This window comes from Candidatus Pantoea floridensis (assembly GCF_900215435.1).
In the GTDB taxonomy this organism is placed as follows: domain Bacteria; phylum Pseudomonadota; class Gammaproteobacteria; order Enterobacterales; family Enterobacteriaceae; genus Pantoea; species Pantoea floridensis.
The window spans coordinates 1726325-1957010 of the sequence record NZ_OCMY01000001.1 but is presented as its reverse complement, the minus strand read 5'-3'; the positions used below and the strand labels follow the sequence as shown (position 1 = coordinate 1957010).

At 53.4% G+C, this 230686-nt stretch carries 202 protein-coding genes, 3 tRNA genes, 3 rRNA genes and 6 pseudogenes (2 of these 214 cut by a window edge); 128 read left to right on the top strand and 86 right to left on the bottom strand.

What is annotated here, in order from left to right; genetic code table 11:
- Positions 1 to 231, bottom strand: the 5' portion of a protein-coding gene (gene typA / locus CRO19_RS09105) for a ribosome-dependent GTPase TypA (RefSeq protein ID WP_097095544.1). 1590 nt of this gene lie to the left of the window's left edge; the window shows 231 of its 1821 coding nt (coding positions 1-231); it begins with the start codon at positions 229 to 231; the stop codon falls past the left edge of the window.
- A 439-nt stretch (positions 232 to 670) separates the two neighbouring features.
- On the opposite strand from typA, the gene glnA reads away from it, so the two are divergent.
- From glnA to glnG, 3 genes are all read left to right on the top strand, one after another.
- Positions 671 to 2080 carry a glutamate--ammonia ligase gene (gene glnA / locus CRO19_RS09095; RefSeq protein ID WP_097095542.1) on the top strand — a complete coding sequence of 470 codons (1410 nt, stop codon included), beginning with the start codon at positions 671 to 673 and terminating at the stop codon, positions 2078 to 2080.
- A 260-nt stretch (positions 2081 to 2340) separates the two neighbouring features.
- The gene (glnL, locus tag CRO19_RS09090; RefSeq protein ID WP_097095541.1) at positions 2341 to 3390 is read left to right on the top strand and encodes a nitrogen regulation protein NR(II); all 1050 of its coding nucleotides are present in this window, start codon (positions 2341 to 2343) and stop codon (positions 3388 to 3390) included.
- A gap of 7 nt (positions 3391 to 3397) precedes the next feature.
- On the top strand, positions 3398 to 4807 hold the full coding sequence (glnG, locus tag CRO19_RS09085) for a nitrogen regulation protein NR(I) (RefSeq protein ID WP_008109800.1): 1410 nt from the start codon (positions 3398 to 3400) through the stop codon (positions 4805 to 4807).
- A gap of 48 nt (positions 4808 to 4855) precedes the next feature.
- On the opposite strand, the gene hemN is transcribed toward glnG, so the two are convergent.
- From hemN to CRO19_RS25840, 3 genes are all read right to left on the bottom strand, one after another.
- Complete coding sequence (gene hemN, locus CRO19_RS09080; protein ID WP_097095540.1) at positions 4856 to 6229, bottom strand: oxygen-independent coproporphyrinogen III oxidase; 1374 nt, start codon at positions 6227 to 6229, stop codon at positions 4856 to 4858.
- 236 nt (positions 6230 to 6465) lie between these two features.
- Positions 6466 to 6987, bottom strand: a complete 522-nt coding sequence (gene yihI, locus CRO19_RS09075) for a Der GTPase-activating protein YihI (protein ID WP_097095539.1) — start codon at positions 6985 to 6987, stop codon at positions 6466 to 6468.
- A 350-nt stretch (positions 6988 to 7337) separates the two neighbouring features.
- The gene (locus tag CRO19_RS25840) at positions 7338 to 7541 is read right to left on the bottom strand and encodes a hypothetical protein (RefSeq protein WP_141400230.1); all 204 of its coding nucleotides are present in this window, start codon (positions 7539 to 7541) and stop codon (positions 7338 to 7340) included.
- Between the two features lies 1 nt (position 7542).
- Here CRO19_RS25840 and yihA point away from each other — a divergent pair, with 1 nt between their 5' ends.
- The gene (gene yihA, locus CRO19_RS09070; RefSeq protein ID WP_097095538.1) at positions 7543 to 8184 is read left to right on the top strand and encodes a ribosome biogenesis GTP-binding protein YihA/YsxC; all 642 of its coding nucleotides are present in this window, start codon (positions 7543 to 7545) and stop codon (positions 8182 to 8184) included.
- A gap of 72 nt (positions 8185 to 8256) precedes the next feature.
- Here the strand turns inward: yihA and spfP are convergent, their stop codons facing one another.
- The 5 genes from spfP to CRO19_RS09050 all read right to left on the bottom strand — a co-directional run bounded on the left by spfP (position 8257) and on the right by CRO19_RS09050 (position 13704).
- Positions 8257 to 8304: a small protein SpfP gene (gene spfP, locus CRO19_RS26540; protein ID WP_071892919.1), complete on the bottom strand. Its 48-nt coding sequence runs from the start codon at positions 8302 to 8304 to the stop codon at positions 8257 to 8259.
- 274 nt (positions 8305 to 8578) lie between these two features.
- Positions 8579 to 11368: a DNA polymerase I gene (polA, locus tag CRO19_RS09065; RefSeq protein ID WP_097095537.1), complete on the bottom strand. Its 2790-nt coding sequence runs from the start codon at positions 11366 to 11368 to the stop codon at positions 8579 to 8581.
- Between the two features lie 371 nt (positions 11369 to 11739).
- Positions 11740 to 12369, bottom strand: coding sequence for a thiol:disulfide interchange protein DsbA (gene dsbA, locus CRO19_RS09060; RefSeq protein WP_097095536.1), 630 nt, complete (start codon positions 12367 to 12369; stop codon positions 11740 to 11742).
- Between the two features lie 26 nt (positions 12370 to 12395).
- On the bottom strand, positions 12396 to 13382 hold the full coding sequence (locus CRO19_RS09055) for a serine/threonine protein kinase (protein ID WP_097095535.1): 987 nt from the start codon (positions 13380 to 13382) through the stop codon (positions 12396 to 12398).
- Positions 13383 to 13428: 46 nt separating this feature from the next.
- Entirely contained in the window at positions 13429 to 13704 is a 276-nt protein-coding gene (locus CRO19_RS09050; protein ID WP_097095534.1) for a YihD family protein, read from the bottom strand.
- A 72-nt stretch (positions 13705 to 13776) separates the two neighbouring features.
- Between CRO19_RS09050 and mobA the strand changes: the two genes are divergently transcribed.
- Both mobA and mobB read left to right on the top strand, forming a co-directional pair.
- Positions 13777 to 14352 carry a molybdenum cofactor guanylyltransferase MobA gene (mobA, locus tag CRO19_RS09045; protein ID WP_097095533.1) on the top strand — a complete coding sequence of 192 codons (576 nt, stop codon included), beginning with the start codon at positions 13777 to 13779 and terminating at the stop codon, positions 14350 to 14352.
- Entirely contained in the window at positions 14349 to 14846 is a 498-nt protein-coding gene (gene mobB, locus CRO19_RS09040; RefSeq protein WP_097095532.1) for a molybdopterin-guanine dinucleotide biosynthesis protein MobB, read from the top strand. Before mobA ends, mobB begins: the two co-directional genes overlap by 4 nt.
- Before the next feature lie 92 nt (positions 14847 to 14938).
- Here mobB and rrf read toward each other — a convergent pair.
- The 4 genes from rrf to CRO19_RS09020 all read right to left on the bottom strand — a co-directional run bounded on the left by rrf (position 14939) and on the right by CRO19_RS09020 (position 19982).
- A 5S ribosomal RNA gene (gene rrf / locus CRO19_RS09035) occupies positions 14939 to 15054 on the bottom strand.
- 102 nt (positions 15055 to 15156) lie between these two features.
- A 23S ribosomal RNA gene (locus CRO19_RS09030) occupies positions 15157 to 18063 on the bottom strand.
- A 214-nt stretch (positions 18064 to 18277) separates the two neighbouring features.
- Positions 18278 to 18352: transfer RNA gene (locus CRO19_RS09025), tRNA-Glu, on the bottom strand.
- Between the two features lie 89 nt (positions 18353 to 18441).
- Positions 18442 to 19982: ribosomal RNA gene (locus tag CRO19_RS09020) — 16S ribosomal RNA — on the bottom strand.
- Together the 16S, 23S and 5S rRNA genes with 1 tRNA gene alongside form the textbook arrangement of a ribosomal RNA operon.
- A 555-nt stretch (positions 19983 to 20537) precedes the next feature.
- Between CRO19_RS09020 and mdtD the strand changes: the two genes are divergently transcribed.
- Positions 20538 to 21941: a multidrug transporter subunit MdtD gene (gene mdtD, locus CRO19_RS09015; protein WP_097095531.1), complete on the top strand. Its 1404-nt coding sequence runs from the start codon at positions 20538 to 20540 to the stop codon at positions 21939 to 21941.
- Here mdtD and rbsR read toward each other — a convergent pair.
- The 7 genes from rbsR to CRO19_RS08980 form a co-directional block, all read right to left on the bottom strand.
- Positions 21938 to 22930, bottom strand: a complete 993-nt coding sequence (gene rbsR, locus CRO19_RS09010; RefSeq protein ID WP_370659788.1) for a ribose operon transcriptional repressor RbsR — start codon at positions 22928 to 22930, stop codon at positions 21938 to 21940. The two genes, mdtD and rbsR, sit on opposite strands and share 4 nt — an antisense overlap.
- Positions 22931 to 22934: 4 nt before the next feature.
- A complete protein-coding gene (gene rbsK / locus CRO19_RS09005) occupies positions 22935 to 23864 on the bottom strand; it encodes a ribokinase (protein WP_097095529.1) in 930 nt (309 codons plus the stop codon).
- 64 nt (positions 23865 to 23928) lie between these two features.
- Positions 23929 to 24804, bottom strand: a complete 876-nt coding sequence (gene rbsB, locus CRO19_RS09000) for a ribose ABC transporter substrate-binding protein RbsB (protein ID WP_097095528.1) — start codon at positions 24802 to 24804, stop codon at positions 23929 to 23931.
- A 26-nt stretch (positions 24805 to 24830) separates the two neighbouring features.
- Positions 24831 to 25802: a ribose ABC transporter permease gene (gene rbsC, locus CRO19_RS08995; protein ID WP_097095527.1), complete on the bottom strand. Its 972-nt coding sequence runs from the start codon at positions 25800 to 25802 to the stop codon at positions 24831 to 24833.
- On the bottom strand, positions 25799 to 27307 hold the full coding sequence (gene rbsA, locus CRO19_RS08990; protein WP_097095526.1) for a ribose ABC transporter ATP-binding protein RbsA: 1509 nt from the start codon (positions 27305 to 27307) through the stop codon (positions 25799 to 25801). Before rbsA ends, rbsC begins: the two co-directional genes overlap by 4 nt.
- Before the next feature lie 7 nt (positions 27308 to 27314).
- Entirely contained in the window at positions 27315 to 27734 is a 420-nt protein-coding gene (rbsD, locus tag CRO19_RS08985; protein WP_097095525.1) for a D-ribose pyranase, read from the bottom strand.
- Between the two features lie 172 nt (positions 27735 to 27906).
- Positions 27907 to 28302, bottom strand: coding sequence for a YgiW/YdeI family stress tolerance OB fold protein (locus CRO19_RS08980; RefSeq protein ID WP_097095524.1), 396 nt, complete (start codon positions 28300 to 28302; stop codon positions 27907 to 27909).
- A gap of 180 nt (positions 28303 to 28482) precedes the next feature.
- Between CRO19_RS08980 and qseB the strand changes: the two genes are divergently transcribed.
- Entirely contained in the window at positions 28483 to 29145 is a 663-nt protein-coding gene (gene qseB / locus CRO19_RS08975) for a quorum sensing response regulator transcription factor QseB (RefSeq protein WP_097095523.1), read from the top strand.
- On the top strand, positions 29142 to 30473 hold the full coding sequence (gene qseC / locus CRO19_RS08970) for a quorum sensing histidine kinase QseC (protein WP_097095522.1): 1332 nt from the start codon (positions 29142 to 29144) through the stop codon (positions 30471 to 30473). The genes qseB and qseC overlap by 4 nt, the downstream gene beginning before the upstream one ends.
- A gap of 11 nt (positions 30474 to 30484) precedes the next feature.
- On the opposite strand, the gene kup is transcribed toward qseC, so the two are convergent.
- Positions 30485 to 32353 carry a low affinity potassium transporter Kup gene (gene kup, locus CRO19_RS08965; protein WP_097095521.1) on the bottom strand — a complete coding sequence of 623 codons (1869 nt, stop codon included), beginning with the start codon at positions 32351 to 32353 and terminating at the stop codon, positions 30485 to 30487.
- A gap of 297 nt (positions 32354 to 32650) precedes the next feature.
- On the opposite strand from kup, the gene ravA reads away from it, so the two are divergent.
- The 24 genes from ravA (at position 32651) to CRO19_RS08840 (ending at position 59244) form a co-directional block, all read left to right on the top strand.
- On the top strand, positions 32651 to 34147 hold the full coding sequence (gene ravA, locus CRO19_RS08960; protein WP_097097620.1) for an ATPase RavA: 1497 nt from the start codon (positions 32651 to 32653) through the stop codon (positions 34145 to 34147).
- The gene (gene viaA / locus CRO19_RS08955) at positions 34144 to 35604 is read left to right on the top strand and encodes an ATPase RavA stimulator ViaA (RefSeq protein WP_097095520.1); all 1461 of its coding nucleotides are present in this window, start codon (positions 34144 to 34146) and stop codon (positions 35602 to 35604) included. The genes ravA and viaA overlap by 4 nt, the downstream gene beginning before the upstream one ends.
- Before the next feature lie 66 nt (positions 35605 to 35670).
- On the top strand, positions 35671 to 37797 hold the full coding sequence (gene ovoA, locus CRO19_RS08950) for a 5-histidylcysteine sulfoxide synthase (protein ID WP_097095519.1): 2127 nt from the start codon (positions 35671 to 35673) through the stop codon (positions 37795 to 37797).
- Between the two features lie 107 nt (positions 37798 to 37904).
- Positions 37905 to 38366, top strand: coding sequence for a transcriptional regulator AsnC (gene asnC, locus CRO19_RS08945; RefSeq protein ID WP_097095518.1), 462 nt, complete (start codon positions 37905 to 37907; stop codon positions 38364 to 38366).
- A gap of 154 nt (positions 38367 to 38520) precedes the next feature.
- Positions 38521 to 38961, top strand: coding sequence for an FMN-binding protein MioC (mioC, locus tag CRO19_RS08940; RefSeq protein ID WP_097095517.1), 441 nt, complete (start codon positions 38521 to 38523; stop codon positions 38959 to 38961).
- Positions 38962 to 39401: 440 nt separating this feature from the next.
- Positions 39402 to 41291 (top strand): tRNA uridine-5-carboxymethylaminomethyl(34) synthesis enzyme MnmG, encoded by a 1890-nt coding sequence (gene mnmG / locus CRO19_RS08930; protein WP_097095516.1) that lies wholly within the window; start codon positions 39402 to 39404, stop codon positions 41289 to 41291.
- Between the two features lie 47 nt (positions 41292 to 41338).
- Complete coding sequence (gene rsmG, locus CRO19_RS08925; RefSeq protein ID WP_097095515.1) at positions 41339 to 41956, top strand: 16S rRNA (guanine(527)-N(7))-methyltransferase RsmG; 618 nt, start codon at positions 41339 to 41341, stop codon at positions 41954 to 41956.
- Positions 41957 to 42669: 713 nt separating this feature from the next.
- A complete protein-coding gene (atpI, locus tag CRO19_RS08920) occupies positions 42670 to 43050 on the top strand; it encodes a F0F1 ATP synthase subunit I (RefSeq protein WP_097095514.1) in 381 nt (126 codons plus the stop codon).
- An 8-nt stretch (positions 43051 to 43058) separates the two neighbouring features.
- On the top strand, positions 43059 to 43877 hold the full coding sequence (atpB, locus tag CRO19_RS08915; RefSeq protein WP_097095513.1) for a F0F1 ATP synthase subunit A: 819 nt from the start codon (positions 43059 to 43061) through the stop codon (positions 43875 to 43877).
- A 49-nt stretch (positions 43878 to 43926) separates the two neighbouring features.
- The gene (gene atpE / locus CRO19_RS08910) at positions 43927 to 44166 is read left to right on the top strand and encodes a F0F1 ATP synthase subunit C (RefSeq protein ID WP_003849523.1); all 240 of its coding nucleotides are present in this window, start codon (positions 43927 to 43929) and stop codon (positions 44164 to 44166) included.
- Positions 44167 to 44273: 107 nt separating this feature from the next.
- Positions 44274 to 44744 carry a F0F1 ATP synthase subunit B gene (gene atpF, locus CRO19_RS08905; RefSeq protein ID WP_097095512.1) on the top strand — a complete coding sequence of 157 codons (471 nt, stop codon included), beginning with the start codon at positions 44274 to 44276 and terminating at the stop codon, positions 44742 to 44744.
- A 14-nt stretch (positions 44745 to 44758) separates the two neighbouring features.
- A complete protein-coding gene (gene atpH, locus CRO19_RS08900) occupies positions 44759 to 45292 on the top strand; it encodes a F0F1 ATP synthase subunit delta (RefSeq protein WP_097095511.1) in 534 nt (177 codons plus the stop codon).
- Positions 45293 to 45306: 14 nt separating this feature from the next.
- A complete protein-coding gene (gene atpA, locus CRO19_RS08895; RefSeq protein ID WP_097095510.1) occupies positions 45307 to 46848 on the top strand; it encodes a F0F1 ATP synthase subunit alpha in 1542 nt (513 codons plus the stop codon).
- 52 nt (positions 46849 to 46900) lie between these two features.
- Positions 46901 to 47767, top strand: a complete 867-nt coding sequence (atpG, locus tag CRO19_RS08890) for a F0F1 ATP synthase subunit gamma (protein ID WP_097095509.1) — start codon at positions 46901 to 46903, stop codon at positions 47765 to 47767.
- 63 nt (positions 47768 to 47830) lie between these two features.
- Positions 47831 to 49228 (top strand): F0F1 ATP synthase subunit beta, encoded by a 1398-nt coding sequence (atpD, locus tag CRO19_RS08885; RefSeq protein ID WP_007893594.1) that lies wholly within the window; start codon positions 47831 to 47833, stop codon positions 49226 to 49228.
- A gap of 24 nt (positions 49229 to 49252) precedes the next feature.
- Positions 49253 to 49672 (top strand): F0F1 ATP synthase subunit epsilon, encoded by a 420-nt coding sequence (locus CRO19_RS08880; RefSeq protein WP_097095508.1) that lies wholly within the window; start codon positions 49253 to 49255, stop codon positions 49670 to 49672.
- A gap of 163 nt (positions 49673 to 49835) precedes the next feature.
- Positions 49836 to 51206, top strand: coding sequence for a bifunctional UDP-N-acetylglucosamine diphosphorylase/glucosamine-1-phosphate N-acetyltransferase GlmU (gene glmU / locus CRO19_RS08875; protein WP_097095507.1), 1371 nt, complete (start codon positions 49836 to 49838; stop codon positions 51204 to 51206).
- A 127-nt stretch (positions 51207 to 51333) separates the two neighbouring features.
- Positions 51334 to 53163: a glutamine--fructose-6-phosphate transaminase (isomerizing) gene (gene glmS, locus CRO19_RS08870; protein ID WP_097095506.1), complete on the top strand. Its 1830-nt coding sequence runs from the start codon at positions 51334 to 51336 to the stop codon at positions 53161 to 53163.
- A 176-nt stretch (positions 53164 to 53339) separates the two neighbouring features.
- Entirely contained in the window at positions 53340 to 54383 is a 1044-nt protein-coding gene (pstS, locus tag CRO19_RS08865; protein ID WP_097095505.1) for a phosphate ABC transporter substrate-binding protein PstS, read from the top strand.
- Between the two features lie 89 nt (positions 54384 to 54472).
- The gene (pstC, locus tag CRO19_RS08860; protein ID WP_097095504.1) at positions 54473 to 55435 is read left to right on the top strand and encodes a phosphate ABC transporter permease PstC; all 963 of its coding nucleotides are present in this window, start codon (positions 54473 to 54475) and stop codon (positions 55433 to 55435) included.
- On the top strand, positions 55432 to 56319 hold the full coding sequence (gene pstA, locus CRO19_RS08855) for a phosphate ABC transporter permease PstA (protein WP_097095503.1): 888 nt from the start codon (positions 55432 to 55434) through the stop codon (positions 56317 to 56319). The genes pstC and pstA overlap by 4 nt, the downstream gene beginning before the upstream one ends.
- Positions 56320 to 56362: 43 nt before the next feature.
- The gene (gene pstB / locus CRO19_RS08850; RefSeq protein ID WP_007893584.1) at positions 56363 to 57136 is read left to right on the top strand and encodes a phosphate ABC transporter ATP-binding protein PstB; all 774 of its coding nucleotides are present in this window, start codon (positions 56363 to 56365) and stop codon (positions 57134 to 57136) included.
- Positions 57137 to 57150: 14 nt separating this feature from the next.
- Positions 57151 to 57885: a phosphate signaling complex protein PhoU gene (phoU, locus tag CRO19_RS08845; RefSeq protein ID WP_097095502.1), complete on the top strand. Its 735-nt coding sequence runs from the start codon at positions 57151 to 57153 to the stop codon at positions 57883 to 57885.
- A gap of 120 nt (positions 57886 to 58005) precedes the next feature.
- The gene (locus CRO19_RS08840; RefSeq protein ID WP_097095501.1) at positions 58006 to 59244 is read left to right on the top strand and encodes an MFS transporter; all 1239 of its coding nucleotides are present in this window, start codon (positions 58006 to 58008) and stop codon (positions 59242 to 59244) included.
- 90 nt (positions 59245 to 59334) lie between these two features.
- Here CRO19_RS08840 and yieH read toward each other — a convergent pair whose 3' ends face one another.
- Positions 59335 to 59997 carry a 6-phosphogluconate phosphatase gene (yieH, locus tag CRO19_RS08835; protein WP_097095500.1) on the bottom strand — a complete coding sequence of 221 codons (663 nt, stop codon included), beginning with the start codon at positions 59995 to 59997 and terminating at the stop codon, positions 59335 to 59337.
- A 151-nt stretch (positions 59998 to 60148) separates the two neighbouring features.
- Between yieH and CRO19_RS08830 the strand changes: the two genes are divergently transcribed.
- Positions 60149 to 61462, top strand: coding sequence for an NCS2 family permease (locus CRO19_RS08830; RefSeq protein ID WP_097095499.1), 1314 nt, complete (start codon positions 60149 to 60151; stop codon positions 61460 to 61462).
- A 31-nt stretch (positions 61463 to 61493) separates the two neighbouring features.
- Here the strand turns inward: CRO19_RS08830 and CRO19_RS08825 are convergent, their stop codons facing one another.
- On the bottom strand, positions 61494 to 62240 hold the full coding sequence (locus CRO19_RS08825) for a 4'-phosphopantetheinyl transferase family protein (RefSeq protein WP_097095498.1): 747 nt from the start codon (positions 62238 to 62240) through the stop codon (positions 61494 to 61496).
- A 294-nt stretch (positions 62241 to 62534) separates the two neighbouring features.
- Here CRO19_RS08825 and CRO19_RS08820 point away from each other — a divergent pair, with 294 nt between their 5' ends.
- Positions 62535 to 63047 carry a flavin reductase family protein gene (locus tag CRO19_RS08820; RefSeq protein WP_097095497.1) on the top strand — a complete coding sequence of 171 codons (513 nt, stop codon included), beginning with the start codon at positions 62535 to 62537 and terminating at the stop codon, positions 63045 to 63047.
- 45 nt (positions 63048 to 63092) lie between these two features.
- Here CRO19_RS08820 and CRO19_RS08815 read toward each other — a convergent pair whose 3' ends face one another.
- The 7 genes from CRO19_RS08815 to CRO19_RS26535 all read right to left on the bottom strand — a co-directional run bounded on the left by CRO19_RS08815 (position 63093) and on the right by CRO19_RS26535 (position 68092).
- On the bottom strand, positions 63093 to 63683 hold the full coding sequence (locus CRO19_RS08815; protein ID WP_097095496.1) for a malonic semialdehyde reductase: 591 nt from the start codon (positions 63681 to 63683) through the stop codon (positions 63093 to 63095).
- A gap of 229 nt (positions 63684 to 63912) precedes the next feature.
- Entirely contained in the window at positions 63913 to 65277 is a 1365-nt protein-coding gene (mnmE, locus tag CRO19_RS08810) for a tRNA uridine-5-carboxymethylaminomethyl(34) synthesis GTPase MnmE (RefSeq protein WP_097095495.1), read from the bottom strand.
- Positions 65278 to 65373: 96 nt separating this feature from the next.
- Positions 65374 to 67020: a membrane protein insertase YidC gene (gene yidC / locus CRO19_RS08805; protein WP_097095494.1), complete on the bottom strand. Its 1647-nt coding sequence runs from the start codon at positions 67018 to 67020 to the stop codon at positions 65374 to 65376.
- 2 nt (positions 67021 to 67022) lie between these two features.
- Complete coding sequence (yidD, locus tag CRO19_RS08800) at positions 67023 to 67280, bottom strand: membrane protein insertion efficiency factor YidD (RefSeq protein WP_007893564.1); 258 nt, start codon at positions 67278 to 67280, stop codon at positions 67023 to 67025.
- Positions 67244 to 67603 carry a ribonuclease P protein component gene (gene rnpA, locus CRO19_RS08795; RefSeq protein ID WP_034830013.1) on the bottom strand — a complete coding sequence of 120 codons (360 nt, stop codon included), beginning with the start codon at positions 67601 to 67603 and terminating at the stop codon, positions 67244 to 67246. The genes yidD and rnpA overlap by 37 nt, the downstream gene beginning before the upstream one ends.
- A gap of 14 nt (positions 67604 to 67617) precedes the next feature.
- A complete protein-coding gene (gene rpmH, locus CRO19_RS08790; protein ID WP_003849659.1) occupies positions 67618 to 67758 on the bottom strand; it encodes a 50S ribosomal protein L34 in 141 nt (46 codons plus the stop codon).
- A 217-nt stretch (positions 67759 to 67975) separates the two neighbouring features.
- Positions 67976 to 68092: a hypothetical protein gene (locus CRO19_RS26535; protein ID WP_444505489.1), complete on the bottom strand. Its 117-nt coding sequence runs from the start codon at positions 68090 to 68092 to the stop codon at positions 67976 to 67978.
- A gap of 269 nt (positions 68093 to 68361) precedes the next feature.
- Between CRO19_RS26535 and dnaA the strand changes: the two genes are divergently transcribed.
- The 4 genes from dnaA to gyrB all read left to right on the top strand — a co-directional run bounded on the left by dnaA (position 68362) and on the right by gyrB (position 74479).
- Positions 68362 to 69762, top strand: a complete 1401-nt coding sequence (dnaA, locus tag CRO19_RS08785; protein WP_097095493.1) for a chromosomal replication initiator protein DnaA — start codon at positions 68362 to 68364, stop codon at positions 69760 to 69762.
- Positions 69763 to 69767: 5 nt separating this feature from the next.
- Positions 69768 to 70868 (top strand): DNA polymerase III subunit beta, encoded by a 1101-nt coding sequence (gene dnaN / locus CRO19_RS08780; RefSeq protein WP_097095492.1) that lies wholly within the window; start codon positions 69768 to 69770, stop codon positions 70866 to 70868.
- 99 nt (positions 70869 to 70967) lie between these two features.
- Positions 70968 to 72053, top strand: a complete 1086-nt coding sequence (recF, locus tag CRO19_RS08775; RefSeq protein ID WP_097095491.1) for a DNA replication/repair protein RecF — start codon at positions 70968 to 70970, stop codon at positions 72051 to 72053.
- Positions 72054 to 72070: 17 nt separating this feature from the next.
- Entirely contained in the window at positions 72071 to 74479 is a 2409-nt protein-coding gene (gyrB, locus tag CRO19_RS08770; RefSeq protein ID WP_097095490.1) for a DNA topoisomerase (ATP-hydrolyzing) subunit B, read from the top strand.
- Positions 74480 to 74530: 51 nt separating this feature from the next.
- Here gyrB and CRO19_RS08765 read toward each other — a convergent pair whose 3' ends face one another.
- Together CRO19_RS08765 and CRO19_RS08760 are read right to left on the bottom strand one after the other, a co-directional pair.
- Positions 74531 to 76003 carry a sensor histidine kinase gene (locus CRO19_RS08765; protein WP_097095489.1) on the bottom strand — a complete coding sequence of 491 codons (1473 nt, stop codon included), beginning with the start codon at positions 76001 to 76003 and terminating at the stop codon, positions 74531 to 74533.
- A 9-nt stretch (positions 76004 to 76012) separates the two neighbouring features.
- A complete protein-coding gene (locus CRO19_RS08760; protein ID WP_097095488.1) occupies positions 76013 to 76723 on the bottom strand; it encodes a response regulator transcription factor in 711 nt (236 codons plus the stop codon).
- Between the two features lie 264 nt (positions 76724 to 76987).
- Between CRO19_RS08760 and CRO19_RS08755 the strand changes: the two genes are divergently transcribed.
- From CRO19_RS08755 to CRO19_RS08710, 10 genes are all read left to right on the top strand, one after another.
- Positions 76988 to 77605 carry a cytochrome b/b6 domain-containing protein gene (locus tag CRO19_RS08755; RefSeq protein WP_097095487.1) on the top strand — a complete coding sequence of 206 codons (618 nt, stop codon included), beginning with the start codon at positions 76988 to 76990 and terminating at the stop codon, positions 77603 to 77605.
- 10 nt (positions 77606 to 77615) lie between these two features.
- On the top strand, positions 77616 to 78404 hold the full coding sequence (locus CRO19_RS08750; RefSeq protein ID WP_097095486.1) for a molybdopterin-dependent oxidoreductase: 789 nt from the start codon (positions 77616 to 77618) through the stop codon (positions 78402 to 78404).
- A 68-nt stretch (positions 78405 to 78472) separates the two neighbouring features.
- Entirely contained in the window at positions 78473 to 78748 is a 276-nt protein-coding gene (locus CRO19_RS08745; protein ID WP_097095485.1) for a hypothetical protein, read from the top strand.
- 152 nt (positions 78749 to 78900) lie between these two features.
- Positions 78901 to 79710, top strand: a complete 810-nt coding sequence (gene yidA, locus CRO19_RS08740; protein ID WP_097095484.1) for a sugar-phosphatase — start codon at positions 78901 to 78903, stop codon at positions 79708 to 79710.
- Between the two features lie 391 nt (positions 79711 to 80101).
- Positions 80102 to 80800, top strand: a complete 699-nt coding sequence (locus CRO19_RS08735) for a FadR/GntR family transcriptional regulator (protein WP_097095483.1) — start codon at positions 80102 to 80104, stop codon at positions 80798 to 80800.
- Positions 80797 to 81675: a 2-dehydro-3-deoxygalactonokinase gene (locus tag CRO19_RS08730; protein ID WP_097095482.1), complete on the top strand. Its 879-nt coding sequence runs from the start codon at positions 80797 to 80799 to the stop codon at positions 81673 to 81675. Before CRO19_RS08735 ends, CRO19_RS08730 begins: the two co-directional genes overlap by 4 nt.
- Positions 81659 to 82276 carry a 2-dehydro-3-deoxy-6-phosphogalactonate aldolase gene (locus tag CRO19_RS08725; RefSeq protein ID WP_097095481.1) on the top strand — a complete coding sequence of 206 codons (618 nt, stop codon included), beginning with the start codon at positions 81659 to 81661 and terminating at the stop codon, positions 82274 to 82276. The genes CRO19_RS08730 and CRO19_RS08725 overlap by 17 nt, the downstream gene beginning before the upstream one ends.
- On the top strand, positions 82273 to 83421 hold the full coding sequence (gene dgoD / locus CRO19_RS08720) for a galactonate dehydratase (RefSeq protein WP_097095480.1): 1149 nt from the start codon (positions 82273 to 82275) through the stop codon (positions 83419 to 83421). The genes CRO19_RS08725 and dgoD overlap by 4 nt, the downstream gene beginning before the upstream one ends.
- Positions 83422 to 83666: 245 nt before the next feature.
- Entirely contained in the window at positions 83667 to 84959 is a 1293-nt protein-coding gene (locus tag CRO19_RS08715; protein WP_097095479.1) for an MFS transporter, read from the top strand.
- 163 nt (positions 84960 to 85122) lie between these two features.
- A complete protein-coding gene (locus CRO19_RS08710; RefSeq protein ID WP_097095478.1) occupies positions 85123 to 86385 on the top strand; it encodes a YidR family protein in 1263 nt (420 codons plus the stop codon).
- On the opposite strand, the gene CRO19_RS08705 is transcribed toward CRO19_RS08710, so the two are convergent.
- Complete coding sequence (locus tag CRO19_RS08705) at positions 86363 to 86722, bottom strand: YceK/YidQ family lipoprotein (RefSeq protein WP_320204469.1); 360 nt, start codon at positions 86720 to 86722, stop codon at positions 86363 to 86365. The genes CRO19_RS08710 and CRO19_RS08705 overlap by 23 nt on opposite strands.
- Before the next feature lie 285 nt (positions 86723 to 87007).
- Here CRO19_RS08705 and ibpA point away from each other — a divergent pair, with 285 nt between their 5' ends.
- Positions 87008 to 87421: a small heat shock chaperone IbpA gene (ibpA, locus tag CRO19_RS08700; protein ID WP_097095476.1), complete on the top strand. Its 414-nt coding sequence runs from the start codon at positions 87008 to 87010 to the stop codon at positions 87419 to 87421.
- Positions 87422 to 87470: 49 nt separating this feature from the next.
- On the opposite strand, the gene CRO19_RS08695 is transcribed toward ibpA, so the two are convergent.
- Genes CRO19_RS08695 through CRO19_RS08670 form a run of 6 tightly spaced genes read right to left on the bottom strand, consistent with a single transcriptional unit; the run spans position 87471 to position 93188 of the window.
- On the bottom strand, positions 87471 to 88376 hold the full coding sequence (locus CRO19_RS08695; protein WP_097095475.1) for an EamA family transporter: 906 nt from the start codon (positions 88374 to 88376) through the stop codon (positions 87471 to 87473).
- A gap of 21 nt (positions 88377 to 88397) precedes the next feature.
- Positions 88398 to 88898 (bottom strand): YbaK/EbsC family protein, encoded by a 501-nt coding sequence (locus CRO19_RS08690; RefSeq protein ID WP_097095474.1) that lies wholly within the window; start codon positions 88896 to 88898, stop codon positions 88398 to 88400.
- Positions 88899 to 88925: 27 nt separating this feature from the next.
- Complete coding sequence (locus CRO19_RS08685; protein ID WP_097097619.1) at positions 88926 to 89726, bottom strand: 2OG-Fe(II)-dependent halogenase WelO5 family protein; 801 nt, start codon at positions 89724 to 89726, stop codon at positions 88926 to 88928.
- Between the two features lie 5 nt (positions 89727 to 89731).
- A complete protein-coding gene (locus CRO19_RS08680; protein WP_097095473.1) occupies positions 89732 to 90439 on the bottom strand; it encodes a class II glutamine amidotransferase in 708 nt (235 codons plus the stop codon).
- Complete coding sequence (locus tag CRO19_RS08675) at positions 90427 to 91704, bottom strand: ATP-grasp domain-containing protein (protein ID WP_097095472.1); 1278 nt, start codon at positions 91702 to 91704, stop codon at positions 90427 to 90429. Before CRO19_RS08675 ends, CRO19_RS08680 begins: the two co-directional genes overlap by 13 nt.
- A gap of 17 nt (positions 91705 to 91721) precedes the next feature.
- Positions 91722 to 93188, bottom strand: a complete 1467-nt coding sequence (locus tag CRO19_RS08670; RefSeq protein ID WP_097095471.1) for a hypothetical protein — start codon at positions 93186 to 93188, stop codon at positions 91722 to 91724.
- 190 nt (positions 93189 to 93378) lie between these two features.
- Between CRO19_RS08670 and CRO19_RS08665 the strand changes: the two genes are divergently transcribed.
- From CRO19_RS08665 to CRO19_RS08640, 5 genes are all read left to right on the top strand, one after another.
- Complete coding sequence (locus CRO19_RS08665) at positions 93379 to 94815, top strand: aminotransferase-like domain-containing protein (protein WP_097095470.1); 1437 nt, start codon at positions 93379 to 93381, stop codon at positions 94813 to 94815.
- Between the two features lie 378 nt (positions 94816 to 95193).
- Positions 95194 to 95532, top strand: a complete 339-nt coding sequence (locus CRO19_RS08660) for a hypothetical protein (protein WP_097095469.1) — start codon at positions 95194 to 95196, stop codon at positions 95530 to 95532.
- Between the two features lie 292 nt (positions 95533 to 95824).
- Positions 95825 to 96475, top strand: a complete 651-nt coding sequence (locus tag CRO19_RS08650) for a CPBP family intramembrane glutamic endopeptidase (RefSeq protein WP_097095467.1) — start codon at positions 95825 to 95827, stop codon at positions 96473 to 96475.
- Positions 96476 to 96496: 21 nt separating this feature from the next.
- Positions 96497 to 97771, top strand: a complete 1275-nt coding sequence (locus tag CRO19_RS08645; RefSeq protein ID WP_097095466.1) for an HlyD family secretion protein — start codon at positions 96497 to 96499, stop codon at positions 97769 to 97771.
- The gene (locus tag CRO19_RS08640) at positions 97764 to 99872 is read left to right on the top strand and encodes a peptidase domain-containing ABC transporter (protein WP_097095465.1); all 2109 of its coding nucleotides are present in this window, start codon (positions 97764 to 97766) and stop codon (positions 99870 to 99872) included. Before CRO19_RS08645 ends, CRO19_RS08640 begins: the two co-directional genes overlap by 8 nt.
- 64 nt (positions 99873 to 99936) lie before the next feature.
- On the opposite strand, the gene CRO19_RS08635 is transcribed toward CRO19_RS08640, so the two are convergent.
- From CRO19_RS08635 to CRO19_RS08595, 9 genes are all read right to left on the bottom strand, one after another.
- The gene (locus CRO19_RS08635; RefSeq protein ID WP_097095464.1) at positions 99937 to 101187 is read right to left on the bottom strand and encodes a valine--pyruvate transaminase; all 1251 of its coding nucleotides are present in this window, start codon (positions 101185 to 101187) and stop codon (positions 99937 to 99939) included.
- A gap of 82 nt (positions 101188 to 101269) precedes the next feature.
- Positions 101270 to 102244 (bottom strand): glyoxylate/hydroxypyruvate reductase GhrB, encoded by a 975-nt coding sequence (ghrB, locus tag CRO19_RS08630; protein WP_097095463.1) that lies wholly within the window; start codon positions 102242 to 102244, stop codon positions 101270 to 101272.
- 50 nt (positions 102245 to 102294) lie between these two features.
- Positions 102295 to 103578, bottom strand: a complete 1284-nt coding sequence (locus CRO19_RS08625) for an MFS transporter (protein ID WP_097095462.1) — start codon at positions 103576 to 103578, stop codon at positions 102295 to 102297.
- Between the two features lie 183 nt (positions 103579 to 103761).
- A complete protein-coding gene (locus tag CRO19_RS08620; protein WP_097095461.1) occupies positions 103762 to 104706 on the bottom strand; it encodes a sugar kinase in 945 nt (314 codons plus the stop codon).
- Positions 104707 to 104716: 10 nt separating this feature from the next.
- A complete protein-coding gene (locus CRO19_RS08615) occupies positions 104717 to 105463 on the bottom strand; it encodes a sugar phosphate isomerase/epimerase family protein (RefSeq protein ID WP_097095460.1) in 747 nt (248 codons plus the stop codon).
- 124 nt (positions 105464 to 105587) lie between these two features.
- Positions 105588 to 106613 carry a LacI family DNA-binding transcriptional regulator gene (locus tag CRO19_RS08610; RefSeq protein WP_097095459.1) on the bottom strand — a complete coding sequence of 342 codons (1026 nt, stop codon included), beginning with the start codon at positions 106611 to 106613 and terminating at the stop codon, positions 105588 to 105590.
- A gap of 58 nt (positions 106614 to 106671) precedes the next feature.
- A complete protein-coding gene (locus tag CRO19_RS08605) occupies positions 106672 to 107676 on the bottom strand; it encodes a LacI family DNA-binding transcriptional regulator (RefSeq protein ID WP_097095458.1) in 1005 nt (334 codons plus the stop codon).
- A 156-nt stretch (positions 107677 to 107832) separates the two neighbouring features.
- A complete protein-coding gene (locus tag CRO19_RS08600) occupies positions 107833 to 108495 on the bottom strand; it encodes an OmpA family lipoprotein (RefSeq protein WP_097095457.1) in 663 nt (220 codons plus the stop codon).
- Positions 108496 to 108604: 109 nt separating this feature from the next.
- On the bottom strand, positions 108605 to 109165 hold the full coding sequence (locus CRO19_RS08595) for a DNA-3-methyladenine glycosylase I (protein ID WP_097095456.1): 561 nt from the start codon (positions 109163 to 109165) through the stop codon (positions 108605 to 108607).
- 143 nt (positions 109166 to 109308) lie between these two features.
- On the opposite strand from CRO19_RS08595, the gene CRO19_RS08590 reads away from it, so the two are divergent.
- From CRO19_RS08590 to CRO19_RS08570, 5 genes are all read left to right on the top strand, one after another.
- Positions 109309 to 110004 carry an autotransporter gene (locus CRO19_RS08590; RefSeq protein WP_097095455.1) on the top strand — a complete coding sequence of 232 codons (696 nt, stop codon included), beginning with the start codon at positions 109309 to 109311 and terminating at the stop codon, positions 110002 to 110004.
- Positions 110005 to 110077: 73 nt separating this feature from the next.
- Entirely contained in the window at positions 110078 to 110755 is a 678-nt protein-coding gene (locus CRO19_RS08585) for a hypothetical protein (protein WP_097095454.1), read from the top strand.
- A gap of 111 nt (positions 110756 to 110866) precedes the next feature.
- Complete coding sequence (dnaT, locus tag CRO19_RS08580) at positions 110867 to 111403, top strand: primosomal protein DnaT (RefSeq protein WP_097095453.1); 537 nt, start codon at positions 110867 to 110869, stop codon at positions 111401 to 111403.
- On the top strand, positions 111403 to 112143 hold the full coding sequence (dnaC, locus tag CRO19_RS08575; protein ID WP_097095452.1) for a replicative helicase loader DnaC: 741 nt from the start codon (positions 111403 to 111405) through the stop codon (positions 112141 to 112143). Before dnaT ends, dnaC begins: the two co-directional genes overlap by 1 nt.
- Before the next feature lie 8 nt (positions 112144 to 112151).
- Positions 112152 to 113285: an ROK family protein gene (locus tag CRO19_RS08570; protein WP_097095451.1), complete on the top strand. Its 1134-nt coding sequence runs from the start codon at positions 112152 to 112154 to the stop codon at positions 113283 to 113285.
- 62 nt (positions 113286 to 113347) lie between these two features.
- On the opposite strand, the gene CRO19_RS08565 is transcribed toward CRO19_RS08570, so the two are convergent.
- On the bottom strand, positions 113348 to 114811 hold the full coding sequence (locus tag CRO19_RS08565; RefSeq protein ID WP_097095450.1) for a sugar porter family MFS transporter: 1464 nt from the start codon (positions 114809 to 114811) through the stop codon (positions 113348 to 113350).
- 401 nt (positions 114812 to 115212) lie between these two features.
- Between CRO19_RS08565 and CRO19_RS08560 the strand changes: the two genes are divergently transcribed.
- Positions 115213 to 116205: a LacI family DNA-binding transcriptional regulator gene (locus tag CRO19_RS08560; RefSeq protein WP_097095449.1), complete on the top strand. Its 993-nt coding sequence runs from the start codon at positions 115213 to 115215 to the stop codon at positions 116203 to 116205.
- A 57-nt stretch (positions 116206 to 116262) separates the two neighbouring features.
- Here CRO19_RS08560 and CRO19_RS08555 read toward each other — a convergent pair whose 3' ends face one another.
- Together CRO19_RS08555 and CRO19_RS08550 are read right to left on the bottom strand one after the other, a co-directional pair.
- Complete coding sequence (locus CRO19_RS08555; protein ID WP_097095448.1) at positions 116263 to 117300, bottom strand: acyltransferase family protein; 1038 nt, start codon at positions 117298 to 117300, stop codon at positions 116263 to 116265.
- 235 nt (positions 117301 to 117535) lie between these two features.
- Positions 117536 to 118669, bottom strand: a complete 1134-nt coding sequence (locus tag CRO19_RS08550) for an EpsG family protein (protein WP_097095447.1) — start codon at positions 118667 to 118669, stop codon at positions 117536 to 117538.
- A 260-nt stretch (positions 118670 to 118929) separates the two neighbouring features.
- On the opposite strand from CRO19_RS08550, the gene CRO19_RS08545 reads away from it, so the two are divergent.
- Together CRO19_RS08545 and CRO19_RS08540 are read left to right on the top strand one after the other, a co-directional pair.
- On the top strand, positions 118930 to 119847 hold the full coding sequence (locus CRO19_RS08545; RefSeq protein ID WP_097095446.1) for an alpha/beta hydrolase: 918 nt from the start codon (positions 118930 to 118932) through the stop codon (positions 119845 to 119847).
- Between the two features lie 159 nt (positions 119848 to 120006).
- Entirely contained in the window at positions 120007 to 120471 is a 465-nt protein-coding gene (locus tag CRO19_RS08540) for an Rrf2 family transcriptional regulator (protein ID WP_097095445.1), read from the top strand.
- Between the two features lie 30 nt (positions 120472 to 120501).
- Here the strand turns inward: CRO19_RS08540 and CRO19_RS08535 are convergent, their stop codons facing one another.
- On the bottom strand, positions 120502 to 120879 hold the full coding sequence (locus CRO19_RS08535) for a DUF1360 domain-containing protein (RefSeq protein WP_176519140.1): 378 nt from the start codon (positions 120877 to 120879) through the stop codon (positions 120502 to 120504).
- A gap of 238 nt (positions 120880 to 121117) precedes the next feature.
- On the opposite strand from CRO19_RS08535, the gene CRO19_RS08530 reads away from it, so the two are divergent.
- The gene (locus CRO19_RS08530) at positions 121118 to 121516 is read left to right on the top strand and encodes a helix-turn-helix domain-containing protein (protein WP_097095444.1); all 399 of its coding nucleotides are present in this window, start codon (positions 121118 to 121120) and stop codon (positions 121514 to 121516) included.
- Here CRO19_RS08530 and CRO19_RS08525 read toward each other — a convergent pair.
- From CRO19_RS08525 to torC, 4 genes are all read right to left on the bottom strand, one after another.
- A complete protein-coding gene (locus tag CRO19_RS08525) occupies positions 121473 to 122321 on the bottom strand; it encodes an AraC family transcriptional regulator (RefSeq protein ID WP_097095443.1) in 849 nt (282 codons plus the stop codon). The two genes, CRO19_RS08530 and CRO19_RS08525, sit on opposite strands and share 44 nt — an antisense overlap.
- 102 nt (positions 122322 to 122423) lie before the next feature.
- Positions 122424 to 123059, bottom strand: coding sequence for a molecular chaperone TorD (torD, locus tag CRO19_RS08520; RefSeq protein ID WP_097095442.1), 636 nt, complete (start codon positions 123057 to 123059; stop codon positions 122424 to 122426).
- A 2-nt stretch (positions 123060 to 123061) separates the two neighbouring features.
- Positions 123062 to 125593 carry a trimethylamine-N-oxide reductase TorA gene (gene torA, locus CRO19_RS08515; protein ID WP_097095441.1) on the bottom strand — a complete coding sequence of 844 codons (2532 nt, stop codon included), beginning with the start codon at positions 125591 to 125593 and terminating at the stop codon, positions 123062 to 123064.
- A 10-nt stretch (positions 125594 to 125603) separates the two neighbouring features.
- Positions 125604 to 126767: a pentaheme c-type cytochrome TorC gene (gene torC, locus CRO19_RS08510; RefSeq protein WP_097095440.1), complete on the bottom strand. Its 1164-nt coding sequence runs from the start codon at positions 126765 to 126767 to the stop codon at positions 125604 to 125606.
- Between the two features lie 131 nt (positions 126768 to 126898).
- Between torC and torR the strand changes: the two genes are divergently transcribed.
- Positions 126899 to 127591, top strand: a complete 693-nt coding sequence (torR, locus tag CRO19_RS08505) for a two-component system response regulator TorR (protein ID WP_097095439.1) — start codon at positions 126899 to 126901, stop codon at positions 127589 to 127591.
- Here torR and torT read toward each other — a convergent pair.
- Positions 127564 to 128592 carry a TMAO reductase system periplasmic protein TorT gene (gene torT, locus CRO19_RS08500; RefSeq protein ID WP_097095438.1) on the bottom strand — a complete coding sequence of 343 codons (1029 nt, stop codon included), beginning with the start codon at positions 128590 to 128592 and terminating at the stop codon, positions 127564 to 127566. The two genes, torR and torT, sit on opposite strands and share 28 nt — an antisense overlap.
- 77 nt (positions 128593 to 128669) lie before the next feature.
- On the opposite strand from torT, the gene torS reads away from it, so the two are divergent.
- The 31 genes and pseudogenes from torS to CRO19_RS26460 all read left to right on the top strand — a co-directional run bounded on the left by torS (position 128670) and on the right by CRO19_RS26460 (position 157635).
- Positions 128670 to 131441 carry a TMAO reductase system sensor histidine kinase/response regulator TorS gene (gene torS, locus CRO19_RS08495; protein ID WP_097095437.1) on the top strand — a complete coding sequence of 924 codons (2772 nt, stop codon included), beginning with the start codon at positions 128670 to 128672 and terminating at the stop codon, positions 131439 to 131441.
- Between the two features lie 1121 nt (positions 131442 to 132562).
- Positions 132563 to 133105 (top strand): type VI secretion system contractile sheath small subunit, encoded by a 543-nt coding sequence (tssB, locus tag CRO19_RS08490; protein ID WP_097095436.1) that lies wholly within the window; start codon positions 132563 to 132565, stop codon positions 133103 to 133105.
- 175 nt (positions 133106 to 133280) lie between these two features.
- The gene (locus CRO19_RS08485; RefSeq protein ID WP_097095435.1) at positions 133281 to 133550 is read left to right on the top strand and encodes a hypothetical protein; all 270 of its coding nucleotides are present in this window, start codon (positions 133281 to 133283) and stop codon (positions 133548 to 133550) included.
- Complete coding sequence (locus tag CRO19_RS08480; RefSeq protein WP_097095434.1) at positions 133547 to 136246, top strand: type VI secretion system Vgr family protein; 2700 nt, start codon at positions 133547 to 133549, stop codon at positions 136244 to 136246. The genes CRO19_RS08485 and CRO19_RS08480 overlap by 4 nt, the downstream gene beginning before the upstream one ends.
- 2 nt (positions 136247 to 136248) lie before the next feature.
- The gene (locus CRO19_RS08475) at positions 136249 to 136665 is read left to right on the top strand and encodes a DUF4431 domain-containing protein (protein ID WP_097095433.1); all 417 of its coding nucleotides are present in this window, start codon (positions 136249 to 136251) and stop codon (positions 136663 to 136665) included.
- A 13-nt stretch (positions 136666 to 136678) separates the two neighbouring features.
- Positions 136679 to 138529 carry a TIGR02594 family protein gene (locus tag CRO19_RS08470; RefSeq protein WP_097095432.1) on the top strand — a complete coding sequence of 617 codons (1851 nt, stop codon included), beginning with the start codon at positions 136679 to 136681 and terminating at the stop codon, positions 138527 to 138529.
- Between the two features lie 53 nt (positions 138530 to 138582).
- Positions 138583 to 139080, top strand: a complete 498-nt coding sequence (locus tag CRO19_RS08465; RefSeq protein ID WP_320204468.1) for a sugar ABC transporter permease — start codon at positions 138583 to 138585, stop codon at positions 139078 to 139080.
- Between the two features lie 38 nt (positions 139081 to 139118).
- Positions 139119 to 139427, top strand: coding sequence for a hypothetical protein (locus CRO19_RS25835; protein WP_141400229.1), 309 nt, complete (start codon positions 139119 to 139121; stop codon positions 139425 to 139427).
- 378 nt (positions 139428 to 139805) lie between these two features.
- Positions 139806 to 139997, top strand: coding sequence for a hypothetical protein (locus tag CRO19_RS26230; RefSeq protein WP_320204467.1), 192 nt, complete (start codon positions 139806 to 139808; stop codon positions 139995 to 139997).
- A 49-nt stretch (positions 139998 to 140046) separates the two neighbouring features.
- Positions 140047 to 140604 (top strand): M949_RS01915 family surface polysaccharide biosynthesis protein, encoded by a 558-nt coding sequence (locus tag CRO19_RS08455; RefSeq protein ID WP_097095431.1) that lies wholly within the window; start codon positions 140047 to 140049, stop codon positions 140602 to 140604.
- A gap of 87 nt (positions 140605 to 140691) precedes the next feature.
- Positions 140692 to 141900: a KPHS_23130 family T6SS system protein gene (locus CRO19_RS08450; RefSeq protein ID WP_097095430.1), complete on the top strand. Its 1209-nt coding sequence runs from the start codon at positions 140692 to 140694 to the stop codon at positions 141898 to 141900.
- On the top strand, positions 141897 to 145361 hold the full coding sequence (locus tag CRO19_RS08445; RefSeq protein WP_097095429.1) for an ImcF-related family protein: 3465 nt from the start codon (positions 141897 to 141899) through the stop codon (positions 145359 to 145361). The genes CRO19_RS08450 and CRO19_RS08445 overlap by 4 nt, the downstream gene beginning before the upstream one ends.
- 4 nt (positions 145362 to 145365) lie before the next feature.
- Positions 145366 to 145728 (top strand): hypothetical protein, encoded by a 363-nt coding sequence (locus tag CRO19_RS26530; RefSeq protein WP_444505490.1) that lies wholly within the window; start codon positions 145366 to 145368, stop codon positions 145726 to 145728.
- Positions 145616 to 146041 (top strand): annotated as a pseudogene (locus CRO19_RS26525) (type VI secretion system domain-containing protein); the annotation flags it as partial. The gene CRO19_RS26530 and the pseudogene CRO19_RS26525, both read left to right, overlap by 113 nt.
- A gap of 34 nt (positions 146042 to 146075) precedes the next feature.
- The gene (locus tag CRO19_RS08435) at positions 146076 to 146507 is read left to right on the top strand and encodes a DUF1240 domain-containing protein (RefSeq protein WP_097095428.1); all 432 of its coding nucleotides are present in this window, start codon (positions 146076 to 146078) and stop codon (positions 146505 to 146507) included.
- 104 nt (positions 146508 to 146611) lie between these two features.
- Entirely contained in the window at positions 146612 to 147037 is a 426-nt protein-coding gene (locus CRO19_RS25830) for a DUF1240 domain-containing protein (RefSeq protein WP_141400228.1), read from the top strand.
- Between the two features lie 87 nt (positions 147038 to 147124).
- Positions 147125 to 147306, top strand: a pseudogene (locus CRO19_RS26085) (type VI secretion system baseplate subunit TssF); the annotation flags it as partial.
- Positions 147307 to 147535: 229 nt separating this feature from the next.
- Positions 147536 to 148606, top strand: coding sequence for a polymorphic toxin type 44 domain-containing protein (locus CRO19_RS08425; protein ID WP_097095427.1), 1071 nt, complete (start codon positions 147536 to 147538; stop codon positions 148604 to 148606).
- A 2-nt stretch (positions 148607 to 148608) separates the two neighbouring features.
- On the top strand, positions 148609 to 149079 hold the full coding sequence (gene tsiR / locus CRO19_RS08420; RefSeq protein WP_176519139.1) for an immunity protein TsiR: 471 nt from the start codon (positions 148609 to 148611) through the stop codon (positions 149077 to 149079).
- 83 nt (positions 149080 to 149162) lie between these two features.
- Positions 149163 to 149318 (top strand): annotated as a pseudogene (locus CRO19_RS08415) (type VI secretion system baseplate subunit TssF); the annotation flags it as partial.
- Positions 149311 to 149556, top strand: a pseudogene (locus tag CRO19_RS08410) (type VI secretion system domain-containing protein); the annotation flags it as partial. The pseudogenes CRO19_RS08415 and CRO19_RS08410, both read left to right, overlap by 8 nt.
- Positions 149557 to 149587: 31 nt before the next feature.
- On the top strand, positions 149588 to 150853 hold the full coding sequence (locus CRO19_RS08405) for a PAAR domain-containing protein (RefSeq protein ID WP_097095425.1): 1266 nt from the start codon (positions 149588 to 149590) through the stop codon (positions 150851 to 150853).
- Between the two features lie 3 nt (positions 150854 to 150856).
- A complete protein-coding gene (locus CRO19_RS08400; RefSeq protein WP_097095424.1) occupies positions 150857 to 151294 on the top strand; it encodes a DUF1240 domain-containing protein in 438 nt (145 codons plus the stop codon).
- The gene (locus tag CRO19_RS25825; protein WP_141400227.1) at positions 151284 to 151703 is read left to right on the top strand and encodes a DUF1240 domain-containing protein; all 420 of its coding nucleotides are present in this window, start codon (positions 151284 to 151286) and stop codon (positions 151701 to 151703) included. The genes CRO19_RS08400 and CRO19_RS25825 overlap by 11 nt, the downstream gene beginning before the upstream one ends.
- A 91-nt stretch (positions 151704 to 151794) precedes the next feature.
- Positions 151795 to 153019: pseudogene (gene tssF, locus CRO19_RS08390) on the top strand (type VI secretion system baseplate subunit TssF); the annotation flags it as partial.
- Positions 153020 to 153030: 11 nt separating this feature from the next.
- On the top strand, positions 153031 to 153342 hold the full coding sequence (locus CRO19_RS08385; RefSeq protein ID WP_320204466.1) for a hypothetical protein: 312 nt from the start codon (positions 153031 to 153033) through the stop codon (positions 153340 to 153342).
- Between the two features lie 122 nt (positions 153343 to 153464).
- A complete protein-coding gene (locus CRO19_RS26465; protein ID WP_097097615.1) occupies positions 153465 to 153863 on the top strand; it encodes a YdcA family protein in 399 nt (132 codons plus the stop codon).
- A gap of 78 nt (positions 153864 to 153941) precedes the next feature.
- Positions 153942 to 155186, top strand: a complete 1245-nt coding sequence (locus tag CRO19_RS08375) for a GIY-YIG nuclease family protein (RefSeq protein WP_097095422.1) — start codon at positions 153942 to 153944, stop codon at positions 155184 to 155186.
- A gap of 77 nt (positions 155187 to 155263) precedes the next feature.
- Positions 155264 to 157090, top strand: coding sequence for a 3'-5' exonuclease (locus tag CRO19_RS08370; protein ID WP_370659786.1), 1827 nt, complete (start codon positions 155264 to 155266; stop codon positions 157088 to 157090).
- Positions 157077 to 157375: pseudogene (locus CRO19_RS08365) on the top strand (type VI secretion system ImpA family N-terminal domain-containing protein); the annotation flags it as partial. The gene CRO19_RS08370 and the pseudogene CRO19_RS08365, both read left to right, overlap by 14 nt.
- On the top strand, positions 157306 to 157635 hold the full coding sequence (locus CRO19_RS26460; protein WP_141400226.1) for a VasL domain-containing protein: 330 nt from the start codon (positions 157306 to 157308) through the stop codon (positions 157633 to 157635). The pseudogene CRO19_RS08365 and the gene CRO19_RS26460, both read left to right, overlap by 70 nt.
- A 100-nt stretch (positions 157636 to 157735) precedes the next feature.
- On the opposite strand, the gene CRO19_RS08355 is transcribed toward CRO19_RS26460, so the two are convergent.
- The 5 genes from CRO19_RS08355 to xylF all read right to left on the bottom strand — a co-directional run bounded on the left by CRO19_RS08355 (position 157736) and on the right by xylF (position 162878).
- A tRNA-Sec gene (locus tag CRO19_RS08355) sits at positions 157736 to 157830 on the bottom strand.
- A gap of 61 nt (positions 157831 to 157891) precedes the next feature.
- Positions 157892 to 159070 carry a D-xylose utilization transcriptional activator XylR gene (xylR, locus tag CRO19_RS08350; protein WP_097095421.1) on the bottom strand — a complete coding sequence of 393 codons (1179 nt, stop codon included), beginning with the start codon at positions 159068 to 159070 and terminating at the stop codon, positions 157892 to 157894.
- A 92-nt stretch (positions 159071 to 159162) separates the two neighbouring features.
- The gene (gene xylH, locus CRO19_RS08345; RefSeq protein ID WP_097095420.1) at positions 159163 to 160344 is read right to left on the bottom strand and encodes a xylose ABC transporter permease XylH; all 1182 of its coding nucleotides are present in this window, start codon (positions 160342 to 160344) and stop codon (positions 159163 to 159165) included.
- On the bottom strand, positions 160337 to 161863 hold the full coding sequence (locus CRO19_RS08340; protein ID WP_097095419.1) for a xylose ABC transporter ATP-binding protein: 1527 nt from the start codon (positions 161861 to 161863) through the stop codon (positions 160337 to 160339). Before CRO19_RS08340 ends, xylH begins: the two co-directional genes overlap by 8 nt.
- Positions 161864 to 161885: 22 nt before the next feature.
- Positions 161886 to 162878, bottom strand: coding sequence for a D-xylose ABC transporter substrate-binding protein (xylF, locus tag CRO19_RS08335; RefSeq protein WP_097095418.1), 993 nt, complete (start codon positions 162876 to 162878; stop codon positions 161886 to 161888).
- 354 nt (positions 162879 to 163232) lie between these two features.
- Between xylF and xylA the strand changes: the two genes are divergently transcribed.
- From xylA to CRO19_RS08320, 3 genes are all read left to right on the top strand, one after another.
- A complete protein-coding gene (gene xylA / locus CRO19_RS08330) occupies positions 163233 to 164555 on the top strand; it encodes a xylose isomerase (protein ID WP_097095417.1) in 1323 nt (440 codons plus the stop codon).
- Positions 164556 to 164572: 17 nt separating this feature from the next.
- Positions 164573 to 166015, top strand: coding sequence for a xylulokinase (xylB, locus tag CRO19_RS08325; protein ID WP_097095416.1), 1443 nt, complete (start codon positions 164573 to 164575; stop codon positions 166013 to 166015).
- 204 nt (positions 166016 to 166219) lie between these two features.
- The gene (locus CRO19_RS08320) at positions 166220 to 167152 is read left to right on the top strand and encodes a GlxA family transcriptional regulator (RefSeq protein ID WP_097095415.1); all 933 of its coding nucleotides are present in this window, start codon (positions 166220 to 166222) and stop codon (positions 167150 to 167152) included.
- Here CRO19_RS08320 and CRO19_RS08315 read toward each other — a convergent pair.
- A complete protein-coding gene (locus CRO19_RS08315; RefSeq protein WP_097095414.1) occupies positions 167137 to 168132 on the bottom strand; it encodes an acyltransferase in 996 nt (331 codons plus the stop codon). The genes CRO19_RS08320 and CRO19_RS08315 overlap by 16 nt on opposite strands.
- A gap of 208 nt (positions 168133 to 168340) precedes the next feature.
- On the opposite strand from CRO19_RS08315, the gene glyQ reads away from it, so the two are divergent.
- Both glyQ and glyS read left to right on the top strand, forming a co-directional pair.
- Positions 168341 to 169252, top strand: coding sequence for a glycine--tRNA ligase subunit alpha (gene glyQ, locus CRO19_RS08310; RefSeq protein WP_008105242.1), 912 nt, complete (start codon positions 168341 to 168343; stop codon positions 169250 to 169252).
- Between the two features lie 9 nt (positions 169253 to 169261).
- Positions 169262 to 171331, top strand: coding sequence for a glycine--tRNA ligase subunit beta (glyS, locus tag CRO19_RS08305; RefSeq protein WP_097095413.1), 2070 nt, complete (start codon positions 169262 to 169264; stop codon positions 171329 to 171331).
- Positions 171332 to 171413: 82 nt separating this feature from the next.
- On the opposite strand, the gene CRO19_RS08300 is transcribed toward glyS, so the two are convergent.
- The 9 genes from CRO19_RS08300 to fdnG form a co-directional block, all read right to left on the bottom strand.
- Positions 171414 to 171704 (bottom strand): type II toxin-antitoxin system RelE/ParE family toxin, encoded by a 291-nt coding sequence (locus CRO19_RS08300; RefSeq protein ID WP_097095412.1) that lies wholly within the window; start codon positions 171702 to 171704, stop codon positions 171414 to 171416.
- Positions 171670 to 171954, bottom strand: coding sequence for a type II toxin-antitoxin system ParD family antitoxin (locus CRO19_RS08295; RefSeq protein WP_061719305.1), 285 nt, complete (start codon positions 171952 to 171954; stop codon positions 171670 to 171672). Before CRO19_RS08295 ends, CRO19_RS08300 begins: the two co-directional genes overlap by 35 nt.
- Before the next feature lie 111 nt (positions 171955 to 172065).
- Positions 172066 to 173919, bottom strand: coding sequence for a selenocysteine-specific translation elongation factor (gene selB / locus CRO19_RS08290; RefSeq protein ID WP_097095411.1), 1854 nt, complete (start codon positions 173917 to 173919; stop codon positions 172066 to 172068).
- Positions 173916 to 175295, bottom strand: coding sequence for an L-seryl-tRNA(Sec) selenium transferase (gene selA / locus CRO19_RS08285; protein WP_097095410.1), 1380 nt, complete (start codon positions 175293 to 175295; stop codon positions 173916 to 173918). Before selA ends, selB begins: the two co-directional genes overlap by 4 nt.
- Before the next feature lie 8 nt (positions 175296 to 175303).
- The gene (locus CRO19_RS08280; RefSeq protein WP_097095409.1) at positions 175304 to 175915 is read right to left on the bottom strand and encodes a glutathione S-transferase; all 612 of its coding nucleotides are present in this window, start codon (positions 175913 to 175915) and stop codon (positions 175304 to 175306) included.
- A gap of 69 nt (positions 175916 to 175984) precedes the next feature.
- The gene (fdhE, locus tag CRO19_RS08275) at positions 175985 to 176911 is read right to left on the bottom strand and encodes a formate dehydrogenase accessory protein FdhE (protein ID WP_097095408.1); all 927 of its coding nucleotides are present in this window, start codon (positions 176909 to 176911) and stop codon (positions 175985 to 175987) included.
- On the bottom strand, positions 176911 to 177552 hold the full coding sequence (gene fdoI, locus CRO19_RS08270) for a formate dehydrogenase cytochrome b556 subunit (protein WP_097095407.1): 642 nt from the start codon (positions 177550 to 177552) through the stop codon (positions 176911 to 176913). The genes fdhE and fdoI overlap by 1 nt, the downstream gene beginning before the upstream one ends.
- Positions 177552 to 178451 carry a formate dehydrogenase subunit beta gene (gene fdxH, locus CRO19_RS08265; protein WP_097095406.1) on the bottom strand — a complete coding sequence of 300 codons (900 nt, stop codon included), beginning with the start codon at positions 178449 to 178451 and terminating at the stop codon, positions 177552 to 177554. The genes fdoI and fdxH overlap by 1 nt, the downstream gene beginning before the upstream one ends.
- A gap of 11 nt (positions 178452 to 178462) precedes the next feature.
- Positions 178463 to 181510, bottom strand: a complete 3048-nt coding sequence (gene fdnG, locus CRO19_RS08260) for a formate dehydrogenase-N subunit alpha (protein WP_141400225.1) — start codon at positions 181508 to 181510, stop codon at positions 178463 to 178465.
- A gap of 93 nt (positions 181511 to 181603) precedes the next feature.
- Here fdnG and fdhD point away from each other — a divergent pair, with 93 nt between their 5' ends.
- A complete protein-coding gene (gene fdhD, locus CRO19_RS08250) occupies positions 181604 to 182455 on the top strand; it encodes a formate dehydrogenase accessory sulfurtransferase FdhD (protein ID WP_141400224.1) in 852 nt (283 codons plus the stop codon).
- Here the strand turns inward: fdhD and CRO19_RS08245 are convergent.
- Positions 182452 to 183228 carry a DeoR/GlpR family DNA-binding transcription regulator gene (locus tag CRO19_RS08245; RefSeq protein ID WP_097095403.1) on the bottom strand — a complete coding sequence of 259 codons (777 nt, stop codon included), beginning with the start codon at positions 183226 to 183228 and terminating at the stop codon, positions 182452 to 182454. The two genes, fdhD and CRO19_RS08245, sit on opposite strands and share 4 nt — an antisense overlap.
- 174 nt (positions 183229 to 183402) lie before the next feature.
- On the opposite strand from CRO19_RS08245, the gene CRO19_RS08240 reads away from it, so the two are divergent.
- On the top strand, positions 183403 to 184743 hold the full coding sequence (locus tag CRO19_RS08240) for an aspartate aminotransferase family protein (protein WP_097095402.1): 1341 nt from the start codon (positions 183403 to 183405) through the stop codon (positions 184741 to 184743).
- Positions 184744 to 184839: 96 nt separating this feature from the next.
- Here the strand turns inward: CRO19_RS08240 and alsE are convergent, their stop codons facing one another.
- Genes alsE through CRO19_RS08220 form a run of 4 tightly spaced genes read right to left on the bottom strand, consistent with a single transcriptional unit; the run spans position 184840 to position 187597 of the window.
- Entirely contained in the window at positions 184840 to 185520 is a 681-nt protein-coding gene (gene alsE, locus CRO19_RS08235) for a D-allulose 6-phosphate 3-epimerase (RefSeq protein ID WP_097095401.1), read from the bottom strand.
- Between the two features lie 49 nt (positions 185521 to 185569).
- The gene (gene ulaA, locus CRO19_RS08230) at positions 185570 to 186829 is read right to left on the bottom strand and encodes a PTS ascorbate transporter subunit IIC (RefSeq protein ID WP_097095400.1); all 1260 of its coding nucleotides are present in this window, start codon (positions 186827 to 186829) and stop codon (positions 185570 to 185572) included.
- A 42-nt stretch (positions 186830 to 186871) separates the two neighbouring features.
- Complete coding sequence (locus CRO19_RS08225) at positions 186872 to 187138, bottom strand: PTS sugar transporter subunit IIB (protein ID WP_097095399.1); 267 nt, start codon at positions 187136 to 187138, stop codon at positions 186872 to 186874.
- Between the two features lie 18 nt (positions 187139 to 187156).
- Positions 187157 to 187597 carry a PTS sugar transporter subunit IIA gene (locus CRO19_RS08220; RefSeq protein WP_097095398.1) on the bottom strand — a complete coding sequence of 147 codons (441 nt, stop codon included), beginning with the start codon at positions 187595 to 187597 and terminating at the stop codon, positions 187157 to 187159.
- Positions 187598 to 187889: 292 nt separating this feature from the next.
- On the opposite strand from CRO19_RS08220, the gene CRO19_RS08215 reads away from it, so the two are divergent.
- The 3 genes from CRO19_RS08215 to CRO19_RS08205 all read left to right on the top strand — a co-directional run bounded on the left by CRO19_RS08215 (position 187890) and on the right by CRO19_RS08205 (position 190846).
- On the top strand, positions 187890 to 188915 hold the full coding sequence (locus CRO19_RS08215) for a LacI family DNA-binding transcriptional regulator (protein ID WP_097095397.1): 1026 nt from the start codon (positions 187890 to 187892) through the stop codon (positions 188913 to 188915).
- Between the two features lie 159 nt (positions 188916 to 189074).
- Positions 189075 to 189692 (top strand): superoxide dismutase [Mn], encoded by a 618-nt coding sequence (sodA, locus tag CRO19_RS08210; protein WP_007893384.1) that lies wholly within the window; start codon positions 189075 to 189077, stop codon positions 189690 to 189692.
- 191 nt (positions 189693 to 189883) lie between these two features.
- Positions 189884 to 190846: a VirK/YbjX family protein gene (locus CRO19_RS08205; protein ID WP_097095396.1), complete on the top strand. Its 963-nt coding sequence runs from the start codon at positions 189884 to 189886 to the stop codon at positions 190844 to 190846.
- Between the two features lie 7 nt (positions 190847 to 190853).
- Here CRO19_RS08205 and CRO19_RS08200 read toward each other — a convergent pair whose 3' ends face one another.
- From CRO19_RS08200 to CRO19_RS08175, 6 genes are all read right to left on the bottom strand, one after another.
- The gene (locus CRO19_RS08200) at positions 190854 to 191216 is read right to left on the bottom strand and encodes a YibL family ribosome-associated protein (protein ID WP_097095395.1); all 363 of its coding nucleotides are present in this window, start codon (positions 191214 to 191216) and stop codon (positions 190854 to 190856) included.
- Between the two features lie 318 nt (positions 191217 to 191534).
- Positions 191535 to 192080 carry a mannitol operon repressor MtlR gene (gene mtlR, locus CRO19_RS08195; RefSeq protein ID WP_176519138.1) on the bottom strand — a complete coding sequence of 182 codons (546 nt, stop codon included), beginning with the start codon at positions 192078 to 192080 and terminating at the stop codon, positions 191535 to 191537.
- 60 nt (positions 192081 to 192140) lie between these two features.
- On the bottom strand, positions 192141 to 193289 hold the full coding sequence (mtlD, locus tag CRO19_RS08190; RefSeq protein ID WP_097095393.1) for a mannitol-1-phosphate 5-dehydrogenase: 1149 nt from the start codon (positions 193287 to 193289) through the stop codon (positions 192141 to 192143).
- 94 nt (positions 193290 to 193383) lie between these two features.
- A complete protein-coding gene (locus CRO19_RS08185) occupies positions 193384 to 195318 on the bottom strand; it encodes a PTS mannitol transporter subunit IICBA (RefSeq protein ID WP_007893370.1) in 1935 nt (644 codons plus the stop codon).
- Between the two features lie 629 nt (positions 195319 to 195947).
- Positions 195948 to 196661: a DUF3053 domain-containing protein gene (locus tag CRO19_RS08180; protein WP_097095392.1), complete on the bottom strand. Its 714-nt coding sequence runs from the start codon at positions 196659 to 196661 to the stop codon at positions 195948 to 195950.
- A 139-nt stretch (positions 196662 to 196800) separates the two neighbouring features.
- Positions 196801 to 198399, bottom strand: coding sequence for a gamma-glutamyltransferase family protein (locus CRO19_RS08175; protein ID WP_097095391.1), 1599 nt, complete (start codon positions 198397 to 198399; stop codon positions 196801 to 196803).
- A gap of 480 nt (positions 198400 to 198879) precedes the next feature.
- On the opposite strand from CRO19_RS08175, the gene CRO19_RS08170 reads away from it, so the two are divergent.
- Positions 198880 to 199176, top strand: coding sequence for an HTH-type transcriptional regulator (locus CRO19_RS08170; RefSeq protein WP_097095390.1), 297 nt, complete (start codon positions 198880 to 198882; stop codon positions 199174 to 199176).
- A gap of 46 nt (positions 199177 to 199222) precedes the next feature.
- Here the strand turns inward: CRO19_RS08170 and CRO19_RS08165 are convergent, their stop codons facing one another.
- A complete protein-coding gene (locus tag CRO19_RS08165; protein WP_097095389.1) occupies positions 199223 to 199816 on the bottom strand; it encodes an HD domain-containing protein in 594 nt (197 codons plus the stop codon).
- 62 nt (positions 199817 to 199878) lie between these two features.
- Here CRO19_RS08165 and CRO19_RS08160 point away from each other — a divergent pair, with 62 nt between their 5' ends.
- The 19 genes from CRO19_RS08160 (at position 199879) to CRO19_RS08065 (ending at position 226825) form a co-directional block, all read left to right on the top strand.
- A complete protein-coding gene (locus tag CRO19_RS08160) occupies positions 199879 to 200343 on the top strand; it encodes a MarR family winged helix-turn-helix transcriptional regulator (RefSeq protein WP_097095388.1) in 465 nt (154 codons plus the stop codon).
- Positions 200344 to 200438: 95 nt separating this feature from the next.
- The gene (locus tag CRO19_RS08155) at positions 200439 to 200867 is read left to right on the top strand and encodes an organic hydroperoxide resistance protein (protein WP_097095387.1); all 429 of its coding nucleotides are present in this window, start codon (positions 200439 to 200441) and stop codon (positions 200865 to 200867) included.
- A gap of 267 nt (positions 200868 to 201134) precedes the next feature.
- Positions 201135 to 202826: a kdo(2)-lipid A phosphoethanolamine 7''-transferase gene (eptB, locus tag CRO19_RS08150; protein ID WP_097095386.1), complete on the top strand. Its 1692-nt coding sequence runs from the start codon at positions 201135 to 201137 to the stop codon at positions 202824 to 202826.
- 125 nt (positions 202827 to 202951) lie between these two features.
- Positions 202952 to 203028, top strand: a tRNA-Pro gene (locus tag CRO19_RS08145).
- 699 nt (positions 203029 to 203727) lie between these two features.
- Positions 203728 to 205338, top strand: a complete 1611-nt coding sequence (gene dppA / locus CRO19_RS08140; protein ID WP_097095385.1) for a dipeptide ABC transporter periplasmic-binding protein DppA — start codon at positions 203728 to 203730, stop codon at positions 205336 to 205338.
- 198 nt (positions 205339 to 205536) lie between these two features.
- On the top strand, positions 205537 to 206556 hold the full coding sequence (gene dppB / locus CRO19_RS08135) for a dipeptide ABC transporter permease DppB (protein ID WP_097095384.1): 1020 nt from the start codon (positions 205537 to 205539) through the stop codon (positions 206554 to 206556).
- A gap of 9 nt (positions 206557 to 206565) precedes the next feature.
- The gene (gene dppC / locus CRO19_RS08130; protein ID WP_061719333.1) at positions 206566 to 207468 is read left to right on the top strand and encodes a dipeptide ABC transporter permease DppC; all 903 of its coding nucleotides are present in this window, start codon (positions 206566 to 206568) and stop codon (positions 207466 to 207468) included.
- A 12-nt stretch (positions 207469 to 207480) separates the two neighbouring features.
- Positions 207481 to 208467: a dipeptide ABC transporter ATP-binding protein gene (dppD, locus tag CRO19_RS08125; protein WP_097095383.1), complete on the top strand. Its 987-nt coding sequence runs from the start codon at positions 207481 to 207483 to the stop codon at positions 208465 to 208467.
- Positions 208457 to 209467, top strand: coding sequence for a dipeptide ABC transporter ATP-binding subunit DppF (gene dppF, locus CRO19_RS08120; RefSeq protein WP_097095382.1), 1011 nt, complete (start codon positions 208457 to 208459; stop codon positions 209465 to 209467). The genes dppD and dppF overlap by 11 nt, the downstream gene beginning before the upstream one ends.
- A gap of 474 nt (positions 209468 to 209941) precedes the next feature.
- Complete coding sequence (gene bcsO, locus CRO19_RS08115; RefSeq protein WP_097095381.1) at positions 209942 to 210592, top strand: cellulose biosynthesis protein BcsO; 651 nt, start codon at positions 209942 to 209944, stop codon at positions 210590 to 210592.
- Positions 210583 to 211383: a cellulose biosynthesis protein BcsQ gene (gene bcsQ, locus CRO19_RS08110; RefSeq protein ID WP_097095380.1), complete on the top strand. Its 801-nt coding sequence runs from the start codon at positions 210583 to 210585 to the stop codon at positions 211381 to 211383. The genes bcsO and bcsQ overlap by 10 nt, the downstream gene beginning before the upstream one ends.
- Before the next feature lie 54 nt (positions 211384 to 211437).
- Positions 211438 to 213543 carry a UDP-forming cellulose synthase catalytic subunit gene (gene bcsA, locus CRO19_RS08105; RefSeq protein ID WP_097095379.1) on the top strand — a complete coding sequence of 702 codons (2106 nt, stop codon included), beginning with the start codon at positions 211438 to 211440 and terminating at the stop codon, positions 213541 to 213543.
- Positions 213540 to 216005, top strand: coding sequence for a cellulose biosynthesis cyclic di-GMP-binding regulatory protein BcsB (bcsB, locus tag CRO19_RS08100; RefSeq protein ID WP_097095378.1), 2466 nt, complete (start codon positions 213540 to 213542; stop codon positions 216003 to 216005). The genes bcsA and bcsB overlap by 4 nt, the downstream gene beginning before the upstream one ends.
- 11 nt (positions 216006 to 216016) lie before the next feature.
- Positions 216017 to 219820, top strand: a complete 3804-nt coding sequence (locus CRO19_RS08095; RefSeq protein WP_097095377.1) for a cellulose biosynthesis protein BcsC — start codon at positions 216017 to 216019, stop codon at positions 219818 to 219820.
- On the top strand, positions 219820 to 220266 hold the full coding sequence (bcsD, locus tag CRO19_RS08090; RefSeq protein WP_097095376.1) for a cellulose biosynthesis protein BcsD: 447 nt from the start codon (positions 219820 to 219822) through the stop codon (positions 220264 to 220266). The genes CRO19_RS08095 and bcsD overlap by 1 nt, the downstream gene beginning before the upstream one ends.
- A 9-nt stretch (positions 220267 to 220275) precedes the next feature.
- A complete protein-coding gene (locus tag CRO19_RS08085) occupies positions 220276 to 221280 on the top strand; it encodes a family 8 glycosyl hydrolase (RefSeq protein ID WP_097095375.1) in 1005 nt (334 codons plus the stop codon).
- A gap of 268 nt (positions 221281 to 221548) precedes the next feature.
- Entirely contained in the window at positions 221549 to 223561 is a 2013-nt protein-coding gene (hmsP, locus tag CRO19_RS08080; protein ID WP_320204465.1) for a biofilm formation regulator HmsP, read from the top strand.
- Between the two features lie 229 nt (positions 223562 to 223790).
- The gene (locus tag CRO19_RS08075) at positions 223791 to 225071 is read left to right on the top strand and encodes a dicarboxylate/amino acid:cation symporter (protein ID WP_008105722.1); all 1281 of its coding nucleotides are present in this window, start codon (positions 223791 to 223793) and stop codon (positions 225069 to 225071) included.
- 245 nt (positions 225072 to 225316) lie between these two features.
- Entirely contained in the window at positions 225317 to 226825 is a 1509-nt protein-coding gene (locus tag CRO19_RS08065) for a M16 family metallopeptidase (RefSeq protein WP_097095373.1), read from the top strand.
- Between the two features lie 3 nt (positions 226826 to 226828).
- Here the strand turns inward: CRO19_RS08065 and CRO19_RS08060 are convergent, their stop codons facing one another.
- Positions 226829 to 227701, bottom strand: coding sequence for an alpha/beta hydrolase (locus CRO19_RS08060; RefSeq protein WP_097095372.1), 873 nt, complete (start codon positions 227699 to 227701; stop codon positions 226829 to 226831).
- A 387-nt stretch (positions 227702 to 228088) separates the two neighbouring features.
- The gene (kdgK, locus tag CRO19_RS08055; RefSeq protein ID WP_097095371.1) at positions 228089 to 229021 is read right to left on the bottom strand and encodes a 2-dehydro-3-deoxygluconokinase; all 933 of its coding nucleotides are present in this window, start codon (positions 229019 to 229021) and stop codon (positions 228089 to 228091) included.
- Between the two features lie 282 nt (positions 229022 to 229303).
- Here kdgK and pdeH point away from each other — a divergent pair, with 282 nt between their 5' ends.
- Positions 229304 to 230077, top strand: coding sequence for a cyclic-guanylate-specific phosphodiesterase (gene pdeH, locus CRO19_RS08050; RefSeq protein WP_097095370.1), 774 nt, complete (start codon positions 229304 to 229306; stop codon positions 230075 to 230077).
- A gap of 61 nt (positions 230078 to 230138) precedes the next feature.
- Positions 230139 to 230686 carry the 5' end (the start) of an AsmA family protein gene (locus CRO19_RS08045; RefSeq protein ID WP_097095369.1) on the top strand. It continues 1513 nt past the right edge of the window, so the window shows 548 of its 2061 coding nt (coding positions 1-548); it begins with the start codon at positions 230139 to 230141; the stop codon falls past the right edge of the window.

The following is a 230686-nucleotide window of genomic DNA, read 5'->3' as shown; positions in this document are numbered from 1 at the left end:
TCCTGGGGTATCAACGATGTTGATACGGTAATCATTCCATTTGATGGCGGTGTTTTTTGCGAGGATGGTAATCCCACGCTCTTTCTCCAAATCGTTGGAGTCCATTACGCGCTCAGTCGCTTCGGTACGAGCATCAAAAGTACCGGACTGTTGTAGCAGCTTGTCAACCAGGGTGGTCTTACCATGGTCAACGTGCGCGATGATGGCGATGTTACGCAAATTTTCGATCACAGCTTTGCCTCAGGCATTATAGAAATAACGCGGTATTGTACACGGATTAAGCGGAAGACTGAACATGATCACAGATTTCGCCGAAAGTTTCTCGTAGCGCTGGTTTTTAGCACCATTTACGGTGCATTAATCTGCACTGCGGTGGCGTTTTGCACCAATTTGGTGCTTATCTTCATCCGTGTTGCACCACAACAATGCAGGAAATCCATCCTGGTGCAGCCTTCGACTCACGAAAGCGCGCATTGTAGCGCCATTTTCGCCATTGTCATAAAGTTGGCACAGAATTCGCTTTATCTATTTCAAGCGATAACGACAGTTATAAAACGGTTGAAAGAGCTTGCCGAGATCTTTGGTTAGGAGTGGTCAGCAGTTGTGGCGCATTCCCGGCAACGAAGTTCTCTCACCATGACGATAATGACCATTTCCAGGAGAGTTGAGTATGTCCGCTGAACACGTTCTCTCGATGATGAACGAGCATGAAGTTAAGTTTGTTGACCTGCGTTTTACCGATACCAAAGGTAAAGAACAGCACGTTACTATCCCTGCTCACCAGGTTAACGCTGACTTCTTCGAAGAAGGCAAAATGTTCGATGGCTCCTCCATCGGTGGCTGGAAAGGCATTAACGAATCAGACATGGTGCTGATGCCGGATGCAACCACTGCAGTGATGGATCCGTTCTTCGAAGACTCGACCCTGATCATCCGTTGCGACATCCTTGAGCCAGGCACACTGCAGGGCTACGATCGTGACCCGCGCTCCATTGCTAAGCGTGCAGAAGAGTTCCTGCGTTCTTCCGGCATCGCGGATACCGTGCTGTTTGGACCAGAGCCAGAGTTCTTCCTGTTCGATGATATCCGTTTCGGTTCTTCTACTTCAGGTTCACACGTTGCTATCGATGATATCGAAGCCGCATGGAACACCGGTAAAGAGTACGAAGGCGGTAACAAAGGTCACCGTCCAGGTCTGAAAGGCGGTTACTTCCCAGTGCCACCGGTTGACTCCGCGCAGGACATCCGTTCTGCCATGTGTCTGACCATGGAGCAAATGGGCCTGGTGGTTGAAGCACATCACCACGAAGTCGCCACTGCTGGTCAGAACGAAGTGGCAACCCGCTTCAACACCATGACCAAAAAAGCGGACGAAATTCAGATCTACAAATATGTGGTTCACAACGTTGCTCACGCGTACGGCAAAACGGCAACCTTCATGCCTAAGCCAATGTTCGGCGATAACGGTTCTGGTATGCACTGCCACATGTCCCTGTCAAAAGGCGGCGTGAACCTGTTCTCTGGCGACAAGTACGGCGGCCTGTCTGAAACCGCTCTGTTCTATATCGGCGGTATCATCAAGCACGCTAAAGCGATCAACGCCCTGGCAAACCCAACCACCAACTCATACAAGCGTCTGGTCCCAGGCTACGAAGCACCGGTTATGCTGGCTTACTCTGCCCGTAACCGTTCTGCTTCTATCCGAATCCCAGTGGTTGCTAGCCCGAAAGCACGTCGTATCGAAGCACGCTTCCCGGATCCAGCGGCTAACCCATACCTGGCCTTCACCGCGCTGCTGATGGCGGGTCTTGATGGTGTTATCAACAAGATCCACCCTGGCGATGCGATGGACAAAAACCTGTATGACCTGCCACCGGAAGAAGAAGCTGAGATTCCAAAAGTTGCAGGTTCTCTGGAAGAAGCACTGAACGCACTGAACGAAGACCGCGAGTTCCTGACCCGTGGCGGCGTGTTCACTGATGACGCCATTGATGCTTACATCGAACTGCGTAAAGCCGATAATGACCGCGTGCGTATGACTCCGCACCCCGTTGAGTTCGAGCTGTACTACAGCGTTTAATCAGCATTAAAGATTCGCGGACTTTGCATCGCCGCAAGGCGGCAATCGAGAGAATCCCGGGGAGCTGAGATAACTCAGTGACTCGGGTTAACGAGTGCAGCCAACGCAGCGGGGTGTAAAAGACGCCGAAGATTTTATATTGCCGTGGAAACTTTAGCCCATCTCCGGATGGGCTTTTTTCTCCGCGTATTCATGGTTCGAAGCACAGATTTCCGTCCTGTAAGGCTATAATGCACTAAATTAGTGCAGAGGAACGCTGTATGGCAACTGGCACGCTGCCCGACGCGGGGCAGATTCTCAACTCCCTAATCAACAGTATTTTGCTGGTCGATAACGATTTAGTTATCCATTACGCCAATCCGGCGGCTCAGCAATTACTGGCGCAAAGCTCACGTAAATTGTTCGGCACGCCATTACCGGAATTAACCGGCTATTTTTCGCTGAATATTGAGGTGATGAGCGAGAGTCTCGGGGCTGGCCAGGGCTTTACCGATAGCGAAGTCACCTTAGTGGTGGATGGCCGCGCGCACATTATGTCGCTGACGGCACAGCGTTTACCGGATGGCTTTATTCTGCTGGAAATGGCGCCGATGGATAATCAACGTCGTCTTAGCCAGGAACAAATTCAACATGCTCAGCAGGTTGCTGCCCGCGACTTAGTCCGCGGTCTGGCGCATGAAATAAAAAACCCGCTGGGGGGATTACGTGGTGCCGCGCAACTGCTTACCCGCGCATTGCCCGATCCTTCGCTGCATGAGTACACGCGCATCATCATTGAGCAAGCCGACCGACTGCGTAATCTGGTCGATCGCCTGTTAGGCCCGCAACAGCCAGGTCTGCACGTGACGCAAAGTATTCATCAGGTGGCGGAGCGCGTGGTGAGTCTGGTGTCGATGGAGCTGCCGGATAATGTTTCGCTGGTACGTGATTACGACCCAAGCCTGCCGGAACTGCCGCACGATCCTGACCAGATTGAACAGGTGCTGTTAAACGTGGTGCGCAATGCGCTGCAAGCCTTAGGTGATGAAGGTGGCACCATCGTGATTCGCACGCGTACCGCCTTCCAGCTCACGCTGCACGGCACGCGTTATCGTCTGGTCGCACGCATTGATATTGAAGATGATGGCCCGGGCATTCCGGCCCAGCTACAAGATACGCTGTTCTATCCGATGGTGAGCGGACGCGAAGGTGGCACCGGCTTAGGTCTCTCCATCGCCCGTAGCCTGATCGATCAGCATTCAGGAAAAATAGAATTTAACAGTTGGCCAGGTCACACCGAATTCTCGGTTTACCTGCCTATTCGCCAGTGAGGTTTGTATGCAACGAGGGATAGTCTGGATCGTCGATGACGATAGCTCCATCCGCTGGGTGCTTGAACGAGCGCTCACTGGAGCCGGTTTGAGCTGTGCAACCTTTGACAGCGCTAACGAGGTATTGGACGCGCTCGCAAGCAAAACCCCAGACGTATTATTGTCAGATATTCGTATGCCTGGCATGGATGGTCTTGCGCTGCTGAAACAGATTAAACAGCGCCATCCGATGCTGCCGGTCATCATTATGACCGCGCACTCCGATCTGGACGCGGCGGTTAGCGCTTATCAGCAAGGGGCGTTTGATTACCTGCCAAAGCCGTTTGATATCGATGAAGCGGTGGCGTTGGTTGAACGCGCGATTAGCCATTATCAGGAACAGCAGCAGCCACGTAATCAACCCGTTAGCGGCCCAACCACCGATATCATCGGCGAAGCGCCGGCAATGCAGGATGTGTTCCGCATCATTGGTCGCCTTTCGCGCTCTTCCATTAGCGTGCTGATCAACGGGGAATCCGGTACCGGTAAAGAGTTGGTCGCGCATGCGCTGCATCGTCATAGTCCACGCGCGAAGTCTCCTTTTATCGCGCTGAACATGGCGGCGATTCCTAAGGATTTGATCGAATCTGAGCTGTTTGGTCACGAGAAAGGCGCATTTACCGGCGCGAACCAGATTCGTCAGGGACGTTTTGAGCAGGCCGATGGCGGTACGCTGTTCCTCGACGAAATTGGTGATATGCCGCTCGACGTGCAAACCCGCTTATTGCGCGTCTTGGCCGATGGCCAGTTTTATCGTGTGGGCGGCTATGCGCCGGTGAAAGTGGACGTGCGCATCATCGCGGCAACCCACCAGAACCTTGAATTGCGCGTGCAGGAAGGCAAATTCCGTGAAGACTTGTTCCATCGTCTTAACGTGATTCGCGTTCATCTGCCACCGTTGCGTGAACGTCGTGAAGATATTCCGCGCCTGGCGCGCTACTTCCTGCAGGTTGCTGCACGTGAGTTGGGCGTGGAAGCAAAGATTCTGCATCCGGAAACCGAAACCGCGCTGACGCGTCTGCATTGGTCCGGTAACGTGCGCCAGTTAGAAAACACCTGTCGCTGGTTAACCGTGATGGCGGCGGGCCAGGAAGTGTTGATTCAGGATCTGCCGCCTGAACTGTTTGAATCCAGTACGCCGGACAATCCAGTGCAGTCGCTGCCGGATAGCTGGGCCACGCTGCTGGCGCAGTGGGCCGATCGCGCCTTGCGTTCCGGTCATCAAAACCTGTTGTCCGAAGCGCAGCCGGAGATGGAGCGAACGCTGCTCACAACCGCGCTGCGTCACACGCAGGGGCACAAACAGGAAGCTGCGCGTCTGCTCGGCTGGGGACGTAATACCCTGACGCGCAAGTTGAAAGAGCTGGGAATGGAATAACGCAGAAGTTTGCGTTTTGAAGCAGGGGAGCACATTGCTCCCCTGTTTTTATATCACTCGCGAAAACTGCTGCATGCGCGCCTTTTGCCGCATATATACATCGAAGCACATACAGATGTTACGAATCAGCAATCGACCAACGCCAGTAACGTGCAGGCTGCGACCGCGCTGCTCCAGTAAACCATCGGCCACCAGCGGCGCTAACAGCGCCAAATCCTCGGCAAAATACGCTTCAAATGCCACCGGGTATTGCGCCTCTATCGCCGCAAAATCCAGTGCGAAGTTGCAGATTAATGACTTAATCACATCCCGGCGCAGACAGTCATCATCGCTGAGCGTCAGTCCGCGCCACAGCGCATCACCGCGCTGCTCGACGTCCGCGTAATACGCCTTCAGCTCTTTATGATTTTGCGCATAGCCGTCGCCCAGCATGCTGATTGCTGACACGCCCAATCCCAGCAGATCGGTTTCGCCCTGCGTCGTGTAGCCCTGAAAGTTACGATGCAACTCGCCGGCGCGTTGTGCGACCGCCAGCTCATCATCCGGACGCGCGAAGTGATCCATGCCGATAAACTGATAACCTTCGCCGGTTAAGGTGGCGATGGTTTCCTGCAGGATTTGCAGTTTCTCCGCCGCGCCCGGCAGCTCATCATCTTTAATTTTGCGCTGTGCAGCGAACAAGGTTGGCATGTGCGCATAGTTGAAAACGCTGAGGCGATCGGGATTGAGTGCAATCACGCGCTGTAAGGTAAACGCGAAGCTTTCCGGCGTTTGCAGCGGCAGACCATAAATCAGATCAAGGCTAACCGAACGAAAACCCTGTTCACGCGCCCGCTGCACCAGCGCGAAGATGGTCTCTTCATCCTGAACGCGATTGACGCGCTCCTGCACCGCTTTATTGAAGTCCTGCACGCCCATGCTGAGGCGATTGAAACCTTCTGCCCGCAGATGATCGATCATCTCCAGCTCAATTTCGCGCGGATCAACCTCGATCGACATTTCGATATCATCGGCCAGCGTAAAATGATCGCGTAGCAGCGCCACCAGCCGGCTCACCTGCTGCGTGTTAAGGAATGTTGGTGTGCCACCGCCCCAGTGCAATTGGGTGACCAGCCGCCCAGCAAACAGCGGTGCGCGCTGGCGGATTTCCTGCTCCAGCACGTCCAGATAGCGATCGGCTTTATGCAGCTGACGCGTCACAATTTTATTGCAGCCACAGAAGTAGCAAAGACGATGGCAAAACGGGATATGCACATACAGCGATAATGGACGATCGGGATAGCGCTCAACCGCCTGCTGGAAATCTTCCTCACTAAAGTTCTCACTGAACTCCAGCGCAGTGGGATAAGAGGTATAACGCGGGCCCGCGTAATTATATTTTTCGATGAGGCTCTGGTCCCAATCAATCTGCGGCGATGACATGCTCACTCCTTACGGTGACGTCGTCTGAGAGAGGGTCGCGTAGCAGAAGAGTGGACGAAGCGATGGGCTGAACGCCGACGTAAACGCGACTTCAGACGCGACAGGCGGCGTAGTTTAAACAATAACCAGATCAGATAACATGTCAGCAGCAGCGCGAAAATTGATCCAGGCCAAAGCATAGGTGAATACCTGTTTAGCGCGGCATGCCTTTATACGCATGCCGATCAAAATTGGCCTTAATTACCTTTTAGCAGGCGCATCATATCTTCTTCGGCCTGCTCATCTTCGACTTCATCATCAAGTGCGATGCCCAGCGCTTCCATCAGTTCATCGATGCGATCTAAGGTTTGATCCAGCCAGGCCTGATCTTCGCCGCTGAGGGTTTCACCGTTTTCCAGGCGATCCAATAAGGTATCCAGACGTTCATCATTTTCCAGCTTCGCCAGCTCTTCTTGTGGCGTCAGACGAACTTTCTCCGCTTTTGGCTTCGGTTTGGCAGCGGGCTTCTTCGCCGGCTGGGTTTTACCATCAGCAACGAGTGCAATAGGGGTTTTGCTGCCCAGGCGCGGATCCTGAACCTTTTTACCCTGGCCTTTGCCAGCAGTTTGCGTTTCTGGATTAGCACGGCTGCCAGATTTGTGGCCGCTGTGCTTTTTGTCGCGTTTGCGATCGCGCGCTTCCTGATTGAGGTCTTCACGCGATTTGCGTTTGGCTTTCGCAGCAGGTTTGCCACGCGGGGCTGATGCAGGTTGCTTCATGGTGTCCGGTCTCGGCGATGCTTTGTGAGTTCAGTATAGAATTGCGGCGAAATCTAGCAGAAAGTAAGCAAAGAAAAAAGGCGATAGCCTGTGCTATCGCCTTATTTCGCACCTTCATCCGAAGGAAACACGTGATAAATCCTTTACGGCTCACAACGTCCCGGTTGCTCCCTCGCCACATCGCTCCTGCGATTATTCCCTTTCCCTGTCCGATTCCTACCTGAATCGCTTCCTGCCATGCTCTTGGTCATCCCCGACGCTCCTGAGCTCATCATCCTGATGGGTGCTGCCGTGCACTGACAACAAATGTAGACTAATGGGTAAAATGAACAAGTGAGACTTGTCTCTAATTAAGAGCGGCATTTCCCATAAACAAACCAAGCTATTGAAATATAACCTTTAAAATAAAGATTAACTTTCAATGAAACGGTAATAACTGGCAGTAAAAATCCTAGATCTCTTACAAAATGGCGTGTTAAGACGCTATCGGGCACTTTTGCGCCATTACAGGTATAATCAGCCCCATTGCCCGATTCATTTTGCTGGAGTTTCACTTTGTCTGCTTTGAACTATCACATGACCCATTTCATGCTCAGCGCCCCCGATATTCGCCACCTACCGGCGGATGTGGGTATTGAAGTTGCTTTTGCCGGGCGCTCGAATGCAGGCAAATCCAGCGCGCTGAACACCATTACCAATCAAAAAAGTCTGGCTCGTACCAGTAAAACGCCAGGTCGAACTCAGCTAATTAACCTGTTTGAAGTGGTTGAAGGTAAATGTCTGGTCGATTTGCCCGGTTACGGCTATGCCCAGGTGCCGGAGGAAATGAAACGTAAATGGCAGCGCTCGCTGGCAGAATATCTGCAAAAACGTCAGGCGCTGAAAGGGCTGGTGGTATTGATGGATATTCGCCACCCGCTGAAAGACCTCGATCAGAACATGATTGAATGGGCAGTTCAGAGCCAAATTCCAGTGCTGGTGCTGCTTACCAAAGCCGACAAGCTGGCATCTGGCGCACGTAAAGCGCAACTCACCATGGTGCGTGAGGCCTCGCTGGCGTTCAATGGCGATGTCCAGGTGGAAATGTTCTCTTCACTGAAGAAGATGGGCGTTGATATTGTGCGCAAGAAACTGGATAGCTGGTTTAACGAACTGGAGCCAGCACAGGAAGGCGACGGCGAAGAGAGCGAAGAGTAATTTCGCAGCGGCTTTTGAGAGAAAGCCCAATAAAAAACGCCCCAGTCATAAATGACTGGGGCGGCTAAATATTCAGCCAAATCCGATTACGTGAAGTAAAAGGTCTGAAAGATAGAACATCTTACCTCTGTACCCTACGCGATAAACTCTACCTGATTTTCTGCGCCCTACAAAGGGTTTTTTGTTGCTAACTTTCAGAGTTTGGCATCTTTTTTACTAAGCTCATCACACTTTCACGCGTGCGATGTAGTTTAATTACTAAAAAAATGCTTAGCCGTTAGGCAGTTACAAAACGCGTATCCTGAAGGCCGCTTTGCGACGTGGCTGAACCGATTAAGTAAACTTTTTTCTTATGATGGTGTCAGCGGCTGACATTTGCCGCTGACTGGCAGCATCAGTGTGCCTCATCCCAGTTATCACCGGTTCCAACTTCAACCTGCAACGGCACATCCAGCTTCATGCTGTTTTCCATCAGTGCACGGATGGTCTTTATGGCGCCGTCCACCGCATCGCTGCGGATCTCAAACACCAGTTCATCGTGGACCTGCATAATCATCCGTACAGCATCGTCCTTTTGCTCTAACAGCCAACCATCTACCGCAATCATGGCACGCTTGATGATATCTGCAGCCGTGCCTTGCATTGGGGCGTTGATTGCAGCGCGTTCGGCAGCTTTACGACGGATCGCATTGCTGGAGGTGATATCCGGCAACCATAGACGACGACCATCGAGCGTTTCGACATAGCCTTTTTCGGCTGCTTTTGAACGCGTCTCTTCCATATAGCGCAGCACGCCCGGATAACGTTCAAAGTAGAGGTCCATGTATTTCTTCGCCTCGCCCGCGCCAATATTCAACTGACGTGAAAGGCCAAAAGCGCTCATCCCGTAGATCAGCCCAAAGTTGATGGCTTTAGCACTGCGACGCTGCTCGCCAGAAACCTTACTGAGCGTGACGCCAAACACTTCTGCCGCAGTCGCACGGTGGATGTCTTCCCCTTGTGCAAAGGCCTCCAGCAAGCCTTTATCTTGCGACAGATGCGCCATAATACGCAGCTCAATCTGTGAATAGTCCGCAGCAACAATAATATTGCCCGGCCCAGCAATAAACGCCTGGCGAATACGGCGGCCTTCTTCGTTGCGCACAGGGATATTTTGCAAGTTAGGATCGGTGGAAGAGAGTCGCCCCGTCGCCGTTACCGCCTGATGATAGGACGTATGCACGCGACCCGTTACCGGATTGATCATCTGCGGCAGCTTGTCGGTATAGGTCGATTTTAGCTTGGAGAGACCGCGATGCTCGAGGATGACCTTCGGCAACGGATAATCCAGCGCCAGTTCGGCCAACACTTCTTCACTGGTGGAAGGGGCGCCGCCGGGGGTTTTTTTCGTCGGCTTAATACCCTGCTTTTCAAACAGAATGGTTTGCAGCTGCTTAGGTGATGAGAGATTAAATGGCTCGCCCGCCAGCTCATGAGCCTTTAGCTCCAGTTCCGCCACGCGGGTGGTAAGTTCCTGAGAGTGTTTTGCCAGAATGTTTTGATCAATCAGCACGCCATTGCGTTCAATGCGCGAGATGACCTTTAACAAAGGCATTTCAATCTCTTCAAATACCTTCTTCGGCCCGGCTTCAGGCTCCAGCTTCGCCCACATTTTCAAATGCAGTTGCAGGGTGACATCCGCGTCTTCAGCAGCATAGTGCCCTGCTTGCTCAATGGCGATCTGGTTGAAGGTGAGCTGGTTTTTCCCTTTTCCTGCGATCTCTTCAAAGGTCACCGTTTTATGGTTCAGCCAGCGTGCGGCCAGGCTATCCATATCATGTTTACCTCCCACGCTGTTGAGGCAATAGGACTCCAGCATGGTGTCGAACTTGATGCCGTTCAGCTCAATATCGTAATTCTTCAACACGCCGCGATCATATTTAAGGTTCTGCCCAACCTTTGCCGCTTTGCCATCTTCCAGCAAGGGTTTCAGCTGTTTCATTACGTCGCTACGGTCAAGCTGGTCTGGTGCATCAAGATAATCATGGCCAACCGGTAGATATGCCGCTTCTCCCGGTGCAACGGCAAAAGCAATACCAACAATGTTGGCACTGAGCGTATCCAGTGAATCGGTTTCCAGATCGAAAGCGAACAGCTCGGCGCTTTTCAGCTTCTGCAACCACTCAGCAAATGTCGCCTCATCGAGAATGGTAACGTAGCCATCCGCGGAGAGTACGCTGGTGGTTTCCACTGCAGGTGTGGCAGGCTCATTAAGCTGGGTTTTCTGGGCCTGAATATTGCTCTTTTTACCCTGTAGCCAGGATCCATCCTGCAAATCAGCGATCCAGCGTTTGAATTCAAACCGGCTGAATAACGTTTGCAGTGCGACCACGTCCGGTTCATTGACCGTAAGTTGATCGCAGGTTAGGTCAAGTTCAACGTCAGTTTTGATCGTTGCCAGCTGATAAGAAAGGAAGGCCACTTCACGATTCTGTTCCAGTTTCGCCGCCATGGTTTTCGCACCGCGGAAGGAGAGCTCGGCCACTTTGTCGAGATTATCGTAAATTGATTGCATCCCGCCTAACCCCTGCAGCAAGGCTTGGGCAGTCTTCTCACCCACGCCCGGCACGCCAGGGATGTTATCTGAACTGTCACCCATCATGGCGAGAAAATCGATAATCAATTCCGGTGGCACGCCATATTTTTGCTCAACCTCTTCCGGACCTAGCACGGTATTCGTCATGGTGTTAATCAGCGTAATCGCCGGCGTCACCAGCTGCGCCATGTCTTTATCACCGGTGCTAATCAGTACCGGACGACCCAGTTTTTCCGCCTGCTGTGCCAGCGTACCGATGACGTCATCTGCCTCAACGCCAGATACCGCTAACAGCGGCAGGCCCATCGCTTTCACCATTTCATGCAGAGGCTCAATCTGCGCACGCAGATCATCCGGCATAGGTGGACGATGCGATTTGTAGTGCTCAAATAACTCATCGCGGAAGGTTTTCCCTTTGGCATCGAAGACCACAGCCACATGGCTGGGTTGATACTGCATCAGCAAGCTTTTGAGCATGTTGAGCACACCGTACATGGCGCCAGTTGGCTCGCCCGCACTGTTCGTTAGCGGCGGAAAGGCATGATATGCACGGTATAGATAAGATGAGCCGTCGACCAGAATCAGGGGGTTTTCTGCAATTTGCGCCATAGGTTCGTATTTTCTTCGTTGCGATGATTGAGGGCTATAAGGATGCCACAACCGGAGGAGAATGTTGAATGCGCTCAGAGATGTCAGGATCTTTTTCATCGTTACGCGGGGCCGATCGCAAGGATCGGGTTGTGGATAAGTTTGTGCGTAAAAATCATAACGTATTGTTATTTCCGTTAATTGTAATTATATTTATTTCACAACCTGATTAAAATCAAATGGTTATTTAGTTTTTGCGACTTAACGCACCAAAATGAAAAGACGATCGTCCATGTGGATATTTAGTGAAGGGGAATAATCGAGACGAGAGAATAACAAGGCGATATATAAAATAAAAATGCCGACAATGTCGGCATTTTTATTAGGCTAAATTACTTCTTTTCAACCAGGAACTTCACTACGTTGGCGTAATCGGCAACGAAATTGTCCATTGAGCTGGTGTCTAACCCACCGTTGTTAACCATGTATTTGCCGTTAACAAAGATCGCTGGCACACCTTGAAGATTGACATCCGCAGCGGCTTTCTGTTGCTGAGCAACCAGCGCTTTTACTGCGAAGCTATTCCACGCAGCATCGTAATCTTCAGAAGAAATACCGGCTGCTTTAATAAAGGTCTCTTTCAGGCTCGCTGCATCGGTCACGGTTTGGGTCTTCTGAATACCGTCGAATATCGGTGCAGTTACTTTGCTTTCTACGCCCAGCGCCATTGCAACAGCCCATGCCTGAGTAACGATTGGACCGAATTGGCCACCAAGGAAATCAACGTGGTATTTCGTCACTTTAGTGTCAGCCGGCAGGTTCTTTTTCACTGCATCGCTCACGTGATAAACGCGTTCGAACTGGTAGCAATGCGGGCAGAAGAAGGAGAAGAACTCCAGAACCTGCGGCTCACCTGCCACTGGTTTTGGCAGAGTATTAAACTGCTTACCATCAGTGAACTGTGCCGCTGAGGCGCCAAATGCCAGCATTAGACCTACCAGCGCAAACATGATCTTTTTCATCGTGAAACTATCTCCTGAGTACTTCATTAATATTGCGGGCTAAGCTGCAACGGCGGTTCGTGTAACAGCCTTTCCTGCTCGATAAATAATCCAATCTGCCGGCGCCAAAAATCCTCATCTGTCATCCAGGGAAAGGCGCGCGGAAATGCGGGGTCCTGCCAGCGGCGTACCACCCAGGCCAAATAATAAACCATGCGCATAGCGCGTAAAGGCTCAATCAGTGACAATTCATGTAAATCGAAATCGCCGAATTCATTGTAAGCTTCCAGCAAAATATCCCATTGAATCAACTGTTCCTGACGATCGCCATTGATCAGCATCCATAAATCCTGCACTGCCGGTCCGCTGCGCGCATCATCAAGATCGACAAACATTGGGCCTTCACGCCACAAAATATTGCCTGGATGACAGTCGCCGTGCAACCTGAGCGGCTGCCATTCGGTGTGCCAACGCTGCTGCAGTGTCGCGGCTAGCTTATCAACGGCGGCAAGCAGTGAATCTTTGAGAGAAGTCGGTACTAATGCGCTTTGCTCCAGCTCACAACGCGGGTGAAGTACATACTCTTCCAGTCCAAATGTTGGGCGCTGTTGAAACGGACTTTGTCTGCCAGTTTGATGAATTCGCCCAAGAAAGCGGCCAACCCATTCCATCTGTTCCTCATTGTCAGTTTCATACTGCCGCCCACCCAAGCTGGGGAAGACCGCGTACATAAATCCGGCATGATGATTAAGCGTGCTCCCCTTGAGGCTCAGCGGTGCGGCTACCGGCACTTCATCGGCCAACAGATCATGAGTGAATTGATGTTCTTCAAGGATTTGTTGTTCACTCCAGCGCTGCGGACGATAAAATTTCGCCACGTAGCGTCGCTTCTCATCATCGCTAAATTGATAGACGCGGTTTTCGTAGCTGTTGAGGGCTGTTAAGCCTGATTCGACACGCAGACCCGCGTCCCAAAGAGCATCTAGAATGACATCGGGATTCAGCGTCTGGAAATTAAAGGCGGCTTCGCTCATCATTTTGCCTGTGTGTTACCTTTGCTATTAATGCGCAAGGATAACACTACTCATCATCCTTAATCACACCGCGTGCTCGTAATAGCGCGGTTTTGAAGTCCACTTCATAATCCTTTTTTAGTCCGGGGATCTCTGCATCACTACCTGCTTCTCGCATTTTGAGATGGTAAATCAATACATCATCCGTTAATTCACTTAATGGGCCACTGAAACCAGATTCTTGCGCCAGTTTTTGTAAAAATGCCAACAAGTTGAGATCGGAATCCTTTTGCCATGCAGGCTGCAGGAGTTCAAGCAGTTCATTTAGACGGTGGTATTTCATCATGGATTCCTTTATGCAAGTGGTACGCTGCCGCTATGTAAGTATCGTCCAGAATGAAGCAAGGAGACGAAGATGACAGCATTTACCGGCGTGATCCTCGCAGGTGGGCAAGGCAACCGTATGGGTGGACAGGATAAAGGGTTGCTGGTGCTACAGGGACAACCGCTTTATCAGCACGTTTTGCGGAAATTGCGACCGCAGGTCAATATTGTGTTGATAAGTGCCAACCGTAACATTGATCGCTATCAGGCAAGTGGTTGTCAGGTTGTTACAGATTCAATGCCGGATTATCCCGGACCGCTGGCCGGCATGCTCAGCGGACTGCGCCACAGTAAAACTGAATGGGTGGCTTTCTCTGCTTGTGATACCCCGTGGCTTCCACACGATTTTGTTGATCGTTTATGGCAGCAACGAGGGACAGCACCTGCGGTGTGGGTGAAATCTTCACAGCGCGACCACCCCGCTTTGGCACTGGTCAATTGCTCGCTAGCGGATGAGCTTGAGGCCTGGCTGCTGCGCGGTGAGCGACGTCTCATGCAGTTTTTACGTGAGCATGGTGGACATCCAGTTGAATTTTTAGACCCAGAATCATCCTTCCGTAATATTAATACGCCGGACGATTTAGCAAATGAGGAAACTTTGCCATGAACGTGCCCTTGCTGGCATTTACTGCCTGGAGCGGAACCGGGAAAACCACACTCCTTGAAAAAGTCATTCCGCTGCTAAAGGCGCAAGGGATACGATCGGGATTGATTAAGCATACGCATCATCAAATGGATATTGATACGCCGGGAAAAGACAGCTATTTGCTGCGCAAGGCTGGAGCGGATCAGGTTATTGTCGCCAGTAATCAGCGATGGGCTTTGATGTCTGAAACGCCTAATCAGCCACTTAATCTCGTGGCATTAGCATCCAGAATGGAGCTTTCAACGCTGGATTTGGTACTGGTCGAAGGTTTCAAAGATGAGCCGGTACCTAAAATTGCGCTTTGGCGGCGTGGTGTTAAGGGAGAGATTGAAGATTTACTCGATAGTCATGTGATCGCAATCGCCACTGACGAAGATTTAGAGATCAAATTGCCTCTTTTAGATATTAACCAGCCGCAAAGGGTTGCTGATTTTATTGTTGAATGGCTGAAATAATATGGAGGTAGATGTTGTTTTAGCTGGTTTTGCTATTCACTGGACGTAAAAAAGCCCCGAACTTTCGTTCGGGGCTTCTTCACCTAATTGATGCCTGGCAGTTCCCTACTCTCGCATGGGGAGGCCCCACACTACCATCGGCGCTACGGCGTTTCACTTCTGAGTTCGGCATGGGGTCAGGTGGGACCACCGCGCTAAAGCCGCCAGGCAAATTCTGTTTCGTTCACGAAGCCCTGTCAGGCACCGCAAACCAATCCATAAACAAGCTGAAAATCTCTGGTCTCTCTCACCAAAACGCCTCTGGCGTTGTAAGGTTAAGCCTCACGGGTCATTAGTACCGGTTAGCTCAACGCATCGCTGCGCTTACACACCCGGCCTATCAACGTCGTAGTCTTCAACGTCCCTTCAGGACTCTCAAGGAGTCAGGGAGAACTCATCTCGGGGCAAGTTTCGTGCTTAGATGCTTTCAGCACTTATCTTTTCCGCACTTAGCTACCGGGCAGTGCCATTGGCATGACAACCCGAACACCAGTGGTGCGTTCACTCCGGTCCTCTCGTACTAGGAGCAACCCCCCTCAATTCTCCAGCGCCCACGGCAGATAGGGACCGAACTGTCTCACGACGTTCTAAACCCAGCTCGCGTACCACTTTAAACGGCGAACAGCCGTACCCTTGGGACCTACTTCAGCCCCAGGATGTGATGAGCCGACATCGAGGTGCCAAACACCGCCGTCGATATGAACTCTTGGGCGGTATCAGCCTGTTATCCCCGGAGTACCTTTTATCCGTTGAGCGATGGCCCTTCCATTCAGAACCACCGGATCACTATGACCTGCTTTCGCACCTGCTCGAGCCGTCACTCTCGCAGTCAAGCTGGCTTATGCCATTGCACTAACCTCCTGATGTCCGACCAGGATTAGCCAACCTTCGTGCTCCTCCGTTACTCTTTGGGAGGAGACCGCCCCAGTCAAACTACCCACCAGACACTGTCCGCAGCCCGGATTACGGGCCTACGTTAGAACATCAAACATTAAAGGGTGGTATTTCAAGGTTGGCTCCACGCAGACTGGCGTCCACGCTTCAAAGCCTCCCACCTATCCTACACATCAAGGCTCAATGTTCAGTGTCAAGCTATAGTAAAGGTTCACGGGGTCTTTCCGTCTTGCCGCGGGTACACTGCATCTTCACAGCGATTTCAATTTCACTGAGTCTCGGGTGGAGACAGCCTGGCCATCATTACGCCATTCGTGCAGGTCGGAACTTACCCGACAAGGAATTTCGCTACCTTAGGACCGTTATAGTTACGGCCGCCGTTTACCGGGGCTTCGATCAAGAGCTTCTCCTTACGGATAACCCCATCAATTAACCTTCCGGCACCGGGCAGGCGTCACACCGTATACGTCCACTTTCGTGTTTGCACAGTGCTGTGTTTTTAATAAACAGTTGCAGCCAGCTGGTATCTTCGACTGGCTTCAGCTCCGGGAGCAAGTCCCTTCACCTACGCGCCAGCGTGCCTTCTCCCGAAGTTACGGCACCATTTTGCCTAGTTCCTTCACCCGAGTTCTCTCAAGCGCCTTGGTATTCTCTACCTGACCACCTGTGTCGGTTTGGGGTACGATTTCGTGTTACCTGGAGCTTAGAGGCTTTTCCTGGAAGCAGGGCATCAGTTACTTCACCACCGTGGTGGCTCGTCGTCACGCCTCAGCCTTAAGACACCCCGGATTTACCAAAGGTGTCAGCCTACACGCTTAAACCGGGACAACCGTCGCCCGGATAACCTAGCCTTCTCCGTCCCCCCTTCGCAGTAACACCAAGTGCAGGAATATTAACCTGCTTCCCATCGACTACGCTTTTCAGCCTCGCCTTAGGGGTCGACTCACCCTGCTCCGATTAACGTTGAACAGGAACCCTTGGTCTTCCGGCGAGCGGGCTTTTCACCCGCTTTATCGTTACTTATGTCAGCATTCGCACTTCTGATACCTCCAGCAACCCTCACAGGCCACCTTCAACGGCTTACAGAACGCTCCCCTACCCAACAACGTATACGCGTCGCTGCCGCAGCTTCGGTGCATGGTTTAGCCCCGTTACATCTTCCGCGCAGGCCGACTCGACCAGTGAGCTATTACGCTTTCTTTAAATGATGGCTGCTTCTAAGCCAACATCCTGGCTGTCTGTGCCTTCCCACATCGTTTCCCACTTAACCATGACTTTGGGACCTTAGCTGGCGGTCTGGGTTGTTTCCCTCTTCACGACGGACGTTAGCACCCGCCGTGTGTCTCCCGTGATAACATTCTCCGGTATTCGCAGTTTGCATCGGGTTGGTAAGCCGGGATGGCCCCCTAGCCGAAACAGTGCTCTACCCCCGGAGATGAGTTCACGAGGCGCTACCTAAATAGCTTTCGGGGAGAACCAGCTATCTCCCGGTTTGATTGGCCTTTCACCCCCAGCCACAAGTCATCCGCTAATTTTTCAACATTAGTCGGTTCGGTCCTCCAGTTAGTGTTACCCAACCTTCAACCTGCCCATGGCTAGATCACCGGGTTTCGGGTCTATACCCTGCAACTTAACGCCCAGTTAAGACTCGGTTTCCCTGCGGCTCCCCTATACGGTTAACCTTGCTACAGAATATAAGTCGCTGACCCATTATACAAAAGGTACGCAGTCACCCCATAAATGAGGCTCCCACTGCTTGTACGTACACGGTTTCAGGTTCTGTTTCACTCCCCTCGCCGGGGTTCTTTTCGCCTTTCCCTCACGGTACTGGTTCACTATCGGTCAGTCAGGAGTATTTAGCCTTGGAGGATGGTCCCCCCATATTCAGACAGGATACCACGTGTCCCGCCCTACTCTTCGAACTCACAGAATGTGCACTTTCGTGTACGGGACTATCACCCGGTGTCGTGCGACTTTCCAGACGCTTCCACTAATACACAAACTGATTCAGGTTCTGGGCTGCTCCCCGTTCGCTCGCCGCTACTGGGGGAATCTCGGTTGATTTCTTTTCCTCCGGGTACTTAGATGTTTCAGTTCCCCGGGTTCGCCTCGCAACACTATGTATTCATGTTGCGATGATGCACTGAGTGCACCGGGTTTCCCCATTCGGACATCGTCGGCTGTAGCGGTTCATATCACCTTACCGACGCTTTACGCAGATTAGCACGTCCTTCATCGCCTCTGACTGCCAGGGCATCCACCGTGTACGCTTAGTCGCTTAACCTCACAACCCACAGGCGTTTTGCAACGCTGCAGACTGCAAGCATTTGAGAGACTCGAACATGTTGTTATTCATTTCTTATTACGGAGAAATGAACCAACACGTCGTTTCAATTTTCAGCTTGTTCCGGATTGTTAAAGAGCAGTATCTCAAACATGACGGTTACGTCAGTTTTGAGATACGTCGTGGAGACACCTTTCACCTGTCACCAAGCAAGTGGCGTCCCCTAGGGGATTCGAACCCCTGTTGCCGCCGTGAAAGGGCGGAGTCCTAACCGCTAGACGAAGGGGACACGGTAGTGTCACGACTTCGCAGCCGTCTTGCTCATTACTTTTCTATCAGACAATCTGTGTGAGCACTGCGCGGGAAGGTATCTTCAGGTAAGGAGGTGATCCAACCGCAGGTTCCCCTACGGTTACCTTGTTACGACTTCACCCCAGTCATGAATCACAAAGTGGTAAGCGCCCTCCCGAAGGTTAAGCTACCTACTTCTTTTGCAACCCACTCCCATGGTGTGACGGGCGGTGTGTACAAGGCCCGGGAACGTATTCACCGTAGCATTCTGATCTACGATTACTAGCGATTCCGACTTCACGGAGTCGAGTTGCAGACTCCGATCCGGACTACGACGCACTTTATGAGGTCCGCTTGCTCTCGCGAGGTCGCTTCTCTTTGTATGCGCCATTGTAGCACGTGTGTAGCCCTACTCGTAAGGGCCATGATGACTTGACGTCATCCCCACCTTCCTCCAGTTTATCACTGGCAGTCTCCTTTGAGTTCCCGGCATTACCCGCTGGCAACAAAGGATAAGGGTTGCGCTCGTTGCGGGACTTAACCCAACATTTCACAACACGAGCTGACGACAGCCATGCAGCACCTGTCTCAGCGTTCCCGAAGGCACCAAAGCATCTCTGCTAAGTTCGCTGGATGTCAAGAGTAGGTAAGGTTCTTCGCGTTGCATCGAATTAAACCACATGCTCCACCGCTTGTGCGGGCCCCCGTCAATTCATTTGAGTTTTAACCTTGCGGCCGTACTCCCCAGGCGGTCGACTTAACGCGTTAGCTCCGGAAGCCACTCCTCAAGGGAACAACCTCCAAGTCGACATCGTTTACGGCGTGGACTACCAGGGTATCTAATCCTGTTTGCTCCCCACGCTTTCGCACCTGAGCGTCAGTCTTTGTCCAGGGGGCCGCCTTCGCCACCGGTATTCCTCCAGATCTCTACGCATTTCACCGCTACACCTGGAATTCTACCCCCCTCTACAAGACTCTAGCCTGCCAGTTTCGAATGCAGTTCCCAGGTTAAGCCCGGGGATTTCACATCCGACTTGACAGACCGCCTGCGTGCGCTTTACGCCCAGTAATTCCGATTAACGCTTGCACCCTCCGTATTACCGCGGCTGCTGGCACGGAGTTAGCCGGTGCTTCTTCTGCGGGTAACGTCAATCGGTGAGGTTATTAACCTCACCGCCTTCCTCCCCGCTGAAAGTACTTTACAACCCGAAGGCCTTCTTCATACACGCGGCATGGCTGCATCAGGCTTGCGCCCATTGTGCAATATTCCCCACTGCTGCCTCCCGTAGGAGTCTGGACCGTGTCTCAGTTCCAGTGTGGCTGGTCATCCTCTCAGACCAGCTAGGGATCGTCGCCTAGGTGAGCCATTACCCCACCTACTAGCTAATCCCATCTGGGCACATCCGATGGTGTGAGGCCCGAAGGTCCCCCACTTTGGTCTTGCGACGTTATGCGGTATTAGCTACCGTTTCCAGTAGTTATCCCCCTCCATCGGGCAGTTTCCCAGACATTACTCACCCGTCCGCCACTCGTCACCCGAGAGCAAGCTCTCTGTGCTACCGTCCGACTTGCATGTGTTAGGCCTGCCGCCAGCGTTCAATCTGAGCCATGATCAAACTCTTCAATTTAAGTTTGATTTGCTGCAACACGTGCAGCGATGCTCATCTGTAAAACGTCATAATGAATTTCATTATGTGTTCACTCGTGAGGCTTTGATATTTTGTTGCGTCCAAAGACGCTGATATCAATCCTGCGAGTGCCCACACAGATTGTCTGATAAATTGTTAAAGAGCGTTGCGAGCAGCGGGTTAACCGCCTGTCGCGAGGTGGCGTATATTACGCTTTCCCTCTTCAGAGTCAAACACTTTTTTCAGCGCTTTCATCCGGCGGGATGAATTTCTTCACTCCCTGCTGAGCCGCCTGCGTTGCCGCTTTGCCGTCTCAGTGGTGGCGCATTATAGGGAGTTATTCGGAGCTGACAAGCATTTCCTGTAAAAAAATAACTGAGCGCCTCTTTTTTAAACGAACGCGTTAAAAACAGACATTTCTCGCTGAAGAATCAGTCAAAATCGCCAATGCAGTGACATAAATCAGCGCCACCACCATAAACTCCAATGCTATTCTGTTTAGCCAAATGCAATTAACTTTGTTGTAGGCTGACAATTATTAGAGAAGGATTTTCAATGATTCGCTCCGCGCGCAGTATGGCCGGTTTGCCCTGGATCGCCGCCATGGCGTTTTTCATGCAAGCCCTCGACGCCACCATCCTTAATACTGCGCTTCCCGCTATTGCCACCAGCCTTGAACGCTCTCCACTCGCCATGCAATCCGCCATCATCAGTTACACGTTAACGGTAGCGATGCTGATCCCGGTAAGTGGCTGGCTGGCCGATCGCTACGGCACACGCAAAATCTTCATTCTTGCCGTTTCGCTGTTTACCTTGGGTTCACTGGCTTGTGCCTTATCTGGCTCACTGAGCATGTTGGTGATTTCACGCGTGATACAAGGGATTGGCGGAGCAATGATGATGCCCGTCGCGCGCCTGGCACTGCTGCGTGCTTATCCGCGTAGCGAACTGCTACCCGTTTTGAACTTCGTCACTATGCCGGGTTTAGTTGGACCGATTCTCGGCCCGATGCTCGGTGGCTTGCTGGTAACCTACGCCAGCTGGCACTGGATATTCCTGATCAACATTCCCATCGGCATCGCAGGCATCTTTTATGCGCGTAAATATATGCCAGACTTCACCACGCCAAAACGTCGCTTTGATTTTTTAGGCTTCCTGCTGTTTGGTTTGGGCCTTGTGCTGATTTCCGTTGGCATCGAACTGTTTGGCGAGCGCGTCGTGTTGCCATGGCAAGCCGTATTGGTGTTAGTAAGCGGTATTGTGTTACTGCTTCTTTATATTGTGCATGCACGGCGTCATGCAGCACCGCTGATCAATCTTCCCATGTTCAAAACCCGCACCTTCTCGGTCGGCATCCTTGGCAATATTGCCTCACGTCTGGGTACAGGTTGTATCCCCTTCCTGATGCCGCTGATGTTACAGGTGGGCTTTGGTTATCCTGCGATAATCGCAGGATGCATGATGGGACCAACCGCGATTGGCGCAATACTGGCTAAATCCACGGTGACGCAAGTGCTTCGGCGTCTCGGTTATCGCCGTACGTTGGTTGGCATCACAATGATTATCGGTGTACTCATCGCGACGTTCTCATTGCAATCACCGGGCGGGAGCGTAGTTATGCTGCTGGCAGCGCTATTGATTTTGGGTATGGCGATGTCGACACAGTTCACCGCAATGAACACCATAACGCTCGCAGATTTGAATGATGAGAACGCCAGCGGGGGGAACAGTGTGCTGGCAGTCACGCAGCAGCTGTCGATCAGCTTTGGTGTGGCAGTTAGCGCCGCAGTGCTGCGTTTTTATCAGGATTTCGAGACGACCACCGTGCAGCAATTCCACGCCACCTTCCTAACGATGGGCGTTGTCACCGTGTTGTCGGCCTTTACCTTTATGATGTTGCGTCCAGGCGATGGCCGAAATCTCATCGCCAACCGCGAGAAAAAGAAAAAAGCGGTTTAAACCGAACCACGTTCTACCAGCTCCGGCGTCAGCACCAGCGTTTGCTGACTGGCGTCGGGATCGCTCATGCGATGTATCAAGGTATCAATCGCCAGTTCGCCGAGCTCATCTTTCGGTTGATGGACGGTGCTGAGCGGCGGCGTCAGGTAACGCGCCAGCTCGATGTTGTCATAGCCCATCACCGCAATATCCTGCGGCACACGCAATCCAGCCTGAAACAAGGCGTGATAGACGCCAACGGCCATCGCATCGTTGCTGGTAAAGACCGCTTCAGGCAACGAATCTAAAGTCAGTAATTGATTCATGGCGTTAAAACCGCCCTGAAACTCAAAATCACCATCAACGACATAGCCCGGCGGTACCAACAACCCGCTATTAACCATCGCTTTATGGAAACCCTCAAGACGCAAACGCGCCGGGGTTTTATCCTGTGGACCCGCAATACACGCGATGCGCGTATAGCCGCGATCGATCAGATGCTGGGTAGCCAGTTCGCCGCCGAGCAGGGCGTTATCCTGAATGATGTCACCCCGTCCTTCAAACGGTGCCCAGTCCATCATCACCATCGGCACCGACGGATAACGATTGAGGATCTCCGCTGAAGGCAGATGCGTTTCGGTACACATCATTAGCAAACCATCGACACGCTTTTGCATCAGCGTTTCGAGGCTGCGGTTCATGCGTTCTTCATCACCTTCGGTATTGCACAGAATCAGGCTATAGCCGCGTTCGTAACAGCTGTTTTCCACGCCGCGCACCACTTCGGAGTAAAACGGGTTGCTGCTGGCGGTCAGCAACATGCCAATGGTGCGCGTTTGCTTAATCTTCAGGCTGCGCGCCAGCGCGGACGGCGCATAGTTGAGTTCGCGAATCGCCTGATCGACCTTTTCCCGCACCTGTTCGCTAACAAAGCGATTGTTATTGATGACGTGCGAAACGGTGGAGGTCGAGACGCCCGCCAGGCGGGCGACATCTTTCATGGTAGCCAAGCGCTTAGCCCTGTTGTTGCAGGAAGGCGTCGATCTCAGTGCGCCACGGCACTGAGGGCTGCGCGCCCGGACGCGTCACCGCAATCGCCGCGGCGGCATGGGCGAAACGCACGGCATCATGCATCGCCACACCTTCCAGACGCGCGGTGATAAACGCACCGTTAAAAGTATCGCCCGCAGCGATGGTATCGATGGCCTGCACGCTGAAGCCCGGAATACGCACGCCGTTTCCTTGTTCACTCAGCCACACGCCGCGACGGCCTAACGTGATTAACACCGTAGCAATACCTTTGGCATGCAATGCCTGCGCGGCACGCGCTGCGTCTTCATCGTTCTTTACCGCGATGCCGGTGAGAATTTCTGCTTCGGTTTCATTTGGCGTGATGATGTCAATCAATCCGAGCAGCTCATTAGAAAGCTGTGTAGCCGGCGCGGGATTGAGAATGACCTGGGTATGCTGCTCACGGGCAATTTTCGCCGCCGCCAGTACGCTTTCCAGCGGTGATTCCAGCTGCATCAGTAACGCATCGGCATCGGCAATTACCCGCTGATGGTGTGCAACGCGAGCCGGCGTCAGCGCTGCATTGGCGCCGGAATAAATGCCGATATTATTTTCGCCTTCGCCATTCACGAAGATCATCGCTACACCGGTGGCTTCTTCCGCAACGATTTCGACCGGCGCAGTATCAATGCGATCCTGCTGCAGCTGCTGACGAATGCGTGCGCCAATATCATCGGCACCGACGCAGGCAATAAAGGCAATGTCAGCACCGGCACGGCCAGCGGCCACCGCCTGATTGGCCCCTTTGCCGCCAAAGGCAATTTGATACTGTTTCCCGATCACCGTTTCGCCCGGACGTGGAAAGTGGGTGAGGTTAAGGATGTGATCGGCATTAATGCTGCCGAGAACGGCCAGTTTTGCGCGTTTGCTCATTGGGATTCATCCAGAAAGATGCGCCACCGGGAAGGTGGCGCGTTGCCCTGCTTTTCTTTACTTATTATTTAGTCACCAGCTTCAGGTCAACCGGGTTCACCGACTGCACCTTCTCGCCTTTCAGTACTTTATCGGCGGTCTGCACGCCAATCACGCCAATTTTGTCTGGCATCTGTGCCACAGTAGCGGTCAGTTTACCCGATTCTACCGCTTTCACGCCGTCAGCAGTGCCATCGAAGCCCACCACCAGCACGTCGGTTTTACCGGCCGTTTGCAGCGCACGCAGCGCGCCCAGCGCCATTTCGTCATTCTGTGCGAACACCGCCTGCACATCCGGATGGCCCTGCAGCAGGTTCTGCATGACGTTCAAACCTTTAGTACGGTCAAAGTCAGCAGGCTGGCTCGCCAGGATGTTGAATTTGTGCGCATCTGCCGCTTGTTTAAAGCCTTCGCCACGCTCGCGCGCCGCAGACGTACCGGCAATGCCCTGCAGTTCAATGATTTTCGCGCCATCGCCCAGCTTTTTAGCGATGAAGTCACCGGCCATTTTGCCGCCGAAACGGTTGTCAGAAGCAACGTGGCTCACCACGGTACCTTGCGCAGCAACACGGTCCAGAGTGATCACCGGAATGTTCGCCTGGTTCGCCATTTTCACCGCGTTGCCTACCGCATCAGAATCGGTTGGGTTGATCAGCAGCAGCTTGGTGCCGCGTACGGTCAGATCCTGCACGTTCGCCAGCTCTTTCGCCGGGTTGTTCTGCGAATCCAGCACGACAAGGTTATAACCCAGTTGATCAGCTTCTTTCTGTGCGCCATCTTTCAGTGACACAAAGAACGGATTATTCAGGGTTGAAACCACCAGAGCAATGGTGTCCTTGGCCATTGCGCCAGCACTGAGGGTGGCGCCAAGAATGACGGCCAATGCAGTTAACTTTTTCATTTTTAAATCCTGTGTGAAGGTCAGAGTTATTTACTGCTTTTGTTATCCACCAGCACCGCTAGCAGAATGACGACGGCTTTAACAATCATTTGGTAGTAAGACGATACGCCCATCAGATTCAGGCCGTTATTCAGGAAGCCGAGGATCAGCGCACCAATCAGCGTGCCCATGATGCGGCCTTTACCGCCCGCCAGGCTGGTGCCGCCCAGCACCACCGCGGCAATGGCATCCAGTTCATAACCGGTACCCGCCGTGGGTTGTGCGGAAGAGAGGCGTGCCACTTCGATAGTGCCTGCCAATGCCGCCAGCAGGCCGCACAGCGAATAGACGATGATTTTGACGCGGTTAACGCTGATACCGGATAAGCGTGTAGCCGCTTCGTTACCGCCCAGCGCGTAGATGTAACGTCCGAGGCGCGTGTGATGCAGCATGTACCACGCGAGTGCAAATACCACTGCCATCAGCCAAACCGGCGTTGGGATGCCCAGCGGGCGGCCAATACCGAACCAGCCGAACAGATCGGCGTTATCGTTGAAACCGGTATTGATTGGGCTGCCGTTGGTATAAACCATAGTGACGCCGCGCAGCAGCAGCATCATCACCAGCGTGGCGATAAAAGCCTGCACCTTGCCGCGTGCGACTATTACACCGGTAACAGCGCCAATTGCCGCGCCGAGCGCCAGCGAAGCCGCTACGGCGACCAGCGCATTCACTTCTAATCCGACAATTGATGCCGCTACCGCGCCCGTCAGCGCCAGCAGCGATCCCACCGACAAATCAATGCCTGAAGTCAGAATCACCAGCGTCATCCCCACCGCCATGATGGCGTTGACCGACGTCTGCTGCAGAATGTTGAACATATTCGGCAGCGTAAAGAAATTTGGGCTCTGGCTGGCGACCACGGCGATCAGCACGATCAACGCAATCAGGGATTTCTGCTCCAGCAGCCAGGCTTTGCTGAACCAGCGGCGGCTGGCGGGTAGGGTTTGGGTGCTCATACAACTAACTCCTCGCTGTGTTGCTTACCGACTGCCGCTGCCATCAGGGATTCCTGGGTAGCCTGCTCGCGGGAAAATTCGCCACTCAGATGGCCTTCATGCATCACCACGATGCGATCGCTCATGCCCAACACTTCCGGCATTTCTGACGACACCAAAATGATGCTCAGCCCTTCGGCTTTAAACTGGTTAATTAACTGATAGATCTCTTTTTTCGCCCCAACGTCGACGCCGCGTGTTGGCTCATCAAGAATCAGCACATCGGGGCGTGTCATCAGACCGCGCGCAATCGCTACTTTCTGCTGATTACCACCGGACAGCAGCCCAATCGGCTGCTCCATGGAGGGGGTTTTAACGTTGAACAGGCGGATAAAATCGCCCACCGCCAGCTGCTCATCGCTGTGCCGGAGATTGCCCGCGCCGGTACTGAAATAGCGCAGCGCGGTCAGCGACATGTTCTCTTTCACCGACATGCCGAGCACCAGGCCATCGCGCTTGCGGTCTTCGGAGATATAGACGATGCCGTTCGCTAAGCCATCCTGCGGTGAGCGGGTCACGATCTCACGTCCATTCAGCGTGACTTTGCCTTTGCTGCGTGGCAGCGCGCCGTACAGCACTTTCATCAGTTCAGTGCGGCCCGCGCCCATCAGGCCGGATACGCCAAGAATTTCTCCTTTGCGCAGCGTAAAGCTGACGTTATCAACGCCCGGCCCGCTCAGGTTTTCGACTTTTAAACGGATCTCGCCGGGTTGTTGATCAATGCGTGGATATTGATCTTCCAGTTTGCGCCCCACCATCATCTCGATCAGGCTCTCTTCGCGGAGATCGCTGACCGCGCGCTCGGCAATAAACTGCCCGTCGCGGAACACGGTGACGTCATCGCAAATCTCGAAGATCTCTTTCATGCGGTGCGAGATATAGACAATGCCGCAGCCCTGCGCTTTTAGTTCGTTGATCACGCGGAACAGCGACAGCGTTTCGGTATCGGTGAGCGCATCGGTCGGTTCATCCATAATGATGACTTTTGACTCGAAGCTAAGCACTTTCGCGATCTCAACCATCTGCTGATCGCCAATCGACAAATCGCCCACCAGCTTGTGGCTGCTGAAGCGCAGATTAAGGCGTTGTAACAGTCCATCCGCTGCGGCATACATCTTTTTCCATTCGATGCGGCCAAAGCGGTTAACAAATTCACGACCAAGGAAAATATTTTCGGCGACGGTCAGCTGCGGAATCAGGTTCAGTTCCTGATGGATAATACCAATGCCCGCTTCCTGCGAAGCTTTAGGGCCCGAGAACGCCACATCCTTACCCAGCCACTGCATGGAGCCAGCGTCCATGCTGTAAATGCCGGTCAGCACTTTCATCATGGTAGATTTACCGGCACCGTTTTCGCCCACCAGCGCCATCACGCGGCCAGGATAGACGGCAAGCGAGGCGCCATTCAGCGCTTTCACGCCAGGAAACGACTTTTCAATCCCTTTGAGTTGCAATAACGGTTGCATAACGGCCTCAGAAGGTCACGCCAGCGCTCAGAATGACATTCGCATACGGAGAACACTCTCCGCTGCGAATGACCGCCTGACTACGCTGTGTCTGTTGTTTGAATTGTTCATGGCTGGTGTAACGGATGGTGATGACATTCCCCTGGTGCCGTTGCAAGGCTTCGAGCACGGCGAGCAGTGCGCTGTGGAGCGGCGGATTATGCTGTTTAATCTCCTCCGCCATCAGGGCGCTTTCGACCTGCATCTCCTGCGTGATAACGTCGACCACCTGTAAAAATTCGGGCGTACCCGGCGTTAATGCCAGATCGATGCGCTGTGGACCGGCCGGAATCGGCAATCCTGCATCTGCAATCGTCAGCGTATCGGTGTGCCCCAGGCGGGCAATCACATGAGAGACTTCAGCGTTTAACAAGCGACCTTTTTTCATTTCTTCCACTCCACAGCGAAACGTTTCGCTGATCGGGAGTGTATAAAATGCGCGCGGCAACTCAATGACGACATCACGGAAATGTGATCGCCATCGAAACGTTTCGCTTGTGCCAGCGGGAATTTGAGTTTGGTGGGATGGCGGAGCCGCTTACACGGCCCCGGGGAGGAAATTATGGCAGTTTACGTACCTGTTTCACGTCCAGTTCGATCGCGTTGAAATCCTTATCCAGTTCACCGGTCAGCTCCACCTGATCCTTCGGTGTGATGGTCAAACCGTTCCAGCGTTTATGATCGATTTCGACCTTCATGGTGCCAGTAGCATCGCGGAACTGATAATCCTCATCACCAATTTGCTTCTCCAGCGTACCGCGTACGGTAATCCAGCTATCGTCTTTCATCTCTTCGGCCTGTTTTACCGTGACGATGCTAGTGTTATCGGCTTTGAAACCACCAGACTTGACCTGTGCCGTTGGTGCAGTGGGATCCACAAAACCCCCTTGCTGCGCAGCAAGAACCGGCGTAGCAGCCAGCGCGACAATCGCGAATAAAGCAGCAGATTTTTTCATTTCTCACCTCGTTTCCATGAATGTGTTGGTTTACATGCGCTATTTCACCATAAGGTTCTTAACAGGATCTTAAGAGAACGCTTTGCGCGTACATTCCTGAAAAATAGCCTATTTGCCGCGATTTTCGCTGTACAAGAAAGAATGTGCTTCGTATAACTCCGCTTAACAGAAGGAGAAGTTATGCGCATTTTATTGATAGAAGATGACGCCCTGATTGGCGACGGTTTGAAGGTTGGCCTCACCAAACTCGGCTTCAGCGTCGACTGGTTTGTCTCGGGGGAAAGCGGATTTCAGGCCCTAACCGCCGCGCCCTGGGATGCGGTAGTGCTGGATCTGTCGCTGCCGGAACGCGATGGTTTAGACATCCTGCGTCAATGGCGCCAGCAAGGACACGATGTGCCGGTGCTGATTCTCACGGCGCGCGATGCGCTCGATCAGCGCGTGCAAGGATTGCAGCTCGGCGCCGACGATTACCTGTGCAAGCCGTTTGCGCTAACAGAAGTAGCCGCACGTTTGCAGGCGCTGATCCGTCGTCGTCATGGACAGCTGCAGCCAGAGCTTAAACACGGCAAGGTTACCCTGGCACCCGGCAGCCACAGCGTAATGTGCGATGGCGAAGCCGTCAGCCTGAAGAGTCGGGAACTGGCGCTGTTGGAGCTCTTTCTGCGTAATCCTGGCCGCGTGCTAACGCGCAGCCAGCTGGAAGAAAAACTGTATAGCTGGGATGAAGATGTCTCCAGCAATGCGGTGGAAGTCCATATTCATCATCTGCGTAAAAAACTCGGCAGCCAGTTTATTCGTACCGTGCATGGCGTGGGCTATACGCTGGGAGCGGTGGAATGAGTCTGTTCCTGCGCCTCGCCATCGGCTTTGTCGTGCTGATCCTCTTGTGCGGCGGACTTGCCGGCCTCAGCGCCTGGCAGCAAACCCGCGATACGGTGAACGAGCTGTTTGATACGCAGCAAATGCTGTTCGCAAAGCGCCTGATCGCGCTCGATCCCACCTCGCGGCAAGACGTTACGCTGCCAAAAACCAAATCTATCCTGCGTCATCATCGGGGCGATCAGGATGATGATGCACTGGCATTTGCCATTTACAGCGCCGAGGGCAAGCCGCTGTTGAACGATGGCGAAAACGGTCGCGATTTGCAGTTTGATCATCAGCGCGATGGTTTTGTCGATGGCCACCTGCGCGACGATAAAGACAGCTGGCGCTTAGTGTGGCTTACCTCTGCCGATAAACGCTATCGCGTGGTGGTGGGTCAGGAGTGGGAATATCGCGATGATATGACGCGCGATTTGGCACTCAGCAGCTTGTTACCCTGGCTGATCGCCATGCCTTTTATGCTGCTGTTTTTGCTGGCGCTGGTGTGGTTTGAGCTGCGTCCATTGAAACGCCTTACCGCATCGCTGCATCAGCGTGCGCCGGATGATGCTAAACCGCTGCCGGACGCGCGCCTGCCCAATGAGGTGAAACCGCTGGTGGTAGCGCTGAATGGTTTGTTTAACCGCATGGCACAGCTGGTACAACGTGAACGCCGCTTTACCTCCGATGCCGCCCATGAGCTGCGTAGCCCGCTGGCGGCGCTGCGCGTACAGAGCGAAGTGATTCAGCTGGCCGATGATGATGAAACGATGCGCAAACGCGCCATTCAGCAGCTGGATAGCGGCATCGTGCGCGCCACGCGCTTGGTGGATCAGCTACTGACGCTTTCACGCGTCGAGGCTGACGATCTGCGCAGCGAATTTCAACCGGTCGCTTTGGCGCCGCTGCTGCAAAATCTGCTGGCGGAGCATTTCCCGCAGGCGGAACAGCAGCATACCGATTTAGTATTTACTCACCACGCCGAACCGGTGATGAACGGTCATCCGCTGTTGCTGAATTTAATGGTGCGTAATCTGCTGGATAACGCGCTGCGCTACTCACCTTCGGGCAGCATCATCAATGTGCAGCTTAATGCGCGCGCCATTACCGTTGACGATAACGGACCTGGCGTCAGCGAAGAACAACTGGCGAGGCTGGGTGAACGCTTCTGGCGACCGCCGGGACAGACACAAACCGGCAGTGGATTGGGGCTTTCCATTGTGAAGAATATTGCCCAGCTGCACGGCATTCGATTGCAGTTCAGCCAGCGCGTCAGCGGAGGATTGCGCGTCACCTTAAGCTGGTGACGCGCAGAGCGTTAAATCTCGACCTGGGTTCCCAGTTCAATCACGCGGTTCGGTGGGATTTCAAACTGATCTGGCGCGCGCAGCGCATTACGTTGCAGCGCGAGGAACAGCTTGCCACGCAGGCGCAGATACCACGGACGATCGCCGATTATCAGCGATTCATGCGACATGAAGAACGAGGTTTCCATCATGCGGCAATTCAGCCCTTCAAGGCCGCAGCGGTGGAAAATCTCCTCCACGTTCGGCGTTTCACGCCAGCCGTAGCTGGCCACTACGCGCCAGAAAGTGGGCGACAGCTGCTCAATCGTCACTCGACGTACGTTGTGCACGTAAGGTGCATCTTCAGTGCGCAGCGTCAGCAGCACCACGCGCTCATGCAGCACTTTGTTGTGTTTGAGATTATGTAGCATGGCAAATGGAATCACATTGAGCGCACGCGACATGTATACCGCAGTACCTGGCACGCGCACCGGCGGCGATTTCTCCAGTGAAGCAATCATCGCTTCCAGAGAGTTACCGTGCTCATGCATACGACGCAGCAGGCGGAAACGCTCGCTTTTCCAGGTGGTCATAATGATGAACATCATCAGCGCCAGCGTCAGCGGCAGCCAGCCGCCGGAGAACACTTTGATCAAGTTGGCGGAGAACAGCGACACATCGATGCATAACATGGCAATCAGAATCAGCACTACCAGATAGCGGTTCCAGTGCCAGTTTTGAATCGCCACGGTAGAGCAAAGAATCGCGGTCAGCACCATGGTGCCCGTTACCGCAATGCCGTACGCCGCGGCCAAATTGCTGGAGTGCTCGAAGCCGACAATCACAATTACCACCGAGAAGTAGAGCAGCCAGTTGATCACCGGAATATAAATCTGCCCGAACTCTTCCTCAGAGGTGTGCACAATGCGCATTGGCGGCAGGTAGCCGAGACGCACCGCCTGACGGGTTAACGAGAACACGCCGGAAATCACCGCCTGCGAGGCGATCACCGTGGCTAAGGTCGCCAGAATCAACATCGGGATCAGCATCCAGTCCGGCGCGAGCAGGAAGAACGGGTTTTTGATCGCTTCCGGATGTTTGAGCAGCAGCGCCCCCTGGCCAAAGTAGTTCAGCACCAGCGATGGCAGCACCACGATGAACCAGGCAAGACGAATCGGGAATTTACCGAAGTGGCCCATATCGGCATACAGCGCTTCCACGCCGGTAATTGCCAGCACCACCGCGCCAAGCGCGAAGAAGGAAACGGTTTTGTATTCGATAAAGAAGTGAAGCGCCCAGTAGGGATTCATCGCGTGCAGCACGTCCGGGTTGCTGATGATGCTGCGCGCGCCCAATACCGCCAGAACCAGGAACCACAGCAGCATCACCGGTGCGAACAGCTTACCGACAATGCCGGTGCCGTGCTTCTGGATAACAAACAGCAGGGTCAAAACGGCGATCGCCAGGGGCACGATGTAGGCATCCAGACTTGGGGCCGCAATTTCCAGCCCCTCAATCGCAGAAAGTACCGAAACGGCTGGCGTAATCACCACTTCGCCGTAGAAGAAGCTGCCGCCAATCAGTCCCATGATCACCAGAATCGCCGTTGCTCTGGCGCCAGTATTGCGTCCGGCCAGCGACATCAGCGTCAAAATTCCGCCTTCTCCGGCGTTATCTGCACGCATCACGTAGCTGATGTACTTGAGTGATACCACCAGAATCAGCAGCCAGAAGATCAGCGAAAGAAAGCCAAAAACCGCTTCACGTTCAACGCCAAAACCAAACTGGCCAGAGAGACATTCACGCAATGTATAGAGCGGGCTGGTACCGATATCGCCATACACCACGCCAATGGCCGCCAGCGTGACTGCACCAAGGGACTGTTTCTTATCCGAGCTCATAAGTTGTCTTTTGTTGGAGCCGGAGGCACTTGCCTACCGCTCAAGCCATCAAAAAGCGCACAGTATGCACATATTCCCAAAAAAACCTACTCTTACAAAGTGTCACCATCGCGTCGGTGACGCGGTTTTTCGCCGAAAATCCGGCTAAAAAACCGTTGGAAGCGGCGAGTTCTCTCGCATCAACCTTCTGAAACAAAAAAGCTGACGGCTATCAACGCATTCGCGCATGATAATCAGTAGAGTATTGCGCTCGCCAAACTATGACGGCACCAGGATCAAAAGGATAATGATGTGATTATGGCTCAACCCCATCTTTTGGCAGAAAGAATTTCTCGCCTGAGCAACGCGCTGGAAAAAGGGCTGTATGAACGCCATCACGCGATCCGTCTCTGTCTGCTGGCCGCGCTCAGCGGGGAAAGCGTGTTTTTGCTTGGGCCGCCGGGCATCGCCAAGAGCCTTATCGCCCGCCGCCTGAAATATGCCTTCCAGCACGCCCGCGCTTTTGAATATCTGATGACCCGTTTTTCTACCCCTGAAGAGGTGTTTGGCCCGCTGTCGATTCAAGCACTCAAAGATGAGGGCCGCTATCAGCGACTGACCAAAGGCTATCTGCCCGATGCTGAGATTGTCTTCCTTGATGAAATCTGGAAAGCCGGCCCGGCGATTCTGAATACCCTGCTAACCGCCATCAACGAACGCCGCTTCCGTAACGGCGATAGCGAAGAAAAAATCCCAATGCGCCTGCTGGTTACCGCCTCCAACGAATTGCCTGAAGCGGATAGCGGACTGGAAGCACTGTATGACCGCATGTTGATTCGTCTGTGGCTGGATAATGTGCATGAGAAACAGAATTTCCGCAGCATGCTCACCCATCAGCAGGACGAAAACGACAATCCTGTGGCGGAGTCACTGCGCATCAGCGATGAAGAGTATGAGCAGTGGCAGAAAGGCATCAGCCAGGTCAGCCTGCCGGATCACGTGTTCGAACTGATTTATCAGCTACGTCAGCAACTAGAAACGCTGCCGGATGCGCCCTACATCTCCGATCGCCGCTGGAAAAAAGCCATTCATTTGTTGCAGGCCAGCGCATTCTATAGTGGTCGCGTAACCATCGCCCCCATCGATTTAATTCTGCTGAAAGATTGTCTATGGCATGACGTGGCCTCGATGAAGCTGCTGGATCGCGAAATTGATACGCTGATGTCGCAACATGCGTGGCAGCAACAGGCGCTGCTACACAAACTGCAGCAGATCAAAGGCCGTCGCCTGGCGCTGCAACAGCAGCAAAGTGTGGCGCAAGCGCTGACGCTGGAGAAACACAGCGGCATGTTCAGCCGCAAACCGCATTATGAATTACCCGCCGCGATTGCGGACGAACAGCTGACACTGATGCTGCAACAGCCGCTAATGCTGCACGATATGCAGGTAACGCACATTCTGCTGGGGCGTGAAGCCCTGAATCAGTGGCTGCTGAAAGGCGGCGAAATCCGTGGCAAGTTAAATGGCATTGGCTTTGGTCAGACGCTCGATATGCTGGTGGATACGCATCACTGCCTGACGCTGCGCGATGTTAGCCTGCAATCCACGCGACTCACGCTGCCGGGCGCCAGCAACAGCAGCGAGATGCCGCAGGAGATCGCCGATGAATATGAGGCGCTGGAAACGCAGCTGCGCACGCAACGTACGCTATTTAGCCAGCAGCAGCGCTGTTTATTCATTAGCGATGACTGGCTGGCTCGCATTGAAACCAGCCTGCAGGATGTAGCGGAACAGCTGAAACAGGCGAGAAAATGATCTCGCTAGAGACGCTGAGTACGCTGCTATCAATTGGTGAAACCGAGCTGATAGAAGAGCTGATCATCGCGTTACTCGCCTCGCCGCAGCTGGCGCTTTTTTTTGAAAAATTTCCCCGCATGAAGCAGGCATTAATGCGCGATCTGCCGCGCTGGCGATCGGAGATTGCCGAGCAGATCAAAGCCACGCCGGTGCCGGAAACGCTGGCGCAGGAATTTCAGCTGTTTCAGCAGATGCAGCTGCTCAGCACGCAAAATTTCACCCAGCAGTTACCCCACATCATGACGCAGCTGAAAAGTCTGCCGTCGCCGTTTATTGAAGAAGCCAGCAAACTGCTTCTTAATGCCGAAAACACACAGCTCAGTAACGCGCAGCACACGCTGTTTCTGCAACGCTGGCGCCTCAGCCTGACACTGCAAACGCTGACGCTAAATGAAACCATTCTGGAAGAGCAGCGCGAACGCCTGATGGCGGAGCTGCAGCAGCGCATGGCGATCAGCGGTCAGCTGGCACCGATTCTTACCGATGACGATGAGGCCGCGGCTGGTCGCCTGTGGGATTTGAGCAAAGCGCCGCTGCAGCACGGCGATTACGAGCTGATTGTGCAGTATGGCGATTTCCTTGCTCAGCAGCCGGAACTGATGAAGCTGGCGCAACAGCTGGGACGCAGCCGCGAGGCCAAATCGGTGCCATCGCAGGATGCGCCGCTGGAGGCGTTTCACCAACTGGTGCGTGAACCGGATAATGTGCCGGAAGAGGTCAGCGGCATTCATCAGAGCGATGATGTGCTGCGCCTGCTACCGCCAGAGCTGGCGGCGCTGAGCATTAGCGAGTTAGAGCTGGAATTTTATCGACGTTTGGTCGAGAAACGCTTGCTGACCTACCGTTTACAGGGCGATGCGTGGCACGAAAAAGTCACCATGAGACCGGTTAGCCACCAGCAACACGAAGAGCAGCCGCGCGGACCGTTTATCGTCTGCGTGGATACCTCCGGTTCGATGGGCGGTTTCAACGAACGCTGCGCCAAAGCTTTTTGCCTGGCGCTGCTGAAAGTGGCGCTGGCGGATAAGCGCCGCTGCTACATCATGTTGTTTGCACATGAAGTGATCGGCTATGAGCTCACCGCCGACAACGGCATTGAGCAGGCCATTCGTTTTCTCAGCCAGCGCTTTCGCGGCGGCACCGATCTCGCCGCCTGCCTTGCCGCCGTAGTAAAACGCATGGAAGGCAACGCGTGGCAGGAAGCGGATGCGGTGATCGTGTCGGATTTTATTGCCCAGCGTTTGCCCGACGATGTCGTTAGCACCATTAAGCAGCGTCAGCGCCACTATCAACAGCGCTTCCACGCGGTCGCGATGTCGCTGCATGGCAAACCCGGCATTCTGCGCATTTTCGATCACATCTGGCGCTTTGATACCGGCCTGAAAAGTCGCCTGCTGCGCCGCTGGCAGCGCTAAGTCATCTGGCGGAAATGCTAATTTGCTATAGTGATAAGTTCGCACACCAAGCAAATGGAGCACCTTGTGACCACCGCCCAACTTCCCGCACCGACCCACACGCTGCGACTCTCCGGCCAAAATACCGAACAAAAAAGAGCCGAACTGCTAACGTACTTCACCCAAACCTGGGAACTGTATGAAAGCCTGTTTGATTGTCTGGCCGACGAACGCGCCTGGTTTAATAAAGCCATTTCGCTGCGTCATCCGCTGATCTTCTACTTTGGCCACACTGCGACCTTCTACATTAACAAGCTGATGGCCGGACGCTATCTCGATCAACGCGTCGACGATCGTATTGAGGCGATGATGGCGATCGGCGTGGATGAGATGAGCTGGGACGATCTCAACGACAACCATTACGACTGGCCAACTATCGCTGAAGTCCGCGACTATCGCGGCAAAGTAAAAAGTCTGGTGAGCGAGTTCATTCGCACCATGCCGTTGGCGCTGCCCATCGATTGGGAAAGCCCGGCGTGGGTGGTTTTGATGGGGATCGAGCACGAACGTATTCATCTGGAAACCTCCAGCGTGCTGATGCGCCAGTTGCCCATCGAGTGGGTAAAAGCGCAACCACACTGGCCGGTTTGCCCGCAGGCGCGTCACGATCGTCAATCTGTGCCAGCCAATACGCTGGTCGCCATGCCCGGGGGTCGCGTGCAGCAGGGCAAAACAGACGACACTTACGGCTGGGATAATGAATATGGCAGCCAGCAGACAGAACTGAAGCCGTTTAAGGCCAGTAAAATGCTGGTGAGCAATGCCGAGTTTTACCGCTTTATCGCGGCGGATGGCTATAACGATCGCCGCTGGTGGGATGATGAAGGCTGGGGCTGGCGCGAATTCTCCGGCGCGCAAATGCCGACGTTTTGGATCGGGGACGAAAAGCAACCCGATCAGCTAAAGCTGCGCTTGCTGGCTGAGGAAGTCGCGATGCCCTGGGACTGGCCAGCGGAGGTGAATCAGCTGGAAGCCGCTGCGTTCTGTCGCTGGCTGGCTGAAGAGACCGGTAAATCCGTGCAACTCCCCTGTGAAGCGGAATGGGCGCAGCTACGTGAACAGGTAAGCGGCGACCAGCCGGATTGGATTGACGCGCCAGGCAATATCAATCTGGCGTATTGGGCTTCGTCCAGCCCGGTCGATCGCTTTGCTCAGGGCGAGTTCTACGACATTGTCGGCAACGTATGGCAGTGGACCACCACGCCGACCAACGGCTTCGAAGGTTTTAAAGTCCACCCGCTCTACGATGATTTCTCCACGCCGACCTTTGATGGCAAACATGCGCTAATTAAAGGCGGCAGCTGGATTTCTACCGGCAACGAAGCGCTGAAATCCGCACGCTACGCTTTCCGCCGTCACTTCTTCCAGCACGCCGGTTTCCGCTATGTGGTTTCATCACATGAAGAAACGATGGCGCTCAATCCTTATGAAACGGATAGCATGGTGTCGCAATACCTCGATTTCCAGTACGGTCCGAGTTACTACGGCGTGCCCAACTACGCGGCTGCGCTGGTGGAAAAATTGCTGCCGCATTGCCAGGAGCGTGGCCAGGCGCTGGATATCGGTTGTGCCACCGGACGCGCCAGTTTCGAGCTGGCGCGCCATTTTGATGCAGTAACTGGGATGGATTACTCGGCGCGCTTTATTGATGTCGCGCTACAGCTGACATCGGGAGAAGATTTCCGCTACGTGGTGCCAGAAGAAGGCGAGCTGGTGGAGTATCGGCAGGTACGGCTGAAAGAGTTTGGTCTTGAGGCTCAGCAAGCGCAGCGTATCCAGTTTGTGCAGGGCGATGCCTGTAACCTGAAGCCACAGCCGGATCGTTACGATCTGGTACTCGCTTCCAACCTGATTGATCGTCTGCGTCAGCCCAAACGCTTCCTGCAGGATGTTACGCCGATGATCCGTTCCGGCGGCTTGCTGGTGCTGTCGTCACCTTATACCTGGCTGGAGGAATTCACCCCGAAAGAAAACTGGCTGGGTGGTGTGCGCGAGAATGGCGAAGCACTCACCACTTACCAGGCGTTGCAACGCGTATTACGTGACGCGTTTGATGAAATCGCACCGCCGCAGGATATCCCCTTTGTTATCCGCGAGACGGCGCGCAAATTCCAGCATACACAGGCGCAAGTGACCTTCTGGCGCAAGCGCTAATAAAGCGTGCAGACAACGGCATGGCTGTTGTCTGCACCTTGCCTGCACCGCTAATTTGCTGCACATTCTCCTCTATTCATAGAAGAAGAACTCAACGAGGATGGACAATGGCGGAAAACCTTCAGCTGGATAACCTGGATCGCGGCATTTTGAATGCGCTGCTGCAAAATGCGCGTACCGCTTATGCCGAACTCGCTAAACAATTCAACGTGAGCCCGGGCACCATTCATGTTCGCGTGGAAAAAATGCGTCAGGCGGGGATTATTTTAGGCACCCGCGTGGAGATTGATCCGCGCCAGCTTGGCTTCGATGTGTGCTGCTTTATCGGCATTATCCTGAAGAGCGCACGTGATTATCCGGCGGCGCTTAGTAAGCTGGAAGCCTTAGATGAAGTCGTTGAGGCCTGGTACACCACCGGCCATTACAGCATTTTTATCAAAGTGATGTGTCGATCAATCGACGCGCTGCAGCAGGTGTTGATCAACAAGATCCAGACTATCGACGAAATTCAGTCCACCGAAACCCTGATCTCACTGCAAAACCCCATCATGCGCACCATTAAGCCGTGATCCCCATCTAAACTGTGCACAAACTTATCCCCGGCAGATCGCGCGTACAGCGTGACTTGCCGCCTGATGCTTTCTACTATTAACCCTGTTTTCCACAGGTGGATCACGGCTTGATCACAGCGTACAATGCTCGCCTTTAGTGCGGGAGAGCATCATGGCCGATATTACGTTAATCAGTGGAAGTACCCTTGGCAGCGCCGAATATGTTGCTGAACATCTGGAAGAAAAACTGCAGGAAGCGGGCTTCTCAACCGAGGTGCTGCATGGGCCTGAGCTCGATGAGCTGCAGCAGGAAGGCATCTGGCTGATTGTGACCTCCACGCACGGTGCCGGTGAACTCCCCGACAACTTGCTTCCTTTATATGAAGCATTGCAGGAGACGCAACCGGATCTTTCCGGCTTACGTTATGGTGCAGTCGGCATCGGCAACCACGAATACGATCTTTTCTGTGGCGCGATCAAGCTGCTGGAAGAGCAGTTGAACCAATTGGGTGCCAAACGCATCGGCGATCGCCTTGAGATCGACGTGCTTGAGCATGAGATCCCGGAAGACGCGGCTGAAGTGTGGGTGTCCACATGGAAAACCCAGATTTAAACGATCTTTGCCGGCCGGGGATCGGGTAAATAGAACGATCCACAGTTTATTGCGCTGTTTTTTTGCTTTAAACACGCGATCAGCTGTGGATAACATAGCCTGATTCATGCGTATAACCGGTAGTTATCCCAATAACAACCACTGTTTCTTTTTTAGGCTGTGTATAAGTAGCTGTTTTGATCCCAGCTTATACGGATCAGGATCACCGATCATTCACAGCAAACAATCCTCTCTAATACGCTGTTAAATCGTGGCTTTTCCGGGTTATCAACAGCCTGGTGCGATCCTAATAGTAGATCTAACAGAGAGATCATATAAAAGAATAAAGATCCTTTCTTTTAAACCTCAGGATCCCGCGACTTTCGCCGCCGAGATAATTTCAGTAGAATCCACCGCCCAGGGCAACGATCCCTGTCCGAACACTAACGAGGACCCACTTCATGTTTTATCCAGATCCTTTTGACGTCATCGTAATCGGTGGTGGTCATGCGGGCACCGAGGCCGCGATGGCCGCCGCCCGAATGGGTCAGCAAACCCTGTTACTCACCCATAACATTGATACGCTTGGACAAATGTCCTGTAACCCGGCGATCGGTGGCATCGGGAAAGGACATCTGGTGAAGGAAGTGGATGCCTTAGGCGGTTTGATGGCCACGGCAATTGACCAGGCTGGCATCCAGTTTAGGATACTAAACGCCAGTAAAGGCCCAGCAGTACGCGCTACGCGCGCTCAGGCTGATCGCGTACTGTATCGCCAGGCGGTACGCACTGCGCTGGAGAACCAGCCAAATTTGATGATCTTTCAGCAGGCAGTTGACGATCTGATTGTGGAAAACGATCGCGTCGTCGGTGCTGTGACACAGATGGGTTTGAAATTCCGCGCCAAAACCGTGGTACTGACCGTCGGGACGTTCCTTGATGGCAAAATCCACATTGGCCTGGATAACTACAGCGGTGGACGAGCGGGCGATCCGCCATCAATTCCATTGGCGAAACGTCTGCGTGCACTGCCGCTGCGCGTGAACCGTCTGAAAACCGGTACGCCACCGCGCATTGATGCGCGCTCGATTGATTTTTCAGTACTGGCTCCGCAGCACGGTGATAACCCGATGCCGGTGTTCTCGTTCATGGGCAAAGTCTCACAGCATCCACAGCAGGTGCCGTGCTGGATTACCTCCACCAACGAACAGACCCATGACGTGATCCGCAATAACCTTGATCGTAGCCCGATGTATGCCGGGATCATCGAAGGCATTGGTCCACGTTACTGCCCGTCGATCGAAGATAAAGTGATGCGCTTTGCCGATCGTAACGCGCACCAGATCTTCCTCGAGCCGGAAGGTCTCACCAGCAATGAAATTTACCCAAATGGCATCTCCACCAGCCTGCCATTTGACGTTCAAATGCAGATCGTCCGCTCCATGAAGGGCCTTGAAAACGCGAAGATCGTGCGTCCGGGTTATGCCATTGAGTATGATTTCTTCGATCCTCGCGATCTAAAACCAACGCTGGAAAGTAAATTTATCCACGGCTTGTTCTTTGCCGGTCAGATCAACGGCACCACAGGCTACGAAGAAGCGGCGGCGCAAGGTCTGCTAGCCGGCCTCAATGCGGCGCGTTCTTCTGCAGACAAAGAGGGCTGGGCGCCACGGCGCGATCAGGCTTATCTCGGTGTTTTGGTCGATGACCTCTGCACATTGGGTACCAAAGAGCCGTACCGCATGTTCACCTCGCGCGCCGAATATCGTTTGATGCTGCGTGAAGATAACGCCGATCTGCGTTTGACAGAGACAGGCCGTGAACTCGGTTTGGTTGATGATGCTCGCTGGGCACGTTACAACCAAAAACTGGAAGCGATTGAGCAAGAGCGTCAACGCTTGCGCGATCTGTGGGTGCACCCAAAATCAGATCACGTGGCGGAGGTAAACACGGTGATCAGTGCACCGCTTACCAAAGAAGCCAGCGGTGAAGATTTACTGCGCCGTCCAGAAATGACCTATCCGCTGCTTACCTCGCTGGCAAGCTATGGCCCGGCGCTCGCTGATGAGCAAGCCGCCGAGCAGGTTGAAATTCAGGTGAAGTACGAAGGCTACATTGCACGCCAGCAGGAAGAGATTGATCGCCAGCAGCGCAATGAAAATACCTTGTTGCCTGTGGATCTCGATTATCGGCAGGTTAATGGTCTGTCGAATGAAGTGATTGCCAAGCTTAACGATCACAAACCCACCTCCATCGGCCAGGCTTCTCGTATTTCGGGCATTACGCCTGCGGCGATCTCGATTCTGCTGATCTACCTGAAAAAACAGGGCCTGCTGCGTAAAAGCGCCTGATAGACTTCGGGGCGAGGTACCTCGCCCCCGTTAATGGAATTCTCGTCGTGATTAACAAACTCTCCTCGCTGCTGAAAGCGGCAAACATTTCCCTTACCGATCAACAAAAACAGCAGTTGGTTGGCTATGTTGAGCTGCTGCATAAATGGAACAAGGCCTATAACCTGACATCGGTGCGCGATCCGCAGCAGATGCTAGTACGGCATATCCTCGATAGCGTGGTGGTTGAGCCGCATCTGCAGGGCGATCGCTTTATTGACGTTGGCACCGGGCCTGGCTTACCGGGTATTCCGCTGGCCATTGTACGTCCGCAGTCGCATTTCACACTGCTTGATAGCCTTGGCAAACGCGTGCGTTTCCTGCGCCAGGTACAGCATGAGTTAGGACTTACTAACGTTACGCCCGTGCAAAGCCGCGTGGAGGAGTTCCCATCCGAGCCGCCGTTCGATGGCGTTATAAGCCGTGCTTTCGCCTCACTGGAAGATATGCTGAACTGGTGCCATCATTTGCCGGGTCGTGAAGGACGTTTTTATGCCTTGAAGGGGGTACGTCCGGATGATGAGATATCAGCCTTGCCTGCTGGTTTTATTGTGGAGAAAATTCAACCGCTGCAGGTGCCGGAACTGGACGGTGAACGGCATTTAGTCGTGATTAGCCGAAAATAGCCTTTTCAACGGTATGGATTTAGGTCAATCCATGCCGTTTGCTTTCGTGATGAAATTGAATGAAAAAGCAGCGATTGAACACTTTGGGATAAAAGCATTTATTCGGTGGGGCATGGTAAGCAAGTTAACATTCATCCCGGAAATTATCCGAAAAGTCCTGTTACATTTAACGATTAATTCACATTTCATTATCACTTAGATCACGTTATGGCGTGTATTTACGCACTCAAATAATCACTGTGGAAAATATAACTCTGCAATAAATCGGCGTGCGTAATATCAGTTTTACGTTTTTATTGCAGGACATGATGTCAATAGAGTGTTTTTATCGATAATCAATGATATGTAGTTTCCGGATAATTATAATCTATTGATAAATAATTAATTTATTGGGTTGTGAAATGTTAATTTTCATAACTTAAACAAATTCACATCGCCATTCCTTGTTTATTATGTGATCTAAAGCACGCTTTAAAAGCAAGTCGGAAGGGCAATTTCAGATTTTTATCGAACCCTGCTCGCCAGGCGATGTTTTCAAAAATAGCGCTCCAGAAAGAAATTTAAATAATTGTTCACCTTTTCGCTACTTACCGATTGAAATCGCAGGTGGCGCCCGTATAATTTGCACGGCTTTTGCTGCTTGACTCAAATGAGTAAAGGCAGTCTTATACGACACGCGACATACCCCGTTCGGGGCAGGAGAGTTCAGCGTCATGTCAGTGTCTCTTTACAGTGTGAAATTAGCCCGGGCCGTGCTGATCATTCAGCTGGTGACCTTTGTCATCATCGGTGCGCTCTTTACCCTGAAAGAGGTCTCCTGGGGCGCCTCTGCCATCGCCGGTGGAGCGGCAGCCTGGCTGCCGAACGTGTTGTTTATGTTTTTAGCCTGGCGCCTGCAGGATCAAACGCCTGCGAAAGGCCGTGTTGCCTGGAGCTTCGCCCTCGGTGAAGTGTTGAAGGTGTTCACAACGGTCATTTTTCTCGCGGTGGCGTTGGGTGTGTTTGGTGCGGTCTTCTGGCCGCTCGCAATCACGTGGTTATCGGTGCTGGTGGTGCAGATCGTCGCGCCGGCTGTAATTAACAACAAAGGGTAAGAGGCATCATGGCTGCTGGAGAAATCTCTACTCCGCAAGAATACATAGGTCACCACCTGAATAACCTTCAGTTGGACCTGCGTACTTTCGAGTTGGTGAATCCGCACGACGCTCCCGCGACGTTCTGGGTAATAAATATCGATTCCATGTTTTTCTCTGTGGTGCTGGGACTGATTTTCCTGGTGTTGTTCCGCAAAGTAGCTAAAAGCGCTACCAGCGGTGTTCCAGGGAAATTACAAGCGGCTATCGAACTGGTTGTCGGCTTCGTTGATAACAACGTGCGTGACATGTACCACGGTAAAAGCAAACTTATCGCCCCGCTGGCTCTGACGATTTTCGTTTGGGTCTTCCTGATGAACTTCATGGATCTGCTGCCTATCGATTTGCTGCCGTTTATCGGCGAGCACTATTTAGGTTTGCCGGCGCTGCGCGTCGTGCCATCTGCAGACGTGAACATCACGCTGTCTATGGCGCTGGGCGTATTTATTTTGATTCTGTTCTACAGCATCAAAATGAAAGGCATTGGCGGCTTCACCAAAGAGTTGACGCTGCAGCCTTTTAATCACCCGATCTTCATCCCCATTAACCTGATTCTTGAAGGTGTTAGCCTGCTGTCCAAGCCAGTATCACTGGGTCTGCGACTGTTCGGTAACATGTATGCGGGTGAGCTGATCTTTATCCTGATTGCCGGCCTGCTGCCGTGGTGGTCGCAGTGGTTGTTGAATGTGCCATGGGCCATTTTCCACATCCTGATCATTTCGCTGCAGGCTTTCATTTTCATGGTCCTCACGATCGTCTATCTGTCGATGGCATCTGAAGAACATTGATTTTTATCTCAACACTTAAGCTTTTAACTGAAACAAACTGGAGACTGTCATGGAAAACCTGAATATGGATCTGCTGTACATGGCTGCCGCTGTGATGATGGGCCTGGCGGCAATCGGTGCTGCGATCGGTATCGGCATCCTCGGAGGTAAATTCCTGGAAGGCGCCGCGCGTCAACCGGATCTGATCCCTCTGCTGCGTACGCAGTTCTTTGTTGTAATGGGTCTGGTGGATGCTATCCCGATGATCGCTGTAGGTCTGGGTCTCTACGTGATGTTTGCTGTCGCTTAAACCTGGTAGCCTTGTTCACTCATGGCACCTGGTGTGATGAGGGACGGATTCTGCCGTTTATCGCTGATAGCGGCAGAGCAAGTTAACTTAATAAGAGGCATTGTGCTGTGAACATTAATGCAACAATCCTCGGCCAGGCCATCGCGTTCATTCTGTTTGTCGCGTTTTGCATGAAGTACGTATGGCCGCCGATTATGGCTGCCATCGAAAAGCGCCAGAAAGAAATTGCTGAAGGCCTTGCTTCTGCTGAGCGCGCGAAGAAAGATTTAGATCTCGCGCAGGCCAATGCGACCGACCAGCTGAAAAAAGCCAAAGAAGACGCTCAGGTCATTATCGAGCAGGCGAACAAACGCCGTGCCCAGATTCTGGACGAAGCGAAAACTGAAGCTGAGACTGAACGTAACCGCATCGTGGCACAGGCGCAGGCAGAAATTGAAGCCGAGCGTTCACGTGTCCGTGAAGAGCTGCGTAAGCAAGTCGCGTTGCTGGCATTAGCTGGCGCCGAGAAAATCATCGAACGTTCCGTGGATGAAGCTGCTAACAGCGACATCGTTGATAAACTGGTCGCTGAACTGTAAGGAGGGAGGGGCTGATGTCTGATCTTATTACTGTAGCTCGCCCCTACGCCAAAGCAGCTTTTGACTTTGCTGTTGAGCATCAAAGCATCGATCGCTGGCAATCAATGCTGGCGTTTGCCGCAGAAGTGGCTCGCAACGAACAGATCGCAGATCTTCTTTCCGGTGCGCTTGCACCGGAAGCGTTATCTGCTTCTTTCATTGCAGTTTGTGGCGATCAACTTGATGAAAACGCCCAGAACCTGATTAAGGTAATGGCCGAAAACGGACGTTTGACAGCGCTTCCAGCGGTACTGGAACAGTACATTCAACTGCGTGACGCTTATGAAGCGACAGCCGAAGTTGATGTGATTTCTGCCAGTACGCTGAGTGACAGTCAGCTGACTAAAATCAGCGCCGCGATGGAAAAACGTCTGTCACGTAAAGTTAAGCTGAATTGCAAAATTGATAAGTCTGTAATGGCAGGTGTGGTTATCCGTGCGGGTGACCTGGTCATTGATGGCAGCGTACGCGGCCGTCTTGATCGTCTGGCAGACGTCTTGCAGTCTTAAGGGGACTGGAGCATATGCAACTGAATTCCACCGAAATCAGCGAACTGATCAAGCAGCGCATTGCTCAGTTCAATGTCGTGAGTGAAGCTCACAACGAAGGTACTATTGTTTCTGTAAGTGACGGTATCATCCGCGTACACGGCCTGGCCGATGTGATGCAGGGTGAGATGATTGCCCTGCCGGGCAACCGTTACGCTATCGCACTGAACCTCGAGCGTGACTCGGTTGGTGCAGTAGTGATGGGCCCGTATGCTGACCTCGCGGAAGGCATGAAAGTGAAATGTACGGGTCGTATTTTAGAAGTTCCTGTTGGCCGTGGCCTGCTGGGCCGTGTGGTGAACACCTTGGGTGCACCGATCGACGGTAAAGGCGCAATCGACAACGACGGCTTCTCGCCGGTTGAAGTGATTGCACCAGGCGTTATCGACCGTCAGTCAGTAGACCAGCCTGTTCAGACCGGTTACAAATCTGTCGATGCGATGATTCCAATCGGCCGTGGCCAGCGTGAGCTGATCATCGGTGACCGTCAGACCGGTAAAACCGCAATGGCAATCGACGCCATCATCAACCAGCGCGATTCAGGCATCAAGTGTGTCTACGTTGCGATTGGCCAGAAAGCGTCAACCATTTCTAACGTGGTTCGCAAACTGGAAGAGCACGGCGCGCTGGCTAACACCATCGTCGTTGTCGCTTCTGCTTCTGAATCTGCAGCGCTGCAGTACCTGTCACCGTACGCCGGTTGTGCGATGGGTGAGTACTTCCGTGACCGCGGTGAAGATGCACTGATCGTGTACGATGACCTGTCTAAGCAGGCTGTTGCTTACCGTCAGATTTCTCTGCTGCTGCGCCGTCCACCAGGTCGTGAAGCCTTCCCTGGCGACGTGTTCTATCTCCACTCTCGTCTGCTGGAGCGTGCATCACGCGTTAGCGCTGACTACGTTGAGCGCTTCACCAACGGTGAAGTGAAAGGCCAGACCGGTTCATTGACCGCACTGCCAATCATCGAAACTCAGGCGGGTGACGTTTCCGCGTTCGTTCCGACCAACGTAATCTCGATTACCGATGGTCAGATCTTCCTGGAATCGAACCTGTTCAACTCCGGTATTCGTCCAGCCGTTAACCCGGGTATCTCGGTATCCCGTGTTGGTGGTGCTGCACAGACCAAGATCATCAAGAAGCTGTCCGGTGGTATCCGTACCGCATTGGCACAGTATCGTGAACTGGCGGCGTTCTCTCAGTTCGCTTCCGATCTGGACGATGCAACGCGTAAACAGCTGAGCCACGGTCAGAAAGTGACCGAGCTGCTGAAACAGAAACAGTATGCGCCGATGTCAGTCGCGCAACAGGGTCTGGTGCTGTTTGCTGCTGAGCGCGGCTATCTGAACGACGTTGAACTGGCGAAAATCGGCAGCTTCGAAGCCGCTCTGCTGGCGTTCGCGGATCGCGATCACGCTGAGCTGATGGCTGAAATCAACCAAGCGGGTAACTTCAATAACGAAATCGAAGAGAAGCTGAAAGGCGTCCTCGAAACGTTTAAAGCAACCCAGTCCTGGTAATGTCTGGCGGCTTGTCTGAAAAGGCAGGCCGCAAGGCTTTGAGGAGAAGCTAATGGCCGGCGCAAAAGAAATACGTAGTAAGATCGGCAGCGTAAAAAATACGCAGAAGATCACCAAAGCGATGGAAATGGTCGCCGCCTCCAAAATGCGTAAAACGCAGGAACGCATGGCGGCCAGCCGTCCGTATGCAGATACCATGCGCAAAGTGATTGGTCACCTTGCACTGGGTAATCTGGAATACAAGCACCCTTACCTGGATGAGCGCGACGTTAAGCGCGTCGGCTACCTGGTCGTTTCGACTGACCGCGGGCTTTGTGGTGGTTTGAACATTAACCTGTTCAAAAAATTGCTGGCAGATATGAAGAGCTGGTCTGATAAAGGCGTGCAGAGCGATCTGGCGATTATCGGTTCTAAAGGCAATTCATTCTTCGGCTCTGTAGGTGGCAACATCGTGGCTCAGGTCACCGGTATGGGCGATAAGCCTGCACTGTCTGATTTGATTGGTCCGGTAAAAGTGATGTTGCAGGCCTATGATGAAGGTCGCATCGACAAGCTGTATATCGTTGGCAACAAGTTTAATAACACCATGTCTCAGACTCCGACCATTACCCAACTGCTGCCGTTACCGCCAGCGGAAGGTGAAGAAGAGATGAAGGCGAAGACCTGGGATTACCTGTACGAACCCGATCCGAAAGCGCTGCTGGATACCCTGCTGCGCCGTTATGTCGAATCGCAGGTTTATCAGGGTGTGGTGGAAAACCTGGCCAGTGAGCAGGCCGCACGTATGGTGGCGATGAAAGCTGCAACCGATAACGGCGGAAACCTGATCAAAGAGCTGCAGTTGGTTTACAACAAAGCTCGTCAGGCCAGCATCACCCAGGAACTTACCGAGATCGTCTCGGGAGCCTCCGCGGTTTAACCAGGCATATATCCTGTCGCGCGAGCGCGGCTGGGTATTTTCGTATTAGGTAGAGGATTCAAGATGGCAGCTGGAAAGATTGTCCAGATTATCGGCGCCGTAGTTGACGTCGAATTCCCTCAGGACGCGGTACCGCAGGTATATAGCGCTCTCGAGGTGAAAAATGGTGATGCTCGTCTGGTGCTGGAAGTTCAGCAGCAGCTGGGTGGTGGCGTGGTTCGTACCATCGCCATGGGTACTTCTGACGGCCTGAAGCGCGGTCTGGAAGTCACTGACCTGAAAAAACCTATCCAGGTTCCGGTTGGTAAAGCAACCCTCGGCCGTATCATGAACGTATTGGGTGAGCCAATCGACATGAAAGGCGACCTGCAGAATGACGATGGCAGCGCATTAGAGGTTTCCTCTATTCACCGCGCAGCACCTTCATATGAAGATCAGTCTAACTCCCAGGAACTGCTGGAAACCGGCATCAAGGTAATCGACCTGATGTGTCCGTTCGCTAAGGGCGGTAAAGTCGGTCTGTTCGGTGGTGCGGGTGTAGGTAAAACCGTAAACATGATGGAGCTGATCCGTAACATCGCGGCTGAGCACTCAGGTTACTCGGTATTTGCTGGTGTGGGTGAGCGTACTCGTGAGGGTAACGACTTCTACCACGAAATGACTGACTCCAACGTTATCGATAAAGTAGCGCTGGTGTATGGCCAGATGAACGAGCCGCCGGGTAACCGTCTGCGCGTAGCACTGACCGGCTTGACCATGGCGGAAAAATTCCGTGATGAAGGCCGTGACGTTCTGCTGTTCATCGACAACATCTATCGTTACACCCTGGCCGGTACTGAAGTATCAGCACTGCTGGGTCGTATGCCATCTGCGGTAGGTTATCAGCCGACGCTGGCAGAAGAGATGGGTGTGTTGCAGGAGCGTATTACCTCTACCAAGACCGGTTCAATCACCTCTGTACAGGCCGTTTACGTTCCTGCGGATGACTTGACTGACCCGTCACCAGCAACCACCTTTGCTCACTTAGACTCAACCGTTACGCTGAGCCGTCAGATCGCCTCTCTGGGTATCTACCCAGCCGTTGACCCGCTGGATTCTACCAGCCGTCAGCTGGATCCGCTGATCGTGGGTCAGGAGCACTATGATGTTGCGCGTGGCGTGCAGTCTCTGCTGCAGCGTTACCAGGAACTGAAAGACATCATCGCCATCCTTGGTATGGACGAGCTGTCTGAAGAAGACAAACTGTTGGTGGCACGTGCGCGTAAAATTCAGCGCTTCCTGTCTCAGCCGTTCTTCGTTGCTGAAGTCTTCACTGGTTCTCCAGGTAAGTACGTTACCCTGAAAGACACTATTCGTGGCTTCAAAGGCATCATGGAAGGCGAATTCGACCACCTGCCAGAGCAGGCGTTCTACATGGTCGGCGCTATCGAAGAAGCCGTAGAAAAAGCGAAGAAACTGTAATTTCGGTTTCCCAGGAGGAATGGTATGGCTATGACTTATCATCTGGACGTGGTCAGTGCGGAGCAACAAATGTTCTCCGGTCTGGTGGAGCGCATCCAGGTGTCAGGTAGCGAAGGTGAGCTGGGTATTCGCCCGGGCCACGCCCCGCTGCTGACAGCCATCAAGCCTGGTATGATTCACATCGTGAAACAGCACGGCGAAGAGGAGTATATCTACCTCTCTGGCGGCGTGCTGGAAGTACAACCTGGCAGCACCACCGTTTTGGCTGACACCGCGATTCGCGGCGAAGACCTCGACGAAGCGCGCGCGCAGGAAGCGAAACGTAAAGCGGAAGAGCACATGAACAGCAGCCACGGCGACGTGGATTATGCTCAGGCTTCTGCGGAGCTGGCGAAAGCCATCGCAAAACTGCGTGTTATCGAGCTGACCAAAAAAGCGATGTAATCAGGCTTTATGCGTCACGAAATGCCAGCCCATTGGGTTGGCATTTTTTTTGCCCAAAATTTGCCGTTGCGCTTTAACCCCGGCTAATTTCGACCCGAGAAAAATGTAGTAATCTCAGGGCTAAACCTTACACTTTCGAAAGTTAAATTCAGTCAGGATAGTTATGTCTACAAACGCGATGAGTGTGGTGATCTTAGCCGCTGGCAAAGGCACCCGAATGTATTCCGATCTGCCCAAAGTTCTGCACACCCTTGCAGGTAAACCAATGGTTCAGCACGTGATTGATGCCGCAACCGGTTTGGGCGCTCAACACATCCATCTGGTGTATGGTCACGGCGGCGATTTACTCAAATCTGCGCTTGCGGATAACGCACTTAATTGGGTGCTGCAGGCTGAACAGCTCGGTACCGGGCACGCAATGCAGCAGGCAGCCCCCTTCTTTGCTGATGATGAAGATATCCTGATGTTGTACGGCGACGTGCCGCTGATCTCGCAAGAGAGCTTGCAGCGTCTGCGCGCGGCTAAACCGGCGGGTGGCATTGGCTTACTTACGGTGGTTCTGGATAACCCAACCGGCTATGGCCGCATCGTGCGTGAAAACGGCACGGTGACCGGCATTATCGAGCAGAAAGATGCGTCGGCAGAACAGCTAAAAATCCAGGAAATTAACACCGGTATCCTGATTGCCAACGGCAGCGACCTCAAGCGCTGGCTGGCGCAGCTCAACAATAACAATGTGCAGGGCGAATTCTATATCACCGATATCATTGCCATGGCGCACCGGGAAGGTCGCGTTATCAATGCGGTGCACCCAGCGCGCATCAGTGAAACCGACGGCGTGAATAATCGGCTGCAGCTGGCAACACTTGAGCGCGTTTACCAAAGCGAGCAGGCGGAAAGGCTGCTGCTGGCGGGTGTCATGCTGCGCGATCCGGCGCGTTTCGATCTGCGCGGTGCGCTGCAACACGGGCGGGATGTGGAGATTGACACCAACGTGATTGTTGAAGGCAACGTTACGCTCGGCAACCGGGTGAAAATCGGCGCGGGCTGCATCATCAAAAACAGCGTGATTGCGGATGACTGTGAAATCAGCCCCTATTCGGTGATCGAGGATGCCACCTTAGCCGCCGGCTGTACGGTTGGTCCGTTCGCGCGTCTGCGTCCGGGCAGCGAGTTAGCTGAAGAGGCGCACGTGGGTAACTTCGTGGAGATGAAGAAAGCCACGCTGGGCAAAGGCTCAAAAGCTGGCCATCTTTCCTATCTCGGTGATGCCGAAATTGGTGCGGGCGTGAATATCGGCGCGGGCACCATTACCTGTAATTACGATGGCGCGAACAAATCCAAAACCATCATCGGCGACAACGTATTCATCGGCTCAGATACGCAGCTGATAGCGCCCGTCAGCGTGGCGAGCGGCGCGACCATTGCCGCGGGTACTACCATCATGAAGGATGTGACGGCCGCTGACCTGGTTTATAACCGTAAAGAGCAGAATCACAAGTCTGGCTGGCAGCGCCCGGTGAAGAAGAAATAAATTAAGGGCCGGCAACGATCGGCTCGTTAGCAGTGCCATAAAAACTATCCCCACTCTCTACAAGGCTCGGGGAAATCAGGTCAGATGACAACGCAATGGCCAAAAGCCATGAAGTCAGGAAATTACTATGTGTGGAATTGTTGGTGCAGTAGCGCAGCGTGACATCGCAGAAATTCTGCTGGAAGGTTTGCGTCGTCTTGAGTATCGCGGGTATGACTCTGCCGGGCTGGCGGTGGTTGATCGTCAGGGCCATATGACGCGTCTGCGTCGTTTAGGCAAAGTACAGAACCTGGCGGAAGCGGCAGAACAGCAGCCGCTGATTGGCGGCACGGGGATCACACACACGCGTTGGGCGACCCACGGTGAACCCTCGGAAGCCAATGCGCATCCGCATATTTCTGAGCACATCATCATCGTGCACAACGGTATTATTGAGAACCATGAGCCGCTGCGCGCCCAGTTGCTTGAGCGCGGCTACCACTTTGCATCGGAAACCGACACCGAAGTGGTGGCGCATCTGGTGCATTGGGAGCAGAAGCAGGGCGGCACGCTGCGTGAAGTGGTGCTGCGCGTGATCCCGCAGCTGCGCGGCGCTTATGGCATGGTAATCATGGACAGCCGCGATCCTACGGTGCTGGTGGCGGCGCGTTCCGGTAGCCCGCTGGTGATTGGTCGTGGCGTGGGCGAAAACTTTATCGCTTCCGATCAGCTGGCCTTGCTGCCGGTGACGCGCCGCTTCGTTTATCTGGAAGAGGGGGATATCGCTGAGATTACCCGCCGCGAAATCACCATCATCGACCGCGCTGGCAAGCCGGCTAAACGCGCTGAAATCGAATCCACTGCGCAGTACGATGCCGGTGATAAAGGCATCTATCGTCACTACATGCAGAAAGAGATTTATGAGCAGCCGAACGCGATTAAAAACACCTTAACCGGGCGTTTTAATCACGGTGAAGTTGATCTCAGTGAGCTGGGCCCGGATGCAGAGAAATTGCTGAGCCAGGTTGAGCATATCCAGATCATCGCCTGCGGCACCTCTTACAATTCCGGCATGGTGTCGCGCTACTGGTTTGAGTCGCTGGCCAACCTGCCTTGTGATGTCGAAATCGCCTCCGAATTTCGCTATCGCAAATCAGCGGTGCGCAAAAATAGCCTGCTGATCACGCTGTCACAATCGGGTGAAACCGCCGATACGCTGGCCGCGCTGCGTCTGTCGAAAGAGCTGGGTTATCTCGGTTCGCTGGCGATCTGTAACGTGGCCGGTTCCTCGCTGGTGCGTGAGTCAGATTTGGCGCTGATGACCAAAGCCGGCACCGAAATTGGCGTCGCGTCGACCAAAGCCTTCACCACGCAGCTAGCGGTATTGCTGATGCTGGTGGCGAAACTCGGCCGTCTGCACGGCATGAAAGCCGAAACCGAGCACGAAATTGTGCACGCGCTGCAGGCATTGCCGAGCCGTATCGAGCAGATGCTGGCGCAGGATAAAGTGATCGAAAATCTCGCTGAAGGTTTCTCCGACAAACATCACGCGCTGTTCCTTGGCCGCGGCGATCAGTATCCCATCGCCATGGAAGGTGCGCTGAAGCTGAAAGAGATCTCCTACATTCACGCCGAAGCCTATGCGGCTGGTGAGCTGAAGCATGGCCCGCTGGCGTTAATTGATGCGGATATGCCGGTGATCGTGGTGGCGCCGAACAACGAGCTGCTGGAGAAGCTGAAATCCAACATCGAAGAGGTGCGCGCGCGCGGCGGTTTGCTGTATGTGTTTGCCGACCAGGATGCCGGCTTCAGTGACAGCGATGGCATGAAAATTATCTCACTGCCGCACGTAGAAGAGGTGATTGCTCCAATCTTCTATACCGTGCCGTTACAGCTGCTTTCATATCATGTGGCGCTGATTAAAGGCACCGACGTCGATCAGCCGCGTAACCTGGCAAAATCCGTTACCGTAGAATAATCAATCATAAGAGTGGGCCCGCAACGGGCCCGCTTCATTTCTGCACGCTGTCATATAACTGTCATATTTCGTACATTTCACTGTCATCAAACTGTCCTATTTTCCCTCCAGCAGCAATCACTGACTCCTACTAAAAAGGCATTGAGCCTGATTTTTTTAAATCCCCTGGAGGGAACATGACACTGATGCGTAGCACCGTAGCCCGAATCCTCGCCGCCACCTTCGCAGTAAGCGCGGTCTCTGCTTTTGCAGCAACCGATCTGACGGGCGCAGGCGGGACATTCCCGGCACCGGTTTATGCCAAGTGGGCAGCAGAGTACCAGCAAGCCACCGGTAGCAAAATTAACTATCAGGGTATTGGTTCTTCAGGCGGCGTTAAGCAGATCATCGCAAAAACCGTCGATTTCGGTGCGTCTGATGCACCAATGAAAGATGAAGATCTGGAGAAAAACGGCCTGTTCCAGTTCCCTACCGTCATCGGTGGTGTGGTGCTGGCGGTTAACATTCCAGGCGTGAAATCAGGTGAATTAACCCTCGACGGCAAAACCGTAGGTGATATCTACCTCGGCACCATCAAAAAGTGGAACGACCCGGCGATCACTAAACTGAACCCCGGCGTGAAACTGCCCGATTCCAACATCAACGTGGTGCGCCGCGCTGACGGTTCCGGTACTTCATTCGTCTTCACCAGCTACCTGGCGAAAGTGAACGAAGAGTGGAACAGCAAAATCGGTAAAGGTAACACCGTTAACTGGCCAACCGGTCTGGGCGGTAAAGGTAACGATGGCGTAGCCGCCTTCGTGCAGCGTCTGCCGGGTTCGATTGGCTACGTGGAATACGCCTACGCTAAGCAGAACAACCTGACTTACACCAAACTGGTTGATGCAGATGGCAAAGCGGTAGCGCCAAGCGAGGCCAGCTTTGCTAACGCCGCGAAAGGCGCAGACTGGAGCAAATCGTTTGCCCAGGATCTGACCTTCCAGAAAGGCAACGATGCATGGCCGATCACCTCAACTACGTTCATCCTGATTTACAAAGATCAGGCTGATGCGGCGAAAGGTAGTGAAGTGCTGAAGTTCTTCGACTGGGCCTACAAAGGCGGCAGTAAAACCGCAACGTCTCTGGACTATGCCGCGCTGCCAGAGAGCGTAGCGAACCAGATTCGTGCAGCGTGGAAAGCGAACATCAAAGATAGCTCCGGTAAAGCGCTGTACAAGTAACGGATTTACCCGGCCAGCCAGCACGGTTGGCCAGCTCAATGGGCGGCATCACCTGCCGCCCTGATATCCTCCTGAGAACAGAGAATTCTATGGCTGCCACTAAGCCGACGTTCAAAGCCCCCGGTAAACAAGGCGATATGATTTTCGGCGCACTGGTCAAACTGTCTGCGCTTATCGTGTTGCTGTTGATGGGTGGCATTATCGTCTCCCTGATTTTCTCCTCCTGGCCTAGCATCCAAAAATTTGGTTTCTCCTTCCTGTGGAACAAAACCTGGGATGCGCCAAACGAACAATTTGGTGCGCTGGTGCCGATTTACGGCACCCTCGTTACCTCGATTATTGCGCTGATCATTGCCGTGCCGGTGAGTTTCGGCATTGCGCTGTTCCTGACCGAACTTGCGCCAAACTGGCTGCGTCGCCCATTGGGCACCGCCATTGAGCTGCTGGCCGCGATACCCAGCATCGTTTACGGCATGTGGGGCCTGTTTGTTTTCGCCCCGCTGTTCGCCGAATATTTCCAGACGCCAGTGGGCAATGTGTTATCGAATATCCCGATCGTTGGCGCGCTGTTCTCTGGCCCGGCATTCGGTATCGGTATTCTGGCGGCGGGCGTGATTCTCGCCATCATGATCATTCCTTACATCGCTTCGGTGATGCGTGACGTGTTTGAGCAAACGCCGGTAATGATGAAAGAGTCGGCTTACGGTATCGGCTGTACCACGTGGGAAGTGATCTGGCGCATCGTGCTGCCGTTCACCAAAAACGGCGTGATCGGCGGCGTGATGCTGGGACTGGGCCGCGCATTGGGTGAAACCATGGCGGTGACCTTTATCATCGGCAACACCTACCAGCTCGACAGCCCCTCGCTGTTTATGCCGGGCAACAGTATCACCTCCGCGCTGGCCAACGAATTCGCCGAAGCGGAATCCGGTGTGCACGTTGCGGCGCTGATGGAGCTGGGTCTGATCCTCTTCGTGATTACCTTTATCGTGCTGGCGATCTCCAAACTGATGATCCTGCGTCTGGCGAAGAGTGAAGGAGCCCGTTCATGACCGCTATTGAAGTTCAGGCTCGCGCTGAGCTGGAAGCCTCGCGCCGCAAAATGCAGGCGTGGCGCAGTACTAAAAACAAAATTGCCCTAACGCTGTCGCTGTTGACCATGGCTTTCGGCCTGTTTTGGCTGGTGTGGATTCTGTTCACTACCGTGACGCGCGGCGTCGATGGTTTAAGCTGGTCGCTGTTTACCGAATCAACTCCGCCACCGAATACAGCAGGCGGTGGCTTAGCCAATGCCTTAGTCGGCAGCGGCTTACTGATTTTCTGGTCGACGATCATCGGAACGCCACTTGGCATCATGGCCGGAATTTACCTGGCGGAATATGGGCGTAAACATTGGCTGGCGGAAGTGATTCGCTTCATCAACGATATTCTGCTGTCTGCGCCGTCGATTGTGGTCGGCCTGTTTGTTTACACCATTGTGGTGTCGCAGATGCAGCATTTCTCCGGCTGGGCGGGCGTGGTGGCGCTGGCGCTGCTGCAGATCCCGATTGTGATTCGTACCTCCGAGAACATGCTGCGTCTGGTGCCGGACAGCATGCGTGAAGCGGCTTATGCGCTCGGTACGCCGAAATGGAAGATGATCTCAGCTATCACGCTGAAAGCCTCCGTTTCCGGCATCATCACCGGTGTGCTGCTGGCCGTGGCGCGTATCGCCGGTGAAACCGCTCCGCTGCTGTTCACTGCGCTGTCGAACCAGTTCTGGAGTACCGACATGATGCAGCCGATCGCTAACCTGCCGGTCACCATCTTTAAATTCGCCATGAGCCCGTTTGCCGAATGGCAAAGCCTGGCGTGGGCGGGTGTGCTGATTATTACGCTGTGCGTGCTGCTGCTGAACATTGTGGCGCGCGTGATTTTCGCCAAGGGCAAACACTAATTTCCCGGCGCGGCTTCGGCGGCGCTGCTTATGAGAGACGAGAATGAGTAACGTGACTTCATCAGCCGGTAAAATTCAGGTCCGTAATCTGAACTTCTATTACGGTAAGTTTCACGCGCTGAAAAACATCAACCTGGATATCACTAAAAACCAGGTCACCGCGTTTATCGGCCCATCAGGCTGCGGTAAATCCACGCTGCTGCGTACCTTCAACAAAATGTACTCGCTCTATCCCGAGCAGCGTGCAGAAGGTGACATCCTGCTGGATGGCGATAACATTCTGGCATCTAATCAGGATATCGCCCTGCTGCGCGCGCGCGTTGGCATGGTATTCCAGAAGCCAACGCCGTTCCCGATGTCGATTTACGATAACATCGCCTTCGGTGTACGCCTGTTTGAAAAGCTGTCGCGTGCCGATATGGACGAGCGCGTGCAGTGGGCGCTAACCAAAGCCGCGCTGTGGAATGAAACCAAAGACAAGCTGCATCAGAGCGGTTACAGTCTTTCCGGCGGTCAGCAGCAGCGTCTGTGCATCGCGCGTGGCATCGCCATTCGCCCGGAAGTTTTGTTGCTGGATGAGCCGTGTTCCGCGCTGGATCCGATCTCAACCGGTCGTATCGAAGAGCTGATCACCGAGCTCAAGCAGGATTACACGGTGGTTATCGTGACACATAACATGCAGCAGGCCGCACGTTGTTCTGATCACACCGCTTTCATGTATCTGGGTGAGCTGATTGAGTTCAGCGATACCGATACCTTGTTCACTAAGCCCGCACAGAAGCAAACCGAAGATTACATCACCGGTCGCTACGGCTGATTCAGGAGACGCACATGGATAATTTAAATCTGAACAAACACATCTCCGGTCAGTTTAATGCGGAGCTTGAGCACATTCGCACTCAGGTGATGATCATGGGGGGCATGGTAGAGAAGCAGCTTACCGATGCCATTACCGCGATGCATAACCAGGATGGCGAGCTGGCGCGTCACGTGATTGACGGCGACCAGAAGGTCAACATGATGGAAGTGGAGATTGATGAAGCCTGCGTGCGCATCATCGCCAAACGTCAGCCTACCGCCAGCGATTTGCGCCTGGTGATGGCGATCATCAAGACCATTTCAGAGCTGGAACGCATTGGTGACGTGGCGGAGAAAATCAGCCGCACCGCGCTGGAGAAGTTTGGTCAACAGCATCTGCCGCTGCTGGTTAGCCTTGAAGCGCTGGGGCATCACACTGTGCAGATGCTGCATGACGTGCTGGATGCGTTTGCGCGCATGGATCTCAACGAAGCCATCAAAATCTACCGCGAAGATAAGAAGGTGGATAAAGAGTATGAAGGCATCGTGCGTCAGCTGATGACCTACATGATGGAGGATCCACGCACCATTCCCAGCGTATTGACCGCGATGTTCTGCGCGCGCGCCATCGAGCGTATCGGCGACCGCTGCCAGAATATTTGTGAAATTATCTTCTATTTCGTAAAAGGTCAGGATTTCCGCCATGTGGGCGGCGACAAGCTGGATGAACTGCTGTCGGGCGATGACGGTAGCAATAAACCCTCTTGATTGAGACTTTGGCGGCCCGTTGCCACTGTGACTAACGGGCCGCTTTCTTGATTTCTGCCTGGTCTCCGCGTTGCCCTCTCTTTTATACTTGGCGCACTTTTTTCTGCAAGGTGCTGCTGCATGTCCTCCCCAATACAAAAAAAACGCGCTATTACACCGGCGAAAGCCATGGTGGCTGCCATTAGCGGCTACGCCATGGACGGATTTGACCTTCTGATCCTCGGCTTTATGCTGCCCGCCATCAGCGTTTCGCTGGCGCTCGATCCGTCTCAGGCAGGTTCTCTGGTGACATGGACGCTGATTGGTGCGGTGATTGGCGGCATCGTGTTTGGCCATCTCAGCGATCTCTATGGCCGCATCCGTATTCTCACCGTCACTATTTTGGTGTTCTCGGTGTTCACCGGACTGTGCGCTGTCGCGCAGGGCTACTGGGATTTGCTGGCGTACCGCACCCTGGCGGGCGTGGGATTAGGCGGCGAGTTCGGCATTGGGATGGCGCTGATTGCGGAAGCCTGGCCAAAAGAGAAGCGCAACCGCGCCTCGGCGTGGGTCGGCATTGGCTGGCAGCTTGGTGTGCTGTTAGCGGCCTTTATTACGCCGCCATTGCTGAGTGTCATTGGCTGGCGCGGCATGTTCCTCGTTGGTTTACTGCCCGCGCTGGTCTCATTTGTGATTCGCCTCAGCATGGGTGAGCCGGAAGAATTTACCCGTCACGTTGAGAAAACCCCGCAGCTGTCGTTTACCGCGCGGCTTAAACTGCTGTTCGCCGATAGCAATACCAGCAAAGCCAGTCTGGGAATTCTTATTCTCTGTTCGGTGCAGAATTTCGGTTACTACGGTTTGATGATCTGGATGCCGAGCTATCTGTCGTCTAACTTTGGCTTCAGCCTGACAAAATCCGGCTTGTGGACGGCGGTAACGGTAGTCGGCATGACATTTGGCATCTGGCTGTTCGGCGTGCTGGCCGATCGCTTCGCACGCTGGAAAATCTTCCTGCTGTACCAGTTCGGTGCGGTGGTGATGGTGGTGGTGTATGCACAGCTGCGCGATCCAACGGTAATGCTGTTTACTGGCGCGCTGATGGGGATGTTTGTCAACGGTATGATTGGCGGCTACGGCGCGCTGATTTCTGATACCTTCCCGCCGCAGGCGCGTGCTACGGCGCAGAACGTGTTGTTTAACCTTGGGCGTGGCGTGGGCGGGTTTGGTCCGCTGGTGATTGGATTACTGGCCACCAACATCTCCTTTACCGCCGCAATCACCCTACTGGCGCTGATTTATTTGCTGGATATCGCCGCCACGCTGTTCCTGCTGCCGAAAAAGCAGAGCAACGAAGATTCGCTGGGGGCGATTGGCTGATTTTTGTGGTCGCCATGAATGGCGACCCTATCATTGAATGGTGCACGAACGTAGGGTCGGCATTGATACCGACCTGGCTGAACACCGCACCTATCCCACCAAATCCCAGCCGCGTGCGCGCCACAGATCCGGCAGCTGCGCCATATCATCAAAGCGGGTCACCAGCGGATGATCTAATTCTGGATTATGTGCGTCAGCGCAGTAGTAAAACACTGGAATCCCGGCCGCGATGCCTGCGCGTGCGCCGGCTTCGGAATCGTCCACCAGAATGCACTTCTCAATCGGCACCTGCATCTGCTCGGCGGCGTGATACATCAGCTCGGGATCGGGCTTCCAGTGGTTGATGTCATAGCCGCTGTATAGCTTGCCATCCAGATAGGGCAGCATGCCGGTTAATCCCAGGGAGTGTTGCATCTTCTTCACCGTGCCGTTTGAAACCACGCACATCGGCACTTTTACTCTCTCGACCAGCGTTTGAGCGCCGGCAATGGGCTGCAAATCGAGATCGAACAGCCGCGCCACCTCGGCGCGATAGGCGGTTTCCACCTCTTCGAGCGGTAACTCAACCTGATGTTCTGCCGCCACGTCACGGATGATGTCGTAGAGCTTCACCCCTTTATACTGCTCAAACATCTGTTGCAGTGAGAGCTCAATACCGTAGCGGGCAAAGGTGTTGACGTAAGATTGCGTACAGATTACTTCGCTGTCGACCAGCGTGCCGTCGCAATCAAAAAAAATACATTCCACCGACATTGCGCATCATCCTTTTGTTAAACAATAAGCTGACACTCTAGCGCACTGAGCGCAGAAAGCGACCCTGAGCAACCGGTTGCGAAAAATCAGTGTTTTGCCACGCTAAACTCTATACGATACGCGGCGATTAATTTTTTATCGGAACAGTGAAATGAATAACCAGGGTCTTTTGCAGCGCATCTTCAAGCTGCAGGAACACGGCACAACCGTGCGTACAGAAGTGATTGCCGGTTGCACCACTTTCCTGACGATGGTCTACATCGTCTTCGTTAACCCGCAAATTCTGGGTGTGGCAGGCATGGATACTCAGGCCGTGTTTGTCACCACCTGCTTAATTGCCGCGTTCGGCAGCATCTTAATGGGGCTGGTGGCGAATCTGCCGGTAGCGCTGGCACCGGCGATGGGCTTGAACGCCTTTTTCGCCTTCGTGGTGGTGGGCGCGATGGGCTACTCATGGCAGGTTGGCATGGGCGCGATCTTCTGGGGAGCCTTGGGCCTGCTGATCCTCACGCTGCTGCGCGTGCGCTACTGGATGATTGCCAACATTCCGCTGAGCCTGCGCGTGGGGATTACCGCCGGTATCGGCCTGTTTATCGCCATGATGGGGCTGAAAAATGCCGGCATCATCGTGCCTAACGCCGATACCATCGTGGCCGTTGGCAACCTGACGTCGCACAGCGTGCTGCTGGGCGCGCTCGGGTTCTTCATCATCGCTATTCTGGCCTCACGTAATATCCATGCGGCGGTGCTGGTCTCGATCGTGGTGACTACCGCACTGGGCCTGATCATTGGCGACGTAAAATTCAGCGGTGTGTTCGCCGCTCCGCCCGCCATCACTTCGGTGGTTGGTCAGGTGGATATCAAAGGTGCATTCAACATCGGCATGGCCGGCGTGATCTTCTCCTTTATGTTGGTGAATCTGTTCGACTCTTCCGGCACGCTGATTGGCGTGACCGATAAAGCCGGACTGACCGACGAGAAAGGCACGTTCCCGCGCATGAAGCAGGCGCTGTACGTTGATAGCATCAGCTCTGTGACCGGTTCGCTGGTGGGGACCTCTTCAGTTACCGCTTACATTGAAAGCTCGTCCGGCGTGGCGATCGGCGGGCGTACCGGCTTGATGGCGGTGATTACCGGGATTCTGTTCCTGCTGGTGATGTTTCTGTCACCGCTGGCAGCGATGGTGCCATCCTATGCGGCGGCGGGCGCGCTGATTTATGTTGGCGTGTTGATGACGGCGTCGCTTTCCCGCGTACAGTGGGACGATCTCACTGAAGCGGTTCCGGCGTTTGTCACCGCGGCGATGATGCCATTTAGCTTCTCGATCACCGAAGGCATTGCGCTGGGCTTTATCTCGTACTGCGTGATGAAGTTGGGAACGGGTCGCTGGCGTGAAATCAGTCCATGCGTGGTGGTGGTGGCGCTGCTGTTTGTGCTGAAAATCGTCTTCATTGACGCTCATTAAGTGAAAAAGGCCGCTTAAGCGGCCTTTTTTGTCAGGGATGTCCTATCTCCTGCGGCGCGACCAAACTGGTCAGGCGTAAGGTGCGCGGCCCCATATTGGGTTTGCTCATCTCGACGTCGCGCAGCGCTTGCCACTGCTGCGCGCCATCAATTTCCCACAGCCGTAAACGTTCTGTGCCTGGCGACAGTGCACACGACCATACCAGCGTCGGTTCAGCATCACATACCGCCTGAATATCGGGAAACACGGTGGAACGCAGTCGTCCGGCTGCGGGATGCAAACGCAGTGAATCAATACCGCTATTCGTTTCGCCAGTGAGTTTGAGAATGCTTTGCCGCAGCGTCCAGATTTGCGTCAGCGCTTCCATAAAATCCTGCTGCGCGTTGATCCAGGCTTTCTCGCCAGAGGAGAGATCCTGCGTCAGCATATCCTGAGTTTGGCGACTGTGCGCACGTACAATCTCCATGTCCAGTCCGGCACGACCGCCTTCTTCGGCCAGCAGCACGCCGATAGTGTTGCCAGCATAGGAAATACTAAAATCGGGCAGATTCGCATCGGCAAAACGGGGACGACCACTGCTGGTGGTAATTAATGCAGGTAATTCACGAATACCATAAACGCGCAGCATCAGCTGCCCCAGCAGTTCGCGCGCGGCGAGAAAGCGTCCGCGGCGCTTGTCAGCGAAGCGTTGGGCGCTATGAATCACTTCCTGTGGCACCCGCATATTCTCTGAAGAAAAGGGCGGATGACCGATCCAACGAACAAAATGACTAGCCATCTGTCGCTCCGTGAAAATGGTCGAATAATCATCAGTGCTATTGTAAGAATTTTCTCATGGGTTTGCATCCGCCTTAAGGTGGAATAGGCGATATTTCAGATAAGGCTGAAGCCGCACGGCAATCCCATTTTGTCACTTTGCATAGAACGCTTTTGCACATTCATGTCTGATCGGGTGCCGATTGGCGCGATGTGGTGTAGGATTTGGGCAGTAAAAAGGCACATCGAAGTGCGCTAACTATTCACCCTCAGGCCAATCGTGCACATCGCTGAATCATGCACGTCGGAGTTTTTTATGTCAGTTACCGCTATTTCTTCTCGCCAGGAATCGATCTCTCTTGATGAGTTTCGTCACGGCATGCGCCGCTTAACCGCAGGCGTTTCTCTGGTTACCACCGAATTTCAGGGCGAAAAGCTGGGGCTAATTGCCACGTCGGTGAGTTCGCTGGCGGCTGAGCCACCGAGCTTGCTGGTGTGCGTGAATCGCAGCGCATCCAGTCATGATGCGTTTATCAAGGCCGGTCATTTTGCCGTTAACGTACTGCGTGAGCAGCATGACGATTTATGCGCTCAGTTCAGCCAATCATCGCGTCGTGAAGAGCGTTTTCAAAACGGCGCCTGGCAGACGCTGAATACCGGCGCGCCAGTATTGGCGGATGCGCTGGTGAGTTTTGATTGCCAGCTGGAGAAAGTGGTGGAGTGGAATACGCATAGCGTGCTGCTGGCACGTATTGTTGGCATTGCGCTGCCTGGCGAAGCGTCAGAGCCAATGATCTACTTCAATAGCGGTTTCCATTCACTGGGCTAACTGCACAGGAAAAGGCGTCGTAAGTGACGCCTTTTCGCTATCGAATCAGGCAAATTTGCTGGCTTCATCAAAGCTTAGACGCGGCAAACGCGGATGCAGTTTGCTGGCTTCGCCATAGCCCAGATTGATCAGCAAGTTCACCTGCCATTTATTCTCGCTGAAGAACGCCTCATTCACTTTGGACGGATCGAAACCGGACATTGGGCCTGCATCCAACCCCAGCGAACGCGCCGCCAGAATCAAGTAACCCGCTTGCAAGCTGCTGTTACGGAACGCGGTCTCTTTCGCCAGATCCGGGCTGCTGGTGAACCAGCTGCGCGCATCGCCGTGCGGGAACAGCTTCGGCAGCGCTTCGTAGAATTCTGGGTCCCACGCCACGATCACCGTCACCGGCGCCGCCATGGTTTTGTCGACATTACCGGACGAAAGTGCCGGTTTCAGCTTCTCTTTCCCTTCCTGAGACGTCACAAACACAAAACGGCCTGGCGAGCAGTTAGCAGAAGTTGGGCCCAGCGCGGTCAGATTGTAGAGCTGCTTCAGCACCTCTTGAGAAATCGGTTTGTCCTGCCAGTAGCTGTGGGTGCGGGCTTCATTAAACAGCGCATTCAGCGCCACGCTGTCGAGCGTTGTACTCATGTTTCTCTCCTGTTCAGGCCGCAACGAGCGCCCAATATTTTGCATGAATAGTCGATGTTCCCGGCAGGGCCTTTTCGCCGGGCAGTGATCGTTATACTGCAAAGCGAAAGGGGAGCCAAATAACAAAGACGCATGTCTACTGGGATCCAGGTGCGCATGAATGCGCACCCTACGAAAACCGCGCTCATACGATGTAGGGTCGCCATTTATGGCGACTACGTAACAGACATTACTTCCCAATACAGAAGCTTGAGAAGATTCGTCCCAGCAGATCGTCGGAGGTGAATTCGCCAGTGATCTCGCTCAGCGCCTGTTGCGCTAAACGAAGCTCTTCCGCCAGTAATTCACCCGCCCATGCGCCTAATAGCTGATGTTTTCCCTGTTGCAGGTGAGCAGCCGCTAACTCGAGCGCCTGCAGATGGCGGCGACGCGCAAGGAATCCGCCTTCCATATTGCCGGCAAAACCCATGCTCTGTTTCAGGTGCTCGCGCAGCGCTTCCACACCGTCACCAGTGCGTGCCGAGAGACGAATCAGTGAGTGACCGTTCACTTCAGTAAGCCCCAGCACTTCCCCCGTCATATCCGCTTTATTGCGCACCACGGTAATCGGCAGCGCATTTGGCAAACGCGCGACAAAATCTGGCCAAATGGCGGCGGCTTCGGTGGCATCCGTGGTAGTGCCATCGACCATAAACAGCACGCGGTCGGCCTGCTCGATCTCCTGCCATGCACGCTCAATACCAATGCGCTCTACTTCATCACTGGCTTCACGCAAACCGGCGGTATCGATGATATGCAGCGGCATGCCGTCGATATGGATATGTTCGCGCAGCACGTCGCGCGTGGTGCCGGCAATATCGGTGACAATCGCCGCTTCGCGACCGGCTAACGCATTCAGCAGGCTCGATTTACCGGCATTAGGGCGACCGGCAATGACCACTTTCATCCCTTCACGCAGCAAGCTGCCCTGACGCGCCTCGGCACGTACGCCGTCGAGATCGCCGATCACCACATTGAGCTGTGCTTCAATTTTGCCGTCGGACAGGAAATCGATCTCTTCATCCGGGAAGTCGATGGCCGCTTCCACATAGATACGCAGGTGAGTAAGTGCTTCCACAAGTGCATTAACGCGCAGGGAAAAGGCGCCCTGCAGCGAGTTCACCGCTGAGCGGGCTGCCTGCTCTGAACTGGCATCGATCAGGTCGGCAATCGCTTCGGCTTGCGCTAAATCGAGTTTATCGTTGAGGAAGGCGCGTTCCGAGAATTCACCGGGCTGAGCAATACGCAAGCCGGGCAGGGCCACAATGCGTTTGAGCAGCAGGTCAAGAATCACCGGGCCGCCGTGGCCCTGCAGCTCCAGCACATCTTCGCCGGTAAAGGAGTTCGGGCCGGGAAACCACAGCGCAATGCCCTGATCGAGCACGCTGCCATCGGCATCGGTAAAAGGCAGATAATCGGCGTAACGCGGTTTCGGCAATTTGCCTAACACGGCTTGCGCCACCTCGGCCGCTTTGGCGCCGGAGATACGCAGAATGCCTACGCCGCCGCGGCCGGGAGGCGTCGCCTGGGCAACGATGGTGTCGCTGTGGCTCATGATTCCACCTTAAACTTTTAGGGTATTAATAAATAAAAATAGGGCGACATAAATGTCGCCCTTAGATTATACGCTGCTGCTGGTGGCAGTCAGACGTTACGCTTTCTTCTTGTCGCGGCTATGCAGACCACGTTTTTCCAGGCCGCGATAAATCAGCTGCTGCTGGAGAATGGTTACCAGGTTGCTGACGATGTAATACAGCACCAGACCTGATGGGAACCACAGGAAGAACACGGTAAAGATAACCGGCATGTAAGTCATGATCTTCTGCTGCATCGGATCGGTCACAGTGGTCGGTGACATCTTCTGAATGAAGAACATGGTGATACCCATGACAATCGGCAGAATGTAGTACGGGTCCTGCGCAGACAAGTCATGAATCCACAGAATAAACGGTGCATGACGCAGTTCAACCGAGCCTGACAGCATGTAGTACAAGGCCAGGAAGATTGGCATCTGGATAACCAGTGGCAAGCAGCCGCCCAGCGGGTTCACTTTCTCCGCCTTATACAGCGCCATCATTTCCTGGCTCTGCTTCTGCTTGTCATCGCCCAGACGTTCACGCATCGCCTGAATCTTCGGCTGCAGCATACGCATCTTCGCCATGGAGGTGTACTGCGCCTTAGTCAGCGGGTACATGATGCCACGAACGATGAAGGTGATAACGATAATGGAGAAGCCCCAGTTACCGATAAAGCTGTGCAGGAACTTCAGTAGCTTAAACAGCGGCTGAGAGATGAACCACAGCCAACCGTAATCCACAGTCAGATCAAGATGAGGCGCGATGGCCGCCATTTTGTCCTGAATTTCCGGGCCAACCCACAGAGTGGCACCAAGATCCTGCTGTGCGCCTGCGCCAACGGTAACCGGCGCAGATTTGTAGCCGATTGCCGCTACGCCATTGCCGAGGTTGCTGGTGTACAGCGTGTTATTACCCTGCGTGCGTGGCACCCAGGCGGTGGCAAAATACTGTTGCAGCATCGCCACCCAACCGTTGCCGGTGGTGGTGTTCAGGTTCTCGTTATCCGCGATGGTGTCGAATTTATATTTTTCGTATTTCGCATCGCTGGTGGAGTACGCTGCGCCACGGAAGGTATGCAGAGCAAAGTTATTGCTGCCGGTATCGCGGTGCTTAGGCACATCGATAGTTTGCTTCAGCTGACCAAACATCGACACTTCCAGCGGCTGCTGGGTGGTGTTGTTAATGTTGTAGTCAACATTTACCGCATACTCACCGCGTTTGAAGACGAAGGTCTTGGTGTAGACCACGCCGTTTTCACCGGTCCAGGTCAGCGGCACGCGCAGTTCGCTCTGGCCATCTGCCATCTCGAAGCTATCTTGTGTGGTGGTATACAGCGGACGTGCGCCATTGTTCGGGTTATCCGGACCGTTACGGCCGGTTAAGCCGCTCTGCGCCTGATAAACGAATGCAGGTGTGGTTTCAAGCAGCTGGAACGGTGCGTCTGAACCCAGTTTGTCCGGGTAAGTCAGCAGCTGAGCCTGCTCAATATCGCCACCGCGCGTATTGATGTTGAGTGACAGGACATCTGTCTTAACGGTGATCGTTTTGCCCTGTCCGCTAGCCGGCACGCCGGAAGTGGCGGCATCACCCGCTGCGCTGCTTGTGTTTTGCGTGGTCTGGGTTTGCTGTGGCTGCGGAGCGTGGTCCGTCTGCCAGGCTTGCCAGATCATAAAAGACACGAACAGAAAAGCGATGAGAAAGAGATTGCGTTGCGAATCCATCGTTAATGTTCTCTGGTATCAAAGGTTTTTGGCGGCACAGGATCGTCACCACCCGGGTTCAAAGGGTGGCATTTTAATACGCGTTTAATCGTCAACCAACTGCCTTTTACCACGCCAAAGCGGCGTAAGGCCTCAATCCCATACTGCGAGCAGGTGGGATGGAACCGGCAATGAGGTCCCAGCAGTGGGCTGATGGCGCGTTGATAAACGCGTATCAGGGCAATCAGGAGCCGCGAGCCAGGCGACAGTGACGACGCCATAATTTCTCCAACGCTTCCGTCAGCGCACGGTTATCCAGGTCAGCAATCCCTTTTTTAGCCACGATCACAAAATCCATCGCAGGCAGCTCATGTTGACGCAGACGAAAGCTTTCGCGGGTCAATCGCTTGATCCGGTTGCGTTCATGGGCGCGTTTTACATGTTTTTTTGCGACGGTGAGACCGATGCGGGGATGCCCCAGCGAGTTAAGTCGGCCGAGTATGGTGATTTGCGGCGTACCGGCTCTTTGTGGCTGCTGGAAGACGAAAGTGAAATGAGTGGGAGTTAACAAACGTAACTCCCTGGGAAATGCGAGCTTAACCACGAGGGTTAGCTTTATTACTTAGAAACGGTCAGACGAGAACGGCCTTTAGCACGACGACGTGCCAGAACCTGACGACCATTTTTTGTTGCCATACGAGCACGGAAACCGTGTGAACGGTTGCGCTTCAGTACGGACGGTTGAAAAGTGCGTTTCATGGCGATTTCTACCTAAACTTGAAAATTTTCACTGGGTGACGCGTTTTCGGGCCAGTAAATCGACCAACGCCTCAATGTGTCTTTAATAAAGAGGCGGGATTGTAATAATTGTACAGTCCAGAGTCAATTTACTTCGCTGGTCGCGGCACCTGGAAACCCAGATACAGCCCGCTGATTCCGGGCATCAAGGCTTCACGCAATAATGCCGGGTGGGGAATTATACGGGCTGTGGGGTAAAGCGCAAGGATCGCGCAGGATCTTCTTGCGATCTATTTGCAAACTTGTTGCGGCAAAAACGAGAGCCGCCCAGAAAAATTGTCGCTTTCAGCCACATTAACGCTGGCTTTTCTGCTAAAAAGCGTAAACTCATTTGCGCATCATCAGCCTGTGGATAAAATGGATCAAAACTGTGTAGAAAGGGAAGATCTCTCGGCTGCTTTACGTTATGATCCGCCCTTCCGCTGACGATCCTCCATGCGATCGCCGGGGAAGACTACCGCGAATAGCGGTCGCAGGCGCTTTCCAACCGCCTGTGTCTAAAAATTACGTTTCTATTTATTAGCGCCTAAAATTCTTATCGATTTTGTACGAGTGGAGTCCGCCGTGTCACTTACGCTTTGGCAACAGTGTCTTGCCCGTTTGCAGGATGAGCTTCCTGCCACCGAATTCAGCATGTGGATTCGTCCGCTGCAGGCTGAATTGAACGACAATACGCTGACCTTGTATGCACCAAATCGGTTTGTACTCGACTGGGTTAGAGATAAATATCTCAATAGTATCAATGGGCTGCTGAATGAATTCTGCGGTACGAATGTGCCGTTACTGCGTTTTGAAGTGGGCACGCGTCCTGCCGCACAGGTCACCACCAGCCAGCCGGCAATGGCCAGTTACAGCGCGCCTGCACCGATTGAAAATCGCCCGGCGCCCACGCAAATTTTGCGCCCAAGCTGGGATTCGGTGCCTGCGCCGGCTGATGTTACCTACCGTTCCAATGTGAATAACCGCCATAACTTCGATAACTTTGTGGAAGGTAAATCGAACCAACTGGCACGCGCGGCGGCACGTCAGGTAGCGGACAACCCTGGCGGCGCCTATAACCCTCTGTTCCTTTATGGCGGCACCGGTTTGGGTAAAACTCACCTGCTGCACGCGGTGGGTAACGGCATTATTGCGCGCAAGCCCAATGCCAAAGTGGTGTATATGCACTCTGAGCGTTTTGTTCAGGACATGGTTAAAGCCTTGCAGAACAACGCTATCGAAGAGTTTAAGCGTTACTATCGTTCGGTGGATGCACTGCTGATCGATGACATCCAATTCTTTGCCAATAAAGAACGATCGCAGGAAGAGTTTTTCCACACCTTCAACGCCCTGCTGGAAGGCAATCAACAGATCATCCTGACCTCGGATCGCTATCCAAAAGAGATCAACGGCGTAGAAGATCGCCTGAAATCGCGCTTTGGCTGGGGATTAACGGTCGCGATCGAGCCGCCTGAGCTGGAAACGCGTGTGGCGATCCTGATGAAGAAGGCCGATGAAAACGACATCCGCCTGCCGGGCGAAGTGGCGTTCTTTATTGCTAAGCGTCTGCGTTCCAATGTGCGAGAGCTGGAAGGCGCGCTGAACCGCGTGATCGCCAACGCGAACTTTACCGGTCGCGCCATTACCATCGATTTCGTGCGCGAAGCGCTGCGCGATCTGCTGGCGCTGCAGGAAAAGCTGGTCACCATTGATAACATTCAGAAAACGGTGGCCGAATATTACAAAATTAAAGTGGCGGATTTGCTGTCGAAACGCCGTTCGCGTTCGGTAGCGCGTCCGCGCCAGATGGCGATGGCGATGGCGAAAGAGCTCACTAACCACAGTTTGCCGGAAATTGGCGATGCGTTTGGTGGCCGCGACCATACCACCGTGCTTCACGCCTGCCGTAAAATCGAGCAGCTGCGTGAAGAGAGCCACGACATCAAAGAAGATTTCTCTAACCTCATTCGAACATTATCTTCCTGACGCATATGAAATTTATTGTAGAACGTGAGCAGTTACTGAAGCCCCTGCAACAGGTCAGCGGTCCGCTGGGCGGTCGTCCAACCCTGCCGATCCTTGGCAATTTACTGCTGCAGGTCAGCGAAGATACGCTGCGCCTGACCGGCACCGATCTGGAAATGGAAATGGTGGCGCGCGTTGCGCTGACGCAGCCACACGAGCCGGGTGCAACCACGGTTCCCGCGCGTAAATTCCTCGATATTTGTCGCGGTTTGCCGGAAGGTGCTGAGATCAGCCTGACGCTGGAAGGCGACAGAATGCTGGTGCGTTCTGGCCGCAGCCGTTTCTCGTTATCTACCTTGCCAGCCAGTGATTTCCCGAACCTGGATGACTGGCAGAGCGAGGTAGAATTTACTTTGCCGCAGGCAACGTTGAAACGCTTGATCGAGGCTACGCAGTTCTCGATGGCGCATCAGGATGTGCGCTATTACCTCAACGGCATGCTGTTTGAAACCGAAGGTGAAGAGCTGCGCACCGTCGCCACCGATGGTCACCGCCTTGCGGTGTGCTCAATGCCGATTGGTCAGGCGTTGCCAGACCATTCGGTGATCGTGCCGCGTAAAGGTGTGATTGAGCTGATGCGCCTGCTTGATGGCGGTGAAACGCCGCTGCAGGTGCAGATCGGCAGCAGCAATATTCGTGCTCACGTTGGCGACTTTATTTTCACCTCCAAGCTGGTTGACGGCCGTTTCCCGGATTATCGCCGCGTATTGCCGAAGAATCCTGATAAAGCCTTAGAAGCCGGATGCGATATTCTGAAACAGGCATTTGCGCGTGCGGCGATTCTGTCGAATGAGAAGTTTCGCGGCGTTCGCATCTACATCACCGAAAATCAGCTCAAAATCACGGCAAATAATCCCGAGCAGGAAGAAGCGGAAGAGATGCTGGATGTCTCTTACAACGGCACCGATCTGGAGATCGGATTCAACGTCAGCTATGTGCTGGATGTATTGAATGCGCTGAAGTGCGAGAACGTGCGTTTGCTGCTGACTGATTCGGTGTCGAGCGTGCAGATTGAAGATGTTGCCAGTCCAGCCGCGGCATACGTAGTTATGCCAATGCGCTTGTAAGGTCGGCATTTATGCCGACCTGGCGAATGTTCGCACCATCCTGGGAGCCATTAATGGCTCCCCTACAAGATCCCGAATAGCTTCATCCCGGAACACTTCATGGCTTTAACCCGCCTCCTGATTAAAGATTTTCGCAATATTGAGCAGGCCGATCTGGCGCTGGCCCCCGGTTTCAATTTTTTAGTTGGCGCCAACGGTAGCGGCAAGACCAGCGTGCTGGAGGCGATTTACACGCTGGGCCACGGTCGTGCGTTTCGCAGTTTGCAAGCGGGGCGCGTTATTCGTCACGATCAAGACGCCTTTGTGCTGCACGGCCGAATTGAAGGCAGTGAACGCGAACTGTCGGTGGGGTTAACCAAAAATCGCGCCGGCGACAGCAAAGTACGCATTGATGGCAGCGACGGTCACAAAGTCGCTGAGTTAGCGCAACTGTTACCCATGCAGCTGATCACACCGGAAGGTTTTACGCTGCTGAATGGCGGTCCCAAATATCGTCGTGCCTATATCGATTGGGGCTGTTTCCACGCCGCGCCCGGCTTTTTCCATGCCTGGAGCAATCTGCGTCGTCTGCTGAAACAGCGCAATGCGGCGCTGCGCCAGGTATCGCGCTACAGCCAGATTCGTCCGTGGGATCAGGAACTGGTGCCGCTGGCCGAGCAAATCAGCGCATGGCGCGCCGAATACAGCGCGGCGATTTCCCGCGAGATCATCGCCACCTGTGGCCAATTTTTACCAGAGTTCGAGCTAGCGTTCTCTTTCCAGCGCGGCTGGGATAAAGAGAGCGACTACGCCGAATTGCTGGAGCGTAATTTCGAGCGCGATCGAGCGCTCACCTACACCGCCAGCGGCCCGCATAAAGCCGATTTTCGTATTCGTGCTGAGGGCACGCCGGTGGAAGATTTACTCTCACGCGGTCAGTTAAAGCTACTGATGTGCGCGCTGCGCTTAGCGCAGGGCGAATATCTGACGCGCAGCAGCGGACGACGCTGTTTGTATCTGATTGATGACTTTGCCTCAGAGCTGGATGACACCCGTCGCCGGCTGTTAGCTGAACGCCTAAAAGCCACGCAGGCTCAAGTATTTGTCAGCGCCATTGGTGTCGAGCATGTAATCGACATGAGTGATGAAAAGGGCAAGATGTTCCGCGTGGAACAGGGTAAAATAGTGGTTCAACCTGAAGATTAAATGAGCGAGAAACGTTGATGTCGAATTCTTATGACTCCTCAAGTATCAAAGTCCTGAAAGGGCTTGATGCGGTACGCAAACGCCCGGGCATGTACATCGGCGATACGGATGACGGCACCGGTCTGCATCACATGGTATTCGAAGTCGTGGATAACGCTATCGACGAAGCGCTCGCCGGTCACTGCAGTGACATTACCGTTACTATTCATGCCGATAACTCGGTTTCCGTGCAGGATGATGGACGTGGTATTCCTACCGGCATTCACCCGGAAGAGGGCGTCTCTGCGGCGGAAGTGATCATGACCGTTCTGCACGCAGGCGGTAAATTTGATGATAACTCATATAAAGTATCGGGCGGTCTGCACGGCGTCGGCGTTTCCGTGGTAAACGCCCTGTCGCAGAAGCTGGAGCTGACCATTCGTCGCGAAGGTAAAGTGCACCAGCAGGTTTATCAGCACGGCGTGCCGCAGGCACCGCTGGCGGTATCAGGTGATACCGACGCAACCGGTACCCGCGTGCGTTTTTGGCCGAGCTATGAAACCTTCACTAATGTGATTGAGTTTGAGTACGACATCCTGGCGAAGCGCCTGCGTGAACTCTCGTTCCTCAACTCTGGCGTCTCGATTCGTCTCGAAGATAAACGCGACGGCAAGAGCGATCACTTCCACTACGAAGGCGGTATCAAGGCGTTTGTTGAGTATCTCAACAAAAACAAAACGCCAATCCATCCCACCGTGTTCTATTTCTCTACCGAGAAAGATGGCATTGGCGTGGAAGTGGCGCTGCAGTGGAACGACGGTTTCCAGGAAAACATCTACTGCTTCACCAACAACATTCCACAGCGCGACGGCGGTACGCACCTGGCCGGTTTCCGTGCGGCAATGACGCGTACCCTGAACGCCTACATGGATAAAGAAGGTTACAGTAAAAAAGCCAAAGTCAGCGCCACCGGTGACGATGCGCGTGAAGGTCTGATCGCCGTGGTTTCGGTGAAAGTGCCGGATCCGAAGTTCTCTTCCCAGACCAAAGACAAGCTGGTCTCTTCAGAAGTGAAATCGGCGGTTGAGCAGCAGATGAACGAACTGCTGGCAGAATACCTGCTGGAAAATCCATCTGACGCCAAAATCGTGGTTGGCAAGATCATTGATGCGGCGCGTGCGCGTGAAGCGGCGCGTCGTGCGCGTGAAATGACGCGCCGTAAAGGTGCGCTGGATTTGGCCGGTCTGCCGGGCAAACTGGCGGATTGTCAGGAGCGCGATCCGGCGCTGTCTGAAATCTACCTGGTGGAGGGTGACTCCGCAGGCGGCTCCGCCAAGCAGGGCCGTAACCGTAAAAACCAGGCGATTCTGCCGCTGAAAGGTAAAATCCTGAACGTGGAGAAAGCGCGCTTCGACAAGATGCTGGCGTCGCAGGAAGTCGCCACGCTGATTACTGCGCTGGGCTGTGGTATCGGTCGTGACGAATACAACCCGGACAAACTGCGTTATCACAGCATCATCATCATGACCGATGCGGACGTCGACGGCTCGCACATCCGTACGCTGCTGTTGACCTTCTTCTATCGTCAGATGCCGGAAATCGTGGAGCGTGGTCACGTCTATATTGCTCAGCCGCCGCTGTACAAAGTGAAGAAAGGCAAGCAAGAACAGTACATTAAAGACGACGAAGCGATGGACCAATATCAGATTTCTATCGCGCTCGATGGCGCAACGCTGCACACTAATGCCAGCGCGCCAGCTTTGGCGGGTCAGCCGCTGGAAACGCTGGTGGCTGATTTCAACAGTACGCAGCGCATGATCAAGCGTATGGAGCGTCGTTTCCCAGCGGCTCTGCTGCGTGGTCTGATCTACCATCCAACGTTAAATGACCTCAGTGACGAAGCCGCAGTACAGGGCTGGATCGACGCTTTAGTCGCGTATCTGACCGAGCGCGAAGCGCATGGCAGCAGCTATGTGGCGCAGGTGCGTGCAAACCGCGAACAGAATCTGTTCGAACCGGTGCTGCGTGTCCGCACCCACGGCGTTGATACCGATTATCCGCTGGATAGTGAATTCATCGATGGCCCGGAATACCGCAAAATCTGTAGTCTGGGCGAGCAGCTGCGTGGTCTGATCGAAGAAGATGCATTTATCGAACGTGGTGAACGTCGCCAGCCGGTAAGCAGCTTCGAGCAGGCGATTGAGTGGCTGGTGAAAGAGTCGCGTCGTGGTCTGTCTGTCCAACGTTATAAAGGTTTGGGTGAGATGAACCCTGAGCAGCTGTGGGAAACCACCATGGATCCGGATAGCCGCCGCATGCTGCGCGTGACGATCAAGGATGCTATTGCTGCTGATCAGCTGTTCACTACCTTAATGGGCGATGCAGTTGAACCGCGTCGTGCGTTTATCGAAGAGAATGCGCTGAAAGCGGCCAATATCGATATCTAATCGATAAGGCCGAAACAGAAAACCCTTCCCTGGTGGAAGGGTTTTTTATTTTCAGCGTGGGACGGAGAAACGGAAGCATGCGCCGGGGTATTTTTCATCCAGGCGGATATCTTTGCCATGCAGCTGCAGAATGCGGCGAACCACCATTAATCCCAAACCACCGCTGTTTTTTCGGGTGCTGGCGTGGGAAAGTGCAGAAGGACGCTCAAACAGTGTGGCTCGTAAAGCCTCGGGAATACCCGGCCCGGAATCTTTCAGGCTCACTTCAACCTCACGCTCTGCGTTACGCAGCGTAACTTCAATCGTACCCGCCTGTGGCGTATATTTAAGCGCGTTATCCAGTAAGTTAGTTAGCACACGGTCAATCATTGAGACATCGGCATTTACCTGCGGCAACTGGTCTGGCATATCCACCACGAAGCGAATATTACGCGTGCTGGCCATTAATTCGAATTTCTGCACCACATCGTAAGTGAGTTCAGAAAGACTAAACGCCTCACAGTTGGGTTTTATCACGCCATATTCCAGCTGCGCCAATTCAAATAACTGCTGGGCTAACATGCTCACTTTCTGGCTTTGCGAAAGCGCGATATGCAAATAACGCTGACTTTCATCTGCTTTTAGGCTATCCGCTTTATACAGCAAGGTTTCAAGATAACCATGCAAAGTGGTGAGCGGCGTGCGCAGGTCGTGCGAGATATTGGCGACAAAATCGCGGCGCAGCTGATCCTGATAAGCCAGCTTTTCCCACTGAAAGGCAACGCGACGCGCCATACCGACAAAAGCACCTTGTAATACCGCCACCTCATCCTTTTCCTGTTGTTGCGGCAACGGTAACTCGGCTAGCTGTTTTATCTCCGTCATGTCTTCGCGGTTAAGTTTGCGTACGCGCTGCGTTAACTGACGCATCGGTCGGGTAATTAAACTGAACGCCACCACGCCCGCCGTCAGCCCAAACAGCACCACCAATAAAGAAGACCACAATGACGTACGCTGTAAAATATCGAGCTGCGCTTCCTGCTCCAGCTGGAGATAATTTTCTCCCTGGAGAATGACATACAGATAGCCAACAGGCTGGCCATTAAGCGAAAGGGGCGCAACGCTAAACACTTTCTTCTCCTGCAGATTACGCGGGTCATCACCATAAACTGGCGCAGCGGCGCCGTTGAGCTGTGAACGCAGGGGGGCTACGCTGACGTTGGTACGTTTAATATGATGAGGCGGCGCGGCATCGGCCAGAATATTGCCCTGCAAATCCAGCAAATAGACCTCAACGCTGGGGTTGAGCGCCATCAAATCATTAAACAGCGCCTTCATGAGCGGCAGGTTAACGCCTTTTTCGCCAATCATATCGGGATTAAGGCTGGCGATATGTCTGGCAAGTCCGTCGGATAAGCGTTGAACCACGGCGCTGCCATATTGTGCATTAATGCGAATCTGCATCCAGCCCGACAACAGTGTGCAAAGTAATAGCAGAGAAGCAAAAACCAGCGCCAGGCGCTGGCTGAGTGTCAGGCGTTTCATGTTTAAAACCTAATTCGCAGGCAGCGAAAATTTATAGCCTTTCCCCCACACCGTCAGGATGTAGCGGGGTTCGGCTGGGTTGTCTTCAATTTTCAACCGTAAACGGTTGATATGGGTGTTGACGGTGTGTTCATAACCATCGTGTTGATAACCCCAAACCTGATTAAGCAGATTGAGGCGAGAAAAAACTTTTCCGGGATGCCTGGCAAAGTAGTAGAGCAGATCGAATTCACGCGGCGTTAAATTTACTGGCTTGCTGCGCAGCCAGACTTCTCGTGCCATGGGATCAATCATTAGCGCCTCGTGGTGCAGCGTACCGGCTTCCATGCGTGAATTGATGGCCATCGCCTCCTGGCGACGAAAAAGGGCTTTGAGCCGCGCCACCAGTTCCAGTACGGAAAAAGGTTTTGGCAGGTAATCATCTGCACCCAGTTCCAGACCCAATACGCGATGCACCTCGCTTGAACGTGCGCTGATCATGATAATTGGCGTATAACGCTTCATCGCGCGGGCTCGACGACAGATTTCTAATCCATCCACGCCGGGCAACATCAAATCAAGAATTAAGGCATCCCAATGCTGGGTTTCAAGCAGCTGCACAGCGAGATTCCCTTCGGCTGCGTGGGTTACGTCGTAGCCTTCATCCTGAAAGTTCAGACGTAAAACGTCGGCAATTCCGCAGTCATCTTCGACGATAAGTATTTTTTTTGCGTCGTGCATCATCCATTCCTGCTTCGCTTATCAGATCAATTTACCGCTAAAGACAGCGGAAAGTGTTCACATTTTGTTTAAACCTACGTGAGGCTTTAGTGAACAACAACGCACCACAATAGCATTCAGACCTTAAACGCTGAGCTCAGACACGGATTGAAAATTTCTCCATGGGGCCGCGGGTTTAAAAGCCAGTCATTGAGACATTTCTTGTCATAGGGCAGAGCGGGCCCGCGCAACAATGCGGCCACATTAAAAAGGGAGGCAGATGATATGGACATTCATTTGGACAAAAAAAACGCATGCCCGGCCGTGATTCATCCACGCTGGCTGCGAGCGTGCCACTGGATCAATGCCGCAGCCATTGTGCTTATGACGTTGAGCGGATGGCGCATTTATAACGCTTCACCCCTATTCGACTTTTATTTTCCGAGCGAGGTCACTCTCGGCGGCTGGTTAGGCGGAGCGCTGCAGTGGCACTTCGCCGCCATGTGGATTTTCGCTGCGAATGGCGTGTTTTATCTGACGATGAATATCGTGACCGGACGTTTTGCCAAAAAGTTTCTACCGCTGACGCTACGTGGGCTCCAGCAGGATGCCATCAACGCGCTAAAGGGCAAACTGGCACATGCGGATTTACGGCAGTACAACAACGTTCAACGGGCTGCCTATCTGTTTGTAATGGTGGATTGCCTGCTGCTGGTGCTGTCTGGGCTGGTGTTATGGAAATCCGTCCAGTTTGGATTGTTACGCGAACTCGTTGGCGGTTATGAGGCCGCGCGTTTCATCCATTTTTACGCGATGACAGCGCTGATGGGTTTTGTCGTGGTGCATCTGGTGATGGTGGCGCTGGTGCCTAAAACCTTCATTGCCATGCTGCGTGGACGCTAAGGAGAGCGAAATGAAAAAAAGTAATCTCGGACTTTCACCGGGCGATGCGGAGGCAGTAGTAAAAGAAGCGCAGCAACTTTTGGCGCGCCAGCTGGATTCATCCGCACGTCGCCGTTTTTTACGCCAGGGATTAACACTTGGTGGGGTGGTGATGCTAACCGGCTGCGATCTCCGCGAAACGCCCGACGTGGATAGCGTGCTGAATAGCTTTTCTCGCTTCAACGATCGCGTTCAGGGCTGGCTATTTAATCCTGCCAGTTTGTCACCGGAATACAGCGCAGATCGTATCGCTAAGTCTTTCCCGTTCAACGCGTTTTACGGTGAAGAGGATATTCCACAGGTTAATGGCGAACAGTGGCGCCTGGAGATTGCCGGTCTGGTGAGTGATAAGCGCAGCTGGTCGCTGCCACAGCTCTACAATATGCAGCAGGTTGATCAGATTACGCGCCATATCTGCGTGGAAGGCTGGAGCGCGATTGGCCGCTGGGGCGGCGTGCGTTTTGCTGACTTCCTGAAACTCATCGGGGCTGATACCACGGCCAAATATGTCAGTTTCAAATGTGCAGATGATTACTACACCAGCATCGATATGGCATCGGCGCTGCATCCACAAACCATCATGGCATTGAGCTGGGATGGACGCATTTTACCGCCTGAATATGGTTATCCGATGAAAATCCGTATCCCAACCAAGCTGGGATACAAAAATCCAAAGCATATACAGGTGATTGAAGTAACCAACCGTTATACCGGTGGTTACTGGGAAGACGAAGGATACAACTGGTTCGGCGGAAGCTGATCGCTAAAAACCCGGTGCCTGGTGCGCCAATACGCTTCATAAATGAAAATAATGTAAGGAAACACCCTATGAAAAACGTAATCGTAGCAACCTTTATCGCTTCAATGATGACCATATCCGTTGCCTATGCTGCTGACACCATGGGCAAAGACGCCATGAAAAAAGATGAAATGGGCATGAAGAAAGAGGCCATGCACAAAGATGAAATGGGCATGAAGAAAGAGGGCATGCACAAAGATGAAATGGGCATGAAAAAAGACGGCATGCACAAAGATGCTATGGGCATGAAGAAGGATGCTATGGGTAAAGAAGATAAAATGAAAAAAGACGCAATGAGCCAGTAAAACCAGCCTCTTGCTCCCTGTATTTCAGGCCATCATGTATATGATGGCCTTTTTTAATGGTTGAGTAAAAAGTCCTAAGTCTGCTGTGAAACTGGTCAATGCGAGCTGAATCGCGCTAGCATTGATCAAAACCCTGACTCAACGAGGACGTTATGGCAATAAAACTGGTTGCAATCGATATGGACGGCACGCTGCTCAATCCGCAGCATGAGATCACGGCCGCCGTTAAATCCGCGATTGAGCGCGCGCACAAAAAAGGCGTTATGGTGGTGCTTACCACTGGCCGTCCCTATGTCGGTATTCAGCGCTATTTAATGGAGCTGAATTTGGTTGATGAGGGCCAATACTGCATCAGTTATAACGGTGCGCTGGTGCATCGTGCCAATGATGGTGAATGCGTTGCAGAAATTACCCTGGGCTTTGACGACTACCTTTATATTGAACAGCTAGCGCGTGAACTTGGCGTCCACTTCCAGGCTTTCGACAAATCCTTCCTCTATACGCCAAACAAAGACATCAGCGAATTCACCATCCACGAAGCGAGCCTCACTGGCATTCCGGTGCGCTATCGCTCTGTTGAAGAAATGGATCGCGCCATGCGCTTCCCTAAGCTGATGATGATCGATAAACCCGATCTGCTGGATTCTGCCATTCAGCGTTTGCCACAGCAGGCTCGCGATAATTACACCATCCTCAAAAGCGCCCCGTATTACCTCGAAATCCTCGATTCGCGTGCGAATAAAGGACAAGGCGTGAAAATGCTGGCTGAGAAACTTGGCCTGGCGCGTGAGGAGGTGATGGCGATTGGCGATCAGGAAAACGATCTGGCCATGATTGAGTATGCTGGAACGGGCGTAGCAATGGGTAATGCCATTGATTCGGTGAAAAAAATTGCGCAGTTCATTACCAAAACCAACATGGAAGATGGCGTGGCGCACGCTATCGAAGAGCTGGTGCTGTAAGCCCTTCTTTTTTCTCCTCACGTTGTGATTGGGTCGCCATGAGTGGCGACCCAACAAACCTCTCGATGCGATTTTAAGGTCGCCATTCCTGGCGTAATACCGATCGGTTAAGCAAAAAAATGCCTGTTTATGCTGGTGCGCATGAATGCGCACCCTACGAAAACCCGGGCTATATCCACGTAGGGCCACCATTCATGGTGCCGATTCTGGTTTAACTGACGAGCATTACGCCATGTCTGGCAACCCTACCGCGATTTCACATATGGATTGTCTATTTTGTGATCCACATTGTAGTACAACTTAACGTGATGGTACTACAATCGGCGGCGTAGGCTTCGCGGAACGAAAGCAGTAATCTGATGCGCTATCGCCTTTCACTGAATGGAACATCATGACGCAAGAACAATTAAGTAAAACGGAACGCATCATCCTCACGCTGGGTGAAGAGATTGTGGCAGGGAAGTTTGTGCCAGGTGCGGCGTTGCCGGCGGAAGCTGAACTGTGTGAGCGTTTTGGCACCTCGCGCAACATCATCCGTGAAGTTTTTCGTTCGCTGATGGCGAAGCGTTTAATGGAGATGAAGCGCTATCGCGGCGCCTTCGTCACGCCACGTAACCAGTGGAACTATCTGGATAGCGATGTGTTGCAGTGGGCGCTGGCGCACGATCAGGATCCGCGTCTGATTGCGGCAATGAACGAAGTGCGTGTGCTGGTGGAGCCGCAGATTGCGCGCTGGTCAGCCGAGCGAGCCACTTCAACCGATCTGGCCGCCATTGAGCTGGCCTACAACGCGATGGTGGCCAATCACCTCGATCGTGAAGCCTTTAACGAAGCGGATATTCGCTATCACGAAGCGGTGTTGAATTCGGTGCACAACCCGGTATTGCAGCAGCTCAATGTGGCAATCAGCCAGCTGCAAAAAGCGGTGTTTGCGCAAACCTATATGGCTGATGAAGGCAATATGCCGCGCACCTTAGCCGAACATAAAGCGCTGTTTGATGCCATTCGCCATCAGGATGGTGATGCAGCGGAGCAGGCGGCTAAAGCGATGATTGCCAGCTCAACGGCACGACTCAAGGAGATTATGTGACCAGCTATATCGCGATTGATTGGGGATCGACCAACCTGCGCGCCTGGTATTATCAGGCCGGTGAATGCAAAGAGGAGCGCCGTTCAGAAGCGGGTGTCACGCGCCTGGGCGAGCGCACACCTGCCGAAGTCTTTGCCAGCGTGACCGACGGTTGGCCAACCAATGACGTTCCCGTCGTCATGGCCGGCATGGTTGGCAGCAACGCGGGCTGGCTATCGGTGCCCTATCTGTCCTGCCCGGTGGCGCTGGGTGAGTTGAGTAGCCGACTGACGCGCGTTGAAGATAAGGCATGGATCGTGCCGGGACTGAGCGTCGAACGTGACGACAACTACAACGTGATGCGCGGTGAAGAGACACAGCTACTCGGTGCGCTGGCATTGCAGCCCGCGCCGCTCTACGTCATGCCCGGTACGCATGCTAAATGGGTGCAGGTGGAACAGGATCGCGTGCTGGATTTCCGTACCGTCATGACCGGTGAGCTACACCATCTGCTGCTGAAACAGTCGCTGGTGGGTGCCGGTTTACCGCAGCAAGAAGAGAACGCCACCGCCTTCCTTGATGGCCTACAGATCGGTAGCAACGATGCCTCGATTCTGTCTCGGCTGTTTGAGGTGCGTGCTTCACACGTACTCGGTGCGCGCGATCGCCGCCATATCAGTGATTTTCTCTCAGGTTTACTGATCGGCCACGAAGTGGCGCTAATGACAAAAAACCACGCGGCAGGCAGCCAACCGATCACCATTATTGCCGGAAGTGCGCTGGCGCAACGCTATCAGCAGGCGCTGCATTTTATCGGCCTGGATTCAGTCACGCTGGAGGGCGATCGTGCTTTCCAGCACGGAATAAGGAGTATTGCGAATGTCCTGGCAAACTAAGGTTCCGCTGATCGCGATTCTGCGCGGTATCACGCCGGATGAAGCGGAAGCGCACGTTGGCGCACTGATCGACGCGGGTTTCGACGCGATTGAAATCCCGCTGAACTCGCCGGAATGGGGCAAAAGTATTGGCGCGATGGTGAAAACCTTTGGCGACAAGGCGCTAATTGGCGCCGGCACGGTGCTGAATCCGGCGCAGGTCGACGAGCTGGCGACGCTGAATAGCAAATTAGTGGTCACGCCGAATACCGATGCTGCGGTTATCCGCCAGGCGGTGGCCAAAGGCATGATCGTTGCCGCTGGATGTGCGACCGCCACTGAAGCGTTCACTGCTTTACAGGCCGGTGCGCAGGCGCTGAAAATTTTCCCGTCGTCGGCTTTTGGTCCGGGCTACATCAAAGCGTTGAAAGCGGTGTTGCCGCCAGAGGTGCCGGTGTTTGCCGTGGGCGGCGTGACGCCGGAGAACCTGCATGAGTTTATGGCCGCAGGCTGCATTGGTGCCGGCTTAGGTAGCGATCTTTATCGCGCCGGGCAACCGTTGTCGCGCACTGTGGAACAGGCTCGCGCATTTATTGCTGCTTATAAGGACGCTGTACGATGAAAATTACCAAACTGACCACTTATCGCCTGCCGCCGCGCTGGATGTTCCTGAAAATTGAAACCGATGAAGGCATTGTCGGCTGGGGCGAACCGGTCATCGAAGGGCGCGCTCGCAGCGTGGAAGCGGCGGTGCACGAGCTGTCGGAGTATTTGATTGGCCAGGATCCGGCGCGCATCAATGATTTATGGCAGGTGATGTATCGCGGTGGTTTCTATCGCGGCGGCCCGATTCTGATGAGCGCCATCGCCGGTATCGATCAGGCGTTGTGGGATATCAAAGGCAAAGCGTTGGGCGTACCGGTTTATCAACTGCTCGGCGGCTTAGTGCGCGACAGCATCAAAGCCTACAGCTGGGTAGGCGGCGATCGCCCATCAGAGGTGATTGATGGCATTAAGAAACTGCGCACTATCGGTTTTGATACCTTCAAACTCAACGGCTGCGAAGAGATGGGCATCATCGATAATGCGCGTAAGGTCGATGAGGCCGTCAATACCGTGGCACAGATTCGTGAAGCCTTCGGTAAAGAGATTGAATTCGGCCTCGATTTCCACGGCCGCGTCAGTGCGCCAATGGCAAAAGTGCTGATCAAAGAGCTGGAACCCTATCGTCCGCTGTTTATTGAAGAGCCGGTGCTGGCCGAACAGGCGGAATACTATCCGCGCCTCGCCGCACAAACCCACATCCCAATTGCCGCTGGCGAACGTATGTTCTCGCGCTTTGAATTCAAACGCGTGCTGGAAGCGGGTGGTCTGGCGATTCTGCAACCGGATCTGTCGCATGCGGGCGGTATCACCGAGTGCTACAAAATTGCCGCAATGGCCGAATCCTACGATGTCGCGCTGGCACCACACTGCCCGCTGGGCCCGATCGCGCTGGCGGCGTGCCTGCACGTCGATTTCGTCTCGCGCAATGCGGTGTTCCAGGAACAAAGCATGGGGATTCACTATAATCAGGGCGCTGAACTGCTCGATTACGTGATCAATAAAGACGATTTCAAAATGGATGACGGTCATTTCTATCCGTTAAATAAACCGGGCCTCGGCGTGGAAATTAACGAAGAGTTAGTGATTGAACGCAGTAAAAATGCACCGGACTGGAGAAACCCACTCTGGAGATTCCCGGACGGTTCAGTTGCTGAATGGTAAATACCCATCTTAATTTAAGCTGCAGATGTGTTTTCTGCCACTTAAATTATTTAGGATATTAAGTTTAATTAAATTAAATCTAAACGATTATATGCCGGTGAAATAGGGCATAGGGCTTCACTCAGCCTTTTTCCCGGCACAGCTTATTTACCGCCACGGCGGCTTTACCTTTGTTACCACTACCTGCGTTTACCGGGGCGCGCTTTATCGCACCTTAACGGCAATCGCGATTACGGAGAAACACCATGGATCTCTCTGCTGTTCACGCCAAACCGACGCGCCGTCGTTATATTACCTTGTTGATGATCTTTATTACGGTGGTTATTTGTTATGTCGATCGCGCTAATTTAGCGGTGGCCTCTGCCCATATTCAGGAAGAATTCGGCATCACCAAAGCGCAAATGGGTTATGTATTTTCTGCCTTTGCCTGGTTATATACGCTGTGCCAGATTCCCGGCGGTTGGTTCCTTGATCGCGTTGGTTCACGCTTAACCTATTTTATTGCCATCTTCGGTTGGTCGGTCGCAACGCTATTCCAGGGATTCGCGACGGGCTTATTATCCTTAATTGGCCTGCGCGCTATTACGGGCATCTTTGAAGCGCCCGCCTTCCCCACCAATAACCGTCTGGTGACCAGTTGGTTCCCGGAACAGGAGCGCGCTTCAGCGGTGGGCTTTTATACCTCCGGCCAGTTTGTTGGCCTGGCATTCCTGACGCCGCTGCTGATCTGGATCCAGGAACTGTTGAGCTGGCATTGGGTGTTCATCATCACCGGGGCCATCGGCATTATCTGGTCGCTGGTCTGGATTAAGTGCTATCAGGCACCGAGTCAGAGCAAAGGCATCAACAAAGCCGAGCTGGATTATATCCGCGAAGGGGGCGCGATGGTTGATGGCGATGCGCCGAGCGAGAAGAAAACCCGTACCAAACTTACCGCTGCCGACTGGAAACTGGTATTCCATCGCAAGCTGTGCGGCGTGTATCTCGGCCAATTCGCGGTGACGTCAACGCTGTGGTTCTTCCTGACCTGGTTCCCAAACTACCTGACGCAGGAAAAACACATCGCGGCGCTGACCGCGGGCTTTATGACCACGGTGCCTTTCCTCGCGGCGTTTGTTGGCGTGATTCTGTCGGGCATCGTTGCCGATCGCCTGGTGCGCAGCGGCCGTTCACTTGGGTTCGCCCGTAAAACGCCGATTATCTGCGGCTTGCTGATTTCAACCTGCATCATGGGCGCTAACTACACTAACGATCCCATCTGGATTATGACGTTGATGGCCATCGCCTTCTTCGGCAACGGCTTCGCTTCGATTACCTGGTCGCTGGTGTCGTCGCTGGCGCCGGTGCGCTTGATTGGCCTGACCGGCGGGATGTTCAACTTTGTCGGTGGCCTGGGCGGCATCACTGTACCGCTGGTGGTGGGCTATCTGGCGCAGGATTATGGCTTTGCGCCTGCGCTGGTGTATATCTCAGCCGTGGCGCTGATCGGTGCGTTGTCGTACATCCTGCTGGTTGGTGACGTGAAGCGCGTGGGTTAACTCATCCGGTGCGCATGAATGCGCACCCTACAAAACCGTGCCGTAGGGTCGCCATTCATGGCGACTTGGCTAATAGCCGCACGATAATGGCGACCGGGTTTAGTCGCATCCCGCCTGCAAATCACGTAATTTATCCGGCAACTGTTAGCTGTAAGGTTGCCTCATGTCAGAAAAACAACTCACCTTTGCTCAGCGTCATCACCAGTTGACCAACATCAACGTCTGGACCGGCGACAGCCAATGGCTGGCGTTTGATGTGCGACCTTCCGGCGCCTCTTTTACCAGCCTGACTATCGAACGCGTCAATGTGGCGAGTGGTGCCGTTGAAGTGCTGTATCAGGCGCGCGATGGCGCACACGTTGGCGTGGTGACCGTTAGCCCGGATTTGCCACCACGTTATGTCTGCATTCACGGCCCAGAACATCCGGATGCACACTGGCGCTATGATTTTCATCACCGTCGCGGCGTAATCGTGCAGCAAGGCATGGCGGAGAATCTCGATGCCTGTGACATCACCGCGCCTTATACGCCCGGGGCATTACGCGGTGGTTCACATGTGCACGTCTTCAGCCCCGATGGGACACGCCTGAGTTTTACCTACAACGATCACGTGATGCATGAAAAGGATGCGCGCGATGACCTGCGCAACGTGGGCGTTGCGGTACCGCTGCATCCGGTGTGTCCGCCCAAACAGCATCCGCGTGAATATGACGGCAGCCATTATTGCGTGCTGATAAGCCAGACGCAGCGTGAGCCACAGCCCGGCAGCGATCAGATTGACCGCGCTTATGAAGAGTGCTGGATAGGTGATCAAGGCTATCAGAAAGCCGATGGAAGCTGGCAGCGCTGGGCAATTGCCTTTATCGGCGATACGCGTGCGGCGAATGGCGACAAAGTGGCAGAAATCTTTGTCGTGGATTTACCCGAACCTTTGGCGGATTACGCGAAAGCAGGCGCATCGCCTTTGCAGGGCACAGCCGAAAAACTGCCAGCGCCCCCGGCGGGCGTGCAGCAGCGACGCATTACGCACGGCAGAGGTTTAGCACCGCAGCCGCGTCATTGGCTACGCGCCGCACCCAACGGCAGCGCCATTGCCTTCTTAATGGCAGACGATCGCGACGTCGTGCAGCTGTGGCAGGTATCGCCTAATGGCGGAGAACCGCGTCAGATCACACAGCTGGCGAGTAGCATTCAGTCCGCCTTCAGCTGGCAACCTGCTGGCAACGCGATAGCCTTCATTTGCGATAACAGCGTCATGCGCTGTGAGGTGGCGACGGGGCAATGCTCACGTCTGACACAACGTAGTGAGCAAGCGCCATCCGGTGATGCAGTGGTATGGTCGCCGGATGGCGAGCAGATCGCCTATATGCGGGATGTTGAGGGGTGGCGTCAGCTATTCTGCGTTAGTGCGATTCCCCAGGCATAGATGCTGCAGTCGCCAGGCTGGCTTGGGTGCCCGCCAGCTTTTCGCTCTGCAGCACGCGCTCGTGTATGGAATCTTTACTTCTGTCGTCATCGGAACGGAAGTAATCCCACGGCAGCAGAATCGTATCCATCACGGCGGAGAAAGGTAAATCGATCAGCGCCAGCGGCTTGATCGCCCAACTGGTTTTGTCGTCAGTCAGCATCTCTGCGCTGGCGCGCGTGCCGGGATAATAGCCCTGACTTGCGCCAGTATGAGACATAACGCTGGAGCAGCCCGAGGTCGCAAAGGTCGTGCACACCAGCACAGCGGTGAGCGGAAAGCGTTTCATCATATTCATTTTCATCATCCCTTCAGACATGGCATCGCCCTGGCTGGAGTGTGTCACCTGACGTTAGCAAAGCTCTGTGGCCATGTCTGGCATTTCAGGCGAATCGTCCCCTGAGTGTATGCCATATCGTCAGAATTGCTGTAAAAAAATACGCATTAGCCCTTGAAAGTCATCAGGCTGCACCCATTTTCAGAGAACAGTGTTGTTGCTGTTGCCGTAAGGGGCAGCAACGGGCTAAACAACCTGTCCATGGTGGAAGGTTGCCTAAACTTGCTGATTATCAGGAGTCTTATTATGCGTAACTTTGATCTCTCTCCGCTTTATCGTTCTGCAATTGGTTTTGATCGTTTAATTAACCTGCTAGAGACCAATCAGAACCAGGCCAACGGTGGCTATCCTCCGTACAACGTCGAGCTGGTGGATGAGAACTTCTACCGCATCACCATTGCCGTAGCAGGCTTCGCGCAGAGCGAATTAGATATCACCTCTCACGACAATGTGCTGGTGGTGCGCGGTGCGCATCCTGAAGAGCAGCAGGAGCGTAAATACCTGTATCAGGGCATTGCCGAACGCAACTTCGAGCGCAAATTCCAGCTGGCCGATCACATTACGGTGCGCGATGCGCGTCTGGAAAATGGTCTGTTAAGCATCGATCTGGTGCGTATCGTCCCGGAAGAGGCGAAACCACGTCGTATCGAAATCCTGTAATCAGGATACTCAGTTGAATGAAAACGCCGCAGCGATGCGGCGTTTTTGTTTAGGTGCGCACCGCTAATCGCTGCGTCACCATCCCGCCAAATACATTGACCAGCAGGCCGAGAATGATCACGGAAACGCCGATCATCTGCCGTAGCGACAGGGTCTCATTCAGAATCAACGCAGCGCTGAGAATCCCCACCACCGGTACCAGCAAAGAGAGCGGCGCTATACGCCAAGTTTCGTAGCGGCTGAGCAGATTGCCCCAAATCGCATAGCCCATGATGGTGGCGACAAAGGCGAGGTAGATCAGCGCCAATAGAGTTTGCAGCGAGATATGCAGCAGGCTGGTGACAATCACCGTTTCCCCCTCAAACAGCCATGAGCAGGCAAAGAACGGCACGACCGGAACCAGCGCGCTCCACACCACCAGCGACATCACCGGCACGCTGCGATTACGCAAAATGATTTTGTTGGTGATGTTCCCGAGGCCCCATGACAGCGCCGCAGCCAGCGTCAGCATCATGGTGGTGAGCGTGATGCCCGCGGTGGTTTGCCCCTCCATGCCGGCAGTCGCCAGCATAAACATGCCGAGCGTCGCCACTAAAATCCCGACGATGTGATTCCAGCGCAGCTTCTCCGCCAGGAACAGCGCGCCGAGCAGCAGGGTGAAAAATGCCTGCGCCTGCAATACCAATGACGCCAATCCCGCGGGCATGCCGAGCTTGATGGCAAGGAACAGAAAGGCGAACTGGCCGAAGCTAATGGTCATGCCATAAACCACCAGCCAGCGCAGGGGAATCGCCGGACGCTTCACAAAGAAGATCGCCGGAAATGCCACCAGGGTAAAACGCAGTCCGGCCAGCAAAAAGGGCGGCATGCCCTGCAGACCCAGCTTGATCACCACAAAATTGATGCCCCACGCCACCACGACACACAGGGCCAACAACATATCTTTTACTGACATACCGTTTCCTTACTGCCGCATTCAGGCGGTTGCCGTCATCGGTGTTGCAATCTCGGCACAACATTCCTCACCGACAACGCGAAAGAAATCAGCCACCTGTAACGCCATAGAGCGATCCAGAGCACCCGCGTTAAACCACAGCGTGCCAACATCGCGCAGGCGATTATCAACCCGCAGCGCCAGCCGGTCATCAAAACTAAACGGCGGCACCGCGCCCATCTCGCACTGCGTCAGTTCCTGCGCCTTTTCAGGCGCAGCAAAGCTCGATTTCTTGCCGCCGATAGCGCGGGCGGCGCTTTTGAAATTGATCTTGCAGTCACCCGGCACAATCGCCAGCAGATAGCGCGGATCGGCACCCTCTGGCATCGTCACTTCCAGCACCATCGCTTTGGCCGCCTGATTGAGATCGTTACCGCGAATGGCGCTAATTCGATCGGTTTGGCCAATGGCTTCATGCTCCACCACGCGATAGCGCGCCTGATGCTGATCCAGCAGGGCCGTCACTTTTTCAAAACTGTTCATGCTCGTCTCCTCGTCTAAAACCTGGCGTTAACTCCAGGCGATGGCGTGTTTCATTTTTTTGTCGGTCAGGCCAAAGAAAAAGCCCATGGTGATGCGCGTGTCGCCTTCCACACGATCAATTTCATGATAAAAAGCCGGGTTAAACAGGTAGATATCGCCACTGCGCGGTGAAAATTCACACACTTCACTGTGTTCAATCACGGCGGTTTGATAGCCGAGTTCCCCCGGCGTTTTGAAGCGCTCATCCAGAGGCTGCCACTTCTTATTGAAGATGCGCAGCTTGCCGCCCGCGTTGCACTCCTGCAAACAGACCACGCAGCTCAGCTGATGCAAGATCCCGGTCACGGTCAGGCCGCTGCCGGCGGCATCACGCACGATATTGTCGTTATGCAGGGGATTGGCGACGCCGTTGGCGTGGAAGCGCACAATCGAACCGGCGTAATCGCCCAACTCAGGCTCGTTGGCGGTTTGCAGGCTTTCCAGACGTAAGGCGTGTTTCACCCAATGGTAGATCTGATCGCGCAGGCAGTGCAGCGAGGGCGGCAGCATCGGCTGGATATCGCGCAGTTCGGTGAAGTAGTTTTCCGGCGCGGCGGTATGCTTCGCCAGATAAGGGCCGAGCGTCGTCAACGCGCCATTGGGGTAGTGCGATACGCGCACCTGCTCGCGGCAGCGTTGCAAATCGTTCACCACGGCTTCGCGCACCTCCGGCGTTAGAAAGTTGCGTAAAACCAGCAGCGGCACGCGTGCCGTAACGATGTCGTCCAGCCAGGTACTTTCCACAAACATTTCTGGGTTTATAACGCGTATCTGATTGAAAATAGCCATGTTGATCACTCCCCTAAAGGAAATTCATGAAGTTCATGGTTGCTCATGCGGCGCCATTCAGACGCCGTGCCCAGTGCCGAAATAGGTTCAGAAGAGATAAATGTCGTGTTGTTGTTTTGGAAACGGTGCAGCGTGAAATAGTTGGGATAGGGTGTATCAGCGGGATGCCACTGCCATGCCCAGGCTTTTTCGCGGGTAACAAAAATTGCGTTCGCCGAACTGCCGCCTGGCGCCACCTGCGCCATTTTGTTGCGCAAATAGTCGCGGGTGAAATCAGCGGGCGTGGCGCGATCAACGATGTACTCAAGATACTCGGCAGAATCGAAGCGCGACGCGGCCATGCCTAATTGCTGATACACAGTAGGCAAAAACCCGTTATGCATCATGTACCACTGGGTTTCGCCGCTGGTGCGCCACAGCGGATGGGAAAATTCGATACCCTGATTCTTACTTAAAGTGGCGTGGCGCACATGTACTGCCAAAAAGCGTCCGCGCAGGCGATCAACATCAATGCCCGGCAGCGCATCGGCGAAGGTGCCGGTGCCGTGTAGCGTGCGGATGTGGCCTTGCTCCAGCCATAAACAGCCCCAGCCGTTGGGATGCTGTTTGATCGGTCCTTCATGCGTGGCGGTTTCGCCGCAGCTCATGGCGCGTGCGGCCTCCAGCACCGCGGCGGCATCAAATTGGCCGTGCGCCAGAATCATTCTGCACATAGTAAATCTCTCTGTGTGGTGAGCGATGAGACGTCGAGGATCTGATGGAAAACCGCCAGAATCTCGTCCCGGCTCTCTGCCGCAAGACGAAAGGTCGCCAGAATCCCGGCGTGACGGGTTAGATCGGCATACAGCGAAGATCGCGGTGAGACATCCAGCACCGGTAGATTGAGCGGCGGCAACAGCTGACCGCGCTGCTGCTGCGCGATCCAGCGTTCTGCGGCGTCATATTGCAGGCGCTGACGTAAACGTACACGCCCCACCGCCGGCGGCTGGGCGGGGAAATCAAGCTGCGGCAGGCCGTGACCGGCTTCGATATGGAACGCCAGTTCAGCCCAGTTGATGCCGGTGACTTCCTGCACCAGATTCACCACGCCCATGCCGGAGAGCCGAAAGCCCATTTCGAGAAAGTGCGGTTCGCCGTTCACCATAATGAAGTCGATGTGAAACGCGCCCTGACGATAGCCAAAGGTTTCGCAGCAGAAACTCATCAGGCTGGAGAAGCTGGCAGGCAGCTGCTGCGCCGCGACGGCGACATGGCCGGATTCGTAAAAACTGACGCAGCCGTCGGCATCGGTGTGATGTTCGATCACCTTTTGGCAGCAGGTCAGCGCCAGCGCATGGCCTTCCGCCACCACGCCTTGCAGCGAGTACTCATCGCCAGCCAGCCAGCTCTCGACGATAAAGCCGCTGAAGCCGCGACCGCCGTAATTCATGGTATCGACCAGCTTGTTGATCACCGCATTCAGCTGCTGCGCGTCTTTGACGAGCCAAATGCCCAGGCCGCCGCCGCCGTCGACGGGCTTGACGACGCAGGGATAGAGCAGGGCATCACGCGCGTCACGGATGCTCAGCGGTGAGGCGAAGAAGCGAAATTCCGGCTGCGGAAACCGCTGCCAGGCTTTGCATAATGCCATGCGCTGAGCGTACTTATCCGGGGGAATAAAGCACCTGGCGGCGTCCGGCCCGGCCAGCAACTCCCGCACGCGCCCGGCGCTGGTGTTGTAGGCCTCAAAGCCTGCCAGCACGATCTGCGGATGTTCCATTAACCCGGCATGCAAACAGGCCTGCAGCACATCCCACGGATTTTCCGGGCGATCGAGGCGCACAACCAGATCGAACGGCAACGGGATGCTTAGCGATTGGTAATCGACAAAATCGCCCATCTCCGCCAGCACGGTAAAATAGCCCTCGCGTTTGGCCACCGCGCAGTAGGGATTTTGCCCATCGCGGGTGGCGCCAATCTGCAGGAAAATCTTTCTCATCGCGTTGCCTTACCGGGTTAACGCCCGGAGATCACTTCAGTGACGATGTCTTGCAGCACACCGTTATTCACCTGAATCACTACTTTGTGCGGATCAAAACGCAGCACGCGTGAGAGCGCATCGCCGCGCTGGCTGTCCAGCAGTGAACTCACCTGCTCGCTGCGCCAGCAATGGCGCATTTGCGTAAGGGTTAAACCAGAAAGCTGCTCCAGCTGTTGCGCTACCAGCAGATCGTCGTTATCGCCGCCCAGCAGCGTGCGCACTGCCGCTTCGTCCGGTGCATCCTCTACCTGCTGCAGCCAGTTTTTCAGCTGGTGGCCTGCGGCGATAAACGGCGAATAGATCATGCAAATCAGCTGGGTTTCATTCAGACCAAAAGCCTGCTCGGCGAACTGCGCGGCGCGCTGACGGGCGCGTTTAATCGCTTCATCGTCCTGATAACGTGCCGCCATTTCATCGATCAGCTGCGGTGGGAAATCCTTTTTCACCATTAACCCAAGCGCAAAGCGCACATATTCGCGAATGCCTTCGGCGTAGCTACGCTGTAATAGCGTCTCCGCACGCAGACCGCGAATATGTGCCATTAACGTCGGGTTGCCGCAGTCCGATTCGGAAAAGCTGAACATCAGCTCATCAAAGCGGAAATGCATAAATTCCGTCAGCAGCGCCCAGTGCGCGCCGGCTTCATAGGCGGTGTCTTGATAGATGTTGAAGAACAGCGGATCGCGCACCAGCTGCCAGGTAATACGGTGCGCGGGGGTCACCTGATCGGCGCCGTAAATATCAGCAAAGTAGCGCTCAGCGACGCCATCTAAGGTTTGCAGGAAGCCGCTAAAGCCGCGTGACTTATCCGCCACCGGTGCATTAAACAGACGTGATAGATGGCGCGCCCACGCCAGATAAGCGGTTTGTTCCTGCGGTGAATCGCCGGTGATGATCACATCAACGCCGCCGTCATAATGCGCCGCCAAACCAAAGGAGTTCACCATGCTGAGGTTGCAGGCATTACAAAAGGTAGAGCGCGCATCGGCACGGAAACGGTGGCCATTCATCAGCACATCGTTGCGATTCTGCTGACGTACGCTGTCTGGCATGGGCAAATGACGATCGAAAGGGCGGATTTGCAGGCCATCGATTACCAAACATTCGGTGAAGTCATCTTCAAAGATATGCAACGCGCGATACACGCGATCGATATTTTCCATCACGCTGTCGTTCATCGCCGCATGGCGGTTGGTGCTGATGCGCAACTGAAACGTGCTGCCGTGCTGCTGCCAGATCAGTCCCTGAATGTAGCGTACATACGCCACCATATAGCTGCTGTCTTTGCCGCCGCCATAAGCCAGCAGTACGCGATTGTTTCCAGGATTGGCCGCATCGGGTAACGCGGCAAGCAGACGGTGCGAGCAACGCTGGGCTGAGTCGATAATCGTGGCAGTGAGATATTCTTCAATTTCTCTCATCATGGCGGACAGATTATTCATTTTTCACTTCATCCTTTGGCTAAGAAAATCGCAATTGTCCTGCTGGCGGCAGCGAGCGGAAATGGGCCACGAAGGGGTTACGGAATGAATTTTTCAGCGCGCAGGGTTCTCAATTAACTAATGCAGCCTAAAGTACTTTGAATGTAATCTGGTGAATACGCACAGATCATCACGAAATAGGGTGGAACAGATGGCGGGTGAAACGGAACAGGGCAGTCGTTACCGTCAAATTGCAGAACAGATAAAACAAGCCATTCATAGTGGTTCTCTGCCGCCCGACAGCCGGTTACCTTCGGTGCGCACGCTGGCAACGCAGCACAGTGTCAGTATGACCACTGCGCTAAAAACATTACGTACGCTTGAGGATGAGCACTACGCGGTCGCGCGGCCGAAGTCCGGGTTTTTTGTCGCGCCGCGCAAGGCCGATAATGTTTTTCCGGCGGTCATCAATGAGCAAGCGCGCGACGTTGCACCGCTCGACGAGCAAACCGAACTGCATCTGGCGATGCTGGGATCGGACTGTCGCGTGCGGCTGGATCTGGCGAACGGCGATATTTCACTCTATCCGGTCAAGAAAATCGGCTTGCTGATGCGTCAGATGGGTTACAGCAAACCGGCGCTGCTGGGGAATACGGTTAAAGGCACCGGTTATATGCCATTGAAAACCGAAATTGCCCGCCGGGCGGTGGATTATGGCTGCAATATCAGTGCAGATGACATCCTGATCACCAATGGCTGTATTGAAGCGATCTCTCTGGCGCTGCGCGCGACGACGCAGCCTGGCGATATCGTCGCAGTGGAATCGCCCTGCTATTTTGTGCTGCTGCAAATGCTACATAACCTCAATCTACGCGTGATTGAAGTGGAGGCTGGCCCTGCAGGCTACGTGAATGTTGAAAAACTGACGTCGCTATTTCAGCGCAAAGCGGTGCAGGCCTACCTCACCATTAACAACATCAATAATCCGCTGGGCAAAAGCATTCCTAACGAGCAGAAAGCCTATATCGCCCGCCAGGCCGACGAGAACGATGTGGTGATCATCGAAGATGATATTTTCGGCGATACCGCCTTTGGCGAGCGTCGTCCGTTCCCGATGCGCGCCTTCAGCCCAAATGCCATTTTGTGCAGCGGCTTCTCGAAAACCGTCGCGCCCGGCATACGTATTGGCTGGGTGCACAGCAGCAACTACATGCGCAAAATCGCCTCGCTGAAATACACCACCAGCATGGGAACCTCGGTGCTGTCGCAGGCGGCAATTGCCGAACTGCTGCGCAGCGGCGGCTACGACGCCCATCTGCGCAAGCTGCGGCGCGAGCTGAAAAACCAAATCCAGCACATGCGCCAGGCGGTGCTGCGCTACTTCCCGCCGGGCACGCGCGTCTCCGATCCCGAAGGAGGATATGTGTTATGGGTGGAGATGCCATTGGGCGCGTTGAACGTGCGCGCGCTGTTTCTTAAGGCGCGTAATGCAGGCATCGGTATCGCACCGGGGCATATTTTCGCCACTGATGACCGCTACGATCACTGTTTCCGACTCAACGCCGGCTTTGGCTGGAATGCCGAAGTGGAGCAGGCGATTCAGCAGCTGGGGCAGTGGTGCCAGTTGTCGTTGGGAGCGGCGATGTAAATATACTCTGAGGAAAGGGTCGCGTTAATAGCATAAACGGCAAAGGAACAATGACTTTGTCGCTACTCTTCATCTACGAATTAATAGATTCATTAAACACTTCTTTTAATTTTAGTAACTACGCTCATTGCTCTGATTAATGTTAATCTTGATATCTGCCAGGAATAAAATCGCAAAAAAATAGCACGAGCCTGGTGATTTAAATTGAATCTAAAAAACAATGGTTTAGCCAAATAATACGCTATTTTATTGGATTCTTATTACAATACCAGCTAATTAGTTCCGAGAAAAACCGCTTTGCACGAAATAAAAAGTGAGGTATTAATCTCCTCGCTGAATAGGTATGTGGGATTACAACATTGAACAAAGGAGTTGTTTATGAAAGTAATTGAGAGAGAATTACTGAGCTTCATTTCTGGTGGTGGTGGTCGTAACGATCCCCCTCGGGGCTCAAATAGTAAAAACAATAGCAATAACGGTGGCGCTGGAGGTCGCTCAGGTTACAACAGCGGCTATGTGGTTGGTTGTAATAATGGCATCATTGGCGGCACTATTGCTGGGGCCGCTGGTGGAATCGTCGGCGCAGGCCTGGGAATGGTCGGTGGCGCGATAGCCGGGGGTTGTTTCACAGGCAGTGGCAACGGTAATAATAACGGTAACAGTAATTCCTCTGGAAATTGTAATTCAGGTGGGATGGGCGGTTCCTGCAGCCGATAGATAACCCTCACCCGCTCCTTATTTGCGAGCGGGTGAATAGGAGTTAGACGTGTTCTTTTTATTCAAGAATTTTGTTTTTTTTGTGTTTTTGATGACTGGTTTTTTATTTATTAGTGGCGCTGGGGTTGTTGCAGAATTCTTCATTTACACCCCGCCACCTGAGTTGTCAAAATTGGTCGTCATTATCAGTTCATTATTATCCTTTGTTGCTCTGGCTCATAAGGTAAACAGTTTTTTAGCAAAAAAATACAAAGTGTCATGATGACGATATAATGCTAAGGGAAAAGGCTGTATGGAAACAAACACTAAAAAAGAAGGTTTGTTAAACGTATCTCTTTTTCTTCTGATGTTTCTACTGACAGCTGTTCCGTTGCTCTTTCCCAATCGAAGAGAATTAATTGCGTCTGAATTGTTTTTACCGTATGGCTTTATAGTTGAGTTTTTTGTAATTGTGCCCGTTTATCTATTTAAATTTCAGAAGAAAGAGGGGTTCGGTGTCGGTAACTTTACACTAATGCAATTTGTTATATTTTTTTCTTTAATTTTAATAATTCAGTTTGTTATACCAAAGGTACTTTTTAACACAGGCGAAGTCGTTGTCAGCCATCAGCAGATTTCGCTACCGCTCTATACGCTTATTCTCACGCAAATATCTTATATTTTGATGGTGCCAGTTTATGAAGAGATAGCCATCAGAGGCGGGTTATTTGGCGCGTTAACTGTTTTTTCTAATAGTAAAATATTCTCTGCGCTTGTAACGTCCTTAATTTTTTCGCTGCTGCACACTCAGTATTCTGGGTTTAAGCCTTTCTTTCTTCTCTATCTTATTTCTTTAACGCTGGTTGCTGCGAGAGTCTTGTCAAAGGGATTGTTATTACCTGTATTGCTGCATGTCTTTATGAACGGCATTGTGGTCAATGGACATTATCTATTCGGCCACTAAAAATGAGTAAGGAATACTAAATTGTTTCGCCTGGAAGCGGTTGAGAATCACAGAATGAAATGGCGCGGTCGAGCCTTGCTGCTCCCCGGCATCCCTTTTTGGATCATTGCGGGGCTGTCTCTCTTTTTTATTACTCTATTCCTGACCTTTGTTATTGCTAGCACTTATACCCGTCGGATCAACGTCACGGGAGAAATATCCACTTATCCTCGCGCAGCTAATGTCTATTCCAGCGTTCAGGGTGTCGTGGTTAAGCAGTTCGTTACTGCAGGGCAGATGATTGAAACGGGTGCACCCATTTACCAAATAGACGTCAGCAAAACTACCCACAACGGCGTGGTCAGTGAAAATCAACGCCGGGATATTGATCACCAGCTTGAACGTATTACACAGATTATTAGCCGGCTTGAAAGCAGCAAGAAAGCCACTCTCGACATGCTGGAAAAACAAAAAGAGCAGTATGCCGGCGCGTTATTGCGCTCTACTGACATCCTCCGCCGCGCCCAGGAAGGGATCAGTATTATTAAGGAGAATATGGATAACTATCGGCGTTATCAGCTCCGGGGATTAGTAAATAAAGATCAACTTACCAACCAAGTAGCACTGTATTACCAACAGCAAAATAATCTCCTCGGACTATCAAGCCAGAATGATCAAAATGCGCTGCAAGTCACGGCGTTGGAGAGCCAGATATATACTCAGGGCGCTGAATTTGACAATCAGATTTACCAGATGGAACTGCAGCGTTTTGAATTGCAAAAAGAACAACTCAACATTGATGCCGGTGGAACCATCATTGTGCGAGCGCTGGCTGCTGGCCGTATCGATTCGCTGAGCGTTACGGTTGGACAGATGGTTAACGCTGGCGACAGTTTGCTGCAAATTCTCCCTCACACTATCGACCATTACGCCCTGGTGTTGTGGGTGCCCAATGACGCAATCCCTTATCTCACCCTCGGTGATCGGGTCAATATTCGCTATGAAGCCTTCCCTGCGGAGAAATTTGGTCAGTTTGCTGGCACCGTTACTGCCATCTCCAGAGCACCCGCATCACCGCAGGAAATGCTGACCTACCAGGGCGCACCCCGATCGGCATTAACTGCCGCGATCCCCTATTACAAAGTCATCGTCAGGCCAGAAAAGCCGGTTGTTATGTATGGCGGTAAACGTCTGAGTTTGGAGAACGGCATTAAAGCACAGAGCACGCTGTTCCTTGAAAAAAGGAGGCTATATCAATGGATGTTTTCGCCGTTCTACGACATGAAACACAGCGTTATGGGGCCAGTCAATGAGTAGATTGACCTGCAAAACGCTGGTCGGTCAGCTGGAATTATGGCTGCGCCACCGTGTCCCAATGATTCACCAAACCGAGTCAGCCGAGTGCGGTCTGGCCTGCCTTACAATGATCTGCGGATACTACGGCAAGAATGTTGATTTGATAGCGCTGCGACGGCAGTTCAACCTCTCGGCTCGCGGCACTACGCTGTCGGCACTGACGGGGATAGCTGATCAGCTAGGGCTGAGCACCCGACCGCTATCACTCGATATCGACGAGTTAGGCGCATTGAAGATACCGTGCATCTTGCACTGGGAATTCAACCATTTTGTCGTACTGGTAAGCATCCGGCGGAATGGTGTGGTGCTACACGATCCGGCGCGCGGCCGCCGGACGGTCAGCTTCGCAGAGCTGTCGAAAAATTTTAGCGGTGTGGCGCTCGAAGCCTGCCCAGGCAGCACATTTACCGCCGACAGCGTCCACAACAAAATCAGCTTCCGTACTCTGATCGCTAGCGTGCACGGCCTCAAGACCGTACTCGGCAAAATACTTTGCTTATCACTGGTGTTCGAGACCATCAATCTTGTGATGCCGGTCGGCACGCAGCTGGTGATGGATCACGCCATACCCGCAGGCGATCAGGGTTTACTGACCTTAATCTGTGCTGGATTACTCTTTTTTATCCTGCTGCGTGCTGCCGTGGGGATGGGACGCGCCTGGACCGCGCTGGTTATGGCAACGTTTATCAACGTGCAGTGGCAATCCGGCCTGTTCAATCATCTGGTACGCCTGCCGCTTGGTTACTTTGAGCGGCGTAAGTTGGGTGATATTCAGTCTCGATTCGCTTCACTGGATACGCTGCGCAGCACCTTCACTACCAGCATCGTTGGCGGCATTATGGACAGCATCATGGTGATTGGCGTGCTGGTGATGATGGTCCTGTATGGCGGCTGGCTGACCTGGATCGTGATAGCGTTTACCACCTTTTATGTTCTGCTGCGCCTGGTAACCTACGAGTATTACCGGCAACTTTCTGAAGAGTTATTGGTCAGGGAAGCGCGCGCCAGCTCGTATTTTATGGAAACACTCTATGGCATTGCCGCCGTCAAAATGCAGGGCATGGCTCAGCGCCGCGTCTCCCACTGGCTGAATCTCGAAATCGATTCAATTAACACCGGTATTCGCGTCACCAAAATGGATATGCTGTTTGGCGGTATCAGTACCTTTATTGCCGCCTGCGATCAGGTTGTTGTTCTGTGGATGGGAACCCTCCTCGTGATCGATAACCAGATAACGATGGGTATGTTTGTCGCATTTGGCGTTTTTCGCGCACAGTTCTCAGACCGCGTTGGGTCGCTGACAGAATTTTTACTGCAGCTACGCATGATGAGTCTGCATAACGAGCGCATTGCCGACATTGCTCTGCACCCGCGGGAAAATTATAGACCTGAGCTCTGCTACGAAGCGAGACTGCAACCAATGGGGCTGGCAACCCATGCGCTGAGCTACCGCTACGACAGCCAGTCACCGGCAATATTTGATGCACTGAACATTTCGATCTTACCGGGAGAGTGCGTGGCGATTGTCGGCTCGTCCGGTTCGGGAAAATCCACGCTGTTGAAAGTACTGTGCGGTTTATTTTCTCCTACAAGTGGCTGTGTCAAGGTGGATGGCGTTGATATCCAGCAAATCGGTATCAACAACTATCACAAGATGATCGCCTGCGTGATGCAGGACGATAAACTGTTCTGCGGCTCAGTCAGGGAGAATATTTGCAGCTTTGCAGAGGAAATAGATGAAGCGTGGATGAAGGAGTGTGCTCGGGCCAGCTATTTGCATGAGGTTATTACGCGTATGCCAATGGGATATGAAACGCTGATTGGTGAATTGGGCGAAGGGCTGTCTGGCGGGCAAAAGCAGCGGTTGTTCATCGCCCGGGCATTGTACAAGAAACCTGCGATTCTATTTCTGGACGAGGCCACCAGCGCACTGGACAAAGAGAGTGAAGCAATGGTGAATCAGGCAATCAAAAAACTGAGCATTACGCGGTTAATCATCGCACACCGAGAGAGCACGATAGCATCAGCAGATAGAGTTATTACGCTAAAGTCATGTAATTGACGACCTTACAACTGACCTGAGCCAGGTACGCATTCAGGCGCACCTGGCTACAACGCGGAATTTTTTACTCGCCGTTAAACGCGTTTTCCAACTCTTGCGCCAGAATTTGCACCGCGCGCTCAATCTTCTGCGCATCCGGCACGTAGTTCATGCGCATGCATTGATGGGTATGCGGCCATTCATGTTCCAGGCCGGGGAAGAAGAAGTGGCCGGGCACCATCAGTACGCCGCGCGCTTTCAGGCGCTGATAGAGCGTTTCGGTGCTAATAGGCAGATCGCGGAACCACAGCCACAGGAAAATGGCGCCTTCAGGTTTATGAATCAGACAGCGATCTTCCGGCAAATAGCGGCGCAGAATGGCAATCGTCTCGCTGACTTTGGCCTGATAGAACGGCTTAATCACCTCTTCTGACAGACGCAGCAAATCTCCGCGTACGATCATCTCATTGGCAATCGCCGGCCCAATGCTGCCCGGCGCGAGGCTGATAATGCCGTTCATGTTACCAATGGCGGCGATGGTGCTTTCATCGGCGACGATAATGCCACAGCGCGCACCCGGCAGGCCGAGTTTCGACAGGCTCATGCACAGAATGGTATTCGGGTTCCACAGCGGTCGCGCTTCGCTAAAGATGATGCCCGGGAACGGCACGCCGTAAGCGTTATCAATCAGCAATGGAACGCCGTGCTGCTGTGCCAGCGCATCGAGCTGCAGCAGTTCGTCATCGGTGATCACGTTGCCGGTCGGATTGGTCGGACGCGAAACGCAGATCAGCCCGATATCATCATTCAGCGGCAGGTGATCGAAATCGACGTGATATTTGAATTGGCCTTCCGGCAGCAGCTCAATGTTCGGTTTGGCGGAGACAAACAGATCCTCTTCCAGTCCGGCATCGGCGTAGCCAAGATATTCCGGCGCTAACGGGAACAGCACGCGTTTTTTGCTGCCATCGGCGCGACGTCCGGCGAACAGATTAAAGAGATAGAAAAACGCACTCTGGCTGCCGTTGGTCAGCGCAATATTTTGCGCGGTTAACGGCCAGCCGAGTTCCTCACGCAGCATCTTCGCCAGCGCTTCCAGCAGCAGCGCTTTGCCGCGCGGGCCGTCGTAGTTACACAGCGCTTCGCTCAGCTTGCCGTCCTGATGCATCTGCAGCAGCAGTTGATGGAAGTAGTCGTTCATCGCCGGGATTTGCGCGGGATTACCGCCGCCCAGCATGATGGTACCGGGCGTGCGCAGGCCTTCACCCATGTCTTCCATCAGACGGGAGATGCCGGAATGTTGAGTAAATTTGTCGCCGAACTGAGAAAAGGACATAGGAAGTTAAAACGTTGTGAAATCGAATGGGGAACCACCATAGCGCCCGCCGCTGGCAGGCGCAATGGGTAAAGCAGCCGGCTTAGCGTTGGATCTGTGGGTTCACGCAGTTTTTCTCCACTTTACCGCTTAGGGCTGCAATCAGATTATCAACCGCGTCGCGCGCCATGCCATAACGGGTTTCATGGGTGGCAGACCCAATGTGTGGCAGGGCCACCACGTTTGGCAGCGTTAAAATCTCGGCATCGGCAGGTACCGGCTCAACTTCGAAAACATCAAGCCCAGCGGCATGAATTGTGCCGTCTTTCAGCGCGGCGGTCAGCGCCTGCTCATCGACTACCGGGCCGCGACCGGCATTGATCAGGATTGCACTTGGCTTCATCAGCTTGAGCTGCGCCGCGCCAATCATATGGTGCGTCTGTTCGGTTAACGGCAGGCTGATGCAGACAAAATCACTCTCTTTCAGTAAGGTTTCGAGATCGCAGGCGCGCGCGCCAAAGCGGGTTTCGGCTTCTTCATGCTGACGGCGCGCATTGTAGAGAATATTCATACCGAAGCCGAAATGTGCTCGTTGCGCCAGCGCCAGACCGATGCGGCCCATGCCAAGAATACCGAGGGTTTTGTGGTGCACATCAATGCCGAAATGATCCGGGCCGATACTCGCTTTCCATTCGCCGCCCTTCACCCACTTATCCAGCTCGGTAACACGACGTGCAGTGCTTAATACCAGCGCCATCATGGTATCGGCGACGGTTTCGGTCAGCACGGTTGGCGTATGCATCAGTAATACGTTGCGTTGATTCAGTGCATCGACATCAAAATTATCGTATCCCACCGATACGGTTGAGCAGGCGCGCAGCGCGGGCATTTTTGCCAGCAGATCGCCATTCACTTTGCCGCCAGAGCCAAGTAAACCTTGCGCCTGTTCGAACTGTGCCTGGTGCTGCTGGATAGTTTCCGCGGAAATATCATCTACTTCAGTGACGGAGAAATGATCGTCCAGCTTGGCGCGCAGGTCATCTGGCAGGCTCTTATACAGAATCACAGCAGGTTTCATCTTTTGCTCCCTTTAAAATGTTGGGGAGGCCTTGCGGCCTCCCGAATCGATTACGCGTGCTTCGCCCCGTGGACGGGCGGCGAGGTTTTGTTCTGGGCGGGTTTCACGACAAGCGTTAGCCAAACCGAAGCCAGCAGCGCTGCACCCATGAAAATGTAGGAGGCAGCAGGGCTGCCGGTAGCCCCATTAAGATAGCCTACAATCCACGATCCAATGAAGGAACCGAGCGCGCCCATACTGTTTATCAATGCCATAGCCCCGCCGGCGACGTTGCGCGGCAGCATCTCGGGAATGATGGCGAAGAAGGGGCCGTACGGTGCATACATCGCACCACCGGCGATCACCAGCAGCGTATACGACAGCCAGAAGTTGCTGGAACCGACCAGATACGAACCGAGGAAAGCCAGCGCGCCAATCAGCAGCAGCGGCCAGACAAACAGTTTACGGTTCTGGGTTTTATCGGACGCCCACGACACCACGATCATCGCAATGGTCGCCACCAGATACGGCACGGCAGAAAGCCAACCGGCTTCCACCATACCCATCTGCGAACCATTGCGCAGAATGGATGGCAACCACAGTACGAAGCCATACACGCCGATGCTCCAGGCAAAATATTGCAGGCACAGCAGGATGACGTTGCGATTGCGGAACGCTTCACCGTAGTTACGTACCGCTTTAATGCCTTCCTGCTCTTTTTGCAGCTGCGCCTGCAGCGCCGCTTTCTCGCTTTCGCTCATCCATTTGGCCTGCGCAGGTTTGTCCTGCACCATAAACCACCAGGCCACCGCCCAGATGACCGCCGGGATGCCTTCAAAGATAAACATTTCGCGCCAGCCAAAGGATTCAATCAGATAGCCAGAAACCACCGACATCCACAGCACCGTGACCGGATTACCGAGAATCAGGAAAGTATTGGCGCGCGAACGCTCTGATTTGGTAAACCAGTTGCTGATATAGATCAGCATTGCTGGCATCACCGCCGCTTCCACCACGCCGAGCACAAAGCGAATCGCCGCCAGCATCGGGATGTTACTGACGATGCCGGTCAGCGAGGCGCAGCCGCCCCATAAAATCAGGCACCAGAAAATCAGTTTCTTAACGCTGCGGCGTTCGGCATACAGCGCGCCGGGGATCTGGAAGAAGAAGTAGCCGAGGAAGAACAGGGCGCCCAGCAGCGATGACATGCCTTTGGTGATGCCGAGATCTTCATTAATCCCTGCGGCAGAGGCGAAGCTGAAGTTCGCCCGGTCCAGATACGCCAGACTGTAGGTGATAAACACGATGGGCATGATAAACCACCAGCGTTTTGGCGCGATTGTCTGCGATTTCATGGGTGACTCCTCTGGTTGAGGTGGGCGCATTCTATGGATGCGCCTCGGAATATCGTTGTTGTAGGTACAGACTATTTTTGAATCTTTGTCAGGTGGTCGCCATGAATGGCGACCCTACAAAACCGCACCAATCTCGTAGGGTCGCCATTTATGGCGACCAGGGTTTTGAATACGGAATCGTGCTTAGTAATCGCCCAGCGCCGCGCGGGTCGGCAGGCCTTCGCTATCGCCGGCGACCTGAATCGCCAGTGAACCGATTTTGTTGCCGCGCAAAATCGCCTGCGGCAGCGTTTTTCCTTCCAGCAAGGCGCTTATCAGACCAACGGCAAATCCATCGCCGGCACCCACGGTATCGACCACGTTTGCCACATGAATTGGCGCCACCTGACCCTGCTCACCGCTGGCGGTTTTGTACCAGGCGCCATCGCCGCCGGTTTTAATCACCACCGCTTTCACCCCTTTATCGAGGTAGAAGTCGGCAATGGCTTCAGGCTGACTGAAGCCGGTGAGAATCAACCCCTCTTTCTCACCCGGCAGCACCCAATCGGCATATTCCGCTAAATGGTTCAGCTGCTTGCGCATCTCCTCTTCGCTGCGCCATAGCACCGGACGCAGATTGGGATCAAAGGAGATGGTTTTGCCACGTGCGCGCATCTCTTTCGCCGCGTGTTGTGCCAGCTGAAGTGACGTATCAGAGATCGCAGCCGCCACGCCGCTTAAGTGCAGGTGGCGCGCGTGACCAAAATAGTCGTCGTTGAAATCATCTGGCGATAGGTGGCTGGCGGCCGAACCTTTACGGAAATACTCCACTTCCGGATCGGAGCCATCATCAACGCGAGATTTAAGCTGGAAGCCAGTGCGATAGCGCGCATCGGTGGTGACGCAGCGGTGATCGACGCCCTCTTTTTCCAGCTGCTGCAGCGTAAAGCGGCCAAAACTGTCGTCGCCGACCCGGCTGACCCAACCCACGTTCAACCCGAGACGTGCCAGGCCAATCGCCACGTTGAGCTCGGCGCCGGCGATGCGTTTGATGAAGCCTTCAGCCGCCGCGAGATCGCCGGTTTGTTGGGCAATAAACATCGCCATCGCTTCGCCAATCGTCACCACATCCAGCGTTTTTTGCGTCATCATCGGTTCCTTACGCTGCACGCAGCAGGTCAACGTAATGGCGGGTCACCGCCAGCAAATCCGCACCTTCCAGCGGGAATTCGATACCGCGCGGTGCATCGGCGGGCAGCGCGTTGAGCAGCGAACGCCAGCTGTCATCGGCGTCATCCAGCGCGATGGCGCGGAAAGTGTCGCCATGCGGCACGGCGGCCTTAACGTGAATATAGCTGACATAACGGCTGAGCTGGGCCGCGGCCTGCAAACCCTCTTCACCCGTCCACTGCCAGTTGCCCATATCGAAGGTCATATCCAGCGGCAGAGCCGCATCGCAGGCTTGATGGAAGAAGCGCAGCATCGGCGCCAGTTTGCTGTCAGGTGTTTGGTCGTTTTCCACCACCAGCGTCACGTTTGACGCCTGCAACACGGCGAGCAGCGGGGTGACGTCCAAAGCAACGAAATGCCCTAACGCCAGCTTCAGGCGTTTAGCACCGATCTGCTCAGCTTCGTGCAGAAACTGGGCCAGACGCGGATTCAGTGCGCCATCATCCAGCCACAGCGCTTCCGGCACGGAATAGCTGGCGCTGAGCTGATGCTGGGAAATCGCGTTGCCCAGTGCGTGCAGCAGGCAGAGTTCACTGTCACTGAAGAGCTCGCGACGGATTTCTATGCCATCCGCGCCTGCTTTTTTTATCAGCGGCAGCAGCGCAGCCTGGCCGCCAAGTTCCGCTACTTTCTGCGCGCCGTATGCGGCAGATACAACAATAATTTCTGGTTTCATCGCTTCTCTCCGGGCATGACCACATCCCATTCGTTGTAAAAAAGCTAAATGGAACCGGTTCCAAAAGAAAGGCGCAGACTGCGGAAGTATGATCATGCTCACGAAGTGAGCCACAAATGAGGGGTTAGCGTAGCGGCTGGCTGGAGCCACGCACGATCAGTTCGCCGGAGAACAGCTGCTCACGGATCGCCGTCTCGCTGCCTTCAATACGCGCGATCACTTGCTCCAGCGCGGCATAGCCAATTTGCCAGGTGGGCTGCTTCAGGGTGGTAATGCCAACCCCCGCCAGCGCGGCCCACTCCAGCTCATCAAAACCGAGCAGGCCGATAGATTCGCCCCAGCGCAGTTGCAAGCGTTGCAGTGCACGCGCGACTTGCAAGGTGAGCGCGCCGTTAGCCGCGATTACCGCACAATTTTTACCCGGATGGCGCTGGTGGAAGTCACGTAACAGCGTTTCCAGCGCATCGGGCTGATGCAGCGCCACTTCGGCATTCTCCGCTTGCACGTGTGCGGTGTTTTTTACCGTGTCATAGAAGGCGCGCAGACGTTCGCGACGCGTGTTGACGCTGCCCAGCGGTTCACTGAGAAAGAGCAGCGCCTGATAGCCATTCTCCAGCAGATGCTGTGTGGCAATGTTCGACGCTTCAAGGTTGTTCAACCCAACCACATCGCAGGCGAAGTCGGGGATTTTACGGTCGATCAACACCATTGGCAGCATTGATTGCTGTAGCCGATTCAACACCTCTTCATGCATACCTACCGCATTCACCACAATACCTTCAACCTGATAGCTGCTCAGCAGCTGCAGATAATGCTGCTCGAGATCGACTTCATTGTTGGTATTACACATCAACAGAGTAAAACCCTGCGCGCGGCAGGCCGCTTCGATGCCGCTTAGCACATCCACCGAGTAGGGATTGGTAATATCGGCAATGATCAGGCCGATCAAACGGGTGCGGCCGCGTTTGAGCCCACGCGCCATCTGGCTGGGACGATAGTTGAGTTCGGCGATGGCCTGTTCGATACGGGCTTTGAGATCGGGCGAGAGGAGATTCACTTCGCCATTGAGGTAGCGTGAAACGCTGGTTTTACCGGTTTTTGCCGTACGGGCAACGTCACTGATTGTGGCTCGTGGCGGCCTGGTTTTCATTGCTTACACCTGCTGTAAAGAAACAGGCGAAGACTAACACAGCTCGCGCCTGGCGCAATCATTGCGCGTCAGAAGTGAGGCGCAATACCGGTTGCCACAGCGTCTGCAACTGGTTAACAGGGGTATCATTAAGCAGCTGTAGCACCATTTCCGCGATGCGCTCGCCGATGCGCTGCTGTGAGAGTTGCAGAATAGTATTGACCGGCTGATCGATGATTGAGTCATGCGGTAAACCATCGTAAACATACAGCGGGATAGCCTGCGCGCCCTTCAGCCTCGCAGCCTGCTGCAGGGCAATCGCGGCACCTTCACCCAGCGTACTGCAATCGGTAATGATCGCCTGCGGCGCATCGCCTTGTGCCAGCCAGGCATTGGTTTGCTGATAGCCGGAGCGGCGCGTAGCGGGCAACGCTGCCATCAATGATTGATCGACCGGCGCCTGGTGTTGGATTAACGCATCGATAAACCCCTGGCGGCGATCGAGGGTGAAAGTCGAGAATTCATTACTGCCGAGATAGGCGAGGCGCGGTAATCCTTGTTGCAGGCAGTGTTCTACCGCCAGAAAGGTGCCAGCGTGGTTATCGTAATCAATCCAGGCATAAGGCTGTGGCAGCTCGCTGCGGCCGAGTGTCAAAAAGCGAAACCCCTTCTGCTGCAAGCGTTGCAGGCGCGCATCCTGCGGCAGCGTGTGGGTCAGAATCAGTGCATCAATCGCGCCGCTGCGCATCATACGCATCAGCTTACGGTGCTGATCGTGAGATTTATCGGGCAGCAGCAGCAAATCAATATCGTGTTGAGCAAGGCATTGATCCAGCGTCAGCAGCATTTGGCTGTAATAGCTGTCATTGAGCGAAGCATGGCTGATAGGAAACACCAAACCCACCGCATTAGCGCGCCCGGTTTTCAGGCGGCGAGCAGCATCATTAGGGCGATAACCGCGCGCATGCGCTTCTTCTTCAATGCGTTTACGAGTGGCGGCGGCTACATCGTCATAGCCATTTAGCGCCCGGCTCACGGTGGTAACAGAGAGGCCAAGGGTAGCAGCGATGGCTTTTAGCGACATGATGACGTTCCATTGATCAAATTTTGATCACGCTAGCATAAAGGAAACGGCGGCTCTAGAAGTGGACGATTTTTTAGCTTTTTCTAACAAATATGCTGTTAAAAGTTGCTAAAAAGCGCGTAAAAACCGGCCTGCCCGCGCAGACCGGCTGCACGCTTAGCTCAGCGGGCTAAGCGTAATCTCTACACGACGGTTCTGCGCTTTGCCGTCTTCGGTGCTGTTGCTGGCGATCGGATTGTCCGGACCTAAACCTTGGGTCCGCAGGCGGTTTTGTGCCACGCCTTGCAGAATCAGGCCGCTGGCCACGCTCTCTGCACGCTGCTGTGACAGGCGCATATTCAGCGCGCGAGTGCCGGTGCTGTCGGTGTAGCCCACCACATTCACGGCTGTTTTTGGATACTCTTTCAGCACCATAGCCACGCCGGTCAGAGTATTGGCCCCCGCCGGTTTCAGGTTGCTGCTGTTGGAATCAAACGTAACGTTATTTGGCATGTTGAGCACGATGTTATCGCCCTGACGCGTCACGCTCACGCCGGTACCGCGCATTTTGTCGCGCAGTTTGGCTTCCTGCACGTCCATGTAATAGCCCGCGCCACCGCCCAGTGCGGCACCGGAGGCTGCGCCAATTAACGCGCCTTTACCGCGATCTTTCTTCGACGATGACAGCACGCCGACACCTGCGCCCAGCACCGCGCCTAACCCGGCGCCGATGCCCGATTTTCCGGCCTGAGATTCGCCGGTGTAAGGATTGGTGGTACATCCTGACAAAGCAACACTGCCGCTCAATAACAAGGTCAGCGCCAAAATACGCTTGTTCATAAAAAATCCCTCACAGATTTAAACGGGGAAAAGCCCCAAAACGGCACTATTATGCCGTTCAATAATGGGGAAATGCGTGAGAGGCAGTCTTAAAATGTAAAGAATTGCGTTAAAGATTATCAGGATGGCAGAAACAGGTGGTTTGATGATCGTTGATCAGGCCGCAAGCCTGTAGAAATGAGTGGCAAATTGTTGGGCCGACGAATTTAAAGCCACGCTTTTTAAGCGCCTTAGAGAGCGCAATTGCGGGTTCGGAGGTGGTGGGGGCCGCTTTATAATCCGCGTAATGATGCAAAATCGGCTGATTATCAACAAATGACCAGATAAAGCGGGAAAAGTCTTCCCCCGCGGCTTCCAGCGCGAGCAGCGCGCGGGCATTATTGATGATGGCTTCCAGCTTGCCGCGATGGCGGATCAGGCCGGCATCCTGCATCAGGCGCGCCAAATCGTCTTCATCCATCAGGGCCACAGCATTGGCATCAAATTCATGGAATGCGCGGCGATAATTTTCGCGCTTTTTTAATACCGTTATCCATGAAAGACCGGCCTGCTGGCCTTCAAGGCATATCATCTCGAATAAGACGCGCTTATCAGTTTGCGGAACACCCCATTCCTGGTCGTGGTACGCGATATACAGCGGATCCTGAGTTACCCAGCCACAACGTTGCATTGCCTCACTCCCTTTAGCAGATGAAAAAGCCGTAAATCCCTTGACGAATGACGAAATCGATTAATAGTTAAGCAATGGGTGCCGATAGTGATCTTATAAAATCTTAACGCCCATTCTCTTCCCCGGCTCGTCAGGAGTCTTTCATGTTGCAGAAAAGTCAGCGGACAGGCCAGCACAATCTTGCGCTGGCTTTTGGCGGTTTGTGGCTATTTTTTCTGGCCGGGAATGCGCATGCCTTAGATCAGACGAGCCAAAATAGTGCCCCCGATTACAACGCAATTCTTGCTGAAAAAATTTCCAGTAATCATCTGATGCTGACGGAAAATAGCGATGTCAGCTTGCTAGACGCGGCACTTAACTCACCCAATAACAGCGAGATGGTGCTGCATAGCGAAACCGCCAGCGTCGGTGCCGCGCCGTTTGTGAATCGTTACTCAGCAGGCTGGTCAATGCCGATGAGTGGCACAATCAGCACCGGGCCGGTTGCACAATTTGCGGTCGATGATTCGACGCTCAGCTGTCCAAAGTGTGAATGGGTAGACAGCAATAACGCCGAGCATATTGCGTCATTAGGCTGGCGCGTTGACTCCAGCCTCGGCGGGATATTGCCCTGGGCACAGGTGAGCTATAGCCATCTGGTGAATGAAGAGCTTTCTTCCCCCACGCGCCTCCGCCCCGATGAGACGAATGGCCGTGAAAACAATTGGGTGGATGTGAGCGTCGGCGCCAATATGCCGCTGGGCCAAAATATGGCGGCCTTTGCCTCCTTTGCACAAACCGGTGCGGTGAGCAGCGGCGAGCAGTTTATTTATAGCCTTGGCGTCAGCGCCAGCTTCTAATCGGCATAAAAAGAGAAGTGTTAAAAAGTGAGGTCAATATACTAAGCGCGCTAATCATTACCTTGGTCACAATATGCGCAACAATATTATTCTTATTAGCCGTGAAATTACGGCATTTATCATCAGTGGATTGGTGCTGGTTTTCTGTATGGCGATGGTCTATATCGACGTCAACTGGATGAACGATGCACTGCACGAAGCGTCTTTTACCGAAATCACGCAGGAGGTAATGCTGCTGCTGATCGCTTCCTGCTATTTCCTCTGCGCCTGGCAACGGCCGCAGCAGCGCAGCGTGCTGCTCCTGGTCGGCGGTTTTTATAGCTGTATGCTGATTCGCGAGATGGACTTTCTGTTCGATTTCATCAGGCACGGATCGTGGCTGTGGTTTGCGCTGGCGACAACGGCTGCCAGTCTGGCCATGGCATTGCGCCAGCCACGTCAGATTCTGCCCGGTCTGGTATCGCTGGTGCAGCATCACAGCTGGCAGATGATGGCCGCAGGATTACTGGCTGTGCTAGTGTTTTCACGCTTATTTGGCATGCATCAGCTGTGGGAACATCTGATGATGGACGGATATAACCGCGTGGTGAAAAATATGGCGGAAGAGGGCAGCGAGATGTTCGGTTACACTCTTTGCCTGATCGCCTCTGCACGCTATTTGTGGCAAACCCGACCACAGCCTGTCTCGGTTCAGGCACTGCCGGTTTCACGCCATGTGGAACACGCTCAACCGCTGTCTGCATCACGCTAATACCTACGACCTTTTTGGCGATCCCTTGCCCTAAAACAGGTACACTTACCGCATAACGTCGGTCTGAATTTGCCGCCCGACGCATCATGCTGGTTAACGTCAGGTTTCTTCATGTCAGTCAAAATCTTATCTTCAACGTTGGTGGGGCTGGATGGCTTTTGTCATGACCCGCTCGCGGTACTGCAACAGGCCGATAACGGCACGCTGGCGGTGCTGCATAACAATACGCCCGCGTTTTATGCGCTGACGCCGCAGCGTCTGGCGCAGTTGCTGGCGCTGGAAGCGGCCGCGCAGCAGCCTAATGATGTCACGCTGGATGAAAGTCTCTTTCAGACAGAAAGCGCGCCCATTGCCACGCCGGTGGGCAAGTTCGCTATGTACGAAGGCTGGCAGCCGGATAGCGATTTTCAGCGTCAGGCGGCCATTTGGGGCGTGGCGCTGAGCGAAGGCGTCACCGCCGCTGAGCTGGCCGCTTTTGTCGCGTACTGGCAGGCGGAAGGCCGATTATTCCACCACGTCCAGTGGCAGCAAAAATTAGCGCGCAGCGTGCAGATGAACCGTGCCGCCAATGGCGGGCAGCCAAAACGCGATCTCACGCAAATCAGCAATACTGATTATGATATTCCCGATGGATTCCGAGGTGAGTAATGAAAACGCCGAACGAACTTTTTAGCCGCCTGAAAAAAATGATGCCGTCCGACGTGCAGCCGAAATTTAAAAACGGTGCGGAGCTACTGGCCTGGAATCAGGAGCAGGGCCGTTTGCGCTCGGAAGCAATTGTGCGGGAAAACCGCGCGATGAAAATGCAGCGCATCATGGGACGCTCCGGCATCCGTGAGCTGCACATGAACTGCTCGTTCGATAACTATCGCGTGGAAAATGATGGGCAGCGTAAAGCGCTGGCGATGGCGCGCGAATATGCCGCTGGATTTGAAAATAGCATCTCCAGCTTTGTCTTTTCCGGCCGTCCCGGCACCGGCAAAAATCATCTTGCTGCGGCGATTGGCAACGATCTGATTATCCGCGGTAAAAGCGTGCTGATTGTTACCGTGGCCGATTTGATGTCCAGCATGAAAGGCACCTTCAGCGGTGGCAGTGATTTAACCGAAGAGCGTCTGCTGCACGATCTTAGCCATGTTGATCTGCTGGTGATCGATGAGATCGGTATGCAGAGTGAATCGCGCTATGAAAAAGTGATCATCAATCAGATTGTCGATCGTCGATCTTCATCGAAACGCCCGACGGGAATGTTATCCAATCTTGATCCGGCCGGGATGAATTCTCTGCTCGGCGAACGCGTAATGGATCGTATGCGCCTCGGCAATAGCCTGTGGGTGCGCTTTGATTGGGAAAGTTACCGCAGCCGCGTGCGCGGTGATGAGTATTGAGGGGGGCTATGAAAGCAGCCGGTAAAGGTCCAGCGTTACTTCGTCTGAACAATCTGAAGCGGGTAATGACGCAACTGCGTTCGACCCGCATCACCTCCCGCCAGGATCTGGCACTAGCGCTTGAACTCAGCAAAAACACCGTCTCTTTGATTGTTGATGATTTACTGGAGCAAGGGCTGATCAACGAGCTTGGCCCGGTCAGCGTGGCATCGGCCGGTCGGCCAAAAATTGAAATTTCGCTGCGCGCAGAAAAGTTGAAAAGCGCCGGCATTATGGTGGAACGACAGGCGATTCACTGGCGCGTCTGCGACTACTTTTCGCAGGTGATTGCGGAACAAACCTGGCGAACGGAAACCCGCGATCCAGAGCATCTGCTGCATGAGCTGGTGGAAGTATGCCAAACCCTGCATGCTGCCCATCCCGAGTTGCTGGGCGTAGCGATTGGCTTCCCGGGCATCATCGATCCCGTGCGTGGATGGGTCCATTTCTCTGCCCATCTCGGTTGGCAGGATGTTGATGTCATGACCCTGCTGCACCGTGAAGTCCCTTTGCCTCTGCGCATTATGAACAACGTTAAAGCCGCAGCGCTGCTCTCGGTGCAACAGCTGGAGCTGGATAAGTCGCAGAGCCATTTCTATCTGCGTATCTCTGAAGGATTGGGCGGAGCGCTGGTGGAGCAGGGTGAAGTGTTCACCGGCAGCAGCTGGACGGCTGGCGAGATTGGCCATCTGACCATTCAGCCCAACGGCGAGCGCTGTAGCTGCGGACGGCTGGGATGTTTGGAAACGTTGGTGAGTAAGCCCGCGATTCAGCAGCAGCTGGCAAAACGCAAATCGGGTTTGCGCTGGCAGAACTGCGAGAGCGAGCCGGAGATCGTCAATGAGGTGATGAAGCAGGCGGGCACCCATTTAGGCAATGCGCTGAGTCAGGTCATGCAGCTGGTGAATCCGGCCAGCATTATCATTGATGGACCCTGGAATGCCCAACCTGCTTTTGTGCTTGCCGTGCAGCAGGCGGCGCAGGCCGGTGCGCTGGCCTTTACCTTCGCCCATACTGCGCTGCATTTTCTGCCGCTGCGTATCGATCCTGCCAACGGTTTAGCACTGGCGGTGATCGAGCAGTACGAGCGTCCAAGCCAATAACAGCGCGATAAATCGCGCCGCTACAAGTCCGTAGCGGCGCAATTCATTGCGCATCCTTTCGATTAATGCCTTGGAATATCAAACGACTCGCTCGGCTTGCCAGTTGCGGTGCTCTCCGGCAAATCGGCTTCGACATTAAACTTACGCAGTACCAACGCATGGATCTTCTCAAGCGATACGCCCGCCGTTTCTGGTAAATAGCGGAAGGTAAAGAAGTACATCCCCAGCGAGAAAATCGCGAACAGCAGCAGCGGGAAGCCGCCGTGGAACATATCCAGCAGCATCGGGCTACTGTTCATAATTGGGAAGGTGCTGCTGATGACAAAGTTCGCCATCGACATCGCACAGATGGAAATCCCCACGCAAATCGAACGAATCTCCGTAGGGAACACTTCGCCCAGCACGGTCCACACGATCTGTCCCCACGTCATACCGAAGAAGATCATGTAAGCGAACAGGCCAACCACCGCCAGCATGCCCGGTAAATGGTAATAGAAGGCGATAAAGGAGTACGTCAGGCACACGCAGGAGGTGATGGCACCCAGCAGCAGCAGCTTACGACGCCCCACTTTATCAATCAGCAGCATGCCGGCCAGTACACCAATAAACTGACAAATCGACAGCCAGAAAGTTTGCAGCAGCGCCGAGTCGGTGCTGCCCGCCACATTCTTCAGCAGCGTGGGCCCGAAATACTGAATCACGTTGATACCGCTAATCTGATTACCCACCGCCAGGCCAACACCGACGATCAGCAGCGGAATGGTCGTTTTATCCAGTCGCAGGCGCGATTTATGCTGTTGAGCGGTTTTGTCAGAAAAAGAGTGTTTGATTTCGTTGAACACGCTCTCGGCATGTTCGCGGTTTGAGATCTTGGTCAGCGTATCCAGCGCTTCATCATATTTCCCTTTCAGCACATTCCAGCGCGGAGATTCCGGGATAAAGGCGATGAACAGCATAAACAGTGCACAGGGCACCAGCGCCGTCGCGAGGATGTAGCGCCAGCCCATATTGATCATCACCTCGGGCAAGGTGGATTTAGTGATGAAATAGTTGGTCAGCAACACGACTGATTGACCGCCGACGCAGCACACGGCATACAGCGCGGTCGTGCGACCGCGAAACTTTGAAGGGGAAAGTTCGGCCAGATAGATGGGGGAAATCACCGATGCCAGGCCAATCGCTAACCCCCCGATCATGCGGAAGATAACAAAGACGGTGAAGTTATGGGCGATAGCAGTACCGACCACCGAAACGGTGAACAGTAGAGCGGTGATGGCGAGTGATTTCTTGCGTCCGAGTCTGTCGCTGAGGCGCGGCGCCATAAAGCAGCCGACCAAACTACCGAGCAAGATATTGGAAACCGCCCAGCCCGTTTCAGCTGGCGTTAACTGGAAATATTCACTTAAGGGTTCGATTGCACCGGAAATAATGGAAGAGTCATATCCCATCAGCAGGCCGCCAAATGCCGCGACGGTACAGCAGAGAATGACATACTTCATGTTGTAGCGTTTTTGCCTGGTATCCATTGTTATAGCCCCTTGTCTCTACGGCCTGAACGTTGCTTGTTCAGAAAGAGGGTGGTGTAGGTTCAGATGTTCAACTGTTATTCACGCGAGGTCTTCATTGTGGAATATATGTTCTAAATGGTGTTTTTTGGATCATTTTTTCCGAAAAGTGTGAAGGTGGTTGCGAAATTCATTGATTAACGGAGCCGCGGCTAATTTATAGCTCAATGAAATGATAGGTTTTTCGTCAGCGTTCTTTGTAAGGACATTGCAAAGCTTGCTTAATAATGGAATTTTCATTCTGTTGTGCGCTCAGCATTGTAGATGTTATTTCAGTATGCTGAGCGGATTAGCGCGTTTCATTTTTTGCCAGGCAACGGGCATAATATGTTGATTCTCAGCCCCTCTTTGCGGACGCCGTAATGAAAACGCAGCGCATCACCCTGGACGATATTGCTACCTTGGCAGGCGTCACGAAAATGACGGTCAGCCGCTATCTGCGCACCCCTGAGAAGGTCAAAACGGAGACGGCAGAGAAGATTGCCAGCGTTATTGCCGAAATTGGCTACGTCGCGGATACCGAGAACGTGGCGACGAGCCGGCAAAATCCTCCCCGTATTGGCGTATTAATTCCTTCCTTTAATAATCAAATCTTTGCCGATCTGCTGGCAGGAATCGAATCGGTTACCAGTGCGCAAGGCTATCAGACGCTGGTGGTCAATTATGATTACAACGCGCAGCGTGAAGAGGAGCAGATCGCTACGGTGCTGGCCTTCAACATCAAAGGGCTGATTCTGACTGAATCGGTACACACGGTGCGGGCGGAGAAATACCTTAATGCGGCCAATATCCCCGTGGCAGAAGTGATGGGGCTGACGGAGGCGCGTGGACGTATCAACGTGGGTTTCGACAACTATCGCGCCGGCTACGATATGACAGCCATGCTGCTGGCCAGCGGCAAACAGCGCGTCATCTATTTTGGTTCAATGTCCGATCGCCGTGATGAGCAGCGCTATGCCGGTTATCGCGATGCGGTTGAAGCCGCGGGCTTGCCTGCAGGGCGAATCGTGCCAAATAAGATCTCCTCGGTATCGATTGGAACCGGCATGATGACGCTGGCGCGCCAGCTCTATCCTGAGATGGATGCCATTCTGTGTACCAATGATGATTTGGCGGTCGGCGTGTTGCAGGAGTGCCAGGCGGCGGGCATTGCCGTTCCGCAAGCGATGGCGATTGCCGGTTTTCACGGGCTGGATATTGGTCAGGCAACCACGCCAAGATTAGCCAGCGTGATTACGCCACGCTTTGAGATGGGCAAAGTGGCGACGGAAATCATCCTGAAAAAAATTAATCAGCAGCCGACCATCGAGCAGGTAAATTTGCATTACCGGCTCTCAATGGGCGCGACCATCTGAAAAAATAAAACCCGCTTCAGGCTGCAGCGGAAGCGGGTTTTTTACAGCCTGACGAACTCAGTCGCGCGCTGTCGTGGTAGGAACAATCGGTGGCTGAGCATGATGCGCACGCTTCAGGAAGCGACTTTCCAGCACGTTCCATGAGGTGTAAGCCAGCGCCAGCGTAATCACTATCGTCAGCAGCAGACCAACAAAGGCATTGGAATCGTACACGCCAAAGTGCTGCAGTACCTGAATGATCGGCCAGTGATAGAGATACATACCGTATGAGAGATCGCCGTACTGGCTGATTTTGACCTCTTTGCACAGGTTGGTGCAGAACAAAATCACCACGGAAGAGAACGCCACCGGTTCAATGATGAAGGCATAATCGGTGCTCTTAAACAGCAGGAACAGCACCAGTGAAACAATGGTAATTTCCTTCAGGCGCTCAAAAATGGGCTGATGAACCGCTAACAGGCTACCGAAGAAGAAGTAAGACGACAGCGAGATAAACTGTTTCGCCAGCGTATCGGCTTTCGCGCCGGTATAAATGGTAGTGAAGTAGAAGAACCAGGCGCAGGAGATAATGAAAATCACGCTCCACACTTTCAGTGGATGCCTTTTCATCAACGGCACGATAAACGGCAGCAGCACATAGAGCGTCAGTTCGGCCTTGATGGTCCACAGCGATCCATCCATCGGCTGATTCGGGTTGTGAGTGAACACGCCCGGCAGCGAAGCCTGAATGAAGTTAAGGAAAGAGAAGTTAGCAATCAAATACTTGATGGTTTCTTTATTCTTGAGGAAATCCATCAGCGGCAGCGTGGTCAAACACATGCCAATCACAAAGCACAGAATAATAACGAATATATAAGCAGGTAAAATGCGTTGCGCGCGTTTAATAAAATAGGATTTAAGTGATTTACTTCTTAAGTAACTTTTCGCAATAAGAAATCCACTTATTGCGAAAAATCCTTTCACGGCAAAGTCACTATTTAGAAAATGAGCGAGGAAACGAATATCGGCATTCCGTGTCACCTCGGCGGCATGCACGAGCATGACGATAAAAGCGAGTGAGAATCGTACGATGTCAAAGTTATTTTTTTCGTTCATGTCTGCATTCTTACATTGAGTGACGTGGCACCAGAAAAGTCATGGGAGACTTCGCGTGGATGGTTAGGAATATTCCGACCTCTGCTGGCACAGATGTTACCTATTAGAGGTTCAAATAAAGCAAAATGCAACTGATGCCAGAATTAGGCAAAATATTCAGAATTTCGCCAGGCGTCTATCAGTGTTATCTTATAAAATGAAAAACGCTAACTGTAATCAGTTAGCGTTTCTGGTCCTACCGGAAAATCTTAAAGCTTTGTGAAACCTGATAGCCAGTAATCGACTGCTTGCTGGAAACAGTATTGTAATAAAGGTAATACAACACCATTAATATGGTAATGGCCACTGCAACCAATTTCTTGAGCTTTTTACATTCCCAAATACACAGGGAAATCAGCACCGGTTCAACCTGTAATAAATAGTTAGCCAGACGACCACCTGAAGCATAATCCTGCAGCGCCATCCTTAGACCACTACCAATCGCGAAGGTAATGACCAGAATGTAATAAGTGTTAAACTTTTCAAGATCAAGGTTTTTAATCTTATCGCTGAGCACAACAAAACTAAAAATAAATACGAAGCCAATATTTTTCAGGTTAGAGAGGGTGAGAATCCCCTGATCCTGAGTCGAATCCTGATTGGCGTAACCCATTGCCCTGTCGCCTAATCCGCCAAGATGGCTGGAGAGTAAGGCAATCAGCGCCGAGCTGCCCATAAAGGCGAGCGGCAGGCTGGCCAGCACGATGAAGATTGGAATGTATTTGTTTTTTCGGACAATCATCGCCAAAGGAATGAGAATGGCAACAATCGCGGTGGCATGACTAATAAATGAAAGAATAAAGGTGGTAAACATCCCGGATTTGCTGCGGCGGGACATATGGTAAACAAAGCCCATCAGGAAGGCGGAACATAAACCGAAGCGAATTTGGTTCATGTCTTTGTTAATGAACAAGTGTGCGGAGTATACGGCCAGTGCAACCAGTGGCAGCGGCGTTAGTTTGCGGAAATAGTGGGCATTGACGCCAACCGAAATCACAGCAAAAACAAAAATGAAGATATCGGGATTCGCCGTAAACATACGGGTAATCCCAGCAATTGCGTATATAGCGGGTTCGTAACGAAACTCCTCTACGGTACGCCAAAAGCCTTCGATAACAATTTTATCAACAAACTGTACGAAGAAATCACGATACTGGAAGTCATCCAGGCCGGTTCCCAGGCCACGAATACCGCCGAAAGTAAAAAGTACTACTACGGCGACAAAATAAAGATAGGTTCTGATTTGTGCTGTGTTTTCATTTTTACTTAACATGGTTTCGACGATAGCGACGAAAGTCAGGCTAAGACTTATGATCCAGTAAATTCCCATGGTCACATATTCTTATAGTTTAAAATTTACTTATAACATATGGCCTTGTTAACGTAAACATGAGAAAAGTCTAATTTTTACTGGCCCGGTATTATATTGAGTGCAAGCGAGTATTATTATTTGCTAACGTTCAGGGATGCGTTTTTTGTTCCGCTACTATTTCGATATCTCATGGGTAAGCGTAAGGTAACAAAGGCCACTTTTAGCTGGCGCGAACCTTTTTTTGTCGCTGTTTTTACTCAGGATTTGGAGCCCGTGTGATGAAGTTCCCTCAATTGTCAGCCCTGCTTTTTTTACTGTATCTTCCTGCGGTGTTTGCCAATAAGGAAATTCCGATCTGGCCAAATGAAATGTCAGGAAATAATAAATTTATTAATTTCAGTAAAAACCCGGCCAGTAATAATCGTGCTGTCACAAATGTTGATTCTCCAGAAATGTGTTATGTTCCACCCACTGGAAAAAATAATCATTCGGCGGTGCTAATCATTCCTGGTGGTGGTTTTTCTTATATTATGAAAGATCTTGAAGGTTTGGATGTGGCAAAAATATTGAGCCAGAAGGGATATTCCTCTTTTGTTCTTATTTACCGTATGCCGCACGACGGTTCTGACGTTAATAGAAATAACGCATTCGCCGATGTGCAGCGAGCGATGCGCTTGATTCGTGCCAATGCCGCTAATTATCACATTGCACCCAATCAAATTGGCGTGATGGGCTTTTCGGCGGGCGCTTTCCTGGCCGCTAACGTCAGTAACAACCCGGATGTGACTAACTACCCTGCAGCCGATGAGCAGGACAAGGTTTCAGCGCGACCGGATTTCACCGCGCTGATCTACCCGGTGCTGTCATTGAAAGATGGGGTAACGCACGTGGGAACCCGTGCAGCGATGTACGGGAAAGCGATTAGCCCTGAAGTGATCGAGCAGAACTCGCAGGAAGATCGTGTCACTGCCAATACGCCACCAACATTCCTGGCGCAGGCGCTGGATGATGGTACGGCCTCACCGCAAAACGCATTGCGCATGTTTGATGCGCTGCGCAAAAACAAAGTGAAAGTGGAACTGCATCTCTTCCAGCAGGGCGGACATGGCTTCGGTACCGCCCAGAAGCAGAATATCCCCGCCAAAAATTGGCCGACGCTGTTCAGCGACTGGCAGGCGAGTCTGGTGAAGCATTAACGATCATGGCACATAGCGCAGAGGCAGCAGGGGAAAGAGATTTCCCTGCCGATTATCGCTCTCCTGCGCCTATATATTCCTCTCCATCGTGTTCTCATTTCACGCTCGTTACTGCGCGGTTCCTTTGTTAGAGTGTGGTGAATTTTAAAGGAATGCTCTATGCCACGCGACAATCGCTTATCTCGATCACTCCATGTGCTGATACATCTGGATCGTCACGTTAAACGCGCTACGTCCGAAACCATTGCCAAAATGCTGGATACCAATCCGGTAGTGGTGCGCCGCATGATGTCTGGCCTGCGCGAAAAAGGGTATGTGGTGTCAGAAAAAGGGCATGGAGGAGGCTGGGAGCTGCGTGCGGCGCTGTCAGACATTTCCCTGCTGGACGTTTATCAAGCCATTGGGTCGCCGGCCTTGTTTAGCATTGGTCCCGCCGCCGAGTCATCACCTTGTTTGGTGGAACACGCCGTCGATGCGCGGCTCGACGAGGCGCTGAATGAAGCGGAAGCGATGTTGTTAAAGCGTTTTAGCCAAATAACCGTTGCCGATATCAGCGACGATTACCTGGCAAAAATGAAAAAACTTGGGCTTCCGTCTGACACCTTCCCTGACTGCAGCGAATAACCGATTTTTGTCGGTTATTCGCTATGCGCATTAATCCTGCTTCTGTAACGCTTTTTGTGCCTCATGCTTCATAACATGCGTAGTGACCGCTGCCTGAAAGACCTTAAACATCAAACCATTAATAAATGTGGTTAGCGTTAAGGTGATAAAGGCGGTCATCGCCCAGTCAACAATCGTTATCCCGCTGTGCAGTAAATAAGGGTGATAAATCACCATCGCGATAAACACTACCCAATGGCTTAGGCAGTAGAAGCAATGGAATAGGTGGCCCAATAAGGCATGTTTTTTAGCGGTCCAGGCGCGTAATCCCGCGAACAGCTCAGTTTGAGTTATCGTCATAGAAATGCTGGCGGATGCCAGCGCAATTGCCAGGCATATCGCCAGGTCGGACATCAGGAGCGTATTCATATAACTTCCTTTTAGTTCAGAGCAGAGAGTGAGAGGTGATTTCATGTAACTAACAATATTACATGAATAGCTGTGCCGCAAGATGCCGCGATGTGGCTATGAGCCCAACAGGGTTAAATTGGCGAGTTATCGTTATTTATTGGCTTTTACCCATCACATAGCCAGCTTGCGCCTTTCTATAATGCTATCCACTCGCTGGAAGCGTTTCCGGCTTTACCTTTCGACATCAGGAGGAAAGATGGATATTAACGTCGCCTTTATGCAGCAACTGATGCTCTGGATTGAGGATAATATTGAGCAGAAACTCATTCTGGAAACCGTCGCGCGTCGCGCCGGTTATTCGCAGTGGCATCTGCAGCGGTTGTTCCGTAGCTATACCGGCATTGCGCTCGGCACCTATATTCGCGAGAGAAAGTTAACCGCATCGGTGATTGCGTTATTGAACGGAAACATGCCGCTGATGGATATTGCTATCAAATATGGCTTCGACTCGCAGCAAACCTATTGCCGCACCTTCCGTCGCATGTACCATCTGCCGCCCGGTGCATTTCGTCGCAAGTTTCAGCACAGCCTGCCGGAAATTGATGGGCCAGCTAGTCTGCTGTTTTTGCATCCGCTGAGTCGGCAGGCGGCATAAAATATTTTCCTGGCGTTGAACCAAATGCGCTGCGAAAAGCGCTGATGTAGCTGCTAACGCTGTCGAAACCAACCTGCCACGCAACCTGCTGCACACTTTTGCCGGCTGCCAATCCTTCCAGTGATTTGAGTAAGCGTGAAACCTGACGATAGCGCGTCAAGCTCATCCCCACCGCGCTAGACCAGTGACGGCTCAGGCTGCGCGGGCTTAATCCTGCCCAGCGTGCGAGTTCTGGCCCGGTGCGCGCATCGGAAGGATCGTCCATCAACAGTCGCGCAATCTGGTGCAGCCGCGGTTCGGCAGGCAAGGGTAGCGTGAGGGGATGCTCGGTTGATTCATTGAGCTCATCAAGGAACACCTCGCACAGACGGTTGTAGCGCGCACTACCCCAGTGATCGGGTGACAGCGTGGCCAGCCTTTCTGCCAACGGTTCCAGCACCGTGGGGCAGGAGAGTAACACTGGGCGATCGGGCAGCGGTGCGGCCAGCGAGTCGTCAACTAAGACTGTCCAACCCAGCACGCGTCCCGGTCCGATAATCGCATGTTCAAAGTAGGGGGGAATCCAGCCGACCAGACGGGGTGGATTGGCAAAGATGCCCGAAGGCGTTTTCACCGTCATTAATCCTTGTTTGAGGCAGTAGAGCTGTCCGGCAGCATGGCGATGCGTGATGCTTTCACCATGTAGCTGCTTCGACAATGCAGCGGCAATCACTTTTGGTGCATCTGGCGCCAGCAGGCGCTTTCGCAACTCATCCTGCCGCGGATGGCCAGAAAAGGTGAGAGTGTCGGTCGGATGAATAAGCATTTTTGCCTCCGCTGTGCGCTGAAGAAGCAAAGTGGCGGAGATTAGGGGGGAAGTAAAGTGCGGGCGCAGATCGATTGGCGACTGTGCCCGCTTTTGCAAAGATTAGAGAGCGTTCTGGCTCATACGGTCATAGGTTACCAGAGCCAGTAACAACTGGCTCTGTGCAGCATAAAAACCGAATGCGTCATGCTCAATGCAGTGTGCGGTAAAAGCGGGTAGCCAACGCCACAGCAGGCCAAGCGTCTTGTCGCGCAGCGCCAGACAGGCCGCGGCATTCGCTCTGTTTTCGCTGGCGGCGAAACTCAGGTAGCTCAACAACTCAAGGCAAATCGCCAGATGATCTTCCGGTTCAGGAAACGCCCGATCGCGCTCCAAACCGGCTTCCAGCAGCAGCGCCTGCATCTCTTCACAGGCAGCCTGACGGAAGCGCGCATTACCCGGCTGATAACAGGAGGCATAAGGCAACGCCGCCTGTTTTTGCGACATCAGGAACAGACCGGCAAAATCTGCCGCCAGTTCCAGACGCGCATCGGGGCGCAATTGCAGCGCCGCGATGCTGTTCCGGGAGGCGAGCACGCCATCCTGTAATGCCGCCTCAGCAGCCAGATGCTCAAGCCATAACGCCACATCCGGGCTCTGCAACTGCGCAAGCTGCTGCTCGTCTAATTCACGGGCGAACATCCCGGCGAACCAGCCATACAAGCAGGCGTAATGATGAGGTGTTAATTGACCCGCCATGATTACGCACTCGCCTCTTCTGGCTTCGGAATGTAGTCACACTTCGCGATCATCTCAGTTGGACCGGCGAAAGCCGTTACTGGCGCGATATCGCCCTGATATTTCTCGATATTCACGATAGCGGTATGTGCGCTGGTTGCCTGAGCCAACTGCGACGAGCCAACATCCAGGGTTAGCACATTCGGATTGCCATATTTGCACAGTGCACCCACTACGCCGCCGCGATCTGGGTTGTACCACGCGCCTTCATGGATGCGAATCACGCCTGGCTTGTAACGATCGGTGACTACCGCGCCCGCCAGCACCTGACCGCGCGCATTAAATACGCGGACCACATCGCCGCTGCGAATCCCGCGTGCGCTGGCATCCTGCGGGCTGATATAGACCGGCTCTTTGCCCGCCACGCTGTATTGTGCACGCAGCGTTTCGGATTCGCAGAGTTGCGAATGTAAACGGAAATCGGGATGCACCGACTGCAGATGCAGCGGATAGCGTGACGATCCCGGTCCACCGTGCGAGCGCTCGGCTTTTTCAAACCACATCGGGTGACCCTGACAATCGTCATAGTGCAGATCGGCAATGCTCTTCGAGTAGATCTCAATTAAGCCACTCGGGGTTCCTAACGGCTCCAGATCGGGGTCGTTACGGAATGCCTGATGACGAACAAACAGCTTAGGATCGTTAAACTCGATATAGCCGCTCTCATTCCAGAAAGCGTCGAATGCCGGTAACTGCAGGCCGCGGCCTTTACCCTGCTTGGCGCCATCCTGATAAATACGCTTCAGCCAGCCCATCTCATCCAGCCCTTCGGTGAAGGCCTGTTCGCGATCAAAGCGACGGCATAGGTCGCGGAAAATATCGAAGTCGTTACGCGCTTCAAACTGTGGCGGCACAATTTGCTTCATGCCGAGCAGACCGCGGTTTGAGAGATTGCCGTACTGATCGATATCATTGCGCTCGAACTGCGTGGTCGCGGGCAGCACGATATCGGCGAAGCGGCAGGTTGCGGTCCACTGGTTATCAATCGATACCACGGTTTCCAGCGTCTGCCAGCCTTCAATGATACGGTTAGTTTGCTGATGGCGATGGAACGGGTTGGTACCGGCAAACACACACATCTTCAGCTGTGGCAGGGTGACTTTTTTGCCGTTCCAGTTGATCACTTTGCCAGGTTCCAGCATGGCATCAACAAAACGCGCGATGGGGATAGTGCTGCTGTAACCTTTGTAGTCGGTGCTGGTGTGACGCGGCGGCGTTGTCGTTGAGCCGGAGAAACCGCTCAGGATGATGCCGTTACGTGTTGGCGTACCCGCGCCGTTGTAATGCCAGCCGAAACCGAAGCCACCGCCGGGCAGACCAATTTGGCCCAGCATCGCGGCCAGCACCACCACCATCCACGCCCATTGCTCGCCGTGCTGCATGCGCTGCACGCACCAGCCCGCGATAATCTGGCTACGATCGGCCGCCAGCTGACGCGCCAGAGCGCGAATCGTCTGTGCATCAATACCAGTTAAGGTTGCTGCCCATTCGGCATCTTTTGGCTGGCCGTCGGTTTCCCCAGTGAGATAAGGCAGGAACTGCTCAAAGCCCACGCAATAGGTGCTGAGGAACTGGCTGTCGTGCAGCTTTTCACTGTAGAGCGTATGCGCCAGTGCCAGCAGGAGGGGGACGTCAGTTTGTGGATGCAGAGCAATATGCTGCACCTTATCGCGCCCCAAAAATTCATGGGTGCTGGATACCACGGGATCGACGCTGACGACGCGGATCTCGCCTTTCTCAACCTTCTCTTTTAGCTGCGCGTAATAGTCATACACGTCGTGATCCGGGCACCACCAGTTTGCCTGCTGGTTTTTCACCATGTCGGATCCCCACAGCAGCAGCGTTTTGCTGTTTTCCAGCACCAGCGGCCATGACGTCTGTTGTTCGTAAACTTCCATCGATCCAACAACGCGCGGCAGAATCACCTGTGCCGCACCGGTGGAGTAGTCACCGCCGCTGCCGACAGAGGCGCCATGCAGCGCCAGCGCACGGCTCAACATGCCACCGGCGTTGTGGAACATACCGGTAGATTGCCAGCCACTGCCGCTCAGTAACGCGCTTGGACCATAAGTCGTCTGCACGCGTTCCAGCTCTTGATAGAACAGGTCCAGCGCTTCGTCCCAGCTCACGCGAACAAAACGGTTATCGCCGCGCTGACGCGTATCGCTTTGATGGCGTTTACGCAGCCAGTCCACCCGCACCATCGGGTAGCGCACGCGGGCGGTGCTATGCACGTGATCCGGTAATCCGGCGATGATTTTGCTGGGATAACGGTCTTGCTCAAACGGCGTGGCTTTCACAAAGCGACCCTCCACCACCGTAGCGCGAATTGCACCCCAGTGTGATCCGGTGAGAATACCTTGTGCCGCATGGGTTGCCGCCTGTGCCTGACGTGGCACCAGCAGCGAGGGCGCAAACATGCCCAGCGCGCTCAGTCCGCCGAGCTGAACAAGAAAGCGGCGGCGTGATTGGTTAAACGAATCAGTATGTTTCATGCTCGCTTCCTTAGTGTTTCTGCTGCGCGCCGCCGGTATCGGACGCATTCAACTGGAGATATTTCAGCAAGGTACGTTCTTCACGTTTATCCAGACTGGTGAAGCCGATCATGCCGTTGAGGGTGCCGATCCAGCCGTTGGCATCAAAGTGCGCTTTATCCGGCGCGCCGTGACACTGATTACAGGTGCCGCTGTAAAGCGCGCTGGCATAGGCCCAAATCGGTTTGCTGTCATTAACCATGTCGCCTTTTTGCATCCACGCGGTGGTTTGCAGTTTGCTCCATTTCACGTTCGTGGCCGCAACCGTGGTGGTTTCCAGCGTTTTCGCGTCTTTTTGCAGATCGTCGCGGATGGAAGAGACAAAAATACGTTTGCCTGGCATGAGTGACAGCACGCGCTGGCGACCTTCGGTTTCGGTCCAGCCGGTGACCTGCACTTGCAGCCAGTCGCCGTCACGCTTCACGACATGCACTTCAGAAGCGGGCAGCAGCGATCCTGAGGGAGCGCTGTCGGTTTTGTTGGCAAAGAGCGGCTTCATATCGAGTGCGAACAAGGTATCGCCGCTACTGTTGGCATCGGCGGTTTTGCGCATCTCTTCAAACTGTTTACGGAAACCGCTGCTCATATCGGGCAGCTGATGAGTGATCCCTTTATGGCAGTCAATACAGGAGCGATTTTCCAGCGCGGCGGCACTCATCTGGCGCGCAGCCTCGGGTTTCTGGCGCGTATGATCCATCGCATCATAGTTATGGCAACCGCGACATACGGCGGAATTGCTCTCTTTCATGCGCTTCCACTCGCGCTCAGCAAGGATTAAGCGCTTCGCTTCAAACTTTTCTGGCGTATCAATCGACCGCGCAATCAGAGCCTGATAGAGATCATTACTTGCTTCCAGCTTGCGCTTTAGCATGCCCGGAATATCACGGGGGATATGGCAATCGCGGCACTCTGCGCGAACGCCTGATGGATTCTTGAAGTGGGTGGACTGCTTATACTCTTTGTACGGTTGCTGCATCCCGTGACAGCTCACGCAAAACTCTGTTGAGCTGGTCAGTTTAATCCCGGTGTGAGGTACCACAATAACGGCTAATCCAATGACAATCCCGACGAGCAGGATTGCCAGCACTGACCAACGTGCGCTGGGTCGGCGTAATCGCTTCCATAGTGTTTTCATTGCTGTAACCCTGTTTTTTTAGCTATATCGCGCGGCAATTTTAGGGATGAGATATGAACAAGGTCAGCGGGCGGCATGAACAGAATACGGCGTAATATGAACAGTTATGAACAGAAAGGAATGGGTTAGCGATGTCGCATCACATAGTGATTGTTGAAGATGATGTGGTGACGCAGGCGCGGTTGCGCGACTACTTCATTCAGGAGGGATATCGCGTTTCGGTGACCAGCAGCGGTGCGGGATTGCGAGAACACATGCTGCTGCAACCCGTTGATTTAGTCCTGCTGGACATCAATCTGCCCGGTGAAAATGGCCTGCAACTCACGCGTGCGCTGCGCGAGCGATCCACGGTGGGCATTATTTTGGTCACGGGACGCAGCGATCAAATTGATCGTATCGTCGGGCTGGAAATGGGCGCCGATGATTATGTTACAAAGCCGCTCGAGCTGCGCGAACTGGTGGTGCGGGTGAAAAATCTGCTGTGGCGCATCGATCTGGCGCGCCAGGCGCAGCCGCTGCAGGAGGAGAACAGCTATCTGTTTGCCGGTTACAGCCTGAATATTTCCCGCCATACGCTGGAGCATGAAGGGGAGTTGATCAAACTGACGCGCGCCGAATACGAGATGCTGGTGGCTTTTGTGACGAATCCGGGCCAGATACTGAGTCGCGAGCGTCTGCTGCGTATGCTGACATCCAGCCGCGTCGATCAGCCTGATATGCGCACCGTCGATGTGTTAATTCGCCGCCTGCGCAGTAAGTTGCGCAGTGAGCTGTTTGTGACTCAGCATGGCGAAGGTTATTTACTGGCAGCTGACGTGCGTTGATAGAAATACACCGGACGAAATCCCGGAGGAGAGAGCGAAAGCGCAACACCGGCGCTGTTGCTGTTTTTTGCTGTCAAAATCAATATCGGCGGGCTGATATTATCCGGCACGCGTTGGCCTTGTAGTACCCGCACCGCTTGCTCCACGGCGAGCTCACCCTGCCAAACCATCTGATCGCTGGCCGCAACCACGATGCGATCGCGCTTCAATCCACGATAAACCTGATGGGTTAAATAAAATGAGGCGATCTCCAGCGGTGTTGTCCGATTACGCCCTTCGCCCATGGCCACTTCCGCTGCAATCGCCGTACCCGCCACCAGATTGATACCGGGATAGCGCTCCAGGCGGTCCTGTAACAGGTTACGCTGCACCTCAATGTCATTATCACCATAGGCAACATCGACGATTTTCAGCAGGCTGCCAGTGAGTGCTGCCCGGAAACCGCTGCTCATCTCCTGGCTCCCTCCCGCATCAATCGGTCCTGGCATCAGTAGAATCTGCATCGGCTTATCTTGATGATGCGCCACCAGATAGTGGCCAATTTGATATCCCATTTGATACCAGGGAACGCCAACGCGCGTCCGCGCCGGAACCTCGTTAACGGCATTCACCACCTCAATGATCGGGGTGTGTTGGGCAAATAACACCGCACCAGGAAACGTTGCCACGCTGCTGCCGAGCAAAATAGCCTCTGCTCCCCAGCGCTGGCAGGCTTCCAGCTGATGTTGCTGTACGTCGCCCTGACGATAGCCACCGGCTTCAAAAACATTGAGCGTGACGCCTAATCGGGCTGCCGCTTTACTCATCCCATAATTGATCGAGAGCCAGTAACCGTCTTTCAGATTGGGGTAAAGTGCGCACAATTTCCAGGCACGTGAAGCGCTCAGTGCTGGCAGGCTGGCGGCGGGGGAGCTGCTGCGATTGTCCTGCCAGTGCAGCAGCGGTAGCGCTGCCTGCAGCGGCATTGCCAGCACTAACAACGTTAAAAGAAGTATGCGCATAAATAACCTCAAACAAAGTGCGGCTAATGCTAGTGGCATTCGCCCGCCGGACTCAACTCTTTTTAGCGCGAAACCGCATGGCTAATACTTCCTTAATTCGTCGGTTATGGCTGGCTTTTGCCCTGATGGCGTTACTCACGCTGCTGAGCGTGGCCACGGGCTGGCTGAATCTGCGCTATGTCGGCCGCGTTGAACAGGCCGATACCCAATCGCTCCTCTCCAGCATGAACATGGCGCGTCACCTTAGTGTAGCGAGCGCCAGGGTGCTCTTTTCTGCACAGCAGCTCCTTAGCGCCCAGGATGAGCAGGAGTGGCAGGTTCAACGCACTATGCTGGGCAAGCAGAGCCAGAAAATCGTTTATCTCCTCCACCAGCTTAGCGCACAAGGCTTTGATACTCGCGCGATGGTGCAGCTGGAGACCGCTAACCGGCAGGCGATCATCCAGCAGGGCGATGTGGTGCATCAGCGCCTGCAGCTCACCCAGCAGCAGCGCCAGTTGAGCGATAATATTGGAGCAGCCGCACATCGCATTGTTGATTTGGCACAGGGGCAGGCGAGTAATGCGGCCACCGCAGCAGGCGCAACGCAGGCAGGCATCTACGATCTCATCGAACAACAGCATACCGCCGCCGCCGGACAGGCACTCGACCGGTTGATTGATGTTGATCTTGAGTATCTCAATCAGATGGGCGAATTGCGCCTCATTGCGCTACGCGTTGAGCAGATAGTGATGACGTTGAAGCGCTATAACGGCGCGGCGGAGCCGGCAGAGACACCGCTGGCAGAGTTGATACAGGTACTGCATCGTCGCCAGCAGCGCGTTGAAGATCCCCGTATCAGACAAGATATTCGCGAGGCGCTGGCGATTGTTGCGCATTACACCACGCTGCTTGAAATGTGCCAGCAGCAGCAGCGCTTACACGCACAATTAGCAACGCTATCGCAGCAAAATTTCACGCTTTTCAGCCGTTTCAGTAGCGAAATGGAACGGCAGGTGAGCGAGATTGAACAGCGTAACGCGGAGGCGCTGAGCCGGGTAAACCGCGCGCGCGTACTCGGTACCGTCGCACTGGCGCTGTTGGGTGTGATGGCATTGCTGACCTTATCTCTGGTGCTTTGGCGGTTGGTTTATCGCTCGGTTTCGCTGCCGCTGGCGCGGCAAACCGATGCGCTGCAACGTCTACTCGACGGCGATCTCGACTCCCCCTTTCCCTCCAGTGGCAATGCCCGCGAACTCAATACCATCAGCCGCCTGATGGAGGCCTTTCGTACCAATGTCCGTGCGTTGCAATATCAGCAGCAGCATTTGGCGGAGTTAGTAAAAAACCGCACCGAAGAGTTGCAGGCGCTGGTGGTCGAACATCATCAGGCGCGCGCCGATGCTGAGCAGGCTAACCGCGCAAAATCCGCATTTCTGGCGGCGATGAGCCACGAAATTCGCACGCCATTACACGGGATTTTGGGTACCGCGCAGCTGCTTGCCGATCAGCCGCTTAACATTAGCGATCAACGCTATGTGCAAGCGATCAACGATTCCGGCGAAACGCTGCTGTTTATCCTTAACGATATTCTTGATTATTCGGCGATTGAGTCCAGCCCGAAAACCATCACTTTACACAACGCGCCGTTCGAACCGCGCCAGCTGCTCGGCAGTGTTGCGCAGTTGATGAATGGCCGCGCACACAAGAAAGGGCTGGCGCTCAACATTGAAGTGGATGCGCATGTACCAGAATGGATACAGGGAGATGTACACCGATTACGACAAATTGTGATGAACCTGGTGATGAATGCGTTGAGATTCACCGAAAATGGCGCCATCGTGCTACGTATGAAGAGTTGCGCCTCTGAGTGGTTTATTGAGGTTGATGACGAGGGTTGCGGTATTGCGCATGACCATCAGGAGGCCATTTTCGCGCCTTTCGTCCAGTTACAACCCGGCAAGGGCGGCACCGGTTTAGGCTTGGCGATTTGTCGCGGTTTGGCGCAGGCGATGCAGGGCCAGTTAACCGTCACCAGCCAGCCGGAGGTCGGCAGTTGTTTCCGGCTGACGTTGCCGCTGGTTCATGCATCGGCCACGGTGTTATTGCCCGATTCCGCTCCCGCCGACCTTAGCCATTTGCATGTGTTAATTATTGAAGACAATCCGCTGACGCAGCAGATTACGGCAGAAATGCTGAAGCGTAAGGGCGCACGCGTCAGTATTGCCGGTAGCGCTGAGTCAGCGTTGGCGTTTTTGGCACAAGGCGATGACATCGATTGTGCGCTGGTAGATTTCGCGTTACCCGATGCGAATGGCATCGAGTTAGCACAAAAACTGGCGCAATTTTATCCCGCCACGCGGCGTATCGGCTTCAGCGCAAGCGTTCCCGACGAGTTGCAGCCGCATGCTGACGAGCTGTTCTGCGGCATTATCCAGAAACCCGTCCACGGTGAAACGCTGTGCCGTCAGATAGTGCGCTTTTTGGCTTCTGCCCCCGTAACGGATCTCAACGCTAACCAACTAAAGCAAGATTACGACACCTTTGGTGCGGATACGCTGCGTGGCTGGCTTGCATTGTTTCGCCAACATGCAATGCCGTTACTGGATGACATTGAATCTGCAGAACAGGATGAAATCGTATCGAAGTTAGCGCATCAGCTCAAAAGTAGCTGCGGCAGTTTGGGGATGCAAACCGCCTGGCAAGCCTGCGCACGGCTGGAGCAGGATCCACAAGCGGATATCCCTCTAAGAGCCATTGTTGAACGCGGGTTGGTGGAGGTGGAGGCGTGGATTTATCAGGAGAATCGTGAGGCGCAAAGTGACTCAAGTGGTGAGGGATTACAGGAGTCGAATTGGGTTGTTAAGTAATTGATAATAATAAAATTAATTTACTTTGATAAAAAAGAGACCCTCACATGCATCCCCAAACTCTTTTCCTTACTGGTTTTTGTGTGAAAAATCAGCAGCTTGATTGGGGTTTAATCTTGTTATTTTACTTCACCGTGAAGGTTTTTATGATGACTGGGGCCACGAGATTTTGGCCTAAGAGTACGGTGAAAGTGCTGCAGTGCTGGTAAAAAAAGTCGGCACTGGCCTGTGGATTTTCAGATGATGGCAAACTGCTCGCACCGTTTAAGTTTAGGATGGTCGGGGATCTGTTGGATTGTGTGGAAGTTTTTCCAGGATCATGCCCTTTCGGCAGTCATTATGGAGTCGAACTGGATCACATTACTGCCTGCAAGAACAAACATTCCAGCCGGATAGCAAACCCAGTTGTTTTCCGCGCGCTTCGTTCCACACCCATTGCTAAATTTCTTACATGAAGCTACCTAATAGTTGTCGGAGTATTTAGGGATTCCGCGCAGTTTCTATGGGGCACTAATCTCTCACTGCGTTAAGATATGTGAGTGAGCCACATCGTCAACATTCTCCGATTTTCGCGGTAAACATCAATAAGTCTCATCTAAACAAAGAATATTGCTCCTGAGGCCCTGCGCTATCTATCCTTTTGTCCGGTCACGGACGAGATCTCATTTTCAATAAAAAAACCAAAAATAAAATCCCACGTGCAATGCATGGTTTTTCTGAAAATTTTAAACACTAAGTCAAATTGATCATTTGCCACACTCTCTTACACCGCAAGGGCTGAAGAGGGTATTGCAAGAAAAGTCTTATAAATCATGCTGATGATCTTATTTTGTTAAATCCATTAATTGTAAATTTATGTTACATATTTTTATTTCCAATTTATTACTTTGCGTTACTACACTCCGCGCATTGGGACTTATCCGAAATTATTTCATTTCAGATAAACATCCAAAGATACAGTGTCAGCTTGCTGGTGAATGGAATGCGCTCGCTTTTGACTCCGTTTGTTGACTCTCGTTGGATGACGTGAGGGGGGGAGGTAGTTCTGGCAGGGTTAGCCATTCTTATTAATTTCTCAGTGGCATTGACCGTTTCTATCATTCCATAGAATAGGGACAGCTATGTCTTACTCCTATCAGTCTGAGATCCCCAAGGCCCGCGTTAACATCCAGCTCAGACTGCACACGGGCAATGCACAGAAAAAGATTGAATTACCCCTCAAACTGGTCGTTGTGGGTGATTACAGTAACGGCGCTGAACAGCGTCCTGTATCTGAGCGTGAAAAGATCAACATTAATAAAAACAATTTCGACTGCGTGTTAGCCGACTTTTATCCTTCTATAAACCTTTCTGTAGCCAACACCCTTGCCGGTGACGGCAGCGAAGAAAACGTCAGCCTCTCCCTCAATGAAATGAAAGACTTCGAGCCGGAGCCGGTCGCCCGTCAAATTCCGCAGCTCAACGCGGTGCTCGCCATGCGCAATCTATTACGCGACCTGAAGGCTAATCCTTCCAAAGAGAAGCACAACCACCTTGAGCGCATTGAACTGCGTTACGAAAAAATCACCTGGACCTACAAAGACGGCAACATCATTCATTCGTACACATGGAGCGAACGCTCCACCGCCTTGTTACCGCACGAACTATTTAGCGTAATCGCTTGAGTGGATGGCGCGGTAGGGGCGGCCTTCAGTCCGCCCGCATGTTCAGAAGCTGATTTGTGGGTGCATCCGATGCGGGTATAGCCACAAACCACTTTCATTATCAGGCCTGCTTACCTTATGCGCTTTGGTTCACGGCGACGGGCGGTAGCGTGTCCGCAATTAGGAGAGTTTTGCTATGGATAGTCAGTCAGCCGCCTTGCTGCGTCGCCTTAACCCGTTCTGTGCGCAGACGCTGGAGGCTGCCGCATCGCTGTGCCAGACCCGCGCACACGCCGAAATTCAGCCGGAGCACTGGCTGCTCAATCAGCAGATTCTGCCGGTGCTGAGCCAGCAGCTGCTGACCCACATAGCTGCGAAGCAAAAACCACACTCCCTGACGCTTGGCTGGAATGAGGAAGAAGAGATTGTGCTGGAATTTGACTGGACTGAAGGAGTGCGCGCATGAGCCCCCATCCCCTAATCAGATTCAGCCACAACCATCATCAGCTGTCGGTGAAGGGATGTGAAGCAGAACTCGATGTGCTGGCGTTTGAAGGCGATGAAGCCCTGAGCACGCCGTTCCGCTACCGCATTGAATTCACAAGCTCTGACCATGCCATCAGCAAAGAAATGATGCTGATGAAAGCGGCCTCCCTGACGCTGCAGGCCCCGGTTGACCAGGGTTACGGCATCAAAATGCAGCAGGCCGTGCGTATCCTTCAGGGCGTGGTGAGTGGTTTTGAACGCCTCAGCACCTCAAAGGATGAAACCCATTATGCCCTGACGCTTCAGCCACGCCTGGCGCTGCTTGACCGTTCGCACCAGAACGCCATTTATCAGGACATGTCGGTCCCACAAATCGTGGAAAAAATTCTGCGCGAGCGTCACAGCATGCGCGGTCAGGATTTCCTGTTCTCACTGACACAGGAATATCCACGCCGTGAGCAGGTGATGCAGTACGGCGAGGACGACCTGCACTTTATTACCCGTCTGTTGGGTGAGATCGGCATCTGGTTCCGCTTTACCACCGACACGCGTCTGAACATCGACGTCGTGGAGTTTTACGACGGTCAACAGGGTTATGAAAAAGGTCTGATGCTGCCATCGGTTCCGCCATCAGGACAGCATTCGGAAGGTGTGGACTCGGTGTGGGGGATGGAAAGCCATCATAACGTAGTGCAGAAGCAGGTCAGCACCCGTGATTACAACTACCGCCAGGCCTCGGATGACATGAACACCCAGGTCGATGCGACCCGCGGGGATGCCACCACCTACGGTGATGCCTATCACTATGCTGATAACTATCTGACGGCGGGAAGTCACCATGACCGCAATCCGGCCCCGGAGTCCGGGGCGTTTTATGCCCGCATTCGCCATGAGCGCTATTTGAATGGTCAGACGCAGACCCATGCCATCACCAGCTGCCCGATCCTCTCTCCGGGGCAGGTGCTGAAAGTCACCGGCGGGTACGAAGTGGCTGAGGTGTTTGCGCATGGCGTGGTCATCACGGCGATGCACAGCCATGCGCGGCGGGATGAAGATTTTGGCGTCAGGTTTGACGGTATCCCGGACAGCACTGATTTTTGCTTCCGACCGAAACCTGGCTCACGCCCGGTGATGGCCGGCACGTTACCGGCCCGCGTCACCAGTACCACCGAAAACGATACCTACGGCCATATCGATAAAGACGGGCGCTACCGCGTCAATATGCTGTTTGACCGCGATAACTGGGAGACCGGGTTCGAAAGCCTGTGGGTGCGTCAGTCACGGCCATACGCAGGCAACACCTATGGCCTGCACCTGCCGCTGCTGGCGGGCACCGAGGTGGCGATTGGCTTTGAAGACGGTAACCCGGACAGGCCTTATATTTCTGGCGTGCTGCACGACTCGGCGCACGGCGACCACGTCACCATCCGCAACTACAAACGCAACGTCCTGCGCACCCCGGCGAACAACAAAATCCGCCTCGATGATGAGCGCGGGAAAGAGCATATCAAGGTCAGTACGGAATATGGCGGCAAGAGTCAGCTGAACCTCGGACATCTGGTTGACAGTGAGAAGCAAAAGCGCGGCGAGGGTTTTGAGCTCAGAACCGACAGCTGGGGGGCTGTACGTGCGCAGAAAGGGATATTTATCAGCGCTGATGGCCAGACGAAAGCACAAGATCAGGTGCTGGAGATGCAGCCGGCGGTCAGCAATCTGGGTGATGCCCGGGAGCAGATGACTTCAATCTCCGATGATGCGCAGAAGGCGACCGCGAACCCCGCTGATCTGCAGGCGCAGGTAAAACTGCTGGAGCAGCAGCTGACGGAGCTCAAGAAATCGGTGCTGCTGATGAGTGCGCCGGACGGCATCGCACTGACCAGCGGACAACATCTGCAGGTATCTGCCGGGCAGAACTTGATCGCCACAGCCGGTAAGAATGCCGATATCAGCGTGGTGAGGAATTTGTTTGTGGGTGTTGGTAATGCGCTCAGCGTGTTTGTGCGTAAGCTCGGCATTAAACTCATTGCTAATCAGGGACCGGTACAGGTACAGGCACAGAACGACTTGATGGAATTAATAGCCCGCAAGGAAATCAGCATCGTCAGTACCGAAGATGAAATAAAAATCATCGCGAAGAAGAAGCTGACTCTGAATGGCGGCGGGAGCTATATCAGGATTGATGCAAGTGCGATTGAATCTGCTACTGCAGGTGAATATCGTACGAAAGCAGGACACTATGGGCGTAAAGCAAGCGCATCAGAAAAGGTCACGATGCCTGTATTTCCTGTAATGGAACCTGGCGAACAAAGTTTACGTTTTGCTTTCCCTGGTGCCGATAGTGTCAGCCAAAGTATGGACTGGATGATAAATCAGCCGTATAGCATTACTGACAGTAATGGGAAAATCCTGTCGGCTGGTACTGTGGATAGTTCAGGTCGCTTCCCGAAAATAGTACTTCCTGAAAGCGATACAATAAACTTAATTATTGGGCGAGAAACCTGGGTTAAAGAAGATCTTTCTATTTCATCAACTGAAGATGACAGTGTGGAGGATCTTGGGGATGAAGAATCTGATGCCGATCTTTATTTAAGTGAGGTAGATTCTGAAGATGATAGGTCATCAGCATTGACTGAATCAATGATCGCAACTTTATTAAATTTAACAAAGGTTAGTTGACAATGTTAAATATGCTTATGAAATTTACGTTGAGTATAGCTATCTTATTTTATAACTTCGATGCATATGCTGCATGTCTGAAAGAAGGGGATAAGGTTGTACTCTCAGGAGTAATGAAAGAAGAGCTGTTTTATGGCCCCCCGAATTGGGGAGAAGATAGGAAGCATGACGAAAAATTACTCTACTGGATCCTGCATTTAAATAGCCCGCTAAAGTGCGTAGTTGATGCTAATAATGAGCAAAAAGGTTGGGGCAGCAATGTTCAGCTCATTATTAACGGTGAAGATTATAAAACTAAACGCAATTTACTTAATCACCATGTCACTGTAGATGGAAATGTTATGCTTGCTGTCACAGGCTATCATATGACTCCAGTTTTACTAAAAGACACCAGTTTTAAACCAACGAAAGAAAAATAAAAAAGGATGATGTATGAGATTTGTAAAAGCGACATACCATCTTGAAACCAAGACGGTTGAGTATGAAGCTGGTGATGGAACTCGTTTGCTAAAAACTGGTGGGACATTGAATTGGAGATTTAACAACCCTGGGAATATTATGGCATTGCCTGATGCAAGTAAGCAAAAAGGGCGGATAGGTGCCGGGACTGTGTATAATCCGAAAGAAAACACATTTGCGATTTTTTCTAGTATGGAGGCTGGGGAGCGTGAAAAATGTGCATTATTGAAGCGAAAATATCGAGATAACACCATCTCTGACATGATGTCGCAGTATGCACCTGAAACCGCAGGGAATGACCCAGTAGCTTATTCCAATTTTATAAGCTCAGAGAGTGGAGTTGCAAAAGATAAAAAAATATCTGACTTGAATGATAATGAATTCGGCAAAGTTGTGGATGCAATCAGTAAAAAAGAAGGTGGCTTGAAGCCCGGTACTGAAAAATGGGTGTATGTGACAAATGTGACTGTTTCTGATGGATCTCGACCAGTTGCTGATGTGCCATTTAAGGCAACACTAGGAAGCACTAGCTACGAGTGGAAAACAGACGCTTACGGCAAGCTCAAGACAATCATCCATACGAAACAAGGAATGGCTATTGTCGTCAAATATACTAATTCTGCTGGAAAAGAGGATGTTGTTTATTCAGCTGTTGCTGGGGATGAAACGAAGAATATACTGCTTACTAGAAACTTTTCTCAATTCTCTGCAAAAACACTTGCCGAGACCCCCAAAGCCCCACGTGAGAAGAGCGCTCAGAAGCCGATAGAGTACATAGTCATGTCAGGAGACTCTCTCTCGAAAATTGCCGATCGTTATAAGACAAGCGCTGATGAAATCGCCAAAAATAATAATATAAAAGATGTGAGTAAGATCTTCCCTGGTCAGAATTTGACGATTTATGGTGTCAATACTAATGGCTCTTCAGTATATATCGTTGCTCCAGGTGACACGTTGGCGAAGATCGCAGAAAAAAATGGTGGGAATGTTGACGATATTGCACAGCAGAATAATATATCAGATCCTAATAAAATATACCCGGGACAATCAATTTCTATAAAAAAAAATGGTAGTAATACTGCTGGCGAGACTGAAAAATCAGCAGTTAATCCTCCAACGTTAAAAACAGCTAGTAAAAAACCACTGCAAAATAGAAAAGTAAATACTAATAAAAAAGCGCTGGAATCGGTTGGGGGGAAAAAATCTGGTAATCCGATAGCGTTACTGCCTCATGATCAGCGAGAGGCTCCATGGATGGCGGTTGCATTTGAAGAGGGTAAGAATAGATGGAAATGGGGACGGGTGAGAGAAGGCGATGGTGGAATAAACTATCATAAGAAAACTGGTATTAATATGTCATCTATGGTGGGTGACTCTAATCCATGGTGTGCTTCTTTTGTAAATTATTGCCTCAAAGAGTCTGGGTATGCAATATCTGGTAGTGCAAGTTCTCAGTCCTTCTCGAAAAATAAGAATTTTGTAAAAATATCTCAGCCTATATATGGTGCAATAGTTGTTTTTCGTAAAAGAGGGTCGTGGACTGGTCACGTTGCCTTTGTGTATTGCAAGTTTAAAGATGGGGAATATGGTGTTTTAGGTGGTAATCAAGCGAATAGTGTGACAGTAAATCCACTGAAGAAAGTTTATCTTGAACAATTAAATTATGAGCTTATAGGGTATTATGTTCCGGCTTCATATCATCCTAACGCGGTTAGGATAGTTAAAAATGGCGGCGACTTATCATCAGATTTTGAAAGTATTGATAAGTTAAGAAAAAATCTTGGGTCTAACATGCTAACACTTGATGATACTAAAACTCGATGAATAATAGATGATTGGTTTACAATGTACGAATATAACCTATATTGGAGATTTCGATGAAATTGTTATTTAGTATTTTATTATTGTTCTGTTCTAATGCTTTTGCAAATGAGTGTATAACAAAAACAGATGTTGACTTTCTGAAAAAAGTATTTATTTCAAACGATAAAAATGGGCTGATTGCCCTTGCTTCTAATGGAGTAAAAGATAATATAATTAATGATGAGGTTTTCAAGAACAAAAGCATTACATTAAAAGGCCTTTCTGAGATTACTTATGCATGGGGGCGGAAAAGAAACGATGGTAGTCCTTTTCACTTAAGTCTTAAATTTCCCGAACAAAAGTTATGTGTTTGGCGGGTAACATTTACTCTACCTAAAAAGATACGAGAACAGTGTGATGATGACGGAGCCTATGGGTATTTCATAAACTTTATTAAAATTGGTAACTCCCTTAAGTTAAGCGATTTCACATCTTTATTTGTCGCACTGGATGATGGCACTTTAGCGTGCTCAAGTGCAAATGAGTTTATGATGCAAAAAAATTATGAGTAATGATAGTGATATCATTATTGGAATGAGGGATGTGGTCGATGAAAAAAGTTATTACCATATTTGTCCTTTTATATTCGTTCAATGTCTTTTCTGGTGATCCTGGCGGTATATCTTTATATGTGAAGCCATTATCATCAGCTATAGATTATAAATACATAATTGATGAGTTTTTCAGAAAATATTATGGTGTTGACAATGTAATTACACCGACATGTGACTCAAAGGACTACACCCCTTATGTAGATGAGACCTATTTAAATACCTCTTTAAAAGGGGTAGACGATCATGATCTTCTTCAAGCTATACATTCTCATGATTCTTGGATAAGAGTAGCTAATATTGAATGACAGAGTGAACATATTTGGCATGCAAATCATTTAGTAAGGATTAAAATGCTATATTAACTGGATTACTTTTTAGGAATAATATGAGGTTTCTTTCTGCAGAATTTCTGTTTATTTATTCTCCCTATGCTTCAGCTAACAAATATATAGCGAAGTCGGATATTTAATCATTGATTACGGTTTCAAAAACAATGATAAGCAATCCCTAATTGATGTGGCTGTTGCTCCAGTAAAACATTATATTGAGAATTATGTACTGATCAAAAATGAATATAGTACACATTACTAATGTATCTGATGCTTACTATGGCTGGGGTGTCGACAAAAATCAAAGTATCCTGTTAACATATCAGCTGTTTTTCCAAATGAAAAAGTGTGTGTATGGAATATATCTTTTGCACTACCGGAGTCCATGAGAAAAAATGTGATGATGATGGTGCTTATGGGTATTTTATTGAATTTAAAAAAGTTAATGGAAAAACAGTTCTGTATAATTTTACCTCTTTGTTTGATACCCTTCCCGACGGATCTTTAGCTTGCAAAGCTGCAAATAAATTTATGTTGCAAAAATAGCTTGTGAATATTGAAGTAAGCATCTGGTTAAAAATGGAGAATGTTATTGATGAATCATTATTCGGCGCCTTTGCTGCTTTTAAGGATGAGCTGTGTATTACTTATTTACCCAGTGAACTCTACTTTTGCTAAGGATCTAATTTCCAGTACAAAGTGGAACGATAACTCTGGCGAACATACACTGGTGATAGAAAAGCAAATTTCCAAAGATCAATCAGGAGAGCATTTGTCAATAAAGCAGTTGACTCAGGGTAATGTTGACTGGGTTCTTAACGATTATGTTAATGACTGTATTCTGGATATAAAGTTAGATGTTGTAACTGATTCGGTAGAGGTGAATAAAACGATTTCTGATGGCGTAGGAACTGTTTTATTTGCCTACAAGATTGGGTGTATTGGTGGACTCGATCCGGTAACCGTCAAGTATTTTGCATATAAATATGGCGTGAAGCACTCCTTAAGAGGAGAAGAGCATATCGTTGTTGAAAGTGGTAGTTATGGTGGAGAAAATCCTCCGATTCCAGATTATAATCTAAAAAAAGATAAGCCACTGTTAAATTACATGCTGAAAAAATGGAAGGCCATTTCAACGACAAAAATAAATTAGCAGTCTGATTTTTACTCCGGCAAATAACTTAGCAGGAAGTTCTTTTCTTGAGTATGGTTTTAATTGTTCAGTAATATGAGAAAATTAATGTCATATACACTTAAACATTTTCCAGAATGCTATCCCAGACCTAAACCTCTGAAATTTTTTCGTTGGCTTATTGCTCTGGTTGCCATGCTTTCGGTCAGTGTTATATTAATGCGTATATTCGGGAGTTATATTGATAACCTGCATTTTTGGAAAATTTCTTTAGGTGTGCCTATTGTTTTGTGGAGTGTTCCGTTTGCTTCTTGTTTGCTTCTGTGGGCATTGCAGGATAGCAAAGCAAATGCTTTCGACAAACAGCGAGAACAATGGATTCTTCGAGAAACCCGTAAGGCACGTCGTGCACTGCAGGTGCTGAATGCAACATTTATTACCGGCCACTCATCAGTTGCTCAGAAAGATACAGCTATTGCCATGCAAAATAACGATAGCATTATTGTTTCGCAGGTCGACCGGGATGGTAATGAAAGCTCCAGGATGAGCCAAATTTCTTCTAGCCCGCAGGACTCGCTAAAATTCGTGATAACGAATATTTTTTTGAAGTTGATTGCTGGCATTCCTTTCGCACAAATCCCTGACAAAGTACCACTGGTAGTATTTTTTGATATAACAACATCGCTGCCTCTGGAGAGTATTCGCCATTACTGGGATGAGGCCTGGCAAAAGAACAATATTACTCTTCCTGTTGAATATGGTGAAGGGAGTGGGCTCAGTGTAATTGACCGCTGGTTGAATGAGCGTATTAAAGATAAAGCAATGTTATTGGTTGTGGGTCTCCAGTTAAAGCCTGTCGATTCTGACAACACAGCTGAGGCCGGTGTTGCTCTGCTTCTTGGCAACCGCCTGACCCAGGAGGCACTCGAACCTCTCGCGCTGCTACACCGGCCAGATGCTGCTCCATCAGGTGAACTGAGCGAGGGGATGAACATGGCCGCCTATAACGTCCCGCTCAAAGAAAATATCGTGAAAAATTTATGGCTTGCCGGGTTGACCGGTGAGCAGCGCGCAGAAGTTATTGGGCGCCAGAATGCACACCCTGCGCAGTCTGTAGAGGATGACGCTGTCATTTCACTCGATACATCCATGGGACATGCCGGTGCCGCAGCCCCCTGGCTGGCTATCGCTGCCGCCACTGAAATCGCCCGACAAACTCTGTCACCACAGATGATTATCTGCGGTGATACCACACAGAATGTGCTGTGGAGCACGCTCATTACCCCGATTGCTTCCCGACAGGAGATGGATCCGTGAAGCTACCTTTAGCACCGAAGACTACGGAAGGCCGCTATCTTGCTGTCGCATTGATTTTCTTTTTGCTGTTAGCTGTTATGACGTTCATGGTCTGGAAGCATCCGGATATAGCCGGGATTGAAGACGGAAGTCAGCAGCAAATTTACTGGCTTATCGCCAGCGGATGTATTTCAGGGTGTGCACTTATCGTATCAGTGGTACTCCTGGCGGCGGTACGTAGTGCCGGAAAACAGGAGTTTAATGCGCTTGTCGACAACACCAACGGTGATGATGAGAAAAAAAAACGGGAAAATGATAAAGCGCCTGCTCATCCTGCGGTAGCCATGTGTAACAGGATTCGGGGACATCTCCGCGCCCGTATTGGCCTCTACTGGCGTCGTAAAACCCGTCTGTTGTTAATCACCGGCGATGAGGCGGCAATCGAACAGCTGGTACCTGGCCTGCAGGAAAACCAGTGGCTTGAAGGTAACCGTACCGTTCTGATTTACGGCGGCAGTCTGACTGCTGATCCGGATAAGGAAAAATACACCACGCTGCGTAAACTGCGCCGCGGGCGTCCGTTGGACGGGATTGTCCGCGTCATGTCACAGTCGTTTAATCTGACGCCACAAATTAGTGACAACGATTTACGCGGGCTGGAAAAAATCAGTGAACTGCTGCGTTATTCCACCCCGGTCTGGCTGTGGCAACTGTGTGACAGCAACTGGTCACAGGCTAAACGCACTGAGCAGGTGGTAGGCGCAAGTTTCCCACAATGCGCTAAAGCGGACGATATTGGCCGCCAGCTTAGGCATCTTCTGCCAGAACTACGGGAACAAGGCGTGAGCCAGATAGTTGAGAACAACAGCCACGACTTCCTGCTGCGCCTGGGCCAGCACCTTAAAGACGGGGGTATCGCCCGTTGGACTCAGCAACTGGTGCCATGGTTATCTGCCTCCCAGCAGCGCGTTCCGCTACGTGGCCTGATGTTCAGTCTGCTGGAGAATAAACCTGCCGATATATCAGAGGAAACAGCTGATGCGAGGAAATATATCCCTGAATCACAACGCCATACGCTGTACCTGCCAGTGACCTGGCAGGGGATCGTTGATGATTGTACCCGCGTGCGTGGCCGCCGCGTCGGTATGGCGTGGGAACAGACGCTGGCCTGGACGCTGATGGCCATTATCGGTCTCTGGGGGGCGGGGATGCTGCTGTCGTTTGCGGTCAACCGCCTGCAGATTGTCTCTGTGGCGCAGCAGGCTCATGCCCTGGTGGAGCATCCTTCTGTATCGGATTACCAGTTGACGGCTCTGCATACCCTGCGTAATGACGCTGGCCGCCTGCAGCACCATATTCAGGAAGGTGCGCCCTGGTACCAGCGCTTCGGTCTGGACCATAACCAGCAGTTGCTCGACGCGATGCTGCCCTGGTATGGGGTGGCGAACAATCACCTGATTCGCGATCCGGCAAATGCCGCCCTGACGCAGAAGCTCAGTATGCTGGCGAATTCTGCCCCCAACAGCGACCTGCGGACACAACTGGCGAAACCGGGCTATGACCAGCTTAAAGCCTGGCTGATGATGGCCCGTCCGGATAAAGCCGACGGCGCGTTTTATGCGCAGACCATGAAATCCGTACAGCCGACACGAATGGGCATATCAACCGGCCTGTGGCAAAGCCTGACGCCGGATTTGTGGGCCTTCTATATCACCGAATTGCCTAAGCAGCCGCAGTGGAAAATCACACCGGATGCGCAGCTGGTCAGCCAGAGTCGCCAGGTGCTGTTGCAGCAGATTGGCCGCCGTAACGCCGAAAGCACGCTGTATCAAAATATGCTCAAATCCGTTCGTCGTAACTTCGCCGATGTGTCCCTGGAGGACATGACCAGTGGTACCGATGCGCGGCAACTGTTTACCACCGAAGAGGTGGTGCCGGGCATGTTTACCCGCCAGGCGTGGGAAGGGGGCATTCAGCAGGCTATCGAGAAGGCTGCAAATTCCCGCCGGGATGAAATTGACTGGGTGCTGAGTGACAGCCGGAAAGCCGTCTCCTCAGACCTGTCTCCGGAAGCCTTGAAAGCACGTCTGACGCAACGTTACTTCACCGACTTTGCCGGCTGCTGGCTGAGCTTCCTCAACAGTCTGCAACTTAATCCGGCAAACAACGTTGCTGACGTTACCGACCAGCTGACGCTGATGAGTGATGTCCGGCAGTCGCCACTGATTGCCCTGATGAATACCATCGCCTGGCAGGGGCAGACCGGCCAGCAAAGCGAAGGCCTTTCGGATTCCATCATCAAATCGGCTAAAGACCTGGTAGGCGGTAAAGACAAGCCTGTGATTGACCAGTCTGCGTCGGGGCCACAGGGGCCGCTCGATGAAACCTTTGGCCCGCTGCTTCAGCTTCTGGGTAAAAACAAAGGCAGCAACGTCATGTCGGCTGACACCTCCCTGAGCCTGCAGACATATCTGACCCGCATTACCCGCGTGCGTCTGCGCCTGCAACAGGTGGCCAGCGCCTCTGATCCGCAGGATATGATGCAGACCCTGGCGCAAACTGTGTTCCAGGGCAAAAGTGTGGATCTCACCGACACCCAGCAATACGGCAGTCTGATTTCGGCAAGCCTTGGCGAAGAGTGGAGCGGCTTTGGCAGCACAATGTTTGTTCAGCCACTGACTCAGGCCTGGGAGACCGTGCTTCAGCCGTCGGCGGCGAGTTTGAATGACAAATGGAGCCGGTCCGTGGTGACGAACTGGCACACCGCCTTTGATGGACGTTTCCCGTTTGCGTCGAGTAAAAGTGATGCCTCCCTGCCAATGCTGGCTGAGTTTTTGCGCAAGGACAGTGGACGTATTGAGCGCTTCTTGTCGACAGAGCTCAGCGGGGTGCTGCACAAAGAGGGCAGCCAGTGGGTGCCGGATAAGGTCAACAGCCAGGGGCTGAGTTTTAACCCGGCCTTCCTGCGGGCCATTAACCAGCTGAGCCAGCTGTCGGACATTCTGTTCACCGATGGCAGCCAGGGCATCAGCTTTGAGTTACAGGCGCGTCCTGTGCCGCAGGTGGTGGAGACGCAGCTAACCATTGATGGACAAAAGCTGCACTACTTCAACCAGATGGCCGACTGGCAGAGTTTCCGCTGGCCGGGAGACACTTACAAGCCGGGGACGATGCTGACCTGGACCACGGTCAACGCCGGCGCGCGCCTGTTCGGAGATTACAGCGGGACCTGGGGCTTTATTCGCTGGTTGGACCAGGGCAAGCGCCAGCAGCTTGACCGCAGCCAGTGGATGATGAGTTTTACTGCACAGGATGGGCGCACATTGCAGTGGGTGCTGCGTTCCCAGCTGGGCAAAGGCCCGCTGGCGCTGCTTGATCTCCGGGGGTTCTCCTTACCAGAGCAGATTTTCAGTGTGGACAGCGCTGCCACGGCGCAGGCACTGATGAATTCGGGAAACAGTGGCATGGACGAGATGGAATAACACAATGAGCACACTGCAGAACGTTGTGACGGCCTGTCAGGCTGATGAAACTCAACTAAAGCTTCAGGCACAGGCGCGAACGAAAAGCTGGGATCGCTGGACTGCCCCCGTCAGTGGCAGTCATCCAACCGGTGAGGATCCCGGGTACGACGATAACTTCCAGCGTATCCGGGAAGAGGTCAACAAACTCTCCGGCATTGATACGGCGCTGATTTGCCAGCTGGCGGAAAAGCTGCTCACCACTGCTGCCCAGGATACTGGAGCAGGCGGACAGCACCTTCTCGCGCGGTGCCAATCATCTCTGACTGGATTTGCAGTGGTATATCCACCAGGCACTGATGAAATCGGGGCAGGATGTACTGGCTGATATCATCGCCGCCGACCTGAAAGGGTTGCTGCGTCGCCTTACCGGGCTTGAGACCCTAGCTTTTAATGACGGTACGCCGTTTGCCGATGAGGTCACGCTGAACTGGATAAACCAGAGCGTACTGGATGATATGTCCGGCTGGCGGGACGAGCTGGTCAGTGCCGCCAGCACGGCCGACAACGATATTTTGGCGCTGGAGTCGGAAGCGCTGGAGAAAGCGGACACTGACGGCCTGGATGCCACACTCCACTGGCTGCAGACACGGCTAGGTACAGATTCCACAAAAGAAAAATGGCTGCTGCGTTTGCTGATCAATCATTAGAGAATTTTGAAAAGGAGTGGTTTTGATGCAAAAATTTCCAATTAAACGCAGGGTTGGAATGTTTTTTGGTATGCTGTGTCTATATGTTCCATTGATCTTGGTGGGGGGAAGGCTTTCCTTAACTACGCTAAGAGAATATTATGAATTCCCATCTGAATTATCATTCTCATCTTTTTTTGTTTATGGTTTTTCCGCTATCTTCATCTTGACTCCAGTAGCATTTTTTTCTTTATGGCCTATTTTTCTAGGACGCAGAGTTTCAATGAAGGTACAAAAATTTGTAACTAAGTACATGATTGCAGTATTCATTGTTACTGTTGCTTTTCAGGTTGGATTTAAAATTTATTTTTCAAACAAAATTGAAAATAAAGGATATGTTGCCTGTCCAGGCACCCCGAAAGCTTGGGTGCCTGGCATGGCAACAAGATACGCCAAAGATCCCCAGAGTTGCCGTTAGTAAATGTCATAGTATGCCCAAAAAAGCTGGTGGAACACCTAATCTAAGATAAAACAGCATATTAAAAAATACATTGGTGACTTAACTTCACAGGTAATTAATTTATGAGTCCAAAACGTAGATTTATTGGAACCCTTATTATTTGGTGTGTTTCATCGTTTGGTTCTTTATGGTTTGCATATGATGCATTTACTGGACTATTTGAATTCGGAAATGAGATTGTTTTTTCACCAACGGTTTCCGCTCTGCTAATGATACCGATAATCCTACTTTTTCCATGTATATATTGGTATCTGGCCTTGCGGCACGGAGGGGAACAGGCAATTATCAAATGCAAAAACACCAATAGGTTTTTTATAGGTTTGGTTGGTGTTTTTCTCGTGAGCTCTATCATCTTTTCCTTTGCATACACTTCAACCCTTCAAAGTAAAGGCTATGTGAAATGCGCTGGTCGCCCGAATGGATGGATGCCGGGAATGGCCACTGAGTATGTACAACCACCATCGGTATGTGGGCAGCGTGAAAATTAATAAGATGTTCCTGTCCTCAGGAACATCATCAGCACAATTTTATTTAGATAATATTATTCATTCGGTAATTATTGAGCAGAAATCAATATGGATGATTTAACCTTACGTTATTACGACGCTGAAATGCGCTACCTGCTGGAAGCCGGTGAAGAGTTTGCCCGCGGACGGCAATGCTCAATCTCGATAAAGCTGGGGCGTGCGACCCTTACGTAGAGTGGCTAGCAGGAGGGGAAAACGAGCTGGCTCTGCATCTGCTGGATGAGCTCGATAGTGCAGCTCAGACAATCACCCTCACGCAGTAGACACCTGCACTGTTGTTTGAAGTGAAATCGCGCCGCCTCAGACTGCTGCGCATGAAAGCCACACGCATTGAAACCGATAAATCACGGTTACAGCCAGAGATGGACCAGCTTCTGGCGGGTCTGATTGCGCTCGATCCGGCAAGCAGTGCAGTGCTGTGCGGATAACCAGGACTTAATTTAGCGAAAAGGGAAGCGTATGGGAGCTGAAGGCTATTATCTGGTGCAGGGCGACAAGACGACCTGTGGCGGGAGAATCACCACGGGCGCAGAGGATCATACTCTGTTTGATAAACCTGTGGCACGGGAGCAGGACAGCGTGACCTGCGGTAAACATGCCGGGCTTTTCAGGATAGCCGGTGGTATCGACAACGATACCATTCATGACAGGCGAATGGCCGGAACCCTCAACAGCTACAGTACCTGCCCCTGTAAGGCGAAGTTTATTCCGTCGATGTGGAATGATACATATGAGAAAAGTGGTGGTAGTGCAGATTCTGCAGAGAGAACAACGACAGCGGCAGCCACAACCACTTCATCAGCAACTACTCCATCAGTAACGACTTCCGGGCAGTCGTCAGATCTTAAGAGTAAGCTGCATTGTCAGCATGCTGACGGCGCTATACAGGTTGCTGATTATATACTCAATGAAATTAAAACGAATGTCAGAGGCCAGACTGCAGAAACAATACGTTATTTAATCGACGAAGATACTTTAAAACAAAGGCGCGCTGAGTGGGATAGACTTCCTTTTTATGCAAAGCTGGCTCCCCCTCCTCAGCCAGATTTGCTTGCTGCAATGGCAGTCTGGTATCAGACTGTTAAAACGGGTTCTACTTGGGATCACAAACCGAAGATTCGCGATAGATTTTCGTCGGTTGCAGTTGCGCGACCATTACCCAGAAAAGGGAAACCGTCAAGGTCTTATTACCACAAGTTCAAACAGCATGATTACTTTTATGATGTTTGGTCAAACATACATTATGGCTATGTTGGCCTTAGTGTCGGCTTTTCAGAATCATTGCTCTTAAAAGGTTCTACTTGGGAACAAAACATGACGCCAGGGGCGATTGGTGACGATACGGTGGACGACGTTACGAGCATGAAAATCGGTTTTGCTCTGTTCCATCAACACGGGAAATATGCAGACAGTTTGACTGTGAATAATATACTTGACGCGCTCGAGAAAACAGCTGATGTGTTAATACCTCACTCAAAGGAAAAACATTGGTGCTGGAATACAGATAACCCAGATAAGATTGAGGAGTGATTATGAAAAAGAAAATAGTTCTGGGTTGCATTGTATTGTTTTCGGGGCTATTGGTGCTAATTGCTCACATCTTCCCGACACGACCTTTCGTTACTATTACAAATAATACTAACAAGCCTCTTTTCATATATGCTGGTGAGAGCATCTATGACGTTGACCCCGAGCCTGAAGAAGTTGAGCGAATTATAAGGTCAAAACCTGAAATCATAGCTCCCGGCGAGCAATATGAATTTACTGCCTCGTTTATATCTCTGATTAGAAGAGATGCAGCAATCGATGTCGGTTGGCGGATTGGTGGCCAATATGAATATAATTCAACTGGTGGTGGAGGTCAGAATTTTATTCTTTCATCAACAGCAGGGGCGTGTTCTGTATCGATTAAAATAAACGATGGATTTAATAATAATATATTAGAGGGCACACCTGGTAATTTGTGTTTTAAAAAAATAATGGCATTCAAGTATAAATATTGATCTATGCCCTGCTTTCTTGGAAATACCTGTTTAAAGTTGAAATTTCCAGTATTTAATAATTGATAAGAAATTAATATAAATATATGGATGATTTAACCCAACGTTATTATGACGCCGAAATGCGCTATCTGCTGGAAGCCGGTGAAGAATTTGCCCGTGCTCACCCCGAGCAGGCGGCAATGCTCAATCTCGATAAAGTTGGAGCGCGCGACCCGTCCGTGGAGCGGCTAGCAGGAGGGGAAAAACGAGCTGGCGCTGCATCTGCTGGATAAGCTCGATAGTGCAGCTCAGACAATCACCCTCACGCAGTGGACACCTGCACTGTTGTTTGAAGTGAAATCGCGCCGCCTCAGACTGCTGCGCATGAAAGCCACACGCATTGAAACCGATAAATCACGGTTACAGCCAGAGATGGACCAGCTTCTGGCGGGTCTGATTGCGCTCGATCCGGCAAGCAGTGCAGTGCTGTGCGGATAACCAGGACTTAATTAAGCGAAAAGGGAAGCGTATGGGAGCTGAAGGCTATTATCTGGTGCAGGGCGACAAGACGACCTGTGGCGGGAGAATCACCACGGGCGCAGAGGATCACACTCTGTTTGATAAACCTGTGGCACGGGAGCAGGACAGTGTGACCTGCGGCAAGCATGCCGGGCTTTTTAAAATTGCCGGCGGTATCGATAACGACACTATTCATGATCGGCGTATGGCCGGCACCCTCGACAGTTACAGCACTTGCCCCTGCAAAGCGAAATTTATTCCGTCGATGATGGATGATACGTACGAGAAGAGTAGCGGAGCTTCCGCTACAGAACCAGCAGCAGGCTTTGCAGCACCTGTGCAAACTTCGCCAGAATTGCCGAGTTATCTGACCGGTAAGCAAAAGCCAACTAGATTTGTACCTGATTATCCAGTTTTACGGAATACTCATGATTTACCTGATGGTAATTTGAGGGCTATGCTAAGGCAAACTAATCAGGATGTGATGCTGCTCACTCTTCCAGAAGCTTTCGAAATATTGTCCTCGTGGGGGGCATGGAAACACGGGTGGGTAGCAATAACAGAAAGTGACCCCGGACAAATAGTTGTAAATTATGGAACAAATATCAAGGATGTTGTGACTGCATCCATGTTGATCAACCAATTGGGAAGCTTCAGCATAAAAGCAACAACATATGTAAACCACAACGGTACAGAACTGATAAAAATAAGTGGTTATCCTGGTGTAAGGAAGATATTGAATGCACCTGTGTTTGCGGCTAAAAATCCAAAGATTGTTGATTTGGGAATTGGTAAATATGGGTTTGCAAAATCTGTTGTTGAAGGAGCACGGCTGACATTTTATGTTGCAGCCGCTTATAGGACTATTGATTTCATTTTGAACGATGAGAGGTCTTTAGCTGAATTCATAGGATCTCTGGCTACTGATGTAGTGAAAATCGGCATTGTATCAGTAGTCACATTTGTCGTTGGAAGTGTCGTAGTAACCCCGTTGATTGCATTTAACCTTGTAATAGTCATTGGCGTTGGATTTTTTGCTGCCTGGGGTTTAAATAAGCTGGACCAGAAGTTTGGTGTGACAGACAAAGTAGTTGAGTACATTGATGCGGCTCAACAAGAATTTACTGAAAAAGCTAGAGAAATGGAAGACGGTTTTTGGGACTTAGGTGCTATGCTTGCAGGGCAAATGTTAAAAAAAGGAAAGCAAATTATAGAATCAGAGATTAGGGGATATTTGAGAGATTCGATTGGCGATATTACCAAAAGGACATACTAATATATGAATAAAAAAAACAAGGCTGTTTTTTCAGTTGTTATATTGTTGGTTGTTTCTATTGTGTCATTTTGCTTTTGGTTGAGCGAAATTTCTGATTATCTAGAATTCCCTGAAGAGATTGTTTTTTCGTGGATGTCATTAAGTCTTATATCGATACCGATAATGTTTGCATTTCCCTTATACTGGTTTTTTCTCTCACTTCGACATGGGGATAAACATGCACTTAAAAAAGTGAATGGAATTATGCCGCTTTTTAAGTTTATGTGTGTATTTACTTTTGCATTGTCATGTGCGATGTCGTTTGGTTATTTATCAGCACTAAAAAGCAAAGGTTACATTCTTTGCTCGGGAGTACCCTCTGGATGGACACCAGGAACAGCAAGCAAATATGTAGTTGATAAAAAATTATGCTTCAATTCGGGTTTTCAACATGAAAGATAGAGTTCGCGCATTTTTCGCTATCATTATCATTCTTGGGTTATGTTTTCTGAGTTTTTATCTTGGTGGAAGTATATTTAAAGAATATTTCAGCTTTGGTGATGAGATTGTTTTTTCATGGTTAACCGTTGCTTTAGTTGCGTTGCCTTTTGTAATGACATTCCCATTGGCCTATTTTATTCTGGTTCTCTTCAAGGGTAATGAGTTTGCTTTCAGGAAGATGGATTATTATGTCGTTTATTTAAAATGGGGTTGCATTGCTATCGTTGTACTGGGTCTGTTGTACTCCATCCTCTATCCCAAAGAGCTGCTTAGCAGAGGATATGTACGCTGCAATGGTATTCCATTGGGCTGGATGCCAGGCACAGCCACTCGTTATGTAAAAGAAAGATTTTCCTGTAAACCATATTGATGAGCGACCTTTTCTATTTGAAGTCGCCTGCCGGTTTTTTGGAATTCCCTTCATCGCTCATCACGCAGTAATTAACTAAACAGAAACTACTATGGACGACTTAACTCTGCGTTATTACGACGCCGAAATGCGCTACCTGCTCGAAGCGGGTGAAGAATTTGCTCAGGCCCACCCAGCAGGCGGCAATGCTTAATCTTGATAAAGCGGGCGCACGCGACCCGTATGTGGAACGCCTGTTCGAAGGTTTTGCTTTCCTGATGGGGCGGCTTCGCGAGAAGCTGGACGACGATCTGCTGGAGCTGACCGAAGGTCTGGTCAGCCTGCTGTGGCCGCATTACCTGCGCACCATCCCGTCCTTGTCAGTGGTCGAATTTTCTCCGGACTGGCTCCAGATGAAGGAGCCGATGCGGGTAGCCAAAGGCTTCGAGGTTCATTCCCGACCAATTGGTGAGAAGGGCACGCGCTGCCGCTACACCACCACAAAGGAAATCAGCCTGCAGCCGCTGTCGCTGGCACGGGCGAGTCTGGCAACCGATACGGATGGCCGCTCAGTCGTGACGCTGCGTTTCAGTTGCAGCAGCCTTGAGGACTGGAGCCGTCTTGACCTCAGCCATATCCCGCTCTATCTCAACGCTGATGCACCACTGGCCTGTGCCATGCACGAAGCCTTTACCATGAACGTGGCCCGGATGTGGCTGCGTCTTCCAGGGGAGGTGGACAGAAGGCCACTTGATGGGTATTTCACCGCGCTGGGATTTGGCGATGATGACGACTTGTGGCCGAAGGGAAGCAGCAGCTTTAGCGGCTATCAACTGCTGCTGGAGTACTTTACCTTCCGTGAGAAATTCATGTTCACGGGGCTACGTGGGCTGGAGACCGTGGCCTTTCCGGCTGAGCTCCCATGGTTTGGAATCGACGTGGTACTGACTGAGCGCTGGGAGCATGACTTCAGCTTTACCGAAAAGCATCTGCGCCTGAACTGTGTGCCGGTGATTAACCTGTTCCCGCTGGAATCTGAACCGCTGACGCTCAATTCTCTGCAAACAGAATACATGCTGCGCCCAATGCGCGTGCAGGATGGTCATACCGAGATATACGCTGTCGGTTCGGTGATGTCATCAAGCCAACATACCTACGTGCCGTTTTCGAGCTTCCGCCACAAAGGCGGAATGATGCGCCATGAAGCCCCGGAATATTACTACCACACTCGTGTGCGTCGCGGTCCGTCAGGTCTGCATAACACCTGGCTTATCCTCGGCGGTGAAGCCTTTGATAACCACACGGTACCGGAAGACGAAAGCCTGTCGCTGACGCTACCGGACTGAATATGGAGGCGCTCACGGCATCCGTTACGGGCCTGCTGGTGGAGGGCAGGGCTTTTGATATTTCCGGTATCATCCTGCGTGTTGACGACCGTGCCGTAAAGTTTGAGCCGGTATTTTTATATGGCCAGGTCGTCAAAGGATGCGTGGAGGCGACATTTCATGATGGAGGGCATGTGACTTCACTGGGACGTTTATTCATGCAATCAGGTAGCGTGAGCGAGTGGACCTTTACTCCAACGGGGGCACTCTCCCGTCCCGGAAAAATAATTGATGAGAGCACGTTTTTTGGTCTGATTTTAGAGCTTCTACCATAGCGGATGCTGAAAATTGAATCGTTATTTTTTTGCTATGAATCATTGCATATTTTCCTGACGAAATGATCAATAGCTTTCGGATTACTTAGCCCCAAAGTAAGGAATAAATCACGGATATGGAAATGAGAAAATTAATCTTCCTTCTGGTATCAGGAATACTGTTTACGGCACAAGCCGATGCTGCGCGTGGACGGCAGCCCTGTTCAGGTTCAAAAGGCGGTATAGCGCACTGCACATCGGATGGACGCTTTGCCTGTAATGACGGGAGTCTGAGTCAGTCAAAACGATTCTGTTCCGGTTATGGTTCCTCAGAAGCCAGCAATCGGGTAAAACCGTCCACTTCTACCCGAAAAACGCAGACGAAAAAGGTGACAACAGCGAAAAAGCAAAATCAGCAACGAGTGACAGAAAACGATGAGCCGGTCAATACCCAACCCCGCCAGCCCACATGCGCTCCCCTCTATATGGCCAGCAAGCCCGGATACACTCATTTACCCATTTGCTCAGGGAACCCGTATTAATTTGATATGGCAAAGATTCTCTTCCCGTTATTCAGATTAAATCGTCAGGATAGAAATAAGAAAGGAAAGAAATAAAACATGGCACGAAGAAAAAAAGATGACAATGCTGCAGGTATTATTCTGGTTATTATTGGCGTCATTGCCTGGGGCATTTATGTCGCGGTAAGAGCATTAATTAATTTTAATGAGCGATTTATTGAATCTGTGTCGAATCCGGCAGGGATCATCGGTCTGTTCTTTGGCTTACTGATAGCCGCTGTGCTGATAATACGGGTTTTCATTTACCGGGGATTCCGGAAGAAAACAGCAGAGCTTGAACAGGCCGCGTCGGACCTGGCTCAGAAAGAGAAAGCCTTTGATGAAACCGTCAGTAATGAAGTGAGCCGCGGCCTGTATCAGGAAAAGAAACAGCTTTCCGGTCAGTGGGATGACTTTCACAATGCCAGAAATAAAGCCTCCCAGGCACTGCAGCGTATTGTGGACTCCGCGTATAAATTCAAAGTCAAAACACTGCTTTCCGGCACCACGGTTAATAACTGGCAAAGCAAATACGACCAGCTCAGGAAGGAGAGAGACGCTTACGCGGCCATCAGTGAGAAAATCACTTTTCTGGAACTTGAAGATAATGCCGACTGGGAAGGCGTAAAACAGCAGTTTTTGGATAAGGTCGTCCTGCTGGAAAAAGCGCAGGAAGAAAAAGAATATCAGGCAGAGCTCAAGCGTCAGATGCGGGAAGAAAGACAGCGTCAGGATGAGCTGGAGCAGCAGCAGCGCGAAGCGGAAGAGGAGGAGCAGCGCCTTGCTGAGCAGCAGCGTCTACTGGAGGAAGCTCTGCTCGCGGCTGAAGGTGCTCACAGAGAAGAGCTGGAAAGACAGCGTCTGGAGCTGGAGCAGAAAATCCAGGACGTACACCAACAGTATGAACGAGCTAAATCCATGGCACAGCTCACGAAGCAGGGACACGTGTATATCATTTCAAATATCGGTTCTTTCGGCGAAAACGTCTTTAAAATCGGCATGACCCGACGACTGGAGCCTATGGATCGCGTGAAAGAACTGAGCGGGGCAGCCGTTCCGTATGATTTTGACGTTCATGCCATGATTTCCTGCGATGACGCCCCTGCACTTGAAAGAACGCTGCACGACCATCTGGAAAGCTACCGTATTAACCGGGTTAACCTGCGCAAGGAATTTTTCCGGGTTGAGCTCAGCAGAATTATTGATGAGGTGGAGCGCCACCACGGGCAGGTTGAATATATTGCTGACCCGGTGGCGCTACAGTATCTGCAGAGTCTTGAATATGCAGAAAGCGAAGCCGCATAACATCATATTCTGAAATTTTGACAGCGTAACTATTGCAGGGCTCCGCTGATGCACTGCACATAAGTGGATAACATTGTATGGCGAAATTAATGACGTCTCTGACGCTATGTTCCGGGAGAATGACGCACGGGGAGCGACGCGTAGCCCAGCGCCTTGAGTCACATCTCGGGGAGGACTGCCTTATCTGGTATGACATTCCGGTGGGGCGGGAATACAGGCATCCTGACTTTGTTATCATCGATCCCGTCAACGGCCTTATTTTTCTTGAAGTCAAAGACTGGAAGCTGAGCACCTTTCAGCATATTGACCCGCAGACGGTTACTCTCCTGACTGCGCAGGGAGAAAAGCAGGAACAAAATCCGCTGGTACAGGTCAGGGAGTATGCCTGTGCGACCGTCGAATCGTTATCCCGTGAGCCGAAACTGCAGCAAAATACCGGCCTGTACAAAGGTAAACTTAATATTGCCTGGGCTTATGGTGTTGTTTTTACCAATATCACCCGCCAGCAACTGACCTCCCTCTCAACCGACGGGGCGGTAGAATCCATATTTCCCCGGGCACTGACGATTTGTCAGGATGAAATGACTGAGTCTGTTTCTTTATCTACTTTTCGTTCTAAAATTTCCGGATTGTTTACTACCCGGTTCAGACCGGCAGTCACTCCGGTTGTCAGGGATATTCTCCGACAGCACCTGTTCCCGGAGATTGCCATTCGGACAAAGAAAAAGAGTAATCAGGTCTGCAGGGTAATGGACCTGCAACAGGAGGTTCTTGCCCGAAACCTCGGGGAAGGGCACCGCGTCATACACGGCGTGGCGGGTTCTGGTAAGACGCTCATTTTGCTCTACCGCTGTCTGTATCTTTCAGAAACGACAACGCGTCCTGTATTAGTGCTCTGTTTTAATATTATCCTGGCAAACTATATCCGTGAATGCATTGCTGAAAGAGGGCTGTCGGGGAAAGTGCACGTGTATCATTTCCACGACTGGTGCGCGAATGCTGCCCGAAAATTCAAACTCAATGTGAGCCGGGAAGGGCTGTACTTTGATAATTGCTTTGACGCTCTGGAAAATGCGGTTAACAGCGGAGCCGTGACGGACAGTGGTTATGATGCCGTGCTGGTCGATGAGGGGCATGATTTTGACCAGCGCTGGCTTTCGCTCATTGCTCGCCTGTTTGATAACACAACCCGTTCACTATTACTGATGTACGATGACGCGCAGTCGCTGTACCGACGTGAGAGAGCACTTAACTTCTCGCTGGCGAGTGTGGGTATCCAGGCTCAGGGGCGCACGTCTGTACTTAGGGTCAACTATCGTAACCCCTGCCGCATACTCAATTTCGCTTACGCCTTCTCACGTGACTATTTTGAAAGTCATCATAATCAGGAGCTCCCTCTGGTGCTGCCGGAAGCCTGCGGAGAAGAGGGGGATATTCCTGATATTGAATTATGCCAGTCTGAAGCGGAGGAGGCCCGTCGTGTAGTGGCATGGCTGAAGGAGCAACACGCGATTGCATGCCGCTGGGGAGATATGGCGGTAGTGTGCCCGACGCGTTATTCAGCAGACAGGCTCACCGTATTGCTGAATCAGCATAAGATACCCACCGCCGTCAGCTTTACCTCCGGGGATAAAAAAGCCTATTCACATCGTGACGATGTTGTACACCTCATGACCTTCCAGAGCAGTAAAGGTCTTGAATTTCCTTACGTTGCCGTCATCAATGCGTCTTTTGTTCATAAAGCAGCGGCGGATGAGTCGGAAGCTATCCCGGCGCTTTACGTGGCTTTTACCCGAGCGACTCGTTCGCTGCTGGTGACATGCTACAAAGAAAACAGCATCAGTCGTCAACTGACAAAATTTGCCGGCGTAGATCTACTGGGGCAACCGGATGACTATGCATAAAAAATTAAAAACCGGTAGCGGCCCACGGATGCTGTCGGATTATGCCACCCTGCGCGATGAGCTGACTCATCCGACTCGCCCGGATGTAAACTGGCGTTATGCCGAAAAACTGTGCCTTTCGCTGTTTGAGCAAAATGGTGTGGAGCTGCAAACGGCGGCCTGGTTGTTCGGCCTGAATGAAGGACTACCCATTCTGGAGGCCCTGATAAGCCATCATGGGGCACGCTCTGGCCGCAGCCGGTTCACGCTCGCATGGAAATCCTCAGTGGTTTGAGTCAGCGCCTGTAACAGCGGCTGCGCTCCCTCCACCGCAGGATCTTATCGCCCAGACACAGCAGCAGCTTGCCCGGCTGGATACATTGCCTCCTGACTTGATTATTGGTTACGGTTGGCAGCTCGTAGAACAGGCTCAGGTGTTGTGGCCGGAGCAGGCTAAATCCCTGGCGCGGCAGCCTAGGACTGATCGAGTGGCAAAACAGATTTGGGGGTATCAAAAAAGAGCTCACAATTTTACCCCCCCTTTAGCACCCCCAAATGTTTATTGATGGGGGTAGAATCCTGTTGACTCCCAGAGAGGATAGAAAGAGGTTATTCCAGTGAAATAGGGGGTTTAGTTGAATGTGAGGAAGTTCGAGAGAGCTAAAGTGGCGGAAGATCACAGGAGTCGAACCTGCCCAGGACCGCTGGCGGCCCTAACCGGATTTGAAATCCGGCCGCCTCACCGGAGACGACGATCTTCCTTTTACGTTGCCGCAGGAGTATAGCGGCAAAAGCGGGGGAATTCTTGATCTTAGCCAGTCGTCACAACACATTTTCGCCGTGAAGTTGCCGATACTCCTTTGGCGTATTGGCATAACTCTTTTTAAACACCGAATAGAAGTATTGCAGCGAAGGATAACCGCACATTTGCGAGATCTCATTGATGCTCATTGAAGAACACGCCAGCAACTCGCGCGCTTTCTCCAGTTTTTCCCGATGGATCATGGCGTGGATGGTATCGCCGGTTTCGTCGCGGAAGCGTTTTTCCAGGTTAGAGCGTGAAATACCGATGGCGTCGAGAACCTGCTCAACCTTGATGCCTTTACAGGCGTTAAAACGGATGTAATGCATCGCCTGAATGACGGCGGGATCGTGTAAGGAGCGGTAATCGGTGGAGCGACGCGCAATCACTTTCACCGGCGGCACCAGAATGCGTTGCAGTTCCAAAGAGTGCTTATCCAGCAGGCGATGCAGCAGTTTTGCTGCCTGATAACCCATCTGGCGCGATCCCTGCGCGACCGATGAGAGCGCCACGCGCGATAGATAACGCGTCAACTCTTCGTTGTCGATGCCAATTACGGTGAGCTTTTCCGGCACTGGAATTTTCAGGTATTCACAGGCCTGCAGAAGGTGTCGTGCACGGGCATCGGTGACGGCGATGATGCCGGTTTGTGGTGGCAGCGTTTGCAGCCAGTCTGCCAAACGGTTTTGTGCGTGCTGCCAATTTTCCGGTGCCGTTTCCATTCCCTGATAAACCACCCCCTGATAGCGCTCGCGCGATACCAGCTGGCGAAAAGCATATTCACGCTCCTGTGCCCAGCGTTTGCCGCTGGCGGCGGGCAGGCCATAAAAGGCGAAGCGGTTAATGCCTTTTTCTTTTAAATGTAAGAAGGCACTCTCCACCAGCGCGGCATTATCGGTGGCGATATAATGAACGGGCGGATAGTCCTGTTGCTGATGATAAGATCCTCCAACACCCACAATCGGTACCGACACATTCGCCAGCAATTTTTCAATGGAAGGATCGTCGTAATCGGCGATTACGCCATCGCCCAGCCATTCGCGAATGTTGTCGATACGGCAGCGAAAATCCTCTTCTATAAAGATGTCCCAGTCCGTCTGCGACGCCTGTAAATATTCACCAACACCTTCAACCACCTGGCGGTCATAAACCTTGTTGGCGTTGAACAGTAACGTAATGCGAAAACGTTTCTCATGCATAATGGCGCCCCTCCTAAACTCGCTGCACCTTGCATAGCACGGCGCAGCCGATGGCAGAAAGAATTTGCGCCACATTGTGATCGCTCACGCGATTACATCCGGCGTCGCGTCGCAGTGTCCATCCATACCGCGAGCAGCAGAATCGCGCCCTTAACGATGTACTGCCAGAAGGTCGGGACATCCATCATGCTCATGCCGTTATCAAGTGAAGCCATGATAAAGGCGCCTATTACCGCGCCGGCCACGGAACCCACCCCGCCCGCGAGGCTGGTGCCGCCGATGACACAGGCGGCGATGGCATCCAGTTCAGCTATGTTGCCCGCTGAAGGTGAACCCGCACCCAGGCGTGAACTCAAAATCAAACCAGCAATCGCCACCATAACGCCATTGATCGCGAAAACAGCCAGCTTGGTGCGGGCCACATTAATTCCGGAGAGACGCGCGGCATCAAGATTGCCGCCTATGGCATAGATCCGGCGGCCAAATGCAGTACGGGTTGCCATAAACATTCCGCCCAGCAGTAGCAGGGCTAATAACAGTACGGGCGTAGGTACGCCGCGATAATCGTTCAGCAGCCAGATCGCGCCCAGCACCAAAATGGCGGTAATGGCCTGCCGTACCAGCGCACCACTGACTGAGGCCTGCGTCAGGCCCAGCTTTTGACGGCGCAGACGTAAACGCCATTGCCAGAGAATAAATAACGCAAGACCCGCAAAGCCGAATCCGAAACCAATACCGCCAGGCAGATAGCTTTGCCCAATTTGTGACATGGCTGGGCTGGTCGGCGCAACCGTTGTGCCGTCGGTGATGCCCACCAGAATGCCACGAAACGCCAGCATCCCCGCCAGCGTGACGATAAAGGAAGGCACTTTGCGATAGGCTACCCACCAGCCGTTCCAGGTGCCAAGTAGCAACCCCATTACCAGCGTTACGACAATAGTCAGTGGCAGAGGCCAACCGAGCCAGACGTCAAAAATGGCTGCTGCACCGCCGAGCAAACCCATCATTGATCCGACCGAGAGATCGATTTCTGCGGAGATAATGACAAACACCATGCCGACCGCAAGAATGCCGGTAATGGCAGTCTGGCGCAGCAGATTGGAAACATTCCGGGCGCTGAGCCACGCCCCGTCGGTGGTCCAGGTAAAGAACAGAGCAATCAGCACAATCGCACCCAGCATCACCAGTACCTGTAGATCAGGCAGTGCGAATCTCCCCGGCGCGCCTTTACCGGGTGTAGTGAAACCGCGTTGTGTACTTTCGGTCTTAAGCATAATGTTCACTCCGCAGGGCGGCTTCCATCACCTGCTCCTGAGTCAGGTTATCGTTAATCAGATCGGCTTTGATTTGTCCTTCATGCATCACCAAAACCCGATCGCTCAGCCCCAGCACCTCGGGCAACTCCGAAGAAATAACAATCACGGCAATCCCTTGCTGCACCAGCGCATTGATCAGCAGATAGATCTCCTGGCGTGCGCCGACATCAATGCCGCGCGTTGGCTCATCAAGAATTAAAATCTGCGGATTGAGCAGCAGGCATTTGGCGAGAATTGCCTTCTGTTGGTTCCCGCCGCTCAGGCGACCAATCGGCAGCTCCGGCGACGAGGTTTTCACCCGCAGGCGCGTAATGGCCTGATTGATCGCTTGCTGCTCCTGCGCTTCGTCCAGGATGGAAAGTCGTGGTGTGAATTGTTCCAGGGCGGCAAGGGTGATGTTTTTACCCACGCCCATTAGTGAAACAATCCCATCCTTTTTACGATCTTCGGGCACCATCGCAATGCCATGGGCAATGGCGCTGCGGCAGTCGCGGATGTGGGCCTTCTTCCCGTTGATAAAGATGTCTCCCTGCCAGCGGCCCGGCCAAACGCCAAATAAGCACTGCACGGTTTCTGTTCGGCCCGCACCCACCAGACCGGCGATGCCAAGGATTTCGCCACGTTTCAGGCTGAAAGAGACATTATTTACCCTTCGAACATGACGGTTGATGGGATGCCAGGCGGTGAGATTCTCAACCTGCAACACGGTGTCACCCATTTCATGTGGAGTGTGAGGATAGAGTGCAGTTAATTCTCGGCCCACCATCATGGTAATAATGTCATCCTCGCTCAGGCCAGCGGCAGGACGGGTGGCGATATGCTGGCCATCGCGGATTACGCAGATGGTGTCTGAAATCGCCTTCACTTCGTTGAGCTTGTGCGAGATGTAAATACAGGCGATGCCATGTTCGCGCAGGTTCTGGATGATGCTAAGGAGAACCCCGGTTTCCTGTTCCGTGAGCGAAGAGGTTGGTTCATCGAGAATCAACAGGCGCACCTGTTTATTCAGGGCGCGCGCAATCTCCACCAGCTGCTGTTGGCCTAATCCCAGTTCGCCGACGCGCGTGTCAGGTGAGACATGGAGTTTGACTCGCTCCAGCAACTGCTGGCAGCGCAACGTCATGATTTCATCATCCACCATGCCAAAGCGGCTCAGCTCCGCACCGAGGAAAATATTCTCCATGACCGTCAGTTGTCGCACCAGCGCCAGCTCTTGATGAATAATCACAATCCCTTTGCGCTCGGTATCACGAATGGTCTGCGCCTGGATTTCATCACCTGCAAACTGGATAGTGCCGTCGAAGTCACCGTGTGGATAAAGCCCGCACAGGATCTTCATCAGTGTCGATTTTCCTGAGCCGTTTTCACCGCACAGTGACATCACTTCACCTGCTTCCAGCCGCAGGCTAACGTCATCCAGTGCTTTCACCGTGCCGAAACGCTTTGTGATATGGTTCATTTCCAGCAACATCGACATCTCTCCTTCACCGGCTCACTTTTTAAAGTTCGCTTTGCTTGTGGAAGCCATCTTTAACAACTGTGCTTTCAATATTGTCTTTGTTTACGGAGATCGGTTTCAGTAGAAGGGATGGCACATCTTTAAGGCCATTATTGAGTTTGCCGTTGCTGGTCGGCTGTTGATTGTCACCCAGTTGCACGGCGATTTTGGCTGCTTCGGTGGCAAGCTCTGTGATGGGTTTATAAACCGTCATGGTTTGTGTGCCGTTCATAATGCGTTTGATAGCGGCAAGATCGGCATCCTGCCCGGAGATGGCAACCTTGCCCGAAAGCCCCTGCGCACTAAGCGCCTGAATCGCCCCCCCGGCGGTGGCATCATTTGAGGCCACAACGGCATCAATATGGTTACCGTTAGCGGTTAACGCATTTTCCATAATTTTCAGGGCATTTTCCGGCAGCCAGGCATCAACCCACTGATCGCCCACCACTTTAATACTGCCATTATCAATATAAGGTTTTAACACTTTCATCTGACCTGCGCGGAACAGGCGAGCATTATTATCAACGGGCGAACCCCCCATTAGAAAATAATTCCCTTTTGGTACCTGTTTCACAATGCTTTCAGCCTGCAACTCGCCAACCTTTTCATTATCAAAAGAGATATAAAAATCAATGTCAGCGTTATTAATCATGCGGTCATAGGCCAGAACTTTAATACCTTCACGTTTCGCTTCTGCCACGACATTACTTAAAACCTGGCCGTTATAAGGGATGATGACTAACACATCGACGCCGCGATTTATCATATTCTCAATTTGCGACATCTGGGTTTCTTCATTGCCGTTTGCCGATTGCACAAACACTTTGGCGCCCATAGATTCAGCTTGTTTAACAAAGATATCGCGGTCTTTCTGCCAACGTTCCAGGCGTAAATCATCAATGGCCATACCGATTTTTACTTCTTTAGCACTACCAGCATGACTAAACAGAGCCAGTGCTGCGCAGGCGGCTAACAGTGAATGTTTTATCTTCATGGTGTTCATCCTGTAGGTTGAGGCTATTGTCGTTGTAAGGCAAAACCAGGCCGATGAATTGTTGCGCTGAGTTTCTGACAACATCAATTACTGATTTTTATCTGGCCATTACGTTTTTTGGTTTATTTGCGATTTTATGAGCGCGATCGGGATTTAATTGTTTTCAGAAAAAGGAATGGTGTGGAGAAGATGAAAGGGGATAATGAAAATAACAACATTGTTTTGCGAACTGGCGCACAAATAATAATTATCTCACTGCGAGTGTTAAATATCGTAATTGAGAAGCAGTAAATTACATTATCACAATGAAGGCTCAAAGCTGACCATTCGGGTCCTCATGCTAAGGAGCTTTATATGCACGCCTATTTCGACCAGCTTGACCGCGTTCGTTATGAAGGGACCGCAACGCATAATCCGCTGGCGTTCCGCCATTACAACCCAGAAGAAGTGATCCTGGGGAAAACCATGGCTGAGCATCTGCGTTTTGCGGCCTGTTACTGGCACACTTTCTGCTGGAATGGCGCGGATATGTTTGGCGTTGGCGCATTTGATCGCCCCTGGCAGAAGCAGGGCGATGCGCTCACGCTGGCGCAGCAAAAGGCGGATGTCGCTTTTGAATTTTTCCAGAAGCTGAACGTGCCCTATTACTGCTTCCATGATGTAGATGTCTCTCCGGAAGGCGACTCGCTGCAACGCTATCGAGAGAACTTTGCCGTCATGACGGATAAGTTGCTGCAAAAGCAGCAGGAAACCGGCGTGAAGTTGCTGTGGGGAACCGCAAACTGCTTCACTCATCCGCGCTACGGCGCCGGGGCGGCCACCAATCCGGATCCGGAAATTTTTGCCTGGGCGGCGACTCAGGTGTGCAGTGCGATGCAGGCGACACAAACCCTTGGCGGCGAAAATTATGTGTTATGGGGCGGCCGCGAAGGTTATGAAACCTTGCTGAATACCGACCTACGCCAGGAGCGCGAGCAGATTGGCCGGTTTATGCAGATGGTGGTGGAACATAAGCACAAAATCGGTTTCAACGGCATGTTGCTGATTGAGCCGAAGCCACAGGAGCCTACAAAACATCAGTATGATTATGATGTGGCGACGGTTTATGGCTTCCTGAAGCAGTTTGGGCTGGAGAAAGAGATTAAGGTGAATGTGGAGGCTAACCACGCCACGCTGGCGGGCCACTCGTTCCACCACGAAATTGCTACCGCTATCGCGCTCGGTATTTTTGGTTCGGTAGATGCAAACCGCGGTGATGCTCAATGCGGCTGGGACACCGACCAATTCCCCATCAGCGTCGAAGAGAACGCTCTGGTGCTGTACGAAATTATCAAAGCGGGCGGATTTACCACCGGCGGCTTAAACTTTGATGCCAAAGTGCGGCGTCAGAGCACGGATAAATATGATCTGTTCTATGGCCATATCGGGGCGATGGATACGATGGCGCTGGCATTAAAAGTTGCGGCACGCATGGTAGCGGATGGCGAGCTGGATAAGCGCGTAGCACAGCGTTATAGCGGCTGGAACGGGGAGTTTGGTCAGCAGATTCTGAAAGGAGAGTTCTCACTTGCAGCGCTGGCAGAGCAAGCAGAGCAACAACAGTTCAATCCACAACATCGCAGTGGCCGTCAGGAACAGCTGGAAAACCTGGTGAATCACTATCTGTTTGATTTTTAAATTTTCAGGAGCGCAGCATGGTTATCGGCATCGATTTGGGCACCTCCGGCGTGAAAGTGGTGTTGCTGGATGCAGTCGGCAAGGTGATTGCCGTGGCGAGTGCGCCGCTGGAGATCTCACGCCCGCAGCCGCTGTGGAGCGAACAGGATCCGGAAAGCTGGTGGCAGGCGACAGATAAAGCCATGCAGGCGCTGGGGCAGCAGCACGATCTCAGCGGCGTTAAGGCGATTGGCCTGAGCGGCCAGATGCACGGTGCTACCTTGCTGGATAGCGATAATCAGGTGCTGCGCCCGGCGATTTTATGGAATGACGGGCGCAGCGGCGAGCAGTGCCGCGAGCTGGAGCAGCGCGTGCCGGATGCGCGTCACATCACCGGCAATCTGATGATGCCCGGCTTTACCGCGCCCAAGCTGCTGTGGGTGAAACAGCATGAGCCGCAGCTGTTTGCGCAGGTGGCTAAGGTGCTGTTGCCGAAAGATTATCTGCGCTGGCGTATGAGCGGTGACTTCGCCAGCGATATGTCGGATGCGGCGGGAACCCTGTGGCTGGATGTGGCACGGCGTGACTGGAGCGATGTGATGCTCAACGCCTGTGATTTGCAGCGCAGCCAGATGCCGCAGCTGTTTGAGGGCAATCAGATCACCGGCAGCTTATTGCCGGATGTTGCCACGCGCTGGGGTATGCAAGCCGTACCGCTGGTGGCGGGCGGTGGCGATAATGCGGCGGGCGCCGTGGGTGTTGGTATGGTCGAGCCGGGACAAGGCATGCTTTCACTTGGCACATCCGGTGTTTATTTCGTAGTGAGCGACGGCTATCTCAGCAATCCAGCGCGTGCCGTGCACAGCTTCTGCCATGCGCTGCCACAGCGCTGGCATTTGATGTCAGTAATGTTAAGCGCTGCGTCCTGCCTCGATTGGGCGGCGGCGCTGACCGGCTGCGAGAGTGTGCCGCAGCTGCTGGCCGAAGCAGAAAACGCGCGGAGCGATGCCTCGCCGCTGTGGTTCCTGCCGTATCTCTCTGGTGAGCGGACGCCGCACAACAATCCGCAGGCGCAGGGCGCATTCTTTGGTTTAACGCATCAACATGGCCGACCGGAGCTGGCGCGCGCGGTGCTGGAAGGCGTGGGTTTTGCATTGGCTGAAGGCATGGATGCGGTGCACGAGTGTGATGTGCAGCCAAAAACCGTGATGCTGATTGGCGGCGGCGCGCGTAGTGCATACTGGCGGCAGATGTTGGCCGATATTAGCGGGCTGACGCTGGATTATTGTCACGGCGGCGAAGTCGGCCCGGCGCTGGGTGCGGCGAGATTAGCGCAGCTGGCAATTGATGCAGATAGCGAATGGCCGTCGCTGGCGTTGGCGCAGCGGCATCAGCCCGATGCGGCGCGTCATCAGGCCTATCAGCCGCAGCGCGACAAGTTTGCGCGCTTGTATCAGCAGTTAAAGCCGTTGATGTCTTAATGATGGCTGGATTTGGCAGGTGCTGGAAATTTTTATTAGATATGATAAGTGAGTAATGTCAGATGGTGTGGCCTGATTTGGTCGCCATGAATGGCGACCCTACGCTGTAGGGGCGGCATTCATGCCGCCCTGGCCGAACGTCGCACCTAATTTGGCATTTATGCTGCCCTGGCTGAAGACCTCACCCCTAACCCGGAGCCCATCATGCCACAACACGTCTTCTTCCTTGTCCTTCCCGGCGTGATGGCGCTGGATCTCACCGGCCCGGCGGAAACCCTGCAGCTGGCCGACGGTCACTTCGCGCTGCACTACGTCGGCCCGCAGCCCAGCGTGCTGTGCTCCACCGGCATGACCATCGCAGACGTTGCGCCGCTACCGGCACAGCTTCCTGAAAACAGCCTGCTGGTGGTGCCAGGCGTCTATGATTCACGCGTATGGTTTGATACCGCACCGGCGGCGCTGGCGCGTGACTGGCTGCGTCAGCAGCAAGCGGACATTGATGCTAAGCGCATCACATTGATCTGTATCTGTTCCGGTGCTTTGCTCTCGGCTCAGGCGGGATTGCTGGATGGCGTGCAATGCACCACCCATCATGATGTTCTGCCACGTTTGAAAGCCGCCGCACCCGCTGCATTGGTGAAAGATAACCGCGTGTTCGTGGAAGATGGCGGCATCTGGACCAGCGCTGGCATTACCGCCGGTATCGACCTGGCGCTCCATCTGATCAATCGCTTATGTGGTGCGCAACAGGCGCTGAAGGTGGCGCGCGAAATGGTGGTGTGGTTCCGCCGTTCGGGCGATGATCCGCAACTCTCGCCGTGGCTGCGCTATCGCAACCATCTGCATCCGGCGATTCATCGCGCGCAGGACCTGATGATTGCCCATCCCGAGCGCGACTGGTCGCTTACCGCACTCGCCGAGCGGGCGCACGTCAGCGAGCGTCATCTTACGCGGCTGTTCCGTCAGCATCTGGGGATCAGCGTACGTGAGTATCATGAGCAGCTGCGTTTGGTGATTGCACGTCAACGTCAGCAGCAGGGCGAAGCGGCGGAAAAAGCGGCGCTGGCGGCCGGATTCTCCTCGGCACGCCAGCTGAAGCGAGCGTATCAGCGTTGGGACGATCAGCTCACCAGATGACGTTTATCGATGCGTTTTAACAGCATCGCTAGCAGCAAACTGCCAAGGAGCGTAACGCCCATCACCCAAGGTAAATCGAGCCACGGCCGCGACATGTCGTCGTAATGATGGGTGCGCAGATAATGGATAAACAGCGCGTGGAAACCATAAATCGGCAGTGAATAGCGCGAGATCGTCGCCAGCCCCGGCAGGGCGCGCTGATTCAACCTATTTTTGAACACTATCAGTAGGCTAATTGCAGCAATAAACACCAGCGGTCCGCAGTAGAGATACCATGTATCATTGAACGCGCCGTTGATTTTCAGCATCTGTTTAGTGCCGAGTGCAATGCCAATCACGCAGGCGATAAAGCCTAATCCTGCCAGCCAGCTAATGCCGCGCTTATCCGTCTCCATACAGCCAATCGCGCGACCGAGCAGCGCATACAGCAGGTAATAAATGCTGTCGCCGCTGACATAAAGATTCACCGGCAGCCAGTGGAATGGCCCCAGCGACTGGCTCACGGTATTGGGATTCGCCAGTACCGCCAACACGATGACCAACATGGCCACGTAGCGCGGCGCCACGCTTTTCACCTGAATCAACGGTGAAAGCAGATAGATGCCGATAATGGCGAAGAAGAACCACAGGTGATAGAAGACCGGTTTTTGCAGCAGTTTGAGCAGCGATCGTCCTTCACTGATCGGCGTTAGCCAGGTGATATATGCCAGCGCCACCGCGCTGTAAAACAGCAGGCACAGCACGATGCGCAGCAGATGCCGCCCCTGCGCGCTGCGTTCGCCGAAGAACAGATATCCTGAGATCATAAAGAATAGCGGAACGCAGACGCGCGACGCCGAGTTAAGCAGGTTCGCCACATCCCAGCTGGTGCCGGTTACCGCCATGGGCCCGGTGATGTACCAGGTGGTGGTGTGGATGACGATCACCATCAGGCAGGCAACCGCGCGTAAGTTATCGATCCAGTAGATTTTTTGCTGCATGGCGTCCTCTTGCATTCACTGCGAAGAAGGGTAGCCAGTGGGTGGCACGCCAACAACCCTTCTGGCTGCAATTCAGATCACTCTGTATCAATAACCTGCGCGCTATAGCGACGAAATTGGCGCTGGATTTCCGGCTGCACAATCTGCGGTCAAAGGGTATACTGGCGCACTCTTTTTTTAACCGATCCGTATCGCGTGCGAATTCAACATGCAAAAGTTTGATACCAAGACCTTTCAGGGCCTGATCCTGACCTTGCAGGATTACTGGGCGCGTCAAGGCTGCACCATCGTCCAACCGTTGGACATGGAAGTGGGCGCCGGCACCTCTCACCCGATGACTTGCCTGCGCGCCTTAGGCCCAGAGCCGATGGCCACCGCCTACGTACAGCCATCGCGTCGTCCAACTGACGGACGCTACGGTGAAAACCCGAACCGTTTGCAGCACTATTACCAGTTCCAGGTGGTGATTAAGCCCAACCCGGACAATCTTCAGGAGCTGTACCTTGGGTCGCTGAAAGAGCTGGGTATGGATCCGACCATTCACGATATTCGCTTTGTCGAAGATAACTGGGAAAACCCAACGCTCGGTGCGTGGGGACTCGGTTGGGAAGTGTGGCTGAACGGCATGGAAGTGACGCAGTTTACGTACTTCCAGCAGGTTGGCGGCCTGGAGTGTAAGCCGGTAACCGGCGAGATCACTTACGGCTTAGAGCGTCTGGCGATGTACATCCAGGGCGTAGACAGCGTTTACGATCTGGTGTGGAGCGATGGTCCGTTCGGCAAAACCACTTACGGCGAAGTGTTCCATCAGAACGAAGTGGAGCAGTCGACCTACAACTTCGAATACGCTGACGTCGACTTCCTTTTCACCTGCTTCGAGCAGTATGAGAAAGAAGCGCAGCAGCTGCTGGCGCTGGAAAAACCGCTGCCGCTGCCTGCCTACGAGCGCATTCTGAAAGCGGCACACAGCTTTAACCTGCTGGACGCCCGCAAGGCGATTTCAGTCACCGAACGCCAGCGCTATATCCTGCGTATCCGCACCCTGACGAAAGCCGTGGCGGAAGCCTATTACGCGTCCCGCGAGGCGCTTGGCTTCCCAATGTGCAATAAAAACAAGTAAGAGGCAGCCATGACCGATAAAACTTTCCTGGTGGAAATTGGCACCGAAGAGTTGCCTCCGAAAGCGCTGCGCAGCCTGGCAGAAGCCTTTGCTGCGCACTTCACCGCTGAACTTGATAGCGCCGGTCTGGCGCATGGCGAGGTGAGCTGGTTTGCCGCGCCGCGCCGTCTGGCGCTGAAAGTGGCTACCCTTGCCGCCGCGCAGCCGGATCGCGAAGTTGAAAAACGTGGCCCGGCTATCGCCGCTGCGTTTGATGCCGACGGCAAGGCGACCAAAGCGGCCGAAGGCTGGGCGCGTGGCAACGGCATCACCGTTGATCAGGCTGAGCGCCTGAGCACCGATAAAGGCGAATGGCTGGTGCATCGCGCAGCGATCACTGGCGAAAGCGCGCAGGCGCTGCTGCCCGCGATGGTCGCGACTGCGCTGAGCAAGCTGCCGATTCCTAAGCTAATGCGCTGGGGTGCGAGCGACGTGCAGTTTGTGCGCCCGGTACACACCGTTACGCTGCTGCTCGGCGATGAGCTGATTCCCGCGAAGATTCTCGGTATTGAGTCCGATCGCGTGATTCGAGGTCATCGCTTTATGGGCGAGCCAGAGTTCACTATCGATAATGCCGATCAATATCCGCAGCTGCTGCTGGAGCGTGGCAACGTTGTCGCTGATTACGCCGCGCGTAAAGCCAAAATCAAAGCGGATGCTGAAGCGGCAGCGCAGAAAATTGGCGGCATCGCCGATCTGAGCGAAAGCCTGCTGGAAGAAGTGACCTCGCTGGTGGAATGGCCGGTGGTGCTGACGGCGAAGTTCGAAGAGAAGTTCCTCGCGGTACCGGCTGAAGCGCTGGTGTACACCATGAAAGGTGACCAGAAGTACTTCCCGGTGTACGACGCGGCGGGCAAACTGCTGCCGAATTTCATCTTCGTAACCAACATCGAATCCAAAGATCCGCAGCAGATCATCTCCGGTAACGAGAAGGTGGTGCGCCCGCGTTTGGCGGATGCGGAATTCTTCTTCAACACTGACCGCAAACAGCGTCTGGAAGATAACCTGCCGCGTCTGGAAACGGTCCTGTTCCAGAAAGAGCTGGGTACGTTGCGCGATAAAACTGACCGCATTCAGGCGCTGGCTGGCTGGATTGCGGCGCAGATTGGCGCCGATGTCAATCACGCGACCCGCGCCGGCTTGCTGTCGAAATGTGACCTGATGACCAACATGGTCTTCGAGTTCACCGATACGCAGGGCGTGATGGGCATGCACTACGCGCGCCACGATGGCGAAGCGGAAGATGTGGCCGTGGCCCTGAACGAGCAGTATCAGCCGCGCTTTGCCGGTGACGATCTGCCGTCGAATCCTGTCGCCTGTGCTGTAGCGATTGCTGACAAGATGGATACCCTCGCGGGCATCTTCGGTATTGGTCAGCATCCTAAAGGCGATAAAGACCCGTTCGCACTGCGTCGCGCGGCGCTAGGCGTGCTGCGCATCATCGTTGAGAAAAACCTGCCGCTCGATCTGCAAACGCTAACCGAAGAAGCGGTGCGTCTGTACGGTAGCAAGCTGAGCAACGCGAAAGTGGTCGATGAAGTGATCGACTTTATGCTGGGTCGCTTCCGTACCTGGTATCAGGAAGAGGGCCACAGCGTTGACACCATTCAGGCGGTGCTGGCGCGTCGTCCAACTCGTCCGGCAGACTTCGATGCGCGCATGAAGGCGGTTTCGCATTTCCGTACGCTGGAAGCCGCAGCCACGCTGGCCGCGGCCAACAAGCGCGTGTCGAATATCCTGGCGAAATCGACCGAAACCCTGAATGACAGCGTGCAGGCTTCCCTGCTGAAAGAGAACGAAGAGATCCAGCTGGCGACCTTCGTGACCGCGCTGGGCGATAAGCTGCAGCCGTTCTTTGCAGAGGGTCGCTATCAGGATGCGCTGGTGGAACTGGCGCAACTGCGTGAAGCGGTGGACAATTTCTTCGATAAAGTGATGGTTAACGCTGACGATCAGGCGGTGCGTATTAACCGTCTGACGCTGCTGGCACAGCTGCGTCAGCTGTTCCTGCAGGTAGCGGATATTTCGCTGTTGCAGTAATTGGCTTTGTCGCCATAAATGGCGACCCTACGCTGTAGGGGCCGGATAAATCGGAAGGGACGAGAAATCGTCCCTTGTTGTTTTAAAATTCGGCGCTGATTTCCTGCGAGTGGTGCAAGATGCGGCCGATAAAGATTTCATCCACTTCAGCGCGATAGATCACAACATGCTGTCCGAGAGGCAGCGAATAGATCTGCTTACCTAAATCTGGTCGTTTGCGACCTAAATCAAACATGGCGAGTTTGTCGAAGAGCTGAGCAAATCTGGAGCTATAATCATCAGCTAACTGCTCGCCATAATTCCAGTATCCATAAATCCAGATCTTCATCAGATCCGCATCAGCTTCCGGTTTTATCGTGATGGTCCTTTTCATAAATGCCTACCCTGGCTTTTGCACGTCTTAGAAAATCTTCATGATCCCACTCTTTTCCTGGGCCGCTTTCGAAACCCTCCCTGACTAACTCTCTGAGCTTCTCCAGCTTCGATTCCGCCTGTTTCTCACGCAGCAAACGCAGCGAGTCGCGTACCACTTCGCTTTGCGTACGGTAGTCGCCGGACTCAACCAGAGATTCAACAAACTCGCGCAGTTCATCGCCTAAATCGATCGTCATGGTACGTGCCATTATCGTTATCCACTGTAAGAGTATTTCTTACATTCTGGCACTTTTTTGCGCAACGGGGAATGCGCGTTGCAGCGCCGTTACAGATAAAACTGCGAGGCAACGCCAGAGATTTTAAGCAGAAGAGGTGGGGAACAGGCGTGCGTCGCGCAGCAGATGATCGTTGCCACGACGGCGGGTGAAGCCGCTGCGGTCAAAGAATTCCAGAATCTGCACCGCCACTTTACGCCCGGTACCGAGTTGGTTGCGGAAATCGGCGGCGCTGGTGCTGCCACCTTGCGCGGCGCGCTGGCGAATCAGATCGGCGAAGATCTGGATCTGGTCGCTGCGATAGTAGCGATCGCGCACGATCGCTGTAATGTGCCCGAGGCGGGCAGCGGTAAGCAGCAGCGAGCGAATGGTCTGCTCATCCTGCTGTAACGTCAGCGCGATATCGCGTACCCATAGCGGCTGGTCGCTAAACAGCGGGCCAACCTGCTGCCACACTATTTCTTCCTGCGGGTTAAAGCGCGGTTCGAAATCAGGCAGATGGAGCCAGCCCTGTCGCTGTTGCAGCTGACCTTGTGCCAGCAGTTGCTCAATCAGCGCGAAGACCCATGCGGCCGGTTGATGCGACATTGCTACCCGGCGCAGACGATCCTGCCCGATGCCCGGCACTTCCGGATGCTGCTGATGAAAATGCGCCAACGCCTCCAGCAGCGTCTGTTGCCAGTTGGCTGCTTGTGCGGCACTCATCAGCGCGTTACCGAGCTGAACCGGTGAGACATTTTCCATCAGGGCGTCCAGCGCAGGCGGCGTAAGCTGCCGCGCCCAGGCCAATTCAGCTGATTCGCAGGGTTGATACGTCAGATGCGCGCGCAGGTTGGCGTCATCGCCTTCTGATGCGGCCAGTTGTTGCAGCCAGGCAAGGTAATCCGCCTGACGTTTCCCGCGCTTTTTGCTGTTAAGCAGCAGCACGCGCGCGCCGCCCAACGTTTGCTGGGCGCTGCTGTCGCGGATAATCAGCCGATCGTTCTCTGCCAGCCAGAGCGGTTCATTCAGCACTATTTCTGCCAGATTATCGGCCAGGAGCATAATGCGTCCGGTAACGCGGCTGGCGGCATGATGGACATGAATGGGCTGCGAGGTGCTTTTTAGTGGCTGCAGCAAGCGCAGCGCCACGGTTAAACGCGTGGTGCCTTGCGGTTGTGGTTCTGCCAGCAGCCAGTCGCCGCGGGCGATCTGCGCTTTTTCCACATCGCCAACGATATTCAGCGCGATGCGCTCACCGGCCTGCGCCCGCGTCACCGATTGGTTTTGCGCATGCAGCGCGCGCACGCGCAGTGGCACATTCAGGCTGCTAAGCCACAGCGTGTCGCCGACGTTGATCTCCCCCGACAGCGCGGTGCCGGTGACCACCAAACCGGTGCCTTTTAAGGTAAAGGCGCGATCGATGGCGAGACGAAAACGGTAGCGAGTGTCGAACGCCGGCTCCTGCAGGGTGCTGAGATGCCGCCGCAGCGCATCGATGCCGTGCTGCGTGTGGCTGCTGGTGACAAATTGTGGCACCGCCAGCCAGCCAAGCTGTTGCGTGAGCTGAGCTACCTGCTGCTGCACTTCGGCGATGCGCGCTTCATCCACGCAATCGGCTTTGGTCAGCGCCACGCTGAGCGGCGGCTGGCCGGCCATGCTCAGCAATTGCAGATGTTCGCGCGTTTGCGGCATCACGCCATCGTCACAGGCCACCACCAGCAGCGCATGATGAATGCCGCCAATGCCGGCCAGCATATTGGCGAGGAATTTTTCGTGGCCCGGTACATCAATAAAGCCGAGCACGCGCCCATCCGGCTGCGGCCAGTAGGCGTAGCCGAGATCGATAGTCATACCGCGCCGTTTCTCTTCCGGCAGGCGATCGGCATCGACGCCGGTTAATGCTTGCAACAGTGCGGTTTTGCCGTGATCGACGTGCCCAGCGGTGGCAATAATCATGCGACTAACGCCTGAATCAGGGCGGTTTCATCATCGAGGCAGCGTAAATCCAGCCACAGTTTGCCTTCCTGAATGCGACCAATCACCGGGCGCGCCAGGCTACGCCAGCGTTGCGACAAGTGGTTTAGGTGACTGCCGCGACCATCGCGCGGTGTGAAGGTGATGGCATAACTGGGAATGCGCTCAACCGGCAGCGATCCGCTACCAATTTGTGATGAACACGCCGCGATCGCCAGTGAAAAATCAGCGCTATAACGTTGCGCTAAGGGCGGCATTACCCGTTCAGCCTGCTGCAGAATATCCTGCGAGCAGCGCGTCAGCAGCCGTAGCGTCGGCAAGGCTTCACGCAAGGTTTCTGGCTGACGATACAGTTGCAAGGTCGCTTCCAGCGCGGCGAGCGTCATTTTATCAACGCGCAGAGCACGCTTCAGCGGATGCGATTGCAGCTGCTCAATCAGCGCTTTTTTACCGATGATGATGCCAGCCTGCGGTCCGCCTAACAGCTTGTCGCCAGAGAAACTGACTAAACTGACGCCGGCGGCAATCAGCTGCTGCGGCATCGGCTCGGCGGGTAGGCCAAACCCGGTCATATCTATAAGCGAACCGCTGCCAAGATCGGTAATCACCGGCAATTGATACGCTTCGCCTAACTCAACCAACTCCGCTTCGGTTACCGCATGGGTAAAGCCCTGAATCTGGTAATTACTGGTATGCACCTTCATCAACAGGCCGCTATTTTCTGCGATCGCGGCGCGATAATCCTTCAGGTGAGTACGATTGGTGGTGCCAACTTCAACCAGTGTGCAGCCCGCTTGACGCATTACGTCAGGAATACGGAAAGCGCCGCCAATTTCGACCAGCTCGCCGCGCGAGACTATCACTTCACGCCCCGGCGCTAAGGCCGCCAGCATCAGCAAAACTGCCGCCGCGTTGTTATTGACGATGCATGCCGCTTCGGCGCCGGTTAACTCGCACAGCAGCGCACTGACGGCATTATCGCGATGGCCACGGGCCGCCTCATCCAGCGCGTATTCCAGCGTTACCGGCTGGCGTAAACAGTTAACCACCGCTTCAATGGCGCGATCGCTCAGTTGTGCGCGGCCGAGATTAGTGTGCAGCACCGTGCCGGTGAGATTAAACACCGGGCGTAGCGCACTTTGCTGCTGTCGTGCTGCACGCCGTAATGCTTCCTGCGGCCAGTTGGCGTGCCAGGCGGGCAAGGTTTGATGCTGCTGAATGTGTTCACGCGCTTCCTGCTGCATGGCGCGTAGCTGATGGGTGGTAAAGGCGGTACCGGTTTGAGCAAGCAGCGGCTGCAGCGCGGGATCGCGCAGCAGGCTATCGATCGCAGGTAGTTGGCTGTACAGGGTTTTCATCGGATGGCTTAACAAGTGGGGGGTACGGTGCGGGCAAAACTTTCCCGTTCAAATAGGGTTTCAGCCAGCTTCACCAGCGCCGGGCGATTCACGCACCAGTTTGGCATGACGCGGCGGAAGTTGAGGTAGCCAAGCATGCAGCCGGTGGCGATATCCGCCAGATTGAGCGCGCCGCTATTGAGCAGTTCCCCCTGCGCGGCGGCGGTTTCCAGTGCATCAAGGCCGCGCTGGATTTTATCGCGATTGCGCAGCAGCACCTCTTCGGATTGCCGATCGCCGGGACGCATTTGCTCACGCACGATCATCACCGCGGCGTCATTGATGCCGTCGGCCAGTTTTTCCAGCTGACGGATTTGCAAAGCGCGGAGGGGATCATCGGGCAGCAGGGCAGGCGCGTCACCGCGCAGTTCAATTACCTGCGCAATGATGGAGGAGTCAAACCAGGTGAGCTGATTGTCATCAATTAGCGCCGGCACTTTGCCCAGCGGATTGTATTGCGGCACATGAGTGTCGTCGGTCCACGGAGATTGATTCACGAATTCAAAAACCAGACCTTTTTCCAGCAAAATCACCGAAATTTTGCGTACAAAAGGGCTGGTGTAGCTGCCAATCAGTTTCATCGTTCGCCTCCGTGTTGAATGAATTCATGAAGAAGGTCGCCATGAATGGCGACCTTACAAACGGAACGTTTAATCGCCGGGGAACATAAACGGATTCAAACTGCTGCGTGCGAATCCTTCCTGCTCCATGCGGGCATCCAGCACCAGCGAGGCCAAATCATCGGCGACGGGCTCCACGGCGGGATCCTTCTCCTGATACAGCATCTTCAGATAGGTACCGCAGTCGCCGCAGCTTTCTGCTTTCACCGCCGCTTTTTCACTGTCCAGCGACCAGTAATGCAGATCGCCAGTTTGTTCGCAGTTGGAGCATTTGCTGCGCACTACATACCATTCGCTTTCACACAGATTGCAGTGCAGATAGCGTAATCCCTGCTGGCCCACGCTCATGTGCACCACGCTGGTCACCGGCACGCTGGCGCACACCGGACAGAACTGGCGATGCTCGCCATATTCCGCGCGCGCTTTGCCAGGAATCAATGCCGCCATCTGCGCCCAGTAGATCGACAGCGCCGCCCAGATAAAGGGCGATTTGTCGCTGCTGACCTGGGCAAAATCACCTTCCAGCAGCGCCTGTGCCAGATTTTCCAGCTCGGTGGTGGAGGCTTTTTCCAGATTCTCCAGCACCGCCAGCGCCTGACCGCTCATTTCCGGCTTCAGCTCGGCAATCAGCGAATGCAGCAGACGTTGCCAGTGCGCATCGCGCGGATAGGTGTGGATATCGAGCGGCGGTTTGCCCTGCTCGGCGCTTTGCGCCAGCCGCTGCTGCAGATCAAGCTGCAGCGGATGGTCATACAGCACGATCTCCTGCGCCTCGGCGATCACCGCGGCAAAGCGCAGGTAATCACCCAGCGGATTCTTCGCGGCCAGATCGCGCAAACGCGCCGCGCGGCGGCTATACAGATTTTTCAACCGGGGGAAAAGTAACGGCGGAACCTGCTCCGCCGTGTGCTTTTCGCCTTTCTCCAGCTGGTCCTGCGGGATGATGCGAATACTCATCAGGGACGTTTTTCCTGTTGTGTTTGGCGTTGGCGCTGCTCGCGATACCAGCGTGGATGATGTTTCTTCGCCCACGCGGCCGGAACCCAGCCCTCAACCATGGCGGTAATGGTGCCTTTTACCCACAACGCGGCGTAAATGTGCACCATAATCACCACGATCAGCGCCACAGCTGAGACCGAATGCACCACTAAGGCGGCGCGAATCAGCGGAATGGCAAAGGCGCCGGCAAAGTAAGGGCGCCAGATGACAATCCCGCTCACCAGCAGCAAGACTAAGCTGATGATAGCAGCCCAGAACACACACTTCTGCCCGAAGTTGTATTTGCCGGTGTCGCCCACCTCTTCGTTTTGCACGATTTTGCGGATGTTTTTCGCCCACACCAGGTCTTCACGGTTGATCAGATTATGTTTCCAATAACGTAAGAACATGATGATAAAGGCGGCAAACATCACTACACCGACAAACGGATGCAGGATGCGCGCCAGCTGCGGCGTGCCAAGAACGTGCATCAGCCAGTTAAACGAAGGGAAAAAGAAACCCAGTCCGCTCAGCGCGGCGAAGACAAAACAGAACGCCACAATCCAGTGATTGATGCGTTCCGGTGCGCTGTAGCGCACCAGACGATCGCGTTTTTTCATTATTCGCGCTCCTCTTTTTCGTGCAGGTTCTCGTCTTCATCCTCTTCCACGCGGTTCGGGCCTACGCCGACGTAGTGGAACACCGAGGCAGCAAAGGTGGCGGCAAAACCGATGGCCGCCAGCGGTTTCCAGATCCCCTTCCAGAACGTCACCGCCGGGCTGATGCTCGGATTTTCTGGCAAACCGTGATAGAGCTGCGGCTTGTCGGCGTGGTGCAGCACGTACATCACGTGTGTGCCGCCCACGCCTGCGGGATCGTACAAGCCCGCATTGGCATAACCGCGCGTGTTGAGCTCGGCCACGCGTTCACCCGCCAGCGCCTGCATATCGCTTTTGCTGCCGAAATGAATCGCACCGGTCGGGCAGGTTTTCACGCATGCCGGTTCCTGGCCCACATTGACACGATCGACGCACAGCGTGCATTTATACACGCGGTTATCATCTTTATTCAGACGCGGCACGTCGAACGGACAGCCCGCAATGCAGTAGCCGCAGCCAATGCACTGTTCGGACTGAAAATCGACGATGCCGTTAGCGTACTGAATAATCGCACCTTCAGAGGGGCAGGCTTTCAGACAGCCGGGATCGGCGCAGTGCATGCAGCCATCCTTGCGGATCAGCCACTCTAACTTGCCGTTCTCCTCCACTTCTGAGAAGCGCATCACCGTCCAGGATTTGGCGGTTAAATCGGCGGGGTTGTCATATACCCCCACGTTATGCCCCACTTCATCGCGGATATCGTTCCACTCTGAACACGCCACCTGACACGCTTTGCAGCCGATACAGGTGGTCACGTCGATCAGTTTCGCCACTTCCTGCTGATGGTTACGCGCCTGCGGGGCAGGCGTGAGTCCATTGGTGGCGGAGCGGCGGATAATGTCTTGAGATTGATAAGCCATATTCGTTCTCCTTACACCTTCTCGACGTTGACCAGGAACGCCTTGAATTCTGGCGTTTGCGTGTTGGCATCACCGACAAACGGCGTCAGGGTATTAGCGATAAAGCCTTTCTTCGCCACGCCCTGATAGCCCCAGTGAATCGGAATGCCGATGGTATCGACGATTTTGCCGTCGACGTTCAGTGGACGGATGCGCTTGGTGACCACCGCTTTGGCTTTGATATAGCCGCGATTGGAGCTCACTTTCACCGTATCGCCCTGCGCGATGCCGAGCTTGTTGGCCAGCTTCTCGCCGATTTCAATAAACTGCTCCGGCTGCGCGATGGCGTTGAGCCGCGCGTGCTTGGTCCAGTAATGGAAATGCTCGGTGAGACGATAGGTGGTGCCGACATATGGGAACTGCTCCGCCTGGCCCATCGAGGCCAAATCGTCCTTGAACACGCGCGCCGCCGGGTTGGATACCACATTCGGATGCAGCGGGTTGGTGCCAATCGGCGTTTCAAACGGCTCGTAGTGTTCCGGGAACGGACCTTCGGCCATTTTGTCGAGCGCAAACAGGCGACCAAGACCTTCTGGCTGCATGATGAACGGCCCGACATCGCTGCCCGGCGCGGCGGCGCTGTAGTCCGGCACATCCATGCCGCCCCATTTGCTGCCATCCCACTTCAGGATCTGACGTTTAGGATCCCACGGATTGCCTTGCGGATCCGCCGAGGCGCGGTTGTAGAGAATGCGGCGGTTGAGCGGCCATGCCCAGCTCCAGTTCAGCGTGTTGCCGAGTCCGGTTGGATCGGTGTTGTCACGGCGCGCCATCTGGTTGCCTTCTGGCGTCCAGCTGCCGGCGAAAATCCAGCAGCCGCTGCTGGTACTGCCGTCATCTTTCAGATGGGCAAAGGTGCTGAGCTGTTGGCCTTTTTTCACCAGCAGCGTGCCTTTGTCATCGAACACGTCCGCCAGCGCTTTACCGTTGCTCTCCATCGCCACTTCTTCCGGGGCAGGATTTTCAGGCGTTTTATAGTTCCAGCTCATGTTCAACACCTGCTCAGGCAGCGCACCGCCTTCACTGGCGTACATCTTGCGCAGGCGAGAGTAAATGCCGGAAAGAATCTCGCCATCATTCAGCGCTTCGCCTGGCGCATCCTGGCCTTTGAAGTGCCACTGCAGCCAGCGACCGGAGTTAACGATGGAACCGTTCTCTTCGGCGAAGCAGGTGGATGGTAAGCGGAACACTTCGGTTTGAATCTGTGACGGATCAACATCATTAAATTCGTCGTGATTCTCCCAGAAGGTTGAGGTTTCGGTGTTGAGCGGATCGATGGTGACCAGGAACTTCAGCTTCGACAGCGAAGCGATCACTTTGCGCTTATTCGGGAACGACGCCACCGGGTTAAAGCCCTGACACAGATAGCCGTTGACCTTACCTTGCGACATCATTTCGAAGTACTGCAGCACATCGTAGCCTTTGTCCCACTTCGGCAACCAATCGAAGCCCCAGCTATTTTCCTTCTGGGCTTTGTCGCCGAAGAAGGCTTTCATCTGGCTGACAAAGAATTTCGGATAGTTGCTCCAGTAGTTCACCTGACCCGGCAGCAGCGCTTTTGGCGTATTGGCAGCCAGATAGGTTTGCAGATCGGCTTGTTTCTCCGACGGCAAAGTCATGTAACCCGGCAGGCTTTGCGACAGCAGGCCGAGATCGGTGAGCCCCTGAATATTGGAGTGGCCGCGCAGCGCATTTACGCCGCCGCCAATCATGCCCATGTTGCCGAGCAGCAGCTGAATCATCGCCATGGTGCGGATGTTCTGCGCGCCCACCGAGTGCTGCGTCCAGCCGAGCGCATACAGGAACGAGGTGGTACGATCGCGCGCGCTGGTTTCGCCAATCAGTTCGCAAACGTGCAGGAAGTCTGCTTTCGGCGTACCGCAGATACGTTCGACGATCTCCGGCGTGTAGCGGCTGACGTGCTGTTTCAGCAGGTTCCACACGCAGCGCGGATGGGTGAGCGTGGCGTCGCGTTTGGCGAAGCCGTCGTCGCCCATCTCGTAGTTCCAGCTGGTTTTATCGTATTTGCGATTCTCTTCGTCGTAGCCGCTGAACAGGCCATCTTCAAAGTGATAATCCTCACGCACGATCAGGCTGGCATTGGTGTACGCCTGCACATATTCATGCTGGATTTTGTCGTTTTGCAGCAGCCACAGCAGTACGCCCGACAGGAAGGTGATGTCGGTGCCCGAGCGAATCGGCGTATAGAAATCAGCGACCGATGCCGTACGCGTAAAGCGCGGATCGATAACTATCAGTTTGGCTTTGTTGTGAATCTTGGCTTCCATCGCCCAGCGGAAACCGACAGGATGCGCTTCAGCCGCGTTCCCGCCCATCACAACGATCAGATTGGCATTACGGATGTCGACCCAGTGGTTGGTCATCGCACCGCGACCAAATGTTGGAGCAAGACTTGCTACCGTTGGTCCGTGTCAAACGCGTGCCTGGTTGTCGACCGCTAACATGCCGAGCGATCGGGTAAATTTCTGGGTTAAATAGCCGGTTTCATTGCTGGATGCCGAAGCGCACAGCATGCCGGTGGAGAGCCAACGGTTAACCGTCACGCCCGCCGCATTTTGCGCGATGAAATTGGCATCGCGGTCAGCTTTCATCAGCTTGGCGATGCGATCAAAGGCATCATCCCAGCTAATGCGCTGCCATTTATTGGAGCCTGGTGCGCGATATTCCGGGAAATGCAGACGACTGTCGCTGTGCACGAAGTCGAGCAGGCCTGCGCCTTTCGGGCACAATGCACCGCGGCTCACCGGATGATCCGGATCCCCTTCAATATGGAAAATGGTCTCTTTGGCGTTTTTCGCGCCGTCGCCGAGGCTGTACATTAACAAGCCACAGCCGACTGAGCAGTAAGTACAGGTGTTACGGGTTTCGCGGGCACGCAGCAGTTTGTACTGTCGTGTTTCCGCCAATGCCACTTCCGGCGCAAAGCCGAGCAGTGCTGCCGTTGTCCCTGCCATACCGCCAGCGCATACTTTGAAGAATTTTCTTCGGCTGACATTCATGGATTATTATCCCTCTATATTCTTGCGATATACGGTGCAAGAATGACCCGACTAAACTTGTGACAATAGCGGCTAAATATTACCACAGCTTTAATGTGGTTGTTGCCCGAGACGAAAAAAGTGAAAGCGAATCAGCCAGAATGTAACGAGAGTGTGAATAAGATCTCAGGTGCGGTGCAGTCGCCGGTGTGGCAGCGCCGTACTATCGATAGCGCAGAAACCGACTGGCTGGCGCAGGAAGTGCCGATCGCGCTGGTCTATAACGGCATTTCGCACGTGGTGATGATGGCGACGCCCAACGATCTCGAAGCCTTTGCGCTCGGTTTTTCGCTATCGGAAGGGATTATCGAGCAGCCGAATGAGATTTTCGGCATGGACGTGGTGCCGGGTTGCCAGGGTATTGAAGTGCAGATTGAGCTCTCCAGCCGCCGCTTTATGGCGTTAAAAGAGCAGCGTCGCGCCATGGCGGGTCGCACCGGCTGCGGCGTATGCGGCGTGGAGCAGCTCGATCAAATCGGCAAACCGCTGCAGCCGCTGCCGTTCAGCCAAACCTTTGATTTAGGCCATCTCGATAAAGGGCTGGCGCAGCTGCGTGATTATCAGCCGATTGGTAATCTCACCGGCTGCACTCACGCGGCGGCCTGGATGTCGCCGCAGGGCGAGTTGCAGGGTGGTTACGAAGATGTGGGACGTCATGTGGCGCTGGATAAACTGCTCGGCAGTCGCAGCCAGCAGCCGTGGCAGCAGGGCGCGGTGCTGGTTTCCAGCCGCGCCAGCTATGAGATGGTGCAGAAATCCGCCATGTGCGGCGTTGAAATTCTGTTTGCGGTATCGGCGGCGACACAGCTCGCCGTTGAGGTAGCCGAGCGTTGCAATCTCACGTTGGTTGGCTTCAGTAAACCGGGCCGCGCCACCGTTTACAGTCATCCGCAACGCCTGCGTTAAACTACCTGTACCTGCGGCAGCGCCTGTTGCAGCGCCGCCAGCGCGCCGGGTTTTGCCGGGCCGCTGTCGCAGATCAGCAAATCGACATCGGCAATCGGAGCGTAAACCGTGCGGCTAACCACCCCGAGCTTGCTGTGATCCGCCAGTAAAATCGTGCGATTCGCTTGCTGCACCATAGCGCGGGCAATCGCCGCTTCATGGGGATGGAAGCTGCTGGCACCGTTTTTAGCATCAATGCCGACCGGCGAAAGCAGCGCGACATCAGCGCGATAACGATAAATCTCGCCGAGGGTCATTTCGCCGCGCGTTTGCTGTGCGCCTGCCATCATCATGCCGCCAATCAAAATCACCTGATTATTCAATGTTTCATGCTCTTCGGCCGCGCTCAGCGCCAGCGCGGCCTGCAGGCTGTTGGTGATGATGGTTAAACCCGACATGGTGCGCAGCGCTTCCGCCAACATGTTTGTCGTTGTGCCGGCATCAAGGAACAGGGTTTGTCCCGGCTGCAAATGCTGCGCGGCGGCGATGGCGATGGCGCGTTTCTCTTTCGCCTGCGCGTTGCGGCGCACCTGCAGCGGCGGCTCTGGCTGACTATCAACGGCCACCAAACCACCATGCACCCGCCGCGCCAATCCTTGTGCTTCCAGCTCAATAATGTCGCGCCGTGCGGTTTCGCGCGAGATGCCAAGCTCTTTAATAATGCGCTCGGTACTGACCTGATGTTGCGTGGTCAGCAGCGCACGAATGCGGTGTAAGCGAGTTTCCTGCAGCATGACTTTTCCCTGGGGCGTGTTCAATCTGGGCCTAAGCTTACCTGAGTGTCATCAGGCCGTCATGTGTATTTGGTTGTATTTGTGTATTTGGTTGCATTTGTCGCTAAAGCAGGCATGATAGCGACAATGGGCTATTTCGCATGCACCCCTTTCACCTTCGCAACGGGAGTTACCATGGCTACACGTTCTACCATCATGGACACCAACAGTTTTCGTGCAGAGCACGCCGACGATTTGGATGCGGAAACCCGCAAGCTGACCGATAAACGCAGCAAAGTGTTGGGCGAGTCATATCGTCTGTTTTACCGCAAGCCAGTGCATCTGGTGCGCGGCGAAGGGCAATATTTATGGGATGCCGCTGGCCATAAATATCTTGATGTGTACAACAACGTGGCGAGCATTGGTCACTGCCATCCGGCGGTGATTGAGGCGGTCAATCAGCAGATGAAGATGCTGAACACCCATACGCGTTATCTGCATGAGCGCATTCTCGATTATACCGAAGCGCTGCTGGCGACCACACCGGATGCCATCGACCGCGCGATGTACATGTGCACCGGTTCGGAAGCCAACGATTTGGCGATTCGCGTAGCGCGTGCCTTCAGCGGCGGCACCGGCATTATTGTGTCGCAGGAGGCCTATCACGGCACCAGCGATCTCACGTCGGGGGTTTCACCGGCGCTCGGCAGCGGACAGCCGTTAGCTGCAACCACGCGTCTGGTGCCGCCGCCGGATGCCTATCGCGTCAATGCGCCCGATCTCGGCGAGTGGTTTGCCAATGAAATCCAAAAGCAGATCGACGATATGAAAGCCCACGGTATTAAGTTTGCCGGCTTCCTCGCTGATTCCATCTTCTCTTCAGATGGTGTGCTGCCTAACCCGCGCGGCTTCTTGCAGAAAGCGGTCGATGTGGTGCATGCCAACGGCGGGATTTTTATCGCCGATGAAGTGCAGCCAGGCTTTGGCCGTACCGGCGATGCGTTCTGGGGCTTTGCACGCCACGGCGTGGTGCCGGATGTGGTCACCACCGGCAAGCCAATGGGCAACGGTATTCCTGTTTCCGGCCTGCTGGCAAAAAGCGATGTGCTGGCGGCGTTTAGCGATGAAATTCCTTACTTCAACACCTTTGGCGGTAATCCGGTGGCAATGGCCGCAGCGCAGGCGGTGTTGACGGTGATTAAAGAAGAGGACCTGCAGGAGCATAGCCGCGTAGTCGGGGCTAAGCTGTTGAGCGAATTGCAGAAACTGATGGATCGTCATGAATCAATCGGCGATGTGCGCGGCGCCGGGCTGTTTATTGGTTTCGAACTGGTGCAAGACCGCGCCAGCAAAACGCCGGATAAAGCGCTAGCGCTGGATTTGATTGAGAAACTGCGTGAGCACCACGTGCTGACGTCAGTTGCGGGCCCGTACGGCAACGTGCTGAAGCTGCGTCCGCCGTTGGCGTTCCAGGAGGCGGATATCGATTGGCTGGTAGGGGCGCTGGATAAGTCGCTGAGCGAGCTGGGACGATAGAACGATCGTCATAAATAAGGTGCGATTATTAACAAGGTCGCCATGAATGGCGACCCTACGGATTTTGTAGGGTGGTCATTTATGGCCACCTCATTCTCAGACTCTGGCGGTTTCAGCGGCGAAAATGCGCTCCATCTTTTGCCACGCCTGCGCTACATCGTCATGCAGATTAAATAATCCCGATGTGCCCACGATAAACACATCAACGCCCGACGCCGCAATCTGCTTGAAGGTGCGCGCATTGCACGAACCATCAATTTCGGTCAGATAGTGATAACCCTGCTCTTCACGCATCGCAATCAGCTGGCGGATCTTATTCAGCGTTTCCGGTATAAATTTCTGTCCAGCAAAGCCGGGATCTACTGACATCACCGTTACTTTATCCAGCAGATGCGCGTATTCACGAATGGTTTCCGCTGGGGTTGCCGGATTTAACACCACGCCGCAACGCCGTCCGGCCTCTTTAATCTGCGTAAGTAAACGGAAGATTTTATTATTGGCGGTTTCGGGGTGAAAGCTAATAATATCCGCGCCCGCCTCAATGCACATTGGAATAATATCTTCCGGATGATTCACCATTAAATGCACATCAATCGGCACTTCAGTAATTTTACGTAGGTTCTCAATAAAGAACGGCGATAGGGTAATATTTTTGACGTAGCTGCCATCCATAATATCGACATGATAAAACGCAGCGGTGCTATTCATCGCCTCCACTTGCTCGCGGAAGCGGGTAAGGTCCATGCACATTAATGACGGCGAAAATTTTGCACTCATAACTCTTTCCTCATTACAAAAACAGCGCCCGCAGGCGCTGTTGATGACATCAATGGAAGAACGAAATAATGTGGCCGAGCACGATACCGACAATGCCGAAATCCGCGTCACCAAAGGTGGTGGAGGCGAAGCCGAGGTCACCCATCATCGGCAGCAGAATCGCGGGCAGGAAGGAGATCAGTAACCCTTGCACAAAGGCGCCGATCACCGCACCACGACGTCCGCCGGTGATATTGCCGTAGACGCCAGCGGTGGCACCGCAGAAGAAGTGTGGCACCAGACCGGGAACGATCACGCTCAGACCAAACAACGGGCACAGGAACATGCTGATCAAACCGGCGGAGAAGCTCGACAGGAAACCGATGATCACCGCATTAGGCGCGAACGGGAACACCGTTGGGCAATCCAATGCCGGCTTGGCGTTAGGCACCAGTTTATCGGCAATGCCTTTGAAGGCGGGGACGATCTCCGCAATCACCATACGTACGCCGGCCAGGATAATATAGACGCCGGCTGCAAAGGTAATCGACTGGATGATGGCGAACACAATGTAGTTCTGGCCGCCACTGATGGTTTCGGTAAATGCTTTACCGGCGACCAACACCAGCGCGATGAACAGAATCATCATGGTCAGCGAAATCGCTACCGATGAATCGCGCAGGAAGTTGAGCGTTTTTGGTACCTTCAACTCTTCAATCGACGGGCTGCCTTTACCGACCACTTTACCTACCAGCGCAGAGAGCAGGTAACCGGTGGAGCCAAAGTGGCCGAGCGCCAGATCGTCCGAATTGGTAATCTTGCGCGTAAAGGGCTGCAGAATTGCCGGGCACACCACCATCATGGTGCCGAGAATCAGTGATCCAATTACGACTAACCAGAATCCGTGCACACCACCCACTGACAGGATTACCGCCAGCATCGCCGACATATACAGAGTATGGTGGCCGGTCAGGAAGATGTATTTCAGCGGCGTAATGCGTGCCAGTAGAATGTTCACCAACATGCCGAACACCATGATCATCGCGGTTTCAGTGCCGTAGCTTTTCTGCGCCAGCGCCGCCATCGCATCGGTGTTTGGCACCACACCCTGAATATTAAACGAGTGTTCAAAGAGTTGGCTAAAAATGGTCAGTGTGGCCGCAATTAAATTGGCCCCGGCGATGAGAATAACAAAACCCATAATGGTTTTAAGCGTACCGGAAATAACATCAGAGACCGGTTTCTTTTGCAATAATAAACCAAACAGGGAAAAAAGGCCGACAAGTATAGCGGGTGTTCCAAGAACATCCTTAATAATAAATTGCAGCATAACTTACTCCGTGGTGAGTAAAGTTTTCGGGGTATTGTGTTGTTATATATTCTCAGCCAGGATTTCTTTAATTTTGGCATTATCCAGCAGGTTAGTCAGGCCAACCACTTTCGCGCTGTGCCCCGCTAACTGATCGGCAATATCTTTGGCGGCAATAATTAAATCGGCATGTTCAGATTTCGCAGAGGTTAAATCGGTATGACCGACTTCGGCTTCTTTGCCTAATTCCGCTACAATCTTCTTCACATTCATTTCAACAATGAAGCTGCTACCTAAACCATTGCCACACACAATCAGGATTTTTTTCATCGTAGGGTTCTCTGGTGATTAATTTTGAATGACAGCGTTTATGGCTGACAGAGTAGAAGCCGACAGCAGCTGCTGCAGGCGAGATTCGTCACTAAATACCTCCGCTAATGCGGTGATCATTTGAATATGATCGTCGCCTGATACCGCGCATAGCATGATGACGACATACACAGGATCGTTTTCATCTGCCTGAAAACTCACACCCTTTTTCACGTGCAGCAGCGACAAGCCATTTTTCTGCGCACCCTGTTCCGGACGAGCATGTGGCATCGCCAGTCCCGGAGCCAGCACGTAGTAGGGGCCCAGTTCTGCATGCGAGGTGAAGATGGCATCAAGATAAGCCGGACTGATTGCCCCTTCCGCCAGCAGCGGTTCAGCAGATAAGCGCACCGCTTCCTGCCAGTTGCTGACCTGCTCGACGACACGAATATGTTGTGGCGTTAGCCATTGAGTGAGCATCAGTAATTCCTCTTTATTCTTCGATGGGGTGCAATGTAGGTTATTTTCTCGCCCATTTTCTATGATGATTGTCGCAAAAGTTAGCGCTAACACTGAGATTGTTAAAAAACGTGTTATCGCTAACATTTTCATGTGATGGGTTTGTCATTGTTGCAAGCACCTGACATGCTCACGCATTCTGGCGAGTTCGCGGGTGAGGGATGACCGAATCTGTGGTTTTTAACATGGCGCGTTAACAATTTTGGTTTTAAGCTGCGTCCTGGCACAAGCGGTGAGTAATGCAGGAGAGTGCATGACAGAAAAAAAACGGCGCAGTACCGGCAAAAGCACCCTGGCCGATGTTGCCCGTTTGGTGGGCGTAAGTACCATGACCGCATCGCGCGCGCTGCGCATGCCGGAGAAGGTTTCGCCTGACATTCGCGCCAAAATTGATGCGGCGGTCATTGAGTTGTCGTACGTGCCTAACGTGCAGGCAAGCAATCTGGCATCGGCAACTTCGCGGCTGATCACCATGGTGGTGCCCTCATTTGCCACGCCGGGCAGTACCATTGTTTCGGAAGCGCTGCAGGAAGTGCTGCGTCCACAGGGTTACAACATGATGCTGGCAGAAGCCAACCATTCGGCTGCGGAAGAGAGCGAACTGATCGAAATGCTGCTCTCTTATAATCCGGCGGCGATGGTGCATTTCAATTTCGATAACGCTGCCGAGGCGCATCGTTTGCTGAGCAATTCCGGGCTGCCGGTGATGGATATTGGCGGCGTACATCAGGATTCGGCGGGGATCAGCATTGGCGTCGATTACGCCAAAGCGATTCGCCAGCTGGTGCAGAGCCTGGTAGAGCGTGGCTATCGCAACCTCGGCTTGCTCTGCACCCAAAGTAACAACACCATCTTTCGCCAGCTGCTGAATGGCTGGCACAGCGGCATGTTAGCGCTGAATCAAGCGCCACATCGCGTGGTAACGTCACCGAAGATGCCGACCTTTGCTGCGGGACATAGCCTGCTGGCGGAGATCCGCATGACCTGGCCCGAACTGGATGTATTGATTTGCACCAGCGATGAAGTTGCCTGCGGTGCCATTATGGCGTGTCATGCAGCAGGGATCTCGATTCCCAGCCAGTTAGCGATTGCCAGCATCGGAGGGGGTCCGTTAGCGGCAGTGTGTTCGCCACCGCTTACCAGCATTGTGCTGCCGTATGAAGAGATGGGGCGGACAGCGGGCAAACGTCTGCTGTCGGCGCTTAAGGGCGACGAGCCACCTGCTATCAATGAGCTGCCGGTTCAACTCAAATTGCGCGCCAGCACGCATAAGGTGTAGCGGTAAGTGCGCACCTTTTCCCAGATTCATCAAATCCTTATCAATTCTAAGGCATTGATAACCCTTTTACGGATCATGTTTTTAACTATAATGATCCGACTGCTTACGCGGCACACCCAGTGAGGTAGTGCTGCAAAACACTAAATGGAGAGGAAGAACATGAGTTATTCACTGCCATCCCTGCCGTATGCCTACGACGCACTGGAACCGCACTTCGACAAGCAGACGATGGAAATCCATCACACTAAACACCACCAGACCTACGTTAACAACGCTAACGCCGCGCTGGAAGGTACCGAATTCGCCAACCTGCCGGTAGAAGAGCTGATCACCAAACTGGATCAGCTGCCAGCAGATAAAAAAGGTCCACTGCGTAACAACGCGGGCGGCCATGCCAACCACAGCTTCTTCTGGAAAGGTCTGAAGCTGGGCACCTCGCTGCAAGGCGACCTGAAAGCAGCAATCGAAAAAGATTTCGGTAGCGTTGAAGCTTTCCAGGCTGAGTTTGAGAAAGCCGCGACCACTCGCTTCGGCTCAGGCTGGGCGTGGCTGGTGAAAAAAGGCGACAAACTGGCTGTGGTTTCTACCGCAAACCAGGACAGCCCGCTGATGGGTGAAGCCGTCGCTGGCGTTTCAGGTTTCCCAATCATCGGTTTAGACGTGTGGGAACACGCTTACTACCTGAAGTATCAGAACAAGCGTCCTGATTACATCAAAGCATTCTGGAACGTTGTGAACTGGGACGAAGCTGCAGCGCGTTTTGCTTCTGCTAAATAAGTTCTGGCTAACGCCCGCAATATAGGTAACCGGTGGAGTTGTTCACCGGTTTTTTTTCGCTTTAATTAAACCATTCCTAAACAACGCGGATATTTTTCCGCACGATTATTATGCTGCGAAAGCTATTAACCTGCCGTTGATAATTTGGGGCATATAGTAGCGATAATTTGTCTCGCAAAGCCTAAATAATCATGTCTATTATCACAACTTCTGTGACGAATAATGATTCGTCAGCATCACTGTTTTTGCCATTAATTAGTGGGAAGTTCAGACCGGATAAATTATGGAATAGCAGTAGTTTCCGCACAAAATTTGCCTTAAGGTCGTTGGTATTTCCTATTACTACCTTCAGTTACCTTAATAAATTAGCGAAGTTACCAGCGCTGCCGCAATTATTGAGCCTACAAGGCCTGCTGCCGGCCAAACCTCATCGTCCCTACTTGCGCGCAGGTTTTAGCGTTGCGCAGCGCGCGCAGGCCATCATCGATCACTATATGTTGATGGACCAGCTGGATAACGCAACCTTGCGCCAGCTTTTGCAGAGTCCGGGCGACAATTTGCTGGCCAATTTAAGCGGCAAAAATGATGAGTCATTTTTGATTTATTGCTGTCCGGGCCGCTTCGACCGTGAAGGTGAAATTACACTGGAGTTGCGTTACGAAACCCAGTTAATTGCGTCTCTCTCGTTCTCTATTATTGGTGAGCGCCAGAAGCGCACCTTATTAATCGGTGGTTTACAGGGGCCGCGTAAACATATCTCTAACGATGTGATTCGCGATGCCACGAAAGCCGCACACGGCGTATTCCCAAAACGTCTGCTGATGGAAGCCGTATTTAACCTGGCGGAGCAGTGTGGCGTAGAAGCGATAACTGCCGTTGGTGATACCACACACGTGTTCCGCAGCCTGCGCTATCGTCACAGCAAGAGCGACAAGTTTTTTGCGAGCTACAGCGAGTTTTGGCTATCTCTGGGCGGGGTGATGCGGTCGGATGAGCTGTTTATGCTGCCTTTGCGCGCAGAGCGGAAAGAGTTGGAAGAGATTGCCAGCAAGAAGCGCGCCGAGTACCGCCGTCGCTATGCCTTGCTGGACAGCCTAAATGAACAAGTTCATCAGGCGGCAGGCATCCAACGCGACGTCTCACACGCCGCGTAAGTCATGATTAGAACGGCTGCTTCGCGTAGCCGGTCATCACTTTTAGTCCCATCTCACGTCCGAGCGCGGTCATTGGGTGCACTACCACCAGGCCGCGCACACTTTTCTTGAATGCGCCCATGTTGGCCTGCTCTTTTTTGGTAATTTCGCGGCTAAAGCCCAGCTTCTGCAGCTGTTGCGCTTCTTTGCTTAGCTTCTCTGTACGTACACCACGCAGGCGCTCAATTTCCAGCTCCAGCTTCTCTTTTTCACGCAGCAGCTCTCCGAGCTTTTCGGCATCGCCAGACGCTAACAGCGGGGCTTCTTTGCGGTTGAGTGCGTCCAGCTGATCGCTGAGAAGTTTGATCTCGGCTTTTTCTTTTTCTTTCATTGGGGGAAACTCGTTAAGGAAAACAGGGAAAGGATACACAAATCTGCGCCGTTTTGCAGCGTGGAGCGTAGGGTGCGCATTCATGCGCACCTGGTCACCATGAATGGCGACCCTACAGTAGTTTGGCGAGGTTTTCATAGGGTGCGCATTCATGCGCACCTGGTCGCCATGAATGGCGACCCTACAGTGGTTTGGTGAGGTTTTCGTAGGGGCGCATTCATGCGCACCTGGTCACCATGAATGGCGTCCCTACAGTGGCTTGGCGAGGTTTTCGTAGGGGGCGCACTCATGCGCGCCTGGTCACCATGAATGGCGACCCTACACCGCCGGCTTTTTAAACACCTGTTTGTGCGAGATGCGGGAAATCAGCTCGGTCAGCGACAGCACCATGGTTGATCGTACCATTTGCAGATAACGCTGCTGCTGCATTGACCGGAGTTGATCGTCATCGCGGTTGAAATCCGGCTGCGGCGGCCAGGCGACCACGCAGTGCAATTCGCCAAACGGTCCAAGGATCTCATCGTCAGTAAAACGATAATCGCTGATGTCATGATTCAGTTCCTCGCGCAGCGCCAGCAGCAGTTCACAGTCTTCATACTCATGCCGGTTGATGACGCCAAGGCCGTAAATCAACTTGAGACGAACGGAGAGTTCGCCCAGCGGACCATCACCGAGCAGCAGCGGTTCTACCGCATATTTAACCGCGTAATCGTCCTTACGAAACACTTGCAGCACCAGCAGGTTAACCGCTTCGGTCAGCAGTTCAACGGCGGCGATCAGAAAGCTTCTCACCGAACGACCGGCATTCAGGCGCTCAAGCACCCGGTTTTCAAAAGCCTGCTTCTCTTCCATTATTGCCTGCATCGTTCAGCTACCGCCAACGGGCACGAAGACGTGCCCGAGTTAACCACTAAAGGGCGCGCATTATGCCATAGCGTTGTAAGCGCTCACCACTGAGGTGACCACATCGCTATTGGCATCCAGGCCGGAAATCTCAGCCAGCGTGGCCTGCGGGCCTTTTTCTGCCAGCAAAGCGACCAGCTCTTGCGCTTGCGGATCGGCTTCGCTGCGATAGTGCATCGCGGCGGCGATGCCCTGCACCAGATTGTCGTGAGACAGCTGATACTCCAGCGTGCCCAGCGTTGGCTTGATCAGGCGATCGCCCGCACTCAGCTTACGCAGCGGCTGACGGCCAACGCGCTCAACGTCATCTTTCAGGTAGGGGTTTTCGAAACGACTGAGGATCTTCTGGATGTAAGCCGCATGTTTATCGGCTTCAAAACCATAGCGCTTAATCAGTACCGCACCACTTTCCTGCATGGCACCTTGCACGATGGCACGGACTTTCTTATCCAGAATCGCATCACGAATGGTCGCGTGACCTGCAAGTTGGCCGAGATAAGCGGTGATCGCATGGCCGGTGTTGAGGGTGAACAGCTTGCGCTCAACGAATGCCATCAGATTATCGGTCAGTTCCATGCCTGGGATATTCGGCAGCTCGCCTTTGAACTGGGTTTTATCAACAATCCACTCGCTGAAGGTTTCAACGGTGACTTCCAGCGGATCGGTGGTGCCGGCTTCTGACGGCGGGACGATGCGGTCTACCGCAGAATCAACGAAACCAACGTGCGCTTCTACCCATGCGTGATACTGCTCTGGCAGGGCTTTCAGCACGTGCTGTTTCAGCTGGCTGGTACCGCGCACCATATTTTCACAGGCGATGATATTTAGCGGGCGGACGTTACCGCTGTCGCTGCGTTTGGCCAGACCTTTAGCCACGCCACCGGCGATGCGTTCCAGAATTTGCGGACCAACCGCAGTCGTCACAATATCCACTTCAGCAATCAGCGTAACGATATCGTCGCTGGTGCTGTTTACGGCGCTAACGCCTTTTACGATTTCGACTTTCGCCTGCTCGCCAACCACATGAACCGGATACTCATGACGGGCGTTAAGGGCATCAAGCACCACCTGATTGACGTCAGCAAACACCAGCTCGATTCCGGCATCTGCCAGCAACTTACCGATAAAACCGCGACCGATGTTACCTGCTCCAAAATGTAACGCTTTCATAAATTTGACCCATATCAAATGACGAAAGGGCGGGCAAGTCCGCCCCGGAAATGTGGGACGGGCTTACCCGCCCCAGGGAAGGTAAAACGTGCTGTTACGCTTTAACGGTGCTGCCTGAGAGCAGGTCCAATACGTCCTGCACGCTGGTGGTGTTTGCCAGCTTCTCAATTACGCTGTCATCGTCCAGCGCATTCGTCAGGCTGGTAATGACCTGAATATGCTCGTTGTTGCGAGCGGCGATACCAATGACCAGACGCGCAACGTCTTCTGGTTCATCACCAAACTGTACACCGGCCGGATACTGGCAGAACACCACACCGGTTTTCAACACGCGATCTTTTGCTTCCACGGTACCGTGCGGAACGGCAATTGACTCACCGAGATAGGTTGGCGTTAGCTTTTCACGTTCCAGCATCGCTTCAACATATTCCGGCTGAACATATCCGCCTTTCACCAACTGTTCACCGGCAAAGCGAATCGCCTGCTCTTTGTGGGTGGCGCTCAGACCGAGGAACACATTGTCTGCACCCAGTTTGAACAGGTGCGCGTTGCCTTCGTCATAGCTGTCCGCCAGCGTGGTCTGCACGGTTTCGCGATGGGCTTCACTGCGATTAGCGGCAACCAGACGTTCAGTCAGATTGCTGTACAGCGCGCTATCGAGGAAGTTGTTCAGCGAAATATGCTGCGCCTGTGGCGCCTGGCGCATCGCACGTTCCGTTAGATCGCGGTGGGTAATCACCAAATCGACATCGCCCGGCAGCGAGTTAATCGCGCTGTTAGTGACGGAGATATTGCTTAGGCCGGCGTCCTGCACTTTCTTACGCAGCACACCTGCACCCATCGCACTTGAACCCATACCGGCGTCACAGGCCACGATGATTTTGCGCACGTGGTTCAGGTCAACGCTCATCGCATCGCCAGCGACCGGTGAACCCGCAACGGCCTGGCCTTTTGACTGCGCTTTCATATCTTTCATGCGCTGAGTCGCGGCTTCGATATCGTCATCTTCTTTCACTTTGCTGGTTTTCAGCAGGATTGAAGAGACCACGAAGGAGACCGCAAAGGCCGCAATAATCGCCGCAATGTTAGCGAAGTATGCACCTTTTGGCGTCATCGCCAGTACCGCCAGGATGGAACCTGGAGATGCCGGCGAAACCAGACCGCCGTTCAGCAGCGTCAGGGTGAACACGCCAGTCATACCACCGAGAATAACCGCCAGCAGCAGACGCGGCGCCATCAGCACGTACGGGAAGTAGATTTCGTGGATACCGCCGAGGAAGTGGATAATCGCTGCACCACCTGCAGATTGTTTGGCGCTACCGCGACCAAAAATCATGTAGGCAACCAGCACGCCCATACCCGGACCTGGGTTGGCTTCAATCAGGAAGAAGATTGATTTGCCCGCCTCGCTCGCCTGCTGGATACCCAGTGGAGAGAAGATACCGTGGTTGATGGCGTTATTGAGGAACAGGATTTTCGCCGGTTCAACAAAGATGGAGGTCAGTGGCAGCAGGTTGTTCTGCACCATCAGGTTCACGCCAGCGGCGAGAATGTGTGACAGACCTTCAACCAGTGGACCGATCGCCAGGAACGCCAGCAGCGCCAGCAGCATCCCGATGATACCGGCCGAGAAGTTGTTCACCAGCATCTCGAAGCCGCTTTTGATCTTGCCATCTACCACGCGGTCAAAGGATTTGATCGCCCAGCCGCCCAGCGGACCGGCAATCATTGAGCCAAGGAACATCGGCATATCGGCACCGACGATCACGCCCATGGTGGTGATTGCACCCACCACGCCACCGCGATCGCCGCCTACCAGACGTCCACCGGTGAAACCAATCAGCAGCGGCAGCAGGTAAGTGATCATTGGGCCGACGAGTTTCGCCAGCGTTTCGTTTGGAATCCATCCGGTTGGGATGAACAGCGCAGTGATGATACCCCAGGCGATAAACGCACCGATGTTAGGCATCACCATATTACTCAGAAAGCGACCAAAGCTCTGAACCTTGACCTTTACTGATGAGGACATAAACCCACCCCTTATTGAGACGCGCTGCAATAAGAGAGCGCGTTTGTTTTTGTTTGAACGTTACGGCGGGGGCCGTGGCATTACTGTATGCAGGCGGACTCTAGCACTAGTTTATTACGCTGCGTAGAGCACGGGCTTAGTGTGATGCAGATCACGCTAATTTGGGGTGGTGAGGGGGCTATAAGGTGACATCGATCACAAAAAAGAGCTGTAAGAAAGCAACGATGACGGATTTTTAAGCAAAACAAGGTGATGAATGTGACTTGAATCACCTTTTATTGGCGTTGGTTTGTTGTGTAAATGTGATCTTCGTCACAAACAATTTGTGGTCGAAAATGCGTCAGATCACACTATCGTGCAGCAGAAAAGCGCGCTGTAAGGAAGTGACGAAAATCTGAAAAGAGGTGAACCCATCAGGAGACGAGCAAGGGCGGTTTGTAGGGCCGCCCTTTATGGCGTAATGCCACTGAATTAAGCAAAAAAAGGGCTTTTTATGCAGGTGCGCATGAATGCGCACCCTACGAAAACCCGGCTATATCCACGTGGGGTCACCATTCATGGTGACCGATTCACGCTTAACTAACGGGTATTACGCCATTTATGGCGACCCCGGAAAATGACTCAACGTTTTACAAACCGCCTTGCACCGCGTTTTGCGCTTGTGTGAGCGCCTGCGCGTTACTGGAAAGATTGCTCATTAGCGTGTTGTACTGCGTCGCCTGATCCTGCGTTGGGAATTGCACGCCGCCGTCATTAAAGGTAACGCGTGCGCCTTGCGATTGCAGATAATCCCCGGTTTGCACTGCCGCCTGGCTTAATGCCTGCAGCTGCGGCAGTAGCGGAATCAGCGTGCTGGCCGGCTGTGTGACGACTTTAGCGAAGGCGGCATCGTAGACTTTTTTCAGATCGTCCGGCTGCTTCAGCGTGGCTTTGCTGCTGTCGGCCTGCATTTTGGCGCTCTGAATCTGCTGTGTCAGCACACTCAAATTACTGCTCGCCTGGCGCAGGCTGTCGCGGCGGGTTAAATAATCCTGCGGTACACGAATCGCGGCCAATTCATCGACAACGGGACGCATACCTTGATCAATTGCCTGGTTCGCCTGCTGTGAGAAGCCATACAGGATGGCGTAATCGCTGGCGTAGTTACCGAAGGTCTGCTTCTGGTTTTCACTCAGGCTGGGCAGATGCTCGCCGCTACGCATCACGGTATTTTGAAGGAAATCACTGAAAGCTTTACGCTGATCGCCCTCTTTGTCGCCACAGGCGGTGAGTTGCAACACCACCAATGCGCTGACCATCAGCATGCCGGTACGCATCCAGATGCGGGATAATCCTGACGCCATAATTCAACTCCTGTGATAATGGCTTTCTCCCATCCTATTCCAAGCCAATGCTCGAATTATTCGGGATTAAAATTTTTGCGAAAATGGTCCTAAAGAATAGTGCAATGGTCTGGTGTGTACAACGGGCGCACCGGGCAAATTAAAACACCAGCGCCTGTCCATCTTTGCGGCTTTCCGTTGCGGCGATATAGAAACCTTGTGGATCGCGAACAATCGCCTGCGCGCCGCCGAAGTTATAGCCGAGAAGGGGATCTTCGAGCGTGATCAGATGCCCCATTTCACGTAATTTTGCCAACGCGTTGCGATCGATACCCGGTTCGACCACCACTGAACGCCCTTGCTCAACGCGCCAGCGCGGCGCATCAATCGCCGCCTGCGGGTTTTGTTTATGCTGCATGATACGTAGCGCCAGCTGCAGATGGCCTTGCGCCTGCATTGGACCGCCCATCACGCCAAACGACATCAGCGGCTGTCCCGCAGCATCTAAAGCAAACGCCGGAATAATGGTGTGGAACGGACGTTTACCGCCTGCCACCACGTTCGGATGTTGCGCATCGAGCGAGAACCCACAGCCGCGGTTCTGCAGACTGATGCCGGTGCCTGGCACCACCACGCCCGAGCCAAAGCCCATAAAGTTGGATTGTATAAAGGAAACCATCATGCCGCTGGCATCGGCGGTGGTAACATAGACCGTGCCGCTCTGCTGCGGTGCGCCAAAGGTAAAATCTCCGGCTTTATCAGGGTCGATCAGCTGTGCACGCTGCTGAAGATAGCGATCGCTCAACAGCAGTTCGGCAGGGAATTCAAGGTGATCGTAATCGCTGACGTAGCGATCCAGATCGACCAGCGCCAGTTTCATCGCCTCAATAGAGAGATGCAGCCACGGCACCGAATCCGGCGTATAGCGGCCAATATCCCACTGCTCGAGAATGCCCAGCGCAATCAAGGTGGCGATGCCCTGGCCATTGGGGGGCAGTTCCTGCACCGATCCACCGGCAAACGGACGCGACAGCAGATCAACCCAATCGGCGCGATGGTTATCCAGGTCAGACATAGTGAGGGATGCGCCGTGCTGTTTGGCAAACGCCACCATCTTTTCGGCGAGTTCGCCGCGATAGAAAGCTTCGCCACGCGTTTCGGCGATTTTTTGCAAGGTAGTGGCTTGCGCCGGATTACGGAAGAGCTCACCGGCGCGTGGCGGCAGGCCATCGGGCGCAAAGCACTCGACGAAGCCGGGTTGATCTTTCAGTTTGTTATAGCCGCGCTGCCATAGGTGACCTATCAGCGGCGAAACCGGGAAACCTTCACGTGCATACGCTATCGCCGGCTGTGCCAGCGTGGTGAGCGGCAGGGTGGCAAAGCGTTCAGCCAGGGTTACCCAAGCCGATACCGCGCCAGGCACCGTGACGGATTCCCAACCGATTTCCGGCATCGCGTTATATCCGGCGAAACGTGCTGGGCTCCATGCCGCCGGTGAACGTCCTGAAGCATTCAATCCCTGCAGCTGTTTGCCATCCCAGATAATGGCAAAAGCATCGCTACCGAGGCCGTTGCCCGTCGGCTCTAACACCGTGAGCGCCATTGCGCTGGCGATTGCGGCATCTACCGCATTGCCGCCCTGTTGCAGCATGCGAATACCTGCCTGTGCTGCAAGCGGCTGCGAGGTAGCAACCGCGTTGCGGCCCATCATAGGTACGCGGTGTGAGGCATAGCTGGCGGTAAAATCCAAATCGCTCATAACCCTTTCTCTTTGCGTCATGCTGGTGCGGGAACGCTGCAGCGCTGTGCAGCACCATGAATGTGCGGGATAAGTGTTTAATAATAAGTCAGATAATTCATGTTGATAGCGAATTGGCACTTTTTTTGAATAGATTTTAATCAAGGCACTGCTTAACGCTACTGACTCGTAGTTTTAGGCACTGGTTGGGTAGCAAGTGCTGGTGGGTCAATCGGTTATGATGATCGATCGGGTAATGGCATAAGAAAGAATAAAAAATAATCAGGAATCAAGCAGCAAAGTCGGGGATCTGACCCATACTTAGAAACCCGGACAATTGTTGCATTGCCCTGGCATCTTTTTGCAGTGCACAACAGGCTGTGTCCCGCATCGGTTTAATAATAACTCCGCGATACAACCTAAACGGGTCGGTTTCAGCACCATTTGGTGCTTACGTCTCTACTTTCACGTGCTTCATAGTGAGTTTTTAAGGAGTTCTCTATGGAATTTAAAGATCCAATGGTCGAGTTGCTCAGCAGCCTTGAGCAGATTGTTTTGACACGTGATGCTCAGTCTTCCGTATCAGAAATTACACTCAATCAGGCTTCAGTTCCCGAGCCGCAGCGTTTACGCGAGATGACCGGCATGCAGGTGGATGAATTCGCCCGCGTGATGGGGGTGAGCGTCTCGTCAGTTAAAAGCTGGGAGGCGCAACGTACGCGTCCTTCCGCTACGGCGCGCAAACTGATGAAGCTGCTGCAAGCAAACCCCTATCTGGGGCGTCAACTGCTGGAGTAACACCAGGCTTTATTTGGTGCTCCAACCCGCCTATACGGCGGGTTTTTTAATTTACGTCGCTATACTTCGCCGCCTGTTTCACGAACCAGCTTTCCGGCACGCTGTGCGGCGGCTGTGCTAATTGAGCAAGACCTTGCTTAATTGTCTGTTCCGCCTGCTGCCACAAATGCCGATCCCCTTCGCGCAATAGTTGAATCTGAATCTGTTTTTCAACCAGATAGACGCGGGCAAAGTGAGCATCGTATTGCACGATGGCGCGGGTGTTATCGATGATATCGGCCAGTTTGATGGTTTGCGCCTCGGGTGAGGCCGCAGCGGTATGACGAAAATGCGCCAGCTTACGAGCGGCACGATTTTTTGCGGCGGGCTGCTCGCTGTCAGTGAGCATATCTACCAGTTCAGCCACCCGCGCGCCGAAATGACGTTCAATGTCTTCTAAAGTGGTGGGTGTATCTTCAACCGTATCATGCAGCCAGGCGGCGGCAATCATCTGTTCGTCATCGGTAACGCTCCGTACCAGTTCGGCGACGGCAGCGGGGTGAACAATGTAAGGTTCATCCGTATATTTACGGCGCTGGCCCGCAGCAGCATGCGCTTCTGTGGCATAACGGCGCGCTTGCTCTTCCAGTGAATCTCGCATATTCCACTCTCCCAGAGAAAGATTGCTTGCAATTATCTAGCGCGCTATCTATATTGAACTTCATGAACAGTAATCAAGATGACAAAAAAGTGAAGCAGGCGCCACTTCAGTTAGATCAGCAGCTCTGCTTTGCGCTGTACTCGGCGAATCTCGCGATGCACAAAGTCTATCGTCAGCTGCTGTCAACGCTGGAGATTACCTATCCGCAATATCTGGTCATGTTGGTGCTGTGGAATCAGGATGATGTCACGGTATCGGAGATTGGCGAGCAGCTGTTTCTTGATTCGGCAACGCTGACGCCACTATTGAAACGTCTGGAAAGCGCCGGCTTATTGCGCCGCCAGCGTTCACGTCAGGATGAACGCCAGGTGGTGGTAACGCTAACCGATGAGGGGCGTGCGTTACGTGCCAAAGCCGCAAGTATTCCGGAAGCCATTCAGTGTGCGACCGCCTGCGATGATGATGCGATGGCGTTGCTGAAAGGCCAGTTGGACGATTTGCGCGACAGTTTGTCTCGCGCTAAGTAATTCGGGAAGTCGCTGTCTCGACATCCCACACCATGAAGTTCAGGCTTGCGCATAATAAGTAGTGCGCGATTATATAGCGAATTAATGAGGTTATTATGTCTTTAGAGAAAGTTGTTTACACTGCAAAAGCTAAAGCTACCGGTGGTCGTGATGGTCGTGCTACTTCTTCAGATAACGTGCTGGATGTAAAACTGGGCGTGCCAAAAGAGATGGGTGGCGCAGGCGGCGAAGTGACTAATCCAGAGCAGTTGTTTGCTGCGGGTTATTCGGCGTGTTTCCTTGGCGCGATGAAATTTGTTGCCGGCCGCGATAAAATTACCATGCCAAAAGAGGCGTGGATTGAAGGTGAAGTGGGCATCGGCCCGATCCCGAACGGTTTCGGTATTGAGGCCAAATTGAATATCCATCTGCCAGACATGGATGCTGCCGAAGCACAGAAACTGGTTGATGCGGCGCACATTGTTTGCCCTTATTCCAATGCTACGCGCGGCAACATTGACGTAACGCTGAACATCATTAACTAATTGATGTTGATAAAATAAAAGGCTCCTGCGGGGGCCTTTTTTACATCTGAATATTACGCCGATTGGTCCGATGAAAAAATTTTTCTGGTCTAACCATTGGTTAAATGTTCTACTGCTCCGCTTCGCGTCATCGCCCTATCGCCAATCAGAATCGTCCCGATCCTGCACGTTGCGTCACGCTTTTTCCGCGGTTTAGCGAACTCTACTGCCTTTAAATAGTCACATAACGGTTGATACAACGACACCAGGTCGGGAATAAATATTTTCATGAATTATATTAAAAGTTTAACGCAGCAAAAGCTGTCACTGCTGCTTGCTTTGTATCTCGGCATCTTATTGAATTTGCCGATATTTTATCGCCGTTTTGACGGTTTTTTAACCCAATCGACGCTCTCTAACTGGCTCTCTGCTGCCGCGGAAGTGATGGCGGCCGTGTTGCTGACTTTCTTCCTGATGCGCTTGCTGTCGCTGGGCGGTAAATGGGCTTATCGCGTTCTGGCCAGCCTAATTGTGGTGATTTCGGTTGCTGCAGCCTATTACATGGCGTTCTTCAATGTGGTGATCGGCTACGGCATCATTGCTTCGGTGATGACTACCGATGTCGATCTCTCTAAAGAAGTGATTGGCCTGCGTTTCGTGCTGTGGATGGTGCTGGTGAGTGCGCTGCCGCTGTTGCTAATTTGGAGTAATAACCTTAGCCAAACGCTAATCGAACAGTTGAAAACGCCGGGTCAACGTCTTAAACCCGTGGTGATTCTGTTGCTGAGCGTGGCGCTGGTGTGGCTGCCTATTCGCTATTTTGACAAGTTGCAGAAAGTTAACGAAGAGATCACTAACATCGATTTGCCGAGTTACGGCGGGGTCGTGGCGCACTCCTATCTGCCATCAAACTGGATCGCGGCGCTAGGACTGTTCGCCTGGACCAAAGTGGATGAAGAGTGGGATGGCAAAGAGCTGCTGGATCCGGCGAAAAAGTTCACCTACGTTGCGCCGCCAGGCATTGACGATACTTATATGGTGTTTGTGATTGGTGAAACCACGCGCTGGGACCATATGGGGATGCTGGGCTACGATCGCGACACCACACCGAAATTGTCGAAAGAGAAAAACCTGGTCGCTTTCCGCGGCGAATCATGTGATACCGCTACCAAGCTCTCGCTGCGCTGCATGTTTGTGCGCGAAGGCGGCACCATGGACAACCCAGGCCGCACGTTGAAAGAACAAAACATTTTTGCGGTGCTGAAAGAGCTGGGCTTCACCTCTGAGCTGTTCGCTATGCAGAGTGAAGTGTGGTTCTACGATAATGCAGATACCAACAACTTCTCATTCCGTGAGCAGATTGGTTCTGAGAAGCGCAATCAGGGCAAGGCGGTGGATGACATGCTGTTAGTGCCTGAACTGCAAGCCTCGCTGCAGCGTTTCCCGAAAGGTAAGCATGTAGTGATTCTGCATACCAAAGGTTCGCACTACCTTTATTCCCAGCGCTACCCGCGTGATTTCGCGCGCTATAAACCAGAGTGCATGGGGGTTGATGAAACCTGCAGTAAAGCGCAGTTGATCAATGCTTATGACAACTCCGTTTTATACGTGGATACCATGCTGGATAGCGTGCTCGATCAGCTGCGTGATAAGAAGGCGATAGTGTTCTACGCCGCTGACCATGGTGAATCGATCAGCGAGAATATGCATCTGCACGGTACCCCGCGCGAGATGGCACCGCCAGAGCAGTTCCGCGTGCCGATGATTGTCTGGGCTTCCGATAAGTATCTGGCAGACCCAACCAACCGCAGCAACTTCGAGCGCTTGCAGGCGCAGCAGCGCGTAGGTAAAACGCATCGTCATGTTGAGCTGTTTGATACGATTTTAGGTTGCCTCGGTTATACCTCTCCAGATGGTGGAATTAAAGCTGCCAATAACTGGTGCCAGGCACCTGCGGGCGCACCGGCTAAAACGCTGTAATATTTACCTGGAAGCTATTGAGCAGCAGGGCTTTTTAAGGCACTGCTTGCTTTCCAGGCGATCGGGCGGAATTTAGGTAAAAGGGATTGACGCTTTTTTAGCAGCGCAGTAATATGCGCCCCCATCGGCGAGTAGCGCAGCTTGGTAGCGCAACTGGTTTGGGACCAGTGGGTCGGAGGTTCGAATCCTCTCTCGCCGACCATCTTTGAAGAAACCTGCTTTTATAAGCAGGTTTTTTTTCGTCTGTCATTTGGACGGGATCGCTGCACCTTTCCTGAGCAACGCAGCGGGCAAACAGCAAAAGCCGTAAATACACCCTTTCCGCCAGCTAAACGCTAAATACTCAGTATTATGTCCACTTTACACGCTGCACCCCACGCCAAATCGAAGCCGCACGCTTAATTCGTGACACATTCTTCTTATGACCGGTTTATGCATCATGCTGATTTCTTATGCCATTTTACTAGCAGAATCCGCTGCCTGAACGTCATAACGCACGAAGAATCGTTCAGATATTCAACATTTACCAATAACTTTTGTATGTTTTTTAGCGGTGATAATCACTGTCATTTGGCTGTATAGCCAGATAATCACGCGGCATTGAGCGCTTTATCACCTTTTTTAATTTTGGCTTAGCGTCAGAAGGGTGTTTTTTATCGTTGCTTGCACTTACTCACACTCTGTGTAAATAACCCCACACTGTATTGACGTTCATTGCAACTGTTGACAAATTGATGCGTCAATCAAATGTAGAGACGGACGTGCCTGACAGATTCCACGGTGCCAGCGCAACAACTATAACCGCTCACATTTTGCTTACTCTTAATTGACCTGCCCGAACCGCATAAAAAAATCAGAGGTCGGGCGACGCACACAACATCACATCACAATGGAGCAAAACATGATCAACTCCCTGGCTAAATCCAGGATGCTGAAGGTCGGTCTCAGCCTGATTGCTATGACCGTTGCCGCTGGTGTCCAGGCGAAAACCCTCGTTTATTGTTCTGAAGGTTCGCCGGAAGGTTTCAACCCGCAGCTCTTCACCTCGGGCACCACCTACGACGCAAGCTCTGTACCGATCTACAACCGCTTGGTTGAGTTCAAAACCGGTACTACCGAGCTGCAGCCAGGTCTGGCAGAAAAATGGGATGTTAGCGCGGACGGTAAAACCTATACCTTCCATCTGCGCCAGGGCGTGAAGTGGCAATCGACCAAAGACTTCAAGCCAACCCGCACCTTCAATGCCGATGACGTCGTGTTCTCCTTCGAGCGTCAGCTCGACAAAAACAACAAATATCACGGTGTTTCTGGCGGCAGCTACGAATACTTCGAAGGCATGGACATGCCTAAGCTGATCGCCAAAATCGAAAAAGTTGACGATTACACCGTACGCTTCACCCTGACCCGTCCAGAAGCGCCGTTCATCGCCGACCTTGGCATGGACTTCGCCTCAATTCTGTCAAAAGAATACGCCGACAACATGCTGAAAGCGGGCACGCCAGAGAAGCTGGACCTCAATCCAGTGGGCACCGGTCCGTTCGTACTGCAGCAGTACCAGAAAGATTCGCGCATTCTCTACAAAGCTAACCCAGACTTCTGGGGCACCAAGCCGAAGATTGATCGCTTAGTGTTCTCCATCACGCCAGATGCGTCAGTGCGTTATGCCAAACTGCAGAAAGGTGAGTGCCAGGTGATGCCGTACCCGAACCCGGCCGACATCGCCAGCATGAAGAAAGACGACAAAATTAATCTGATGGAGCAGCCAGGTCTGAACGTCGGTTACCTGTCGTTCAACACCGAGAAAAAACCGCTGGATAACGTGAAAGTGCGTCAGGCACTGACCATGGCGGTAAACAAACAAGCCATTATTGATGCCGTTTATCAGGGCGCTGGCCAGGCCGCGAAAAACCTGATCCCACCAACCATGTGGGGCTATAACGATGATGTGAAGGATTACGCTTACGATCCTGAGAAAGCGAAAGCGCTGCTGAAAGAAGCAGGTATGCCGGATGGTTTCTCAATCGACCTGTGGGCCATGCCGGTTCAGCGTCCATACAACCCGAACGCACGCCGTATGGCGGAAATGGTTCAGGCTGACTGGGCGAAGATTGGCGTGAAAGCCAAAATCGTCACCTTCGAGTGGGGCGAGTATCTGAAGCGTGCTAAAGCCGGTGAACACCAGACCGTGATGATGGGCTGGACCGGTGATAATGGGGATCCGGATAACTTCTTCGCCACGCTGTTCAGCTGTGCAGCAGCGAAAGACGGTTCTAACTACTCACGTTGGTGCTACAAGCCGTTTGAAGATCTGATTCAGCCAGCACGTGCTGAAGCCGATCACAACAAACGTATTGAACTGTACAAACAGGCTCAGGTAGTGATGCATGACCAGGCACCAGCGCTGATCATCGCTCACTCAACCGTGTACGAGCCAGTGAGCAAGAAAGTATCGGGTTATGTGGTTGATCCATTAGGTAAACATCACTTCGAAAACGTCGATATCCAGGAATAACCTTTCGGATTATCGCGGTGAGGGCCAGCGCTGCTGGCCCTCGGGCGACCTCTTCGTCGCCCGCACTCCGCACTTTTTTTCCGGCTAATTCTACTATTGAAGCGCTTCTTGCGTCGCGTCCGCCCATGGCTGGCTGCGAGTGTTGAGCAATGTTGTCCCCGGCGGTAACGCCATGGGAAATGTCAGAGAACCAGGCTTATGCTGCAATTCATACTCCGACGTTTGGGCCTTGTCATCCCAACGTTCATCGGAATCACGTTATTGACCTTCGCGTTTGTCCACTTGATCCCCGGCGATCCGGTCCTGATCATGGCCGGCGAACGCGGTATCTCTCCGGAACGTCATGCCCAGCTGATGGCGCAGTTTGGCCTCGATCAGCCGATGTGGAAACAGTACATCACCTACATCAATGGTGTACTGCACGGCGACCTCGGCATCTCGCTGAAAAGCCGCATCCCAGTCTGGGACGAATTCGTACCACGCTTCAAAGCTACGCTGGAACTGGGTATCTGCGCCATGCTGTTCGCGATTGCTGTCGGCATTCCGGTGGGCGTGCTGGCGGCGGTTAAACGCGGCTCCATCTTCGATCACACCGCCGTCGGCATCTCCCTCACCGGTTACTCGATGCCCATCTTTTGGTGGGGCATCATGCTGATCATGCTGGTTTCGGTGCAGTTAAACCTCACGCCGGTCTCTGGACGCGTCAGCGACACCATCTTCCTTGATGACACTCATCCGCTCACCGGCTTCATGCTGATTGATACGCTGCTGTGGGGAGAAGAGGGTGATTTCAAAGATGCGGTAATGCACATGATTCTGCCCGCTATCGTGCTCGGCACCATCCCGCTGGCGGTGATTGTGCGTATGACGCGCTCCTCGATGCTGGAAGTGTTGGGAGAAGACTACATCCGCACCGCGCGTGCTAAAGGCCTGACGCGTATGCGTGTCATTGTGGTGCATGCGCTGCGTAATGCCATGCTGCCGGTCGTCACCGTCATTGGTTTGCAGGTCGGTACCCTGCTGGCCGGTGCGATTCTGACCGAAACCATCTTCTCGTGGCCGGGACTCGGTCGCTGGCTGATCGAAGCGCTGCAACGCCGTGACTATCCGGTGGTGCAGGGCGGCGTATTGCTGGTGGCCATCCTGATCATCGTGGTCAACCTGCTGGTTGATCTGTTGTACGGCGTGGTCAATCCACGTATCCGTCATAAGAAATAAGGGGGAATCATGTCTGCTGTTGATCCCGCAAGCGTAACTGCTGCACCCAAGCCGATGACCCCGTTGCAGGAATTCTGGCACTACTTCAAACGTAATAAAGGCGCAGTCATCGGCCTGGTTTACATCGTACTGATGCTGTTAATCGCCATCTTTGCCGATGTGCTGGCACCGCATGCCCCGGCCGAACAGTTCCGCGATGCCTTGCTACACCCGCCGGTCTGGCAGGAAGGCGGCAGCTGGAGCTATATCCTTGGTACCGATGACGTGGGCCGCGATGTGCTGTCGCGGCTGATGTACGGCGCACGCCTGTCGCTGCTGGTCGGCTGCATGGTGGTGGTGCTGTCGCTGATTCTCGGCGTGATCTTTGGCCTGATGGCCGGCTACCTCGGTGGCGTGGTCGACGCCATCATTATGCGCGTGGTCGATATCATGCTGGCGCTGCCAAGCCTGCTGTTGGCGCTGGTGTTAGTGGCGATCTTTGGTCCGTCAATCGTCAACGCCTCGCTGGCGATTACCTTCGTGGCGCTGCCGCACTATATCCGTCTGACGCGTGCTGCGGTGCTGGTTGAAGTCAACCGCGACTACGTCACCGCGTCAAGCGTGGCGGGGGCCGGCACGCTGCGCCAGATGTTCATCAATATTCTGCCTAACTGCCTCGCACCGCTGATCGTGCAGGCATCATTAGGTTTCTCCAACGCCATCCTCGATATGGCGGCGTTGGGCTTTCTCGGTATGGGGGCGCAACCGCCAACGCCGGAGTGGGGCACCATGCTCTCCGACGTGTTGCAGTATGCGCAAAGTGCCTGGTGGGTGGTGACGTTCCCTGGCGTGACCATTTTGCTAACGGTTCTGGCATTCAACCTCATGGGCGATGGTTTGCGTGATGCACTCGACCCGAAACTCAAGCAGTAAAGAGGCACCGAGATGGCGTTATTAAATGTAGATAAGTTATCGGTGCATTTCGGCGACGAAAAGACACCGTTTCGTGCAGTTGACCGCATCAGCTACCAGGTCGAACAAGGCCAGGTGGTGGGCATCGTGGGTGAGTCGGGTTCCGGTAAATCGGTCAGCTCGCTGGCGATTATGGGACTGATTGACTATCCCGGCCGCGTGATGGCCGAAAAACTGGAATTCAATGGGCGCGATCTGCAGAAAATCTCCGAAAAAGAGCGCCGCCAGCTGGTGGGCGCTGAAGTGGCGATGATCTTCCAGGACCCAATGACCAGCCTCAATCCGTGCTACACCGTAGGTTTCCAGATTATGGAAGCGTTAAAGGTGCATCAGGGCGGCAGCAAACGGACCCGTCGTCAGCGCGCGATTGATTTGCTCGACCAGGTGGGTATTCCCGATCCGTCATCGCGTCTGGATGTTTATCCGCATCAGCTGTCGGGCGGGATGAGCCAACGCGTGATGATCGCCATGGCGATTGCCTGCAAACCGAAACTGCTGATTGCCGATGAGCCGACGACGGCGCTCGACGTCACCATTCAGGCGCAAATCATCGAACTGCTGCTGGAGTTGCAGAAGCAAGAGAACATGGCGCTGATCCTGATTACTCACGATCTGGCGCTGGTGGCCGAAGCGGCACAGCACATCATCGTGATGTATGCCGGTCAGGTGGTGGAAAGCGGTAAAGCGGTGGATATCTTCAAAGCGCCGCGTCATCCCTACACGCAAGCGCTGCTGCGCGCGCTGCCGGAGTTTGCTGCCGACAAAGCGCGTCTGGCGTCCCTGCCGGGCGTGGTGCCGGGTAAATACGATCGTCCAACGGGTTGCCTGTTGAACCCGCGCTGCCCGTATGTGACCGATCGCTGCCGCCGTGAAGAGCCGGAGCTGCGCGACATTCCTGGCCGTCAGGCCAAATGTCACTTCCCACTGGATGATGCCGGGAGACCAACCTATGAGTCTTGATAACACTCAGCAGGAATACCTGCTGCAGGCCATTGACCTGAAAAAACATTACCCGGTGAAGAAAGGTCTGTTCGGCCAGGAACGTCTGGTGAAAGCGCTGGATGGCGTGTCGTTCAACCTCGAGCGCGGCAAAACGCTGGCGGTGGTGGGGGAATCCGGCTGCGGAAAATCGACGTTAGGCCGCCTGCTGACCATGATTGAAACGCCGACCGAAGGCCAACTCTTCTGGCACGGTCAGGATCTGTTAAAGCACGATCCGCAGGCGCAGAAGCTGCGTCGTCAGAAAATCCAGATTGTGTTCCAGAACCCGTACGGTTCGCTCAATCCGCGTAAGAAGATCAGCCAGATTCTTGAAGAACCGCTGGTGATCAACACTTCGCTGACCAAAGCGGAACGCAAGGAAAAAACGCTGGAGATGATGGCTAAGGTGGGCCTGAAAACCGAGCATTACGATCGCTATCCGCACATGTTCTCAGGCGGCCAGCGTCAGCGTATTGCTATCGCACGCGGTCTGATGCTCGATCCCGATGTCCTGATTGCCGATGAACCGGTTTCTGCACTCGACGTCTCGGTGCGCGCCCAGGTGCTCAATCTGATGATGGATTTGCAGCAGGATTTGGGGCTGTCCTACGTCTTCATCTCGCATGACCTGTCGGTGGTGGAGCACATCGCTGATGAGGTGATGGTGATGTATCTCGGGCGCTGCGTGGAGAAGGGGAGTAAAGAGGCGATTTTCAGCAATCCGCGTCATCCTTATACCCAGGCGCTGCTGTCGGCGACGCCACGTCTTAATCCCGACGAGCGTCGCGAGCGCATCAAGCTGACGGGCGAGCTGCCTAGTCCGTTAAATCCGCCGCCGGGCTGTGCGTTTAACGCGCGCTGCCGTCGCCGTTTTGGCACTTGTGTCCAGCTGCAGCCAAAACTGAAACAATATGGCGATCAGCAAATTGCCTGCTTCGCGGTAGATCAGGATGAAAACCAGCCGGTGGTTACGCCATAAATTACCGCCATACATTGTTAAAGGCTCCCTTGGGAGCCTTTCTTATTTCACCCTTAATACATGAGGGAAATTAACGGGAGAAATCATTATCCTTAAATCGGCTCTAAAACCATTACGCCATTGCATCAGTCTTTAATTGGTCCTGACTAAGATATAAAGGGTTAAGACAAATTCCTAATTTTTCCAGCATTGTGTGAGTATCATCACATCAGATTAAAATCTGCAGGTTGCAGCGCAGTGGAGTATTTTCAGTAGCTTAGGTTAAAATTACCCGCGTGATTATTTCTGTTAATCGATATTAATTAATCCCCGTCAATAAATAATTGCACGCTTTTTGCATATCCGATTTTTCAATCATAAAGATAAAACTCTTTTATTGATTGCGGCGCTTTAATAATCAGAATTCTCTCACCGTCTTTTAATGCTTGTGATATATTCGCGGAAAATTCCCTCCCGTTTTTACAGGCTCTGATCATGAAGAATTACGACGATCTGCAGCGTTTTAAAGAAAAAACGCAGACGCTAGACATTGCTTTTAAGGATATGTCCGGCCAATCGCAGGAAGCCGATCAAAGTCAGTGGGCGTTGCTGCGCCAATTGGCTAGCGATGATGAGTCGGAATTAGGCAGCGGTCAGCGTATCGATCTGCCGCAGCCACAACCGATTAGCGTTGATGAATTTGCCGCACCACCTGCTCAGGCTGAGCCTGCCGCTGTTGCGGCTACGTCGCGCGGATCGATTCTCGAGAGCTTAGGCGCGCCTGTGGCAGCGCCATCGGCGATCGGTTCTTCACTGTTCCCGCCAGCACCTTCCGCGCAACCGGCGCAAACGGGTGCGCCGCTGGCGCCCAAGGCCACGCTGGTTGAACGTCAGGCGACAACATCACTGTTTCCGCCGGCGAAACCTGCTGTCGCGCCTGCTGTTAAGCCTGCAGTCGCTCCGCTGGCCGCAGCGCCTATCGCGCCAGCACCCACCTTTGCCGCACCGGTAGAACCGGCACGTCCGGCAGCGCCCGCACCTTCTCGTTTTGGTGCCCTGTTCCGATCGCGCTCGGCAGAGCCTGCTAATCTTGCAAAAGAAACACCATTAAAACCGCTACTGGAGAAGATTGCGCTATGCCGTTAGTTTGTGTGTGCTCGCCAAAAGGGGGAGTAGGGAAAACCACCATGGCGGCCAACCTTGCGTGGAGTCTGGCCCGCGCTGGCAGCAAGGTATTGGCAATCGATTTTGATGTGCAAAACGCCCTGCGCCTGCATTTTGGTGTACCGCTGCATGATGGCCGCGGTTTTGTTGCACGCTCTGCCGATCAGGCCGACTGGAGCCAATCCATTCTGACCACCGGCGGCAATATATTTGTTATGCCCTATGGCGATGTCACCGAAGAACAGCGTGAACGTTTTGAAGAAAACCTGGTAAAAGATCCGCACTTTCTGCAGCGCGGCCTGGATACCGTGCTGAATTACCCGGGATTGGTCATTATTGCCGATTTTCCTCCGGGTCCGGGTGCTGCGCTTAAAGCCATGACCGCTCTTGCCGATATGCATGTAGTGGTGATGTTAGCGGATACCGCATCAGTCTCTTTGCTGCCGCAAATAGAAAATGATCGCATGATAGGTCAGCCGCTAAATAATAAACGTGGTCATTATTTTGTCCTTAACCAAAGTGATAACCGCCGCAATATAAGTCGTGAAGTCACAACCTTTATGCAGCAGCGTTTGGGCGATAATTTATTAGGCGTTGTGCATCGTGATGAAAGCGTGGCTGAAGCGAATGCTTCACAACAATCAGTTTATGATTTCAGTCCGGCTTCTGCCGCCGCGTTTGATATCGAATTAGTGGCGAAACGCGTGGCAAATATCCTGGATATCACCGTAGGAAATGGTGAAGTTCAGGCGCCTATCCGCAGCCATTATTAATAATGAGGCCGGTATCGGCCGCATAAAAACAATACAGCTCCTTCAGGGTGAATCATGAGTAAACTCGGGTTTTACCTGCTGCTGCTGGTGCTTGCACCCGTAGCCGCGGTAATCGTCATCACGCCTATGGACAGCCAGAAGCAATATATCTTCGGCTTGATCAGCATCGGGATGATGTTTCTACTGGGCTTCAGTAAAAGCCGCAAAATAACCGTTGTGATGGTTATCCTTTCTGCGCTGATGTCGACCCGATATATCTGGTGGCGCACCACGGAGACGCTGCAGTTTAATTCAGAGATTGAAGCAATCCTTGGGATTGGCTTATATCTGGCCGAACTCTATGTCTGGCTGATTTTAATTCTTGGCTTCCTGCAAACCACCTGGCCATTAAAGCGCACCATTGAGCCGCTGCCCGATGATACCAGCCTGTGGCCGACGGTTGACGTTTATGTTCCTACCTATAATGAAAGCCTTGATGTGGTGCGAGATACCGTGCTGGCGGCGCAGTGTATTGATTATCCGCGCGACAAGCTGAAGGTCTATTTACTGGATGATGGCAAACGTAGCGAGTTTGCGGTATTTGCTGCCGACGTCGGCGTAGGCTATATCACCCGCGATGACAACAGCCACGCGAAAGCCGGTAACCTTAACCACGCCATGAAGATCACCAAAGGTGAGCTGATTTGCATCTTCGACTGTGACCACGTTGCCACGCGTACCTTCCTGCAAGCAACGGTAGGGCCGTTCCTCAACGATCCGAAACTGGCGCTACTGCAAACGCCGCACTACTTCTATTCGCCGGACCCGTTCGAACGTAATCTGCGTGCAGCGCGCAGCATTCCTAATGAAGGCTCGCTGTTCTACGGCCCGGTTCAACAGGGTAATGATAACTGGAACGCGACGTTTTTCTGTGGCTCCTGTGCGGTGATCCGCCGTAGCGCGCTGGAAGAGATTGGTGGCTTTGCAGTTGAAACCGTCACCGAAGATGCGCATACCGCCTTGAAAATGCAGCGTCTTGGCTGGGGCTCCGCTTTCCTGGCGATCCCGCTGGCGGCTGGCCTGGCGACCGAACGTCTGGGGCTGCATGTGGTGCAGCGTAACCGCTGGGCGCGTGGCATGACGCAGATCTTCCGCGTCGATAACCCTTTGTTCGGCCGTGGTTTAACCTGGCAACAGCGTCTGTGCTACCTCAACGCCATGCTGCACTTCCAGTTTGGCTTGCCGCGTGTCGCATTTCTGACCGCGCCGCTGGCGTACCTGCTGTTTAACCTGAATATCATTCACTCGTCGGCATCGCTGATCTTCGCCTACGTCCTGCCACATCTGGTGATGTCGCTGTACGTCAACTCGCGCATGAACGGCAAGTTCCGCTACACCTTCTGGGGTGAAATCTACGAAACCGTTATGTGCTTCCACCTCGTTATCCCCACGTTGCTGACCATGCTGGCACCGAAGCGCGGAAAATTTAACGTTACGGATAAAGGCGGCTTGCTCGATCAGGGTTTCTTCGATTTCCACATTGTGCGCCCGCATGTGATTGTTGCCGCGCTGCTTTCAATCGGCATTATTGCTGGCGTAGTGCGTGCCACCGCGCATGACTACTTTGGCGTCGATCCCTACGTTATTGCCCTTAACGTCGGCTGGGCGGTGTTCAGCCTGATCATTCTGATGGCGGCGATTGCCGTGGCGCGTGAAACCAAACAGGTGCGTAAAACCATCCGTATTGACGTGCAGATTCCGGCGGTCATTCACTACGCCAGCGGCATCTCTTCACGCACGCAAACCAGCGATCTGTCGATGGGTGGTGCGCAGCTCGATGCGCCGGACCATCGTCATGAACAGGATGACATCGAAGAGATCGATCTGCTGTTGAAATCCGGCACCATCACCATTCCGGTAAGCAAAATTTCCGGCGATGAAGAGAGCATCCGGCTGCGCTTTGGCGATATGCCGCTGGCGCGCCGCCGTGAATTAGTGCGTGTGGTGCTGGCGCGTGCCGATGCATGGATTCAGCCGGAGTACAAGCAGGACAACCCTCTGGTTTCCCTTGGCACCATTATTCGTACCGTCTTTGAGCTGTTCTGGCTGACCTGGAAAGATCGCCGTGAGAAGCGTAAGCGTGATAACCAGCCTGCGGTAAAAGAGGACAGCGCTGCATGAAGAATTTGACGCAAACGTTGCTGGCAAGCTCGCTGGCAACGGCGCTCGTGCTCGCGCCAGCATGGGCTGAAACCCCGGCGGTGACTCAGGATAGTGCTGCGCTTTCAGCGGTTCCACCGCCACAGGGCATGGAAGGTGCGGCCGACCAGCAGTTACAGCAAGCCGCCGGTGCGGCGCCGTATGCTCCTTCGGAGAGCGCCCCCGCGAATGAAAATGCGGCGCCAGCCGCGCCTGCACCCGACATGGTGCTGCCTTCGGTCGAGCCAGGCGCCATGGCTGATAGCGGCACGGCTACGCTCAACCAGCCGATTAGCAGCATGGTTTCCGTAGCGCAGATGGGCCAGCCGAAGGGTATTACGCTCACCGGCGGCCAACTGCAATCCGGTATCGTGTTTACCTTGCCGACAGATGAAGTGATCACCAGCGCACGCCTCAACCTTTCACTACGCGTCTCTGCGGCACTGGCGGCGCGTAACACTTCGCTGCAGCTGATGCTAAACGGTCAGCCGCTCGGCACCTTACCGCTGGGCTCCAGCGACAGCGATATCAGTGACTACCAGCTGGATATCCCGGCAGCGATGGTGGTATCGAGCAACAATCTGAGCTTCAAGATTAACGATGCCGATAAGCTGCTGTGCGAGAAAGAGAGCGCGCAGCAGTACCAGGTATCCATTTTGCCTAAAACCACGCTGAGCCTGGAAGGTCAGCAGCTGAACATTGGCACCAGCCTGCGCAACTTCCCGCGTCCGTTTATTGATGCGCAACGCATGACGCCAGCCAGCGTTAGCTTTGGCTTTGCCACCAATGTTGCGCCGGATAGCATCAGCGCGGCTGCGCTGGTGGCATCCTGGATGGGTATTCAGTCGGACTATCGCGGCATTCGTTTCCCGGTGGTGCGCGGCGATTTGCCCGAGCACAACGGTATTCTGGTGGGGCATCCTGGCGACAAAATTGGCACGGTGACGTTACCCGCGAGCAATGGCCCGCTGCTGCAGGTGACCGATAATCCCAACAATCCTGTTTACAAGCTGCTGCTGGTGGTGGGCGCCAATGACGATCAGCTTCGCCAGGCGGCTAACCGTTTAACCACGCAGCCGCTCACCACGGATGGCAACAGCCTGAATGTGCAGCCGCAGCCGATTGGCGTGCGAAAACCTTATGATGCGCCACGCTGGATTAACACCACGCGTCCGGTACGCCTGAGCGAACTGCTGCGTAAGGATCAGAGCCTGACCACCACCGGCATCTGGCACGATGCGCTGAGCGTCAATTTCCGCGCCGCGCCTGACCTGTTCCTGTGGGATGGCGATACCATTCCGGTGAATCTGCACTATCGCTTCCCGTCCGAAAGCTGGATTGATGAGAGCAACTCGTTCCTCAACGTGATGATCAACGGCACCTTCCTGCGTAACCTGACGGTGAACAAAGTGGGCTTGCTGGAGAGCGCCTGGCATCGCCTGGGCGGTGACGCGCGGCAGGAGCATTACACGCTGAAGCTCGAACCCTACCTGATTTATGGTGACAACCAGCTGGCGCTCTATTTCAACATCAAGCCGAAAGCAGATGCGCCGTGCGGCGTGCTGCTGAACAACAATATCAAGAGCCGCATTGAAGAGGATTCATGGATCGATCTGAGCCACACGCGGCACTTCACCATGCTGCCGAACCTCTCTTACTTTGTCGGCGCATCGTTCCCGTTCTCGCGGCTGGCGGATTTCTCGCAGACGACGCTGTTGTTGCCAGAGCAACCCAGCGACGCGGAGATCGCCACGCTGCTGGATATGGCATCACGTGCCGGCAACGCCACCGGCGTTCCGCTGCTGCAGAACCAGGTGCTGTTTGGTCTGCCAAATGGCGGCACCAATCTGACTCGCCTGCAGCACAGCGATGTGTTGGCGGTGAGTACCACGCAGAACAACGACTTCAACCAACGGATGCTGGCCAATACGCCATTTGATACCAGCGGCAACACGCTGGGCGTGAAAGAGCCGACGAGCTGGGAAAAAGTGCGCGGCTGGCTGACCGGCGACTGGTATCGCCAGCAGCTGGATGCCGATCGTTACTTCTCATCGAACGAAGCGTGGCGCGGCTTTGTCAGCTATCGCTCGCCGTGGAACCGCGATCGCCTGGTGGTGATGACTGTGGCCACCAGCGATCAGCAGCTGCTACGCCTGCATGAAGATCTGAATTCTGCGCGTATTAACGCCGGTATTCGCGGTGATACCGCCATCATCACCGATGAGAACGGCATCCGCAGCTTCCGCGTGGGGCCGCAATTCCCGAGCGGCGAAATGCCGTGGTACATGATGGTGGTGTGGTATGCCAACCAGCACTCGGTGCTGATGGCGCTGGCGGCACTGCTGCTTTCAGCGCTGGTCGGCAGCGGTGCATGGGTGATGCTGAAACGTCATGCGTGGCGTCGTCTCAACCCAAAAGTTGATAGCAAGTCCGGCAAGAAGTAAGGATAAAAATAATGAAAAAACATCTGTTAAGTGCCGGCGTGCGTCATGCTCTGATTCTGGGGGGAGCACTGGCGCTCTCGCAGCCGCTGCTGGCGGCGGAGAGCAGCAATCCCGCGCTGCAGGCGCTGTTCGATCAAGCGGCTTACTGGCATCAGAAAGCGCATGACGATCTGGCGAAAGCCTCGCTGCAGAAAGTGCTGATGGTTGAGCCGAACAATACGCAGGCGCTCTATCTGCTGGCGCTCTATTCCCAGCAAAGCGGCGGCACGGCCGAAGCGGCGCAGTGGCGTGCGCGATTGAGTGCGGCCTCGCCAAACGATGCGCATCTCACCGAGCTGGATAACGCGCGTCAGCTGCAAACCATTCCGCAGGCGCAGCTGCAGCTGGCACGTCAGCAGGCGCGCAGTGGCAACATTGCCGCTTCGTTGCAAACCTGGCGTAATACCTTCAGCGGCAATGAGCCGCCGCCGAGCGTGGCGGCAGAATATTATCTGACCATGGCGGGCGATCGCTCGCTGCTGCCGCAGGCGGTGGAAGCGCTGCGCCAGTTCTCCGCCGATCATCCGCAGGATACCGGTGCAAAACTGGCGCTGGGTAAAGCATTAACCTATCAGGAATCAACCCGCCGTCAGGGTATCGATGTGCTCGCGAGCATGGCGGATGGCAACAAAGAAGCCGATCGATCGCTGCGCCAGGCCCTGCTGTGGCTTGGCCCGCAGGCTTCAGATGCTTCGCTTTATCAAACCTGGCAGCAGCGTCATCCGCAAGACAACGCGGTGCTGGATTACTACCGTAAAAACGTCGGCGGCGCGGAGAAAGGCGCGGGCTTTACTGCGTTAAACAGCGGCGACGTCAGCAATGCGCAAAACAACTTTGAGAAAGTGCTGCAGGCCAACCCACAAGATGCCGATGCCCTGGCCGGCATGGGTTACGTGGCTCAGCGCGCCGGTCGCTATGCGGAAGCAGCGGATTACCTGACGCGCGCCGCGCAGCTGGGTGGCGATCAGAGCGACACGCGGCAGAAACAGGCCGCCGATGCGCGCTTCTATGCGCAGTTGGCCACGGCGCAGCAGGCGCTGAAAAATGGCGACAGCGCGCAGGCGCTGGCATTGAGCGAACCGCTGACGCAGGCCGACGGCGAAAAAGGGGTATCCGCCAAACTGTTCCGTGCCGATGTTCAGCGTCGCAGCAATCAGCTCGATCAGGCGGAGCAAACCTATCGCGCCATCCTGCAAAGCGATGCCAACAACCGTAGCGCTAAAGAAGGCCTGTTCTACGTGCTGCGTCAGCAGAATCGCGGGGCAGAAGCTAATACGCTGCTGGCATCGCTGCCCGACAGCGTGCGCCAGAGCGTCGCGCCGCGCGGCAATAGCACCGATCCAATTCGTGCGCAGGCCAAGCGTGAATTAGCCGCGGGCAACAACAGCGCGGCGATTGCTACGCTAAATAGCGGCATTCAGCGCTATCCCAACGATGGCTGGCTGCGTCTCGATCTGGCGCGCATCTATCGCGCACAGGGCGATAGCATGATGGCAGCGAATATCATGCAGCCGACCCTGCGTACCGGTGCGAGCACCGCTGAACTGTACGCGGGCGCGTTAAACGCCAGTGAAAGCGGTGCCTGGCAGCAGGCGAGTATGCTGCTGTCACGTATTCCCAACGGCAGCAAAAACAGCGATATGCGCGAGCTGGCGCAGCGCGTGAATTTCAACTTGCAGATGACCACCGCCGATCAGTATCTGGCGCAGGGATCGAACGCTGCAGCGGCCAATACCCTGCGCGCGCTGGCGGCAACGCCACCGTCAAATCCGGTTGATGCCGGTAATCTGGCGCAGAAACTGGCAAAAGCAGGTGATATCACCACCGCGGTTTCCGTGGTGCGCAGCAACATGCAGCGCGGAGTGCAAGGCAACGCCGGGGATTACGCCGCACAGGTCGCGGTGCTGAATCAGGCCGGTTTGAATACTGAAGCGCAAAGCTTCCTCAGCAGTCCGGAACTGCAGGCGCGCAGCACGCCGACGCAGCTGGCGGGTATCCGCAATGGTTACGTGATCAACGAGGTCGATCGCCTGCGCGAGCAGAAACAGTACGCCGCTGCTTACGATAAGCTGGTGGGCGCGCTGCAGCACGATCCACAGAACCGCGATCTGATGTTCGCCATGGCGCGACTGTATCAATCCGGCAAGATGAACAAAGAAGCGGGCGTGGTGTATGACTACCTGATGACGCAGGACACCGCGACGCAAGACGCGCGCACTGGCGCCATCAACGTGGCGCTGGCGCAAAACGACCTCAACAAAGCCAACACCTTAACCCGCGGCCTGAATAACGCGCAGTCACCCGATCGCCTGCTGTTGCTTGCGCGCGTTGCCGAAGCTAACGGCGAACACAGCCAGGCAATGAGCTACCTGCGCACCGCGCGTGGTCAGCTGATTGGTCTGCAGGGTGCTGAAACCGGTAGCGTGCCGAGCGTGGGTGGTCTGGCCCTGGCCGATAATCCGTTTATCAATCGCGGCACCTCGCCGGTTGGCCGCTCGCCATCCAGCTATGGTGCGGTAATGCCGTGGCAATCGGCGCCCGACGCCACCAGCAGCGCGGAAGGGGTGACGCTGGCGAGCAACACGCCAGCCATTCAGCAGAGTCAGACGCTGCGCCAAATCGACAACATGATGGACGATTTGCAGGAGAAAACCGGTACCTGGGTGCAGGGCGCGGTGCAGGTGCGCGGACGCGACGGTGAATCTGGGTTGAGTAAGTTGACCGAAGCCAAAGCGCCACTGACCTTCTCTACCGTGCCGTTTGGCGAGTCGCGTTTCGATTTCACGATGACGCCGGTTTCACTCTCAGCCGGCAGCGCCGGCGGTGATGCCTGGCGTCGCTTCGGCACCAACTCGCTGGTGCAGGGCAACGTGGTGGCGACGGGAGGAGCGAAAATTGATGACGTGCCTAACTCTTCTACTGATTCGCAATCAGCGACCGGCGTTGAGCTGAACATGGCGCTGAAGGGCGACAGCTACAAGATTGATCTCGGCAGCACGCCGCTCGGACAAGATTTGAGCACGTTGGTGGGTGGCGTGCAGTGGTCGCCGAAGCTGACGGATTTCCTGACGCTGATCCTCACCGGTGAACGCCGCGCGATGACCGACAGCCTGTTGTCGTATGTGGGTGTGGAAGACAAAACCAGCGGTAAACGTTGGGGCCGCGTAACGAAAAACGGCGGTAACGCCTTGCTGAGTTACGACAACGGTGATGCCGGCTTCTACGCTGGTGCTGGCGCGTACAGCTACCTGGGTGAAAACGTGGCGAGCAACAATAGCGTGCAGGCTACGGCCGGAGCTTATGTGCGTCCGTATCACTTCGACGATCGCGAGCTGAAAGTCGGCATGAGCCTATCGTGGATGGATTACTCGAAAAACCTTAGCTACTTCAGCTACGGTCAGGGCGGTTACTTCAGTCCGCAAAACTATGCATCCGTATCGTTCCCTGTTGAATTCAGCCGCAAGTTTGACGATCTGAAAGTGAACGTGGGCGGCTCGGTGGGTTATCAATCCTATAGCCAGGATAAAAGCGCCTACTTCCCGAACAACCCGTCTCTGCAATCACAGTTGCAGAGTCTGGCTGACCAGGGCTACGTGAAGGACGCGTTCTACAGCGGCGATAGCAAAAACGGTATTGGCTACAACCTGCATGCCGGTGCGGATTACAAGATCAACAAAGATGTCACCGTAGGCGGTCAGTTAGGCTACGACACCTTTGGTGATTACAACGAAAGTACCGCCAATCTGTACTTCCGTTACCTGTTCGGAGATTACTAATGAGTGAGCAAATCGCAGCACGCGCCAGCCATCCACACCAGCCGGGCTGGTTTGATTTGGTGAGCGTGATGATTGAAAGCATGCTGGATAATGCTGGCGAGGAAGCGGAAGGCTTCCTGCAGGGTGTCGGCGCATCGCTGGCAACACGCTATCCTTTAGCAGAAGCGCGCACCGTGCAGGATCTGGAGCGTGAGATGAATCTGCAGCTGGCCCGATTTAACTGGGGTTTTGTGCAGTTGCAGCCGCAGCAAAACGCCATTCTGCTGCAGCACCACGCGCTGCCTCAGGGTGATATTCACGTAGCAGCAGAACGCTGGCAGCTGGCGTTGAGTGCGGTACTGGCTGGGCTGTATGCGCAGTGGCTGCAAGCACAAGGCGGCAGCGCGGCAGTGCCGGTAACCCTCGAGAAGAACGACGGCGGCACGCTGCACTATCGATATCAATAGGATGCTGTGATGAAAGTGATGCGGTTCTGGCGTCAATGGATGCTGTGTTTCATGGTGATGTTTTTTAGCGCCCAGGCGGCCGCAGATGGCTGGAGTACCTACAAAAGCCGGTTTATGAGCAGCGACGGCCGCATCAGCGATACGGCAAACAATAATGTGAGCCATACCGAAGGCCAGGGCTACGGCATGCTGCTGGCGGTGGCGCACGACGATCGTGTCACGTTTGATCTGCTGTGGCAGTGGACGCGCAGCCATCTGAGCAATCCACAGAACGATCTGTTCTATTGGCGTTATACGCCAGGTGCTGCCGATCCGGTTGCGGACAAAAATAATGCGTCCGACGGTGATGTGCTGATTGCGTGGGCCCTGCAACGCGCCGCACAGAAGTGGGGCGGCGATTATCAGCAGGCGTCCGATCGCATCCAACGTGCGGTGATTAAGCTTAATGTCATCGATTATGGCGGACATAGAGTGATGTTGCCGGGCGCACAGGGGTTTAATAAAACCAGCTATGTGGTCCTCAACCCCTCTTATTTTCTGTTCGCGGCTTGGCGTGAGTTTGCCGATCATAGCCATCTGCGCATCTGGAATGAGCTGATTGATGACGGCATGGCGCTGTTAGGCGATATGCACTTTGGCAAAACCGGCCTGCCGCTCGATTGGGTAGCTTTGAATGCCGATGGTTCAGTGGCGCCGGCGCTAGGTTATTCCAACCGCTTCAGCTATGACGCGATTCGTATTCCCCTAAATATCTGGTGGTACGATCCGCAAAGTCTGCGTCTGGTGCCGTTCCAGCGCGTCTGGCAAGGCTCGCCACGCCTGACCACGCCCGCCTGGTATGATGTGCTGGGGAATACACCTGCACCGTACAATATGGAAGGTGGCCTGGTTGCCGTGCGCGATCTGACGTTGAACCAAACGCGCTATCTCAATGACCGTTTGGCGCCCGATCAAAACTACTTCTCCGCCAGCCTGCAACTGCTTACCTGGATGGCGTACCAGGAGAAGCGCTAAGTCTTATTTTCCACCGGGTCGCCATCAATGGCGTAATGCTCGTCAGCTAAGCGTGAATCGGTCACCATGAATGGCGACCCTACGTGGATATAGCCGGGTTTTCGTAGGGTGCGCATTTATGCGCACCTGCATCATTCCGAATCACCGCGAAAATTCTTCTGCCTGGCCATTTTTCAACTTTATCCCGGCGAAATGCGACCCTGACCTGGGATATACTCGCTGCGCATTTCATCTAATTACATGGCCAAACTGGCCCGGAGAGGTTTTGTTGCGCGTCAGTCGTTCTTTAACGATAAAGCAGATGGCGACGGTTTCCGCCGTAGCGATTGTGACCATCAGCATTTTTATTGTCGTCCAGCTGTTTCATTTTGTGCAGCAGCGCAGGATTGACTACGCCCAACAAATGGAAAATGTGGCGCATACCGTGCGTCAGCCGCTCTCCGAGGCAGTGCTAAAAGCCGACATCCCGCAAGCTGAACATATCCTTAATACTCTGAAACCGGCCGGTATTTTATCGCGCGCTGATGTGGTGCTGCCGAATGCGTTTCAGGCGCTGCATGCCGATTTCGCGCCGGAAAAACCGGTGCCGCGCTGGGTGGCGCGCCTGTTTGAGCTGCCGGTACAAATTACGCTGCCGCTCTATTCGGTGGAGCGATCTGGCTTGCCGAAGCCGATTGCCTATCTGGTGCTGCAGGCTGACTCCTCGCGCGTTTATCAGTTCCTGCTCAGCACGTTATCGACCATGATCACCACCTATCTACTGCTGGCGCTGATTCTCTCTGTCGCCATCAGCTGGTGTATCAATCGTTTAATTGTGCATCCGCTGCGCGATATTTCGCGTGATTTGCAGGAGCTGCCGCCGCAGGCGATTTTGACGCACAAGCTGGCGCTGCCCAACAATCACCGTGATGATGAAATTGGCATGCTGATCCGCAGCTACAACCGTAATCAGCAGGTATTAGAGTCGATTCACGATGAAATGAGCCGCATGACCACCCATTTCGCCGTGACGGATCTGCCCAATCGCGCGCTGTTCCTCGCGCTGCTCGAACAGCATATGAACCAGCAACGTAACCGCCAGGCGTGGGGACTGATGGTGATTCGTATCGAGACGCTACAGGAAGCCAACGGCGTACTGAGCGATGAACAGCGTGATACGTTAATGCTGACGCTGGTGGAGAAGATTCGCAGCACCGTGGACGATCACGTCTTACTGGCGCAAACCGGCCCCAGCGACTTCGCGCTGTTAATGAAGCGCGCGCACAACCCGTTTCGCGCCATGCGTCTGGCGCGCAACCTGATGATTCGCCTCAATCAGCCGGTGAATCTGCAAAATCTTCAGCTGCGACCAAATGCCAGCATTGGGTTAGCGCTTTATGAAGAGAGCACCATTTCGGCCAGCGAACAGCTCGATCGCGCGACATCGGCAATGATGTCGGCGCGCCACCAGGGTAAAAATCAGATCCTGTTCTTCGATCCCGCCCTCACCGAACGGGCGCAAAAGCGTTTAACTCAGGAACATGACATCCTGCAAGGTTTGCAGGAGGATCAGTTTTCCCTCTATTTGCAGCCGCAAATCAATATGGAAACCGGTGAACTGGCCGGCGCCGAAGCGCTGCTGCGTATGCGCATGCCGGATGGCAGCTACGGGTTATCGGAAGAGTTCATTGCCAGCGCCGAGGAGATTGGGGTGATTTCGGCGATTGGGCGTTGGGTATTTGAAGAGGCCTGCCGCATTCTTGCCGCCTGGCAGAAGCAGGGGATCAATATACCGCTCAGCGTCAATATCTCGGCGGTACAGCTGCGCGATGCCAGCATGGTGAGCCATTTGCAGGGATTGCTGGAGCGCCATCGTATTGCGCCCGGTAACTTCGTGTTGGAGATCACGGAAACCGCGCAGATTGGCGATGCTGAACAGGCGATTGCGCTACTGCGCTTGTTGCAAAAAACCGGCGTGGCGGTCGCGCTCGATGACTTCGGCATGGGCTACTCCAACCTGAATTATCTGCATCAGTTCAAAGCGCTGCCGGTGAACAAACTGAAAATGGATCGCAGTTTCGTCGCCGCGTTACCGGTTGATGACACCATGGTGCGCATTGTGGCGGCCATTGCCGACATCATTCACCTCGACGTGATTGCTGAAGGTGTGGAAACCGCCGAGCAGCGTGACTGGCTGCTGGCGCGCGGAATTACTATCGGGCAAGGCTACTTATATGCTGAAGCACTGCCTCTCGACGTCTTTAATCAACGCTGGCTCAATCCCTCCCAAACCCTTGAATAATCACCTTGGTTATTGATTTTCCTTACAAAATTAAAGCGAAGCGCTAAGCTGAAGCGTTTCAGTTCATAGTTAGAGTTTTGTAACTTTTGTAAGGAATGTTAGGGGATATTAATCTTGTTAACAGGGTGTTATTTTCCTCGCCATCGGTAAGGTTTTACGCTTCTGGCGGCTTGCCGCATGCGTTACTCCACAACAATGGCGGTGAAAACCGTCTTACTGGACACCTGTTATGAAAATCTTAAAAAGCCTCTATTTTCAGGTACTGGTTGCCATCGGCATCGGCGTCCTGTTGGGCCACTTCTATCCTGAGTTAGGCGCGCAAATGAAGCCGCTCGGCGATGGGTTCGTTAAGCTGATCAAGATGATCATCGCCCCCGTTATTTTCTGTACGGTGGTGACCGGTATTGCCGGCATGGAGAGCATGAAAGCCGTTGGACGTACCGGCGCGGTTGCGCTGCTGTACTTTGAAGTGGTCAGCACCATCGCGCTGATCATTGGTTTGGTGGTGGTCAATGTGGTGCAGCCTGGTGCGGGCATGAACGTTGATCCGGCCACGCTGGATGCCAAAGCGGTTGCGGTTTACGCCCAGCAGGCGGAGCAGCAAGGTGTGGTTGCCTTCCTGCTGGATGTGATCCCGAATAGCGTCATCGGTGCTTTCGCCAGCGGCAACATCCTGCAAGTACTGCTGTTCGCTATTCTGTTCGGCTTTGCGCTGCATCGCCTTGGCAGCGCAGGTACGGTGATGTTCAACGTCATTGAGAGCTTCTCGAAAGTGATCTTCGGCGTTATCAACATGATCATGCGTCTCGCGCCTATCGGTGCCTTCGGGGCCATGGCCTTTACCATCGGCAAATATGGCGTGGGATCGCTGGTGCAGCTCGGTCAACTGATTATCTGCTTCTATATCACCTGCGTGCTGTTTGTGGTGGTAGTGCTGGGGCTGATTGCGCGCTTTGCTGGCTTCAACATCTTCAAGTTTGTTGCTTACATCAAAGAAGAACTGCTGATTGTGCTGGGGACCTCTTCATCTGAGTCTGCGCTGCCGCGCATGCTGGATAAGATGGAGAAGCTCGGCTGTAAGAAATCGGTGGTGGGATTAGTGATCCCAACGGGGTATTCGTTCAACCTTGATGGCACCTCGATTTATCTCACCATGGCGGCAGTGTTTATCGCGCAGGCAACCAACGCACACATGGATGTCTTCCACCAAATCACGCTGTTAGTGGTGCTGTTGCTCTCTTCTAAAGGTGCAGCAGGTGTTACCGGCAGCGGCTTTATCGTGCTGGCGGCCACGTTGTCCGCTGTGGGCCATCTGCCGGTGGCGGGTTTAGCGTTGATTCTCGGTATTGATCGCTTTATGTCCGAAGCCCGTGCGCTGACGAATCTGGTGGGTAACGGCGTGGCGACTATTGTGGTGGCGAAGTGGGTGGGTCAGCTGGACGAGAAACAGCTGAACGCGACGCTTTCTTCAGGGAAAAAGGTGAATAACGCACCAGAAACCGCCGCGTAAAAGCGCTATTTGCGTTAATTTGCCCAGAAATGCCCGCTGTCGCTTGCCCTGACAGCGGGCATTTGCATAATAAACCCCATTGATTTTTTTCCCGATTTTTTGCCTCGTTGCGCGACATCCTGACCTTCTCGTGGTCAAAGAGTCTGTTATTAAATAAACGTGGCGGCAAAATGCCGCACCGGTCACCCAGATGTGGCCGAATATGCCGCGCTAACGAGCGTTGATCTGTTTGAGTAGGGGTTCACATGCAGGGCACCAGAATTCGGCTTTTGGTTGGCGGATTGCTACTGGCAGCATCCGGTTTTGGCGTGCAAGCCGAAACGCTCCAACCCGATCCCGCCTGGCAGGAAGGCAAACTGGACAATGGTTTTAGTTGGCAGCTTCTGACCACACCACAGCGTCCAAGCGATCGTATTGAACTGCGCCTGATTGTTAACACCGGTTCACTGGTGGAGAGCGCACAACAAACTGGCTACAGCCATCTTTTACCGCGTTTAGCGATGGTGCATAACGCCGCGCTGGATACCAATCAGCAACGTGCACTGTGGCAGCAGGCCATGGATCCGCAGCGTCCGCTGCCGCCCGCTATTTCGTCGTACGATTACACCCAATACAATCTAAGTTTGCCCAATAACCGTCCAGACTTGCTGAAAGAAGCGCTCAGCTGGCTGGCGGCAACCGCCGGTAAAATGACCATCAACGAGCAGGTGGTTTCCACCGCGCTGACGGCAACCGATCCCATCGCCACCTGGCCTGCCAATACGCAGGATGTGTGGTGGCGCTATCGCCTGAAAGGTTCGGCGATGCTGGCGCACGATCCGGGTGAGCAACCGCGCGCACCGGTGGATATTGCCCAGCTCAATAGTTTCTATCAGCAATGGTATACGCCCGATGGCATGACGCTGTATGTGGTCGGCAATGTTGACAGCCGCAGCATGGCGGAGCAGATCAATAAAGCCTTCTCGCCGCTGAAAGGCAAGCGTGTGGCACCTGCTGCGTTACCGACGCTCTCGCCGTTGCCGCATCAGCCGGTGAATCTGGTGAATGGCGGCATGAATCAGGATCGCCTGTCGCTGGTATGGGACACCGCCTGGCAGCCGATTCGTGATTCGCAGAATCTCCAGCGCTACTGGCAGAGCGATTTGGCGCGTGAAGCGCTGTTCTGGCATGTGCAGCGCGCCCTGGCGGACAGCAAAGCGCAAAGCGTGCAGGTTGGCTTTGACTGCCGTGTGCTGTATCAGCGTGCGCAGTGTTCCATCAACATGGATAGCCCGAATGCCTCGTTGCCGCAGAACATGAATCAGGTAGCGAAGGAGCTGGCCGCTGTCCGCGATAAGGGTTTACCGCAGGATGAGTTCGACGCGCTGATGGCGCAAAAGCTGCTGGAACTCAACAAACTGTTCGCCACTTACGCCCGTACCGACACCGATATTCTGATGGGCCAGCGTCTGCGTTCGCAGCAAAATGCGGTCGTGGACATTGCGCCAGAGCAGTATCAGAAGCTGCGCCAGACATTCCTCAGCGAAATGACGCGCGACCAGTTGAATCAGGAACTGCGCCAGCAGCTGTCGCAGGAGCTGACCATGGTGCTGATTCAGCCGCAGGGTGAGGCCGAGACTAACGTGAAGATGCTGCAGGAAAGCTGGGATAAGGTGATGAAGTTACCAGACGCACCTGCTGCGCCTGCCGCTTCGGATGAAGTCAAACCGGATAACAGCGCTGGCGCGGGGGAACAGACCGCGCCATCATCCTGATTATCAGGTCTTAGCTCTAAGCCATTCCGTTACGAGCATTGGCCAGCTGGCGAGGGGAAGATCCGCCACGCCACGGATACCAAATCCGTGGCCGCCTTTCTGGTAGAAGTGAATCTCCACCGGCACCTTGTGCTCCCGCAGCGCGCTGAAAAACACCATGCTGTTATTCACCGAAACCGACTCATCATCGGACGCGTGAATCAGCAGCGTGGGCGGCGTTTGCGCATGTACGCGCGTCTCCAGTGAATACGCCTCAATCATCTTTTGATCTGGCCAGGCGCCCAATAAGCGGGTGCGCGCGCCTTCATGCGCCAGACCTTCACGCATACTGATTACCGGATAGAGCAGTACCATCGCATCCGGGCGCGGCGAGAAGCTGTCTGCCTGATCCTGCACCGGATAAAGTTTTTCACCGAAGCGCGTACCGAGGCTGGCGGCAACGTGTCCGCCCGCCGAAAAGCCCATCATCACAATGTATTTACCGTTGATGCCGCGTTGTGCTCGTTCACGCAGCACGCGCACCGCACGCTGCGCATCGGCCAGTGGCGCGTCCGGACCTTCGTGGTGACCATCATAGGGCAGGCGATAAGTCATTACCGCCAATGTGTAGCCCATCGAAGTGAAGAAGGTGGCAAGCGCGCTGCCTTCCCGATCGATCAATACCCGCTGATAACCGCCGCCCGGCGCCACCAACAGCGTAATACCGTTCGAGGTTTCCGGATGCCAGAGGGCAATTTCCGGGCAGCGCACGCCGGTGGCCGCACGGTCATAAGGTTCGTACTCTTTGGCGAGATCGACGATCTGCGGCTGAGCGCGCGAATCGCTCGCGCCTGGCGCATCACCGTTTGGCCAGATATTGATAATTTCTGTGTGCATAAGTCAGTCCTGAGCGAGTCATATTGTCATTATTCTGTTCGCGGCCGGAGTAACAGCATCCTGCTGTTATTGATTAAAACATGGTCTCTTTTGCGGCTGGCGTCCAGCCGAAAACCGCCGATTTCGCCAGTTTCGGACTATGCCTGGCGGGCGTATTTTCGTGATATAACACATTGAATTTAAATCACTCTGATAAGCAGGGTTAAAGCGGTGCAGCGGGTGATGTTACAGGAGTGGATGAGCTAAGTGATTAGTGGAAATTGGCAGAGAAAAATACTGCGTTAAGGCAAATGTTCAGCGCGAGGTGGTTAGCAATATTGATGAATTTGGTCGTCATAAATGACGACCTTACAATATGCGTAGGGTGCGCAATCATGCGCACCTGGATTAACGCGGCATTGCGCTGAGCGGAATAATCGCACCGCGATGCTGAATTACCGTGCTGGCGGTGAGGTGACCACGCGCTGCCGCCTCTTCGGCGCTGCCCCCGGCTAAACGCAGTGCCAGATACCCGGCGCTAAAGGAGTCTCCTGCGGCGGTGGTATCAATCACTTTCTCTTTCGCCAGCTTGATCGCGGCAACGTCCCGCAGCGGTTCGTCGCCAACCGCCACCAGGCAGGAATCCGCACCGCGCTTAATTGCGATCTCCTGCACGCCTGCGGCACGCGTCCGGGCAATCACCGCATCCAGCGGCTGCTCGCCCCACAGCAGATCCTCATCATCAAGGGTGAGAAACGCCATATCGGTATGACGCAGCATCTCGGCGTACGCCTGCTGCGCGCTGGCTTTATCGGCCCACAGACGCGGACGATAGTTGTTGTCGAAAATTACCTTGCCGCCGTTCTGACGACAGGCGCTGAGCAGCGCCATGAGTTTGTTGCGGCTGGCGGCCGGCAAAATGGCCAGGCTGATGCCACTCAAATAGAGATAATCGTAGTGCGCCAGTTGCTGACAGATATCATCCGCCTGTGCGCTATCCAGCCAGAAGCGCGCGGCGGCGTCGTTGCGCCAGTACCAGAACGTGCGTTCACCGTGATCGTCGGTTTCGATGAAGTACAGGCCCGGCATTTTATTGTCGAGGCGCTGAATCAGATCGGTGTGAATCTGCTCCTGCTGCCAGGCGGCGATCATCTGATCGCTGAAGCTATCGGTGCCAAGTGCGGTGACGTAATCGACACGCAGTTGCTGAGGATCAGACTGGCGTGCCAGATAAACCGCCGTGTTCAGCGTATCCCCGCCAAAACCGCGTTTGATGTTCTCACCTTTCTCGGACAGCTCAATCATGCATTCGCCGATGATGGCGATGTTCTTCTGCGTCATGGTCTTCAGCCTATAGTGAATTTCGCATTAGTCTCGCGTCTGGTATGGCAGTCGTCAATGCTTTTTAAAACGATGTTTTGATTTAGCTTAAGGCGGTAAACTCATCCTGCTGCGGTGATTTAACGGTCAAAGCGCGTTTTGTTTTGCCGATTAAGCGCGGAGCACGCTGTTACACTCAACGATTCTTGGGACTAATGAGATTGATAAAGTTATCCCTGCGATCGCCGATACTTGCCGCTGAGATGCTATTTGCAGGCACTCGACACCAACCAGGAAAAAACCATGGTGATGAAGAATTTGAGTCATCGGCTGCCTGTTTCAAATGAACTGGAGCAACAACAGGAAACGCGTTTCTTCTGGCAGCAGTGCCAACGATTCTATACTTTCCAGCCGATTTATCAGGTCTCAGGCCGCTTGCTGGCCATTGAATTACTGACGGCGGTGACCCATCCCTCCGCGCCAGAAAAAAGGTTGTCGCCCGAAGACTATTTCGAAGCCCTGACTATCTCGCAGCGGCTGGGTGTCGTCCAGGAGCAGCTGGAGCTCCTGGTAAAATGGTCACACTTTTTCAGTCAGCGTCAGCTGGTGGCGTCGGTGAATATCGACGGCCCAACGTTGATGGAAATTGAGCAGCATGAATTGATTCGTACCTTAATCGCGCAGTTGCCATGGGTACGTTTTGAACTGACGGAGCACCACGCGCTGCCGCAGGAAGAGATGGTGGCGAAGATGCCGGAACTCGGTCCGCTATGGCTGGATGACTTTGGCTCTGGGATGGCGAACTTCTCTGCACTAACCGAACTGCGCTACGACTACATCAAATTATCGCGCGAACTGTTTATGCTGCTGCGCGCCAGTGACGAAGGCCGTTCAATGTTCTCCATGCTGCTGGCGTTAATTAACCGTTACTGCAACGGCGTTATCGTGGAAGGCGTGGAAACCGAAGAAGAGTGGCAACAGGTGCGCAGCTCCCCCGCGATAGCGGCGCAGGGCTATTTTTTCTCGCGTCCGGTGCCGTTTAGCGAGCTGGAACACATGGCACTTGAGCTTCCCTGATCCCGTTCTCCAGCGTCTCGACTATCCTTAGTGAGACGTGGAAGGGCATGGAGGAAGCAATATGTCACGTACTCGAAAGATCCTGAGCTGGGTGGTCGGGATTTTTTTGTTATTGGTAGTGTTGATTGTGGTGATCATCGCCACCTTTGACTGGAATCGTCTCAAACCAACGATTAATCAAAAAGTTTCAGCTGAACTGAATCGTCCTTTCGCCATTCGCGGCGATCTTGGCGTGGCTTGGGTGCGCAACCGTGAAGAGCCTGGCTGGCGCAGCTGGGTGCCATGGCCGCAGGTGCATGCTGATGATGTGATGCTCGGTAATCCGCCGACCGTTCCGGATGTCACCATGGTGCACTTACAGCGGGTAGAAGCGACTATTGCGCCGCTGGCGCTGCTGCATAAGCAGATCTATCTGCCGTGGATTAAGATGCAGCAGCCGGACGCACGTCTGGTGCAGACCGCCGACAAAAAGAACAACTGGACCTTCGATCTTGCCAGCAGCGGAAACAGCGATGCAAATGCAGCGCCTTCTGCCTGGTCATTCCGCCTCGATAACATCTTGTTTGATCAGGGGCAGGTGCAGTATCGCGATGCCATCAATAAAGCCGA

Bases quoted from the DNA above. Each gene is read 5' to 3' on its own strand.
- CRO19_RS08830 (WP_097095499.1), top strand. From the start codon at position 60,149: ATGAATAACCAGGGTCTTTTGCAGCGCATCTTCAAGCTGCAGGAACAC.
- pstB (WP_007893584.1), top strand. From the start codon at position 56,363: ATGAGTAACGTGACTTCATCAGCCGGTAAAATTCAGGTCCGTAATCTG.
- CRO19_RS08205 (WP_097095396.1), top strand. From the start codon at position 189,884: ATGTCTATTATCACAACTTCTGTGACGAATAATGATTCGTCAGCATCA.
- atpI (WP_097095514.1), top strand. From the start codon at position 42,670: ATGTCAGTGTCTCTTTACAGTGTGAAATTAGCCCGGGCCGTGCTGATC.
- CRO19_RS08555 (WP_097095448.1), bottom strand. From the start codon at position 117,300: ATGAACGAAAAAAATAACTTTGACATCGTACGATTCTCACTCGCTTTT.
- CRO19_RS08200 (WP_097095395.1), bottom strand. From the start codon at position 191,216: ATGAAAGAAAAAGAAAAAGCCGAGATCAAACTTCTCAGCGATCAGCTG.
- CRO19_RS08880 (WP_097095508.1), top strand. From the start codon at position 49,253: ATGGCTATGACTTATCATCTGGACGTGGTCAGTGCGGAGCAACAAATG.
- eptB (WP_097095386.1), top strand. From the start codon at position 201,135: ATGAATTATATTAAAAGTTTAACGCAGCAAAAGCTGTCACTGCTGCTT.
- CRO19_RS08085 (WP_097095375.1), top strand. From the start codon at position 220,276: ATGAAAGTGATGCGGTTCTGGCGTCAATGGATGCTGTGTTTCATGGTG.
- qseC (WP_097095522.1), top strand. From the start codon at position 29,142: ATGAGTCTGTTCCTGCGCCTCGCCATCGGCTTTGTCGTGCTGATCCTC.
- selB (WP_097095411.1), bottom strand. From the start codon at position 173,919: ATGATTATTGCCACCGCTGGGCACGTCGATCACGGCAAAACCGCACTG.
- CRO19_RS25830 (WP_141400228.1), top strand. From the start codon at position 146,612: ATGAGTCCAAAACGTAGATTTATTGGAACCCTTATTATTTGGTGTGTT.
- rpmH (WP_003849659.1), bottom strand. From the start codon at position 67,758: ATGAAACGCACTTTTCAACCGTCCGTACTGAAGCGCAACCGTTCACAC.
- CRO19_RS08435 (WP_097095428.1), top strand. From the start codon at position 146,076: ATGCAAAAATTTCCAATTAAACGCAGGGTTGGAATGTTTTTTGGTATG.
- CRO19_RS09055 (WP_097095535.1), bottom strand. From the start codon at position 13,382: ATGAGCGAAGCCGCCTTTAATTTCCAGACGCTGAATCCCGATGTCATT.
- yieH (WP_097095500.1), bottom strand. From the start codon at position 59,997: ATGTCGGTGGAATGTATTTTTTTTGATTGCGACGGCACGCTGGTCGAC.
- yidD (WP_007893564.1), bottom strand. From the start codon at position 67,280: ATGGCGTCGTCACTGTCGCCTGGCTCGCGGCTCCTGATTGCCCTGATA.
- glmS (WP_097095506.1), top strand. From the start codon at position 51,334: ATGTGTGGAATTGTTGGTGCAGTAGCGCAGCGTGACATCGCAGAAATT.
- CRO19_RS08370 (WP_370659786.1), top strand. From the start codon at position 155,264: ATGGCGAAATTAATGACGTCTCTGACGCTATGTTCCGGGAGAATGACG.
- CRO19_RS08705 (WP_320204469.1), bottom strand. From the start codon at position 86,722: ATGAATATGATGAAACGCTTTCCGCTCACCGCTGTGCTGGTGTGCACG.
- atpD (WP_007893594.1), top strand. From the start codon at position 47,831: ATGGCAGCTGGAAAGATTGTCCAGATTATCGGCGCCGTAGTTGACGTC.
- CRO19_RS08095 (WP_097095377.1), top strand. From the start codon at position 216,017: ATGAAAAAACATCTGTTAAGTGCCGGCGTGCGTCATGCTCTGATTCTG.
- CRO19_RS08220 (WP_097095398.1), bottom strand. From the start codon at position 187,597: ATGCTCACTCAATGGCTAACGCCACAACATATTCGTGTCGTCGAGCAG.
- CRO19_RS08485 (WP_097095435.1), top strand. From the start codon at position 133,281: ATGGATAGTCAGTCAGCCGCCTTGCTGCGTCGCCTTAACCCGTTCTGT.
- CRO19_RS08480 (WP_097095434.1), top strand. From the start codon at position 133,547: ATGAGCCCCCATCCCCTAATCAGATTCAGCCACAACCATCATCAGCTG.
- gyrB (WP_097095490.1), top strand. From the start codon at position 72,071: ATGTCGAATTCTTATGACTCCTCAAGTATCAAAGTCCTGAAAGGGCTT.
- CRO19_RS08530 (WP_097095444.1), top strand. From the start codon at position 121,118: ATGGATATTAACGTCGCCTTTATGCAGCAACTGATGCTCTGGATTGAG.
- CRO19_RS08475 (WP_097095433.1), top strand. From the start codon at position 136,249: ATGTTAAATATGCTTATGAAATTTACGTTGAGTATAGCTATCTTATTT.
- CRO19_RS08980 (WP_097095524.1), bottom strand. From the start codon at position 28,302: ATGAAAAAATCTGCTGCTTTATTCGCGATTGTCGCGCTGGCTGCTACG.
- CRO19_RS26460 (WP_141400226.1), top strand. From the start codon at position 157,306: ATGGGGCACGCTCTGGCCGCAGCCGGTTCACGCTCGCATGGAAATCCT.
- CRO19_RS08825 (WP_097095498.1), bottom strand. From the start codon at position 62,240: ATGGCTAGTCATTTTGTTCGTTGGATCGGTCATCCGCCCTTTTCTTCA.
- xylH (WP_097095420.1), bottom strand. From the start codon at position 160,344: ATGCTTAAGACCGAAAGTACACAACGCGGTTTCACTACACCCGGTAAA.
- viaA (WP_097095520.1), top strand. From the start codon at position 34,144: ATGATCTCGCTAGAGACGCTGAGTACGCTGCTATCAATTGGTGAAACC.
- rbsC (WP_097095527.1), bottom strand. From the start codon at position 25,802: ATGAGCACCCAAACCCTACCCGCCAGCCGCCGCTGGTTCAGCAAAGCC.
- CRO19_RS26465 (WP_097097615.1), top strand. From the start codon at position 153,465: ATGAGAAAATTAATCTTCCTTCTGGTATCAGGAATACTGTTTACGGCA.
- dnaN (WP_097095492.1), top strand. From the start codon at position 69,768: ATGAAATTTATTGTAGAACGTGAGCAGTTACTGAAGCCCCTGCAACAG.
- CRO19_RS08560 (WP_097095449.1), top strand. From the start codon at position 115,213: ATGAAAACGCAGCGCATCACCCTGGACGATATTGCTACCTTGGCAGGC.
- CRO19_RS08160 (WP_097095388.1), top strand. From the start codon at position 199,879: ATGAACAGTAATCAAGATGACAAAAAAGTGAAGCAGGCGCCACTTCAG.
- CRO19_RS08570 (WP_097095451.1), top strand. From the start codon at position 112,152: ATGAAAGCAGCCGGTAAAGGTCCAGCGTTACTTCGTCTGAACAATCTG.
- CRO19_RS08620 (WP_097095461.1), bottom strand. From the start codon at position 104,706: ATGACGCAAAAAACGCTGGATGTGGTGACGATTGGCGAAGCGATGGCG.
- CRO19_RS09050 (WP_097095534.1), bottom strand. From the start codon at position 13,704: ATGAAATACCACCGTCTAAATGAACTGCTTGAACTCCTGCAGCCTGCA.
- mnmE (WP_097095495.1), bottom strand. From the start codon at position 65,277: ATGAGCCACAGCGACACCATCGTTGCCCAGGCGACGCCTCCCGGCCGC.
- xylF (WP_097095418.1), bottom strand. From the start codon at position 162,878: ATGAAGATAAAACATTCACTGTTAGCCGCCTGCGCAGCACTGGCTCTG.
- CRO19_RS08240 (WP_097095402.1), top strand. From the start codon at position 183,403: ATGGCTACACGTTCTACCATCATGGACACCAACAGTTTTCGTGCAGAG.
- yidC (WP_097095494.1), bottom strand. From the start codon at position 67,020: ATGGATTCGCAACGCAATCTCTTTCTCATCGCTTTTCTGTTCGTGTCT.
- CRO19_RS08375 (WP_097095422.1), top strand. From the start codon at position 153,942: ATGGCACGAAGAAAAAAAGATGACAATGCTGCAGGTATTATTCTGGTT.
- torT (WP_097095438.1), bottom strand. From the start codon at position 128,592: ATGCGCATACTTCTTTTAACGTTGTTAGTGCTGGCAATGCCGCTGCAG.
- CRO19_RS08470 (WP_097095432.1), top strand. From the start codon at position 136,679: ATGAGATTTGTAAAAGCGACATACCATCTTGAAACCAAGACGGTTGAG.
- fdoI (WP_097095407.1), bottom strand. From the start codon at position 177,552: ATGAAAAAACGCGATCGTCTGGTGCGCTACAGCGCACCGGAACGCATC.
- CRO19_RS08185 (WP_007893370.1), bottom strand. From the start codon at position 195,318: ATGTCCTCATCAGTAAAGGTCAAGGTTCAGAGCTTTGGTCGCTTTCTG.
- glnG (WP_008109800.1), top strand. From the start codon at position 3,398: ATGCAACGAGGGATAGTCTGGATCGTCGATGACGATAGCTCCATCCGC.
- fdhD (WP_141400224.1), top strand. From the start codon at position 181,604: ATGTGGTTGTTGCCCGAGACGAAAAAAGTGAAAGCGAATCAGCCAGAA.
- yihI (WP_097095539.1), bottom strand. From the start codon at position 6,987: ATGAAGCAACCTGCATCAGCCCCGCGTGGCAAACCTGCTGCGAAAGCC.
- torA (WP_097095441.1), bottom strand. From the start codon at position 125,593: ATGAAACATACTGATTCGTTTAACCAATCACGCCGCCGCTTTCTTGTT.
- polA (WP_097095537.1), bottom strand. From the start codon at position 11,368: ATGGCGCAAATTGCAGAAAACCCCCTGATTCTGGTCGACGGCTCATCT.
- ravA (WP_097097620.1), top strand. From the start codon at position 32,651: ATGGCTCAACCCCATCTTTTGGCAGAAAGAATTTCTCGCCTGAGCAAC.
- CRO19_RS08640 (WP_097095465.1), top strand. From the start codon at position 97,764: ATGAGTAGATTGACCTGCAAAACGCTGGTCGGTCAGCTGGAATTATGG.
- mobA (WP_097095533.1), top strand. From the start codon at position 13,777: ATGACAGCATTTACCGGCGTGATCCTCGCAGGTGGGCAAGGCAACCGT.
- tsiR (WP_176519139.1), top strand. From the start codon at position 148,609: ATGAAAAAGAAAATAGTTCTGGGTTGCATTGTATTGTTTTCGGGGCTA.
- CRO19_RS08840 (WP_097095501.1), top strand. From the start codon at position 58,006: ATGTCCTCCCCAATACAAAAAAAACGCGCTATTACACCGGCGAAAGCC.
- xylB (WP_097095416.1), top strand. From the start codon at position 164,573: ATGGTTATCGGCATCGATTTGGGCACCTCCGGCGTGAAAGTGGTGTTG.
- dppC (WP_061719333.1), top strand. From the start codon at position 206,566: ATGTCTGCTGTTGATCCCGCAAGCGTAACTGCTGCACCCAAGCCGATG.
- recF (WP_097095491.1), top strand. From the start codon at position 70,968: ATGGCTTTAACCCGCCTCCTGATTAAAGATTTTCGCAATATTGAGCAG.
- CRO19_RS08180 (WP_097095392.1), bottom strand. From the start codon at position 196,661: ATGGCGTCAGGATTATCCCGCATCTGGATGCGTACCGGCATGCTGATG.
- glyS (WP_097095413.1), top strand. From the start codon at position 169,262: ATGACCGATAAAACTTTCCTGGTGGAAATTGGCACCGAAGAGTTGCCT.
- CRO19_RS08690 (WP_097095474.1), bottom strand. From the start codon at position 88,898: ATGAACAGTTTTGAAAAAGTGACGGCCCTGCTGGATCAGCATCAGGCG.
- CRO19_RS08590 (WP_097095455.1), top strand. From the start codon at position 109,309: ATGTTGCAGAAAAGTCAGCGGACAGGCCAGCACAATCTTGCGCTGGCT.
- CRO19_RS08545 (WP_097095446.1), top strand. From the start codon at position 118,930: ATGAAGTTCCCTCAATTGTCAGCCCTGCTTTTTTTACTGTATCTTCCT.
- mtlR (WP_176519138.1), bottom strand. From the start codon at position 192,080: ATGCAGGCAATAATGGAAGAGAAGCAGGCTTTTGAAAACCGGGTGCTT.
- CRO19_RS08665 (WP_097095470.1), top strand. From the start codon at position 93,379: ATGGCGGGTGAAACGGAACAGGGCAGTCGTTACCGTCAAATTGCAGAA.
- glyQ (WP_008105242.1), top strand. From the start codon at position 168,341: ATGCAAAAGTTTGATACCAAGACCTTTCAGGGCCTGATCCTGACCTTG.
- CRO19_RS25835 (WP_141400229.1), top strand. From the start codon at position 139,119: ATGAAAAAAGTTATTACCATATTTGTCCTTTTATATTCGTTCAATGTC.
- CRO19_RS08685 (WP_097097619.1), bottom strand. From the start codon at position 89,726: ATGGCTATTTTCAATCAGATACGCGTTATAAACCCAGAAATGTTTGTG.
- CRO19_RS08400 (WP_097095424.1), top strand. From the start codon at position 150,857: ATGAATAAAAAAAACAAGGCTGTTTTTTCAGTTGTTATATTGTTGGTT.
- CRO19_RS08225 (WP_097095399.1), bottom strand. From the start codon at position 187,138: ATGAAAAAAATCCTGATTGTGTGTGGCAATGGTTTAGGTAGCAGCTTC.
- sodA (WP_007893384.1), top strand. From the start codon at position 189,075: ATGAGTTATTCACTGCCATCCCTGCCGTATGCCTACGACGCACTGGAA.
- CRO19_RS08725 (WP_097095481.1), top strand. From the start codon at position 81,659: ATGTCCTGGCAAACTAAGGTTCCGCTGATCGCGATTCTGCGCGGTATC.
- CRO19_RS08760 (WP_097095488.1), bottom strand. From the start codon at position 76,723: ATGCACGACGCAAAAAAAATACTTATCGTCGAAGATGACTGCGGAATT.
- CRO19_RS08600 (WP_097095457.1), bottom strand. From the start codon at position 108,495: ATGAACAAGCGTATTTTGGCGCTGACCTTGTTATTGAGCGGCAGTGTT.
- CRO19_RS08595 (WP_097095456.1), bottom strand. From the start codon at position 109,165: ATGCAACGTTGTGGCTGGGTAACTCAGGATCCGCTGTATATCGCGTAC.
- xylA (WP_097095417.1), top strand. From the start codon at position 163,233: ATGCACGCCTATTTCGACCAGCTTGACCGCGTTCGTTATGAAGGGACC.
- yidA (WP_097095484.1), top strand. From the start codon at position 78,901: ATGGCAATAAAACTGGTTGCAATCGATATGGACGGCACGCTGCTCAAT.
- CRO19_RS08525 (WP_097095443.1), bottom strand. From the start codon at position 122,321: ATGCTTATTCATCCGACCGACACTCTCACCTTTTCTGGCCATCCGCGG.
- mioC (WP_097095517.1), top strand. From the start codon at position 38,521: ATGGCCGATATTACGTTAATCAGTGGAAGTACCCTTGGCAGCGCCGAA.
- ibpA (WP_097095476.1), top strand. From the start codon at position 87,008: ATGCGTAACTTTGATCTCTCTCCGCTTTATCGTTCTGCAATTGGTTTT.
- CRO19_RS26530 (WP_444505490.1), top strand. From the start codon at position 145,366: ATGAGCACACTGCAGAACGTTGTGACGGCCTGTCAGGCTGATGAAACT.
- CRO19_RS08755 (WP_097095487.1), top strand. From the start codon at position 76,988: ATGGACATTCATTTGGACAAAAAAAACGCATGCCCGGCCGTGATTCAT.
- mobB (WP_097095532.1), top strand. From the start codon at position 14,349: ATGAACGTGCCCTTGCTGGCATTTACTGCCTGGAGCGGAACCGGGAAA.
- CRO19_RS08540 (WP_097095445.1), top strand. From the start codon at position 120,007: ATGCCACGCGACAATCGCTTATCTCGATCACTCCATGTGCTGATACAT.
- CRO19_RS08765 (WP_097095489.1), bottom strand. From the start codon at position 76,003: ATGAAACGCCTGACACTCAGCCAGCGCCTGGCGCTGGTTTTTGCTTCT.
- glnL (WP_097095541.1), top strand. From the start codon at position 2,341: ATGGCAACTGGCACGCTGCCCGACGCGGGGCAGATTCTCAACTCCCTA.
- CRO19_RS08075 (WP_008105722.1), top strand. From the start codon at position 223,791: ATGAAAATCTTAAAAAGCCTCTATTTTCAGGTACTGGTTGCCATCGGC.
- CRO19_RS08615 (WP_097095460.1), bottom strand. From the start codon at position 105,463: ATGAAACCAGAAATTATTGTTGTATCTGCCGCATACGGCGCGCAGAAA.
- rbsK (WP_097095529.1), bottom strand. From the start codon at position 23,864: ATGAGCAAACGCGCAAAACTGGCCGTTCTCGGCAGCATTAATGCCGAT.
- CRO19_RS08060 (WP_097095372.1), bottom strand. From the start codon at position 227,701: ATGCACACAGAAATTATCAATATCTGGCCAAACGGTGATGCGCCAGGC.
- xylR (WP_097095421.1), bottom strand. From the start codon at position 159,070: ATGCATGAGAAACGTTTTCGCATTACGTTACTGTTCAACGCCAACAAG.
- ulaA (WP_097095400.1), bottom strand. From the start codon at position 186,829: ATGCTGCAATTTATTATTAAGGATGTTCTTGGAACACCCGCTATACTT.
- CRO19_RS08175 (WP_097095391.1), bottom strand. From the start codon at position 198,399: ATGAGCGATTTGGATTTTACCGCCAGCTATGCCTCACACCGCGTACCT.
- alsE (WP_097095401.1), bottom strand. From the start codon at position 185,520: ATGAGTGCAAAATTTTCGCCGTCATTAATGTGCATGGACCTTACCCGC.
- atpH (WP_097095511.1), top strand. From the start codon at position 44,759: ATGTCTGATCTTATTACTGTAGCTCGCCCCTACGCCAAAGCAGCTTTT.
- glmU (WP_097095507.1), top strand. From the start codon at position 49,836: ATGTCTACAAACGCGATGAGTGTGGTGATCTTAGCCGCTGGCAAAGGC.
- CRO19_RS25825 (WP_141400227.1), top strand. From the start codon at position 151,284: ATGAAAGATAGAGTTCGCGCATTTTTCGCTATCATTATCATTCTTGGG.
- qseB (WP_097095523.1), top strand. From the start codon at position 28,483: ATGCGCATTTTATTGATAGAAGATGACGCCCTGATTGGCGACGGTTTG.
- kup (WP_097095521.1), bottom strand. From the start codon at position 32,353: ATGAGCTCGGATAAGAAACAGTCCCTTGGTGCAGTCACGCTGGCGGCC.
- pdeH (WP_097095370.1), top strand. From the start codon at position 229,304: ATGGTGATGAAGAATTTGAGTCATCGGCTGCCTGTTTCAAATGAACTG.
- phoU (WP_097095502.1), top strand. From the start codon at position 57,151: ATGGATAATTTAAATCTGAACAAACACATCTCCGGTCAGTTTAATGCG.
- CRO19_RS08165 (WP_097095389.1), bottom strand. From the start codon at position 199,816: ATGCGAGATTCACTGGAAGAGCAAGCGCGCCGTTATGCCACAGAAGCG.
- CRO19_RS08535 (WP_176519140.1), bottom strand. From the start codon at position 120,879: ATGAATACGCTCCTGATGTCCGACCTGGCGATATGCCTGGCAATTGCG.
- torS (WP_097095437.1), top strand. From the start codon at position 128,670: ATGGCTAATACTTCCTTAATTCGTCGGTTATGGCTGGCTTTTGCCCTG.
- CRO19_RS08425 (WP_097095427.1), top strand. From the start codon at position 147,536: ATGGGAGCTGAAGGCTATTATCTGGTGCAGGGCGACAAGACGACCTGT.
- glnA (WP_097095542.1), top strand. From the start codon at position 671: ATGTCCGCTGAACACGTTCTCTCGATGATGAACGAGCATGAAGTTAAG.
- CRO19_RS08675 (WP_097095472.1), bottom strand. From the start codon at position 91,704: ATGAGAAAGATTTTCCTGCAGATTGGCGCCACCCGCGATGGGCAAAAT.
- CRO19_RS08650 (WP_097095467.1), top strand. From the start codon at position 95,825: ATGGAAACAAACACTAAAAAAGAAGGTTTGTTAAACGTATCTCTTTTT.
- bcsA (WP_097095379.1), top strand. From the start codon at position 211,438: ATGAGTAAACTCGGGTTTTACCTGCTGCTGCTGGTGCTTGCACCCGTA.
- CRO19_RS08680 (WP_097095473.1), bottom strand. From the start codon at position 90,439: ATGTGCAGAATGATTCTGGCGCACGGCCAATTTGATGCCGCCGCGGTG.
- CRO19_RS08745 (WP_097095485.1), top strand. From the start codon at position 78,473: ATGAAAAACGTAATCGTAGCAACCTTTATCGCTTCAATGATGACCATA.
- atpB (WP_097095513.1), top strand. From the start codon at position 43,059: ATGGCTGCTGGAGAAATCTCTACTCCGCAAGAATACATAGGTCACCAC.
- torC (WP_097095440.1), bottom strand. From the start codon at position 126,767: ATGAAAACACTATGGAAGCGATTACGCCGACCCAGCGCACGTTGGTCA.
- hemN (WP_097095540.1), bottom strand. From the start codon at position 6,229: ATGTCATCGCCGCAGATTGATTGGGACCAGAGCCTCATCGAAAAATAT.
- asnC (WP_097095518.1), top strand. From the start codon at position 37,905: ATGGCGGAAAACCTTCAGCTGGATAACCTGGATCGCGGCATTTTGAAT.
- CRO19_RS08610 (WP_097095459.1), bottom strand. From the start codon at position 106,613: ATGAAAACCAGGCCGCCACGAGCCACAATCAGTGACGTTGCCCGTACG.
- CRO19_RS08605 (WP_097095458.1), bottom strand. From the start codon at position 107,676: ATGTCGCTAAAAGCCATCGCTGCTACCCTTGGCCTCTCTGTTACCACC.
- CRO19_RS08565 (WP_097095450.1), bottom strand. From the start codon at position 114,811: ATGGATACCAGGCAAAAACGCTACAACATGAAGTATGTCATTCTCTGC.
- ghrB (WP_097095463.1), bottom strand. From the start codon at position 102,244: ATGAAACCTGCTGTGATTCTGTATAAGAGCCTGCCAGATGACCTGCGC.
- CRO19_RS08715 (WP_097095479.1), top strand. From the start codon at position 83,667: ATGGATCTCTCTGCTGTTCACGCCAAACCGACGCGCCGTCGTTATATT.
- CRO19_RS08215 (WP_097095397.1), top strand. From the start codon at position 187,890: ATGACAGAAAAAAAACGGCGCAGTACCGGCAAAAGCACCCTGGCCGAT.
- CRO19_RS08455 (WP_097095431.1), top strand. From the start codon at position 140,047: ATGAATCATTATTCGGCGCCTTTGCTGCTTTTAAGGATGAGCTGTGTA.
- atpG (WP_097095509.1), top strand. From the start codon at position 46,901: ATGGCCGGCGCAAAAGAAATACGTAGTAAGATCGGCAGCGTAAAAAAT.
- bcsO (WP_097095381.1), top strand. From the start codon at position 209,942: ATGAAGAATTACGACGATCTGCAGCGTTTTAAAGAAAAAACGCAGACG.
- CRO19_RS08635 (WP_097095464.1), bottom strand. From the start codon at position 101,187: ATGTCCTTTTCTCAGTTCGGCGACAAATTTACTCAACATTCCGGCATC.
- selA (WP_097095410.1), bottom strand. From the start codon at position 175,295: ATGAAAACCCTGTACAGCCAACTACCTGCGATCGATAGCCTGCTGCGC.
- dppB (WP_097095384.1), top strand. From the start codon at position 205,537: ATGCTGCAATTCATACTCCGACGTTTGGGCCTTGTCATCCCAACGTTC.
- dppA (WP_097095385.1), top strand. From the start codon at position 203,728: ATGATCAACTCCCTGGCTAAATCCAGGATGCTGAAGGTCGGTCTCAGC.
- CRO19_RS08315 (WP_097095414.1), bottom strand. From the start codon at position 168,132: ATGCAGCAAAAAATCTACTGGATCGATAACTTACGCGCGGTTGCCTGC.
- CRO19_RS08670 (WP_097095471.1), bottom strand. From the start codon at position 93,188: ATGAATAATCTGTCCGCCATGATGAGAGAAATTGAAGAATATCTCACT.
- CRO19_RS08465 (WP_320204468.1), top strand. From the start codon at position 138,583: ATGAAATTGTTATTTAGTATTTTATTATTGTTCTGTTCTAATGCTTTT.
- tssB (WP_097095436.1), top strand. From the start codon at position 132,563: ATGTCTTACTCCTATCAGTCTGAGATCCCCAAGGCCCGCGTTAACATC.
- CRO19_RS08280 (WP_097095409.1), bottom strand. From the start codon at position 175,915: ATGAAACTGATTGGCAGCTACACCAGCCCTTTTGTACGCAAAATTTCG.
- dgoD (WP_097095480.1), top strand. From the start codon at position 82,273: ATGAAAATTACCAAACTGACCACTTATCGCCTGCCGCCGCGCTGGATG.
- CRO19_RS08625 (WP_097095462.1), bottom strand. From the start codon at position 103,578: ATGAAATCGCAGACAATCGCGCCAAAACGCTGGTGGTTTATCATGCCC.
- CRO19_RS08695 (WP_097095475.1), bottom strand. From the start codon at position 88,376: ATGTCAGTAAAAGATATGTTGTTGGCCCTGTGTGTCGTGGTGGCGTGG.
- bcsQ (WP_097095380.1), top strand. From the start codon at position 210,583: ATGCCGTTAGTTTGTGTGTGCTCGCCAAAAGGGGGAGTAGGGAAAACC.
- bcsD (WP_097095376.1), top strand. From the start codon at position 219,820: ATGAGTGAGCAAATCGCAGCACGCGCCAGCCATCCACACCAGCCGGGC.
- CRO19_RS08385 (WP_320204466.1), top strand. From the start codon at position 153,031: ATGGAGGCGCTCACGGCATCCGTTACGGGCCTGCTGGTGGAGGGCAGG.
- atpE (WP_003849523.1), top strand. From the start codon at position 43,927: ATGGAAAACCTGAATATGGATCTGCTGTACATGGCTGCCGCTGTGATG.
- CRO19_RS26230 (WP_320204467.1), top strand. From the start codon at position 139,806: ATGGAATATATCTTTTGCACTACCGGAGTCCATGAGAAAAAATGTGAT.
- CRO19_RS26535 (WP_444505489.1), bottom strand. From the start codon at position 68,092: ATGTGGCTGAAAGCGACAATTTTTCTGGGCGGCTCTCGTTTTTGCCGC.
- CRO19_RS08065 (WP_097095373.1), top strand. From the start codon at position 225,317: ATGCAGGGCACCAGAATTCGGCTTTTGGTTGGCGGATTGCTACTGGCA.
- bcsB (WP_097095378.1), top strand. From the start codon at position 213,540: ATGAAGAATTTGACGCAAACGTTGCTGGCAAGCTCGCTGGCAACGGCG.
- CRO19_RS08710 (WP_097095478.1), top strand. From the start codon at position 85,123: ATGTCAGAAAAACAACTCACCTTTGCTCAGCGTCATCACCAGTTGACC.
- atpA (WP_097095510.1), top strand. From the start codon at position 45,307: ATGCAACTGAATTCCACCGAAATCAGCGAACTGATCAAGCAGCGCATT.
- CRO19_RS08300 (WP_097095412.1), bottom strand. From the start codon at position 171,704: ATGAAAAGGACCATCACGATAAAACCGGAAGCTGATGCGGATCTGATG.
- dppF (WP_097095382.1), top strand. From the start codon at position 208,457: ATGAGTCTTGATAACACTCAGCAGGAATACCTGCTGCAGGCCATTGAC.
- CRO19_RS08660 (WP_097095469.1), top strand. From the start codon at position 95,194: ATGAAAGTAATTGAGAGAGAATTACTGAGCTTCATTTCTGGTGGTGGT.
- CRO19_RS08170 (WP_097095390.1), top strand. From the start codon at position 198,880: ATGGAATTTAAAGATCCAATGGTCGAGTTGCTCAGCAGCCTTGAGCAG.
- torD (WP_097095442.1), bottom strand. From the start codon at position 123,059: ATGGCGGGTCAATTAACACCTCATCATTACGCCTGCTTGTATGGCTGG.
- dnaC (WP_097095452.1), top strand. From the start codon at position 111,403: ATGAAAACGCCGAACGAACTTTTTAGCCGCCTGAAAAAAATGATGCCG.
- rbsA (WP_097095526.1), bottom strand. From the start codon at position 27,307: ATGCAACCGTTATTGCAACTCAAAGGGATTGAAAAGTCGTTTCCTGGC.
- CRO19_RS08735 (WP_097095483.1), top strand. From the start codon at position 80,102: ATGACGCAAGAACAATTAAGTAAAACGGAACGCATCATCCTCACGCTG.
- rbsB (WP_097095528.1), bottom strand. From the start codon at position 24,804: ATGAAAAAGTTAACTGCATTGGCCGTCATTCTTGGCGCCACCCTCAGT.
- CRO19_RS08340 (WP_097095419.1), bottom strand. From the start codon at position 161,863: ATGTCGATGTTGCTGGAAATGAACCATATCACAAAGCGTTTCGGCACG.
- CRO19_RS08320 (WP_097095415.1), top strand. From the start codon at position 166,220: ATGCCACAACACGTCTTCTTCCTTGTCCTTCCCGGCGTGATGGCGCTG.
- mtlD (WP_097095393.1), bottom strand. From the start codon at position 193,289: ATGAAAGCGTTACATTTTGGAGCAGGTAACATCGGTCGCGGTTTTATC.
- dnaT (WP_097095453.1), top strand. From the start codon at position 110,867: ATGTCAGTCAAAATCTTATCTTCAACGTTGGTGGGGCTGGATGGCTTT.
- pstA (WP_097095503.1), top strand. From the start codon at position 55,432: ATGACCGCTATTGAAGTTCAGGCTCGCGCTGAGCTGGAAGCCTCGCGC.
- kdgK (WP_097095371.1), bottom strand. From the start codon at position 229,021: ATGACGCAGAAGAACATCGCCATCATCGGCGAATGCATGATTGAGCTG.
- CRO19_RS08295 (WP_061719305.1), bottom strand. From the start codon at position 171,954: ATGGCACGTACCATGACGATCGATTTAGGCGATGAACTGCGCGAGTTT.
- CRO19_RS08155 (WP_097095387.1), top strand. From the start codon at position 200,439: ATGTCTTTAGAGAAAGTTGTTTACACTGCAAAAGCTAAAGCTACCGGT.
- CRO19_RS08550 (WP_097095447.1), bottom strand. From the start codon at position 118,669: ATGGGAATTTACTGGATCATAAGTCTTAGCCTGACTTTCGTCGCTATC.
- CRO19_RS08585 (WP_097095454.1), top strand. From the start codon at position 110,078: ATGCGCAACAATATTATTCTTATTAGCCGTGAAATTACGGCATTTATC.
- fdhE (WP_097095408.1), bottom strand. From the start codon at position 176,911: ATGAGTATTCGCATCATCCCGCAGGACCAGCTGGAGAAAGGCGAAAAG.
- mnmG (WP_097095516.1), top strand. From the start codon at position 39,402: ATGTTTTATCCAGATCCTTTTGACGTCATCGTAATCGGTGGTGGTCAT.
- pstS (WP_097095505.1), top strand. From the start codon at position 53,340: ATGACACTGATGCGTAGCACCGTAGCCCGAATCCTCGCCGCCACCTTC.
- dppD (WP_097095383.1), top strand. From the start codon at position 207,481: ATGGCGTTATTAAATGTAGATAAGTTATCGGTGCATTTCGGCGACGAA.
- torR (WP_097095439.1), top strand. From the start codon at position 126,899: ATGTCGCATCACATAGTGATTGTTGAAGATGATGTGGTGACGCAGGCG.
- dsbA (WP_097095536.1), bottom strand. From the start codon at position 12,369: ATGAAAAAGATCATGTTTGCGCTGGTAGGTCTAATGCTGGCATTTGGC.
- CRO19_RS08245 (WP_097095403.1), bottom strand. From the start codon at position 183,228: ATGCTGCAGGAAACTCGCTTACACCGCATTCGTGCGCTGCTGACCACG.
- CRO19_RS08750 (WP_097095486.1), top strand. From the start codon at position 77,616: ATGAAAAAAAGTAATCTCGGACTTTCACCGGGCGATGCGGAGGCAGTA.
- rbsD (WP_097095525.1), bottom strand. From the start codon at position 27,734: ATGAAAAAAGGTCGCTTGTTAAACGCTGAAGTCTCTCATGTGATTGCC.
- pstC (WP_097095504.1), top strand. From the start codon at position 54,473: ATGGCTGCCACTAAGCCGACGTTCAAAGCCCCCGGTAAACAAGGCGAT.
- CRO19_RS08450 (WP_097095430.1), top strand. From the start codon at position 140,692: ATGTCATATACACTTAAACATTTTCCAGAATGCTATCCCAGACCTAAA.
- CRO19_RS08405 (WP_097095425.1), top strand. From the start codon at position 149,588: ATGGGAGCTGAAGGCTATTATCTGGTGCAGGGCGACAAGACGACCTGT.
- fdxH (WP_097095406.1), bottom strand. From the start codon at position 178,451: ATGGCTTATCAATCTCAAGACATTATCCGCCGCTCCGCCACCAATGGA.
- CRO19_RS08815 (WP_097095496.1), bottom strand. From the start codon at position 63,683: ATGAGTACAACGCTCGACAGCGTGGCGCTGAATGCGCTGTTTAATGAA.
- CRO19_RS08820 (WP_097095497.1), top strand. From the start codon at position 62,535: ATGTCAGTTACCGCTATTTCTTCTCGCCAGGAATCGATCTCTCTTGAT.
- mdtD (WP_097095531.1), top strand. From the start codon at position 20,538: ATGATTCGCTCCGCGCGCAGTATGGCCGGTTTGCCCTGGATCGCCGCC.